This is a genomic window from Thermasporomyces composti, from assembly GCF_003386795.1.
GTDB lineage: Bacteria > Actinomycetota > Actinomycetes > Propionibacteriales > Actinopolymorphaceae > Thermasporomyces > Thermasporomyces composti.
On the sequence record NZ_QTUC01000001.1, the window covers coordinates 1,376,478 to 1,607,163 of the forward strand.

General features: G+C 70.3%; 190 protein-coding genes, 3 pseudogenes and 1 riboswitch (2 of these 194 only partly in view). Of the genes and pseudogenes, 93 read left to right on the forward strand and 100 right to left on the reverse strand.

The annotated features are described in order from the left end of the window. On the reverse strand, window positions 1–271 hold the beginning of the coding sequence (locus DFJ64_RS06040; protein WP_115849555.1) for a hypothetical protein. Its footprint begins 311 nt before the window's first position; the window shows 271 of its 582 coding nt (coding positions 1–271); the start codon lies at window positions 269–271; its stop codon lies off the left edge, out of view. Window positions 272–321: 50 nt separating this feature from the next. Beyond that, window positions 322–1,191, reverse strand: coding sequence for a DUF4129 domain-containing protein (locus tag DFJ64_RS06045; RefSeq protein ID WP_211310512.1), 870 nt, complete (start codon window positions 1,189–1,191; stop codon window positions 322–324). A 144-nt stretch (window positions 1,192–1,335) separates the two neighbouring features. Between DFJ64_RS06045 and DFJ64_RS06050 the strand changes: the two genes are divergently transcribed. The 13 genes from DFJ64_RS06050 (at window position 1,336) to DFJ64_RS06105 (ending at window position 16,068) form a co-directional block, all read left to right on the forward strand. Beyond that, window positions 1,336–2,283: a carbohydrate kinase family protein gene (locus tag DFJ64_RS06050; RefSeq protein ID WP_115849556.1), complete on the forward strand. Its 948-nt coding sequence runs from the start codon at window positions 1,336–1,338 to the stop codon at window positions 2,281–2,283. A gap of 313 nt (window positions 2,284–2,596) precedes the next feature. Further along, complete coding sequence (locus DFJ64_RS19385) at window positions 2,597–2,755, forward strand: hypothetical protein (protein ID WP_170152513.1); 159 nt, start codon at window positions 2,597–2,599, stop codon at window positions 2,753–2,755. An 88-nt stretch (window positions 2,756–2,843) separates the two neighbouring features. Beyond that, window positions 2,844–4,070 (forward strand): FAD-dependent oxidoreductase, encoded by a 1,227-nt coding sequence (locus DFJ64_RS06055; RefSeq protein ID WP_115849557.1) that lies wholly within the window; start codon window positions 2,844–2,846, stop codon window positions 4,068–4,070. Window positions 4,071–4,448: 378 nt separating this feature from the next. Beyond that, a complete protein-coding gene (locus tag DFJ64_RS06060; RefSeq protein WP_170152514.1) occupies window positions 4,449–6,260 on the forward strand; it encodes an ABC transporter substrate-binding protein in 1,812 nt (603 codons plus the stop codon). Between the two features lie 132 nt (window positions 6,261–6,392). Next, a complete protein-coding gene (locus DFJ64_RS06065; RefSeq protein ID WP_115849559.1) occupies window positions 6,393–7,184 on the forward strand; it encodes an SDR family NAD(P)-dependent oxidoreductase in 792 nt (263 codons plus the stop codon). Between the two features lie 145 nt (window positions 7,185–7,329). Next, a complete protein-coding gene (locus DFJ64_RS06070) occupies window positions 7,330–8,406 on the forward strand; it encodes a Gfo/Idh/MocA family protein (protein ID WP_115849560.1) in 1,077 nt (358 codons plus the stop codon). After that, window positions 8,403–9,305, forward strand: a complete 903-nt coding sequence (locus DFJ64_RS06075) for a DUF6807 domain-containing protein (RefSeq protein ID WP_115849561.1) — start codon at window positions 8,403–8,405, stop codon at window positions 9,303–9,305. The genes DFJ64_RS06070 and DFJ64_RS06075 overlap by 4 nt, the downstream gene beginning before the upstream one ends. A 37-nt stretch (window positions 9,306–9,342) precedes the next feature. After that, window positions 9,343–10,722, forward strand: coding sequence for a DNA polymerase IV (gene dinB, locus DFJ64_RS06080; RefSeq protein ID WP_342768106.1), 1,380 nt, complete (start codon window positions 9,343–9,345; stop codon window positions 10,720–10,722). 263 nt (window positions 10,723–10,985) lie between these two features. Beyond that, a complete protein-coding gene (locus DFJ64_RS06085) occupies window positions 10,986–11,369 on the forward strand; it encodes a VOC family protein (protein WP_115849563.1) in 384 nt (127 codons plus the stop codon). A 64-nt stretch (window positions 11,370–11,433) separates the two neighbouring features. Continuing rightward, on the forward strand, window positions 11,434–13,092 hold the full coding sequence (locus DFJ64_RS06090; RefSeq protein WP_281268490.1) for an AlkA N-terminal domain-containing protein: 1,659 nt from the start codon (window positions 11,434–11,436) through the stop codon (window positions 13,090–13,092). After that, on the forward strand, window positions 13,089–13,634 hold the full coding sequence (locus DFJ64_RS20075) for a methylated-DNA--[protein]-cysteine S-methyltransferase (protein WP_115849565.1): 546 nt from the start codon (window positions 13,089–13,091) through the stop codon (window positions 13,632–13,634). The genes DFJ64_RS06090 and DFJ64_RS20075 overlap by 4 nt, the downstream gene beginning before the upstream one ends. Window positions 13,635–13,684: 50 nt before the next feature. Continuing rightward, entirely contained in the window at window positions 13,685–14,860 is a 1,176-nt protein-coding gene (locus DFJ64_RS06100; protein WP_115849566.1) for an NAD(P)/FAD-dependent oxidoreductase, read from the forward strand. A 164-nt stretch (window positions 14,861–15,024) separates the two neighbouring features. Next, the gene (locus DFJ64_RS06105; RefSeq protein WP_170152515.1) at window positions 15,025–16,068 is read left to right on the forward strand and encodes a lactonase family protein; all 1,044 of its coding nucleotides are present in this window, start codon (window positions 15,025–15,027) and stop codon (window positions 16,066–16,068) included. 57 nt (window positions 16,069–16,125) lie between these two features. On the opposite strand, the gene DFJ64_RS06110 is transcribed toward DFJ64_RS06105, so the two are convergent. The 5 genes from DFJ64_RS06110 to DFJ64_RS06130 all read right to left on the reverse strand — a co-directional run bounded on the left by DFJ64_RS06110 (window position 16,126) and on the right by DFJ64_RS06130 (window position 22,396). Continuing rightward, window positions 16,126–17,154, reverse strand: a complete 1,029-nt coding sequence (locus DFJ64_RS06110) for a zinc-dependent alcohol dehydrogenase (RefSeq protein WP_115851863.1) — start codon at window positions 17,152–17,154, stop codon at window positions 16,126–16,128. Window positions 17,155–17,321: 167 nt separating this feature from the next. After that, entirely contained in the window at window positions 17,322–18,767 is a 1,446-nt protein-coding gene (locus tag DFJ64_RS06115) for a rhamnulokinase (protein ID WP_115851864.1), read from the reverse strand. A 5-nt stretch (window positions 18,768–18,772) separates the two neighbouring features. Beyond that, the gene (locus DFJ64_RS06120) at window positions 18,773–20,824 is read right to left on the reverse strand and encodes a bifunctional aldolase/short-chain dehydrogenase (protein ID WP_115851865.1); all 2,052 of its coding nucleotides are present in this window, start codon (window positions 20,822–20,824) and stop codon (window positions 18,773–18,775) included. A 1-nt stretch (window position 20,825) separates the two neighbouring features. After that, window positions 20,826–22,004, reverse strand: coding sequence for an L-rhamnose isomerase (gene rhaI / locus DFJ64_RS06125; protein WP_115849568.1), 1,179 nt, complete (start codon window positions 22,002–22,004; stop codon window positions 20,826–20,828). A 23-nt stretch (window positions 22,005–22,027) separates the two neighbouring features. Beyond that, complete coding sequence (locus DFJ64_RS06130) at window positions 22,028–22,396, reverse strand: L-rhamnose mutarotase (RefSeq protein ID WP_245940965.1); 369 nt, start codon at window positions 22,394–22,396, stop codon at window positions 22,028–22,030. Window positions 22,397–22,675: 279 nt separating this feature from the next. Here DFJ64_RS06130 and DFJ64_RS06135 point away from each other — a divergent pair, with 279 nt between their 5' ends. The 3 genes from DFJ64_RS06135 to DFJ64_RS06145 all read left to right on the forward strand — a co-directional run bounded on the left by DFJ64_RS06135 (window position 22,676) and on the right by DFJ64_RS06145 (window position 27,787). Next, a complete protein-coding gene (locus tag DFJ64_RS06135; RefSeq protein ID WP_245940966.1) occupies window positions 22,676–23,971 on the forward strand; it encodes a Gfo/Idh/MocA family protein in 1,296 nt (431 codons plus the stop codon). Between the two features lie 202 nt (window positions 23,972–24,173). Next, complete coding sequence (locus DFJ64_RS06140; protein ID WP_245940967.1) at window positions 24,174–26,024, forward strand: glycoside hydrolase family 2 protein; 1,851 nt, start codon at window positions 24,174–24,176, stop codon at window positions 26,022–26,024. Next, window positions 26,021–27,787: a hypothetical protein gene (locus DFJ64_RS06145; RefSeq protein WP_115849570.1), complete on the forward strand. Its 1,767-nt coding sequence runs from the start codon at window positions 26,021–26,023 to the stop codon at window positions 27,785–27,787. The genes DFJ64_RS06140 and DFJ64_RS06145 overlap by 4 nt, the downstream gene beginning before the upstream one ends. A 76-nt stretch (window positions 27,788–27,863) precedes the next feature. On the opposite strand, the gene DFJ64_RS06150 is transcribed toward DFJ64_RS06145, so the two are convergent. Next, entirely contained in the window at window positions 27,864–29,882 is a 2,019-nt protein-coding gene (locus DFJ64_RS06150; protein WP_115849571.1) for an aldo/keto reductase, read from the reverse strand. 277 nt (window positions 29,883–30,159) lie between these two features. Between DFJ64_RS06150 and DFJ64_RS06155 the strand changes: the two genes are divergently transcribed. Genes DFJ64_RS06155 through DFJ64_RS06165 form a run of 3 tightly spaced genes read left to right on the forward strand, consistent with a single transcriptional unit; the run spans window position 30,160 to window position 33,398 of the window. Further along, window positions 30,160–31,536, forward strand: coding sequence for an ABC transporter substrate-binding protein (locus DFJ64_RS06155; protein WP_170152516.1), 1,377 nt, complete (start codon window positions 30,160–30,162; stop codon window positions 31,534–31,536). After that, on the forward strand, window positions 31,533–32,501 hold the full coding sequence (locus tag DFJ64_RS06160; protein WP_115851869.1) for a carbohydrate ABC transporter permease: 969 nt from the start codon (window positions 31,533–31,535) through the stop codon (window positions 32,499–32,501). The genes DFJ64_RS06155 and DFJ64_RS06160 overlap by 4 nt, the downstream gene beginning before the upstream one ends. Before the next feature lie 12 nt (window positions 32,502–32,513). Beyond that, window positions 32,514–33,398 (forward strand): carbohydrate ABC transporter permease, encoded by an 885-nt coding sequence (locus tag DFJ64_RS06165; RefSeq protein WP_115849572.1) that lies wholly within the window; start codon window positions 32,514–32,516, stop codon window positions 33,396–33,398. A 662-nt stretch (window positions 33,399–34,060) separates the two neighbouring features. On the opposite strand, the gene DFJ64_RS06170 is transcribed toward DFJ64_RS06165, so the two are convergent. From DFJ64_RS06170 to DFJ64_RS06180, 3 genes are all read right to left on the reverse strand, one after another. Next, window positions 34,061–34,378: a LuxR C-terminal-related transcriptional regulator gene (locus DFJ64_RS06170; RefSeq protein ID WP_211310513.1), complete on the reverse strand. Its 318-nt coding sequence runs from the start codon at window positions 34,376–34,378 to the stop codon at window positions 34,061–34,063. An 884-nt stretch (window positions 34,379–35,262) separates the two neighbouring features. Continuing rightward, entirely contained in the window at window positions 35,263–36,366 is a 1,104-nt protein-coding gene (locus tag DFJ64_RS06175) for a Gfo/Idh/MocA family protein (protein WP_115849573.1), read from the reverse strand. Continuing rightward, window positions 36,351–37,034: a ThuA domain-containing protein gene (locus DFJ64_RS06180; protein WP_245940968.1), complete on the reverse strand. Its 684-nt coding sequence runs from the start codon at window positions 37,032–37,034 to the stop codon at window positions 36,351–36,353. Before DFJ64_RS06180 ends, DFJ64_RS06175 begins: the two co-directional genes overlap by 16 nt. Before the next feature lie 1,077 nt (window positions 37,035–38,111). Between DFJ64_RS06180 and DFJ64_RS06185 the strand changes: the two genes are divergently transcribed. Together DFJ64_RS06185 and DFJ64_RS06190 are read left to right on the forward strand one after the other, a co-directional pair. Beyond that, window positions 38,112–38,630, forward strand: coding sequence for a Dps family protein (locus DFJ64_RS06185; protein ID WP_115849575.1), 519 nt, complete (start codon window positions 38,112–38,114; stop codon window positions 38,628–38,630). 9 nt (window positions 38,631–38,639) lie between these two features. Next, window positions 38,640–39,689 (forward strand): glucose 1-dehydrogenase, encoded by a 1,050-nt coding sequence (locus DFJ64_RS06190; protein ID WP_115849576.1) that lies wholly within the window; start codon window positions 38,640–38,642, stop codon window positions 39,687–39,689. A 12-nt stretch (window positions 39,690–39,701) separates the two neighbouring features. Here the strand turns inward: DFJ64_RS06190 and DFJ64_RS06195 are convergent, their stop codons facing one another. Continuing rightward, a complete protein-coding gene (locus DFJ64_RS06195; protein WP_484417989.1) occupies window positions 39,702–43,007 on the reverse strand; it encodes a family 78 glycoside hydrolase catalytic domain in 3,306 nt (1,101 codons plus the stop codon). Window positions 43,008–43,150: 143 nt separating this feature from the next. On the opposite strand from DFJ64_RS06195, the gene DFJ64_RS06200 reads away from it, so the two are divergent. Beyond that, a complete protein-coding gene (locus DFJ64_RS06200) occupies window positions 43,151–44,230 on the forward strand; it encodes a LacI family DNA-binding transcriptional regulator (RefSeq protein ID WP_115849578.1) in 1,080 nt (359 codons plus the stop codon). Window positions 44,231–44,233: 3 nt separating this feature from the next. Here DFJ64_RS06200 and DFJ64_RS06205 read toward each other — a convergent pair whose 3' ends face one another. The 6 genes from DFJ64_RS06205 to DFJ64_RS06230 form a co-directional block, all read right to left on the reverse strand. Further along, window positions 44,234–45,085, reverse strand: coding sequence for a class I SAM-dependent methyltransferase (locus DFJ64_RS06205; protein ID WP_245940970.1), 852 nt, complete (start codon window positions 45,083–45,085; stop codon window positions 44,234–44,236). Beyond that, window positions 45,082–46,188 (reverse strand): hypothetical protein, encoded by a 1,107-nt coding sequence (locus DFJ64_RS06210; RefSeq protein ID WP_115849580.1) that lies wholly within the window; start codon window positions 46,186–46,188, stop codon window positions 45,082–45,084. Before DFJ64_RS06210 ends, DFJ64_RS06205 begins: the two co-directional genes overlap by 4 nt. Before the next feature lie 20 nt (window positions 46,189–46,208). After that, window positions 46,209–46,991 (reverse strand): iron-dependent transcriptional repressor DtxR, encoded by a 783-nt coding sequence (locus tag DFJ64_RS06215; protein WP_115849581.1) that lies wholly within the window; start codon window positions 46,989–46,991, stop codon window positions 46,209–46,211. A gap of 226 nt (window positions 46,992–47,217) precedes the next feature. Beyond that, window positions 47,218–47,982 (reverse strand): cupin domain-containing protein, encoded by a 765-nt coding sequence (locus DFJ64_RS06220; protein WP_115849582.1) that lies wholly within the window; start codon window positions 47,980–47,982, stop codon window positions 47,218–47,220. 129 nt (window positions 47,983–48,111) lie between these two features. After that, window positions 48,112–49,128: a hydroxyacid dehydrogenase gene (locus tag DFJ64_RS06225; RefSeq protein WP_211310514.1), complete on the reverse strand. Its 1,017-nt coding sequence runs from the start codon at window positions 49,126–49,128 to the stop codon at window positions 48,112–48,114. A gap of 102 nt (window positions 49,129–49,230) precedes the next feature. Continuing rightward, window positions 49,231–50,265, reverse strand: coding sequence for a LacI family DNA-binding transcriptional regulator (locus DFJ64_RS06230; RefSeq protein WP_115849584.1), 1,035 nt, complete (start codon window positions 50,263–50,265; stop codon window positions 49,231–49,233). A gap of 377 nt (window positions 50,266–50,642) precedes the next feature. On the opposite strand from DFJ64_RS06230, the gene ngcE reads away from it, so the two are divergent. The 6 genes from ngcE (at window position 50,643) to DFJ64_RS06260 (ending at window position 57,330) form a co-directional block, all read left to right on the forward strand. Continuing rightward, complete coding sequence (gene ngcE, locus DFJ64_RS06235) at window positions 50,643–52,085, forward strand: N-acetylglucosamine/diacetylchitobiose ABC transporter substrate-binding protein (protein ID WP_115849585.1); 1,443 nt, start codon at window positions 50,643–50,645, stop codon at window positions 52,083–52,085. Window positions 52,086–52,100: 15 nt separating this feature from the next. Next, complete coding sequence (locus DFJ64_RS06240; protein WP_115849586.1) at window positions 52,101–53,021, forward strand: carbohydrate ABC transporter permease; 921 nt, start codon at window positions 52,101–52,103, stop codon at window positions 53,019–53,021. Window positions 53,022–53,106: 85 nt separating this feature from the next. After that, the gene (locus tag DFJ64_RS06245) at window positions 53,107–54,042 is read left to right on the forward strand and encodes a carbohydrate ABC transporter permease (protein WP_115849587.1); all 936 of its coding nucleotides are present in this window, start codon (window positions 53,107–53,109) and stop codon (window positions 54,040–54,042) included. 119 nt (window positions 54,043–54,161) lie between these two features. After that, entirely contained in the window at window positions 54,162–55,313 is a 1,152-nt protein-coding gene (locus DFJ64_RS06250) for a Gfo/Idh/MocA family protein (protein ID WP_115849588.1), read from the forward strand. Next, window positions 55,310–56,470 carry a dihydrodipicolinate synthase family protein gene (locus DFJ64_RS06255; protein ID WP_115849589.1) on the forward strand — a complete coding sequence of 387 codons (1,161 nt, stop codon included), beginning with the start codon at window positions 55,310–55,312 and terminating at the stop codon, window positions 56,468–56,470. The genes DFJ64_RS06250 and DFJ64_RS06255 overlap by 4 nt, the downstream gene beginning before the upstream one ends. Next, window positions 56,467–57,330, forward strand: a complete 864-nt coding sequence (locus DFJ64_RS06260) for a sugar phosphate isomerase/epimerase family protein (RefSeq protein WP_115849590.1) — start codon at window positions 56,467–56,469, stop codon at window positions 57,328–57,330. The genes DFJ64_RS06255 and DFJ64_RS06260 overlap by 4 nt, the downstream gene beginning before the upstream one ends. A gap of 47 nt (window positions 57,331–57,377) precedes the next feature. On the opposite strand, the gene DFJ64_RS06265 is transcribed toward DFJ64_RS06260, so the two are convergent. From DFJ64_RS06265 to DFJ64_RS06285, 5 genes are all read right to left on the reverse strand, one after another. After that, the gene (locus DFJ64_RS06265; RefSeq protein ID WP_115849591.1) at window positions 57,378–58,217 is read right to left on the reverse strand and encodes a class II fructose-bisphosphate aldolase; all 840 of its coding nucleotides are present in this window, start codon (window positions 58,215–58,217) and stop codon (window positions 57,378–57,380) included. Next, window positions 58,217–59,374 (reverse strand): N-acetylglucosamine-6-phosphate deacetylase, encoded by a 1,158-nt coding sequence (nagA, locus tag DFJ64_RS06270; RefSeq protein ID WP_115849592.1) that lies wholly within the window; start codon window positions 59,372–59,374, stop codon window positions 58,217–58,219. The genes DFJ64_RS06265 and nagA overlap by 1 nt, the downstream gene beginning before the upstream one ends. Further along, window positions 59,371–60,414 (reverse strand): ROK family protein, encoded by a 1,044-nt coding sequence (locus DFJ64_RS06275; RefSeq protein ID WP_245940971.1) that lies wholly within the window; start codon window positions 60,412–60,414, stop codon window positions 59,371–59,373. The genes nagA and DFJ64_RS06275 overlap by 4 nt, the downstream gene beginning before the upstream one ends. Continuing rightward, complete coding sequence (locus tag DFJ64_RS06280; RefSeq protein WP_115851872.1) at window positions 60,411–61,328, reverse strand: SIS domain-containing protein; 918 nt, start codon at window positions 61,326–61,328, stop codon at window positions 60,411–60,413. The genes DFJ64_RS06275 and DFJ64_RS06280 overlap by 4 nt, the downstream gene beginning before the upstream one ends. Before the next feature lie 201 nt (window positions 61,329–61,529). Further along, window positions 61,530–62,792 carry a cellulase-like family protein gene (locus tag DFJ64_RS06285; RefSeq protein WP_115849593.1) on the reverse strand — a complete coding sequence of 421 codons (1,263 nt, stop codon included), beginning with the start codon at window positions 62,790–62,792 and terminating at the stop codon, window positions 61,530–61,532. 75 nt (window positions 62,793–62,867) lie between these two features. Between DFJ64_RS06285 and DFJ64_RS06290 the strand changes: the two genes are divergently transcribed. Then, a complete protein-coding gene (locus DFJ64_RS06290) occupies window positions 62,868–65,336 on the forward strand; it encodes a discoidin domain-containing protein (RefSeq protein ID WP_115849594.1) in 2,469 nt (822 codons plus the stop codon). Window positions 65,337–65,381: 45 nt separating this feature from the next. Here DFJ64_RS06290 and tchly8B read toward each other — a convergent pair whose 3' ends face one another. From tchly8B to DFJ64_RS06310, 4 genes are all read right to left on the reverse strand, one after another. Then, window positions 65,382–67,718 (reverse strand): hyaluronate lyase TcHly8B, encoded by a 2,337-nt coding sequence (tchly8B, locus tag DFJ64_RS06295; protein ID WP_115849595.1) that lies wholly within the window; start codon window positions 67,716–67,718, stop codon window positions 65,382–65,384. Between the two features lie 48 nt (window positions 67,719–67,766). Further along, window positions 67,767–68,654 (reverse strand): carbohydrate ABC transporter permease, encoded by an 888-nt coding sequence (locus DFJ64_RS06300; RefSeq protein WP_115849596.1) that lies wholly within the window; start codon window positions 68,652–68,654, stop codon window positions 67,767–67,769. Beyond that, the gene (locus DFJ64_RS06305; protein ID WP_245940972.1) at window positions 68,651–69,598 is read right to left on the reverse strand and encodes a carbohydrate ABC transporter permease; all 948 of its coding nucleotides are present in this window, start codon (window positions 69,596–69,598) and stop codon (window positions 68,651–68,653) included. The genes DFJ64_RS06300 and DFJ64_RS06305 overlap by 4 nt, the downstream gene beginning before the upstream one ends. A 99-nt stretch (window positions 69,599–69,697) precedes the next feature. After that, window positions 69,698–70,999 carry an ABC transporter substrate-binding protein gene (locus tag DFJ64_RS06310; protein ID WP_115849597.1) on the reverse strand — a complete coding sequence of 434 codons (1,302 nt, stop codon included), beginning with the start codon at window positions 70,997–70,999 and terminating at the stop codon, window positions 69,698–69,700. Window positions 71,000–71,146: 147 nt separating this feature from the next. On the opposite strand from DFJ64_RS06310, the gene DFJ64_RS06315 reads away from it, so the two are divergent. Then, window positions 71,147–71,878 carry an SDR family NAD(P)-dependent oxidoreductase gene (locus DFJ64_RS06315; RefSeq protein ID WP_115849598.1) on the forward strand — a complete coding sequence of 244 codons (732 nt, stop codon included), beginning with the start codon at window positions 71,147–71,149 and terminating at the stop codon, window positions 71,876–71,878. A gap of 238 nt (window positions 71,879–72,116) precedes the next feature. Next, complete coding sequence (locus DFJ64_RS06320; RefSeq protein WP_115849599.1) at window positions 72,117–72,902, forward strand: DeoR/GlpR family DNA-binding transcription regulator; 786 nt, start codon at window positions 72,117–72,119, stop codon at window positions 72,900–72,902. A gap of 441 nt (window positions 72,903–73,343) precedes the next feature. On the opposite strand, the gene pdxH is transcribed toward DFJ64_RS06320, so the two are convergent. Continuing rightward, window positions 73,344–74,039: a pyridoxamine 5'-phosphate oxidase gene (gene pdxH, locus DFJ64_RS06325; protein WP_245940973.1), complete on the reverse strand. Its 696-nt coding sequence runs from the start codon at window positions 74,037–74,039 to the stop codon at window positions 73,344–73,346. Window positions 74,040–74,157: 118 nt separating this feature from the next. Between pdxH and serC the strand changes: the two genes are divergently transcribed. Beyond that, on the forward strand, window positions 74,158–75,297 hold the full coding sequence (serC, locus tag DFJ64_RS06330) for a phosphoserine transaminase (RefSeq protein ID WP_115849601.1): 1,140 nt from the start codon (window positions 74,158–74,160) through the stop codon (window positions 75,295–75,297). A gap of 69 nt (window positions 75,298–75,366) precedes the next feature. Here the strand turns inward: serC and DFJ64_RS06335 are convergent, their stop codons facing one another. Together DFJ64_RS06335 and DFJ64_RS19195 are read right to left on the reverse strand one after the other, a co-directional pair. Continuing rightward, window positions 75,367–77,886, reverse strand: coding sequence for a hypothetical protein (locus DFJ64_RS06335; protein WP_147304614.1), 2,520 nt, complete (start codon window positions 77,884–77,886; stop codon window positions 75,367–75,369). Further along, window positions 77,883–78,116 carry a hypothetical protein gene (locus DFJ64_RS19195; protein WP_147304615.1) on the reverse strand — a complete coding sequence of 78 codons (234 nt, stop codon included), beginning with the start codon at window positions 78,114–78,116 and terminating at the stop codon, window positions 77,883–77,885. Before DFJ64_RS19195 ends, DFJ64_RS06335 begins: the two co-directional genes overlap by 4 nt. Window positions 78,117–78,293: 177 nt before the next feature. Between DFJ64_RS19195 and DFJ64_RS06340 the strand changes: the two genes are divergently transcribed. Next, window positions 78,294–78,911 carry a YesL family protein gene (locus DFJ64_RS06340; protein WP_170152517.1) on the forward strand — a complete coding sequence of 206 codons (618 nt, stop codon included), beginning with the start codon at window positions 78,294–78,296 and terminating at the stop codon, window positions 78,909–78,911. A 10-nt stretch (window positions 78,912–78,921) separates the two neighbouring features. Here DFJ64_RS06340 and DFJ64_RS06345 read toward each other — a convergent pair whose 3' ends face one another. Beyond that, on the reverse strand, window positions 78,922–79,926 hold the full coding sequence (locus DFJ64_RS06345) for an aldo/keto reductase (protein WP_115849604.1): 1,005 nt from the start codon (window positions 79,924–79,926) through the stop codon (window positions 78,922–78,924). 111 nt (window positions 79,927–80,037) lie between these two features. On the opposite strand from DFJ64_RS06345, the gene DFJ64_RS06350 reads away from it, so the two are divergent. Both DFJ64_RS06350 and DFJ64_RS06355 read left to right on the forward strand, forming a co-directional pair. Next, on the forward strand, window positions 80,038–81,090 hold the full coding sequence (locus DFJ64_RS06350) for a DMT family transporter (RefSeq protein ID WP_245940974.1): 1,053 nt from the start codon (window positions 80,038–80,040) through the stop codon (window positions 81,088–81,090). A gap of 76 nt (window positions 81,091–81,166) precedes the next feature. After that, the gene (locus DFJ64_RS06355; RefSeq protein WP_245940975.1) at window positions 81,167–82,861 is read left to right on the forward strand and encodes a penicillin-binding transpeptidase domain-containing protein; all 1,695 of its coding nucleotides are present in this window, start codon (window positions 81,167–81,169) and stop codon (window positions 82,859–82,861) included. A gap of 139 nt (window positions 82,862–83,000) precedes the next feature. Here the strand turns inward: DFJ64_RS06355 and thpR are convergent, their stop codons facing one another. The 4 genes from thpR to DFJ64_RS06375 all read right to left on the reverse strand — a co-directional run bounded on the left by thpR (window position 83,001) and on the right by DFJ64_RS06375 (window position 87,478). After that, a complete protein-coding gene (gene thpR / locus DFJ64_RS06360; RefSeq protein WP_211310515.1) occupies window positions 83,001–83,624 on the reverse strand; it encodes an RNA 2',3'-cyclic phosphodiesterase in 624 nt (207 codons plus the stop codon). 28 nt (window positions 83,625–83,652) lie between these two features. Next, a complete protein-coding gene (locus DFJ64_RS06365) occupies window positions 83,653–85,275 on the reverse strand; it encodes an MFS transporter (RefSeq protein ID WP_245941274.1) in 1,623 nt (540 codons plus the stop codon). A 5-nt stretch (window positions 85,276–85,280) separates the two neighbouring features. Continuing rightward, window positions 85,281–85,745 carry a MarR family winged helix-turn-helix transcriptional regulator gene (locus tag DFJ64_RS06370; RefSeq protein WP_342768151.1) on the reverse strand — a complete coding sequence of 155 codons (465 nt, stop codon included), beginning with the start codon at window positions 85,743–85,745 and terminating at the stop codon, window positions 85,281–85,283. 224 nt (window positions 85,746–85,969) lie between these two features. After that, the gene (locus DFJ64_RS06375) at window positions 85,970–87,478 is read right to left on the reverse strand and encodes an NCS2 family permease (protein WP_425452169.1); all 1,509 of its coding nucleotides are present in this window, start codon (window positions 87,476–87,478) and stop codon (window positions 85,970–85,972) included. Between the two features lie 173 nt (window positions 87,479–87,651). Between DFJ64_RS06375 and DFJ64_RS06380 the strand changes: the two genes are divergently transcribed. Continuing rightward, entirely contained in the window at window positions 87,652–87,936 is a 285-nt protein-coding gene (locus DFJ64_RS06380) for a DUF2530 domain-containing protein (RefSeq protein WP_245940977.1), read from the forward strand. Here the strand turns inward: DFJ64_RS06380 and DFJ64_RS06385 are convergent. After that, complete coding sequence (locus DFJ64_RS06385; RefSeq protein ID WP_115849610.1) at window positions 87,909–88,703, reverse strand: DUF3027 domain-containing protein; 795 nt, start codon at window positions 88,701–88,703, stop codon at window positions 87,909–87,911. The two genes, DFJ64_RS06380 and DFJ64_RS06385, sit on opposite strands and share 28 nt — an antisense overlap. An 861-nt stretch (window positions 88,704–89,564) precedes the next feature. Between DFJ64_RS06385 and DFJ64_RS06390 the strand changes: the two genes are divergently transcribed. Beyond that, a complete protein-coding gene (locus tag DFJ64_RS06390; protein ID WP_245940978.1) occupies window positions 89,565–90,872 on the forward strand; it encodes an MFS transporter in 1,308 nt (435 codons plus the stop codon). A gap of 79 nt (window positions 90,873–90,951) precedes the next feature. Here DFJ64_RS06390 and DFJ64_RS06395 read toward each other — a convergent pair whose 3' ends face one another. From DFJ64_RS06395 to DFJ64_RS06415, 5 genes are all read right to left on the reverse strand, one after another. Then, window positions 90,952–91,335 carry a cold-shock protein gene (locus DFJ64_RS06395; protein WP_115849611.1) on the reverse strand — a complete coding sequence of 128 codons (384 nt, stop codon included), beginning with the start codon at window positions 91,333–91,335 and terminating at the stop codon, window positions 90,952–90,954. A 189-nt stretch (window positions 91,336–91,524) separates the two neighbouring features. Then, window positions 91,525–92,967, reverse strand: coding sequence for an ATP-dependent sacrificial sulfur transferase LarE (gene larE, locus DFJ64_RS06400; RefSeq protein WP_245940979.1), 1,443 nt, complete (start codon window positions 92,965–92,967; stop codon window positions 91,525–91,527). Window positions 92,968–93,043: 76 nt separating this feature from the next. Continuing rightward, window positions 93,044–94,084: an META domain-containing protein gene (locus DFJ64_RS06405; RefSeq protein WP_115849612.1), complete on the reverse strand. Its 1,041-nt coding sequence runs from the start codon at window positions 94,082–94,084 to the stop codon at window positions 93,044–93,046. A gap of 92 nt (window positions 94,085–94,176) precedes the next feature. After that, window positions 94,177–94,683, reverse strand: coding sequence for a type 1 glutamine amidotransferase domain-containing protein (locus DFJ64_RS06410; RefSeq protein ID WP_115851878.1), 507 nt, complete (start codon window positions 94,681–94,683; stop codon window positions 94,177–94,179). A 137-nt stretch (window positions 94,684–94,820) separates the two neighbouring features. Beyond that, window positions 94,821–96,851: a lysylphosphatidylglycerol synthase domain-containing protein gene (locus DFJ64_RS06415; protein ID WP_115849613.1), complete on the reverse strand. Its 2,031-nt coding sequence runs from the start codon at window positions 96,849–96,851 to the stop codon at window positions 94,821–94,823. A 212-nt stretch (window positions 96,852–97,063) separates the two neighbouring features. Here DFJ64_RS06415 and DFJ64_RS06420 point away from each other — a divergent pair, with 212 nt between their 5' ends. Both DFJ64_RS06420 and DFJ64_RS19200 read left to right on the forward strand, forming a co-directional pair. Next, window positions 97,064–99,328: a helicase-associated domain-containing protein gene (locus DFJ64_RS06420; RefSeq protein ID WP_115849614.1), complete on the forward strand. Its 2,265-nt coding sequence runs from the start codon at window positions 97,064–97,066 to the stop codon at window positions 99,326–99,328. A 60-nt stretch (window positions 99,329–99,388) separates the two neighbouring features. Beyond that, window positions 99,389–100,294, forward strand: coding sequence for a DUF3152 domain-containing protein (locus DFJ64_RS19200; RefSeq protein ID WP_147304616.1), 906 nt, complete (start codon window positions 99,389–99,391; stop codon window positions 100,292–100,294). A 67-nt stretch (window positions 100,295–100,361) separates the two neighbouring features. Here the strand turns inward: DFJ64_RS19200 and DFJ64_RS06430 are convergent, their stop codons facing one another. Next, a complete protein-coding gene (locus DFJ64_RS06430; RefSeq protein ID WP_245940980.1) occupies window positions 100,362–101,183 on the reverse strand; it encodes an HAD-IIA family hydrolase in 822 nt (273 codons plus the stop codon). 186 nt (window positions 101,184–101,369) lie between these two features. Then, window positions 101,370–101,825, reverse strand: coding sequence for a CBS domain-containing protein (locus tag DFJ64_RS06435; RefSeq protein ID WP_115849616.1), 456 nt, complete (start codon window positions 101,823–101,825; stop codon window positions 101,370–101,372). A gap of 236 nt (window positions 101,826–102,061) precedes the next feature. Between DFJ64_RS06435 and DFJ64_RS06440 the strand changes: the two genes are divergently transcribed. Beyond that, window positions 102,062–103,717 (forward strand): DNA repair helicase XPB, encoded by a 1,656-nt coding sequence (locus DFJ64_RS06440; protein ID WP_115849617.1) that lies wholly within the window; start codon window positions 102,062–102,064, stop codon window positions 103,715–103,717. Window positions 103,718–103,793: 76 nt separating this feature from the next. Here DFJ64_RS06440 and DFJ64_RS06445 read toward each other — a convergent pair whose 3' ends face one another. Continuing rightward, a complete protein-coding gene (locus DFJ64_RS06445; RefSeq protein ID WP_115849618.1) occupies window positions 103,794–105,728 on the reverse strand; it encodes a glycoside hydrolase domain-containing protein in 1,935 nt (644 codons plus the stop codon). A 422-nt stretch (window positions 105,729–106,150) separates the two neighbouring features. Between DFJ64_RS06445 and DFJ64_RS06450 the strand changes: the two genes are divergently transcribed. The 3 genes from DFJ64_RS06450 to DFJ64_RS06460 all read left to right on the forward strand — a co-directional run bounded on the left by DFJ64_RS06450 (window position 106,151) and on the right by DFJ64_RS06460 (window position 109,194). After that, the gene (locus tag DFJ64_RS06450) at window positions 106,151–106,840 is read left to right on the forward strand and encodes a maleylpyruvate isomerase N-terminal domain-containing protein (RefSeq protein WP_170152518.1); all 690 of its coding nucleotides are present in this window, start codon (window positions 106,151–106,153) and stop codon (window positions 106,838–106,840) included. A gap of 144 nt (window positions 106,841–106,984) precedes the next feature. Continuing rightward, on the forward strand, window positions 106,985–107,557 hold the full coding sequence (locus tag DFJ64_RS06455; protein WP_170152519.1) for an HD domain-containing protein: 573 nt from the start codon (window positions 106,985–106,987) through the stop codon (window positions 107,555–107,557). 74 nt (window positions 107,558–107,631) lie between these two features. Then, the gene (locus tag DFJ64_RS06460; protein ID WP_115849621.1) at window positions 107,632–109,194 is read left to right on the forward strand and encodes a beta-N-acetylhexosaminidase; all 1,563 of its coding nucleotides are present in this window, start codon (window positions 107,632–107,634) and stop codon (window positions 109,192–109,194) included. 345 nt (window positions 109,195–109,539) lie between these two features. On the opposite strand, the gene DFJ64_RS06465 is transcribed toward DFJ64_RS06460, so the two are convergent. Both DFJ64_RS06465 and DFJ64_RS06470 read right to left on the reverse strand, forming a co-directional pair. Beyond that, window positions 109,540–109,809, reverse strand: coding sequence for a DUF4031 domain-containing protein (locus DFJ64_RS06465; RefSeq protein ID WP_115849622.1), 270 nt, complete (start codon window positions 109,807–109,809; stop codon window positions 109,540–109,542). A gap of 28 nt (window positions 109,810–109,837) precedes the next feature. Continuing rightward, window positions 109,838–110,611: a copper homeostasis protein CutC gene (locus tag DFJ64_RS06470; protein ID WP_115849623.1), complete on the reverse strand. Its 774-nt coding sequence runs from the start codon at window positions 110,609–110,611 to the stop codon at window positions 109,838–109,840. A gap of 27 nt (window positions 110,612–110,638) precedes the next feature. Between DFJ64_RS06470 and DFJ64_RS06475 the strand changes: the two genes are divergently transcribed. Beyond that, on the forward strand, window positions 110,639–110,980 hold the full coding sequence (locus tag DFJ64_RS06475) for a hypothetical protein (RefSeq protein ID WP_115849624.1): 342 nt from the start codon (window positions 110,639–110,641) through the stop codon (window positions 110,978–110,980). Window positions 110,981–111,037: 57 nt separating this feature from the next. Here the strand turns inward: DFJ64_RS06475 and DFJ64_RS06480 are convergent, their stop codons facing one another. The 7 genes from DFJ64_RS06480 to DFJ64_RS20080 all read right to left on the reverse strand — a co-directional run bounded on the left by DFJ64_RS06480 (window position 111,038) and on the right by DFJ64_RS20080 (window position 116,586). Continuing rightward, window positions 111,038–111,388, reverse strand: coding sequence for a hypothetical protein (locus DFJ64_RS06480; protein ID WP_147304618.1), 351 nt, complete (start codon window positions 111,386–111,388; stop codon window positions 111,038–111,040). Window positions 111,389–111,462: 74 nt separating this feature from the next. Continuing rightward, complete coding sequence (locus DFJ64_RS06485; RefSeq protein WP_147304619.1) at window positions 111,463–112,212, reverse strand: hypothetical protein; 750 nt, start codon at window positions 112,210–112,212, stop codon at window positions 111,463–111,465. A gap of 18 nt (window positions 112,213–112,230) precedes the next feature. Continuing rightward, window positions 112,231–112,530, reverse strand: a complete 300-nt coding sequence (locus tag DFJ64_RS06490) for a hypothetical protein (protein WP_115849627.1) — start codon at window positions 112,528–112,530, stop codon at window positions 112,231–112,233. 6 nt (window positions 112,531–112,536) lie between these two features. After that, window positions 112,537–112,932, reverse strand: coding sequence for a YbaB/EbfC family nucleoid-associated protein (locus tag DFJ64_RS06495; RefSeq protein WP_115849628.1), 396 nt, complete (start codon window positions 112,930–112,932; stop codon window positions 112,537–112,539). Window positions 112,933–113,022: 90 nt separating this feature from the next. Then, window positions 113,023–114,237, reverse strand: coding sequence for a dipeptidase (locus tag DFJ64_RS06500; protein WP_115849629.1), 1,215 nt, complete (start codon window positions 114,235–114,237; stop codon window positions 113,023–113,025). Between the two features lie 121 nt (window positions 114,238–114,358). Continuing rightward, a complete protein-coding gene (gene groL / locus DFJ64_RS06505) occupies window positions 114,359–115,984 on the reverse strand; it encodes a chaperonin GroEL (RefSeq protein WP_115849630.1) in 1,626 nt (541 codons plus the stop codon). Window positions 115,985–116,214: 230 nt separating this feature from the next. Next, window positions 116,215–116,586, reverse strand: a complete 372-nt coding sequence (locus tag DFJ64_RS20080; protein ID WP_115849631.1) for an FAD-dependent oxidoreductase — start codon at window positions 116,584–116,586, stop codon at window positions 116,215–116,217. Between the two features lie 556 nt (window positions 116,587–117,142). Here DFJ64_RS20080 and DFJ64_RS06520 point away from each other — a divergent pair. Beyond that, window positions 117,143–117,565: pseudogene (locus DFJ64_RS06520) on the forward strand (phytanoyl-CoA dioxygenase family protein); the annotation flags it as partial. Window positions 117,566–117,717: 152 nt separating this feature from the next. Here the strand turns inward: DFJ64_RS06520 and DFJ64_RS06525 are convergent. The 7 genes from DFJ64_RS06525 to DFJ64_RS06550 all read right to left on the reverse strand — a co-directional run bounded on the left by DFJ64_RS06525 (window position 117,718) and on the right by DFJ64_RS06550 (window position 122,563). Beyond that, on the reverse strand, window positions 117,718–117,918 hold the full coding sequence (locus tag DFJ64_RS06525) for a cold-shock protein (RefSeq protein ID WP_115849634.1): 201 nt from the start codon (window positions 117,916–117,918) through the stop codon (window positions 117,718–117,720). Between the two features lie 307 nt (window positions 117,919–118,225). Then, on the reverse strand, window positions 118,226–119,851 hold the full coding sequence (locus tag DFJ64_RS06530; protein WP_245940982.1) for an alpha-amylase family protein: 1,626 nt from the start codon (window positions 119,849–119,851) through the stop codon (window positions 118,226–118,228). Then, window positions 119,844–120,119, reverse strand: a complete 276-nt coding sequence (locus DFJ64_RS06535) for a ubiquitin-like small modifier protein 1 (protein ID WP_115849635.1) — start codon at window positions 120,117–120,119, stop codon at window positions 119,844–119,846. Before DFJ64_RS06535 ends, DFJ64_RS06530 begins: the two co-directional genes overlap by 8 nt. Next, a complete protein-coding gene (gene thrC, locus DFJ64_RS06540; protein WP_115849636.1) occupies window positions 120,116–121,390 on the reverse strand; it encodes a threonine synthase in 1,275 nt (424 codons plus the stop codon). The genes DFJ64_RS06535 and thrC overlap by 4 nt, the downstream gene beginning before the upstream one ends. A 13-nt stretch (window positions 121,391–121,403) precedes the next feature. Beyond that, window positions 121,404–121,572, reverse strand: a riboswitch (SAM riboswitch). A gap of 142 nt (window positions 121,573–121,714) precedes the next feature. After that, window positions 121,715–121,885 (reverse strand): hypothetical protein, encoded by a 171-nt coding sequence (locus DFJ64_RS19390; protein WP_170152520.1) that lies wholly within the window; start codon window positions 121,883–121,885, stop codon window positions 121,715–121,717. Window positions 121,886–121,971: 86 nt separating this feature from the next. Next, window positions 121,972–122,382: a DUF2178 domain-containing protein gene (locus tag DFJ64_RS06545; RefSeq protein ID WP_115849637.1), complete on the reverse strand. Its 411-nt coding sequence runs from the start codon at window positions 122,380–122,382 to the stop codon at window positions 121,972–121,974. Further along, window positions 122,360–122,563, reverse strand: a complete 204-nt coding sequence (locus DFJ64_RS06550; RefSeq protein ID WP_115851881.1) for a helix-turn-helix transcriptional regulator — start codon at window positions 122,561–122,563, stop codon at window positions 122,360–122,362. Before DFJ64_RS06550 ends, DFJ64_RS06545 begins: the two co-directional genes overlap by 23 nt. Before the next feature lie 213 nt (window positions 122,564–122,776). Between DFJ64_RS06550 and DFJ64_RS06555 the strand changes: the two genes are divergently transcribed. After that, the gene (locus tag DFJ64_RS06555) at window positions 122,777–124,207 is read left to right on the forward strand and encodes a hypothetical protein (RefSeq protein WP_115849638.1); all 1,431 of its coding nucleotides are present in this window, start codon (window positions 122,777–122,779) and stop codon (window positions 124,205–124,207) included. A gap of 96 nt (window positions 124,208–124,303) precedes the next feature. On the opposite strand, the gene DFJ64_RS06560 is transcribed toward DFJ64_RS06555, so the two are convergent. The 4 genes from DFJ64_RS06560 to DFJ64_RS06575 form a co-directional block, all read right to left on the reverse strand. After that, window positions 124,304–124,963: a hypothetical protein gene (locus DFJ64_RS06560; protein WP_115849639.1), complete on the reverse strand. Its 660-nt coding sequence runs from the start codon at window positions 124,961–124,963 to the stop codon at window positions 124,304–124,306. Window positions 124,964–124,980: 17 nt separating this feature from the next. After that, a complete protein-coding gene (locus DFJ64_RS06565) occupies window positions 124,981–125,574 on the reverse strand; it encodes a hypothetical protein (protein WP_115849640.1) in 594 nt (197 codons plus the stop codon). Continuing rightward, window positions 125,571–126,236, reverse strand: a complete 666-nt coding sequence (locus DFJ64_RS06570) for a hypothetical protein (protein WP_115849641.1) — start codon at window positions 126,234–126,236, stop codon at window positions 125,571–125,573. Before DFJ64_RS06570 ends, DFJ64_RS06565 begins: the two co-directional genes overlap by 4 nt. Before the next feature lie 74 nt (window positions 126,237–126,310). Further along, complete coding sequence (locus DFJ64_RS06575) at window positions 126,311–127,255, reverse strand: TylF/MycF family methyltransferase (protein ID WP_115849642.1); 945 nt, start codon at window positions 127,253–127,255, stop codon at window positions 126,311–126,313. Window positions 127,256–127,515: 260 nt separating this feature from the next. Here DFJ64_RS06575 and DFJ64_RS06580 point away from each other — a divergent pair, with 260 nt between their 5' ends. From DFJ64_RS06580 to DFJ64_RS06635, 12 genes are all read left to right on the forward strand, one after another. After that, complete coding sequence (locus DFJ64_RS06580) at window positions 127,516–128,985, forward strand: alpha,alpha-trehalose-phosphate synthase (UDP-forming) (protein WP_245940983.1); 1,470 nt, start codon at window positions 127,516–127,518, stop codon at window positions 128,983–128,985. A gap of 147 nt (window positions 128,986–129,132) precedes the next feature. Continuing rightward, entirely contained in the window at window positions 129,133–130,221 is a 1,089-nt protein-coding gene (locus DFJ64_RS06585) for a glycosyltransferase family 2 protein (RefSeq protein ID WP_115849643.1), read from the forward strand. Next, window positions 130,218–131,429, forward strand: a complete 1,212-nt coding sequence (locus tag DFJ64_RS06590) for a glycosyltransferase family 2 protein (protein WP_115849644.1) — start codon at window positions 130,218–130,220, stop codon at window positions 131,427–131,429. Before DFJ64_RS06585 ends, DFJ64_RS06590 begins: the two co-directional genes overlap by 4 nt. Before the next feature lie 382 nt (window positions 131,430–131,811). Beyond that, the gene (locus tag DFJ64_RS06595) at window positions 131,812–132,696 is read left to right on the forward strand and encodes a sugar transferase (RefSeq protein WP_170152521.1); all 885 of its coding nucleotides are present in this window, start codon (window positions 131,812–131,814) and stop codon (window positions 132,694–132,696) included. Next, window positions 132,689–134,269 (forward strand): lipopolysaccharide biosynthesis protein, encoded by a 1,581-nt coding sequence (locus DFJ64_RS06600; protein ID WP_245940985.1) that lies wholly within the window; start codon window positions 132,689–132,691, stop codon window positions 134,267–134,269. Before DFJ64_RS06595 ends, DFJ64_RS06600 begins: the two co-directional genes overlap by 8 nt. After that, window positions 134,266–135,159 carry a class I SAM-dependent methyltransferase gene (locus tag DFJ64_RS06605; RefSeq protein WP_115849647.1) on the forward strand — a complete coding sequence of 298 codons (894 nt, stop codon included), beginning with the start codon at window positions 134,266–134,268 and terminating at the stop codon, window positions 135,157–135,159. The genes DFJ64_RS06600 and DFJ64_RS06605 overlap by 4 nt, the downstream gene beginning before the upstream one ends. Next, window positions 135,156–136,247, forward strand: coding sequence for a glycosyltransferase family 2 protein (locus tag DFJ64_RS06610; RefSeq protein WP_115849648.1), 1,092 nt, complete (start codon window positions 135,156–135,158; stop codon window positions 136,245–136,247). Before DFJ64_RS06605 ends, DFJ64_RS06610 begins: the two co-directional genes overlap by 4 nt. After that, window positions 136,244–138,271, forward strand: coding sequence for a glycosyltransferase (locus DFJ64_RS06615; RefSeq protein WP_115849649.1), 2,028 nt, complete (start codon window positions 136,244–136,246; stop codon window positions 138,269–138,271). Before DFJ64_RS06610 ends, DFJ64_RS06615 begins: the two co-directional genes overlap by 4 nt. Continuing rightward, entirely contained in the window at window positions 138,268–139,593 is a 1,326-nt protein-coding gene (locus tag DFJ64_RS06620) for an O-antigen ligase family protein (RefSeq protein WP_115849650.1), read from the forward strand. Before DFJ64_RS06615 ends, DFJ64_RS06620 begins: the two co-directional genes overlap by 4 nt. Continuing rightward, the gene (locus DFJ64_RS06625) at window positions 139,550–140,554 is read left to right on the forward strand and encodes a glycosyltransferase family 2 protein (protein WP_115849651.1); all 1,005 of its coding nucleotides are present in this window, start codon (window positions 139,550–139,552) and stop codon (window positions 140,552–140,554) included. Before DFJ64_RS06620 ends, DFJ64_RS06625 begins: the two co-directional genes overlap by 44 nt. Then, a complete protein-coding gene (locus tag DFJ64_RS06630; RefSeq protein ID WP_115849652.1) occupies window positions 140,542–141,831 on the forward strand; it encodes a glycosyltransferase family 4 protein in 1,290 nt (429 codons plus the stop codon). Before DFJ64_RS06625 ends, DFJ64_RS06630 begins: the two co-directional genes overlap by 13 nt. Next, window positions 141,828–143,459, forward strand: coding sequence for a hypothetical protein (locus DFJ64_RS06635; RefSeq protein ID WP_115849653.1), 1,632 nt, complete (start codon window positions 141,828–141,830; stop codon window positions 143,457–143,459). The genes DFJ64_RS06630 and DFJ64_RS06635 overlap by 4 nt, the downstream gene beginning before the upstream one ends. Window positions 143,460–143,780: 321 nt before the next feature. Here DFJ64_RS06635 and DFJ64_RS06640 read toward each other — a convergent pair whose 3' ends face one another. Then, window positions 143,781–144,098: a DUF3263 domain-containing protein gene (locus DFJ64_RS06640; protein WP_115849654.1), complete on the reverse strand. Its 318-nt coding sequence runs from the start codon at window positions 144,096–144,098 to the stop codon at window positions 143,781–143,783. A gap of 230 nt (window positions 144,099–144,328) precedes the next feature. Here DFJ64_RS06640 and DFJ64_RS06645 point away from each other — a divergent pair, with 230 nt between their 5' ends. Beyond that, window positions 144,329–145,840: an amidase gene (locus tag DFJ64_RS06645; protein ID WP_115849655.1), complete on the forward strand. Its 1,512-nt coding sequence runs from the start codon at window positions 144,329–144,331 to the stop codon at window positions 145,838–145,840. 73 nt (window positions 145,841–145,913) lie between these two features. Here the strand turns inward: DFJ64_RS06645 and DFJ64_RS06650 are convergent, their stop codons facing one another. Then, the gene (locus DFJ64_RS06650) at window positions 145,914–146,264 is read right to left on the reverse strand and encodes a VOC family protein (protein WP_115851883.1); all 351 of its coding nucleotides are present in this window, start codon (window positions 146,262–146,264) and stop codon (window positions 145,914–145,916) included. Between the two features lie 252 nt (window positions 146,265–146,516). Here DFJ64_RS06650 and DFJ64_RS06655 point away from each other — a divergent pair, with 252 nt between their 5' ends. The 4 genes from DFJ64_RS06655 to DFJ64_RS06670 all read left to right on the forward strand — a co-directional run bounded on the left by DFJ64_RS06655 (window position 146,517) and on the right by DFJ64_RS06670 (window position 152,734). Continuing rightward, complete coding sequence (locus DFJ64_RS06655; protein ID WP_115849656.1) at window positions 146,517–147,533, forward strand: Gfo/Idh/MocA family protein; 1,017 nt, start codon at window positions 146,517–146,519, stop codon at window positions 147,531–147,533. Window positions 147,534–147,586: 53 nt separating this feature from the next. After that, the gene (locus DFJ64_RS06660; RefSeq protein ID WP_115851884.1) at window positions 147,587–149,122 is read left to right on the forward strand and encodes an alpha,alpha-trehalose-phosphate synthase (UDP-forming); all 1,536 of its coding nucleotides are present in this window, start codon (window positions 147,587–147,589) and stop codon (window positions 149,120–149,122) included. Then, window positions 149,119–150,531, forward strand: a complete 1,413-nt coding sequence (locus tag DFJ64_RS06665) for an FGGY family carbohydrate kinase (RefSeq protein ID WP_115851885.1) — start codon at window positions 149,119–149,121, stop codon at window positions 150,529–150,531. The genes DFJ64_RS06660 and DFJ64_RS06665 overlap by 4 nt, the downstream gene beginning before the upstream one ends. Window positions 150,532–150,880: 349 nt before the next feature. Beyond that, window positions 150,881–152,734: a SpoIIE family protein phosphatase gene (locus tag DFJ64_RS06670; protein WP_115849657.1), complete on the forward strand. Its 1,854-nt coding sequence runs from the start codon at window positions 150,881–150,883 to the stop codon at window positions 152,732–152,734. 9 nt (window positions 152,735–152,743) lie between these two features. Here the strand turns inward: DFJ64_RS06670 and DFJ64_RS06675 are convergent, their stop codons facing one another. After that, window positions 152,744–153,739 (reverse strand): sugar kinase, encoded by a 996-nt coding sequence (locus DFJ64_RS06675; protein ID WP_115849658.1) that lies wholly within the window; start codon window positions 153,737–153,739, stop codon window positions 152,744–152,746. Continuing rightward, complete coding sequence (locus tag DFJ64_RS06680; protein ID WP_115849659.1) at window positions 153,736–154,380, reverse strand: bifunctional 4-hydroxy-2-oxoglutarate aldolase/2-dehydro-3-deoxy-phosphogluconate aldolase; 645 nt, start codon at window positions 154,378–154,380, stop codon at window positions 153,736–153,738. The genes DFJ64_RS06675 and DFJ64_RS06680 overlap by 4 nt, the downstream gene beginning before the upstream one ends. 337 nt (window positions 154,381–154,717) lie before the next feature. Between DFJ64_RS06680 and DFJ64_RS06685 the strand changes: the two genes are divergently transcribed. Beyond that, window positions 154,718–156,211, forward strand: coding sequence for an Nramp family divalent metal transporter (locus tag DFJ64_RS06685; RefSeq protein ID WP_170152522.1), 1,494 nt, complete (start codon window positions 154,718–154,720; stop codon window positions 156,209–156,211). Between the two features lie 85 nt (window positions 156,212–156,296). On the opposite strand, the gene DFJ64_RS06690 is transcribed toward DFJ64_RS06685, so the two are convergent. After that, the gene (locus DFJ64_RS06690; protein ID WP_115849660.1) at window positions 156,297–157,790 is read right to left on the reverse strand and encodes an aldehyde dehydrogenase (NADP(+)); all 1,494 of its coding nucleotides are present in this window, start codon (window positions 157,788–157,790) and stop codon (window positions 156,297–156,299) included. After that, on the reverse strand, window positions 157,787–158,719 hold the full coding sequence (locus tag DFJ64_RS06695; protein WP_115849661.1) for a fumarylacetoacetate hydrolase family protein: 933 nt from the start codon (window positions 158,717–158,719) through the stop codon (window positions 157,787–157,789). The genes DFJ64_RS06690 and DFJ64_RS06695 overlap by 4 nt, the downstream gene beginning before the upstream one ends. A gap of 353 nt (window positions 158,720–159,072) precedes the next feature. Between DFJ64_RS06695 and DFJ64_RS06700 the strand changes: the two genes are divergently transcribed. Further along, window positions 159,073–159,399, forward strand: a complete 327-nt coding sequence (locus tag DFJ64_RS06700) for a hypothetical protein (RefSeq protein WP_115849662.1) — start codon at window positions 159,073–159,075, stop codon at window positions 159,397–159,399. 188 nt (window positions 159,400–159,587) lie between these two features. Here the strand turns inward: DFJ64_RS06700 and DFJ64_RS06705 are convergent, their stop codons facing one another. Then, entirely contained in the window at window positions 159,588–160,352 is a 765-nt protein-coding gene (locus DFJ64_RS06705; protein WP_115849663.1) for an IclR family transcriptional regulator, read from the reverse strand. A 202-nt stretch (window positions 160,353–160,554) separates the two neighbouring features. Here DFJ64_RS06705 and DFJ64_RS06710 point away from each other — a divergent pair, with 202 nt between their 5' ends. After that, complete coding sequence (locus DFJ64_RS06710) at window positions 160,555–161,514, forward strand: U32 family peptidase (RefSeq protein ID WP_245940986.1); 960 nt, start codon at window positions 160,555–160,557, stop codon at window positions 161,512–161,514. A 234-nt stretch (window positions 161,515–161,748) separates the two neighbouring features. Here the strand turns inward: DFJ64_RS06710 and DFJ64_RS06715 are convergent, their stop codons facing one another. Further along, entirely contained in the window at window positions 161,749–161,985 is a 237-nt protein-coding gene (locus tag DFJ64_RS06715) for a zinc finger domain-containing protein (RefSeq protein WP_245940987.1), read from the reverse strand. Between the two features lie 516 nt (window positions 161,986–162,501). On the opposite strand from DFJ64_RS06715, the gene DFJ64_RS06720 reads away from it, so the two are divergent. The 4 genes and pseudogenes from DFJ64_RS06720 to DFJ64_RS06735 all read left to right on the forward strand — a co-directional run bounded on the left by DFJ64_RS06720 (window position 162,502) and on the right by DFJ64_RS06735 (window position 164,445). Continuing rightward, window positions 162,502–163,407 (forward strand): helix-turn-helix domain-containing protein, encoded by a 906-nt coding sequence (locus tag DFJ64_RS06720; RefSeq protein WP_115849664.1) that lies wholly within the window; start codon window positions 162,502–162,504, stop codon window positions 163,405–163,407. Next, window positions 163,404–163,598, forward strand: coding sequence for a DUF397 domain-containing protein (locus tag DFJ64_RS06725; RefSeq protein WP_115849665.1), 195 nt, complete (start codon window positions 163,404–163,406; stop codon window positions 163,596–163,598). The genes DFJ64_RS06720 and DFJ64_RS06725 overlap by 4 nt, the downstream gene beginning before the upstream one ends. Window positions 163,599–163,738: 140 nt before the next feature. Further along, window positions 163,739–164,242: pseudogene (locus DFJ64_RS06730) on the forward strand (DUF5753 domain-containing protein); the annotation flags it as partial. Continuing rightward, a complete protein-coding gene (locus DFJ64_RS06735) occupies window positions 164,227–164,445 on the forward strand; it encodes a DUF397 domain-containing protein (protein WP_245940988.1) in 219 nt (72 codons plus the stop codon). The pseudogene DFJ64_RS06730 and the gene DFJ64_RS06735, both read left to right, overlap by 16 nt. A gap of 224 nt (window positions 164,446–164,669) precedes the next feature. Here DFJ64_RS06735 and DFJ64_RS06740 read toward each other — a convergent pair whose 3' ends face one another. The 8 genes from DFJ64_RS06740 to DFJ64_RS06775 form a co-directional block, all read right to left on the reverse strand. Beyond that, the gene (locus DFJ64_RS06740; RefSeq protein ID WP_115851889.1) at window positions 164,670–165,614 is read right to left on the reverse strand and encodes a glycoside hydrolase family protein; all 945 of its coding nucleotides are present in this window, start codon (window positions 165,612–165,614) and stop codon (window positions 164,670–164,672) included. A 22-nt stretch (window positions 165,615–165,636) separates the two neighbouring features. Then, window positions 165,637–166,362, reverse strand: a complete 726-nt coding sequence (locus DFJ64_RS06745) for a sulfotransferase-like domain-containing protein (RefSeq protein ID WP_115849668.1) — start codon at window positions 166,360–166,362, stop codon at window positions 165,637–165,639. Then, the gene (locus tag DFJ64_RS06750) at window positions 166,359–167,387 is read right to left on the reverse strand and encodes an aminotransferase class IV (protein WP_211310518.1); all 1,029 of its coding nucleotides are present in this window, start codon (window positions 167,385–167,387) and stop codon (window positions 166,359–166,361) included. Before DFJ64_RS06750 ends, DFJ64_RS06745 begins: the two co-directional genes overlap by 4 nt. Before the next feature lie 110 nt (window positions 167,388–167,497). Beyond that, window positions 167,498–168,412: a carbohydrate ABC transporter permease gene (locus DFJ64_RS06755; RefSeq protein ID WP_115849669.1), complete on the reverse strand. Its 915-nt coding sequence runs from the start codon at window positions 168,410–168,412 to the stop codon at window positions 167,498–167,500. Beyond that, the gene (locus tag DFJ64_RS06760) at window positions 168,409–169,362 is read right to left on the reverse strand and encodes a carbohydrate ABC transporter permease (protein ID WP_115849670.1); all 954 of its coding nucleotides are present in this window, start codon (window positions 169,360–169,362) and stop codon (window positions 168,409–168,411) included. The genes DFJ64_RS06755 and DFJ64_RS06760 overlap by 4 nt, the downstream gene beginning before the upstream one ends. Next, window positions 169,362–170,774 (reverse strand): extracellular solute-binding protein, encoded by a 1,413-nt coding sequence (locus DFJ64_RS06765; protein ID WP_115849671.1) that lies wholly within the window; start codon window positions 170,772–170,774, stop codon window positions 169,362–169,364. Before DFJ64_RS06765 ends, DFJ64_RS06760 begins: the two co-directional genes overlap by 1 nt. A gap of 11 nt (window positions 170,775–170,785) precedes the next feature. Next, window positions 170,786–172,168: an extracellular solute-binding protein gene (locus tag DFJ64_RS06770; RefSeq protein WP_115849672.1), complete on the reverse strand. Its 1,383-nt coding sequence runs from the start codon at window positions 172,166–172,168 to the stop codon at window positions 170,786–170,788. Beyond that, window positions 172,165–174,105 (reverse strand): glycoside hydrolase family 127 protein, encoded by a 1,941-nt coding sequence (locus DFJ64_RS06775; RefSeq protein ID WP_115849673.1) that lies wholly within the window; start codon window positions 174,103–174,105, stop codon window positions 172,165–172,167. The genes DFJ64_RS06770 and DFJ64_RS06775 overlap by 4 nt, the downstream gene beginning before the upstream one ends. A gap of 242 nt (window positions 174,106–174,347) precedes the next feature. On the opposite strand from DFJ64_RS06775, the gene DFJ64_RS06780 reads away from it, so the two are divergent. After that, window positions 174,348–175,385, forward strand: a complete 1,038-nt coding sequence (locus DFJ64_RS06780) for a LacI family DNA-binding transcriptional regulator (protein WP_245940989.1) — start codon at window positions 174,348–174,350, stop codon at window positions 175,383–175,385. Window positions 175,386–175,445: 60 nt separating this feature from the next. On the opposite strand, the gene DFJ64_RS06785 is transcribed toward DFJ64_RS06780, so the two are convergent. The 4 genes from DFJ64_RS06785 to DFJ64_RS06800 all read right to left on the reverse strand — a co-directional run bounded on the left by DFJ64_RS06785 (window position 175,446) and on the right by DFJ64_RS06800 (window position 182,261). Then, entirely contained in the window at window positions 175,446–176,474 is a 1,029-nt protein-coding gene (locus tag DFJ64_RS06785; protein ID WP_115849675.1) for a zinc-dependent alcohol dehydrogenase, read from the reverse strand. A 57-nt stretch (window positions 176,475–176,531) separates the two neighbouring features. Further along, window positions 176,532–178,034: an arabinosylfuranosidase ArfA gene (gene arfA / locus DFJ64_RS06790; protein WP_115849676.1), complete on the reverse strand. Its 1,503-nt coding sequence runs from the start codon at window positions 178,032–178,034 to the stop codon at window positions 176,532–176,534. 303 nt (window positions 178,035–178,337) lie between these two features. Beyond that, window positions 178,338–180,695 carry a WD40/YVTN/BNR-like repeat-containing protein gene (locus DFJ64_RS06795; RefSeq protein WP_147304621.1) on the reverse strand — a complete coding sequence of 786 codons (2,358 nt, stop codon included), beginning with the start codon at window positions 180,693–180,695 and terminating at the stop codon, window positions 178,338–178,340. 222 nt (window positions 180,696–180,917) lie between these two features. After that, complete coding sequence (locus DFJ64_RS06800) at window positions 180,918–182,261, reverse strand: MFS transporter (RefSeq protein WP_115849678.1); 1,344 nt, start codon at window positions 182,259–182,261, stop codon at window positions 180,918–180,920. Window positions 182,262–182,674: 413 nt separating this feature from the next. Here DFJ64_RS06800 and DFJ64_RS06810 point away from each other — a divergent pair, with 413 nt between their 5' ends. From DFJ64_RS06810 to DFJ64_RS06820, 3 genes are all read left to right on the forward strand, one after another. Beyond that, window positions 182,675–184,408, forward strand: a complete 1,734-nt coding sequence (locus DFJ64_RS06810) for an IlvD/Edd family dehydratase (RefSeq protein WP_115849680.1) — start codon at window positions 182,675–182,677, stop codon at window positions 184,406–184,408. Window positions 184,409–184,628: 220 nt separating this feature from the next. Further along, a complete protein-coding gene (locus tag DFJ64_RS06815; protein WP_115851891.1) occupies window positions 184,629–185,489 on the forward strand; it encodes an SMP-30/gluconolactonase/LRE family protein in 861 nt (286 codons plus the stop codon). An 11-nt stretch (window positions 185,490–185,500) separates the two neighbouring features. Then, a complete protein-coding gene (locus DFJ64_RS06820) occupies window positions 185,501–186,472 on the forward strand; it encodes a D-2-hydroxyacid dehydrogenase family protein (protein WP_115849681.1) in 972 nt (323 codons plus the stop codon). A 52-nt stretch (window positions 186,473–186,524) separates the two neighbouring features. On the opposite strand, the gene DFJ64_RS06825 is transcribed toward DFJ64_RS06820, so the two are convergent. From DFJ64_RS06825 to DFJ64_RS06850, 6 genes are all read right to left on the reverse strand, one after another. Next, complete coding sequence (locus DFJ64_RS06825) at window positions 186,525–187,427, reverse strand: nucleoside hydrolase (RefSeq protein WP_170152523.1); 903 nt, start codon at window positions 187,425–187,427, stop codon at window positions 186,525–186,527. A gap of 144 nt (window positions 187,428–187,571) precedes the next feature. After that, complete coding sequence (locus DFJ64_RS06830; RefSeq protein WP_245940990.1) at window positions 187,572–188,996, reverse strand: MFS transporter; 1,425 nt, start codon at window positions 188,994–188,996, stop codon at window positions 187,572–187,574. A gap of 151 nt (window positions 188,997–189,147) precedes the next feature. Continuing rightward, window positions 189,148–189,855 (reverse strand): FadR/GntR family transcriptional regulator, encoded by a 708-nt coding sequence (locus DFJ64_RS06835; protein ID WP_115849684.1) that lies wholly within the window; start codon window positions 189,853–189,855, stop codon window positions 189,148–189,150. A 171-nt stretch (window positions 189,856–190,026) separates the two neighbouring features. Further along, window positions 190,027–193,143 (reverse strand): glycoside hydrolase family 38 C-terminal domain-containing protein, encoded by a 3,117-nt coding sequence (locus tag DFJ64_RS06840; protein WP_115849685.1) that lies wholly within the window; start codon window positions 193,141–193,143, stop codon window positions 190,027–190,029. Window positions 193,144–193,266: 123 nt separating this feature from the next. Further along, complete coding sequence (locus DFJ64_RS06845; RefSeq protein WP_115849686.1) at window positions 193,267–196,182, reverse strand: hypothetical protein; 2,916 nt, start codon at window positions 196,180–196,182, stop codon at window positions 193,267–193,269. Window positions 196,183–196,278: 96 nt separating this feature from the next. After that, a complete protein-coding gene (locus DFJ64_RS06850; protein WP_245940991.1) occupies window positions 196,279–196,989 on the reverse strand; it encodes an aminoglycoside phosphotransferase family protein in 711 nt (236 codons plus the stop codon). 226 nt (window positions 196,990–197,215) lie between these two features. Here DFJ64_RS06850 and DFJ64_RS06855 point away from each other — a divergent pair, with 226 nt between their 5' ends. The 4 genes from DFJ64_RS06855 (at window position 197,216) to DFJ64_RS19395 (ending at window position 201,830) form a co-directional block, all read left to right on the forward strand. Continuing rightward, window positions 197,216–198,133, forward strand: coding sequence for a glycosyltransferase family 2 protein (locus DFJ64_RS06855; protein ID WP_245940992.1), 918 nt, complete (start codon window positions 197,216–197,218; stop codon window positions 198,131–198,133). Between the two features lie 200 nt (window positions 198,134–198,333). Beyond that, window positions 198,334–199,797: a polysaccharide pyruvyl transferase family protein gene (locus DFJ64_RS06860; protein ID WP_170152524.1), complete on the forward strand. Its 1,464-nt coding sequence runs from the start codon at window positions 198,334–198,336 to the stop codon at window positions 199,795–199,797. Window positions 199,798–200,199: 402 nt separating this feature from the next. Continuing rightward, window positions 200,200–200,940: a hypothetical protein gene (locus tag DFJ64_RS06865; RefSeq protein ID WP_115849689.1), complete on the forward strand. Its 741-nt coding sequence runs from the start codon at window positions 200,200–200,202 to the stop codon at window positions 200,938–200,940. 116 nt (window positions 200,941–201,056) lie between these two features. Beyond that, the gene (locus tag DFJ64_RS19395; RefSeq protein WP_170152525.1) at window positions 201,057–201,830 is read left to right on the forward strand and encodes a class F sortase; all 774 of its coding nucleotides are present in this window, start codon (window positions 201,057–201,059) and stop codon (window positions 201,828–201,830) included. A gap of 2 nt (window positions 201,831–201,832) precedes the next feature. Here DFJ64_RS19395 and DFJ64_RS06875 read toward each other — a convergent pair whose 3' ends face one another. From DFJ64_RS06875 to DFJ64_RS06895, 5 genes are all read right to left on the reverse strand, one after another. After that, on the reverse strand, window positions 201,833–204,523 hold the full coding sequence (locus DFJ64_RS06875; RefSeq protein ID WP_115849691.1) for a bifunctional acetate--CoA ligase family protein/GNAT family N-acetyltransferase: 2,691 nt from the start codon (window positions 204,521–204,523) through the stop codon (window positions 201,833–201,835). A 279-nt stretch (window positions 204,524–204,802) separates the two neighbouring features. Then, window positions 204,803–205,381: a DUF2267 domain-containing protein gene (locus DFJ64_RS06880; protein ID WP_115849692.1), complete on the reverse strand. Its 579-nt coding sequence runs from the start codon at window positions 205,379–205,381 to the stop codon at window positions 204,803–204,805. A gap of 189 nt (window positions 205,382–205,570) precedes the next feature. After that, a complete protein-coding gene (locus DFJ64_RS06885; RefSeq protein ID WP_115849693.1) occupies window positions 205,571–206,467 on the reverse strand; it encodes an LLM class flavin-dependent oxidoreductase in 897 nt (298 codons plus the stop codon). A 31-nt stretch (window positions 206,468–206,498) separates the two neighbouring features. Next, window positions 206,499–208,796, reverse strand: a complete 2,298-nt coding sequence (locus tag DFJ64_RS06890; RefSeq protein ID WP_245940993.1) for an LLM class flavin-dependent oxidoreductase — start codon at window positions 208,794–208,796, stop codon at window positions 206,499–206,501. Window positions 208,797–208,889: 93 nt separating this feature from the next. Beyond that, window positions 208,890–210,092, reverse strand: coding sequence for a WD40/YVTN/BNR-like repeat-containing protein (locus DFJ64_RS06895; RefSeq protein ID WP_147304623.1), 1,203 nt, complete (start codon window positions 210,090–210,092; stop codon window positions 208,890–208,892). A 346-nt stretch (window positions 210,093–210,438) separates the two neighbouring features. Here DFJ64_RS06895 and DFJ64_RS06900 point away from each other — a divergent pair. The 14 genes and pseudogenes from DFJ64_RS06900 to DFJ64_RS06965 all read left to right on the forward strand — a co-directional run. After that, a pseudogene (locus DFJ64_RS06900) lies at window positions 210,439–210,744 on the forward strand (YbaB/EbfC family nucleoid-associated protein); the annotation flags it as partial. Window positions 210,745–210,747: 3 nt separating this feature from the next. Beyond that, window positions 210,748–211,068: a PE domain-containing protein gene (locus DFJ64_RS06905; protein WP_115849696.1), complete on the forward strand. Its 321-nt coding sequence runs from the start codon at window positions 210,748–210,750 to the stop codon at window positions 211,066–211,068. Window position 211,069: 1 nt separating this feature from the next. Then, entirely contained in the window at window positions 211,070–211,567 is a 498-nt protein-coding gene (locus tag DFJ64_RS06910) for a WXG100-like domain-containing protein (RefSeq protein ID WP_115849697.1), read from the forward strand. Between the two features lie 34 nt (window positions 211,568–211,601). Continuing rightward, window positions 211,602–211,943, forward strand: coding sequence for a colicin E3/pyocin S6 family cytotoxin (locus DFJ64_RS06915; RefSeq protein ID WP_115849698.1), 342 nt, complete (start codon window positions 211,602–211,604; stop codon window positions 211,941–211,943). An 11-nt stretch (window positions 211,944–211,954) separates the two neighbouring features. Then, the gene (locus DFJ64_RS06920) at window positions 211,955–212,194 is read left to right on the forward strand and encodes a hypothetical protein (protein ID WP_147304624.1); all 240 of its coding nucleotides are present in this window, start codon (window positions 211,955–211,957) and stop codon (window positions 212,192–212,194) included. A gap of 75 nt (window positions 212,195–212,269) precedes the next feature. Then, window positions 212,270–212,512, forward strand: coding sequence for a DUF7683 domain-containing protein (locus DFJ64_RS06925; RefSeq protein WP_115849700.1), 243 nt, complete (start codon window positions 212,270–212,272; stop codon window positions 212,510–212,512). A gap of 283 nt (window positions 212,513–212,795) precedes the next feature. After that, on the forward strand, window positions 212,796–213,899 hold the full coding sequence (locus DFJ64_RS06930; RefSeq protein WP_245940994.1) for a FecCD family ABC transporter permease: 1,104 nt from the start codon (window positions 212,796–212,798) through the stop codon (window positions 213,897–213,899). Window positions 213,900–213,931: 32 nt separating this feature from the next. After that, window positions 213,932–214,990, forward strand: coding sequence for an ABC transporter substrate-binding protein (locus tag DFJ64_RS06935; protein ID WP_115849702.1), 1,059 nt, complete (start codon window positions 213,932–213,934; stop codon window positions 214,988–214,990). Next, window positions 214,987–215,832, forward strand: coding sequence for an ABC transporter ATP-binding protein (locus tag DFJ64_RS06940; protein WP_115849703.1), 846 nt, complete (start codon window positions 214,987–214,989; stop codon window positions 215,830–215,832). Before DFJ64_RS06935 ends, DFJ64_RS06940 begins: the two co-directional genes overlap by 4 nt. Further along, window positions 215,829–216,605, forward strand: a complete 777-nt coding sequence (locus DFJ64_RS06945) for a class I SAM-dependent methyltransferase (protein WP_115849704.1) — start codon at window positions 215,829–215,831, stop codon at window positions 216,603–216,605. The genes DFJ64_RS06940 and DFJ64_RS06945 overlap by 4 nt, the downstream gene beginning before the upstream one ends. A gap of 105 nt (window positions 216,606–216,710) precedes the next feature. Continuing rightward, window positions 216,711–219,200, forward strand: a complete 2,490-nt coding sequence (locus DFJ64_RS06955) for a PQQ-like beta-propeller repeat protein (RefSeq protein ID WP_170152526.1) — start codon at window positions 216,711–216,713, stop codon at window positions 219,198–219,200. 143 nt (window positions 219,201–219,343) lie between these two features. Then, complete coding sequence (locus DFJ64_RS06960; RefSeq protein ID WP_170152527.1) at window positions 219,344–222,319, forward strand: helix-turn-helix transcriptional regulator; 2,976 nt, start codon at window positions 219,344–219,346, stop codon at window positions 222,317–222,319. Window positions 222,320–222,412: 93 nt separating this feature from the next. Then, on the forward strand, window positions 222,413–222,553 hold the full coding sequence (locus DFJ64_RS19400; RefSeq protein WP_170152528.1) for a hypothetical protein: 141 nt from the start codon (window positions 222,413–222,415) through the stop codon (window positions 222,551–222,553). Window positions 222,554–222,591: 38 nt separating this feature from the next. Further along, entirely contained in the window at window positions 222,592–226,527 is a 3,936-nt protein-coding gene (locus DFJ64_RS06965; protein ID WP_170152529.1) for a S8 family serine peptidase, read from the forward strand. 24 nt (window positions 226,528–226,551) lie between these two features. Here the strand turns inward: DFJ64_RS06965 and DFJ64_RS06970 are convergent, their stop codons facing one another. The 5 genes from DFJ64_RS06970 to DFJ64_RS06990 form a co-directional block, all read right to left on the reverse strand. After that, window positions 226,552–226,848, reverse strand: coding sequence for a DUF1330 domain-containing protein (locus DFJ64_RS06970; protein ID WP_115849709.1), 297 nt, complete (start codon window positions 226,846–226,848; stop codon window positions 226,552–226,554). Between the two features lie 107 nt (window positions 226,849–226,955). Continuing rightward, window positions 226,956–227,903 (reverse strand): DUF5996 family protein, encoded by a 948-nt coding sequence (locus DFJ64_RS06975; RefSeq protein ID WP_115849710.1) that lies wholly within the window; start codon window positions 227,901–227,903, stop codon window positions 226,956–226,958. A 118-nt stretch (window positions 227,904–228,021) separates the two neighbouring features. Then, window positions 228,022–228,777 carry an SDR family oxidoreductase gene (locus DFJ64_RS06980; protein WP_115849711.1) on the reverse strand — a complete coding sequence of 252 codons (756 nt, stop codon included), beginning with the start codon at window positions 228,775–228,777 and terminating at the stop codon, window positions 228,022–228,024. Between the two features lie 124 nt (window positions 228,778–228,901). Continuing rightward, window positions 228,902–229,918, reverse strand: a complete 1,017-nt coding sequence (locus DFJ64_RS06985) for a M56 family metallopeptidase (protein ID WP_115849712.1) — start codon at window positions 229,916–229,918, stop codon at window positions 228,902–228,904. After that, window positions 229,915–230,280 carry a BlaI/MecI/CopY family transcriptional regulator gene (locus DFJ64_RS06990; protein WP_115849713.1) on the reverse strand — a complete coding sequence of 122 codons (366 nt, stop codon included), beginning with the start codon at window positions 230,278–230,280 and terminating at the stop codon, window positions 229,915–229,917. Before DFJ64_RS06990 ends, DFJ64_RS06985 begins: the two co-directional genes overlap by 4 nt. Before the next feature lie 220 nt (window positions 230,281–230,500). Here DFJ64_RS06990 and DFJ64_RS06995 point away from each other — a divergent pair, with 220 nt between their 5' ends. Continuing rightward, window positions 230,501–230,686, forward strand: partial view of a DsbA family protein gene (locus tag DFJ64_RS06995; protein ID WP_115849714.1) — the 5' portion only. Its footprint extends 525 nt past the window's final position; the window shows 186 of its 711 coding nt (coding positions 1–186); the start codon lies at window positions 230,501–230,503; the stop codon falls past the right edge of the window.

Sequence of the window (230,686 nt, forward strand, 5' to 3'; positions counted from 1 at the left end):
GCCGGAAGTACTCCCCGTCGCCGTGGACGAGCTCCAACAGCTGCTCCCAGCGTCGGACATCGGCGAAGGGACGGTCCGGCACGCCGTACCGGGGTCCCTCGACATCCTCCCGGACGGGTGAGGCCAGTCGGGCCGGCGCGCGGACCCCCGACGCGATCCGGGCACCGAGCAGGACGGCGAGAACGAGGGCCAGGATCAGCGGGTAGGGCACGCTCCATCGGAACAGCCCGGTCGCGACGAGGGAGAGAACAGCCGCGGTGCCCGCGGCCACGGCGAGGGTCCTAAGCGTCGGGCCGACGAACGGCCGGAGGGTCGACAACCTCACCGCACCGAACCCTCCGGGTCTTCCGTCCGCCGCGGGTCGTCCCCGGGCGGAGCGTCTTCTCCGGGCTCGAGCTCGCGTCCCCGCCGGGTCCCCTCGGCCTCGAGCGCCGAAGACCCACCGACCACACCCGCAGTGCGGACGGGCACGTCCTTCTCGCGCGGCAGAAGCTCACCTTGGATCCGCGTCAGGGTCGTGCGCGCCCGGACACGCATCTCCTCGTCCACGTCCCCCGGCGCGAAGCGGGCGTACCGGTAGAGGCGCGCGAGCTCGTCGAGGGGCTGCGGGCTCACCCGCTGACTGGTCAGCAGCCTCGCCACGAGGTCGGCGGGGGTGTCGTCCGGGCGCCGTTCATGTCCGGCCGCGGCGGCGGCCGTCTCCAACCGCAGCCAGCACCCGATGACGGCGCGTCGAGGGTCCTCGGCGTCGTCGGCGAGAGCGGCCAGACCGGCCGCGACGGCGGCGCGGACCTCCTCAGCCGTCGTCGATGGCGCTTCCCCGGTCGCCACCGTCACGTCCTGAGCGGGCGTGCGCCACCCGCGTGCCCGCCGAACGTACAGGCGAAGCAGGATGACCAGCCCCGCGAGGAGTGCTGCCCCGACGACGCAGGCCACCACCAGGACGAGTGCGGTCAGCCATGCCGGAGCCTGTCCCAGCTCCGCCGGCCCGAGCGGGGTGGGAGTCGGGAACGTGGGCGCCGCGGGCAGGGGCTCAGCGGGAGCGGGCTGGCCCGGGCGGCTCACCTCCGGGAGCGGCAGGCGCGTCGCCCGCGGTCCGGACATCATCGCCGCGGCCATGACGAGGAGGAGAAGCCCGGACGCCACGAGCGCCGGTCGCAGCCGGCGCGGGACACGCTCGACGTCCGCCACGCCGACACCCTAGACGCTCCGTACCGACTGGCCAGGCAGCCGAGACGAGAACCGACGGTTCCGGCCACCGCCCGCGATGACGCGCGACGACGCAGGCCGGTACCGTCCGGTCGTCCAGCGCCCGCGAGAGGAGGGACGTCGACCATGATCACGGTCATCGGTGAGGCGCTCATCGACCTCGTCGGCGACGGCACGGTCTACCGCGCCACTCCTGGCGGCAGCCCGCTCAACGTCGCCGTCGGCCTGGCTCGCCTCGGCGTTCCGTGTGCCTTGCTCGCCCGGCTGTCCTCCGACACCTTCGGTAGCCAGCTTCGAGACCACCTGCGCCGCAACGGCGTCTCGCTGCGCCACGCGGTGTCCGCGGCCGAGCCGACCACCTTGGCGTTCGCGTTCCTGGACGCCGAGGGGTCGGCACGCTACGAGTTCTACGTCGAGGGCACCGCCGACTGGCAGTGGACGCAGGACGAGCTCCCCTCGCCCCTCCCAGCGGAGGTCACCGCGGTCCACGCCGGCTCGCTGGCGGTGGCACTGCCCCCAGGAGCGCCGGTGCTCGAGGAGTTCCTGCGTCGCGAGCGCACCCGAGGCGCCGTCACGCTCAGCTACGACCCCAACATCCGACCTCACCTGTGTCCTGACAAGGAGGCCACGCGCGCGCGGGTCGAGCGGCAGGTTCGACTCGCGCACGTGGTCAAGGCGAGCGCGGAGGACGTCGCCTGGCTCTACCCCGACACCCCGCTCGACGAGGTCCTCCGGCGCTGGACCACGCTGGGTCCCCAGCTCGTGGTCCTCACGCTCGGCGCCGACGGCGCGGTCGCTCGGCAGCCGGATGGCCCCGAGGTACGAGTCGACGCTCCCACGGTGCGGGTCGTCGACACCGTGGGAGCGGGTGACGCCTTCACCTCCGCCCTCCTGGCCGGCCTCGCCCGGCGCGACCTTCTCGCGGTGCTGCGCGACGAGCGGGCAGAGCGGCTTCGCCACGACCTGCTCGCCGAGCTCCTCGCCGCCAGTTGTCGGGTGGCGGCGTTCACCTGCACGCGTCCTGGCGCGGACCCGCCCACCCGCGACGAGGTGGATCTCGACGCCCTCGCGTAAGGCATGCCGGCACGTTGTGATCACGACGCGTCACAGCGTCGAGCGAGGCAGATCGTGCTCGACGACATCATGATCCACAATCGCGTGACCTGCGCAGTTGCGCCAACGCCCTGCGAAATTGGGAAATAAATGGCATTCTTGGTCGCCTACCCGCGAAGGCTTCCCAGACGTCGACAACGAAACCGACCACACAACCACGAGGTGCTCTCCGCGTCCGCCGACGTCGGGATCTTCACGGTCCGTCAGGGGGACGCCTGACCGGCGCCGTCTGACACGGTCACCGCAGGGATGACGAGGCGACCGGGAGATTTCAATGGGCTGGAAGATTGTCGTGGCGATCATCGTCGCCGGGTTCGTCTGCGTCATGATCATTTCGATGATGGTCGGCGCCATTCGCAGCACCAGAGGCGGGCTCGACTGGGACCACACCACCGATCGACGGTTCCGCCCGTGGGACGACGAGGACCACTGAACGAGCCTGCGTGTCACACTGGGAGGGCGGTCCTCGTCTGCCTCTTCGGAGGATCCGAGCGGGCGAGACGACCCAGGTGGGGGGTGTCATGGCGGGTTCGCCACTTCCCTCCAGCACCACGGCCTGCGTCGTCGGCGGCGGTCCGGCGGGGATCATGCTCGGCCTCCTCCTCGCTCGGGCTGCTGTGGACGTCGTGGTCCTGGAGAAGCACGCCGACTTCCTGCGTGACTTTCGCGGCGACACCGTGCACCCCTCCACCATGACGGTCCTCGACGAGATCGGGTTGGGCGAGCGGTTCGAGCGGCTTCCGCACCAGAAGGTCACGAGAGCGCTTCTCCACCAAGCCGATCAGGCCATCCTCGTGGCCGACTTCGGTCAACTTCCCGGGCGCCACCCCTATGTCGCGATGGTCCCGCAGTGGGACTTCCTCACCTTCCTCGCCACGGAGGCCGCGCGCTATCCGACCTTCCACCTGTGGATGCGCGCCGAGGCCTACGACGTGCTCTGGGACGCCGATCGCGTCGCGGGTGTCCGCGTGCGCGATCCGAGCGGTGAGCACGAGGTACGTGCGGCGCTCACGGTCGCCGCGGACGGCCGGGACTCCACGATCCGGCGGGCGGTCGGGGCGCGGCCGCGCGAGTTCGGTGTGCCCATGGACGTCCTGTGGTTCCGGCTGTCCCGACGCCCCGACGACCCGCGCGCCGAGCTCACCGCGTGGTTGTCCCCGGGGCAGGCGGTGGTGCTGATTCCACGTCCGACGTACTGGCAGGTCGCGTACGTGATCCGGAAGGGCGGATACGAGGACGTGCGATCCGCCGGTGTCGCCGCCCTCCGCGAGCGACTCACCCGCACCGTGCCCTTCCTCTCAGACCGCGCCGACGAGATCACCAGCCTCGCCGACGACACGCGTGTCCTGCGGGTGCGGATGAACCGGCTACGCCGCTGGCATCAGCCCGGCCTGCTGTTCATCGGAGACGCGGCGCACGCCATGTCCCCTGTGGGCGGCTTGGGCATCAACCTCGCCATCCACGACGCGGTAGCGGCCGCCAACCGGCTCGCCGATCCCCTCCGGCGTCACCAGGAGACCGGTACGGCCGTGTCGGACGCCGTCCTCGCCGCGATCGCACGTCGCCGCCGCGTCCCCACCGTGATCACTCAGTGGTTCCAACGCGTGGTGCAACGCGTGGGCCTCCAGCGAGCTCTCAACGCCGACTCGACGCGTTTCCAGATTCCCGGCGCCGTCCTTCCCGTCGTCCGTCCTGTCCTCAGCCGCGTCGTCGGCCTGGGCGTCATCCCCGAGCACGTGCGGATCTGACGTCTGGACGACTCACTTTCGCGGGGCTCGCGGACCATCCCCAGGCGCCGAAATCGCCCGGGCCGAAATCGTCCGTTCTGGCGCGGTGATCTTGTTGCACGCCGAAAAGTGCTTCTAGACTCCGGGCACCGTTCATGCGAACCGATTCGACCGGATTTCCGGCTAGCGGGACGCCGGAAGAGATGAGGCGCCATGAACCCATTGGTGTCGCGCCCTGGTCCATTGACCAGACGAGATCTTCTGCGGGTCGGCGGAACAAGCTTGCTGCTCACCGCCTCCCTCACCGGCTGCCAGCTCCTGTCGACTGATCCGGCTCGACGCGAGGAACCCTCACGCCGCTCAGGAGGCGAACGCGGCGGTCAGGGGAAAGAGGCACCGATGCTCGCGGAGCAGGTGCGCAAGGGCACGTTGCCTCCACTGGAGGAGCGCCTCCCCGACGAACCAGTCGTCGTCAAGCCCGTCGAGCGAATCGGCGTGTACGGCGGGCAGTGGACCAGTGGGATCCTGGGTCCTTCCGACGGCGCCTGGCTCGGACGCACGGTCGGGTACGAGAACCTCATGCGCTGGGACCCGGACTTCACCACGGTCATCCCCAATGTCGCCCGCGAGATCACGGTGCACGACGGCGGACGCAGCTATGTCGTCCAGCTGCGCCCGGGAATGCGGTGGTCGGACGGCGAGCCCTTCACCGCCGACGACCTGGTCTTCGCCTACAACGACGTGCTGCTCAACACCGACCTGTTCCCGGTGCCGCCGTCGCTGTACTTGGTCGCCGGCGAGCCTGGCGACATCGAGAAGCTGGACGACCACTCGGTGCGGTTCACCTTCCCTCGCCCGAACAGCCTCTTCATCCAAAGCCAGGCCACGCCGTACGCCAACCACATCGTGATCATGCCGCAGCACTATCTGCGGCAGTTCCACCAAAAGTACAACCCCGACGCCGACAAGCTCGCCAAGCAGGAGGGCCACGAGACCTGGGTCGAGCTGTTTCTCGCCAAGACGGATCTCTGGATGAACAAGGACCTCCCTCGGCTGCACGCGTGGATTCCCAGGCGGGTATTCGGCGAGGGCGACCGGCTCATCTTCGAGAGGAACCCCTACTACTTCAAGGTGGATACCGAGGGAAACCAGCTTCCCTATATCGACCGGCTCGTCTACCGGGTGATCGCCGACCCACAGGTCATGGTCCTCGCCGCCTCCAACGGCGAGATCGACATGCAGGACCGCACGATCAACACGCTGCAGAACAAGCCCGTGCTCGCTCGCGGGCGGGAGAGAGGCGGGTACCGGTTCTTCGACGAGATCCCCTCCGACTCCAACGCGTGCGTCATCGCGCTCAACCTCAACCATCCCGACCCGGTGAAGCGTGAGATCTTCCAGAACAAGGACTTCCGCATCGGGTTGTCGCACGCGATCGACCGCGAGGAGATCATCGACGCCGTCTACCAGCGTCAGGGTGAGCCGTACCAGGTGGCTCCGCGAGACAGCTCGCCCTACTACGACGAGGAGATGGCCAAGCAGTACACCGAATACGACCCAGACCTGGCCAACGAGTACCTCGACCGAGCGGGCTACGTCGAGCGCGATGGGGACGGCTTCCGGCTCGGTCCGGACGGGAAGCGCATCACGTTCTCCATCGAGGTCCCCACCGCGTTCCGCGCGGAGTGGCCGGACACCGCGCAGCTGGTCGCGACCCACTGGCGCAGGGTGGGCATCGACGCGCACGTCAAGAACGAGGACCGGTCCCTGTTCGACCAGCGCACCGACGGTGGCCAGCACGACGCCGCGGTCTGGCAGGCCGAGGGCGGCGGCTGGATCGAGCCGCTCATGCGCACGGACTGGTACTTCCCGTCGGCGAACGAGTCCACCAACTACGCACCGACCTGGATGCGGTGGTACCAGACCCGAGGCAAGGAGGGAGAGGAGCCACCGCCGCCGGTGCGGCGGCAGATGGAGCTCTACGACCAGGTCCGCCAGACGATGGACGAGGAGCAGCGCGACGCGCTGCTTCGGGAGCTGCTCCGGATCGCGAAGGACTTCTTCTTCCACATCGGGACGATCCTGATGCCGCCGTCGTACGGGATCGTCAAGAACAACTTCCACAACGTGCCGAAGCAGGTTCCGCAGTCGTTCCTGTATCCGACGCCCGCGCCCACCAACCCCGAGCAGTACTTCATCAGCGACTCGTAGGCGCCACGCTCGACACGCGTCGTCCCCGGGGGGTGCCGGGCCGGTCGCCGGCCCGGCGTGTGCGCCGGTCCGCGCAACCCTTACGGTTCGATGCGTCCACGAGCGAGAGCTCAAGCGGTGGGAGGAGAGCCCATGGGTGACTTCGACGGCAAGGTCGCGCTCGTCGCGGGCGGCGCCTCGGGCATCGGGCGGGCGGTCGTCGAGCGGCTCGCCGCCGGCGGCGCGGCCGTGGTGTTCTGCGGAAACGTGCCCGAGCAGGTGCGCACCACCGAGGCTGAGGTCGGCGGCGCGGTCACCGGGATCGTCGCCGACGTCACGAGGTCCGCCGACGTCCGCGCCTTCGTCGACGCGGCGGTCACGAAGCACGGCGGCGTCGACGTCCTGGTCAACTCCGCCGGTATTCAACGCTACGGGACCGTCGAGGAGACCCCGGAGGAGCTGTGGGACGAGGTGCTCGCCGTCAACCTCAAGGCGATGTACCTCACCTCGAAGTACACCGTGCCGCACCTCCGGGCGCGCGGAGGTGGCGCGATCGTCAACATCGCCTCCGTCCAGGCGTACGCCACTCAAGACCGGGTGGTGGCCTACGCGGCGTCCAAGGGTGGCATTCTCGCGCTCACGAAGGCGATGGCGGTCGACCACGCCAAGGACGGGATCCGGGTCAACGCCGTCTGCCCGGGCTCGGTCGACACCCCCATGTTGCGCTGGTCGGCGGAGCTGCACCGGGGCGAGCGCACCGTCGACGAGGTGATCGCGGAGTGGGGACAGAGCCACCCGCTGGGGCGAGTCGCTCGCCCCGCCGAGGTCGCCGAGCTGGTGGCGTTCCTCGCCAGTGACCGGGCGTCGTTCATCACCGGCGCGGAGTACCGGGTCGACGGTGGGCTGCTCGCGACGATCCCGGTGGTGCTCCCCCAGCAAGTCTGAGGAGCCGCTCACCGTCGCGGGCACAGGGTGCGTCAGTCCACGCGGTCGTGGCCCTCGTCACCGTGTCCGGCCGTGGCCACAGGTCTGACGAGTGAGGGGCGAAGCCGGTAGCGTGCGTGGGAAAGCGCATTCCTCGGGAGGCTTGATGACACGCATGCGGGCGGGCATCGTCGGCACCGGGGGGATCGCGGGCTCCCACGCCCGAGCGCTGTCGGCGTACGCCGACCAGGTGGAGCTCGTGGCGATCGCGGAGATCGATCCCCAGCGGCGAGAGAAGTTCGGCAAGGAATGGTCGGTGCCGGGCCGCTACCCCACGCTGGCGGCCATGCTCGAGCGTGAGCGACTCGACCTGGTGCACCTGTGCACACCGCCCGGGGTCCACGCCACGGACGCGATCACGGCGTTGGACGCGGGCGCGACGGTGATCTGCGAGAAGCCGCCCTGCCTCTCCCTCGCCGAGTTCGACTCGATCCTCGAGGCCGAGCGACGGAACCCCGGCCACTTCGTCGGGATCTTCCAGCACCGGTTCGGCAGCGCGGGACAGGCCGCGCGTCGACTGATCCGCGACGGCGTCCTCGGTCGCCCGCTGGTCGCCGTCTGCCACACGCTGTGGTACCGCGGCGACGCCTACTACCAGGTCGAGTGGCGAGGGCGCTGGGACACCGAGGGCGGCGGGCCCACCATGGGCCACGGCATCCACCAGATCGACCTGCTCGGGTACCTCCTCGGTGACTGGACGGAGATCTCCGCCCGCGCGCCACGCCTCGCACGGGACGTCGAGACCGAGGACGTCTCCCTCGCCCACATGACGTTCGCCAACGGGGCGGTCGCGAGCGTCGTCAACAGCGTCCTGTCGCCTCGCCAGGAGAGCTACCTGCGTTTCGACTTCGAGCTCGGCACGCTCGAGGTGAGCCACCTCTACGGCTACTCCGTCGACTCGTGGCGCTTCACCCCGCTGCCCGGGTCACCCGCGGAAGAGCACCCGCCGTGGCCGCCCGAGGGCGAGGACGTGCCGAGCTCCCACCGCGCCCAGCTGGGCGCCGTCCTCGCCAGCCTGCGCGCGGGCGAGCGTCCGCCGGCGACTGGAGCGAGCCTGCGGCGCACGCTCGAGATCGTCACCGGCATCTACGCCTCGGCCTTCACCGGCCGCCCGGTGCGCCGCGACGAGCTGACCGCGGACAACCCCTTCTACCACCAGCTGAACGGAGGGTCGGGCGCATGACCAGCCTCAGCCTCGTCGGGGACGACACGTCCTTGTCGATCCGCGCCGGTGACGTCGAGCTGTGTCGGTACGTCTACGTCTCCGACGTCGCGCAGTTCGAGTCGCCGCGCCCCTACCTCCACCCGGTGCGCACGCTGCGAGGTCACCTGGTCTCGCTGTACCGACCGCACGACCACGTGTGGCACAAGGGCATCTCGCTCGCCCTGCCCAACGTCGGGGAGGCGAACTTCTGGGGTGGCCCGACGTTCGTACGCGGCAAGGGCTACGTGCAGCTCCCCAACAACGGCACCCAACGGCACGAGGGCTTCGACGTCGCGGACGTCGCCGACGGTGTGGCTCGGATCCGGGAACGCCTCACCTGGGTCACCGAGCAGGGCGAGACGTGGCTGACGGAGGTGCGAGAGCTGCGCGTCTCGCCGCTCGCCGACGAGTCCGCCTGGCGGCTGTCGTTCGCGACGGCCCTCACCAACCGGCGTGGGCGTGCGATCCCGTTCGGCAGCCCCACGACCGAGGGCCGTCCCAAGGCGGGCTACGCCGGGTTGTTCTGGCGCGGGCCGCGGTCGTTCAACAAGGGAGCGATCCTCGCCTCCGACGGCCCAGGCGGGCCCGGGATGATGGGCGAGCGCGCCGCCTGGCTCGCCTACGTCGGCAAGCACGACGAGGTCGACGCCAGCTCCACCGTGGTGTTCCGCGACGCCGCGTCGAACCCCGGGCATCCGACGAAGTGGTTCGTGCGCGACGACCCGTACGCGTGCGTGTGTCCGGCTCCCTTCTTCGACGAGGTGGTGGAGCTGCCGGACGGTGAGACGCTGTCGCTCCAGTACGACGTGCTGATCGCTGACGGCGCCTGGGACAGCGAGCGGATCGCGTCCACACTGGCCGCCCTCCCCGCGCTCTAGGACCCAGCGCCACCGGAGACGCGGGCGGGACGGAGGCGTGCGGGACGGCCGCCGCTCGGCGACGTTCGTCCTCGCCCTTCGGGTGCAGGACACCGGCCGTCGGCTTGAGCACGTCGGCGCACTATACGAACATATGTTCGTGCTCGTGGAGCCGTCCATCCTGCACGCCGACCTCGACGCGTTCTACGCCTCGGTCGAGCAGCGCGACGATCCGTCCCTGCGCGGTCGACCGGTGATCGTCGGCGCCGGCGTGGTGCTCGCCGCGAGCTACGAGGCGAAGGCGTACGGCGTGCGGACCGCGATGTCCGTCGCCCAGGCTCGCCACCTGTGTCCGCCCGCGATCGTCGTCCCACCCCGCCTCTCCGCCTACACGGCGGCGAGCAGGGACGTGTTCGACGTCTTCCGGCGCACCACGCCGCTGGTCGAAGGGCTGTCCATCGACGAGGCGTTCCTCGACGTCAGCGGCCTGCGCCAGCTGGTCGGTCCGGCCGCCGACATCGCCGCCGACCTGCGGCGTCAGGTGCGCGAGCACGTCGGCCTGCCGATCACGGTCGGGGTGGCCACCACCAAGTTCCTCGCCAAGGTGGCCAGCGGGGTGGCCAAGCCCGACGGGTTGCTCGTCGTGCCCGCCGGCGGCGAGCTCGCCTTCCTCCACCCGCTTCCCGTCGAGCGGCTGTGGGGCGTCGGTCCGGTGACGGCGGCCAAGCTGCGTGAGCGTGGCATTCGGACGGTCGGCGACGTCGCGCGGGCCGGGGAGCCGGCGTTGGTGGCGATGCTCGGGCGCGCGCTCGGCCGACGCGTCTACGCGCTCGCGTTCGCCCGCGACCCTCGTCCGGTCCAGGTGGGACGACGCCGGCGATCCATCGGCGCGCAGCGGGCGCTGCGCCGTCAGCAGGCGACGTCGGCGACCGTCGGCGCCACCATCGTCGCCCTCGCCGACCGAGTGACTCGACGGATGCGCGCGGCGGGCCGGGTCGGCCGCACGGTCGTCCTGCGGCTGCGCTTCGGTGACTTCACGCGTGCCACCCGATCGCTGACCCTCCCCCACCCGACGGCGCGAACCGACACGATCCTCGCCGCCGCGCGACGGCTCCTGGCCGACGCGCGGCCGCTCACCGAGCGGCGTGGCCTCACCTTGATCGGCCTCGCGGTCACCAACCTCGCGGACATCCGGTCGATTCCGGCGGTCCAGCTCCCGCTTCCCTTGGAGGAACCGCACGCGGCGGGACATCTCGCGAGGACGACACCGGCTGCGGGAACGGCGCATCGTGGGGAACTTCCGGGACTCGGTCACGTCGACTCCGCCCTCGACGCCGCGGTGGATGGCGTCCGCTCTCGTTTCGGCACCTCAGCCATCACCCGGGCGGTGCTCCTCGGGCGCGACACCGGCATCACCGTGCCCCTGCTTCCGGACTGACGCGTCACCCCAGAGGTCCCATGGGACCGCTTGAATGCTGCGCGCAGGACCCGCGGCGGGCTGATCCGACGGCCCGAGGGGAACGGGCGTCACCTCGCCCTGGCGCACGGCGGTTGCGCCGCCAGGGGGAAGGCGAGAGGCTGGAGCGTGTCGGAGTCGCCACGGACAGCGACCCCAACACCACCCGCCGCCCGTCTCCCGCCACCAAGGCCACGGCGGGCGCACGACCTCACACGCGCCACACGCGCGGGAAGGAGGCGGCCATGGGACGGCCAGTCGTGCACTTCGAGATCACCGGACGAGACGGGCAAGCGCTTCGGAGCTTCTACACCCGGCTGTTCGACTGGCAGATCGACGCGGACAACCCGATGGGCTACGGGATGGTCGCCCGGGAAGGCAACACGACCGAGGACGGCGTCGGGATCGGCGGTGGCATCGCCGGCATGCCCGAAGGCGAAGGTGGCGGATACGTCACGTTCTACGTCTCCGTCCCGGACGTCGAGGCCACGCTCACCCAGGTCGAGAGCCTCGGCGGGAGCCGGGCGCTCGGCCCCGAGAAGATCTCCGACGACCTCGTCATCGGGCAGTTTCGGGACCCGGAGGGCAACCTGATCGGCGTCATCCAGGCGATGTCACAGTCTGCCTGAGCACCCACATCCCGGGCTGAGCGCAGCGGGCTCCGGCACGGCGGCGTCCCCCACGCTGGCGTCCATGTCCGATTCCCGCCAGCGCCGGTGGACGCCGCGTGCCAAGCTCGGCAGTGTGCTGCCCTCGTTCGACCAGTGCTACCGAGCCGTGGAGTCGCGGGACCAGCGCTTCGACGGCTGGATCTACGTGGGGGTGACCTCCACCGGGATCTACTGCCGGCCGAGCTGTCCCGCGGTGACACCGCGACGGCGCCATGTCCGGTTCTTCCCCACCGCGGCCGCCGCCCAGCAGGCCGGGTTCCGCGCGTGCCGGCGGTGCCGACCCGACGCCGTACCCGGCTCGCCGGAGTGGGACGTCCGGGCCGACGTCGCCGCCCGCGCGATGCGACTGATCGACGACGGACTGGTCGAGCGGGAGGGGGTCACCGGACTCGCGGCCCGTCTCGGCTATACGACTCGTCACCTCAACCGCATCCTGGTCGCCGAGCTCGGGGCCGGCGCACTCGCCTTGGCCCGGGCCCGTCGCGCGCACACGGCCCGACTGCTTCTGGAGACCACGACCCTGCCCATCACCGACGTGGCGTTCGCCGCCGGCTTCGGCAGCGTTCGGCAGTTCAACGACACGGTGCGCGCCGTCTTCGGGGCCACGCCGAGCGCGGTCCGGGATGCCGCCCGACGTCAGACGCCGACGGATGGCGCGGTCGCGATCCGCCTGCCCTACCGCGGGCCCTACGACGTGGAGGCGACCTGGCGCTACCTCGCCGACCGCGCCGTGCCCGGCCTGGAGGAGGTGACCGACCAGACCTACCGACGCGTCCTCCGCCTCCATCACGGCACCGCGGTCGTCGAGCTGTCCCCGGCTGATGGGTTCATCCGCTGTGCGCTGCGCCTCGCCGACCTGCGTGACCTGGGGTCGGCCGCGGCCCGCTGCCGCAGGCTGCTGCACCTCGACGCCGATCCCGACGGGGTCGTGGACGCGCTGGGGTCCGACCCGCTCCTCGGACCGTTGGTGCGCGCCCGACCGGGTCTGCGCGTCCCGGGGAGCGTCGATCCGCTCGAGGCGGCGGTTCGCGCGATCGTCGGTCAGCAAGTCTCCGTCGCCGCGGCGCGAACGGTCGCCGCTCGGCTCGTCACCAGCTACGGCGAGCGGCTCGCCGCTCCCGTCGGCTCGCTCACGCACGCGTTCCCGTCAGCGGCGGCGTTGGCCGAGGCCGACCAGCTGCCGATGCCGCGCGCGCGGGTCCGCACGATCCGTGCGCTCGCCGCCGCTGTGGCAGCCGGGGATCTGCACCTCGACCCAGGCACGGACCTCAACGAGACCACCGCCGCCCTCCGCGCCGTCCCAGGCATCGGGCCGTGGACCGCCTCCTACATCGCGCTGCGCGGTCTGCGGGACCCCGATGCGTTCCCGGCCAGCGACCTCGGTATCCGTCGCGCGCTCGCCGGCCTCGGCGTCCCCGACGAGCCGCGTACGATCGCGACCCTCGCGGAGCGCTGGCGACCCCTGCGAAGCTACGCGGCGCAGCACCTGTGGACCTTCCGCAGCGTCGATCCCGCGGGTCGAGCCAGGAGCGATCGACCAGGGGGCGAGAGGCTGGACACCGATCGACCCAGGGCCGGTCACCCTCGAGACAGCAGCGCGGGCGCGAGGACTGGCCACGCGAAGGCTCGGCGGACGGACACCCACCACGGCACCATCCGAAGGCGAGGACACGCAGCATGACCGCGAACACCACACGCTCCACCACGGACGCCGTGGCGCTCGGCCCCGCCGCCACGGGCCACGTCGACACCGTCACCGTCGACTCCCCGGTCGGCGCGTTGGAGCTGCGCGCGCGTGCGGGGTTCCTCACCCACGTCCTCTTCGTCGGGTCGGCGCCGATCGAGACCGTGGACACCGACAACCCGGTCCTGCGCGCGGCGGTGGAGCAGCTGAACGCCTACTTCGCCGGCGAGTCGACCGCGTTCGACCTCCCCTTGCGGCCGGAGGGAACCCCGTTCCAACAGCGGGTCTGGGCCGCGCTCGCCGACATCCCCTACGGCGAGACCCGCACCTACGCCGAGATCGCCCGCGCGATCGGTGCACCCACCGCGTATCGAGCGGTCGGCGCGGCCAACGGACAGAACCCGCTGCCGATCGTTCTCCCCTGTCACCGGGTCATCGGCTCCAACGGTTCGCTCACCGGATACGGCGGAGGCATGGAGCGCAAGCGGATCTTGCTCGAGCTCGAGGCGCGGGTTCGTCTCCAGCGCGAGTTCGCCTAGCCGACTCCGCGGGCACGGGTCCTCGCGGCGGTGTGCCACAGTGGGAAAGCATGCGGGTCGTTGTGATCGGTGCGGGGATCGTCGGCGCGAGCACCGCCTACCACCTGGCCACGCGGTACGGCACTCGCGGGGACCTCGACGTCGTCCTCGTCGACCGCGAGGACGCCGGTCGAGCGACGGACGCGGGCGCGGGCATCGTCTGCCCGTGGATCTCGCCCTACGTCGACACTCGCTCCCCCGCCTACCAGCTCAACGTGCGCGGTGCGAGCTACTACCCCCGCCTGCTCGCCCGGCTGGCGGAGGCCGGCGAACCACATTCTGGTTTCTCCGCCGTGGGAGCGGTCTTCGTCTCACCCGATCCCGACGAGGTCGCCCGCGCCTACGAACACCTCGCGGCCCGGACCGCGCGAACTCCCGCGGCGGGCGTCGCCACACGGCTCCAGCCAGAGGAGGTTCGGAGGCTCTTCCCTCCACTGCGCGCGGACCTCGGCGGCGTCCACGTCAGTGGAGGCGGACGGGTCGACGGCAGGGTCCTCCGTGACGTCCTGCTACGTGCGGGCTCGCGGTTCGGGGTGCGGCGACTCACCCGATCCGCCCGTCTTCTCCTCGACCACGACCGCTGCACCGGCGTCGTGGTCGACGGCCCCGGTGGCGGCAAGGCGATCAGGGCGGACGCGGTGGTGGTGGCTGCTGGAGCGTGGAGCGACCAGATTCTCGCCCCGACAGGCGTTCGCGTCGGTGTGGCGCCCCAGAAGGGTCAGATCGTCCACTTGCACGCACCGGACACCGACACCTCGAGCTGGCCGGTGATCCAGCCGGCTGGCTCCCACTACCTGCTGGCGTTCCCGGGCGGCCGGATCGTGGTGGGCGCGACCCGCGAGGACGGGTCCGGCTACGACGTCCGGATCACCGCGGCGGGGTTGCGCGAGGTCCTCTCCGACGCCCTCGCGGTGGCGCCTGGGCTCGGTGACTTGACCGTCCTGGAGACCCGCGTCGGCCTGCGTCCGCTCAGTGACGACGGCCTGCCCGTCGTGGGACGCCTCCCCCACGACGAGAACGTCGTGGTCGCGACCGGCCTCGGTGCGACGGGACTCACCGCCGGCCCCTACGTCGGCGCGCTGGCCGCCGCCTTGGCGCTGGGCGAGGACCTCGACGTGCTCGAGGACGACACGCCCAACCAACCACCTCTCGACCTGGCGCCGTTCCGCCCGGGTCGACATCGCTGACCGGCAGAGTCGCCTCGGCCGGCCCGATTCCGCGGTCCGGCGCAGTCGGGCGCGGCAGGCGGTGCGCCGGGGTGACCGGATCACGCCGATCCGTGGTGCGACGCGGACGCGGGGCGAGGTGACCCGGTAGGTTGCAGGCGAGCTCGGACGCTACGGAGGCACAGGTGGCTACCTCGCGACTGGTCTACATCGGCTCGTTCACCAAAGGCGCCGGCGGTGAGGGCACCGGCATCAGCCTGGCCCGCCAGGACCCGACGACGGGAGCGCTTGAGCTCGTGGGGGTGGTGGCGGAGACGGTCTCCCCGGCGTTCCTCGCCTTCCACCCGAACGGCCGCTACCTGTACGCGGTCAACGAGCAGGCGGACGCGTCCGTCGTCGCGTACGCCGTCGAGGGGGACGGGGCTCTCCGAGCGCTCGGCAGCCAGCCGACCGGCGGCAAAGGCGCCTGCCACCTGACCGTGCACCCCTCCGGACGGTACGTGCTCACCGCGAACTACGGCAGCGGGCACGTGTCGGTGCACCCGATTGGCGACGACGGCTCGCTCGGGCCACGGAGCGACCTGGTCCAGCACGTCGGTTCCGGCCCGAACCAGGCCCGGCAGGAGGGACCGCACGCTCACCAGGTGCGGGTGGATCCCTCGGGTCGGTGGGTGCTGGCGGTCGATCTCGGCATCGACGCGATCCTCACGTACAGCCTGGACCTCGACACTGGCCGGCTGACGCCGGGTCCGGTCGCGGCGACCGCGCCCGGAGCCGGGCCCCGCCATCTGGCGTTCGGGGCGGACAGCACCGTGCATGTGGCCGGTGAGCTGGACTCGACCGTCACCACGTACACGCTCGATGCGGAGACAGGCCGACTGGAGCGCCAAGGCGTGGCGCCGTCGACGGTGGCGGAAGCTCCGGAGACCAACTACCCCTCCGAGATCGCGATCAGCGACGACGCGCGCTTCCTCTACGTCGCCAATCGCGGGCTGGACGTCATCGGCACGCTGTCGGTCTCAGGGACCGAGGTCAAGCCTGTGGCCGACACCCCGACCGGCGGCGCATGGCCGCGGCATCTCGCCGTCATCGGCCACCACCTCTACGTCGCCAACGAGAGGTCCCACGAGGTCACCCACTTCGTGTTGGACGAGCGGACGGGCGTGCCGCAGCAGGCGTCCGACGTGCTCCGGACCCCAAGCCCGGCATGCATCGTGGCCGCGCCCTGACCGGACGCACGCTGCCGTCCCGGCCGCGCGCTGACACCGGCCACACGCTGGCGGCGCTCAACTGTCACCGGGGAAGACGAGAACCTTGCTCGCCGGGTTCTCCCCTCGGGCGAGCGCGGCGAACGCCTCGGGCGCTCGCGCCAGGCTGACCCGGTCCTCGATGAGCCGAGCCAGCTCGGGTGGGGCCGTCGCCACCCACGCCGCGGTGTCAAGGAAGTCCTGCTTGGTGTAGCAGTAGCTGCCGGTCAGCGTGCGTTCCTCGATGCTCACCGCGTACGCGGAGATCGACACCTTCGGCTCGTGCATGCCGACCAAGACGACTCGCTCGCCGGGCGCGCACACGCTGAGCGCGCTCCGCAGGGAGGACGACGAGCCGACCGCGTCGAGGGCGAGCGTAGGCGCGCCGCCGAGTACCTCCGCGACGACGTCGGTGAAACCGTCGTCGTTCGGGTCGACGCTGGGAACGCCGATGTCGGCGAGCAGAGCCCGGCGACCGGCGTGAGGTTCGGAGACGACGACACGCTCGGCACCCTGCCGCCGCGCCGCCAGCGCGCACGCCTGCCCGATCGGCCCGCCACCCACGACGAGCACCCGGTCGGTCGGCCCGCAGCCACCCCTGGCCGCGGCGTGGTGACCGACCGCGAGCGGTTCGATGAGCGCGCCGTGCTCAGCCGGCATCGTCTCCGGCAGCTCCACGACATTGGCCGCGGGGACCGCCATGAGCTCGGCGAAGGCGGAGCTGAGCGCCGGATCCACGCCGATGATCCTCCGCCGAGGGCAGCGATAGTCCAGCCCGGCCTGGCACGCGTCGCAGCTCCCGCACGCGAGCACCGGGTGGACGGTCGCCAGGGTGCCCGGCTCCAGACCCGTGACCTCGGGCCCGGTCGCCACGACACGGCCAACGGTCTCGTGTCCCATCACCTGGCCGGGGAAGCGCCGGCCGTTCTCGCCGGTGAACCCGTGGATATCGGATCCGCAGATGCCGGTGGACACGACGCGGAGGAGCACCTCGCCGGGGCCTGGGACGGGATCGGGCCGGTCCTCGACGGCGATTCGCCACGGTCCATGGAAGACGAGCGCGCGCACCAGTGTCCTCCTGTCCAGGTCGACGGACGCCCGCACCATACCCAGGGCATCCGGGTCGGGCGTATGCCGTGTCGACAGGCTGACACCTCCTCGACACGGACCGTCCGGTTCCGGCCCGAGCGGCGTTCGCGCGAGCTGGGTCGTCGACGACCCCGAACGTGCGCCCGTCAGCTCAGGTGAGGCAGCCAACGCTCGTGGTCGCGCGGCTCGTATCGCCGCAACGACTGCGTCCGCCGCACCAGCTCCCGTCCGTGCGCGCGGTCGCGGACCACACCCGCGGCGCGCGCCTGGACGAGCAGGTTGCCGATCGCCGTCGCCTCGACCGGCCCCGCCACCACCGGGCGTCCGCAGGCGTCCGCGGTGAGCTGACACAGCAGTGTGTTCTGCGCGCCGCCGCCGACGATGTGCACGACGTCCACCCGGCGACCCGACAGACGCTCCGCGAGCCGGATCACCCGCGCGTGTGCGAGCGCCAGGCTGTCGAGGACGCACCGGGTGACCGCGGCCGGCGTGGTCGGCTCCGGCTGACCGGTCCGCCGGCAGTAGGCGCGGATGCGCCCCGGCATGTCACCGGGCGGGAGGAACTCGTCCGACTCGGCGTCGATGACACTGCGCAGCGGTGGCTCGTGCTGGGCGGCCTCGAGCACCTGCTCCAGCGCCACCTCGTCCCCGGTGTCCCTCCAGTGTCGCAAGGACTCCTGCAGCAACCACAGACCGGTGACGTTCCGCAGGTACCGGATGGTCTTGTCGACGCCGACCTCGTTGGTGAAGTTGGCGGCGAGGCTCTCCTGCGTGCGCACCGGCGCGTCGAGCTCCACGCCCACCAGTGACCAGGTGCCGCAGGAGATGTAGGCGAAGTGCTCGTCCTCCGCGGGCACGGCGGCCACCGCGGACGCGGTGTCGTGCGAGGCGACGGTGGTGAGCAGCACCCGGTCAGTGACGCCGAGCCGGGAGCGAAGCTCTGGGCGGAGCGGTCCGAGCTGCTCCCCCGGCTCCCGCAGTGGCGGGACAAGACGCCGCGGCAGCCCCACGGCCTCGAAGACCGCGTCCGACCAGGTCCCGGCGGCGACGTCGTACAGCTGGGTGGTGGAGGCGATCGTGCGTTCCGCGCCGATGGTTCCGCCGAGCCGGTAGCACAAGAGGTCCGGGATCAGGAGCAGGGTCTGGGCGCGCTCGAGGTCCTCGGGCCGCTCGGCCAAGAGCTGGTAGAGCGTGTTGATGGCGATGAACTGCAGCCCGGTCGCCTCGTACAGGAACGCGTCCCCCACCTGGGCGCGGACCCGCTCCATCACTCCCGTGGTGCGGCTGTCACGGTAGTGCGCCGGGGGCGCGAGCAGCATGCCCTGGTCGTCGAGCAAGCCGTAGTCGACACCCCAGGAGTCGATCCCGATCGACTCCACCGCGCCGTGTCGGTTGGCCTCCCGGAGTCCGGTGAGCACTCCGTCCCACAGCGCTTCGATGTCCCATGACAAGCGTCCTTTGACATCGATCGGCTCGTTGGGGAACCGGTGGACCAGCTGACACTCCAGCTGGTCCGGTCCGATCCGACCGAGCACGACCCGTCCACTGGACGCGCCCAGGTCGACAGCCGCGGCGATGAGGGAGCTCGCCATCGCGATCACCGTAGGAACGCCGCGGCCACGCCGCTGTCGACCGGGATGTGCAGCCCCGTGGTCAGGGACAGGTCGCCGGCGGTGAGGGCCACCACCGCCGCCGCCACGTGGGAGGGCAGCACCTCCTTCTTCAGGAGTGTCCGCTGGGCGTAGTACTCACCCAGCTTCTCCTCGGGCACGCCGTAGACCTTGGCCCGTTCGGCGCCCCACCCACTGGCGAAGATGCCCGAGCCGCGGACCACCGCGTCGGGGTTGATGCCGTTGACCCGGATCCCGTAACCGCCGAGCTCGGCGGCCAGCAGCCGCACCTGGTGCGCCTGGTCCGCCTTCGCCGCCCCGTAGGCGATGTTGTTGGGACCGGCGACGACACCGTTCTTGCTGCAGATGTAGATGATGTCCCCGCCCATGCCCTGGTCGATGAGGATGCGGGCGGCCGCCTTGGAGACCAGGAACGAGCCACGGGCCATCACGTCGTGCTGCACGTCCCAGTCCTCGGCCGTCGTCTCGAGCAACGGCTTGGAGATCGACAGGCCGGCGTTGTTGACGACGAGGTCCACGCCGCCGAAGGCGAGGACCGCTTGCTCGAGGGCGGCCCGCACCTGCTCCTCGTCGCTGACGTCCACCGTGACCGGCACCGCGACGTCGGTGGACCCGATACCGGCGGCCACCTCAACCGCGGCCTCTGCCTTCACGTCCGCGACGACGACGCAGGCTCCTTCGGACGCCAGTCGCTCGGCGATCGCCTTGCCGATGCCCGAGCCAGCCCCGGTGACGAACGCGACCCGCGTGGCCAGCGGCTTCGGCTTCGGCATCCGACGCAGCTTCGCCTCCTCCAGCGACCAGTACTCGATGCGGAACTTCTCGCGCTCGTCGATCGGCTGGTACGTCGAGATGGCCTCGGCGCCGCGCATCACGTTGATGGCGTTGACGTAGAACTCGCCGGCCACCCGCGCGGTCTGCTTGTCCTTGCCGAAGCTGAACATGCCCACACCGGGGACGAGCACGATCGCCGGGTCGGCGCCGCGCATCGGCGGACTGGTCTCGTCGGCGTAGCGCTCGTAGTAGGCGCGGTACTCCTCACGGTAGGCGGCGTGCAGCTCTTTCAACCGCCGCACCACGTCGTCCAACGGCGCCGTCGGCGGAAGGTCCAGCACCAGCGGCCGGACCTTGGTGCGCAGGAAGTGGTCGGGGCAGGAGGTGCCCAACGCCGCCAGCGCCGGATGCTTCTCACTGGCGAGGAAGTCGAGGACGACGTCGCTGTCGGTGTAGTGACCGACCTGCGGTCGGTCGGTCGAGACCAGACCGCGGACGATCGGCAGCAGGGCCGCCGCACGCGCGTGCCGTTCCGCCTCCGGCAACGGCTGGTACTCGGTGATGACGGCGCCGAACGGCTCGGGGCGACCGTGCCGGTCGATGTACTCCTGGCAGGTGCCAATGATCTCCAGCGAGTTCGCCTCGCACTCCTCGGACGTGTCGCCCCACGCGGTGATGCCGTGCCCACCGAGGATCACCCCGATCGCCTCGGGGTGCTCGCGTTTGACCTTGGCGATGTCCAGCCCGAGTTGGAACCCGGGGCGACGCCAGGGCACCCACAGCACGCGGGACCCGAAGCACTCCTTGGTCAGCCGCTCCCCGTCCGCGGCGGTGGCGAACGCGATGCCGGAGTCGGGGTGGAGGTGGTCGACGTGGACCGCGTCGACCAAGCCGTGCATGGCGGTGTCGATGGACGGGGCCGCGCCGCCCTTGCCGTGCAGGCAGTAGTCGAACGCCGCGAACATCTCGTCCTCGTACTCGACCCCCCGGTAGACCTTGGTGAGGGCGCGCAGCCGGTCCAGGCGGAGGACGGCGAGCCCGTCCTCGGTCAGCGTGCCCAGGTCACCACCGGAGCCCTTGACCCACAGCAGCTCGACGCTCTCGCCGGTCACCGGGTCGATGCCGGTCGCCTTGCACGAGGCGTTGCCGCCCGCGTAGTTCGTGTTGCGGGGGTCCGATCCGAGGCGGTGGCACCGTTCCAGCAGCTCCGCCACCGCTGGTGGCGTCGTACCCGTGGACGTCACGTCACGCACCCCATCCCGCGGCTTGGCCGCCCTTCCGCTCCTCACGGACCCGCTCGGCGTGCCCGGAACGACGGTAGGCGGCCAGCGGGTCGGGGTCGATGCCCATCTCCTCGCGTACCTCGGCCAGCAACGGGCGAACGTCAGTGTTGTACGCGTCCATGAGGATCGCGTTGGCCTCGAGCACGTCGCCGTTGGCCTGCGCCTTGGCGAGCGCGTCCGAGTCGACGAGCAACGCCTTCGCGGTGGCCTCCTGGACGTTCATGACCGAGCGGATCATCGCCGGCACCTTCGGCTCGATGTTGTGGCACTGGTCGAGCATGAACGCCACGTTCGCCGACGCGTCCAGCGCGCCGGCCTGCACGATCTCGTGCATGATCCGGAACAACTGGAACGGGTCGGCGGCGCCGACCATGAGGTCGTCGTCGGCGTAGAAGCGACTGTTGAAGTGGAAGCCGCCAAGCTTTCCTTGCCGAAGCAGGAAGGCGACGATGAACTCGATGTTGGTGCCCGGCGCGTGGTGGCCGGTGTCGACGAGCACCTGTGCCTTGTCGCCGAGCTCCACGCAGTGCGCGTAGGACGTGCCCCAGTCCGGGATGTCTGTGGCGTAGAACGCGGGCTCGAAGAGCTTGTACTCCAGCAGCATCCGCTGCCCGTCACCCAACCGCTGGTAGGTCGCGGCGAGCGCCTCGGCGAGCCGATCTTGACGAGCCCGCAGGGAGTCCTGTCCCGGGTAGTTCAGACCGTCGGCGAACCACAGGCTGAGGATCGTGGAGCCGGTCGCGTCCATGATGTCGACGCACTCGAGCAGATGGTCGAGCGCCTTGGCGCGCACCGCCGGATCGGGGTTGCAGACACTCCCGAGCTTGTAGTCGTCCTCCTGGAAGACGTTGGGGTTGATCGCGCCGATGCTGATGCCCTTGTCCCGCGCGTAGGCCGCGAGGTCGGCGTAGTCGTCGACCTTGTCCCAGGGGATGTGCAGCGCGATGCTGGGCGCGACGCCGGTGAGCTGGTGGACGAGGGCGGCGTCGTCGATCTTCTCGTAGGGGTTGCGAGGGACGCCCTCCTGCGCGAACACCTTGAAGCGGGTTCCCGAGTTCCCATAGGCCCACGAGGGCGTCTCGATGCGCTGGGCACGCAGAGCGGCCTTCACGGCGGCTTTGCCGCTGGCGTTCGCGGTCATCTGCTCATCTCCGTCCTACGTGCTCAGTCGAGGTGGAAAACCTCGTCGAGCGGTCGCATATCGGTGTCGGCTGCCCCGGACTCCAGATTCTCGAAGAACGGTGCCATCTCAGCCTGCCAACGACGGTTGACCTCGCGCTGGGCCATGCCGGCTTTCGCGGCCTCGAAATCCTCGGTCTCGAGGTAACCCACCAGGAGGCCGTCGTCGGACAGGAAGAGCGAGTAGTTGTGCCAGCCGGTCTCTCGCAAAGCCTGCTGCATTTCCGGCCAGACGTTGCGGTGTCGCTCGCGGTACTCCTCGAGACGGTCAGGCTTGACGCGCAACACGAAGCACACCCGCTGCATGAGTGCCGGCCCCTTCCCAGGCGCGTGGAGCGCCGCTCGATCGCCCACGACGCGAGCGACGGCTCGCGCGCCAGCCTCGTGGCGCCCGCTCGCCGCAACACTCTGGATCGCCTGAATCGTTTCATGGGATCGTAGGAACGCCCAGATACCCGGTCAACGGCGGCGTCCTCGACAGGTCAGGCCGGATTCGGCACGCGACCCGGGCCCGTGCGGTCGACGAGGACCGCACCGCCGCGAGCGCCACGTCGGCCTGGCACCATCGACCACGCAAGGGCGACCGCACAAGGGCCCGCCGGGCCTCGTGACATGACAAGGGAGCGAACGCACGTGAGGGCGGACCACGCACCAATCGATCGACCAGTCACCTTCGCGATCCTCGGCGCCGGTAACCGGGGAACCGTCTACGCGGACTGGATCGCCGCGCATCCGGAGCGTGGCAAGGTCGTCGCGGTCGCCGAGCCGCGGGACCACCACCGAACCACGCTCGCCCGCCGTCACGGCATCCCCGCGGAGCGTTGTTTCTCCTCCTGGCAGGAGCTCGTCGCCGCCGGCCGCGTGGCCGACGCCGCGATCATCGCCACCCAGGACGCCGAGCACGTGGCGCCGGCCGTCGCACTCGCCGAGCTGGGCTACCACCTCGTCGTCGAGAAGCCCATGGCGCCCGACGAGCAGGGTTGCCGGACTCTCGTCCACGCCGTCGAGAAGGCGGGCGTCATGGTCGCCGTCTGCCACGTGATGCGCTACACGCCGTACACGCGTCTGCTCAAGGAGATCGTCGACTCCGGCCGGATCGGCACCGTCGTGAGCGTGCAGCACTTGGAGCCGGTCGGCTACTGGCACCAGGCACACTCCTACGTCCGGGGCAACTGGCGCCGTGAGGACGAGTCGTCACCCATGCTGCTGGCGAAGTCCTGCCACGACATCGACTGGCTGCGCTACGTCGTGGGTGCGCCGATCGAGCGCGTCTCCAGCTTCGGTTCGCTCCTCCACTTCACCCGAGAGAACGAGCCCGAGGGAGCCGCGGACCGCTGCCTCGACTGCGCGGTGGAGCCTTCGTGCGCCTACTCGGCGAAGAAGATCTACCTCGGCATGATCGAGCGCGGCCACACCGGCTGGCCGGTGCACGTGCTGACGCACGACCTCACCGTGGAGGGGGTGACCCGCGCGCTGCGCGAGGGCCCGTACGGCCGGTGTGTCTACCGGTGCGACAACGACGTGGTCGACCACCAGGTGGTGGCCCTGGAGTTCGCCGGCGGCGTCACCGCGACCTTCACCATGACCGCGTTCACCGAGCCCGGGCTGCACCGGCGTACCCAGATCTTCGGCACCAAAGGGAGCATCGACGGTGACGGCGTGAACATCCGGGTGTACGACTTCCTGACCGACCAGACCGAGGAGCACGTGGTGCCGTCGCTCGGGGCTGACGCCGGCTCCGGCCACGGTGGCGGTGACGCGGGTGTGATGGACGCCTTCACCCGCGCGCTGCAGAGCGGTGACCCCTCGCACATCAAGTCCGGTCCTCTGGAGTCGTTGGAGACTCATCTCGCTGTCTTCGCCGCCGAGCGCGCGCGGCACGCCGGCACCGTCGAGAAGGTGGGGCAGCCGGCAACGGCGCTGGCCTGAGAGGTGCCCAGCTCAGGACTGGCTCTCGGGCCGGTCTGAGGGCCGGCCCGAGGGCTGATCTGAGCTGATCTGAGGTCGCCGCAACTGGCCACGCGCGCGGCGCTCCCCGCGCTTGCGTGCCCACGCCGGTCTGACAGGATGCGGTGCGACACCCCTGTTTACATCGATGTAGGAACGCACGTTCACCGCGAAGGAGCCAGCCGTGCCGGCGGAGTCCCAGGCAGCCAGCGATCCCATCCCCACGACCACGCCGACCGCGGGGGCCGCCAGCGAGCTTCCCCGGCCCGAGTACCCTCGCCCGCAGTTCGTTCGAGCGGACTGGTTGAACCTCAACGGCTACTGGCAGTTCGAGATCGACCCGGGCGACTCGGGTCTCGAACGCGGCCTGCTCGACCGAGAGCTCAGCGGGCGAATCCTCGTGCCCTTCGCTCCCGAGTCCAGCCTGTCGGGCGTGGGCGAGGTCGACTGGCTCCACGCGGTCTGGTACCGACGCACGGTCCGCGTCCCGGAGGCGTGGGCCGGACGCACCGTGCTGCTGCACTTCCAAGCTGTCGACTACGACACCACGGTGTGGGTCAACGGCACCGAGGTGGCCCGTCACCGCGGTGGCTGGACGCCGTTCACCGCGAACCTCGGCGAGGTCGCGGGCCAGGAGATCACGATCGTGGTCCGCGCCCGCGACCCCAAGGGCGAGCCGATCGCTCGGGGCAAGCAGTCCGACCGCTACGGCAACTACGGGTGTCTCTACACCCGCACGACTGGCATCTGGCAGACGGTGTGGATGGAGCCGGTGCCGACGACCCACCTGCGCCGGCCCCGGATCACGCCGGACGTCGCCGGGGGCGCGTTCCACCTCGAGCTCCCGCTCGCCGGGCCGCGCCGTGGCATCACCGCCCGCGCCCGGTTGACCGACGACGCGGGGGTCGTCTCGACCGCCAGCGTGCGCGCCGACCTCGACTTCGCCGCCCGGCTCACCCTGCCCGTCCCGGAGGAGCGTCGCCGGCTCTGGTCGCCCGAGGATCCCTTCCTCTACGGCCTCGAGCTGGAGCTCGTCGCCGAGGACGGCACCGTGGTCGACAGCGCGACCAGCTACGCCGGCCTCCGGTCGGTCACCATCGACGGCCACGCGATCCTGCTCAACGGCCAGCCGGTGTTCCAGCGACTCGTGCTCGACCAGGGCTACTACCCGGACGGCATCCTGACCGCGCCCGACGACGCCGCGCTCGTCCGTGACATCGAGCTCGCCAAGGCCGCGGGCTTCAACGGCGCCCGCCTCCACCAGAAGGTGTTCGAGGAGCGCTTCCTCTACCACGCCGACCGGCTGGGCTACCTATGCTGGGGCGAGTTCGGCGACTGGGGCTGCAACACCGGCAAGGACGGGGACAACCAGCAGCCGGGCGCCACCTACATCACCCAGTGGCTGGAAGCCGTCGAGCGGGACTACTCCCACCCCTCGATCATCGGGTGGTGCCCGCTCAACGAGACCTGGCAGCGTCTCCACGACCGGATCACCGTCCTGGACGACGTCACCCGCGGCATGTTCCTGGCGACCAAGGCCGCCGACCAGACCCGGCCGGTCCTCGACGCCTCCGGCTACTCCCACCGGGTGCGGGAGAGCGACGTCTACGACTCGCACAACTACGAGCAGGACCCCGAGAAGTTCGCGGCCGCGATGGCCGGCTTGGCCGAGGGCCGTCCCTTCACCAACTCCGGCGGGCCCGACCGCCCGTGGTCGGTGCCGTACGCCGGACAGCCCTACTTCTGCAGCGAGTTCGGTGGCATCTGGTGGAACCCCGACGCCCGAGAGGACGAGGACTCGTGGGGCTACGGCGAGCGTCCGCGCAGCCTGGAGGAGTTCTACCAGCGGTTCGAGGCGCTGGTCAGTGTCCTGCTCGATGACCCGAAGATGTTCGGCTACTGCTACACCCAGCTCACCGACGTCTACCAGGAGCAGAACGGCATCTACCGCTTCGACCGGAGCCAGAAGTTCGACCTCGAGCGGATTCGCGCCGCTCAGACCCGGCCGGCCGCGATCGAGAAGGCGGCGCGATGACGTCACCGGCAGGAACGGCGAGCGAGGCGAGTCCGCTCGCCTTCCTCGCCGCCGCGGTCGACAGCTACGCGCCGTACCTGCAGGAGTCCGGTGAGCTCCACGACCCGGTGTTCGGTGAGCCGACGCAGTACGGCACCGCCTACCACGCCTACTGCAACGCGGTGCTCGCCACCGTCGGACCCGCCGAGCGACGGGCGTGGTACCTCGATCGCGCGCTCCGCGGGCTGGAGGCGGCGCTCGCGCACACCGGTGACCCGGACCTGCCCGCCGCCGCCTCCGGCTTCGACCGCGCCACCGGTGCGGTGAGCAGGGGGAACCACCGCGACTTCACCTGGCCGCCGATCCTCAAGTCCTACCGCCTGCTCAAGGCCGAGGGTCGGGCCGCGGCCTTGGCCGACCGCATCGCCGCCGTCGACATCGAGCGCTCCTTCCGGTCCCGGCCACCGTCGAACTGGGCGTCAGTGTGGCTGTCCGGTGAGTGGATCCGCATCCAGCAGCAGCTCTCGCCGTTCACCGTCGACGACGTCGACGCCTGGCTGGACGTCTTCTTCGAGGACCTGCTGCGCCCTGACGACGGGTTCTACTTCGAGCCGGGCAAGCCCAACTCCTACGACCTGTTCACCCGCTTCCACGTGGCCGACCTGCTACGCGAGGGGTACGACGGTCGGTGGCGGGAGACGCTCGAGCGCCTCATGGTCACCGGACTCGAGCGCAGTCTCGCCGTCCAGATGTCCGACGGCTCGCTCGCGTCCGCCCACCGCAGCACCGGTCAGACGTGGACGGTGGGCGCTCAGGTGGCGTACTTCACCTACGCGGCGGAGTACTTCGGCCGCCGAGGGGACAGCGACCGGGCGAGCCGCGCCGCCGAGGCCGCGCGACGCGCGTTCGCGTCGCTGCGACGCTGGCGACGCTCCGGTGACGTGTTCAGCCCGGTCGAGAACGTGCTGCCGCCGGGATATCGGGTGGGCTACGAGCGCTACACCGCCGACGCCCACTACGGCAACCTCGCGCTGGCCTTTCTCGCCTCGGCGATCCTGGCCGGCTTCACCGACGCGGGTAGGGTCCCCGCGGAACGGTCCCCAACCGTGCGGGTCGAGGGAGCTCCCACGTTCCGCGGCGTCGCCCACGCCGGTCGCTACAGCATCGCGGTCAACGCCGACCCCGCACCCCAGTACGACGGCTTCGGCATCACGGACCTGACCGTCGGCCCGGATCGCTACCTGCAGTTCGCGTCGAGCGTCCGGCACGTCGAGTCCGGCCGGTTCTTCAACCTCGGCACCGCGCTGCGCTCCACGCCAGGGCGAAGCCCTCTCGATGTCCTCGCCCAGCGGACGTTCACCCTCCGCGAGCCGTTGACGCCGCTGGAGGGTGACGGCTCTCGCGGCCTCCGGCTGCGTGCCCACACCGCCGGGGGAGCCGACGGCTCGACCCCCGAGCTGGACTACGAGCTCGCGGTCACCGTCGAGCCCACCGGCGTCCACGTGGAGGAGGCGACGCCCGGCCACACCACGTACCGCACCCTCCTCGTCCCCTACCCGCGCGACGTCGGCACCGGAGTCATCACCCAGGTGCAGGGGACCCGCGACGGCATCCGGCTCCTCCACGGCGGCGAAGAGGTCGACGTGACGGTCGACGCCGAGATCGAGGCGATCACCTCACTGCCGTACGGCTACGAGAATCGTCGCGGCCTGTGCGGCCTGGTCCGGATCGACCTGCGCGAGCCCGCCGACCGGGTGCGGTTCCGGCTGGCCGTCGTCCGTTGATCCGCCACGCTGATCGACCACGCGCGTGGGGGCGCACCGGAGGCGGTGCGCCCCCATCCGGCCAGGACGACGAGCGTCAGTCCCGCAGGTCGAGCCAGCGGACCTGCTCGGGTGTCAGCTCCACCCGCAGGGCCTCGAACGAGCTCCGGGTCTCGGCGAGCGTCCGCGGACCGATGATCGGGAACGTCGGGAAGTCCTGGTGCAGCACGTACGCCAGGGCGATCGCCGTCGGCGCGACGTTCCACTGAGCGGCGAGCTCCCGCGCCCGGGCGAGCCGTTCGAAGTTGTCGTCGCTGTACCAGCAGCGGACCAGCTCCGGGTCGGAGCGGTCGTCGGGAGCGGCCCGCCCGGTGAAGAAGCCGCGCGCCTGGCTCGACCACGGGATGAGCGCGAGCTGGTTCTTCTCCAGCCACTGCCGCGACTCGTCGTCCGACGACGCCAGGCAGCCCGGCCACGGCACGTCGAGCGCTCGCGCCAAGCTGAAGTTGTTGCTCACCGCGACGAACGGCGCCTTGCCGGCACGCTCGGCGTAGGCGTTGGCCTCGGCGATCCGAGCCAGGGTCCAGTTCGAGCCGCCGTAAGCGCGGATTCGGCCGGCTCGCAGGTGCTCGTCCAGCACGTCGACGAACTCCGACACCGGGATGCTGGGGTTGTCGCGGTGCATGAAGTAGATGTCGACGTAGTCGGTCTGCAGCCGCTCCAAGCTCTCGTACAGCTGGCGGGTGATCGACTCCGGGTCGCAGTGGGGCGTGTGGGCACCCTTGCCGATGATGACGACCTCCGAGCGCAACCCGCGGTTGCGGATCCACTGGCCGAGGACCCGCTCACACAACCCGCCGCCGTAGATGTACGCCGTGTCGAACGCCGTGCCGCCCCGCTCCACGAAGTCGTCGAACATGACCGACGCGTGCGCCAGCGTCGTCTGGTTGTCCACGCCCATGACCAGGCGCGAGACGGGTTTGCCCACACCGGGCACCTCGCCGTACCGCATCCGGTGGTCGGCGCGCCGCCGCAGCGGACGACGGTGCACGATGGGTCGGTTGGCATCGATCCGCTCGTCGGGGTACGTCAATCCGATCGCGGCCCGCCAGCGGTCCAGCACCGCCATCGTGCCCAGCGTGTCGTCCCAACTCATCGCCGGTGCTTGACGCGCATCGAGATGGGCGGCGACAGTGTCGGCCTCCGCCGCGTACAGCGGGGTCGGCTCGACGTCGATCCGCTCGACATCCTCACCCAGCCGGTAGACCTCGATGCCGCACGGGCTGCCGTCGCGTCCGGGTAGCCACGGGTTCGGCACCACCAGGTAGCCCTCGCTGCCCACGACCCGGACGACGTTCTCCGCGGTCTGTCGCACACCGGTGACCACGTGCGCGGAGATGTCCCCCGGGAACACCAAGGTGGCCGCCGCCCACTCGTCGACGCCGGTCTCCCCGACCCGACCTCGCGCCGTGATCGACACCGGTTCGGCGAACGGCTTCCCCACCGCGACGCCAGCGAGCAGCCGCGCCATCGTCACCGGGTACCCGCCGACGTCCAGGATCCCTCCGCCGGCCAGCTCCGGCTCCCACAGCCGCCCGCCCGGCGTCGGCCGGGAGTGGAACGCGAAGGAGGCCTCGATGTGGTGGACCTCGCCGATCACGCCCTCTCGAATGAGCTCCACCAGCTTCGCCGTCTGCGGAACGCAGCGGTACATGTACGCCTCCATGAGGAAGACGTCATGCTCGCGCGCCGCCTCGATGACCGCCATCGCCTCGGCGTGATTGACGGTCAACGGCTTCTCGCACAGGACATGCTTGCCCGCCTCGGCGGCCCGGATCGCCCACTCCGCGTGCATCGGATGCGGGGTGGCGACGTAGACCGCGTCCACCTCGGGATCGGCCAACAGCTCCGCATAGCTGCCGTAACCGCGAGCGGCGCCATACTCCGCGGCGAACTCCCGCGCCTTCGCCTCGTCGCGACTTCCCACGGCGACGAGGACGCCTGTCCTCGACGCCGGGAGGTCGGCCGCGAACCTGCGCGCGATGCCGCCGGGTCCGAGGATGCCCCAGCGGAGTCGTCGAGCGTTCTGCTCCATGTCCTGTCCGTCCTGTCCCATGCCTCCAAGCCTTTCAGGCCGGCCGTCAGGGACCGTCACCCGATCCGCTACCGGCCGCGCCGATGGCCGAAGCCGGACAGCGTCGGACGGGACTCCGCTCACCGCTCGCCTCGCCCGTTCGCGCCGTGTTGCCGGGAGCGGTCCCCGGTGTGATCAGGTCTTGCCAGATCACGTTGACAGTGCCATTGTCAAGTCCCCCATTAAGGTCCGGCGCGAATGCGTCAGTCCGACTGCAGGGAGGTCGGTGGCCTTGTCGAGAACACCGAAAAGACTGGCCATGACCCGCCGACGCGCTTTAACGACCATGGGCGGACTCGGACTCGGCGTCCTGGGCCTGGCGACCGGAGGCTGCACCATCACCAAGGGAACGCCGCCCATTTCCAATGTCGGCCTCGACAAGAAGCCGGCGCCGGGCCGAAAGACCACCATCACGGTCTACAGCGTGTGGGGCAGCACGGTCGGCGAGGGGATGGTCAAGCTCGCCCAGCGGTTCGAGGAAAGCCAACCGGACATTGGCGTTCGTGTCGTCTACGCGCCAGCCGGCATCGGCGGTGGTGCCGTTCAGCAGAAGCTGTTCACCGCGATCGCGGGCAACAACCCACCCGACGTCGCCCAGCTCGTCCCGTCCCAAGGACCGCAATGGGCCGAGCTGGGAATCATGACAGACCTGACCGACCGTTACCGCGAGGCGGGTCTTGGACCAGACGACTTCTTCCCACCGGTCTGGGACAGCATCACCTACAAGGACCGCATCTGGCAGGTGCAGTGGGACGCCGACCCGAACTTTCCGTTCTTCTGGAACAAGGATCTCTTCGAGGAGTCCGGCCTCGACCCTGAGCGACCGCCGCAGACCATCGAGGAGGTCGACGAGTACTCCGCCAAGATTCTGCGGAAATCGGGCGCGAACGTCACCAAGATCGGCATGATCCCGTGGGACACATACGGGGCTTCCAACTCGCTCTTCACCTGGGGGTTCGCGCATGGCGGCACCTTCTACGACCCCGAGAAGGAGGAGGTCACCCCGGATAACGAGTACGTCGTCAAAGCGCTGGAATGGATCGCTCGGTACGCCAAGTCGGTCGGCGGCGCAGACCGGGTGACGGTCACCCCACCGGGGCTGCAGATCCATCCCTTCGGCACCGGCAACATCGGTATGGCGCCGCTGGTGGCGCCCAACTATCGGGACGTCAAGGTGAACGTCCCCGACATGAACATCGGGGCCGCTCTCCTGCCGTTCCAGGCGCCCGGAGCAGACCGGCCAGGCGCTGGAGCCTGGATCGGCGGCTGGAGCATGTTCATCCCGAAGGGGGCTCGCCATCCCGACGAGGCGTGGGAGTTCCTGCGCTGGGTCGGCGCGACCGACGAGGGCACCCGCGCACAGTGGGAGACCGTCGGCTTCCCGCCCGGCTACACGAAGGCGTCGGTGCTGGAGGAGATCAAGAACGACCCGCTCATGGGCCCGTTCTACGACGTTCTCACGACGGCGCGGAACATCCGCCCGCCCATCCCGGTCGCCGACTTCTACTTCACCCAGCTCGATGAGAACGTCAGCAAGGCGGTGCTCGGGCTCGTCACTCCGCTGGAGGCGATGCGAACCGTCAAGGAGAACGTCATGGCCGAGTGGGACAGGTTCCGGAAGGCGGTCAAGGCATGACGACGACCTCGATGACCCCTCCTCGCCCCGCGGCCGTGGGAGCGCGCAAGCGCCGCGTCCTGGCGTCCGTGCTCGGGGAAACGCCCCGAGAGCGCCGCAACTTCCTCTGGGGTCTGCTGTTCACGTCGCCGGCGATCATCGGGTTGGCGTGGTTCACCGCGTACCCGGTGTTCATGTCGATCTACTACAGCTTCACCTCCGCCACCATGGTCAATCCGCCCGACTTCATCGGGCTGGACAACTACGCCGTCCTCATGTCCGACAGCACGTGGTGGAGGTCGCTCGCCAACACCGTCTACTACATCGTGGTGAGCGTGCCATTGGGCATCGCGGTGGCGCTCTTCCTCGCCATCCTGCTCAACCTCAAGGTTCGCGGGCAGTCCATCTACCGCGTGATCTTCTACTTGCCCGCGATCGTTCCGGTCGTCGCCTCAGCCGTCGTCTGGCTGTACGTGTTCAACCCGCAGTACGGCGTTCTCAACACCGTGCTCGGCTGGTTCGGCATCACCGGGCCTGGCTGGCTGGCCAGTCCTGACTTTGCGATGCCGGCCCTCATCATCTTCAGCACGTGGGGCGCGGGGAACCTCATGATCATTCTGCTGGCCGGTCTGCAGGACGTGCCGCAGGACCTCCAAGACCAAGCCATGGTCGACGGCGCGGGACGGTTCCGACGGTTCTGGCACGTGACCATCCCCTTCCTCAGCCCGCACCTGCTCTTCGCCTTGGTGACCGGGCTCATCGCCGGCTTCCAGTTCTTCACACCGGTGTTCGTGCTGACGAACGGCACCGGTGGACCAGCCGGTAGCACCCTCGTCTCCGGGCTGTACCTGTACCAGAACGCTTTCCAGTTCTTCAAAGTCGGCTACGCGTCCGCCATTGCGTGGGTGCTCTTCATCATCGTCGCTCTGGCGACCGCTCTGGTCTTCCGGTTGGTCGGCCGGCGTGTCTACTACGGAGGAGCTTAGGAGGCAGGTCCTATGGCCGTGGCACACCGGACTGCACACGCTCTCCCCGCCCGGCGGCGTCCCGAGGGCGTCTGGCAGAAGCTGGTCGAGCGCATCGTCAGCCACACCGTCCTCATCACCTTCAGCGTGATCTTCATGATCCCGTTTTTCTGGATGGTGTCGGGCTCGCTCAAGACCGGCCAGGACCTGAACGCCTTCCCCGTCGTGTGGTTTCCCAAGACGCTCACCCTGGAGAACTACATCGCCGGGCTGCAGGTGTTCCCGTTCGTGCGATACCTGTTCAACACGCTCGTGATCTGCGTGTTCTCCATGATTGGTGCGGTCCTGTCGAGCTCCTTCGTTGCCTACGGGCTCGCCCGCATCGAGTGGCGATGGCGGACACCGCTGTTCGTCGTGATCCTCAGCACCATGATGGTGCCGTTCTACGTGACGATGGTGCCGCTGTTCACCATGTTCCGGGCGATGGGCTGGACGAACACCTACCTTCCGCTCATCGTCCCGCACTTCTTCGGGGTTCCGTTCTTCATCTTCCTGCTGCGGCAGTTCTTCTTGAGCATTCCACGAGAACTGTCGGAGTCGGCCCGCGTGGACGGCGCGAACGAGCTCGTCATCTACTGGCGAATCATCCTGCCACTGGCGAAGCCGGCGTTGGCGGCCGTCGCGCTGTTCCAGTTCCTGACGTCGTGGAACGACCTGCTCGGTCCGCTCATCTACTTGAGCGACGCCGACCACTACACCCTGTCGCTCGGTCTGACCTTCTTCCGCGCCGAGTACAGCTCGCAGTTCGGTCCCCTCATGGCCGCCAGCACCGTGGTCGTGCTGCCCGTCATCGTGGTCTTCTTCTTCGCTCAGCGCACGTTCATCCAGGGGATCACCTTGACGGGCATGAAGGGCTGAACCTTCGCTGGAGGTCTTCTGTGGGAGCGCCGAGCATCCGGGCTCGGCGCTCCCGTCGTCTCGGCAGCCCGACGACAGATTGCCGCCCCAGGCACCGCCGGCCTGGCGCCTCGTCTCCGCCAGATCGGAGGGCTCACCTGTCGACACTCCCGGACCACCGCCACGCCGGCGGCACCAACGTGGGAACCAACGTGGGGAAGGTCACCTCGAATGACCTGGAACGGACCGAGTCTGGACTTGACGTGGACTCGTTCCCACATCCAAGATCATCCCCGGCCGTGTCGCTCGGCCGTGCGCGGCAGGTCGAGTCACAGCAACAATCCCGTTGACCGTCTTCTCGCGCCGCGTTCGCGTGCCCGAGCAGGCGGCGCTGGCGCCTCGCCCGGGGGAGCCAGCCGACACGGGCCACAAGCCGGATCGTGCACGACGGTTGGAAATCCGCGGCGCACCGACGACCACCCCTACCGTCGGTCACCGTGGACATCGACCTCGTCGCGTCGGGAGGGAAGCCCCGTCCGACGAGACCAAAAAGAGATCCCGTCGAAGGAAAGAGATCTCTTTCCGTTCAACGGGATCTCCTGTAGTCCTTGGTGAGTATGGTCGCGGTTGCCGGTGCGCGCCGTTGCGCACCGGCACACCACACGACACAGGAGGAGAACGGACTAGATCAACCCGTTCCTCGCCGCCCAGGCGACCACCTGAATGGGCGCCCGCGCTCCGAGACGGTCGCACAGCGCCCTGGAGCGCCGGCGAACCGTACGATCGGAAAGCGCTAACCGACGCGCAATAGCTTCCACGGGAAGCCCGTCGGCGAGCAGCGCGAGGAGTCGGATTTCGTCATCAGTCACCCGACGGCGAAGGTCACTCGCGTTGCCGTGGTTGTTGTTGAGGTTGTTGATGTTGGTGCTGTTGTTGTTCGCCGCGGTGTGACTTGTCGTGGTGGTGGGGGCTGGCGGGCTGTAGGATTGCTCATTCGCCACGCCGGCCGGTCGGAGTGCCCTCACTACGCCATGGCTGAGATCTGACATGCCCATCCGCCTTCGCGTTGACCCCGTACCTTCGCGTTAACCCCGTGTTAGAAGTAGCGGCCTGAGTCGTTTCAATGTGCACCTAAGGTACGGGCGCGGCACCGGCTAGTCAACGGTCGAACTCAGGAGGCTGGCTCCCGAGTTCAACTCACAACGATTCGATGACGTTACGCATCAGTGTTATTACTGTCCGCATGTGGACGGCGATTGGGCCTATTGACGTCCTCGGGCCAGCAACGTGGCCCGAGAGTGCCTCTCTCGACAGGGACGTGGCGCACTCGAGTCCCGAGTGACGTGCGTGATCGCCGATCCGGTGGCAGCCCGGGCGGCGATCCAGCGTGACGGCCGGGAACACGCCACTGACCCCACCAGCCGCGCCCTCCCCGCGCGGCGTCGGCTCGCGCGAGAGCCGACGCCATCCGTCACTGTCCGGGTTCGGTCATCTGCGAAGAGACACCAGGCCGACGCGTCGAGGGCCATGGCAGGCCTCGGCGGCGACCTCGGCAGGCCTCGCGGGACCGTGGCCAGGTCCTTCTCGGCCCATCGTCCATGACGACGCGTCAGCGTGGCGCTGGCGGCCCCTGGCGGGCACGCGACGGCGTCTCGCCGCTCACAACGCCCTGCGAAGGTCATCAGACGGCTCGAGGTCGTCAGATGGTCGGAGCTCAGCGGACAGTCAGCGCCCTGCCCCAGCGAGACACCAGCTGACGTGGAGCCGGGCCCGTACGCCCTGCGCAGGCGTACAGGCCCGGCGTGTGGAGTGGGATCAGACGACGCGCCGTCGTCACACGCGCACGCCTATCCCACGGTCGGTGACGTGGCGACGCCTCGTCGACTCAGGCGGCGTCGGGTGTCGCGCCCTCCGGCACCGGATCCGGGCGCTCGACAGTGCTCTCGACGTCCACGGGCGCGCCGCCCTGGGCGGCCGACTCCAACAAGGACTCCATGACGTCGAGGACGTGGTACGCCAGCTCACCACTGGCCCGATGCTTCCCGCCCTGGCGAATCGCTCGGGCCATGTCGGCCACGCCGTACCCGCGGCCAGCGTTGGCGTACCCGCCGGCCACCTTGGCCACGGTCCACTCCCGGCTGGACGGGCTGAAGACCTCGACGTCACCGTCGAACATGTTGGGGTCCGGCACCGCCAGCGTGCCCTCGGTCCCGTAGACCTCGATGCGAGGCAGCTTCGCCGCCCAGACGTCGAAGCTCGTGACGACCGTGGTGAGGACACCGGACTCGTGCTCGATGACGCCGGAGACGTGGGTGTCGACCTCGACCGGGAACGTGGTCCCCTGCTTCGGACCGCTGCCGACCGTGCGCTGCTCGTAGGCGCGGCTGGCTCGACCGGTCACCCGCTTGATCGGCCCGAGCAAGGTGATGAGCGCGCTGAGGTAGTACGGGCCCATGTCGAGCAGCGGGCCGCCGCCCGGCTGGTAGTAGAACGCCGGGTCCGGGTGCCAGGGCTCGGGGCCAGGGCTGACGAAGAACGCCGTGGCCGCGGTGGGCACCCCGATGTCGCCCCGGTCGAGCAGCGCCCGCGCCGTCTGGGTACCGGTACCGAGGACGGTGTCCGGCGCGCAGCCCACGCGCAGACCGGCCTTGGCCGCCGCCTCGAGCACCGGACGGGCCTCCTCGCGGGTCACCGCCAGGGGCTTCTCGCCGTACACGTGCTTGCCGGCGCCGAGCGCAGCCAGCGACACCGAGGCGTGCGCCACTGGAATGGTGAGGTTCAGGACCGCCTCGACCTCGGCGTCGTCGTACAGCTCGTCCGGCGTCAGGGCACGAATGCCCTCGTACTTCTCAGCGACCGCCTTCGCCCGCGACGTGTCCAGATCCGCCGCGGCGACCACGTCGACGTTCGGCAGTCTGGTGAGGACATCGAGGTACTGCTTGCTGATCGTGCCAACACCGACGACGCCAACCCTTAACGGCTCGCCCATAGAAGTCCTCTCTCGATGATGGTGCGGACCTCGGGAGTGTCGAGGTCGTCAAGCTTGTGACCGACGGTGCAGACGAAGACCCGGCCCTTCCCCCAGCGACGCGTCCAGACGACGGGCATCGTGACGCCCTCGATCCAGGGGTAGTTGTCGTGGTACGGGAACGTGGTCGTCGCCAGCACGTCGTTGCTGGGATCCGCGTGGATGTAGTACTGCTCGGTGTGCACCGAGAAGCGTTCGATCCCCCGCACGATCGGGTGGTCGGCCTTCTCGGGGACGACCTCGACCTCGTAGTCGACGAAGCCGTGCGGGTGTGAGATGAACTGACCGCCGACCATGAAGTTGTACTCGAGGTCGGCGCGGAACGCGTCGGCGATCCCGCCGTGCCAGCCAGCGAAGCCGGTGCCGGCACGCACGGCGTTGTCGAGTCCCTTGCGCTGCTCCTCGGTGATCTCCCCCATCGTCCAGATCTGCAGGATCAGGTCGGTCGAAGCGAGCAGCGCGGTGTCGAGGTAGGCGTCGAGCGTCTCCGAGACCTCGACGTCGTACCCGTTGTCTCGCAGGAAGGGAATGAACCGATCGGTGGCCTCGACCGGTGCGTGCCCCTCCCATCCTCCTCTGACGACGAGCGCTCGGCGCGGACGAGTGGCGCCTTCGGCTTCCGCGGTCACGGACGTCCTGCCTCCCTCATGCCTCCGGCGATCCGCCGGCATGGCGCGCGTGAGCCTCGAGGATGGTCACTCGAGAGCGAAACCCAGAAGTCATCGAAGACGGTAGGCGCACCGCCGAGACGCGGCAACGCCGACCTCTGTGACGTTCAGCATGTGAGCGGGATAGGCCACCGACTGTCCGGAGGTTGCCATGGCGCCGACTCAGAGCGCTGTCCGCTCTCGGCCATGGCCGTGCCAGACCTGCCTTCGTGCGCTCACCGTGTGCGAGCACCACGACACCCGACCGTGCGGGCGCGGGAGGCTCGGCTACCCGGCATCGGCCCGGGACCACGACCGTGTGGGTCACGTGCTCAAGGATCCTGCGGCGCCCGTCGAAGGCGATGGGCAGCCAGTCCACCCAGGCGAGGGTCCGAACAGCAGGCAGCCGCGGCGGGCGACGCCGTTGCTCACGCCGATCCGCAGACCTCCCTCCGTCACCACCCGCAGGCCAGGAGAGCCTTGCCGTGCGTGACGGAGGAACGCCCACGAGATGTGTCGCCCCAGACTGAGCGCCTGGACCGCGAGGGCGATCGAAAGACCGAATCAACAGGGAATCGTCGACAGGATGGACACGAGGGGGTCAGCCTAGCGGCGCTAACAGCAAGGCTCTCGTGGTCGCGAATGTCACCGCCGAGAGCGCTCGAACGCACGGGCGTACCCCTCGATGACTTGGTCCGTCGTCCGTCATCGCCGCACCTCGTCAAGTGTGGCGCGCGCAAGGCAATGGCGGTGTCGAGGCGTCGGATCCGACGGCGGCGGCCCGCCGCCACCGCGGCGCTTGATCCGCCACCCGGTCGCGGCCGGTGAACAAGGACCGCGAAGAACGTCTGACATCGGCGGTTCTCAGCGGTTTGCAAGGGTGATTTACCGTTGCGGTCGGTCGCATTCTTTGCCGGCGTGCTGATTTCTCGCGAAAAGGGCGCTGTCGAAAAGCCAGTCCCGGACGGACAACGCACCTGACTGTCACGATCTTCTTTCCCCAGCTCGCCGTGACGCACGTCGTTACTGTGGGAGGTTGAGCAGAAGGGAGCTTGAACCATGGCCGACAGGAACACGAGCGGGGCGGCCACGGGCGCCCTCGACGTCCCGACAGACCTCAGCCACAGCGGAGTCGTGGAGATCTCGGAGGAGCTGCGCAAGCTGCTCGCCGACACCTTCGCCCTCTACATGAAGACCAAGAACTTCCATTGGCACATGACCGGGCGACACTTCCGCGATTACCACGTCCTCCTGGACAAGCAGGCCAAGCAGCTCTACCAGATGACGGACGAGATCGCCGAACGGGCCCGCAAGATTGGGGGGACGACCCTTCGCTCGATCGGCGACATCTCGCGGCACCAACGGATCAAGGACAACGACGAGGAGTTCCTGACTCCCGACCAGATGATGACGGTGCTGCGTGACGACAACCGGCAATTCACCCGGCACCTGCGCGCGGCCCACCAGATCTGCCAAAAGCACAACGACGTCGCAACCGCATCCCTCATCGAGAACTGGATCGACGAGTCCGAGAACCGCACCTGGTACCTCGCCGAGATCGTCACGACCGTGACCTGACCACCGGCCATGAAGGCGATCACGGTCGTACCCGGGCGGCCAGAGCAAGCGCGGGTTGACGACGTCGGTGAGCCATCGCCAGCTGAGGGAAGCGTGCTGGTCGAGGGACGGCTGCTCGGGCTCTGCGGTACCGACTACGAGATCGTCGAGATGCAGGGATACGGGTGGCCGCCACCCGGCCAGGAGCGTCTGGTGATCGGACACGAGTCCCTGGGCTCGGTACTGGAAGCCCCTGAAGGGAGCGGCTTTGCCCCAGGAGACCTTGTCTGCGGCATTGTTCGGCGACCCGACCCGGTGCCGTGCGAACCGTGCGCGAACGGGGAGTGGGACTTCTGTCGCAACGGCCGCTACACCGAGCGCGGGATCAAGGAACGCCACGGCTTCGGGTCACAACGGTGGCGGATCGAACCGGAGTTCGCCGTCCGGCTCGACCTCGAGCTCGGCGACTGCGGTGTTCTGGTCGAGCCAGCCTCGGTGATCGCCAAGGCGTGGGAGCAGACCGAGCGGATCTTCGCCAGGGCGTCGTGGCGACCCAAGGTCGCGCTCGTCACCGGAGCCGGACCGATCGGCCTGCTCGCCGCGCTGTTCGGCGTGCAGCGCGGCCTGGAGGTGCACGTCCTCGACGTGAACGACGTCGGCGCCAAGGTCGGCCTGGTGCGCGACCTCGGCGCGACGTTCCACGTGGGCGACGTCGCGGACCTCGGCGTCATGCCGGACGTCGTCATCGAGTGCACCGGTTACGGGCCGCTGGTCTTCCAGCTGGCGAGCGTCGTCGCCCCCAACGGGGTCCTCTGCCTCACCGGCTTGTCCTCGGGCACCCGCCGCGTCCCGATCAGCGTGGACCAGCTCAACAAGGAGATGGTCCTCGAGAACACCGTCCTGTTCGGCACGGTGAACGCGGCACGCCGCCACTATGAGCAGGCGGCGGCAGCGCTCGCGCGCGCTGACCGGGACTGGCTCGCGCGGATGATCACCAAGCGGCTGCCCATGGAGGCGTTCCGGGAGGGACTCCGGAAAGGCGCCGACGACGTCAAGGTGGTGGTCGACCTCCGCGCCTGACCACCTGCGGCGTTAGCCGTCGACCGGGCCGACCACGGTGGGCGACGACACGACGAACGCGTAGCTGCCCGAGCCGACCCGGACGACGGTCTCGCCGGTCTCCTTGCCGGCGTGCTCGTCGACCACCAGCCCGGCGCTCTCGCGGAGCGCGCGACCTCCCTCAGTCGCGTGGAGCTCCGAACCGCACGGCAACCACACCTCGGCGGTGGTGTTCGGCGGGATGGTCACGTCCAACGCGAAGGTGCCGTCGACCAGCCGCCAGTGGGTGGTCACCGGGCCGTGGACCGTCTCCAGACTCGCCTCGGCCCAGGTCAACCCGCCACCAACCCTCGGGCGGACGACGATGTGCCGGTAGCCCGGCTCACCCGGGGCGATACCGCCCAACGTCTGGTACATCCACTCACCCACGGCGCCATAGGCGTAGTGGTTGAACGACGTCATGTTCGGGTCCTGGAAACCGCGGGAGTCGCTCCAAGAGTCCCAGCGCTCCCACATCGTCGTGGCGTCGCCGTGGACGATCGGATACAGCCACGACGGGAACGTGTCCTGGGTGAGCAGGCGGAACGCCACGTCGTCGTACCCGAACCGCGACAGCACGGGAAGGAGGTACGGCGTGCCGAGGAAGCCCGTCGCCAGGTGCCAGTTGCGGCTCGCGATCTCGTCGACCAGCCGACGTGCCGCCCGCGGCTCCTCGTCGGGGTCGAGCAACCCGAAGTGCAGCGCCAGCACGTAGGCGGTCTGGGTGCCCGAGACGACCGCACCGCCCCCACGCACGTAGCGGCGCCGGAACGCCGCCCGGACCTTGGCGTAGAGCTCCTCGTACCGCGCCTGGTCGTCAGGACGACCCAGCTCGGCCGCGAGTCGGGCGGCGAGCTTGGCGGCATAGGCGAAGAAGGCCGTGGCGACCAGGTCCCGTGGCGTGGGCGTGGGCGCCAGCCAGTCGGCGAAGCCCTCATCCGGACGGACGAAGTCCGCGCTGTGCGCGGTGAGGTAGTCGAGCCAGGCCTTCACCGCGTCCAGCGTCTCCGCGACGAGCCTGCGGTCGCCGTAGGCGCGCAGCACCTCCCACGGCACCACCGCGATCGCGTCCCCCCAACCGGCCGCGCCGGCCGCCGCGCGACCGTCCCCGGACCGGAGCGCGTGCCGGGTCAAGACGTCAGGTGCGACGTGCGGGACCGCGCCGTCGGGTCGCTGGGCGTCGCGCAGGTCGCGGAGCCACTTGCGGAAGAACGTGCGGACGTCGTAGTTGAACGCCGCGGTCGAAGCGAAGACCTGGGCGTCGCCGGTCCAGCCCAGGCGTTCGTCCCGCTGCGGGCAGTCGGTGGGAACGGTCAGGAAGTTGCCGCGTTGACCCCACACGATGTTGTGCTGGAGCTGGTTGAGGCGAGCGTCGGAACAGCGCAGCTCACCGATCTGGGCCATGTCGGCGTGGGCCACCAGCGCGGTGATGTCGTCGGCCGCGAGCCCACCGGGGTGGCCGACCACTTCGGCGAACCGGAAGCCGTGCACGGTGAACCGTGGCTCGAAGACCTCGCCCTCGGGGTCGCCTCGCAGGATGTACTCGTCGGTCGCCCGGGCACTGCGCAACGCCTCGACGTACAGCTCGCCGCGATGGTCGAGCACCTCCGCGTGCCGGAAGAGCAGCCGTGTCCCGGCCTCGCCCCGCACCCGCAGCCGGAGCCAGCCCACGAGGTTCTGACCGAAGTCAACCAGGTAACGGCCGGACGGGCGCCGCTCCACACGGACCGGACGGACCTCCCGCGTCACTCGAATCGGAGGCGCCACCTGCGCCTCCAGCCGGCCGTGCGTCGGCTCGCCCACGACGACCCTCGACCACGCGTGGTCGTCGAAGCCGGGTCGATCCCAGCCGAGTGGCTCCAGCCGGGCGTCGACGACCTCGCCGTTCTGCAGGTCGGCGTACCGCGTCGCGCCTTCCCCGACCGTCCACGAGTCGTCGGTGACGATGACCGTCCGGGTGCCATCGACGTGCTCCACCTCGAGCCGAGCCCGGAACCACCGGCGATCGCCGTACTGGAAAGGGCCGAACCAGCAGACATTGCCGGCGTACCAGCCATCGGCGAGGACAGCACCGATCGTGTTCGCGCCCTCGTGCACGAGGTCGGTGACGTCGTAGGTCTGGTACGGCACCCGGACGTCGTAGTCGGTCCAGCCGGGCGTCAGCCGGTGGTCGCCGACGCGGACGCCGTTCAGTCGCGCCTCGTACAGGCCGAGCGCCGTCGCGTACAACCGGGCCCGGCGGACCGGCGACGCGATGGAGAACTCCCGGCGCAGGTACGGACTGGGCCGGTAGGTCAGTGGCGATCGACCGTGTGGTGCCGTTCCATGCTGGCCGACCTCCTCCGCCAGCGGCCACGCCGCGTCGTCGTACTCCGCGGCTCGCCAACCGTCGACGTCGGCGTCGAGGTCTCGGCAACGCCAGGTGCCATCGCTCACGACCACGACGGGAGACGCGTCCTCGAGGTCGATCTGCAGCCGCACCGCCAACGCGGGTGGCACGGTGGCGCCCGCCGGCGCGTCGACGGCGACGGCGAGGACGTTCGCGCCAGCGCGGACGACCCCCGGGTCGATGTCGGAGCCGTCGACCGGCACCTGGACGTCGTTGAGGTACGCGGTGACGGCCGCTGGTGTGGCGTCGGCCAGGAGCCGTACCCGGACCACTCGTCGCCCGTCTGGCACCACGGCGACCGTCCGGAAGCGGGCACCTGTCGGGTCGAGGGAGGTGACCGGACCGGACTCGCCGACCGGCCCCGCACTGGGCAGCCAGATGCGCACGATGTCACGGCGCCGTCCGCCGTCGACGCTCACCGCGTCCAGCGACAGCGCCCCGTCCATGCCGGTTTCGGCCGGGGAGCCGATCCATCGCGCCTCGACGCCCTCGCGCCAGTCGTCCTCGGTGAGCAAGCCGGTCTCGAAGAACGCCGGCCGGCTCCACCTGGAATCCCGGCCGGCCTCGTCGACGACTCGCACCGCCCACGCGTAACGGGTGCGCGACTCCAGCGGGGTGCCGGAATAGGCCACGTCGACAGTCCGGGCGGACTCGACAATTCCGGTGTCCCAGACCGCCGCAAGATCTTCATTTCCGGGATCGACGGTAATGACGTCTCCGGAATTATTCGACGTCACCAGATCGGACGGGACCTTCACGACCCGGATCCGGTAGGCGCGTTGGGCCCGACCACGACCGGTACCGGCCAGCTTCCAGGCCAGTAACGGCTGTGGCTCGTCAAGTCCGAGAGGGAAGGGAACACGCTCGGTTCGAAGGTCGTAAGGCCGAAGAGGACTTGGGGATTTCTCCACGTCGGACCGCCCGCGTCGAGGAGGTGCTGAAACCTTTCAAAGAAATACTCGATCGACGCTATTGTCACCTCGTCGAGGCTGTCAAGGTTCTATCCTGTCGTTCCCACGTCGGAAGCGCTCGTTGTCGTTCTCATGGGAGGTGCATGGTGGCGACAACCGCATCACAACGGGGGCCCTCTCATGCGCCCCCTGGTCGCCGGAGCATCCGCGACGTCGCTGAGCTCGCTGGCGTGTCGGTCGGCACGGTCTCCAACGTCCTCAACCGACCCTCCCTGGTCGCGCGGGAGACCCGCGAGAAGGTGGAGGCCGCGATCGCCACGCTGGGTTTCGTCCGCAACGGGTCGGCCCGCCAGCTACGAGCCGGGACCAGCCGCACGGTCGGCGCGATCGTCCTCGATATCGCCAACCCGTTCTTCACCGACGTCGCGCGAGGTATCGAGGACCGCCTCGCCGAGGACGACCACATCCTCATCCTCGCCAGCTCCGACGAGCGCGTGGAGAAGGAGCGCCGCTACCTTCGCTTGCTCGAGGAGCAGGGCGTGTGTGGGGTGTTGATCAGCCCGGCTGAGGACGACCTCCACTGGCTCGACCAGACACGCGCCCGCGGCACCGCGGTGGTCCTGCTCGACCGCACCAGCCCGAACGACACCATGTGCTCGGTCGCGGTCGACGACGTCCGGGGTGCCGAGCTCGCAGCCACCCACCTCATCGAGCTAGGCCATCGCCGGATCGGCTTCGTCAACGGCCCCATCAAGATCCGCCAGTGCGCGGACCGCCGCAAGGGAGTCCGCAAGGCGTTGCGCTCGGCTCGCCTGCCGATCAGTGAGTGCCTCGTCGAGGTCACCACGGCCGCCCTCAACGCCGACGGCGGTGAGGAGGCCCTGCGCGTCCTGCTCGACGAGCCGGATCCGGTCACCGCCATCTTCTGCGTCAACGACCTCACCGCCCTCGGTGTCCTGCGTGGTCTGCGCCGCCGCGGCCTGCGCATACCCGACGACATGTCCGTCGTGGGCTACGACGACGTGGAGTTCGCGGCGGTCTTGACCACGCCGCTCACCTCGGTCCGTCAGCCCCGCTACCAGATCGGCCGGGCCGCCGCCGAGCTCCTGCTCGCCGAGGCGAGACGCCGCGATCACGAGCATCAGCAGGTCCTCTTCCAGCCGGAGCTCGTGGTCCGCGACTCCAGCGGTCCAGCGCCCAGGACGAAGCGCCGGAGTGCGTAGCGCTCACCGGCGCATCGCGAGAACGCGGCGGACCGGGACCGCGACCTCCACCCCGACCGCGCGCTCCCTCCGTTCCTCTCCACGGTGGGAACGGCTGCCATGGGCTCGTCCGGCGCCGGCTCTGGCGGCTCGCTCGGCGAGCCACCGCACCGCCGACCGCCGACGTTCCTCGGTCACATCCGGCAGGTACAGGGCGCTGAGCAAGAGCTCGGCGTCCTCCTCGCCGCGTACGCGGAACGCGAAGCGCTCTCGCGCGTCCTCGATGAGGTCGAAGCCCGCCCGGTCCAAGGCGGCGGCGAGCCCGGTGAGCTCGGCGCCACCGGGGAAGCGCGGCGGCGTCCGCAGTCGGGCCGTCAGCGGCGCCAGGACCACCAGATCGCTCAGCCGTAACGGTGCCGGCGAGGCCACCGTGGCCGCGAGCATTCCTCCAGAACGAAGGACGCGGGCGCATTCGGCGAGTGCTCGGTCGAGCGGTTGCACCACCATGAGGCCCATCGAGCACACCACCGCGTCGAAGCTGTGGTCGGCGAAGGGAAGCGCCGTCGCGTCCGCGCACAGTGCCTGGACATCGCCACGACGCCGCGCCACACGCAGCTCGGCCATCGAGCGATCGATCCCGACGACCAGGGGGTGTGCTCGTCCTCCGTCTGGAGTCCGCTCGCTCGCGAGCTCCCGGGTCAACGGGCCGCTGCCGCACGCCAGGTCGAGCACACGCCGGCCCCGACCGGCGACCGAGCGAAGCACCCACCTGTAGGGGGTGAGGTCGCCGGCCACGCACCGGCGGAGCACCTCCTCGGTGCGTCCGGCATATCGCGCGTGGAAGGCGTCGAGGTAGGCCGACCAGTCGGAGCTCACCGGGTGTCGTCGCGCAATGCGTCGAGGGTTTCCAGCATCGTGTCGCGGATGGTCCGCAGCACCGTCCCCGCCCTGACCTCTCGGCCCGCGACCGCCGAGACCATGTCCGTCAGACCGGGCAGCGGCTCAGCCGCCGCTCCCGTCGTGGATGGGGGCAGCTGAGCAGACCTGGCAACGTCTTCTTGCGAAAGCTCCCTCGCCAGCAACGGGTTGGCACCGTCCTGCCACGGGCGAGTGAGCCTGACCCACGTCCGGCGCCATGCGTCAGCGATCTCCTCCGGGCTGGGGACCCCGAAGAAGTGGCCGACCGGCGCGTGGTGCCGGAGCTCCACCACCGGACTCTCGGCGAACATGCGAGCCAGGTGAACGCGGGCGGCGAGATCGTCGCGAACGTCCTCAGGAAGCTGAGTCCAGACCGGACAGGGCGACCGGCAGACCCCAGAGAGTCGTGGCCGCCCCGGCATCGGGTGCGAGGCACATCGGGCCAGCGCGTCCGCGACTCGGGAGTGGTAACGGTCCAGGTAGGCCTGCCAACCTGGGACGTCGCCGCGGGTCGCCGTCATCACGCGGGCGCTGGCGCTGCGCTGGACGGCGTTCTGGTCGCACTCAGGCGTGCGCCCTCCCCACCGACCGCCCGGCACGGACACGAACGCCGGCAGCAGGAGCGGATCACCGGCGTGGCGCAGGACGGGCTCCCAGGCCAGGAACGGCAGGTACTCGGCGATGAGGTGGAGGAGGACGACGACGTGGATGGGCTCCCGCCGACGCCAGCGGATCGGCAGCGCCTCCAGCATGAGCGCGTAGAGCGGGACCAGCGATCGCAGCGACCCGCGTTCGGGCTCGTCCGGCCGCCGGGGAAAGCGCGCGGCGCGGACCGGGGCGACCACCTCCTCGGGCAACGCCTTCTGGGCGGCGATGTGGTCGAAATCCTCAGCGTCCAGGTCGAGTAGTCGCTCTCCGGCAAGCGCCAAGACCTCCACCCGCTCCTTGACCGCCCCGGGCAGGTCGAGGACGCGGACGACGGTGGCGACCCCACCGAACCGATACTCGGCGAGCAAAGCCGGCAGGATGTCCGCGCCGGTGCGGGAGTGGCGCCGTCCCACTGCGGTGAACGCCTCGATGGTCAGATCCGCTTCACGTAGACGTGGCCCGCCTCGCGCGCAGACAGCTGGGCGGTCCGCCCGTCCGGCTGCTCGTCCCCCGGCGTCGCGTCGGACGAGCCGTCGCCGGTGACGTCCGCGGCGTCGCTTCCGGCCAACGAAACAGTCGTGCCATCAGCCGAGAGCGTCGCCGTCACGACCCGGTCCGGGAGCACACCCGCGCGTCGGAACTGTTCCATGAGCGCCGGCATGGTCTGCAGCGGCTCGCTGATCCGCCGGATGAGCACCTTCGCCTCGCCACCCTCACCGGCCTGCTGGGCGGACGTCAGCACGTCGGTCAACGGTTCCACACCGTCCCGGAAGTCCTCCACGTCGCCGGGCTCGCCCAGCTCCTCCAGGCCGGGAATCGGGTTGCCGTACGGGGACAGTCGCGGGTGGTTCAGGATCTCGACGAGCCGACGCTCGACCTCCTCGGAGATCACGTGCTCCCAGCGACAGGCCTCGACGTGGGCGAGCTCCCAGTCCAGTCCGATCACATCGACGAGGAGACGCTCAGCGAGGCGGTGCTTGCGCATGACTCGGGTCGCCATCTGACGACCGACGGGCGACAGCTCCAGGTGACGGTCACCCTGCACGGTGAGCAGGCCGTCGCGCTCCATCCTGGCCACCGTCTGGCTCACCGTCGGGCCGGACTGGTGCAAGCGCTCGGCGATCCGGGCCCGAAGCGGCACGATGCCCTCCTCCTCCAGCTCGAAGATGGTGCGGAGGTACATCTCGGTGGTGTCGATGAGATCGCTTTGGCTCACTCCGCCCTCGCCCCTTCGTGTCCCGGCGCCATCGTCGGTCCGTGGTGGAGCTGTCGCGGTACCTCGTCATGAAGCGGAGAGTCCACCACAGGTGACTCGGCGAGATGGAATCGCTGAACTCACAGGACAGGATACGCGTGTGCCCGACCGAAGTCGGTCACGCCCAAAACGCCGCAAAAGACCGTCAACCTCGTGGACGGCCCGAAGCGGCGTCGGCGCGCGACACTCAGACGCGCCGCTGGCCCTGTGGCGCGTACGGCGTGAGCCAGCCGCACATGCCGTAGCGTTCGGCGGGCGCCGAACAGCTGAAGACCCCACCCTGGCGCAGGTGCGACCGGTCGCCCTCGGCCAGTGCCGCGAGCTGCCGCCCCGTCTCGTCCACGACCGCCACAGGACCGCTGCGCCACCGCTCCTTCCACGTGGCGAGCCTGGGAGCGACGAGGTTCGCCGCGGCGGCGTAGAAGTCGTCGAGCGCGCTCGGTCCCTCCGCGACCACTGCGTCCCGAAGCGCGAGGAAACCCTCGACCGCGAGGTCACGACGTCGCCGGGCGGTCGGCTCGTCCCGAGGATCGGCGCGGTCGGGGCAGGACAAGCGCACGGTCGCGGCGTACCTCCCGGGGTCGGCGAGGTACTCGGGCGGCAGGGTGAGGACCGCGTCGCCCGCCTCGGGAAGGCCGGCGTTCTGCATGACGACGAGCACCTCGAGGCCGCCGTCGTTGACCGCTCGATGGATCACGCCCGGCGTGAACCACACGACGTCCCCCACGCCGAGCGGGACCTCCACGGCGCCATCGGGACCGAGCGTCTGCAACCGGCCACGACCGGCGACGACCACGTAGCCCTCAGTGCAGGTCAGGTGGACGTGCGGTGAGCCGCCGCGGAGGCCGTCGACCGTGGGCCAGTCGTAGATCCGGACTCTCGACACGGCCGTGCCACCGGGGAAGCAGCCAGTGACCCCCTGCCCCGACAGCGCGAACGGCTCAACCGCCATCTCACTCGCTGTTCTTGCGCGCGGCGCCCTTCGCCTCGGCCTTGCGGCGCTCACGCTCGCGCTTCTTGCGAATGCGGTCCTTGACCCAACGAACCTTCGGTCGGTCTCCTCGTCCCATGGCGGTTCAGCTTACGCCAAGATCGACAGCTGTTCCCGAAGCACCGGATGGGCGAACTCTTCGCCGCGCGCGTAGCGCTCCAGCTCACTGACCGCGAGCTTCCCCATGCGGGCGACCTCGTTGCCGAGCGACCCGGCGATGTGCGGCGTCACCACGACGTTGGGCAAGGTGAACAAGGGATGCTCGGGCGGCAGCGGCTCCGGATCGGTGACGTCGAGGATCGCGTTGATGCGTCCGCTCGCGAGTTCCTCGACAAGCGCATCCGTGTCCACCAGGGCGCCCCGGGCGGTGTTGATGAGGGTGGCGCCGGCGCGCATGAGGCGCAGCCGTCGCCGGTCGACCAGGTGGAACGTCTCGGGGATGTTCGGCGCGTGGATGCTCACCACGTCGCTCGCAGCGACCAGGTCGTCGAGCTCCACCAGGCGGACGCCGAGCGCCTGCGCCTCGGCCTGGTCGACGGTCGGATCGCTGAGCAGGATGTCCACGTCGTACGACCGCAAGAGCTCGATGACCCGACGACCCACGCGTGAGGCGCCGACGATGCCCACCGTCCTGCGGTAGTTCCCGTAGTTGGGGTACTCGGCCGCCCAGTCCCGCCGGGCGGCCTGCGCCCGATAGGTCGCCTGGATGTCGAAGGCGCGCTTGCCCGCGAGGACGATCATGGCGACGGTGTACTCGGCCACGGGAACCGCGTTGGCGGCGGCCGCCGAGGAGACCCGGAGTCCCCGTTCCCAGCACGCCTCCGTCACGATGCCCTTCACCGAGCCCGCCGCGTGGACGATCGCCCGCAGTCGTGGCGCCGAGGCGAGGACCTGCTCGTCGACTGGAGGGCAACCCCAGCAGGTGAACAGCACCTCGGCCGAGCGCAGCGCCGCTTTCGCGGCCGGCGTGGAGAAGTCGTCGATCACCACGCCCAGGTCGACGTCCGCGATCTGGCTGAGCCGAGCCCGCTGCTGGTCGTCGAGGAGCCGGGGCAGGTGCGCGGGTGCCATCGCGAGGACGGTCGTGGGCCGGCGTGCAGCGACCATGGCCGCACGCTACCGGAGAAGCAAGCGCTTACCAAGTGTCCGGACCTTGGCCGGAGTCGACCACGACCGCCGGCGCGGTCGAGAGGCCGTGGCAGCGAGAGATCAGCCCGAGATCCGGCGGGTGCTCTCACGGATCACGACCTCGCCCCGCACCCGGACCAGCCGCTCCTTGGGCGGCGCGTCCAGCTCGAGAGCGAGCTCCCCGGCCCGCACGCCCATCTCCTCGAGGGGCAGCCGGACGGTGGTGAGAGGCGGCACCAGGTCGCGCAGCGTCTCGATGTCGTCGAACCCCGCGATCGACAGGTCGCGCGGCACCTCGACCCCCTGCTCGCGAAACGCCGCCATCGCGCCCACGGCCATGACGTCGTTGACCGCGAAGACACAGGTGACGTCGAGCCGGCGAGCAAGGAGCTCGCGCGCCGCGTGGTACCCGCCGTCCCGGGTGAAGGCTCCCTCGACGATGGCCTCGGGCGCCAGCTCGATGCCCTTCTCCGCCAGGCCGGCCCGGAACCCGGCGAGCCGGTCGCGAGCGGTGAGGATGGATCGGGAGCCGGCGAGGACGGCGAAGCGACGGTGTCCGAGCTCGGCCAAGCGGATGGCGAGCTCACGGGCGCCCGCGCGGTTCTCGGGGAGGACGGTGTCGGCCGGCAGCTTGTGCTGGCTGACGCAGGCGACCCGACCCCCGGTCCGACGGAAGGCCTCGATTTCCTTGGCCAGCCGCTCCGTCTGCGCCTTGTCGGCCATCCGGCTCCCGGCCAGGATCACCGCCCGGGCCCGCTGAGCGCGGAGCATGGCGACGTACTGGATCTCCCGGTTGGGATTACGAGAGGTGGTCCCGAGCGTGACGATCAGGCCTCGTTCGTCGGCGACCCGCATGACGCCGGCCGCGATGGCGGAGAAGTACGGGTCGGCGATGTCGTGGACGACCAGGCCCACGGTGGAGCTGGTTCCGCGCGCCACCGCCTGCGCATGGAGGTTCGGGGTGTAGCCCAGCTCGTCCGCGGCCTGGAGGACGAGCGCTCGGAGGTCCTCGTTGACCCGGCGCGTGCTGCCATTGAGCACTCGCGAGGCCGTCGCGAGCGAGACACCTGCACGGCGCGCGACATCGCCGAGCGTGACCACCGAGTGAGCGCTCATTCCACGCGTCCTCACCTGCGACGTTGACCCGATCGTGACAGTCTCCAGCATGCCGCATCGTGGACCATGAGGGCCCGCATGGCGGCGATTTTCTCACCACCGGACGCGCTCGCCCACAACTCATCGAGACTTCCCGCGCGGGCGCTGGTGGATGAAAGTTACGACTGTGCGACGTGCGGCCGAAAACCCTTGTTGGCAACCAGGCGCGGCACTACGCTGCCTCGCACTCCACCGACAGTGTGGAGCCCTTTGTGGCGCCCGCCGAGTGAAGCCGGCACGCCTGCATCAGCCACCTCCGGCCGCGACGTGGGGGCCGCGCACCGTGGCCCTCGACCGCGGCCTTCGAGGACCCTCGTTCGCATCAGCCAGGAGGCACGATGACCACCCACCGAACGCACGCAGGCTTCGACCGCCGCGACTTTCTGCGGCGCGCCGCGTATCTCGCCGCGGCTGCTGGAAGTACCTCGCTGCTGGGTGCCTGCGCGACCGGTGGTGGTGGCGGCGGTAGCACCGTCCCGACCACGAAACCGTCCGGCAAGGTCGATCCCGACAACCCCTTCGGCGTGGACCCCAAGGCGCCGCTCGACGTCGTCATCTTCAAGGGTGGCTTCAGCGACGAGTACGCCAAGTACCACCAGCAGATGTACAAGCGGCGCTTCCCCGAGGCGGAGATCAAGCACCTGGGGACCCAGGAGATCACCGCCCAGCTCCAGCCGCGCTTCGTCAACGGCACGCCGCCCGACGTCTTCGACAACTCCGGCGCCCAGAACCTCGACACCGCGACGCTGGTCAACCAGGGGCAGCTCCTCGACATCACGCCCCTCCTCGAGGCGCCGTCGCTGGACTTCGAGGGCAAGACCGTCGGGGAGACCCTCATCGAGGGCGCCCTGGATCCCCTCATCTTCGACGGCAAGCCTTACGGCATTCCCTACGCGCTCAACATCAGCGGTCTGTGGTACGACGCCAAGCTGTTCCGCGAGAACGAGTGGGAGTTCCCGAAGACGTGGGACGAGCTCATGGCGCTCGGCGAGAAGACCAAAGCGGCCGGCATCCCGGTGTGGACGTACCAGGGGCAGTACCCCCAGTACATGCTGTCCGTCTTCAACCCCATGGTGCAGAAGCACGGCGGCAACGAGGTGATGCGCAACATCGACAACCTCGAGGACGGCGCCTGGCTGCAGGACGCCTGCAAGGACGTCGCCGAGGCCCTGCACGAGCTGAAGGTGAGGGGCTTCATCATGCCGGGCACCGCCGGCCTCACCCACATCCAGGCGCAGGTCGCGTGGGCGCAGCACAAGGCCGCCATCATCCCGTGCGGCTCGTGGCTGAAGAGCGAGCTGGGCAGCCAGCTCCCGGAGGACTTCGAGATGGCCATCGCTCCCACGCCGTCGCTCGACGCCTCCGACAAGCTGCCCTTCGAGGCGGTGCCGTACAGCTCGGGTGAGAGCTTCCTGGTGCCCTCGAAGGCGAAGAACATCCCCGGCGCGCTGGAGTACCTGCGCATCATGCTGTCCAAGGAGGGCGCGCAGAAGTTCGCCGAGCTCACCTACACGCTCACGATCGTGGACGGCGCCCACGACGACCAGACGCTCGACAGCGTGCTCGTGTCCTCTCTGGAGCTCCTCAACGCCGCCCGGGAGGTCGAGCGGCTCGACTCGCCCAAGTACTCCACGTGGTACCGCCCGCTGTATGAGGAGGCCTGCGCGGCCTTGGGCGTCCTGCTCACCGGCGACCTCGACCCGATGGGCTTCCTCGAGCGGGTCCAGAAGAAGGCTGACGAGGTGAAGAAGGACCCGAAGATCAAGAAGTTCACGCGCTGAGCGAAAGTCGAGTCGATGCGCAAAGGCCGCGTTCCGTTCATCGTCACGTTTCTCGCCCCGGCACTCCTGCTGTACGCGGTTTTCGTCATCTCGCCGTTCGCGCAGGGGATTCAGATCTCCTTCACGAACTGGACGGGCTTCACGCCGGACTTCGAGTACGTCGGGCTCCAGAACTACGCCTCCCTCATCCGGGACTCGGCGTGGTGGCACGCGGTGGGCAACAACGTCAAGCTGCTCTTCGTGATCCCCATCGGGACGCTGGTGCCGGCGTTGGCGTTCGCGAGCCTGCTCACCCGCGGCGGCACGTCCGGGACCCGCGACGGCGTGTTCGGCGCGAAGCTGTACCGCGTCGTCTTCTTTTTCCCGCAGGTGCTGCCGGTCGTGATCGTGGCGATCATGTTCCAGTTCGTCTACAGCACCGACGGAGGGCTGCTCCAGCAAGTGCTGCGCGCGGTCGACGTCGACATGCTGGAGTTCCTCCCGAACGGGCCCCTGGGGACGCCCAGCGTCATCTTGTGGGCGATCGCGTTCGTCGCGATCTGGTCCTCGGTCGGGTTCTACATGGTGCTGTTCATCGCGGGCATGCAGCAGATCCCCCGCGAGCTGTACGAGGCGGCCGCCATCGACGGAGCCACCCGGATACGCATGTTCTTCAACGTGACCCTGCCGCTGCTGTGGGGTCACCTCCAGGTGGCGATCGTCTACATCGGCATCAACACGCTCGACATGTTCGCTCTGCTGTCCGTCATGGCCCGCAACGGCGTGGTGGCGGACTACGGCGCCGACGTGATGGCGACCCAGCTCTACCGCACGGCGTTCTCGCTGAACTCACAGTTCGGCTACGCCTCGGCGATGGCCACCATGCTGCTGGTGTTCTCGATTCTGCTCGCCGCGTTGACCTTCCGGGTCACTCGACGGGAGCGACTGGAGTACTGAGGGGGCTGTGGCCGGGCGCCAGGTCCGGCCACAGCCCAAAAGCCAGGGATCGAGCGCCCACCGCGAAAGAGAGGCGATAGGTTCGATGACCACACTGCCCACGCCGGCGCGGCCCACGCGGCCATCCCCTCCCGCGCACCCAGCGGCCGCCAAGCCCGCTCGCCGCTTCGCCGGTGCCCAGGTCCTGAGCGAGGGCATCCCCCAGATCTTCGTCATCACGTGGGCCGCGATGGTGCTCCTGCCGATGCTGTGGGTGCTCATCTCGTCGTTCAAGACCAACAGCGAGATCTACGCGAGCCCGTTCGCGCTGCCCAAGGAGTGGCACTTCCACACCTACGTCGACGCCTGGCAGACGGCCAACATTGGTCGCTTCTTCCTCAACACCGTCTTCGTGGTGTGCTGCGGGGTCTTCTTCACCCTGCTGCTGTCCTCGATGGCGGCGTACGTCCTCGCCCGGTACGAGTTCCCAGGTAGCCGGCTGATCTACTACCTGTTCCTCGTGGGCATGACCTTCCCGCTGTTCCTGGCGATCGTGCCTCTGGTCAAGGTCGCCCAGAACCTGGGCATGTACCAGAACCTGCCGGGTTTGGTGGTCATCTACGTCGCGTTCTCCCTGCCGTTCTCGGTCTTCTTCCTGACCGCGTTCTTCCAGTCCCTCCCCAAGGAGCTCGCCGAGGCGGCGTTCATCGACGGCGCCGGCCACTTCCGCACGTTCTTTCAGATCATGCTGCCCCTGGCCAAGCCCGGCCTGATCAGCATCGGCGTGTTCAACTTCCTCGGCCAGTGGAACCAGTACCTGCTGCCCCTGGTGCTGAACACCCAGATCGACGAGGACCGCAGCAACTTCGTCCTCACCCAGGGGCTCGCGGACCTGGCGCTGCGGACGCGGTACGAGTCGAGCGCCACCTCGGTCGCGGAGCTGTTCGCCGGGCTGATCATCGCGATGCTGCCCGTGCTGGCCGTCTACATCGTCTTCCAGCGCAAGGTCGAGGAGGGCCTGACCGCGGGCGCCCTCAAGTAGCCGACGCCAGCTACTCTCCGTGACCGGCTCGCGGGCGTGTCCGGGGGTGGCCTTGCTCGCGAGCCCGTCTCTCGTCTACGCTGGAAAGCGTTTTCCACAGGCTGGAGCGGAGGGAACGCATGACCACTCGCGAGATCGGCGTCGTCATGAACGGCGTGACCGGCCGCATGGGCTACAACCAGCACCTCGTGCGGTCGATCCTGGCGATCCGAGCGCAGGGCGGCGTCACCCTCTCCGACGGCAGTCGCGTCGTCCCGGAGCCGATCCTGGTCGGACGTTCCGAGCACAAGCTGCGCGTCATCGCCGACCGGCACGGGCTGACGCGGTGGACCACCGACCTCGACACCGCGCTCAGCGACCCCAAGGCGCCCATCTACTTCGACGCCCAGGCCACCCAGGTCCGAGGCAAGGCCGTGCTCTCCGCTATCGCCGCGGGCAAGCACATCTACTGCGAGAAGCCGGTGGCCGACACCTTCACCGGCGCGATGGAGCTGGCGCGCGCCGCCCGCGACGCCGGCGTCAAGAACGGCGTCGTCATGGACAAGGTCTACCTGCCGGGCCTGCGGAAGCTGCGCCGCTTGGTCGACGGGGGATTCTTCGGCCGGATCCTGTCGATTCGCGGGGAGTTCGGCTACTGGGTCTTCGAGGGCGACTGGCAACCGGCCCAGCGGCCGAGCTGGAACTACCGTGTCCAGGACGGCGGTGGCATCACGCTCGACATGTTCTGCCACTGGAACTACGTCCTGGAGGAGATCGCGGGACGGGTCGAGGCGGTCTACGCCCGTGCCGTCACCCACATCCCGCGCCGGTGGGACGAGGAGGGCAACCCCTACGACGCCACCGCGGACGACGCCTCGTACGCCATCTTCGAGCTGACCGGAGGCGTCATCGCCCAGATCAACTCCTCCTGGTGTGTGCGGGTTCACCGCGACGAGCTGGTGGAGTTCCAGGTCGACGGCACCGAGGGCAGCGCGGTCGCGGGCCTGCGGGAGTGTCGCATCCAGCACCGGGGCGGGACGCCGAAGGCGGTGTGGAACCCCGACCTCCCCGTGACCGAGCGCTTCCGCGACCAATGGCAGCCGGTCCCGAACAACGCCGAGTTCGACAACGGCTTCAAGGCGGAGTGGGAGGAGTTCCTCCGCCACTGCCTGGACGACGCCCCCTTCAAGTACGACTTCCTCGCCGCCGCCCGTGGTGTCCAGCTCGCTGAGCTGGGCCTCAAGTCCTCGAACGAAGGTCGCCGCATCGTCGTGCCGGAGGTCGCCCTGTGAGCCCTGTCATCCACCTCCCGGCCTCGGATGGCTCGCTCCAGCCCTACCAGCTCCAGGAGCCGAGAGCCTGGCCGCGTCCATCGGGCCGACCCGCGCGCCGCATCGCCTACGCCGCCGCCCACGTGGTCGCCGATCCCTACGCCGACAACACTCCAGGCGCGCCGGCGGTGCTCGACTGGGACGCCACCCTGGCCTACCGGCGGCACCTGTGGTCGTATGGCCTGGGCGTGGCGGACGCGATGGACACCGCCCAGCGCGGGATGGGTCTGACCTGGGATGCCACCGCCGAGCTGATCCGGCGCAGCGCCACCGAGGCAGCGGCGTGCGGCGGGCTGCTCGCCTGCGGCGTCGGAACCGACCACCTGCCATCGAGCAGCATCGGACACGCCTCGCTGGACGAGGTGACGCGCGCCTACGAGGAGCAGCTCGCGGTGGTCGAAGACGCCGGTGCCCGGCCGATCCTCATGGCCAGCCGGCACCTGGCGGCCGCCGCCGCGGACGCGGAGGACTACGCGAAGGTCTACGGGCACCTGCTCGGCCAGGTGAGCCAGCCGGCGATCTTGCACTGGCTGGGCCCCATGTTCGACCCCGCCCTCGAGGGCTACTGGGGGTCGGCCGACCTGGAGGTCGCCACCGAGGCGTTCCTGTCGATCGTCCGTGAGCACGCCGCGAAGGTCGACGGCGTCAAAGTGTCGTTGCTCGACGAGGACCACGAGGTTCGGTTGCGAGCCGCGCTTCCCGAGGGCGTCCACCTCTACACCGGTGACGACTTCAACTACCCCCAGCTCATCAGGACCGGCTCGGACGCGCTCCTGGGCATCTTCGACGCGATCGCTCCCGCGGCGGCGGCCGCCCTTGCCGCCCTCGACGCCGGCGACGAGCAGGCCTATGACCAGGCGTTCGCACCCACCGTGCCCCTGTCCCGGCACCTGTTCGAGACGCCGACCTACTACTACAAGACCGGCATCTGCTTCCTCGCCTGGCTGGCCGGTCACCAGAAAGCCTTCGCCATGGTCGGCGGTCTGCAGTCGGCGCGGAGCGTGCCGCACCTGGTGCGGGCGTTCCAGCTCGCCGACCAGGCGGGCCTGTTCCCCGACCCTGAGCTGGCCGCGGCACGGATGCGCCAGTTCCTCGCCGTCCACGGAGTCGCCGCATGACCGACCCGAACGCGCCCTCGTCCATCGCGCCGGGCGACCCACGCCTGGCCCGCCTCAGCCTCAACCAGAAGACCACCAACCGGTGGGGTGTCGCGGAGGCCGTGGACGGCTGTGTGCGAGCCGGCATCCCCGCCATCGGGATCTGGCGGGAGCCGCTCCACGACATCGGCGTCGAGCGAGCCGTCAAGCTGGTGCGGGACGCCGGGCTGCGGGTGTCGTCGCTGTGTCGGGGCGGGTTCCTCACCGCGATCGACCCGGCGGCGCGTCGCCGGGCGCTCGACGACAACCGTCGCGCCATCGACGAGGCGGCCGCCCTCGGCGCGCCGTGCCTCGTCCTCGTCGTCGGCGGCCTGCCCGAGGGCTCTCGAGACCTGGCCGGCGCGCGGGCCCGCGTCGCCGACGCGGTCGCCGAGCTCGCCCCCTACGCGGCGGCGAGCGGGGTACGACTCGCGCTGGAGCCGCTGCACCCCATGTACTGCGCGGACCGCGCGGTGCTGTCCACGCTCGCTCAAGCGCTCGACCTGGCCGAGGCGTTCCCGGTCGAACAGGTGGGGGTCGTCGTCGACACGTTCCACGTCTGGTGGGACCCCGCCGTCTGGGAGCAGATCCGTCGCGCCGGCTCGCGGATCGCGTCGTTCCAGGTGTGCGACTTCAACCTGCCCATCCCGGCCGATGCGCTGCTGGCGCGCGGCATGATGGGCGACGGCGTGATCGAGTTCCGGCCGTTCCGCGAGGCCGTCGACGCGGCGGGCTACACCGGCGACATCGAGGTCGAGATCTTCAACGCGGACGTGTGGGCGCAAGACCCCGACCAGGTGCTGGCGACGATGAAGCAGCGGTATGTCGACCTGGTGCTCTGACCCGTCGAGGACCGCCGCCGGAGCGCCGCGACCGGTCGAGCCGCCGGTCAGGCGGCCTTGAGGACGCCGAGCAGCCGCGTCACCTCGGCGGCCACCGCCTCCCTGCCGGGCGCGAGGTACTTGCGGGTGTCGACCACCGTGGGGTTCGCCGCCAGGTAGTCGCGCACCGCCTTCGTGAACGCCTGGTTGAGCGCGGTTGCGATGTTGATCTTGGTCATCCCGGCCTCGACCGCCCGGGTGAGGTCGTCCTCGGGAACGCCGGACGAGCCGTGCAGCACGAGCGGCACCGGGACGACGGCGCGGTGCGCGGCGATCAGGTCGAGGTCGAGCGCGGCGGTCTTCTCCAGCATGGCGTGCGAGGTCCCCACCGCGATGGCGAGCGCGTCGACACCGGTCGCGCGGACGAACTCCACCGCCTCGTCCGGGTTGGTCCGGGCACCCGGCGCGTGGACGCCGTCCTTGCCGCCGACCTCACCCAGCTCCGCCTCCACGAAGACACCGCGCGCGTGGCAGTACTCGGTGACCTCCTTCGTGGCCGCGACGTTCTCCTCGTACGGCAGGACGGACGCGTCGAACATCACCGACCCGAAGCCGAGCGCGACCGCCTCGTGAACCAGCTCGGGCTTGGTGGCGTGGTCCAGGTGCACCGCCACGGGAACCGCCGCCGACCGGGCGATGGCGAGCGTCGCCAGCGCGATGGGCTCCAGCGCGCCCCCGTGGTACTTCACGGCGTTCTCGCTGATCTGGAGGATCACGGGCGCGCCTGCCCGTTCGGCGCCAGCGACGAGCGCCTCGGCATGCTCGATCTGGATGACGTTGAACGCGCCCACGCCGCGGCCGTCCGCGGCCGCGGACCGAACGATGTCTCCGGTCGGGGTGAGAGGCATCAGCTGCCCTCCTTCGTCCTGGTCGGGTCACCCGACACCCATGAACCGCGCCGCATCACCGCGGTCACCTGCAAGTCGGCGTCGAGCACGACGAGGTCGGCGCGCATGCCGGGCTGCAGAGCCCCCACGTCCGAGAGTCCGAACGTGCGCGCGGGCGTGGTCGAGGCGACGCGAGCGGCTTGCTCGAGCGACAGCCCCACCGTCTGCACGGCGAACCGGAACGCCGCGTCCATGGTGAGCGTGCTGCCGGCGATGGAGTCGCTGTCCGCCAACCGCGCCACGCCGTCGACGACACGCACCGGGAGACCACCCAGCGTGTAGTCACCGTCGCCCATGCCGGCGGCGGTCATGGCGTCGGTGACCAGGGACACCCGGTCGGGCCCAGCGGCTCGAATCGCCAGGGCGACGGTGGCGGGGTGCAGGTGGATCCCATCGGCGACGAGCTCCACGACGACGCGGGGATCCTCGAGCAAAGCGCCCACGACACCCGGCTCGCGGTGGTGCAGCGGCGGCATCCCGTTGAACAAGTGGGTGCCGACGGACGCCCCGGCGTCGACAGCCGCACGGACCGTCTCGTAGGAGGCGTCGCTGTGGCCCACCGCGGCCACCACGCCGGCGTCGACGATCCGCCGGACCGCGTCCAGCGCTCCCGGCAGCTCGGGTGCGAGCGTCACCATGCGGATCGTGCCGCGCCCCAGGGCGAGCAGGCGCTCCAACTCCTCGGTCGTGGGCGGACGAAGGACAGCCGGGTCGTGCGCGCCGCGACGGGCCTCGGAGATCCAGGGACCCTCGAGGTGGAGGCCGTCGACGAGACCGTCGGCGGCGAGCTCCGCCAAGGCCGCCACCTGGCGCTCCAGCTCCGGCGCCGTGGTCGAGATGAGGCTGGCGAAGGTCGTGGTGGTTCCGTGCGAGCGGTGGAACTGGACGACCGTGGCGGTCTCCGCCTGCGTGGCGGAGAGGTACGACGCGCCGCCGCCACCGTGCACGTGCGTGTCGACGAAGCCGGGGACGACAACGCGCCCGGCGAGGTCGACGTCGAGAGGTCTGGCCGCCTCACCTGACCCGACCTCCACGATGCGCTCCCCCGAGATCTCGATCCAGCCCGGGTCGAGCACCGCCTCGGGGGTGACCACACGCCCGTTGCCCAGCAGCGTCACGGTGTCGCCTTCCGTTCGTATCCCTCGAACTCGTCGTGCTTCCGATCGTGCCCGCCCTGGTCGTCGCTCGAGGCTTCCTCGTCGGACGGCTCCTCGAGAGCGTCGACGAGGCTCCACGCCAGCAACGCGGCGCCGAGGCACCCGGCCTGGTCACCGAGCGCGGCCTGGACGAGACGCGGGCGACGCTGGAACGAGAGACGCTCGTCGAGTCCCGTCCGCAGCGGCTCCAGCAGGAGATCACCGGCCTCGGCGAGCCCGCCTCCGAGGACGACGACCTCCGACCCGAGGAGGGTGAGGCTGGTGTGGAGGACGTCGACGAGCGCCGCGACCGCCTCCTCCCAGACGGCGACCGCCACCGGGTCGCCGGCGCGCACCTTCGCCGCGACCTCCGCGGCGCCGGTCACCGCGACACCGCTACGGCTGGTGTACCGGCGCGCGATCGCGGCGGCGGACGCCACGCGCTCCAGACAGCCACGGCCGCCGCACCCGCACGGCTCACCGTCGGGCTCGACGACCACGTGGCCGACCTCGCCGGCGTACCCGCCGGCGATCAAGGGGCGGCCGTCGACGATGCAGCTGGCGGCGATGCCGGTCCCGAGCGCGACGAACAGCACGTCGCGGGCGCCCTTCGCCGCGCCGAGGCGGCTCTCGGCCAGACCACCCGCGCGCACGTCGTGCCCGAGGGCGACCGGAAGCCCGAGACGTTCTCGCAGGACGCTCGCCAGCGGGGCATCCCGCCAGCCGATGTTGGCGGCGATGACGGCGACCCCGCGCGCCTCGTCGACGATGCCGGGAACGACCACGCCAGCCGCCTGCGGGGGTGCCAGCCCTGCCTCAGCGGCCCGCGCGGTGAGCGTGGCGATCGCCGTCGCCATCTGGTCGAGGACGGCCTCCGGGCCCTGGACGGCTGGCGTGGGGAACGATTGCCGCAGGCGAACACGTCGGTGCTCGTCGACCAGCGCACCCTTCATCGACGTCCCGCCGACGTCGAGCGCGACGACGCACCGCGACGTCTCAGGAGGCGCCGGGGCGGCGTTCACGACGTGCTCGCTCCCTTGTCGTGAGTCGTCGCGTCGGACAGGATGACGGACCGGGTGAGGTTGCGGGGCTGGTCAGGGTTGAGCCCTTTGCTGACGCCGATCTCGACCGCGAGCCGCTGGGCGCGGATGAGCTCCGCGAGTGGGTCACGCTCGGGCTTCGTGACGACCATGGCGCCGAGCCTCCGGACCTCCTCGGGAAGGTCGGGCGGGGGCGTGCCGAGGAACCACACGACCGACGACGCGTCGGTGATGCTCATGGGACCGTGACGGTACTCCATGGCGGGATAGGACTCGGTCCACGACAACGACGCCTCGCGCATCTTCAGCGCGGCCTCGTTGGCCAGACCCACGGTCCATCCGGTGCCGAGGAAGGTGAACTGGCGACGCTCGGTCGCGCCGTCCGGCAGCGGCTCGGCGAGCGCCTGTTCCGCGTCCGCGACGGCGGCATCGACGTCGGCACCCAGGTGAGCGCGCAGGAGGGTGAGGGCCGAGGTGGCGAACCTGGTCTGGACGACCGAGCGCTCGTCGGCGAACTCGAGGACGACCACCTCGTCAGCGAGGTCCATGACCGGCGTCTTCGGGTCCGCCGTCACCGCGACGGTGGGAGTACGACCACGCAGGTCCGACAGCCGCGCCAGGACCTCGGTCGTCGTACCGGACCGAGTGAGCGCCACCACCCGGTCGTAGCGCCGCCCGGCCGGGAACTCGCTGGCGGGGAACGCGTCGGTCTCGCCGTGCCCCGCGGCCTCGCGGAGCACGGCGTAGGACTGAGCCATGAACCACGAGGTGCCGCAGCCGATCACCGCCACCCGCTCGCCCTCGCGGGGGAGGACGCCACTCGCCGTCCGCGCCAGCGTCGCGGCCTGCCGCCAGCACGCCGGCTGGCTGGCGATCTCCTCGGTCACGAACTGCATGAACGCCCCTTCCGTGATCGGCTGGCCCCTGAGCATACGCCATCGAGCGCTCGTTTGTGCACGCTACAAGAGCGGATCGAGCAGTCTTGTGCACCTTGCCGTGACCGAGCGCCACGGCAGCGCGCCAGCCCGAGCACGCTGGGTGTCCGGCCCCGTCGTGTCGAGCGAGCCGCCGGCACCGCCCGTGTGGTGGCCAGAGACCTAGCGGCGCTTGGTGAACAGGGTGTTCAGCCGCCGTTGGAGGCCGAGGTCGGCCCACATCGGGTGGTGCGGCGCCGCGTTCGAGCACACCACGGTGCCCCACGCGGCGAGCTCGGCCGCCCGCCGAACCGCACGCTCACAGATCGCCGCACCCACTGGCCCTTCCTCGAACGTGCCGTGGAGCGGTGTGTAGCCCACGAACCCCTCGCCCAGCACGAGCGGCACCTGGTGGGCGGCGGCCCAGTCCGCGGCGGCGGCGAGCCAGAGGTCCAGCTTGACGTCCATGGCGTGCCGGTGCTCGCCGTAACGCTCGTAGAGCCACCGGTCCCAAGCCTGCGGATCACACCAGTCGTGGACGTAGATCTCACGCTGCTTCACCACCGTCGCGTCCAGCCGCCAGGCCGCGTCGCCGGTGAGGGTCCACTCCTCGAGCGGTGGGGCGTCGGGGCGCAACAGCTCGGCCCGCGCCGGCTCCTGCGGGAACGGCCGGGACGGGTCCCGCAACGCGAACTCCTCGATGAGCTGGCCGAGGACGCCGTAGACGTAGGGGTGGAACACCGCGACGTCGACGTTCTCCGGCACGCCCCTCAGCTGGCCGACCGGGACCCCGGCGTAGTTGACCGTCACCGGTATCCGCGGGTGACGAGCCTTGAACGTCTCGATCGCGTTCTCGAGCAAGGGGCGAAGAGCGACGACCGTGTCCGGCCCTTCGACGGCCTCGGTGAGCCGACCGGCCTGCACCTCGTTGTGGAGCTCGACGAACGCGATCCGGTCGGCCAGCCCGTGTCGGTCCAGGAAGGACACGAGCTCGGCGTGGGCGAGCGCGAGCGCCTCCGGCCGCTGGGCGGGATCGACCGCACGGAGCGCGTCGTGCCAGGCGCGGTCCCGCGCGAAGCTCGCGCTTTGCTGGTACTCCCAGCTCGACACGATCACGTAGCAGTCGTGCCGGCGCGCCGCCTCGAAGAGGGCCAGCAGGTGGGCCCGGGCGTCCAGGGTCGTGGTCGCCTTGACGTCGTACCACCGGGTCTGCTGGCCGTACTCCCCGCCGAGCGGGCCCAGGGTGAGCGCGGAGGTGTCCAGGCCGGAGCCGAACAGCAGGTACGGCATGGCGCAGATCCGCACCGTGTTGTAGCCGCGCGTGACCGCCTCGGCGAAGGCTCGGTCGAGGTTCTCGAACGGCTCGCCGGGACCGGTGCGCGTGTACCAGGTGAAGTCCCACAGGCTGATCGTCAGCGACGAGGGCAGGTGGTCAGGGACCGGCACGGTCCACCTCCGACAGACGATTAAACATACTTAATGACTATTATCTGAGCCGACGCCGGACCGGTGGAGGAGCCCATGACGCAGACCTTCGTGCTCAGCGACGACGCGCCCGGCCGGCGATTCGACGGCGTCGGAGCGTTGTCCGCCGGCGCGTCCTCGCGCCTGCTCCTCGACTATCCCGAACCGGAGCGCACGCGGATCCTCGACCTCCTGTTCAGCCCGAATCACGGTGCCGCCTTGCAGATCCTGCGCGTGGAGATCGGCTCCGACATCAACTCCACGGCGGGATCCGAGCCGAGCCACATGCGCACCCGTGACGACCTCGACCACGACCGCGGCTACGAGTGGTGGATCATGCGCGAGGCCCGGCGGCGCAACCCGCGCATCGCGCTCTCCGGTCTGGCATGGGGCGTCCCGGGATGGCTCGACGGCGGCTTCTGGTCGCGCGACACCATCACCTACCACCTGGCCTGGCTGGACTGCGCCCGTCGCCACGGACTCGCCATCGACTACCTCGGCGGATGGAACGAGTCGGAGGACTTCGACGCGGACTGGTTCGTGGCGTTGAAGCACGCCTTGCGCGAAGCCGGCCACCACGCCGTCAAGCTCATCGCCGCCGACGGCTGGGGCGAGGATCTCCCCGAGCGGTGGAAGGTGGCGGACGCCATGGCCGCCGACCCCGCCTTCTACGACGCGGTCGACGTGGTCTCGGTGCACTACCCGTGCGGCCAGCAGTTCAACGGAGCGCCCTATGACCACGGGCCCAGCACGCCGACCGCGCAAGGCCTCGGCAAGCCACTGTGGGCCGGCGAGCAAGGCAGCCAACGGTACGACATCGGCGCCGCTCCGCTCGCCAGAGCCATCAACCGGGTCTACATCGACGGACGCATGACCGCTACCGTCAACTGGGCGTTGACGGCATCCTTCTATACCTCTATCGAGGGAGCGGGCGTCGGACTGCTGCGCGCCTACGAGCCGTGGTCCGGCTACTACGAACCCAGCCTCTCGGTGTGGGTGGTCGCCCACACCACGCAGTTCGCCCAGCCCGGCTGGCGCTACCTCGACCCGGCGTGTGGGTACCTCGAGGGGGGCGGCAGCATCGTGACGTTGCGCGACCCCGCCACGGGGCACTACAGCGTCGTCATCGAGACCGTGGACGCCACCGAGCCTCAGCGCGTCCGGTTCCGACTGCCCCACCCGCGCCACGCCGACCGCCACCGGAGCCACGCGCGTCCTGGTGACGCGCCTCGGACTGGTCCGGAGCAGGCCAGCTCGGTCCCGAGCGACCGCGGCTCGGCGCAGACCGGCCGGGACCGACCTGACGCGGGGATCGCGGGCTCCGCGACCGTCCACGTGTGGGAGACCGACCTCCGCTCCGACCGCTACCAGGACTGGTTCCGCCAGGTCGGGCAGGTCGAGCCGACCAGCGGCGAGTACGAGGTGGTCCTGCCACCCGGCCGTCTCCTCACCCTCACGACGACCCGGGGCCAAGGCAAGGCGGCGTGGGAGCCACCGGCCCGACCGCGAATCTTCGCGCTGCCCTACCGGGAGAGCTTCCGAGACGTCGCGCCCAAGCGGTCGCCGCGACTGTTCTCGGACTTCAACGGCGCGTTCGAGGCCACGCCTCGGCCCGACGGCGACGGCCAGTGCCTGGCGCAGACCGTCACGATCCGCCCGCTCGACTGGCGGTACACCGTCGACACCTCACCGTTCACCCTCCTGGGCGATCCCATGTGGTGGGGTGACTACGCCGTGTCGGTCGACGTCCGCCTCGACGAGGCGCCCTTCGTCGACCTCCTCGGCCGGGTCGACTACGTGATGCGTGGCTCAGGAGGACAGACCGGCTACCGCCTCCGACTGTCCCGCGATCACAGCTGGGCACTGCTGCGAACCGGCCCGGACCGAACCGAGGACACCCTGGCCCACGGTCGACTCGACGTCGAACCCACGCGGTGGTACCGACTCCACTTGTCCTTCACCGGCACGACGATCGTGGCACGGGTCGACGACACCACGGTGGCCACGGTCGACGACGACCGCCACAATCGAGGTCAGGTCGGGCTCCTGGTCGGCGCGTGGCGACGAGCCCAGTTCGGCGACCTGGCGATCGAGCCGACGGCGCCCGCCCCGACGCTCCTGCCGCAGGAGGAGATGCGCGCCACCGCAACCCGCGCCGACCTCGGCTGCGAGGCGAGCAACGCGCTCGACGCCAACCCGACGAGCCTGTGGCACGCGTCGAGCTCCCCGGAGGACCCGCCGGCGTCCATCACCCTCGACCTCGGCCGGTCCCGGTCGGTGCACTCCCTCCTCTACACGCCACGCCCCGACGCGGACCTCCGTGGCAAGCTGACCGCCTATCGCGTGCTCACCAGCACCGACGGCACGACCTTCACCGAGGTGGCCAGCGGCACGTGGCCCGCGACAGCGGCCACGAAGGTGGTAGCACTCGCCGCGGACCACGTTCGCCACGTCCGGCTGGAGGGAGCGAGCCCCGACGGTGCCGCCGGCGCGGCCGAGCTCAACGTCGCCCTCGCATGGGAGTGAGGCCGGTGCTCGCCGGAGGCCGCGGACGCGAGCACCGGCCCCGAGTCACGCCAGGGCGACCACGGCCCGCTGGGTCATGCCCGCGGTCTCCTCGACCGTGACGTCGAGGACCAGCCGCTCTCCCGCCTCGACGACACGGACGGTCGGATCACTCGAGACGACCGAGGCGACCGGACGGTTCCACGTCACCCGAACCGTCGAGCCGTCCTGCCGCGGGTCGCTCACGCAGATCGTCGCCCGCCCGTCGGCGACGCGAACGAGCACGCTGCACGGCTGGTCCACGGTGAGCGCGTCGACCGTTCCGGGGGCGAAGAAGTTCGCGCCGACGAAGCCCAAGGACGGGACCGAGATCGCCTGCCGGTCCGCGGTATTGGCCAGCACGCGGAGCCACCGGCGGTCGGCGGCGCGGCGGATCGTCTCCTGCCGGGTCGCCCCGGGCATGACGAGGTAGACGTAGCTCGCGTCGACCGGGTCGACACCGTGGTCGAGGTACACCGTGACGTAGCGCCGGCGCAGCTCATCCCTGGGCCCGCCGACGTTGATGTCGTACCAGCTGCCGGTGCGGGTCTCCCGGATCGCGCTCACCCGCGCGCCCCCCGGGAAGACGTAGCCGCCGAAACCCTCGAGGTGGGCCCACCGAGCGTTCGGGACGGTCAGCGACCAGGTGCCCGAGGTGGGCGAGGGGATCCCGTTGAGCCGGAAGTCGTGGACGCCGTTCTCCCCCAGGTTGCGCTGGTCGACCGTGGTGTCGACCGCGTAGCCGTCCGCGCACGTGATGCCGGCACCGAGGCAGACTACGGCGTCGTCGAGGCAGAACCACGACTTGCGACCACGCAGAGTCGACTCGAGCGCCTGGATGCTCTGGCCGACCGCCGCGAACTCCCCGTCCGTCGTCCCCCCGGCCCAGGCCTCGGTCGGCAAGACGTTGTTGCCGACGCCGTCCTCCAGCGGCTTGCGGGACACGGTCGTCCCGGGCAGCCGGTAGGGATCCGCGGTGGGCCAGAAGCCGTCGGTGTAGTGGTCGTTGCCGAAGTCCGCGCCCCACCAGTACGTCATGCCGACACCGGTGTGCCAGCCCTTGAGGTTCTCGCCGTTGATGGTCTCGTAGAAGGCGGTGCGGACGCTCCGCATGGAGATGGAGAACGCCCAGGTCGGACGACGGTGCACCGCCTGGTCCATGGCGGCGAAGATGCGATGCTCGACCGGCTCCGGCAACGGCTCGATCGTGGGGTCGTCGAGGACGGCCTGAGCGTCGGCGACCGCGGCCATGGTGAGGGTCTGGTCGCCCATGTAGCGGGGCTCCGATTCCCGGAGCAACCATCCCTTGACGATTCCCCGCCAGCGCTTGGCCTCCTCCGGCGAGCCGGCCTCGGCCATCCTGAGCACCGACGCAGCGAGCAGGTGTCCGCGCCAGTGGTCGTGCTCCGCTTCCCGGCTGATCACTCGGCCGGCCACCGCGTCCATGAGGAGACCGTTGTAGACGAACGGCGCGAAGCTGTTCTCGATGCTGTCGAAGAGCACCTGGCGGTTCGGGTCCACGATCTCCCACGTCGACCCGGCGAGCAACGCGAAGAGCCCGGACACCGACTGGAGGAGCGAGATCCCGTAGGAGCCGGTGTAGGCGTAGTACTCGTGCTGGATGAACGAGCCGTCGCGGTAGAACCCGTCGCCGTCGGTGACGTACACCATGATCGGCGACAAGCCGTCCCGCGCCTTCGCCATCATCTCCGGTGACTTGCCCAGGACGCCCCGCACCGCGGTGACCTCGCACAGCCAGCCGCGGTTGGCTCCGGTCGTCCGGTCGATCGCACCCGGGTCGACGTAGTGATCGACACGCTGGACGTACCGGTCGATGAGCTCCGGACCGAGCTGCTCATAGAGCAGGGCACAGAAGTCGTTGAGCGCCTGCGGAGTGCCGATGAGCCAGTCCCACCAGTTCCCCCACCAGTGGGGCGGCGCGTAGAACCGAGTGGTGAGCTCGTCGAAGGCGGTGACCGCCGCCTCCGCCATCGCCGAGTTCCCGGTGTGCCCCGTGCCCGGCACCAGGTACGCGACCGCCATGGTCCGCAAGCGTCGGGCGCTCAGCGTCATGTTCCAGGTCGAGGTGTCGAGGGGCAGATCCGGCCACAGGGATGTCTCACCCGGCGCCAACGTGGTGAGGTACTGCTCCGCCTCCGCGCCGAGAGCGGCCAGCCGGGACTTGAACGGCTCCACGTCCGGGTCGTATCCCGACCCGGTGACCAGCGAGCACCAGCGTTCGCGAAGCAGGTCGAACTCGTCGGCGGCCGCCGCCGTCCGTGGCCGTACGATCGGCACCATTCCCGCTCCGGCCAGGCAGGTCACGCCCAACGCGCCGAGGAAAGACCTGCGGTTCCAGCTCATGACGAGCTCCCTTCGCGTCGAGACGGCAGCGGCTGGGCCTTCGCCGATTCACCGGATGCCAGCGCTGCCGGCGCCGAGGTTGACTTGGTAGATGTACTTCTGGCTGAAGAAGTAGACGAGGAGCATCGGCACGGTGAGGAAGAGCGCGCCGACCATGACGAGGTTGTACGGCGGGGTCTGTGCGTTCGTGGTCGTGCCGGAGAGGAACTGCACACCCAGCGCCAGCGGGAACTTCGACTCGGTGTTGAGGTAGATCAGCGGGCCGAAGAACCATCCCCACGCCCACGCGAAGCTGAACACCCCAACCGCGACCAACACCGGCTTCATGAGCGGCAGGATGATGCGCACCAGAAGGCCGAAGTACCCGAGCCCGTCGACCTGCGCCGCCTCGTCCAGCTCTCGCGGAATGCGGGCGGTGAACTGCCGCATCAGGAAGATGTTGTACGCGCTGCCGAACAAGCTCGGCACGACGAGCGGCAGCAGCGTGTCGATCCAGCCCAGGTGCCGGAACAGGATGAACTGCGGGATGATCGTCACCTCGATCGGCACCATCATGGTGGCGAGCAGGATGCCGAAGAGCAGCCCACGTCCTGGCGCCCGGAGCCGGGCGAAGGCGAACGCCACCATCGCGCTCACGAACGTCTGTCCGACGCACGCGAAGGCCACGATGATGAGGCTGTTGAGGATCCAGCGGGCCATCTGCGCGTCGGAGGTCATGACCCGCACGAAGTTCTCGACATGGAACTCGCGTGGGATCAGCGTGAACGCGGCCTTCTGGACGGTGGCGTCGCTGGACAACGCGATCGACACCATGAACAGGAACGGCGCCGCCAGCACCGCGGAGACGACCGTCAAGATGGCGTAGGTCGCCGCGGCGTCGAGTCGGGAGCCGCTGCCGACTGGTCGACTGCGTCGATCCTGCGCGAGCAGGCTCATCGGCGTACCTCCGACTCGTAGAACACCCACCGCGACGACGTTTTGAACACGATCGCGGTGCAGGTCATGATGATGAGGAAGAGCAGCCAGGACAGGGCGCTGGCGTAACCCATCCGGAAGTTCCGGAACGCCTCTTCGAAGATGTAGGGGACGAGCATCATGCTCGCGTCATTCGGCCCACCGCCGGTGAGGATGTAGACCTGGCTGAAGACCTGGAACGTCCCGATCAAGCCCATGATGACGTTGAAGAGGATGACCGGCGACAGCATGGGCAGCGTGATCTGAAAGAAGCGCTGGCGAGGATTCGCTCCGTCGATCGTCGCGGCCTCGAGCAGCTCCGGCGGGATACCCTGCATCCCGGCCAACAGCAACACCACGCCGGTTCCCACGCCCCAGACGGACATCATCACCAAACCTGGGATGACCCAGGTCTCGTCCAGCAGCCACGCCGGTCCGTCGATGCCGACGAGCGCGAGGGTTCGGTTGAGCAACCCCGCGTCGGGCGCGAGCACCCAGGAGAACAGCATCGCGCTCGCCACGATCGGCACGAGAGCCGGCACGTAGACGATCGTCCGGAAGACGCGCATGCCCTTGAGGGGCTTGTGCAACAGGGCGGCTAGCCAGACCGACAGGACGGTCGTGATGGGGACGACGAGGAGGGTGTAGACCGTGGTGTTGCGGAGCACCTTCCAGAAGCGCGGATCGTCGGTGAACATCCGCACGTAGTTGTCCAGCCCGACCCACTCCGGCGGGGTGAGCAGGTCGTAGTCGGTGAAGCTGAGGTACAGCGAGGCGACCAACGGTCCGCCCATGAACAGCAGGAACCCCGCGATCCACGGCGAGGCCATGATGTAGAACCACAACGCCTCGCGGCGCCGTTGGGTCCACCATGGCTTGGCAGTCGGCCGCTTCTCGACCATCGGTGCGACTGACCGCACCCTCACGTCGACGCCTTCACCCATCTCCTCGAGCGCCCTCGATCGACGAATCTCTTCACCAGTTCTCGGCTCACCGCGGTGGCCCGACCAGCGTCCGCGGTGCGATCAGTTGCGTCCCATGATGCGCTCGAGCTCAGTCTGGATGGTGTCCAAGGCCTTCTTCGGGGTGACCTCGTTGTTCATCATGAGCTGGATGTTGTCACCGCAGACCTTGAGCATCTCGTTCCAGTGCACGGTGATCGGCGGGATGAAGATGAAGTCCGACGACTCGGCGAAGGCCTTCATGTTGACCTCGCGCTTGGCCCAGACGGGCTTGAGGAAGGCGTCGCTCTCCTGCACCTTGATGTTGGCCGGAGCGTCCTCGCCGTTGTCGATGATCGGGCGCTGACCCTCCTCGCTCACCATGTACTCGATGACCTTCCACACCTCGTCCGGGTGCTTGGTGTTCGCCGAGATCGCCAGTCCGGTGAAGAAGGCGCTGGTCGCCGCCTCCTTGCCGTGCCACAGCGGTGCGATGTCCCAGTCGAGTCCGTCGACGCTGTTCGCGGCGGCGATGTTCCAGAAGCCGGTGATCTCCATCGCGAGCTTCCCCTGGGCGAACAGCTGGTCCGGCCCGACACCCTCGCCGTAGTTGGCGAAGTCCCGTAGCGTCGGCGACACCTTGTGCTTCCAGGCCAGGTCGTTGTACCACTCCATGGCCTCGACGTTCTCCGGGCTGTTGATGACCGGCCGGTTGTCGTCGTCGAGCACGCGCCCGCCGTTCTGGTACATGAAGGTCATCCAGTACGGCCACCACGTGATCGTGGCGAACCCCCACTGCTTGACCTCGCCGCCCTCGCGGATGGTGAGCTTCTTCGCCGCGTTGAGCAGGTCGTCCCAGGTCCACTCCTTCGACGGGTACTCGACCTCGGCCGCGTCGAACATCTTCCGGTTGTAGTAGACGACCATCGCCCCGGAGCGGTCTGGCAGGCCGTACTGCTTGCCCTCGTACTGGAAGATCTTCGGCGTCCGATCACCGAACATCTCCGTCAAGTCCATGCCGGACTGCTCGATGTAGTCGTCGAGCGGTCGGATCTGGTTCTTGCTGGCGAACGCGGGCACGTGGTCGGCGATCTCCAGCAGGTCGGGGCCGGCGCCTCCGGCGATGGCCGTCGTCAGCTTCTGCAGGTAGTCCCCGGGCGTCAGTTGGACGGTGCCCTCGATGTGGGGGTACTTCTTGGACGCCATGTCGAGGCGCTGCTTGTAGGTCTTGCGGTCGATGTCGCCGCCCCAGGCGGTCATCGTCAGCGTGATCGACTCGCTGTCCCCACCGGCGCCGCTGCCGCTGCCACCGCAACCGGCCATCGTCCCACCCAGCAGCAGGGCTCCCGTCGCGCCGAGAAAACGTCGACGAGCCAGCGCACTCATGATCTCGATCCCCTCCCATGCCTGCCGCCCCGCAGGTTGGGCAGCGCCGCCACCTCATGCGATGTGGGGCAGATCTTGCTGGAGCGTAACGTCGATGTCAATAATTAGTCATAAAAGATGCAGAGATGATAGCTAGGAGGGCGACCGGTGGGCAGGCTCGAAGGCAAGCGAGCGGTCGTCACCGGCGCGGGCTCGGGCATCGGTGCCGCGACCGCCGAACGCCTCGCTGCCGAAGGCGCCACGACGGTCCTGGTCGACGTGAACGCCGAAGGCCTGGCCGCGACGGCGGAGCGGATCGGCGCTGCCCGCACCGTGGTCGGTGACGTCGGGGATCCGCATCTGTGGACTCAACTCGCCGAGCACGTGCTCACCGACGGTCTCGACATCCTCGTCAGCAACGCAGCCGCCCAGATCGTCGCGCCGGCGCACGAGCTCTCCGTCGAGGACTGGGACCGTCAGCTGGACGTCAACCTGCGCGCGCTCTACCTGGCGTTCCGGGCGCTTCACGGGCGCTGGCGGCCCGGTGCGGCGGCGGTCGCGGTCTCCTCCGTGCACGCCCATGCGGGTCTCCCCGCCCATCCCGCCTACGCGGCCTCGAAAGGCGGACTGTTGGCCTTGGTCCGCCAGCTCGCGGTGGACTACGGCCCTGCGGTCCGCGTCAACGCGGTGGTCCCCGGACCAATCCTGACCGCCGCGTGGGATCGGGTGAGCGAGCCGGACCGCGCCCGCAGCATCCGCCAGACGGTGCTGGGACGCTTCGGGCGGCCGGACGAGGTCGCGTCCGTGATCGCCTTTCTCGCCTCCGACGACGCGTCCTATGTCACCGGATCCAGCATCGTCGTCGACGGTGGTTGGCTGATCACCAAGGACTCCGCGTAGCCAGCCGACTGCCGGCCCACCATCACCGACTCCCCACCAATCCCCTCGCGGGCGAGACGGACAGGCGGCGCCGAACGTGCACCTGAGCCGAGACCTGACCGGTTCTGGTCGGTCAACACCGGGACTGGCCACAGTTTTCACGAGTTTGTGCACTGACTGCGCAGAGCCGAAGCTTCTTCGCAGCCTATGATCGGTTGCGCACAGACCTGTGCAGCTTCGAGCAACCGGACGGTGCACATTGAACCGTTACGAGCGTCTGAACGCCATTCTCGAGCTCGTCGCCGAGCGGGGGCAGATCGACGTCGAGACCTTGGCCGGTGAGCTGGAGGTGTCCACGGCGACGATCCGCCGAGACCTCGATCACCTGGCCCAGCAGCAGTTCCTGACACGGACGCGTGGCGGTGCTGTGGCGCACAGCGTGGCGTACGACCTCCCGCTGCGGTACAAGACCGCGCGCCAAGCGACGGAGAAGCAGCGCATCGGCAAGGCGGCCGCCGACCTGGTGAGCGCCGGCATGGTCATCGGCATCAACGGGGGCACCACCGCCACCGAGGTCGCCCGAGCCATCGCCACCCGCACCGACCTGCGCGCCTCCCACGGAAACCACGCGATCACCATCGTCACGAACGCCGTCAACATCGCGAGCGAGCTCACCGTCCGGCCTCACGTCAAGATCGTCGTGACAGGAGGAGTCGCCCGTCCGCAGTCCTACGAGCTCGCCGGCCCTCTCGCGACGCACATCCTCGAGGGCGTCAGCCTCGACATGGCCTTCCTCGGCGTGGACGCGGTGGACGCCACGTACGGCGCCAGCACACACCACGAAGGGGAGGCCATGATCAACCAGCTCATGGCGGAACGGGCCGGCCAGGTTGTCGTGGTGGCGGACAGCTCCAAAGTGGGAGCACGTGCATTCGCACGCATTCGGCGAGCTCAGGAGATCGACCTCCTCATCACCGACTGTGGCGCACCGGAAGAGGAGCTGCGTCGGTTCGAGGAGATCGGCGTCAAAGTCGTCCGGGTTTGACCCGAGCACGTGCGCACCTCGAGCGGTTCTCGGGTGGCGAGCATGCCGTCACCGCAGGACGGCCAGCGAGGAGCGCCGCCAAATTCTTGTTGTCAGGACCGCCTTTCCGGCGTACGGTCGGGCGTACACGGGAAAGGAGGTGATCCAGCGCATGCATAGCTCTGGGACTCGTGAGGTGGCTGTCCGTTAGCCGCCGTCCACACGTTGAGGACCGACTGCCGATCACCGGCGCGTCCCGACCGCGTTCGTCGCTGAGAAAGACCGTCCTTTCCACTGAACGCCGACGGCGGCCGGCGAATCCCAGGCAGCCACCCGGCCCGCGGGCGCTGGACTAGTCCCCCAGCCTTGCCAGCCCGCGGGCTGCCTCATCCCCGGAGCGATCCCCAACACCCCAGCCCTGGCCTCGAGCGGTGCATCCCTCCCCGTCATCGGAGATCCCGGCTAGGGAGCGAGACGCTCCATGACCCACTGGTCGTTGACCTTGCGATAGCGGATCCGATCATGCAAGCGGCCCTTGCGCCCTTGCCAGAACTCGAACATCTCCGGTCGGATTCGGTAACCACCCCAATAGTCCGGCACCGGGATGGCCGTGCCTCGCGGCCACCGCGCTTCCGCCGCGGCGTACTCCCGATCAAGCGTTGCGCGGTCGGGAATGACGCGGGACTGTCGGCTCACCACCGCACCCAGCTGACTCTCCCACGGCCGGCTGGCGAAGTACGCCGCCACTTCCGCGCGGTCGACCTCGGTCACCCCACCGGTGACCCTCACCTGTCGGGCCATCGCGTGCCACGGGAACACCACGGCGGCCACCGGACGGACAGCCAGATCAGCGGCCTTGGCGGACTCGAGGTTGGTGTAGAACGTCAGCCCCCGGTCGTCGACGGACTTGAGCAGGACCGTGCGGGCGGACGGTGTGCCGTTCGCGTCCGCGGTCGCGAGCACCATGGCATTGGGTTCGGGCACGCCCGCCGCCACGGCGTCGTCGAGCCACCGCCGGAACTGCTCGAGCGGGTCCGCGGCCATCTCGGCCTCGACGAGCGCACCGTCGCCGTAGTCGCGCCGCATCGCCGAGAGGTCCCGGCCACTCCTCGGCTCAGGCGAGTCGGACCGGGCGTCGGCATGAGGTCGTTCGCCCACGAGGTCCGACCTTAGTCCCGGCTCGACGTCGGGACCACGCGCCGGCGCCGGCCCGGACGTGGGCTGGTGAGAGAATGCCTGCCGGATCGGCTTCCAGCGACGACCACAGAGGTGCTCCGTGGCTGACGACCCCACCACGATCACGATCCCGACCGAGCTCAAGCCCGGTGACGGACGCTTCGGCTCCGGCCCGTCCAAGGTCCGCCCCGAGGCGGTCGAGGCCCTGAGCGCGGCCGGTCGGACACTGCTCGGCACCTCCCACCGGCAGGCGCCGGTCCGTTCGCTGGTCCACCGCGTCAAGGAAGGCATCCGCACGCTGTTCGAGCTGCCCGACGGCTACGAGGTGGTGCTCGGCCTCGGCGGGTCCACGGCGTTCTGGGACATCGCGGCGCACAACCTCGTCCGCCACCGCGCCCAACACCTGTCGTTCGGCGAGTTCTCCGCCAAGTTCGCCAAGGTGACGGCCGGCGCGCCCTTCCTCGAGGAGCCCACCGTCGTGACCGGCGAGCCAGGCACCCTGCCCACCCCGTACGCTGAGGCGGGCATCGACGTCTACGCCTGGCCGCACAACGAGACGTCGACGGGCGTCATGGCCCCCGTGCGGCGCGTGCCCGACGCCGACGACGGCGCGCTCGTGGTCATCGACGCCACGTCGGGCGCCGGTGGACTGCCCGTCGACATCGCGCAGGCCGACGTCTACTACTTCGCCCCGCAGAAGTGCTTCGCATCCGATGGCGGGCTGTGGATCGCCGTCATGTCGCCGGCGGCGCTGGCTCGGGTTGACGAGATCGCCGCATCAGGTCGTTACATCCCGGCGTTCCTCGACCTGCGCACCGCGATCGACAACTCGCGCAAGGACCAGACCTACAACACGCCGGCGATCGCAACCCTCATCCTCCTCGCCGAGCAACTGGACTGGCTGCTGGCCAACGGGGGTCTCGCGGGCGCGGTGGCCCGCACGACGGACTCCTCGACGCGGCTGTACAGCTGGGCGGAGAAGTCGACGTACGCCACACCGTTCGTGGCTGACCCGGCGGCGCGCTCGCTCGTCGTGGGCACGATCGACTTCGACGCCTCGGTGGACGCCGCGGCGGTGGCCAAGGTCCTTCGAGCCAACGGCATCGTCGACGTCGAGCCGTACCGCAAGCTGGGACGCAACCAGCTGCGGGTCGCGATGTTCCCCGCGATCGAGCCGAGCGACGTCGAGGCCTTGACCGTCTGCATCGACTACGTGACCGAACGCCTCACGGACTCGTGAGGGACGGCCGCGGGTCACCGTGGCTGGCGCCTCGCGCACCGCCCCTCTCCCGAGAAACCGCTCGGCTCGTCACCGGTCGAGATCATCGTCGCGGTAGGGTCGCCAACGGCTGTCACCCTCGGACCACCGCCGCGGCTCCATCGCCTCCTCACCGGGCCAGCTCGGCTCGGTCGGGATGGGCGGCCTCGACCAGAAGTCGGCCTCGTCCTGCTGGCCAGCGAAGGGCCGCCGCGACGGATCCGCGGACTGCCGCGGTGGTTCCCAGGACTGTCGGGCATCCCAGGAGCCACGGTGCGGCACGTCGTCGGACCGCTGCCACTGTCCGGTCGAGTCGCCGGGACGCTCCCAGGTGGGCTGAGCGGAGCCGCGCGACGCCAGCCGCTCTTCGAGCCAGTCCACGTTCGCCCGGGAGTGGCCCGCCTGTCGCGCTCGCTGCGCTTGGTCGCCCCACCACTCCCGGCGGGTGTCTCCACCTGACTCGTGCCATTCCCGCGAACCGGCGTTGGGCCAGGCTTCCTCCGCGGAGCCCCACTCCCTGGGCCATGCCTCGCCCGTCGACGAGTGTGCCGACCAGCCCGCTGGGGCCGCGCCGGCCGATCGCCGAGGCGTCTCCCAGTCCTCCTCGACGGCCTCTCTCCAGTCGCGGCCTCTGCGGGTGGCGTCCGGCTGCCGCTGCGAGGGCCACTCCGGTCGCTGCGCGGACTCCCACGACGACGGAGCGGCCATCCCCGACGAGTCTCCCGACCGTGTCCATGGGGCCTCGCCGGACCCCTCAGGCTCCCTCGACCATTCCGTTCCCCGGGACCACCCCGGCCCCTGGGACCACTCCTGCTCCTGAGACCACTCCTGCCCTCGAGACTGGACCGGCTCCGTTGACCACGCCGACGAGGAGCCGTCACGCGACGACCACCGGGACGCGTCACCGGCCGCCTGCCCGGCCCGCTCGGACCACTCCGGTCCCGAGCGGGCCGGTCCCTCCGCGTCAGCGTGAGCGTCCACGTCTGCGCCCCAACGCTCGGCGGGCGGCCAGCTCACGTCGGCATCCCACCGCTCACGGGCTCGCCGGTCGTCACCCGTCTGCCAGCCGTCGTCAGCCCGCCAACTCTCGGCGGCCCGCCAGCGGTCGTCCGCCGCGCCATGGGGCCCGACGACCTGGCGGGGGTCGGATCCGTCCTGGTCCGCGCGCCACTCCGACCACGCCTGCGGGTGCCGCTCTCGGTCGTCTGGCCAGGCGCCGGCGTGCTCGTACTCCGCTCGCTCGGGAACGGGGAACTCCGGGCTCCCGTGCGGCCACCGCGACTGCTCCGGCCAGGAGCCCTCCTGCGGTTGGGACGTCTCCCGCTGCCAGGGCGTCGCGGCACTGTGCGTCCACTCCGGCGCGCCTTCCCACGTCGGGCGTGCGCCGACCTCGTCCTCCGGGTCCTCGTCCGCGACGCGACGTCGACCCACGGGCGGCTCCTCTTCGTCCGCGTCGGACCGTCTGCGGAAAGCCAGCACCCGTGGGAACGCCAGGACGCCCGCACCGACCGCGACCACGACCACCGCGACGAGGACCGCCGGGTGAAGGCCGCCGAACAGACCGCCACCGGAATCCGCCGCCTCGGCGGCGTTCTCTCCGCGCGCGTCGTCGGCCCGCTCGGCCCGAGGCGTTCTGGTCGGCGTGGCCGTGGCGGTCGGGCTCGGGCTCGCCGCCTGGGCGCCGCCTGACAACGGCACGAGGTTGACCACCGAGTTCGCGCCCTCACTCCCCGCGTAGAGGTACTCGCCGTCCTCGCTCACCGCGAGCGACTCACCCAGGCAAGGAAGCTCCGCGGTCCTGTCGCAACGCTGAGGCGGCAGCGGGATGGTGCGCTTGACCTCCGCGCTCGGCCAGTCGAGCAGGTACACCTCGTCATCGTCCCGCAGCACGACGCCGGAGCCGTCGGGAAGGAAGGCCCCATCGGTGATGCGAGGCGGAGCGTCAGCCACCCGGACGAGCTCGTTCTCGACCGCGCCGCTCACCGGCTCCTCGGGAGCGGCGTAGATCGCGCCGCCGTCCGGATGCTTGGTGACGATGAACGGCTGCCCGGTCTCCGGGTGGATGAGCAGCGTCTCGGCGTCGTGTGGACCGTCCGGGTACACCAGGGGGAAGCGGCTCCACTGCTGCTGAACGTCGCCGAGCTCGTCCGGCTCCCGGAAGCGGTAGAGCGTGATGGTCTCGCGGACCCGGTCGTTGTCGCCGATGTCGGCGACCCAGATCCGTTCGTCGGGCCCGCTCGCCACCGCCTCGATGTCCTGGGCGTCCACCTCGGCGAGCCTGATGACACCGATGACCGTGCCCTCGTCGTCGAGGGCGAAGACCCGCGCCTCGTCACCGGAGTCATTGACGGTGTAGAAGACGTTCGGGTGCTTCGTGCTCAGCGTGAGCCCGCTCGACTCGACGATCCGCTCGTCACTGATGGTGAACGCCTCGCGCGGCTCCTCGGGCGAGGGCTCGTCGGCGTGTGCCGCGGTGAACGACGACGCGGCGATCAGTGACCCGGCGAGGGCGGCGAGCACGACCCGCCTGTGGTCGCGCACCGACCAGGAACGGCGCCGATGTGAGTTCACGACCGCACCACCTCCGCGAGGTCGGACTCCAGCGTGCGCGCCGACGCGGGCGTCACTCCCGACACGGCGACGAGCTCCCGGCCCGCGCGTACCCCCTCAGCGAAGGGTGTCACGCGGGCACCGCACTGCGGAACCCCGGGTGACGCGGGGGCCGATTCGTCGAACCTCATCACATCGACGCGGTGGTCCACAAGCCTCCCTTCGCGGCCCCGCCGAGCATCGACGATCATGCCTGCCAGCCTCTCACGATGACGACGGTCGCCAGGAGCGAGGGCTCCGTCGCGCTCTCGGTCGCACTTCCGGGCCCGCGTGAGACGACCTAGGCTGGCTCGCGCCGCAAGCCAGGCGCTGCTCTGCCACCTGTGGGCATGCGCGACCGCGCTGGACGACCTCGGAAGGGACCGACGATGACGATCCTGACCAGGCTCACCGACGCGCTGCTCGCGGTCGTGTTCGCCGGTTTGCTCTGGACGCTCGCCAGCATCCCGCTGGTCACCGCCGGTCCGGCGTGCGCCGGCCTGTGCGCGGTGATGACCGCCTGGGACGAGGACGGCCCGCCCCGGGTGTGGTCGACGTTCTGGTCGGGGTTCGGCCGGAACTTCCGGCAAGGCGTCTGGTTCAGCCTGCTCACCGCGGTCGCGGCGGCGCTGCTGTCCATCGACGTGCTCTACGCGTTCCGGGCCGAGGACGCGCCGCTGCGAGTCCCCGTGCTGACGGTCGCGCTCCTCGGCATCCTGGCGGTCAGCGGCACGCTCGTGTACCTCTACCCGTTGCTCGTCCGCTACCCCGGCCCGTGGCGGCGCACCCTGCGGAACGCCGCCCTGTTCGCGGCTGCCCATCCGCTCACGTCGCTGGCTGGGCTCCTGCTCACGCTCGCCGCCGCCGTCGGGGTCCTCATGGTCCCGGTGAGCTTGCCGCTCGCCGCCGGCCTCGTCGGCTGGGTGATCTGCCGGCTGACCGGTCGGGTCTTCGACCGCTTCGAGGCCAGACAGGCCAGTCTCCAGCGGGCCGAGACCAGCGCCTGACGACCGCCCGTCACGGCCGGCTCGGTCCCTCACCCGCCCCCGTTCGCTCGATCGCCGCCGCGATCTCGAGCAGGTCGGTGTCGGTGAGCCGCAGCCGATCGGCAGGAAGCCAAGCCTCGACCTGCTCCTCGCGCCGAGCACCCACCATGACCCCCGAGACCCCCGACCACGCGAGGGTCCAGGCGACGGCGAGCACGCCCACGGAGACGCCGTGTCGCTCCGCGACCGGTCTCACCGCCTCCACGAGCGCGGCGTTCGCCTCTTCCTTGTCCGTGAAGTGGGGTCGCCTCGACCGCCAGTCCTCCGTCGGCACGGTGACCGCTGTGCGGCGGGTGAAGCCGAGCGAGAAGAGCCCGGCGCGCATCGGTCGATAGACCAGGACACCCGTGCCGTGCTCGAGGCACCACGGCAGCTCACGGCCGGCGAACTCGCGCTGCGCTATCGAGAACGGCTGCTTCACCGCGTCGACGTGGCCGAGCCGCTCGGCAGCGTGGAGCTGGTCCACGGAGTGGTTGGCCAAGCCGACGTACCGCGCGACACCCTCGGCCTTCAGGTCGAGCAAGGTCTGCCAGTAGTCCTCGACCGGTGTCCCGTCCTGCGGTGGCCAGTGCATCTGCAAGAGGTCGAGGTGCTCCACCCCCAGCCTCCGCAGCGAGGCGTAGGCGCCGGCACGAAGGCTCGCCGCGTCCCCGACGCGACGCGGAGGCGCGCTCGGGCGGGTGTCGTCCCACACGACGCCGCACTTGGTGAAGACCGCAGGGCGTTCGTCCGGCGGGAGCGGCTCGAGCGCGCGGCGGATCAGCGTCTCGGAGTGCCCCAAGCCGTAGACCGCGGCGGTGTCGATCCAGTTCACCCCACGCTCGACCGCCAGACGGATGGCCTTGATCGCGCGCTCGTCGGCCTCTGGATGTCGGGCGGCGTCCCGAGGTCCGAGCGTCCAGAGCCCGAGGCCGAGCCGCGTGATCGAGAGGTCGGTTCGCCCGAGTCGGGCGGTGGTGATGCCTGTGCCCAGCATCGCACTCCCCCTCGTCGGGGTCTCGCTTCCAGCCAGGCTATGTCGTCGTCGGCGGGGCCCTCGCGGCAGGCCCGCGGGTCGGCGGTGGCGAGGCTGTCGGAGGATGAAGCAGTGACCGGAACCCGCGCCGCTCTCGCCCAAACCAGTCGTTCTCCGTCATCCCGGACCCTCCTCCTCGGCATCCTCGCGACGATCGGGATCGGCCTGGTCCTATCCGTCCAGAGCCGGATCAACGGTGAGCTCGGGAGCCGGTTGAGCGACGGGGTCCTCGCTGCTCTCATCTCGTTCGGGATCGGCCTCGTGGTGCTGACCGTGCTCGTCGGCACGAACCCGGACGCGCGCCGCGGGGTTCGGGCGCTCCTCGCCGCGATCCGCCAGCCGCGCGTGACGAGCCCGGACGACTCACCACGGCTGCGCTGGTGGCAGTGCCTCGGCGGGGTCTGCGGCGCGTTCCTCGTCGTCACCCAGGCGACCACGGTGGGCGTGGTGGGTGTCGCCGTCTTCACGGTGGCGGTCGTCGCCGGCCAGACCGCCAGCAGTCTCGTCGTCGACCGGCTGGGTGTGGGCCCGGCCGGGCGGCAGCGCGTGACGGCGAACCGCGTCGTCGGCGCGCTGGTCGCACTGGTCGCGGTCGCCCTCACGGTGTCCGACCAGCTGCGCGCTCCCTCGGCACTCGCGCTCGCGCTCCTTCCCGCACTCGGAGGCGTGGGGACGGCATGGCAGCAGGCGGTGAACGGCCTCGTCGCGGCGGCCGCGCGAGGTGGCGCGGCGCGGAGCTCGGAGAGAGCCGCACGGGCGCCGAATGGCGCCACCGGGGCGCTCGTGGCCGCGCTGGTCAACTTCGCGGTCGGGACGGTCGCCCTCCTCGTGGCGGTCGGGGTGGACGTCGCCATCCGCGGTCTTCCCGACGCGCTTCCCGCCAACCCGGTGCTCTACCTCGGCGGCGCGTGCGGTGTCGTGTTCATCGGGACATCCGCCTTCCTCGTGCGCTACACCGGCGTACTCATCCTGGGTCTCGGAGCGGTCGCGGGTCAGGTGATCGGCGCGCTGGCGCTGGACGCGGTGCTGCCGGTCAGTGACGCCGAGCTGACCGTGCTCACCATCGTGGGAGCCTTGCTCACGCTCGTCGCGGTCACCGTCGCCGCCCTACCCCGCCGCGGGTAAGGCCGCCCCCGCCGCGGGTAAGACCGCCGATCGTCGAAGTGGTGCCATCGGTGTCCGCCGTGCTTGGATCCCGGGCGTGAGTACGGATTGGCCACCGACGCGTGGCGAGACTGTGACCGAGTACGGACCCGCTCCGCGCCGCAGGCGACGTCTCCGCGTGATGGTGTACGTCGTCTGTGTGGCGCTCCTGGCCTCCGGCGCCCTGGGCGGCTACCGGATGCTCAAGGGCTCGGCGGACGCGCGCCGAGCCGAGCAGCTCGCGCAGCACGTCGCGCGCGCTGAGCGACAGATGCACGCGTTCGCCACCGCGTGGGCGAACGAGGACTGGACCACCGCGGCGCGGCACACCGACAGCCCGGAGGCCGCGGCGTCGCTCCTGGAGTCCGTTGATCGGAACCTCGACCCCAGCGCGCTCACCATCACGGTCGGGGACGGTGTGGCGGAGCGAGCGGACGAGGACGACGGCGTCGTCGTCGTGCCGTTCACCGTCCGGATGACGGTGCCGCGCGTCGGAGGCTTCGCGTACTCCTCCAAGGCGCGGCTCGTTCCGGCCGCCGAAGGACCGCTCGTTGCGTTCGACCCCTCGGTCGTCCATCCCGAGCTCGGGGCTGGGCAGACCCTCGCGGTGGCGAAGGTCCAAGAGCGCGGGGCGATCCTCGACCGCACCGGCGCCGAGCTCGTCGCGTCGTCCCTCGTGGGCGAGGTCCAGGACGGTCGAGGGGTGTCCGGACTCCAGAAGCGGTACGACGAGACGCTCCGCGGCTCGGCGCCCCCGTACGCGGTCGCGGTGACCGACCGACAGTCCGGGAAAGCGGTGAAGCCGCTGCTCCAGTCCGACGTCCGGCCTGGGCGTGACGTCCGCACGACCATCGACCCCGACGTCCAGCGCGCCGCAGCGGCGGCGCTGGACGTGGCGGCGACACCGGCGTCGCTCGTCGCGATCAAACCTTCGAACGGAGACATCCTGGCCGTGGCCAACCAGCCTGGCGGCGGGTTCAACCGTGCCCTGGTCGGGACATACCCGCCAGGGTCGACGTTCAAGGTGGTGACCGCCGCCGCCCTGCTCGAGACCGGCCTCCAGCCCTCGGACGCACTCGAGTGCCCCCGGTTCGCATGGGTGGACGGCTACCGCTTCACCAACCAGGACGAGTTCACGTTGCCGGCCGGGTCGACGTTCCAGGACGCCTTCGCTCACTCGTGCAACACCGCGTTCATCGAGGCGCGCGACCGACTCGACGAGGACACCCTGGCCGAGACGGCCGCGGCTTTCGGCATCGGAGGCGAGTGGGATACGGGTGTCGGCACGTACGACGGGTCGGTCCCGGTGAACGTCAGCGACGTCGACAAAGCGGCAGCGATGATCGGCCAAGGCCGCAATCTCGCCTCACCGTTGGTCATGGCGTCGGTCGCCGCCACCGTGAAGTCCGGTCGGTTCGTCCAGCCGAGGCTCGTCCCGGACGCCGTCGACCGGCCTCACCAGGCGCCTCGCGACCTCGACCCGGAGGTTCTGCGTGCCCTCCGGTCGATGATGCGCGCGGTCGTCACCGAGGGTTCAGGCGACGCGCTGCGTGGGCTGCCCGGCCGACCGCACGCCAAGACGGGCACCGCCGAGTACGGCGACGAGCAGCCGCCCCGCACGCACGCGTGGATGATCGGCTACCAGCAGGACGATGACCTCGCCTGGGCCGTCCTCGTCGAAGACGGCAGCTCCGGCGGCACCGACGCCGGAGCCGTCGCCGCCGAGTTCCTCCGGCAGCTCGCGACGCGGTGAGCCGAGACCCGACACCTGCCCGGACCACGGTGGAGACCCCTACCAGTCGAGGAGCGTGCCTAGGACGACGACGAGCAGGAGCAGCACCAGCACGCCGGGGATGACCAGTCGACGGTACTTCGGGTGCACTCGTTGGACGTTACTCCGCCGCCGAGCCGGGCCGACCCAGTGGCCAGGCGTGGATGGTCTCGTACCGCGAGCCGCCGTTCGGCCCCGCGCGCAGGTACGACCGCACCAGCTCCAGCCGATCCGCCTCCCAGACCGGCCCCGTGTAGTCCGACAGCCACTCCACCACGGGCCTGACGTCGGCCGGCACCCGCAGCCTGGCGAGGGTGAGGTGGGGCCGGTACCGACGGTCGGGCACGTCGATGCCGACGCGCCGGGCGGCCGCGGCCACCGACCCCGCCAAGCGCCGTAGCTCGTCGACGTCTCCGTGCACGCCGCTCCAGAGCACACGCGCGTTGCGAGCGGAGCCGAAGCCACCACCGCCTCGAACATGGAGGTGGAGGGGCTGCGAGCGACGGGCGACCCGCGCGAGCCTGGCCTTCAGTCCAGGCACGACGTCGTCACCGACCTCCCCCAGGAAGGCGAGCGTGAGGTGCCATTGGGCTCGCTCGGTCCACCGCCACTGCTCCTGCCGCAGTCGGACGTCCGCGTCCACCCGGCCGCGGATGTCGGAGACGACGACCGCGACGTCATCCAGGACGGACGCTGGAGGGACGAGCGCGACGAACAACCGCACCTGCCAGGCCTCCCCGCTCACACCACCCCGTCATCCCGCGACGAGCAGCTCACGAGAGCGTGGGACCCGCCTGGCTTCGCCGGGACGAGCGTCTCGACGCGCTGTGTCGCCACCGTCGCGAGGACTGGGTGAGACCGGTGGTCCGCTTGCACGCCACCACTCTCTCACCCGAGCCCAGTCGTTCCCCCCGCGTCGTGGACGACCGGAGGCCTCGGGCGTTCTGACCGGAGGGAACCGACGTCTCGGGCGTCGATCCCGGCCCTCGCATGCCGGGGAGCCGCGGCCGTGAGTCGGTCACGGGTGCCCACGCGTCGCGCTCCGCTGGACGACCATCGAGTCGCTCCACGTTCGGGCCATTCCGAGAGCCGGAGCCGTGCAGCTCGCCGGTACGTTGCCGAAGCGCCGCGTCGTCCGCGTCCATCGCCTCGCGGCGGCTCCACACGTGCAGGTGCGGCCGCGGCCGCAGGCACGGTCGGATGACGATGTCTCGGACCCGCATGACGACGAACGTGGCGAGCAGCGTCCCGAGCAGGCTGATCGCGCCACCGCCGATGAGCGTCCACCGGGCGCCGAAGGCCTCGCCGACCCAACCGACGATCGGCGCGCCCAGCGGCGTGCTGCCGATGAACACCATGCTGTAGAGGGCTATCACCCGACCGCGCATCTCGGCCGCCACCTTCAGCTGCATCATCGCGTTCGCCGCGGTGATCATGGTGAGCTGGGCGTAGCCGAGGACCGGGAGCGACAGCGCGAACGTCAGGTACGTCGGCATCACCCCGGACAGCATCTCCAGGACGCCGAAGCACACGGCCGCACCGACCACGAGACGCAGGCTGGTCGTGCTCCGACGTGCCGCCGAGAGCGCACCGGTCACCGCGCCGATCGCGAGGACCGAGCCGAGGACACCGTATTCGCCGGCGCCCTTGCCGAAGACCTGAGTGGCCATGAGGGCGCTGGTCATCTGGAAGTTCAGCCCGAAGCAGCCGACGAAGAAGACGACGGCCAGGACCAGCATGAGGTCGTGGCGCCGGCCGACGTACCGCAACGCGTCCACCATCATGCCGGGCTGCCGCGGAGCGAGCTTCGGGGCGTGGAGCTCCGAGGCGCGCATGCGAGCCAGGGCCCACACCGTCGCGGAGTAGCTGAGGGCGTTGAGGAGGATCACCCAGCCGGTGCCAGCGATGACGATGAGGAACCCGGCCACGGCGGGACCGATGACCCGAGCGCCGTTGAACGACGCCGAGTTGAGCCCGACGGCGTTCGGCAGGTCCTCCTTGCCGACCATCTCGACCACGAACGACTGGCGGGCCGGGTTGTCGATCGCACTCGCCACACCGAAGAGGAAGGCGAGCACGTAGACATGCCAGACCTGGACGACGCCGGTCAGGTCGAGCACGGCGAGTACGCCGGCGGTCACGCCCATCGCCACCTGGGTGCACTGCAGCACCTTCCGCTTCGGGAAGCGGTCAGCGATCACGCCGCCCCACGGCGCGAGCAACAGGAACGGAAGGAACTGCAGCGCCGTGGTGATCCCGAGCGCGGTTCCGCTGTTACCGGTGAGCTGCAGAACCAGCCAGTCCTGCGCGATCCGTTGCAGCCACGTCCCGATGTTGGAGATGGCGGAGCCGGCGGCGTAGAGGCGGTAGTTGCGGTTCCGGAGGGATCGGAACATCGCCTTCACGAAGCGGCCAACCTTTCCAAGATCGGTGCGGCTGCGCGCAGGATCTCTTTCTCTTCCGGGGACAGTTCACGAAGACGTCGCGCCAACCAGGCGTCGCGACGCTTGCGATCTTCAGCGAGCAGGCGGCGTCCCGCCTCGGCCAGTCGGACCACGACCTGACGACGGTCCGTGGGATGCGGCTCGCGCACCACCAGTCCGAGTTCCTCCAAGGACGTCACTGTCCGCGTGGTGGACGGAGGACGGACCTTCTCGGCGGCGGCGATCTCGCCGATAGTCATCGGACCGTGCCCATGCAGCGTCGACATGACGCTGAGCTGGTTAGCCGAAAGCCCATGGTCCTCGGCTCGCTGGTTTCGGAGCCGACGGGACAGCCGCATCACTGAGATTCGGAGAGCACTTGCGAGGCCTGCGTCAGACCTCACGGGCATAGTTGATGACGGCATGCCTTTACCGTACCTCATTACTCTTGCTAACAACCAGTTCTCGTGGTAATGGAAAGCGCTCTCCCAGTCCGGGAGTGGTCGCGATCCCACACGAACCACCCGAGGCGGCGACCGCGGCCGGAAAGACGGTGGGGGCAGGCCCACCCGAAAGGTCGAGCCTGCCCCCACTCGAGAGGGTCGCCACCCCCGGGATCAGATGGACGATGGTCCCCCGATCGTTGGGATGCGGCGCACGCCGTATGTCAGAGGAGCCCCAGCACCTGCTGGATCGGGTCGATCGCGAAGTAGACGACGAACAAGGCGGCGACCACCCAGAGCAGCGGGTGCACCTGGCGCGCCTTGCCCCGGGCGACCGTGAGCACCACGTAGCTCACGAAGCCCGCGCCGATACCCACGCTGATCGAGTAGGTGAACGGCATCAGAATGATCGTCAAGAACGCCGGGAGAGCGATCTCGAACCGATCCCAGGCGATCTCCTTCACTTGGGTCATCATCAAGAATCCGACGACCACCAGAGCCGGTGTCGCCGCCTCGTACGGGATGATCTCGACCACGGGCGCGAAGATCGTGGCCAGCAGGAAGCAGATGCCGGTGACGACACTCGCCAGGCCGGTGCGGGCACCCTCGCCGACACCGGCGGCCGACTCGATGTAGGACGTGTTGGACGAGACACCCGCCGCACCGCCGGCCGCCGCGGCGATCGAGTCCACGACCAGGATGCGCTGGGTGTGGGGTGGCGTGCCGTCCTCTCGGAGCAGGTTGGCCTCGGCACCGATGGCCGTCATCGTGCCCATGGTGTCGAAGAAGTCGGCCAGCATGAGGGTGAACACCAACAGCACGACCGAGGCGATCCCGATCCGCTCGAACGACCCAAGCAGGGAGAAGTTCCCGAGGAGCGAGAAATCGGGCACTTGCACCCAGGACTCCGGCAGCCGCGGCACGTTGAGGCCCCAGCCCTTGGGGTTGTCGGCGTAGCCGGCTCCGGCCGGCCCGACCTTCGCGATCGCCTCGATGATGATCGCGAGCACGGTGGCGCCGACGATGCCGTAGAGGATCGCGCCCTTGATCTTCTTGAGCATCATGACGCTGATCGCGAGCAGCCCCAGGATGAAGACCAGGACGGGCCAACCGCCGAGGAAACCGTTGACGCCGAACTGCACCGGAACGGGTGGATTGGCCGTGCGTCGAACCACACCGCCGTCGACCAGGCCGACGAGGGCGATGAACAGGCCGATACCGACGCTGATGGCTGTCTTGAGCTCCGCCGGGATGGCGTGGAAGACCGCTCGGCGGAAACCGGTGAGGACCAGCAGCAGGATGATGAGACCTTCCAAGACGACGAGTCCCATCGCGTCGGCCCAGGTCATTTGGCTGGCGACGCTGAAGGCCACGAAGGCGTTCAGACCGAGCCCGGTGGCCAACGCGAGGGGGAAGTTGGCCACGACGCCCATGAGCAGCGTCATGACGCCCGCGACGAGCGCGGTCGTCGCTGCCACCGCCGCGAGGTTCGGCTCGTCCCCACCGCCGAGGTACTGACCTGTCGCGTCTTGCGCGGTCCCGATGATCAGCGGGTTGAGGGCCACGATGTAGGCCATCGCGAAGAACGTCACGATGCCACCGCGAATCTCGCGGCCGACAGTGGAACCACGCTCTGTGATCTTGAAGTACCGATCGATAAAGCCGTTTGATCGCTTGGCGGTCGTCGTCGCCGACCCGACCATCGAGCTTCCCTTCTCGAGGAACTTGACCATCGGCCGGGCAGGACGACGCCGGCCCCCGGCCCGTGAAGCGTGAGCATCGTACGGCCGCGAGGGAAACGCTGTGTAACGGGCACCCGTGAGAGGTGCCGCGTCCTCGCGACGGGTGATCTCCTCGCCACGATGCCGGGCGAGCGCCTCGATCCTGGCGGGCTAGGCTCAACGGCGTGAGCCGCGCCCGGAAACGTCGTCTGCCCCTCCTCGCTCAGGCGGAGGTGGAGCCGTTGGACGTGGACGGCGTCCGCGCCCTCGCAGTGGGCACGGTCCTCTGGCTGGTCGCGTTCCTCATCCTGCTGCCCTTCGCGGAGCACCTGCGCGAGGACGGCCGGGAGTGGTGGCTCGCTACCTGCCTCACCGGAGTCGGCCTCGGCCTCATCGGCCTCGGCTATTGCGTGTGGCGACGATCCCGTCGGCCATCGAACGCTCAGGAGTCGTCCGACGACGAGGGGTAGAGCGGGTCGAGCGACGGCTCGGCCGGCTCGGCTCGCCGCGTCGACGGTTTCGGCAGCAACGCCTCGGAGTGAGCTCCACACCCGTGGTCGAAGGAGACCACCTTGCCGTCGCTGGGCGAGTACTCGTTGGCGCACACTCCGAACACCGTGCCGAGCGGTCCGCTCAGCCGTACGAGGAACCCGCAGGTCGAGCACGGCGCCGGAGCAGCCTTCGCGACAGGGTCCGTAGGCCCTCCCGAGCCGGCGTACCAACGCTCCGCCGCCTTGTCCCGGCCCTCGCGCGACAGCACGCGTGCCCGTCCCAGACCGAGCTCCTCACTGACCCAACGGAGCTGCTCGGCGTCGTCGCTGGGCTGCTCGTCGGCGGCGGTGTAGCCGGGCGCGAGGCGCGGGTCGTCCGGCGGTGTTGGCAGCAGGTCTCCCGGACCCAGGTCCCCCGCGCGCACCCGCTCGGACCACGGGACCCACGGCGGCGCGAGGATGGAGTCAGGTCCCGGAAGCAACACCACCTCGTCGACCGTGACGGTCCGGCTGCGCGGGGCGCGTGCCACCGTCACCGCCCAACGCCACCCGATGTAGCCCGGATGGGTGCAGGTGAAGTAGTGGGTGACGACCCGGTCGTCCTCGGGGTCGCAGCTGAGGTGCGCGCCGAGGCCGTCAGGACCGGCAACCTCGAGCGCGGCCTGCCGCGCCACGTCGACCGCAGCCGCGCACACGGCGTCGAGGCGGACGGGTCGCGAGGGTCGACGGGTGGTGGTACTCACGATGGTTCATTGTCGCACGGAGCGCGACAGGTCCCGACAGCCCACGCGGCGCCGACCAACGCTCGCACCAGATGCTGGCGACGGTGGCCGTTCGTCCGCGCCGCACCAGGACGGGAGAAGCCGCACCAGGACAGGGAAATCCGCCGGACGGCTGGGACATTCGGGGTGAGAACGGACAACCATCGCGTGCCACAACGACGATTGTTCTAAGCCACGATACGGATCCGACCAAACGCCACAACTGGGCGAACGACGCCCGACAACACCGCCCCTCGCGGTCCGACCACCGCGACCTCGACACCCTGCCTGCTCAAGCGAGCGCCTCGCTGGCGAGGATTGCAAGCCGGCTCCGCACGACGTCGTGCCCCACCGGACGAGAAACCTGCGACGACGACCGCGCCAGCGGCAGACACGTTGCGTGGAGGGAGAACGGCCAGAAAGCCTCTCGGCGTCCGGAACTGGCGCAGACGTCGGCAGCCCTTTCCGGGCAGGATGAGGACGGTGACGCCACCCGATCACCGGCACGAAGGACCGGCCCCGGGATCGGGCGGACCACGGCCGGTAGGGCCCCTCGGTCCGCCCGGGCGTCGGGCTGCCCGCCGGCGTGCCGCCCACCTGGGGAACGGCATCGGTGCCGATGAGCGAGTGGGGTGGCCCCGAACCAAACGTCTCGAACCGTCCGAGGCCCAACCGTCGGCACGACAGGCGGAATGGCCCGATCGACGCGCGCGAGACGTGGGACAGCCCGAACAGGTGCGAGAACAGCCGACGTCGCGTCAGGGAGAGCCGCCAACCCCTCAGCGGGCGAGTGTGGAGGCGCTCGAGACCGAACCGGTCGGCCGGTCGAGGACCGATCGGCGCCGAATGGCGGAGACTGCGCGCACCGCGGTCGGCGTGATCGGTCGGGCGCTCAGCCGAACCGGCGGTGCCCTGGTCCGCTCGGTGCGCAAAGTGACGCACGCGCAGGGCATGGGCGAGTCCGGCTTGGCCAAGCTGATCGAGCTGAACGTCTTCCACGCCGGCGGTGACGCCGCCATGGCGGTCGGACTCGCCGGCACCCTCTTCTTCGCGGTCCCGACCGGCGAGGCCCGCGGACGAGTCGCGCTCTACCTCCTCGTCACGATGGCGCCGTTCGCGGTCGTGGCACCGTTGATCGGTCCGTTCCTCGACCGGGTCCGCCACGGACGGCGTTGGGCCATCGGCCTCACCATGGCCACGCGAGGGTTTCTGTGCTGGGTGATGGCCGGCGGGGTCGCGACCGGGGAGCTGTGGCTGTACCCGCTGGTGTTCGCCTGCTTGGTCGCGTCAAAAGCACACAACGTGACGCGAGCCGCGGCGGTACCCCGCCTGCTGCCCGGCGACGTCCCGCTCGTCACCGCCAACTCGCGCATCTCCTTGGCTGGAAGCATCGGCGCAGGCGTCACGGGAGCGGTCGCCGTGGGCGTCGCGACCTTTGGGCCGCAGTGGGCACTGCGGTTAGCCTTCGTCGTCTTCACGGCGGGCACGATCCTGGCGATCACCCTTCCCGCCCGGGTCGACTCCGCGGAGGGCGAGGAGCCTCTCCCCCTCGTCGACGTCGGGCGAACGCTGCGCCGCATCCCGACGCTCGTCGTCCTCGGCCTGCAGGGCAATGCCGCGTTCCGGGCGTTCTCGGGCCTGCTGCTGATGTTCATGGCGTTCCTGCTCCGCGAGACGCCACTGGCGGGCCACTCAGCGACCGTGCAGGTCGCCGCGGTCGCCACCGCCGCGGGGGCGGGCAACCTCTGCGGCACCGCGCTCGGTGCGGTGGCACGGGCACGCCGGGCGGACGCGGTGATCCAGCTGCTGCTGGTGATCAGCGCCATCACCGCCGCGGTCACGGCGGTCTTCTACGGCCTCGCCACCGTGGGAGCGCTCGCGTTCGTCGCCGGGTTCGCTCAGCAGCTCGGCAAGCTGTCCCTCGACGCGCTCATCCAGGCGGAGGTACCAGAGCAGGTCCGCACCAGCGTCTTCGCACGGTCGGAGACCGTCCTCCAGCTGTCCTGGGTCGTGGGCGGGTGCGTCGGCATCGCGCTGCCGCTGATCCCGCAGCTGGGCCTCGGCCTGTGCGTGGTCGGCCTGACAGCCGCGCTCACGGTCGTCATCCGTACCCACCGGCGAGCGCGCGCCGTCCCCCGCCCCTCACCCTCGTGAGTCCCTCGCCTGACCAGCAAGGGACCGGCACTGGGTGGTGCATGGGGGGAGGCCGGCGCACGCCGGTCGGACGGCTGGCTCACAGCTCCAGCTCGTCCGCCAGCGCGCGCAGGACCGCCGACACCTTCTTCGCCGTCCGGCTGTCGGGGTAGCGACCGCGGCGATAGGTGTTCTCCAAGCCGTCGAGGAGCCGAATGAGGTCCTCGACGATCACCACCATCTGCTCCGGCGACTTCCGCAGCGCCTTGGAGACGCTGGGTGGAGGATCGATCAGACGAACGGAGAGGGCCTGGTCGCCCTTACGGCCGGCGACGATCCCGAACTCGACGCGCTGCCCGGCCTTGAGAGTTGTGACGCCGGCGGGCAGCGCTGACGCTCGCACGTAGACGTCGCCTCCCTCGTCCTTGGTGAGGAAGCCGAAGCCCTTCTCAGCGTCGTACCACTTCACCTTGCCAGCCGGCACATCGACCTCGCTCGCGACAAGACACGTCATTGGGTCAGCGGGCAACACGGCCCATGCGCTATGACACAGCCCCCGACGACCGGGGGCCGCATCCAAGGGTAGACGGCCTTCTCACCAGTGCTCCACCGCATACCAGCCAAGACGGGCAGCCACGTTCGGTCGCGGCGGACGCGTCGGGTGGGGCCACGGCTACCGATATCGTTCGGGATCTGGCAACAGCTCGTTCATCGACCCGGACCGGAAGCCTCGGGGATCGACCTCGACCGTGTCGAATCCGGCTGCGCGGACAGCAGCGTGAGCATCGCCCAGCGCCGCCACGTCGGCGACGAGCTCGGCGTCCACCTCGATCCGGGCTCGATCGCCCATATCACGGACCCGCAGGTTCCGGACGGGGACACCGTGCTGCTTCAGCGCCGCGCGCAGCGCGGTCTCCGCTCGCTCCACGCGCGCCAGTCGCGCCGGGGTGATCGTCAGGCCGTAGGCGATGCGGCTCGAGAGGCAGGCCGCGGCGGGCTTGTCCCAGGTCGGCAGGCCCCAACGCCTGGAGACCTCACGGATCTGCTCCTTGGTGAGGCCGGCGTCCTTGAGCGGTGTCGCCGCGCCGCGTTCGGCCGCCGCGCGGATGCCGGGCCGGAAGCCGGCCCGCGCGTCGTCGGCGTTCGTGCCCGTCACCACGTGGGCGAGGCCGAGCTCCCGGGCCAGCGGCGTGACCACGTCGAGCAGCTCCGCCTTGCAGAAGTAGCAGCGGTCGCCCGCGTTGGCGCGGTATCCCTCGCGCGCCATCTCGTGCGTGCGTGGCGTCAGGTGCCGTACCCCGAGTGACTCGGCGAACGCCCGCGCCGACGCGAGCTCCGCGGCGGGGAGCGAGGGCGAGACGGCGGTGACCGCGGCGACAGACGCCGCCCCCAGCGTGCGCACCGCGGCAGCCAAGAGGAAGGCCGAGTCGGCGCCACCGGAGAACGCCACGAGTACCGACCCCAGCTCCCGCAGCCGATCCCGCAACGCGGTCAGCCGACGCTCCAGGACGTACTCGTCCAGCCAGGACGGGAAGTCAGCCAGGTCCGCGAGGACCGCATCGGCGCCGGCGGCGCGCAGCTCCTCGGCGGAGGCCGGGCCGGTGGGAACCCCGACTGCGACGGCTCCGGCCGCCCGGGCACCCCGCACATCCCCCACGTGGTCGCCGACGAAGATCGTCGCGCCGCGGGCGCGGAGGACCTCGCCCTTCTGCTCGGCCCACACGTCGCCGATCACCTCGTCGACGTCCAAGCCGAGGTGTTCGATGTGCAACCGAGCGTGCGGCTCGTTCTTCGCCGTCACGACGAGCACCTTGCCGTCGTGTCGGCGTACCGCCTTGATCGCCTCGCCCGCGCCCGGCAGGAGCGTGGCGGCCCTGATGGCCAGGTCGGGATACAGACTGCGGTAGAGGTCGACGACAGCGTCCACCTGGTCGGGTGGGAACCACTGCGCAGCCTCGTGGGCCAGTGGAGGACCCAGTCGGCTCACCACGACCGCGCTGTCGACGTAGACGCCGGTCCGCTCGGACACCGCGTCCCAGACAGCGGCGATGCCGGGTCGCGAGTCGATGAGGGTCATATCCAGGTCGAAACCGACCACCAACGCATCTGAGGCCACACCTCGACTCTACGTCCTGACGCCGCGTAACGGGCATGCCACGATTCGCACGGCCTGCCGCGTGAGCGATGGCCCGTCAGCCCGCGTTCTCCGCACTGTCCTCGCCGGTGGCCTCATCAGCCTCGCCGGTGGCCTCATCAGCACCGGTGCCGTTCGCGCCGGCACCGTCAGGAGCCGCGGGGCTGCCGTCGTCGGTGGCCCTGTCATCGTTGCGGGCCCTGTCATCGTCGGTAGCCCCGTCATCGTTGCGGGCGCTGTCATCGTCGGTGGCGCCCTGTGCGCCGGCGTCGTCGGCGCGAAGCACGAGGCCCTTGCCGCCCGGGTGGTCGAGTCGGAGCTGGCCGCCCTCGATCCCGAACCGGACCTCGCCGTCGAGCACCGCGAGGATGTGACGCTCGACCTTGGTCACCTCGGGCTCACACGCCCGGCGGGTCGCGATGACCTCCCCGAACGTGATCGTGGAGCCCGACACCGTCGCGCTGCCCCGGAACTGGTTGCACCCCGTGGACCCCAGGACCGCGCCCTCCTCCACGATCTGCAGGGTCGCGTCCGGCGTGTCGGCCCCGACCGTGGACACTGTGGACGAGGCGACCTCGCCGTCGATGAGGGTGTCGACGATCCACAGCGTGCCGACCAGCGGCCGGTCGGGGTCGGCGATCCTCCGGTCGAGCAAGGTGAGCGTGGTCCCGCCCCCGCTGACGACCAGTCGGTCCCCCTCGAGTCGCCAGGTCGGACGCCGTGCGAGCAGCTCGGCCAGCCAGGCGTCCTGCTCGTGCAGCGCCTGGTGACACCCGATCTCGGTCGCGGCGAGGTTGTCGACGGCGATCGTCCCTTCCCCCAGGTCGACGGTTCCCTGCATGCTGTTGCACCCAGCGTCGGCGACGAGCCGTCCGTCCTCGGTGAACGCGAGCCGCACGCGGGTGCCGTCCACGAGCTGGCGCGGCTTGCCGCCCGTGGTCACCTCCGTGGACAGGAACGTCCGACCCCGCATCTCCTCACCCTGGGAGTCCTCGGGTGCGGCGACGACACCGGTCCCGGCACCGCAGGCTGACAGCAGGAACGCGGCGGCGAGGACGACCGACGCGCGACGGGCCCACGACGGTGGCAGAAGTCTCATGCCCCACGGACGGCTAACCGGCACCGAAGGTTGCCCACGGTCAGCGCCGGTGACCGACACTCGCGGCAACCGAGACGCCCGACCACATCGCGCTAGCTCAGGTGACGTAGCAGAGCGTCACAGAACGCCGGCAGGTCATCCGGGCGGCGCGAGGTGATGAGGTTTCCGTCCTCGACGACCTCCTTGTCCACCCAGGTAGCCCCGGCGTTGACCAGGTCGGTGCGGATCGAGTGGTACGACGTGACCGTTCGACCGCGCACGACGTCCGCCTCGGCGAGCACCCACCCGGCGTGGCAGATCGCGGCGATGGGCTTGTTCGCGTCGTTCGCCTCGCGGACGAGCCCCACGAGCTTCTCGTCGGTCCGCACCTTGTCCGGCGAATAGCCTCCCGGGACCACGACCGCGTCGAAGTCGTCCGGACGCACGTCGCCGGAACCCTTCTCGATCGTGACCTTCGTCCCCTTCTTCCCGGTCACCTGTGCCCCAGCGCTCTTCCCCACGATGACCGCCTCGTGACCGGCCTTCCGAACCGCGTCGTAAGGCACCTGCAACTCGGAGTCCTCGAACATCTCATCGACGAGAAATGCGACTCGCGCCATCGCTGACTCCTCCTCGTGGTCGGCGGCTCCGGTCCCCTCCATCCTCTACCCACCCCGTCTACCCATCCCGTCCCCGTCCACCCGACGGCGGTCCGACCCCGGCTGAGGACCGTGAGGCACATCAACCGGAGGTCGCGTCACAGCTCCCCACGCCGTCGCAGCACGCCGACGCTCACCAAGCCGGCGGGAAGCAGCAGCCACAACGTCACGAGGCGGAACAACGCCACCGCCGGCAGCGCCACCGTCAGCGGCGTCCCAGTGGCGGTGAGCGCAGCGACCAGCGCGGCCTCGACGGAGCCGAGCCCGCCAGGCACCGGAATCGCGTTGCCGGCGGTGCTCCCGAGCAGCAGCACGCCGAACGCCGTGAACGGACTCAACGAGCCGCCGAACGCGAGCACCGACGCCCAGAGAGAGATGGCCAGCCCCGCGGAGACGAGGACCGCACCAGCCACGCTCACCGCGCCCCGCCACGGGTCGGCGGCCATCGCGCGCAACGAGCGCGTGAGCTCGCCCACGAGCGCGTCGACACGATCCCGCAGCCCAGGTGAGCGTCGGACGACGACGAACGCCACCCCGGCGAGCATCGCCACCACAGCCGCGGAGTAGAACGCGATGCGCACGCCGTTACCGCCGAGCACCGTCACGTCGGTGCCCGCGGCGAACGCGACGGGCGGGAGAAGGGCGACGGTCAACAGCAACTGCACGGCCTGGGCGACCGAGACCGTGCCGACCGCCGCGGCGTCACCCAGGCCGACCCGGCGCAGATGCTGGACGTTGACGGCCGCGTTGCCGACCGCCGCGGGCGAGACGACCCGGAGGAGGGAACCAGCGACCTGGACGACGAACGTCGACCCGAACCTCAACCGGACCGGGCTGGCGCCCATGAGGTTCCAGGCGTTCCCGACGAGCGTCGCGACCACGCCGAGGACGGCGAGGGTCACCCAGCCCACGTGCAGGCTGTCCCACCAGGCTCGAGGATCGATGGCGTGACGGTTCTGGTACGCCAGGAAGCCAACGAGCGTGGTGACCGCGACGAGGACGAGCACGTGCGTGGCTCGCCAGCCCAACCGAACATCGGTGCTCGTCGACGGACCCGTGCTCGCGGACGCTGCCGCGCCCTGATGTGACGTCGCCGGTGGCGCTCCTGTCGCCGTTCGAGCGCCAAGGCCGCTCCGTCCGTCCGCGACGCGAGGCGACGTGGACGCGGCGCGGCGCGCCACTACTTCGACGACCGAGGGGACGCCCTGCTCGACGTCCAGCGCGGTACCCGTTCGGACCATCACTGCACCCCCGCCTTGTCGGTCCGCCCCATCGTCACGTATCCCTTCGGCTCGCGTCCCATCAGTCCGGAACCTGTCCTCGACTCGGGGCCCGTCGACTCTCCCACCTGTCCGGGTCCCGTCGGTCCTGGCATCCCCGGCATCGACAGCCGTACCCACGTCGGTACCCACGTCCGGGCGCACGATCGCGTCGACGCTTGCCCTCTCGACAGCGAGCTCAGCGACCGCGTCTCCCGACGACGCAGATGCGCGCTCGCCCACCGCGCTCTCCAGGCGCTGGAGCTGGCGGCGACCGAAGGCGCCGACGCACACCATGCCGAACGCGAGCAGCGCTCCCACGCCGAGCAGACCGAGCACGCTCTTGACCCGAGTGAGCTGGCTGCCGGCGACGGCGCCGAGCCCTGTGTAGACCACCGCCCACACCGCGGCAGCGACCGCGCACCAGCTGATGAACCGCCGGTACGGGAAGCGCAGGGTCGCGGCGACGACCGGGAACATGGCGTGGACGACCGGTGTGAACCTGGCGAGCACGACCGCGCGCGGCCCCCACTGGCCGATCGTCTGGGCAGCGTTGTGCCACCTCCACTCCCCGAGCCGACGCCCGAGGCGGCTGCCACGCAGCGCGGGGCCGAACCGCCGACCGATCGCGTATCCGACCGACTCCCCGAGTAACGAACCCAGGACCGCCGCCACGACGACGGTGCCGAACCGTGCGGGCGTGACGGCGGCCGTCGCAACGACGAGGACGACGACGTCGCCAGGCACCAGGAGTCCAACGAACAGCGAGGTCTCCAGCGCCATGGCGAGGAGGGTGACCGCGAACAGGACGCCGAGGGGGAGAGACGTCAACGCGGCATGAACATCGGTCAGCACCCCCGGCACCGGCATCGAGCAACCTCCTGACGGTCCAGCCCGTGGTCGCGCGACCCCCGTTCGTCCTTGCGCTGGAGCCCGTGACCTCGCACCTCACACGGTGCCGGCTGGAGACGGTCAGGGACATCGGGGACGTGCCGTGGTCGACCCCTGGGAGATCCCGGAGGCGCCACCAGGGACGCCCGAGGTGCCCAGCGCCCCGGTGACCGGGCGCTACCGTGGAGGGAATGTGCAGCGCCGCCGCGTCCTCGGCACTGTCCGACGCCCTCCGCGAGCGTTCCGACGATGAGCTCGCCACGCTCCTCCACGCTCGACCGGACCTGATGACGCCATTGCCGTCCACCGTCGAGCAGCTCGCGGCGAGGGCGTTGACGCGCAGCTCGACGGCACGGGCACTCGACCGGCTGGACCGACTGGCCCTCGCCGTCATCGAAGGCCTGGTCATCCTCGGATCGCCGGCCTCGTCGACGGCGTTGGGCGAGCTGCTCGGCCTCGACGAGTCCGACTTGCGACCGGCGCTCGACCACGTGCGTGCCCTGGCACTGGTGTGGGGATCGCCCGACGCCTTGTACGTGCCTCCCGTGGCCGCTGATCTGCTGGGCCCGCACGTCGCCGGGCTCGGGTCCCCCTCCGACGATCCCGCGCTCACCGACCCGACGGAGGTCGCGGCTCGGCTCGAGGCAGCCGGCCCAGATGCCCGCGCGGTGGCCGAGCGGCTCGCCGCCGGCCCACCGGTGGGACGGCTCAGCAACGCCGACCGCCCGGTCACGGTCGAGACGGCACGCAGCCCTGTCGAGAAGCTGCTCGCGCACCGGCTGCTCACCGTCGTCGACGCGCGCACGGTCGCGCTTCCCCGCGAGGTCGGCCTGTATCTGCGAGGTGGCCGCCTCTTTCCTCCCGACGCGCTCACCCCGCCCGCACTCACCGGTCCGGTCCGGGAGAAGGCGCTCGTCGACCGGACCGCCGCCGGCACCACGCTCGATGTGGTCCGCCGCGTCGAGCAGCTCCTCGACACCTGGGCCGCCCATCCCCCTGGTGTCTTGCGGTCCGGGGGAGTCGGCGTCCGCGACCTACGCCGCGCCGCTGCCTTGCTCGACGTCGACGAGTCCGTCGCGGCCGCGCTGCTCGAGTGCGCGTTCGCCGCCGGGCTCGTCGCCACCGGTGAGGACGGTGCGGTGTGGCTGCCGACTCCCGCCTTCGACCTCTGGCTCGCCTCCGACTTGGCGCAACGCTGGGCCAGTCTCGCCCACGCGTGGCTGCGGTCGACCCGAGTCGCGGCACTGGTCGGGACACGCGACGACCGTGACCGCCCGATCGCCGCTCTGTCGGCCGGCGTGGAACGGCCCGTCGCGCCCGAGGTTCGGCGGCTCACCCTCACCGCCCTGGCGGCCGCTCCCCCGGGCACGGCGCCTGACGTCGACGCGGTCGTGGCGCGAGTGCGGTGGCTGCGGCCTCGACGAATGACGAGTCTCGTGGAGCGACTGGTGACGTGGACGATCGACGAGGCGGCAGTGCTCGGCGTCACCGGGCTCGGCGCGCTCGCCACGCACGGGGCCGCGCTCGTGCGTGGTGAAGCCGAGGCGGCGGAAGTACTCGCGCCGCTGCTGCCCGAGCCGGTCGACCACGTGCTGCTGCAGGCGGACCTGACCGCGGTCGCACCGGGGCCGCTCCGCCCCGAGCTGGCTCGCAGTCTGGCCGCCATGGCGGACGTGGAGTCCCATGGTGGCGCGACCGTCTACCGGTTCAGCGCCGCCTCGATCCAACGCGCGTTGGACGCCGGGCACACCGCGGCCGAGCTCCACGACATCCTCGCTCGACACTCGGCCACCCCCGTCCCGCAACCGCTGTCGTACTTGGTGGATGACGTGGCTCGAAAGCACGGCCGACTGCGCGCGGGGACGATGACCGCCTACCTACGGTGCGACGACCCGCCCTCGTTGGACGCGTTGATGGCCGACCGCCGGGTCGGGCACCTCGGCCTCCGTCGGATCGCGCCCACGGTGCTCGTCTCACGACTCCCGGTCCGCGTCCTCGTCGACGAGTTGCGTGCCCTCGGATACACCCCTGTTCCCGAGACGCCGGACGGCGCGCTCATCCTGAGCGAGGCGCGTGCTGGTCGGACGGCGGAAACCCCAACCCGAGAGACCGCGACCAGTCGTCCCGAGCCCGATCCCGACGTGGTCGCCGCCGCTGTCCGCGCGCTGCGCGCCGGTGACCGCGCCCGTGCCAGCCGTCCGGCTGGTTTCGACATGCAACGGCGTCGTCGGACCGGAACGGCCGAAACCGTGGAGGTATTGCGCGACGCGGTCGAGGGAGGCTACTCGGTCTGGGTTGGGTACGTGGATGAGCAGGGGGGTACCCGTGATCGGATCGTGGACCCAATCCGCATCGAGGGTGGCTGGCTGACGGCGTACGACCACACGGTGGGTGAGACACGTGCGTTCGCCCTGCACCGGATCATGGGCGTCGCACCAGTCGACACAGCGGATTGAGGCCATGTCCTAGGGTGTCCGCCTGAAGGGGGTGCACCTGCCGGGGAGGAGCAACCTGACATGGCCGTTCGACGATCGAGACCCAAGGCGATCCGCCGTCGCGTTCTCCGCACACTCGCCGTCCTCGCGTCGGCGGCCACGTTGGGCGCCGCCCTCCTCGCCGGCTGGTTCGGAGCCGTGACACCCTCGACGCCCCTGGAGACCACCGCGGCGCTCCCAGCCAAGGAGGACTCCCCACGGTCCGTCGACGATCCCGCCGACGCCAGCCCTCGTCCATTGGCTGAGAAGCGGGTCTCGCGAAGTGACCAACGCCGTCCCGCACCGCGCGAGGGCACACCGACGCCAACACCCACGACCTCCCCGCCCCCCACTCCGACGCCCGTCCCAACCCCGACGCCCGTCCCAACTCCGACCACCGTGACGATTCAACACGAGGGGTCCGGGAAGCTCACGCGCGTACCCGGCCAGACCCGGGCGTTCGGCACGGGACCGCTGATTCGGTACCGGGTCGAGATCGAGGAAGGACTCCCCTTCGATCCCGCCGAGGTCGCGAAGGTGGTCGACGAGACACTGTCGGATCCACGGAGCTGGGCCGCAGCCGGACGGGCGAGGTTCATGCGGACCGACGACGACGTGGACCTGCGCATCATCGTGGCCAGTCCGGCGACGACCGATGAGCTGTGCGAGCCGCTCGGCACCGGTGGCGAGCTCTCGTGCCGCATCGACGACCGGGTCGCGCTCAACGCGAAGCGCTGGGCGTTCGGCGCGGAGGCGTTCGGTGATGACGTCGAGAACTACCGCCACTACCTGGTCAACCACGAGGTCGGGCACGCCCTCGGGGAGGGGCACCGTGACTGTGGCGGAGAGGGCGAGCTGGCGCCGGTGATGATGCAGCAGACCAAGGGAGTCGGGGCCTGCCTGCCCAATCCCTGGCCCTTGTCGTGGGAGCTTTCGGCCTCCGATTGATGACGTGGACTCTTCGACTGAGCGCGTGGACCGCGAGTGACTGAGGACGCCCGCGCCCTCGACCTGGTCAGCGTCCCAAGACGACGGAGGGAAGCTCCGCGAGGCTGCCGAGAACGTACACCGGTCGCGGGTCGACGTGCTCGCTCTCCGATGGAGTGGTGACACCCGTGAGGACGAGGGCGGTGTCGACGCCGCCCTGGTGACCGAGAGCGAGATCGGTGCCGGGGCGATCACCCACCACGACCACCTCGTCGGGCCCCTTTCCCAAGCGCGCGAGCGCGGCGGCCAGCATGAGCGACGACGGCTTGCCGGCGACGGCCTCGACACGCCGTCCGGAGGTGGCCTCGAGCGCCGCGATGATGCCACCGCAGTCAGGAATCTCCCCACCTTCGACGGGGCAGGTCGGATCAGGGTTGGTGGCCACGAAGCGAGCGCCCGCGCGCAGTGCTCGGAACGCCTCGAGCCACTTGTCGTAGGTGAACGTCCGGTCGAACGACGCCACGACGACGTCCGCCTCGAGCCCGCGATGGACCACCTTGACGCCGACCTGCGCGAGCTCCTCGCGCAGACTCTCTTCTCCGAGCAGCAGGACGCGGGCGTTCGGCGTGTGCTCCCGCAGCCATGACGCCATCACCGCGCCCGAGGTGAGCACGTCGTCCGGTGTGACGGGAATCCCCAGAGCCGAGAGCTTCGTCGCGTACGCCTCGGCGTTCTGGAGGGGGTTGTTGGAGACGAAGAGCACGCGCACGCCAGCCGCGCGCAAGCGTTCCAAGGCCTCGACCACACCGGGGAACGGGCGACCCGAACGGTAGACGGTGCCGTCGAGGTCGCAGATCACCCCCGTGTACCTCGGGCGTTCCTCCGTCCCGCCATCCGCGTGGTCGCTCACCGGCTCGTCCTTTCCTGCGGACCCATTCCTGTGGGCCCAGCTCCTGCGGGTCCCTTCCTCGGGCACAGTCCCGCCATGGTTCGCCTGTCGGTTCAGTGCCCGTGCCGTCCTGCGGCTCCTCGGCGTTCGCCGCGGTCGACCTGATCGCGGCAGTGCTCGTACCGGGCGCGAGCGAAGCGTACGCCCTCAGGTCGCCGACGAGTCGTTCAAGGCGTACTCCAGCAATCGGGAGGCGGTGACGACGCCGGTCAAGCGCCCGTTCTCGACAACCGCGACGAGCGGGCACCGCAGCCGGGCCATGACCGCGGCGACTTCGAGCGCGGTGTCGTTCGCGTCGACGACCGCGACCTCCATGGGTGGCTGCGGCAGCATGTCGCGTACCTTGAGCCGGTTGAGCTGGTGGACGATCTGGTCGGAGGCCTTCTCGTCCAGCACGCCAGCCAGCACCGGGTCCTGCTGGACGTACTGGGGCACGACGGAGCGCACCACCTGGGATGTGGGCAGGATGGCGACGGGATGGCCGTCCTCGGCGGTGACGACGAGGCCGGGGAGACGGTGCTGGGCGAGGAGCTGGGCCGCCTCGAGACCATCGGACTCAACGCTGACGGAGGGGTACTCCTCGACGAGGCCGCGTGCCCGCATACCTGAACGCTACCGCGCCCCGCTCTCCATGCGAAGCTCGCCCCAGTTGCCGGAGTCACCACGCTTCGCGACGCCGAACGTACCCTCGGCGACCAGAACTCGTCTCGGCCGCCGTCGCCGGTCCGGCGGCGAACGGCCGCGGCCAGGGTCCGGCTCCTCGACGCGCCGGAGCCGGAACACCGCAGAGGGTCGCGTAGTTGGACACTGGAGTCCCCGAGACCTTCCTGGAGTGTCGCGTGAACGACGGCCCGCTCATCGTCCAGTCCGACAAGACCTTGCTTCTCGACGTCAGCCACCCCCTGGCCGACGAGGCGCGCAAGGCGATCGCGCCGTTCGCTGAGCTCGAGCGCGCTCCTGAGCACATCCACACGTACCGACTGACCCCACTCGGCCTGTGGAACGCCCGCGCCGCCGGGCACGACACCGAACAGGTCGTCGACGCACTCCTGCGCTACAGCCGGTTCGCCGTCCCTCACGCACTCCTCATCGACATCGCCGAGACGATGGCCCGGTACGGGCGACTCCGGCTGGAGAACCACCCCACGCATGGACTGGTGCTGGTGAGCACCGAGCAGCCGGTCTTGGAAGAGGTGCTGCGCAGCGCCAAGCTCAAGCCCATGCTGGGCAAGCGGATCGACGCCAGCACCGTGCTCGTTCACCCATCCGAACGCGGTCGCGTCAAGCAAGCCTTGCTCAAGCTCGGCTGGCCAGCCGAGGATGTCGCCGGGTACGTCGACGGCGAAGCCCATCCCATCGACCTCGTGCAGGAAGGATGGTCGCTCCGCCCCTACCAGGTGCAAGCCGCGGAGGCGTTCTGGCACGGCGGTTCCGGCGTCGTCGTCCTGCCCTGCGGCGCGGGCAAGACTCTGGTCGGCGCGGCCGCGATGGCGCACGCGAAGGCGACGACGCTCATCCTGGTCACCAACACGGTCTCGGCCCGGCAGTGGAAGGACGAGCTGGTCCGGCGAACCACCCTGACCGAGGACGAGATCGGGGAGTACTCCGGCTCGCGCAAGGAGATCCGGCCCGTCACGATCGCGACCTACCAAGTCATGACCACCCGCCGCAAGGGCGCCTACACCCACCTGGAGCTGTTCGGCGCCCGCGACTGGGGCCTGGTGATCTACGACGAGGTGCACCTGCTTCCGGCGCCCATCTTCCGGATGACCGCCGAGCTGCAGGCCCGACGCAGGCTGGGTTTGACGGCCACGTTGATCCGCGAGGACGGTCGGGAAGGAGACGTCTTCAGCCTCATCGGACCCAAGCGCTACGACGCGCCGTGGAAGGACATCGAGGCCCAAGGGTGGATCGCCCCGGCGGACTGCGTCGAGGTGCGCGTCACGCTGACCGACGCCGAGCGCCTCGCCTACGCCACCGCCGAGAGTGAGGACCGCTACCGACTGGCGTCCACGACCGAGACCAAGGCGCGGGTCGTGTGCCGCCTCGCCGAGCGACACCGTGGCGAGCCCACGCTCATCATCGGGCAGTACATCGAGCAGCTCGACGACCTCGCCGCGCGTCTCGACGCCCCGATCATCAAGGGCGAGACGACCGTGCGGGAGCGGCAGCGCCTGTTCGAGGCGTTCCGCAGCGGGGAGATCGACCTGCTCGTCGTCTCGAAGGTCGCGAACTTCTCGGTGGACCTGCCGGAGGCCGCGGTCGCCATCCAGGTGTCGGGCACCTTCGGCTCGCGCCAAGAGGAGGCGCAGCGGCTCGGCCGGCTGCTGAGGCCGAAGCGCGATGGCCGGGCCGCGCGGTTCTACGCCGTCGTGGCGCGTGACACCGTCGACCAGGACTTCGCCGCGCACCGACAGCGGTTCCTGGCCGAGCAGGGATACGCGTACCGCATCGTCGACGCCGACGACGTGCTGTCCGGCGAGCTGCCGATCTGAACCGCCGGCCGGAGGTCCGTGAGGACCCGACCGACGTCCGCTCCAGGGGCGGCCAGCCAGGGGAACGACACCGCCGTCACGGACAGCGTGGGATCGGTTTGGTGTAACCCGGCCGACCTGGTGTGTGGATGTACCAGTCGGCGACCCAGCCATTGGTGTCGATCCGGCTCCACACCCTGCTGCCACCGGCTGAGGCGCCCGGCGCCTGGCACACCACGTAGGCCAGGCCGCCGTAGGCGATGGCGCCCAACTGCCGGTGCGAGGTGCTCGGCCCGGCGCGCACCCGCAGGGCGTCGACCCAGACCGCGTAGGGGTACCGGCACGTGGGAACCGCCGCCAGCCGGTCGGGTGTGGTGACGTAGCGAGCGCTGACGTACGTGCCGTCCAGGAGCTTGTACCACCGTCGTGTCGAGCCGACCTGGCTTCCGGTCGCGTGGCAGACGACGTTCAAGGTCGCGCCGTTCGGCCAGACCCGGGCGGTTGGGTAGCCGGTCCCGGGTCCGGTCCGCGCCCGGAGCCCACTACGGGCGGTCACCTTGAACCTGTACCGAACCAGGCTGAGCGGCGCGTCGACCACGTTGCTGTCGATCTCGATCGTGCGGCCGCCCCAGCGCTCGGTGTGCGGCCCACGGTACTGCTTGATCCGCTGGTGGGTGCCCCACCGGTTGTTCGGCACGTACCGCTCGCCCCAGACCGACGCCTTGCCGTCCCACCGGGCGATCCAGATCGCGTCCGGCTGGACGTAGGACCGGGACGTGTAGACGCCCGACAGGTGGCGGATCCCCGAGGCGGCGCTGGAGTAGACACCGGACAGGTAGCCCCCCTGGTGCAGCCGTCTCGTCCAGGCGCTGAGGAACGTGAGGACGATGGCGCGGCAGTTCGCGTCGTTCGGGTCGTACGCCTCCATGTCGAAGTAGATCGCGGTGCCGCCGTACAGACCGAACCGCTGCGCCCGCCGCATGGCGTCGACGGCCGCGGCCTTCCCCTGCTGCGCGACCTCGCGCGGTCTGATCCGGCCGAGGTTGCCCTGCACCGCGCAGGGCGCCTGGCGGCCGACGTAGATCGGCAGCAGCCGCCAGCCCATACCGGAGACCGAGCGCACCCACGCGGCGGAGAGGTTGCCATCGGGGCAGGCCCGGTTGACCCCGCCGATGTAGATGCCGACGGTACGGTGCGGTGACTCCAGCCACGCCCGCATGGTGGACGTGGACGGCGCGGCGCAGGTGTCGAATCCGCTCCCGCGCACCCGGGCCGTCGCGCCACCGGTCGCGATGCGCGGTGGGGTGGTCAGGGTGGTGGCGACGTCAGGGTCCTCCGTCCCGGGCGCCCCCTCCTTGGGCAGCACCCGCTCAGCCGCACTTTCGGGCACGACGACGTCTGGTCCGCCCGCGCCCGGTGACTCCGGGGACGTCAGTGGCGCGAACCCCGCCTGCGCGGGCTGCGCGGGGTACCGCGTCGCGAACGGTGTGGGTCGAACCGGCCCGTCGTACCGCGCCGTGGCCAGGATGTCGTCGAGAAGCTCGGGTTGATCGGCGTACGCCGCTGTCACGGCGACGCCGGTGCCGCGCAGCGCGAAGGTGAGCTCCTGGCTCGCGTCGTCGACGGTACGAGCCGCCGTGACGACGGAGAGGTCGCCGCTGCCGAGAGCCGCCGGCCGGGCCACCAGGTCCGGTTCGGCCGGTCGCAGGTGAAGGACCTCGGCCCGTCCGACCGCACGGGCCGGGCAGCGTTGCTCCTCGCCGGGTGGGCCCAGGTAGACCGCGGGCTTGTCGTACCGGACACAGGTCTCGGGGTTCTTTGTGAGGTCGTGCACCGCCCAGTGCTTCGGCACCTCGAGCCGCAGTCCGCGATAGGTGACCGTCTGCCCCGAGGTCGGGCCGGCGCCCGACGGCGGGCCGAGACTTCGCGGGTCACCTTTCGCCACCGTGGTGAGCGTCACCGTCGATGCTTGTCCGACGGGCACGACGGCCACGGTCACGAGTGGCGTGGCCACGATCAGTCCGGTCAGCACGAGAACGCCGATCCTCGTTCCTGGCCGTCTCCGTCCAGGACCTTTCGTTGTGTCCACGTCACACCGTCCGACGTGTCGGTGGCACGACGCGCCCCCGCGCCGCGGCGGTCTCCCTCGCGTGTCAGCGCTGCGTCGGGACGACCGGCCATGCCGTCGATCGGTTCCGTGTCAGATCCGCTCTGTTCGAACCGGTCAAGCCCCGCCCAACCACCGCCGACGCCGCGAACACCGCGATGTATAGATGACCGGACCCCACCCGACCATGCATGGGGCTCGGTGAGAATCGCCTCCCAGTCCCGCCTCACGCGACTCGATCTCGCGACGCCCTCCCACGGCGCGAGCGGCGACCACTGCCGCAGGCGGCGAGCGGCCGGTGGTTTCCGATTCGCCTGGAATGAGGTTGTTCTGGTATGCGTGGGGCCATGGGGAAGCTGCACCACCGGGTCGCCTGCACCGCCCTCGTCGACGCCTACACCGAGCTGTCCCGGCTGGTCAGCACTCTCGACGAGACCGACTTTCCCCGCGCAAGCCGGTGCGCCGGTTGGACCGTGGGTGACGTGTTGTTCCACGTCCTGCTCGACGCGCAGCGGGCGCTCGTCACCTTCGGCACGCCGGCGTCGACCCCACCGACGGCCGACTACATCTCGTACTGGCGGGACTGGGCGAACCACCGGTCGGAGGCGGCGGCCGCGGCCCACGCGCGCTTCGTCCGGATCGGAGCGTCGGCCTACGCGGACCCTCGGGCGCTGGCCGCCCAGTGGCATGAGACCGCGCAAGCGGTGCTGCGGTTCGCCTCGGTCATGCCAGGCTCCGACCACGTCGCCACCCAGGGCTACTCGCTCACGGTGACGGACTTCCTCGCCACGCTCGCGGTCGAGGCGACCGTCCACCACCTCGACATGCTCCTGGAACTCCCCGGGCGCCCCCAACCCCGGCCGGGCCCCATCGAACTCACGGTCGACGTCCTCGACGCCCTCCTCGGCGACGTGGACGTGCGTCCCGCCTGGGACGACCTGACGTGGTTGCTGAAGGGCACCGGACGGTTGCCACTCACCCCCGCCGAGGCGCGTGGCCTCGGCGCCGTCGCGAACCGGTTCCCCCTGCTCGGGTGAGACCTGCTCCCGGCATGGCCTGCGCGGGTAAGAGCTGTCAGCGACGCCCCACCACCCTCGATGCCCCCCACACCCTCGATGCCGCAGCCGCCCTTTCTGCCGCCGCCACGCGTGGACGACCTCCGCTCCCGCTGGACCGCGCTGGTGCCCGACGCTCCAGGCGTCGCCGACGACCTGCTCGCGCGATACGTCGAGCCGACCCGCCACTACCACGACCAGCGACACCTCGCCGAGGTCCTCGAGGCGATCGACCTGCTGGCGGCGGAGGCAGACGACGTGACCGCCGTCCGCTTGGCTGGTTGGTTCCACGACGCCATCTACGATCCGCGCCGCTCCGACAACGAGGAGGCGTCCGCTCGACTCGCGGACGAGCTGCTGCACGGAACCAGCGTCAGCGGCCGGCGAGCCGAGGTCGCCCGCTTGGTCCGGCTCACCGTCCACCACGCCCCCGACCCACGCGACGTCGACGGCGGCGTGCTGTGTGACGCCGACCTGGCGATCCTGGCCGCTTCGCCGGTGCGGTACGGCGAGTACGTCGCCGGAGTCCGCGCCGAGTACGCCCACCTCGACGACCCGGCGTTCCGCGCGGGACGTTCGGCGATCCTCGATCGGCTGCTGTCGCGTGAGCGGCTCTACACGACTCGCTATGGGCGCGAGCACTGGGAGGAGCGCGCCCGGCGCAACCTCACCGCGGAGCTGGCCCTCCTCCGACGCTGATCCTTGACCAGTCTGCGCGAATGTGAGCCAAACAGTCTGTTGCCGAACACGATCGGGCACTAGGCTGGCGGATCGTGATTCTGCCGAAGCCGCACCAGCTGACGCGCCTCGATGGCGCCTTCACCTTGACCAGCAGCGCCCGAGTCCGCGCTGACGAGGCCGCGGGGCCCGCCGTCGCGGCGCTGCGGCGAGCGCTCGAGCCCATCACGGGGGGAACCATCGCGCGCGCCGTGGACGGGGAGCCCGCCGCCATCACCATCACGGTCGACGCGGAGAGATTCGGACCCGAGGCCTACTCGCTGACCGTCACCCCAGAGGGCATCGAGATCGTCGGTGGCGACGCGGCCGGTGCCTTCTACGGCGTCCAGTCGTTGCGCCAGCTCCTGCCCGCCGAGACGTTCAAGCCCGCCGACCGCCCCCAAGGCGATCGCACCTTCGAGGTGCCAGCGGTCCGCGTGACCGACCGGCCGACGTTCCGGTGGCGGGGCACGATGCTCGACGTCGCCCGGCACTTCATGCCCAAGGAGTTCGTGCTCCAGCTCATCGACCTGCTGGCCCTGCACAAGCTCAACGTCCTTCACCTCCACCTCACCGAGGACCAGGGGTGGCGGATCGAGATCCCGAAGTACCCGCGACTCACCGAGGTCGGCGCCTGGCGTCCGGAGACGCTGGTCGGCCACGCGCACCGACCGGAGAGCGAGTACACCTTCGACGGCACGCCCCACGGCGGCTTCTACACCCAGGACGACATCCGCGAGATCGTCGCGTACGCCGCGGAGCGGTTCGTCACCGTCATGCCCGAGATCGACATGCCGGGCCACATGCTCGCGGCGATCGCCGCCTATCCCGAGCTGGGCAACGGCCTCAAGCCGGCCAAGGTCTGGACGCGGTGGGGCATCAGCGAGCAGATCCTCAACGTCGAGGACTCCACCCTCGACTTCTGCCGCGACGTCCTGGCCGAGGTGATGCGGCTCTTCCCGAGCCAGCTCATCCACTGCGGCGGCGACGAGGTCCCCAAGGCGGAGTGGAAGGTCAGCCCTTCCGCGCAGCGGCGCATCCGGGAGCTCGGTCTGGCCGACGAGAACGAGCTCCAGGCGTGGTTCACCGCGCAGATGGCGACGTACCTCGCCGAGCACGGCCGTCGCTTCGTGGGCTGGGACGAGGTGCTCGAGGGCGGCGGTCCGGCCAAGCTGCCCGACGACGTCGTCGTCATGTCATGGCGCGGCGAGGAAGGCGGGATCCAAGCCGCCCAGGCGGGCCTCGACGTCATCATGGCGACACGGACCCACCTGTACTTCGACTACTACCAGAGCGAGGACCACGAGGCGGAGCCGCTGGCCATCGGTGGGTTCACTCCGCTGGAGAAGGTGTACGGCTACCGACCGGTCCCCGCCGCGCTCGACGCCGACGCCGCCAAGCACGTGCTGGGCGCCCAGTGCCAGCTGTGGACCGAGTACGTCCCCACGGTGGAGCACGCGCAGTACATGCTCTTCCCGCGGCTGTGCGCGTTCGCCGAGACGGTCTGGCGGGACGAGAGCCAAGGCATCGACGACTACGCCGTGTTCCTCAACGAGCGGCTACGTCCGCACCTCGCGCGCCTGGACGCCCTCGGGGTGAACTACCGACCGCTCGACTGAGGACATCGACCTCCGCCGACGGCCAGGGCCTGGTGCCCTGGCCGTCCCTCTTCGCGGCGCGGGTTCGGCGATCGCTCAGCACGCCCCCACCGCACCTACCGCAGACGGCGAGGCGCTCGCCTGCAGTGAGGCGCATTACCTCGACCCCGCCGAGGCGGGTGCGCCGTGGTTACTGGACCCGGCGGTCGCGGCCGACCGACTGCGCGCGGCCGGCGAGGACGAGGACCTGCTTCGCCGGATCGACGTCGCGGCGCCGAGCCGGTGTGCGCGCGACGAGCGCCGGACGACGAGCAGCGGTGAGGCTGTCGTCTCCGCCGAGCGGTGTCGTGCTCCGTTCGAGGGTCGCTAGCGATCGGTCGGCGTCCTTCGGCGTCGCAACCCGGCGGCCAGGATGCGCGCCACCAGCTCACGGCTGGAGACCGGTGTCGCTCCCGCCGCGACCGCCCGGGCGTACAGCTCCTCGGGCAGGTCGTAGTGGTCGCGGTGGAAGCCCCGCGCCGGCAGGCCGAGGCGTTCGGCGAACGCGTGCAGCTCCTCGAACGACGTGTCGCTCACCAGGTGCGACCAGCGACGGCCGTACGCCGTCCACATCGGCGGGTCCACCAGGATGCTCATCCCGGCCCCTCCGCCGCCGTCGACGAGCTCACCGGGACGAGGCGAGGTCGATGGCCCGCGCCACCTCGTCGTCCACGAGGGTGCGCCAGGCGCGGACGTAGCCGGGGTCGACGGACGCCTCCCACGAGCCGCCCGGCCGGACGGCGGTTCCGACGTGGAAGGCCCGAATGCCGGCGTGGGCGAGCCAGGGCACGTGCTCGGCGCGCAGTCCGCCGCCGGCCATGATCCGGTCGGCGACCATCGGGTCAGCCTTCGCTCGGGCGACCAGCTCGTCCATCCCCGCGTCGACTCCGCGGGCCGACCCGGCGGTGAGAACCTCTGTCAGTCCGGGCAGGGACGTCACAGCGCGCCAGGCGGCGTCCGTGTCGAGCGCGTGGTCGATCGCACGGTGGAAGGTCCACGGCGCCCCGGCGAGTCCCTCCACCAGCGCCAGGGTGGCCGCGCCATCGATCTCGAGGGTGGGCGTGAGGAAGCCGAGCACGAAGCCGTCGGCCCCCGCCTCGGCGTACTCGCTCGCCAACCCGCGCAGCCGCGTCAGCTCGGACGGGGTAGTGGTGAAGCCCTCGTTGGCGCGCAGCATCACCCGGATCGGAATCGGGGTTCGGCGCCGGATCGCGGCCACCACCGAGGGGTCGGGGGACAACCCGTCCGCCTCCATGGCCGTCACGAGCTCGATGCGGTCGGCGCCTCCCTCGTCCGCCGCGACCGCGTCAGCCGGCCCAAGCGCGATCACCTCGAGCAACGGCCGGGTGCGACGCGGCCTCGCCTGCCCCTCACCGACGTGGGTGCCCTGAGATGTCATGGGCGCAAGCCTGCCAGGATCGTCCTCGTGACGGTGGACGACCCGCTCATGAGAGTTCGCGCTCAGGTGCTGCACGACCTGGAGAAGGAGGGGCGTGCGGACGCCCGCTGCGTCTCGATCTTGGAGGACGCGCTCGCCGAGCGGCGCTGGTGGCTGTCGCAGTGGCCGGAGGGTGCCGAGTACGTGGCCGGGCAGGTCGCCCAGGACGTCCAGGACGCCATGCTCGACACCGTGGGTCGCTGGCCGCTGTGCCGGGTGTGCGAGAACGCCGAGCCGCACGAGCTGCGGATCACGCCCGAGCTGGGGCCCGACCCGCACTGGGTGTGCGAGCGGTCCGGCACCGTCGTCGCACCTCTGGGTGAGCTGTAAGCCTCCGACGCCGGTTCCCACCAGGCCCGCCCAGACAAGGCGCGCGGAGCCGCCCTCTCACACCCCGTGACCCTGGTTACCAGGCGCCGTCCCACCACCACTGGGCCGCGGACCCTTGGCGGCCTGCAGCCTCGGCTCGACGACAACCTTCACGTGCGTCTCGACCCAGACGAGCAACGCCGAGAGCTGGAGCAACGCGAAGAAGATGGTAGGTCCGAGAAAGTCCCCGGACACCACCTTCGTGGACACCCAGGCACCCAGGAGCGTTGCCCCGAGCTGGACCGGGAACGTGTAGACGTCTCTTTGCCAAGCTTGCCGCAGCCGACCGACATCCGTCTCCTCTCGCTGGCGCGCCGCCGAGCGCATCAGACGAAGACAGCAGCCGACGACCACGGCGACGCAGAGCACGATGACAAGGTAACCAGCGAGCGAACCAGCTCGGGACATCGTGACCGCCCGTCCAAGTGAATCGCGTCTACCTACTAGTAAATGTCCTCGGGAAACTCGATCGTGATGTCCTCGAAGTCGATCTCCCTCTCACCGCCGTAGACGTTGGTGGAGTCAGACGAGAAGGCCACCTTCTGGGTCCCGAAGATGAGCGACGACACCGCCTCCAACACCGGCTGCAGCTGTTGGAACATGAAAGCCACGACGGCGACCAGCCCTGCACCCACGGCCACCGACGCAGCGGCCGCCTGGGCAGAACCCAACACCGAATTGAGCAACGGCACGAGAACCAACGCTGCCCCGACACCCACGATCACTGCCTGGAGCAGTTGATCGGCGAGCTCGTTCATCTGGTTGATGGCTTCTTTGACCGCGTCGCTGTTGGTGTCGCAGGCTTGACCGACGGCCTTCGCCTCAGCGAGGAACTTCTGGATGAATGTGTCGAAGGCCTCTCTGTCAGCGAGCTCTTCCGGAGGCCCCCACTTCTCGCCGTCCTTCCCAAGGGCGTTCTTGATCGCCTCCTCAACCTGCTTGGGAAAGTCTTCGGACAGGGCCTTGCCGGCCGCGCCCCACTTACCGGCGGCCTCCTGCAGCTTCTCCTCGTCGACATCGGTGAGATAGAAGAGGAAAAGACTCGCTGCGACACCGAAAGCGATCCACGCCCAGTTGGCCTTCCCAGCATTGAGCAGGGCCTGCGCCGTCGTCATCTTGGGTGCGACAGTGCCGGTCTCCCCTAAGATGACCGCGCCTCGGGTGAGGGCTGGGGGAAGCTCGGGTACGGCCACGTCTTACTCCTAACCTGTCTACTCCCTCACCACCCAGGGCTTGTCGGAGTTCTCCCAGTTCCTCGCGACGGTTTTCAGCTTGTTGCCCAAGGCCTCGAATCCTTCGATGCCCTTCGTCAGGTTCTCGACGTGGGTCTTCCTGGCCTCCTCGTGCTGGTTCCGCGCACGAATGCCCACCAAACCCATATCCAAGGTGCCGAGCTCGGCCTCGTCCAAGGCCCGTTTGGCGCCACGGAGCAGCACGATCGGGCCGTCTTCCTTCGTGAAGGCATCCGCCAGCTTCTTGATGGCGTCAGGGTGAACCTTCTTATCCCCCATCGTCGGTCACCGCCCCAGGTCACGCAGCCGCGACGGGACATTGACGCCTTGGCTGGCGAAGAACTCGTAGGGGTCGATGGAGCCGCCTCGAGCCAGCTGACCGAGCACACTGTCAGGGCCCCAGCACTCACCGATAGCTTCCTGGCTCCTCTGCACGAGTGCCTCCTGAGCGTCGTTGATGGCGGTGAGGATTGCCTCCGCGAGTTCCTCGCTTCCGAGCCGTAGGGCTCGAGGGTCGATCGTGAGGCTCTTCACCTTTCCTCCGGACCCGACGACGACCGAAACCCGCCCATCGGCCGCCGACGCTTCCGCCTCCAGCGAGGACAGCTGTTCTTCCAGCTCCTTGCTGCGTTCGATCGTGCGTTCCGCTTCCTCGAGCAGTCGATCGAGCCCTGACGACATTCGGACATCCCTTCGGTCACGCGGACGATGTCACAGACGATACAGAGTCATGCACGGTCGTGAAGGGTCCCGCGTTCGGGCTGTGGACACTCAGCCCGTGCTGGGGCCGGGGGCGCGGTCTCCGTCGAGGTCCGCGTAGGTCGCGAGCGACGCGGGTCGGCGAGCCTGCAGGTCGCGGGCCACCGCTTCGGCGTCACGCAGCACGCGGATGACGTTGGCGCCCGCCAGTCGGACGAGATCCTTCTCCGACCATCCGCGCTCCAGCAGCGCCGCGAACAGCCGCGGGTAGCCGGAGACGTCCTCCATGCCGACCGGGAAGGTGTCGGTCCCGTCGTAGTCGCCGCCCAACCCCACGTGGTCGATGCCGGCGACCTCGCGGACGTGCTCGATGTGCGCGACGACGTCCCCGATCGTCGCGGCCGGCTTGGGGTGGTCGCGCCGCCAGACCTTGGTGAACTGCTCGAACGCCTGGAGGTCGGTGTGCTTGACCCCCTGTGCGGCGGCGGCCTCGGCAGCCTCCGCACGCCAGCGCGCGCAGGCCGGCGACACGAACTCGGGCACGAACGTCACCATGCACACGCCGCCGTTGTCCGGCAGCGCGGCCAAGACGTCGTCCGGCACGTTCCGCGGCACGTCACACACCGCGCGCGCCGAGGAGTGGGAGAAGATCACCGGCGCCTCGGACACCCGGAGCGCCGTTCGCATCGTGTCCGCCGACACGTGCGAGAGGTCCACCAGCATGCCGAGGCGGTTCATCTCCCGGACGACCTCCTCGCCGAAGCGCGAGAGGCCACGGCCCGGGTGGCGCGGCTCGTCGGTGGCCGAGTCGGCCCACGGCACGTTGTCGTTGTGCGTCAACGCCATGGAGCGGACGCCCAGGGCGTACATCATCCGCAGCGTCCCCAGGGAGCAGTTGATGGAATGACCGCCCTCCATTCCCAGCAGGGAGGCGATCCGCCCGGACGCGAAGACCCGCTCGATCTCGTCCGCCGTGGTGGCGAGTCCGAACGTGTCGGGGTAGCGGCGCACCATCGCGTGCACCGCGTCGATCTGCTCCAGGGTCGCGGACACCGCGTTGTCGCCGGTGAGTCGGCACGGCACGTAGACGGACCAGATCTGCGCACCGAGACCTCCCGCCCGCAACCGGGGGATGTCGGTCTGCAACGCCGGCGCTGGCTGGGCGATGTCGAGCCGGTCGAAGTCATAGCCGGCGTGGTGGCGCATCGCGATCGGCAGATCGTTGTGCCCGTCGACCAGCGGGTGGGCGGCGAGGAGCTCTTTCGCGCGGCGCAGGTAGTCGTCCATGAACGCTCATCATCCCGCAGGCAGCCGCCGCGAGCACGGACAGGCGAACGAGCACGGACAGACGAAAGGGCGGTCCTGGATGCCCAGGACCGCCCCTCGTGGACTGGCTGTGAGTCGAGACTCAGAAGTCCATGCCACCGTCCATGCCGCCACCGGCCGGAGCCTTCTCCTTCTCCGGCTTGTCGGCGACGACAGCCTCGGTGGTGAGGAACAGGCCGGCGATCGACGCGGCGTTCTGCAGCGCGGAACGCACCACCTTCGCCGGGTCGATGATGCCCGCCTTGATCATGTCGCCGTACTCGCCGGTCGCGGCGTTGAGGCCGTGGCCCTCCGGCAGGTTGCGGACCTTCTCGGCGACGACTCCGCCCTCCAGACCGGCGTTGATCGCGATCTGCTTGAGCGGGGCCTCCAGCGCCACCTTGACGATGTTGGCGCCGGTCTGCTCGTCGCCCTCCAGCTCGAGCTTGTCGAACGCCTTCGCGCCGGCCTGGACGAGGGCGACGCCACCACCGGGGACGACACCCTCCTCGACCGAGGCCTTCGCCGCGCGGACGGAGTCCTCGATGCGGTGCTTGCGCTCCTTCAGCTCGACCTCGGTGGCCGCGCCGACCTTGATGACCGCGACACCACCGGCGAGCTTGGCCAGACGCTCCTGCAGCTTCTCGCGGTCGTAGTCGGAGTCGCTGCGCTCGATCTCCGCCCGGATCTGGTTGACCCGGCCCTGGATCTGCTCGGGGTCGCCAGCGCCCTCGATGATCGTGGTCTCGTCCTTGGTGACGACGACCTTGCGGGCCTTGCCGAGCAGGTCGAGGGTGGCGTTCTCGAGCTTGAGGCCGATCTCCTCGGAGATGACCTGGCCACCGGTGAGGATGGCGATGTCACCGAGCATCGCCTTGCGGCGGTCACCGAAGCCCGGCGCCTTCACGGCCACCGACTTGAACGTGCCGCGCACCTTGTTGACGACCAGGGTGGCGAGCGCCTCACCCTCGACGTCCTCGGCGATGATCAGCAGCGGCTTGCCGGCCTGCATGACCTTCTCGAGGATCGGCAGGAGGTCCTTGACCGCCGAGATCTTCTGGTTGGCGACGAGGATGAACGGGTCCTCGAGGACGGCCTCCATCCGCTCCATGTCGGTAGCGAAGTAGGCCGAGATGTAGCCCTTGTCGAAGCGCATACCCTCGGTGAGCTCGAGCTCCAGACCGAAGGTGTTGCTCTCCTCGACGGTGATGACGCCTTCCTTGCCGACCTTGTCCATCGCCTCGGCGATGATCTCGCCGACGCTGGTGTCGCCACCCGCGGAGATCGCCGCGACCGACGCGATCTGCTCCTTGGTCTCGACGTCCTTGGCGGCCTGCGCGAGCTGCTCGGCCACTCGCTCCACGGCGGTGTCGATACCGCGCTTCAGGCCCATCGGGTTGGCCCCGGCCGCGACGTTGCGCAGGCCCTCGCGGACCAGCGCCTGCGCGAGCACGGTCGCGGTGGTGGTGCCGTCACCGGCCACGTCGTCCGTCTTCTTGGCGACTTCCTTGACGAGCTCGGCCCCGATCTTCTCCCACGGGTCCTCGAGCTCGATCTCCTTGGCGATGGAGACACCGTCGTTGGTGATCGTCGGCGCCCCCCACTTCTTCTCGAGGACGACGTTGCGACCCTTGGGACCAAGAGTCACCTTCACGGCGTCGGCGAGGGCGTTCATACCCCGCTCGAGGCCGCGCCGGGCATCCTCGTTGAACGAGATGATCTTGGGCATCTAGCTGGATCCTCCCCCAAGTCGGGTGGATGTCGTGTGGCCGGCCCGACGCCCGCGACGGACGGCCCCCACCACATCGGGGGCCTCGTCGAACCAACCTGCAGCGCACTGTCACTCGCGACCTTCGAGTGCTAAGGACGTGTTTAGCACTCGACTGGGGAGAGTGCAAGCTGACGGGAGCTCACGCCCGAGCAGCGTCGACCGCCACCCCCACAGCTCGACGTGACCGGTCAGGCACTCGTCGCACATGGGTCTGGCCCGCTTCCAGGACCCCGGCAGGTTGTGGCTGGCAACCGCGGTGAGCCACCCGAGCGGCGCCCCGCTCCCGGCAGCCGTGGCGGTGACGAACCGCCGCGCTGTACCACTTGGTACGTTTGGTCGCACCGCCCGGTGCACGTCGAGGACCATCTCCGCGTCCGCCAGCGTCGACGAGGAACGTCACAAGACCGAGCTCGGGGTCGGCCGACAGGACCATGCCGAGCCGGGTCGATCGACCCACCGCCGAGCCCGATCCGGTCGGGGAAGAACGTCCGACCGAGCACGTCATGCTGGGTCAGCGTGTCGTCACCCGCGAACCCTCGGTACTCCCGCTTCCCCAGGATCGCTGGTGAAGCTCAGCCTCTTGCCGTCGGGGCGAAGCCGGAAGGGCGTGCTGGCACGGCTCACCCCGCCGTTGATACGCGACATCACTGATCTCCTGCCGGTTGATCGCGTGTGACAGGCCAACCCGAAAGTCCTTGCTGCGAATGATCTGCCGCGGCACCGGGTCCCGGTGCGTCAGGTTTAGCGACAAGACCATCGTGTTCATGTTGGAAGGCGTAGCCTTCGCGAACCTGAGGTCGCCCTCGTCCTGTCGTCGCGCGAGCACCGGCTTGTTCTGCAACGTGTTGCTGGGACGAAGCTGGAAGTCGTCTCACCGGACATGACCTGGGTGAGGATGACCACGAGATCGGGGTTGACGGTGTAGACGACCCGGTCGATGCACGGCAGCTGTCGACCGTCCGGATCAGTCTTTCGGTAATACGGGTTCGCTCGAAGACGACCTGCACTCCTTCCCAACCGACCCGTGACACACCATGGGAGAACAGCGTCGGCAAGTCAGAGTTGCTCCACGGATCGGTCTTCGAGAAGAAGAGCCTTCCTTGACACCAGGACGTCAACTTCTGGCCCATCGAGCCGCCGCTGAACATCTCGATCTGGATGGCGATCGACGAGGTCACCACGGAGAACTCCTGTGTCCAGGTCATCCCCGGCTCCCATCGCGCGGTGGTGCCGCACGTGCCAGCGCGCGCCGACATGGCGTTCGGCGAGGAAGCCGATCCCGCCTACGTCAACTCCGATGCCGCCGTCGACATGATCCTGCGCCCCGGGGAGTTCTTCCTCTTCAACGAACGGCTCCTGCACCATTCCCACAAGAACACCTCGTCGAAGCGCCGAATGGGCTTGTCAGCGCGCTACACGGTGCCGTTCGTCGCGCTGCTCGACCAGGACGCTCCACCACTCTTCCCCGGGCACGCCTGCGTCGTGGTGAGCGGAACGGACCGCTTCTGCTTGAACCGCACGACGGCACCTCCCCGGTGAGTTGGCTCACCGGGCTCGTCGCGACGGTCGTGGGCGCGGGAGCGCGGCCACGAACGGACTGGGGTCCGCACGAGACGTGACCCTCGTACGGACCCCAGTCGGACACGGTTGCCGGTCAGTAGACGACGCCGAACGCCCCGCGCCAGGCCGAGCTAGAGCGGGCGCACGTCGTGCGCCTCGAGACCCTTGGGTCCCTCCACCGCCTCGAACTCGACGAGCTGGCCGTCGGAGAGGGTCTTGTAGCCGTCCATCTTGATCTTGGACCAGTGGACGAACACGTCGCTGCCGCCCTCGACAGCGATGAAGCCGTAGCCCTTCTCGGCGTTGAACCACTTGACAGTGCCCTGCGTCATGACCTCTCCCTCAAGGCCCCTTTCGGGTGACAGACCCGCCCGGCGCGGGCCTGGGTCGTCCTACCGCACCCGTCCCCAAGGGGAGGTGTTGCGATCGATCCGCGTGTTCCTACCGCTGTCGGTCAGGCGACAAACGCATGATCATGCCGACCAAGGCCGACCATAGCCGAACCCGCCGCGGCTGGGGAGGTCTTCGCCCTCGATTCGGACCAGATCAGGGCGATTGGCCGATTTCGGGTCGGCCGACCGTCCCAGGAGAACACGACCCGCGGCAGTCGGGGCGGTCGCGAGAGGAAGGCCGATGCCCTCAGGGAGCCAGCAGCCACGCCCCGGACGGCTCGATCCAGTCGTACTCGCGTTCTGTCGTACCGGTGCGCCACCGGGCCGGGGTGGTCGCGTGGAGCCAGTCCAAGGGCTCGACGCCGCCGGGCTCACCACCGTCGAGCGCCAGCCGGAGAGCGGCACGGAGGTCAGCGTCGACCCGTGGACTCCGTGCCGCTGGGTCCACCGACACGAACAGCGCGGTGCCCGAGCGCGCGACGAGGTCGAGGAACTGGCGGTTGCGCTCCCACGGCGTCTGGAGCGTGCACGGCACGCAGTCGGGGTCGACGACGAAGAACGTCCGATGCTGGGCGAGCCGGAACGCGAGCGTGTTCACGCCCATCCGCCGGGTGCGCTCCCAGTCGCGGCCGGAGGTGTCGTCACCGGTTCGCTGGACCTCCACCAGGCCGGCGGCGAGGTGGCCCACGGTGTTACAGCCGATGAGCACGGCGTCTCCGGCACCGTCGCGGATCGCCTCGTAGAGCCCCAGCAGCAGCTCGGCGTTGGTGCGGCTCCGGTCGGCGAAGTGCCAGCCGGGTTCCGTCATCGCCACGCCCATGGCGGGCCCCCACCTGCCGAAGGCGTCGAACGTCGAGAAGTCGTGCTTGACCAGCTCGAAGCCCCAGCCGACCAGCCGCGCCACGTCGTCGCGGATGGTCTGGAGGTTCTCCGCCAGGCTGATGTCTAACGGCTGCTCCTTGGCTGGCCTCGGCCCCGGTCGGAGCCGACGCGGGTCGTCGACGAACGACAGCGCCGCGGGCCGCATCCAGATCCCTGGCCGGGCGCCACGCGCGGCGATCGCGGCGGCGAGACCCGGCATGTCGTCGAACGTGCCTGGCAGGCCAGCGGTCCACGGTCCGCCGGGACAGGTGCCACCCGGGCTCCACCCGGCGTCGATGACGGAGAACGGCTTGACCGGATGGCCGTCAGCGAGCTCGACGATGGTCTCGGTGTCGGCGAGCACCTGCTCGGGGCCGAAGCCCACGCCGTAGGCGTAGTACCAGTTGTTGGCGCCGACGACCGGCTCGCGGACCGGCAGCGGGTCGGAGCACATCGCGGCGGTCAGTCTCCGCTGGAGCGCGTAGGGCGACTCCCCCGGTTGCCCGTCGACGGCGACCACGGTCGCGGCGTCCAGGACGCGTTCGCCCAGGCGCACGGGCGCCCCGCCGTTGCGGAGGTCGAGCCACAGCGAACAGCCGCGCTCGTCGACGGTCCAGGCGCAGAACGCACGCGGACGGACCCGCACTCCCATGCCGGTGGCGTGCCCCGACGCCTCGTCGTACGCCAGCCAGGACCAGGGCAGGACGCGGTCCGGCTGCAGGTGACGCCATTGCAGGTCGCCGTAGGAGCGCTCCCACGCGTCGCCGAGCACCAGGGTTGACGACGGTAGTCGGTGCCGCCACCGCAGGACGACTCGCGACAGCCCGTCGTGTCCGTGGGGTCGCGGAGGCGCAGCGACGACGACGGTGAGGCCCTCCGGCTCGGCCCGGAAGCTGATCTCGACGCCGGCCGTGGCGAAACGCTCACCGCGACGTCGCGCCCGCTCTCCCCCTTCTCGGTCCTCGTGGACGACGTACGCGGCGTCGGGCAGGGCGGGAGTGCGGTCAGCCACCCGCGACGGCCGGGATCACCGACACCTGGGTGCCGTCGGGCGTCGGGGTCTGCAGACCGGACGCGAAGCGGACGTCCTCCTCACCGACGTAGACGTTGACGAACCGGCGCAGCTTGCCGTTCTCGTCGAGGACCCGCGCGCGGATACCGGGGTACTTGGTCTCCAGCGAGTCCAGCACCTCGGCGAGCGTCTCGCCCTCGGCGGTGACCTCCGAGGCGCCCCCGGTGTAGGTGCGCAAGATCGTCGGGATTCGAACCTTCACGCTCATGCCAGTCCTGCCTCGATGAATGCGTCGTAGGTAGGCCGGATCGTCGCCTGCGGACCGACCTTGCCGGCGATCGCGTCCAGCGTCTTCAGGCCGTCACCGGAGTTGATGATGACGGTCTCGGCGTCCGGGTCGAGCTGGCCGGTCTCGACCAGCTTCTTCAGCGTGGCCACCGTGACGCCACCGGCCGTCTCACCGAAGATGCCCTCGGTGCGGGCGAGCAGCGCGATGCCCTCGATCACCTCGTCGTCGCTGACGTCCTCGACGCTGCCGCCGGTACGCCGGCAGACGTCGAGCACGTAGGGACCGTCGGCGGGGTTCCCGATCGCCAGCGACTTCGCCACCGTGTCCGGCCGGACGGGCGCCACCACGTCGTGGCCGGCCTTGAACGCTCGCGCCACCGGCGCGCAACCACTCGCCTGGGCGCCGAAGATCCGGTACGGCGTGTCCTCCACCAGGCCGAGCTCCACGAGCTCGCGCAGACCTTTGTCGATCTTGACGAGCTGGGCACCCGAGGCGACCGGCACGACGATCTGCTGGGGCAGGCGCCAGCCGAGCTGCTCGGCGATCTCGAAAGCCAGCGTCTTCGAGCCCTCGGCGTAGTAGGGCCGGACGTTCACGTTGACGAAAGCCCAGCTCTCCTGCTCGCCGGCGATCTCGCTGGCGAGCCGGTTGACGTCGTCGTAGGTGCCTTCCACCGCGACGAGGGTGCCGCCGTAGACCGCGGTGGTGAGGATCTTCTGCTGCTCGAGGTTGTGCGGGACGAAGACGACGCTGCGGATGCCGGCCCTCGCGGCGGCCGCGGCGACGGCGTTGGCGAGGTTGCCGGTGGAGGGGCAGGCCAGCACCGTGAAGCCCAGCTCGCGAGCGGCGGTGAGGGCCACCGCGACCACGCGGTCCTTGAAGGAGTGGGTCGGGTTGCCGGAGTCGTCTTTGATCCACAGGGTTCGCAAGCCGAGCTCTGCGGCCAGGTGGTCGGCGCGGACCAGGCGGGTGAAGCCAGGCTCGGTGTTGGGGAACGAAGCGACGTCAGCGGGGACGGGCAGGAGCGGCTGGTAGCGCCAGATGTTCTTGGGTCCTGCCTCGATCTGCTCCCGGGTGATCGTCGGGTAGTCGTAGCCGACCTCGAGAGGGCCGAAGCATTCGGGACAGGCGTAGTGGGCTCCCAGCGGCGTGGTCGCGCCACACTCTCGACAGCGCAGAACCGTCGCGTTACCGAAGGCTCCCGGACGAATGGTGTGCGTCTCGCGGGTGGCAGCGTAGGTCGTCGTCATTCAGAGGCTTCCTTCCTCATCTTTCTCACGTCGAGTCCGTGCCAGGGTCTGGCGCGGGTGACGCGAGCCGGAATTGGCACCGTGTCCGCCGCGGGGCCTCTGATGAACGCGAGACGCGCGTCGGCGGTCGGCCGGTTGCCGGGGCTTCATCGGGCCGGTCCCTCAGCCCCTCTGGATGAGTCCGTCCGTGTGTTGTGGTACGCCCGGTGTGGGCATGCGCAGGCGAGCCTAGCCGACAGGACGGCGACGACGACGTGGAGGTCCACGAATTGAGACGGCCGTCTCACGATGGGATCCGGAATCGGCGGTTCGCCCCTCCTCGTCTCAGCGCACGAGACACCGGCTCGTCTCAGGTGGCGTCGCGGTCGCGGCCGGCGACCGGAGCTCGACGTCCCGTGAGGGCACCTCATCGGTCGCGGACACACCCATCGCCAGCAGCGTCGGCCCGAGGACGGCCAGGAGCACCGACTTGAGCCACCACTGTCCGACCAGCATCGGCGCATCCCTTCCTGTTCGTGGCCTGCGCGCACCACGGCGCGAGCGGTGGCACCGACCGTCGAGACGGCAACGAGGACGCCGCGCTAGGAGCGGCGGTTGAGGATGAGCAGCGAACCCAGGTAGACGAGGCCCACAACGCCCCCGAGGAAGCCCCACAGGCCGCCATCCCCGCCGCGCGCCACGTTGACCATGAGCCCTCCCAGGATGACGAGGGCGAGGATGTTGAGCGTGTACACCGCCGCGCGCTGGTGCAGCTGGACGTGGCGCTCCTCGTGGATGTCGTCGCCGAGCAGCGCCACGGTGTCGCTGACGCGTGACCCGAGGACCACCACCAGCGCGGCGCCCGCCATGATGCCGAACATCACGAGCCCGAGTCCCGGCCGGCCGCTCGTGGCGGCCGCGGCGCCCATGCCGACTCCGATGACCAGAGCCAGCACCACCGCCGGCATCGAGATCCGCCGACCGGCCCGCCTACGGTTGGTCGTCGTCGACATGGAAAACCTCCTCGACGGTCCGCCCGAAGAATCGGGCCAACTTGATCGCCAGGGGCAGTGACGGACTGTAACGACCTGTCTCGATCGCGTTGACGGTCTGCCGCGACACCCCGAGGAACTCGCCCAGCTCCGCCTGCGAGAGCCCTTTGGCGACGCGCAGCTCCCTGACGTCGTTCCGCACGATGTCAAGGATGCTTGACATCACCGCGGATGTCAAGCGAGCTTGACATCGCGTGGGTTACCCCCGATCTCACGGACAGCGACGACGCCGTGTCGATTCGTATGCGACGTCGACTTGTCTAAGGCGTCGATTCGTCTAGGGCGATTCGTAGACGTCGATTCGTAGACGAGCTCGACGCTCCACCGCGGCAACCGCGCCAGTACCATCCGTGCGGTGCCCGCCGCCCGACTCGCGAGCCTGGCGCTACCTGTCCTCCTCGCCCGCGTCCTCAGGCTGCTCCGCCGCAGGTGGGCGCCGCTGCTGTTCTGGTGCACCCTCGGCTACCTGCTCCATGACCTCGCGCTCCGCGCGTCGGCGTGGCTCGCCCACCGCCACCAGTGGCTGGGTTTCGGAGGTCTCGCGATCGGGGTCCTCGTCACGCTCTCGACGACGATCATGATGTTCCACGCCGCTCGCTCGGCGCTGGTCAACGTGGACACGCGAGGCGAACCTTCGGTCCTCGTGGTGACGCGCACCCGGCGGATCGTCGACGCGATCGGGGAGACGATCCTGCCCTTCCTCGTGGTGTACAGCGCCTGGGGGCTGTTCGCCGAGGAGGTGCGCACCTGGGGCATCCACGTCATCAACCAGGACCTCACCGCGGCCGACACCCTCGACGTCTTCCGGGACATGACGGGCGCGCCGCTGATCGTGGCGCTCGCGGCCTGGGTCCTGCGCGCCGGCTTGGAGCGCGTCCGCGACCACGAGGGTGCGGGCGACCGCGTGCTTACAGACCACGCCGCTGGAGTCCGTGTCGTCGAGGTGCAGACCCCCGTCACGCCCGCTCTCAACGTCGGCGTGGCGTTCTTCGAGACCCTCTACATGTTCTTCGGCCTCGTGTCGGTGTCGGCCTTGGTCAGCCAGGCGCTGAGCTGGCTGACCAGCCGGGTGGCCTACGTGGCCGTTCGCGACGCGATCGCCTCGGCGGTCGCGTGGGTGGACGGCTGGCTGCCGGGCGTCTCCCTGCCATGGCTGACGAGCGCCTGGGCCTGGCTCACCGAGCAGATCGGCACCGACGTGGCGGACGGGTTGGTCCTCCCCTTGGTCTGGCTGGTCATCGCCGCCGGGGTGTTCGGCGAGGACATGAGCCGCGAGGACACGGTGGTCACCGGGCGTCGGCTGCGCGGTGTCGAGGCCCGGCTCCGCCGTCTCCCCCATCGGGTTCGTCAGCTCTCGGACCTCCTCACCCGCGAGGCACGCGACAAGTGGACGCCGCTCGCCAACGGCTTGCGCATGGTGGTCGCCGCGGGCCCTCTGCTCTTCCTCACCTTCTGCCTCGTCTACGTGCTCGTCGAGGCGGCCATGGGGTGGGCGTTCATCGGCCTCACCCACCTCATCGGTCCGCACCCGTGGGACTGGTGGTGGCCTCGGCTCGCGGTGCTGTGGTTCGCCGAGGACGCGGTGCACGAGGTGCTGCGGATCGCGGTGCTCGCGGCGACGTACGACCTGTGCCGGGAACGCCTGCGCCGACGGGAGGCGGAGCGGCCTCGTCCTTCCAACGCACCGACTCCGCCCCGTGGTGGGGTAGCCCCCCCCCGAGTCCACCAGCGAGGGGAACGGCCCCGTTCAGCGCACCAGCACAGCCCTGGCGAAGGCCTCCGCTGACCCCTTCCAGCGGTCGCGTTCCGACGGCCTCGGCCGGCCCGCCCCGGCCCTTCTCCCCCGTCGGAGGTCCCGACAGTGGGCGGGGCACACCGCCGCCTAGCCGCCCGCGCGCGGCCGGAACTCCAGGTACCTGGGCTCGGCACCGTCCACCAGCACCTGGACCCGGAGCGCCTGGACCGCCTCCTCGGGAACGAGGAACGCGGTGACCATCGCCTGGGTGCGGCCAGGTTCGATGGGTTCACGGCTGAAGCCCTCACCGGTCGCGTAACACCCGGTCGGCGGGTTCCCGAAGCGCTCGAAGTCCGGGACGCCGAACGGCGCGCTGGTCCACGTCCGCCCTTCGTCGTCGACTACGCGCACCTGGCACGACTCGATCCGTCGGCTCGCCGCCCGGTCTCGTGGCGTGATCGAGATCCCGACGTAGTACACGACAGCGTCTCGCGGGACCCGCGCGTCCTCCCGCGGTTCGCCGGGCCGCGCGCCCAGGAGCCGCCACACCGCGCCGGCGTACGTGACCTTCGCTCCCTGCTCCACCGACACCGCCTCGTGCATCGGCGGACGGACGGTGCGCATCTCGAGCGTGTACTCGAGGACGACGGTCAGTGGGACCAACACGACCAGGCCGAGGACGTAGAACAGGTCGCCACGCCGACCAGGCCGCCGATGTCGTCCGGACCGGGCGGGCCGCCGCGTACCGGCCGCGCCACCGAGTGGCCCGGCCGCGCGCCTCCCACCGCCTCTGAGTTCACCCTCCACTGCGGTTGCTCCCTGGCTCACCCGTAGTCCACCGGTCGGAGCTCGAGGGGCGTCGATGCTCGGTCGAGGAGCCGACGCGCCGCGCTCTCGTCGATCCCGAGCTCGATGACCGCCTCCGGGGCAAGCCGGCCTCCTCCCACGTCGCCGCGGACGACGCGGAGGACAGCGCCGGCCAACCGGTCGGGCGGAATCTCGAACACGACCATCCCGCGACGCGGGATCCCCGGCTCGGCTAGCAGACCGCTGGTGAGCTGGACGTCACTCGGGACCCGCGCGGACGCCAGGTAGCTCGTGCCGTCCCGTGCGACGAGCCGCGTCCGCGTGTACGAGGAGGCCTCCCAACCCTCGACGAGCGTCGCGGTCACGACCACCCACACCCCGTCCTCGGTCACCAACGACCGCGTGGACGTGAGCCCGGGCACCGTGAGTCGACGGGCGACCTCGACCTGCTCCACCGTGATCGTGAACCCGCCGGTGTCCATCCGCTCACCGAGACGGCCACTCGTGGTGATCGACCCCATGCGGCGCTCGTCGTCAGGCACGAGTCGGTGGGCGGTGCCGATGGCGAGGAGCATCAGCAGCCCGATGAGGATTCCGAGGAGGCGTCTCACGGCTCGCCTCGCCGGACCGGGAGGACAACCCGACCGACCGCCGTGTCGGCCACCTGCCATGCCCGGCTTCGAACCAAGAAGCCTGGCGCGTACTCCCAGCGCATGCCCGTCACCTCGACCCGGTGGGGCCAGGACTGGCGAGACGGCAGTCTGTAGACGGCGAGCACGCGTCGCGGCAGGCCCGGGTGCACCTGCGCCGGCGAGTGGTCGATCGCGAGGACGACGCCGTGTCGCAGCTCGCTCGTGCGCGGCGACGTTCCGTCGATGGTGACCCCGCCGGGCAGCCGAAGAATCAACCCGCGTTGGAGGTCCCGAGGGCTGTCCACGCTCTCGTCGGCGGTCACTCGCACGTCCATCTCGAGCGTGAGGAACCTGCCGGTGTCCGCGAACTCCGAGTCGTTCAGCGGGTCCCTGCTCGTGGTCCAAGCTCGGCGCGGTGTGAGGACGAACCGCCCCGTGTCGAGGCCCTCTCCGAGGCGGACCAGGGGCGCCTTCTCCGCGGGCGCCGTGCGCAGCCCACCGGACCAGGCGAGCGCGCCGACGATCAGCGCCAGGTCGAACAGCCCGATCACGACGAGCAGGACGGACAGGCGGCGTCTGGCCGCATCGGGCGCCTCAGCCGGGCGACCAGGCTGGAGCGTGCGTGGCGCAGGCGGCGGCACGACCGGGATCCTACGGACCGCCGTCCGGCGCATGAACAGCCGTCACGCCGCCGCGGACGGCACAGGGCCGAGCGTCACGACGGGTTCGCTCGTGCGGTCTCCTCGTCGGGGACCCGCCAGTAGACACCGTCCGCGTCGATGGCGACGAGGGGGGCGGTGATCCCGTGCGCCGCGCGATAGTCCTCGACGGCGCGGCGGCAGCCTTCGACCGCGCCGTAGTCATCGACGATGCAGTAGCCGCCCGGCGAGAGCTTCGGATAGAGCGCCTCCAGCGCCTCGATGGTGCTGCCGTACATGTCACCGTCCAGCCGGAGGACCGCCAGTCGCTCGACGGGTGCCGTCGGCAGGGTGTCGTGGAACCAACCGGGGAGGAACCGCACCTGCTCGTCGAGGAGACCGTAGCGGCGGAAGTTCTCGCGGACCTCCTCGAGGGAGACGGCGAGCTCGCTGAACGTGTGCAGCGGGTCGCCCGCGTCGGCCGGGTACTTGCTCACGTCCGGCGCCGGGAGGCCGCTGAAGGAGTCCGCGAGCCACACCACCCGGTCGGTCACCCCGTACGCGGCGAGCACACCGCGCATGAAGATCGCGGCCCCGCCCCGCCAGACACCGGTCTCGATGAGGTCTCCGGGGACGTCCTCACGCAGGACCTGCTCGATGCAGAAGCGGAGGTTGTCCAGCCGCTTGGTGCCGACCATGGTGTGGGCGAGCCGTGGCCAATCCCGCCCGGCGCGACGAGTCTCCGGCGTCGTCTCCTTGACGAGCGTGAAGTGACGCCGCGCGAGCAGGCGAGCGAGGAGTCGAGCCGTGGGCCGTCTGGCGGTCCACACGACGCCGTCACGCCCATCCCACAGGGAGAACGTGAGGACGTCCCGGAGGAGGCGGAGGTACCGGTCTCGAAGGGCTGCCGAGCCATCGCCAGCGTCGGTCGCAGCGCCCGTGTCGACCTCAGCGGCGACCGCCGCACGCACGTCGGTGCTCCCATTGACGTCAGCAGTCCCGACCGTCTCGCGGGTGGCCATGCTCACCGTCTCCACCAGCTACCCCCGTGTCTTCACTCCGTGCGTCCGCGCCGACGAACCAGGGGACTCCCGCCACGAATCAGGCGATCGGCACGAAGGGTGACCTTACTACACGTATTGACTATTGGTAGTGGAATGGTGACGTTCAGTTCAGATGAGGAACGTCTCATCCCACCACCACCCGAGCCGACGGCGGCGAACGAGCCCGCGTCCGCGCGACAACGAGGGCTCGCGACGTGATCACCACCTAGGCTCTCGGTATGGCGAGCCAACGGGGCATGAGCGTGCTGCTCGCCTCGAACCGAGGACCGGTGTCATTCGTCCGCGAGAAGGGGGCACTGCGTAGCCGGAGTGGCGGGGGTGGGCTTGCGGCCGCCCTGTCGAGCGTGCCGAACCAAGCCGGGTTGTTGTGGGTGTGCTCGGCGCTGTCGGACACCGACCGAGCTGTCGCGCGAGGTGCCCCGCGCGGACGTCTGGACCTGGCCGGGTACGACACCGGCGGCGTCTCGGTCCGCCTGCTCGACATCGACCCCGAGACCCTCGCGCGGGCCTACAACGGCGTGGCGAACTCGGTCCTCTGGTTCGTCCACCACATGCTCTACGACACGCCGACCGAGCCGGTGTTCGACGGTGGCTTCGTCGCGGACTGGGCGTCCTACCTGGACTACAACGCCGCCTTCGCCACGGCCTTGGCCGAGGAGGCGGCACCGGGCGCCCGGGTCCTGGTCCAGGACTACCACTTGAGCCTCGTCCCACGCCTGCTGCGCGAGCTGCGACCCGACCTCGCCATCGCGCACTTCTCCCACACCCCGTGGGCGCCGCCGGACTACTTCCAGCTGCTCCCCGCGGACACCGGCGTCGCCCTGCTGACCGGGCTGCTCGCCGCCGACCACGTGGGCTTCCTCGCCCCCCGCTGGGCCCGCGCGTTCCTCGACTGTTGCGAGGTGGTGCTGGGCGCCAGGGTGGACCGCGACAACGCGGTCGTGGAGCACGACGGCCGCGCCGTCCGGGTCGCCGTCCATCCACTCGGCGTGGACGCCGAGAGCTTCCGGGCGCGGGTCAACCAGCCGGATGTCGCGAAAGCGGCCGACGTCCTTCGCGACCTCGTGGGCGATCGCCGGCTGGTAGCCCGCGTCGACCGTGCCGAGCTGAGCAAGAACATCGTCCGCGGCCTGCTGGCCTACCAGGACTTGTTGCGCCGCTACCCGCGATGGCGAGGTCAGGTGGTGCACCTGGCCCTCACCTACCCGAGCCGCCAGGACCTGCCGCAGTACCGCGAGTACACCGCGACCATGCGGCGAGTCGCCGATCAGATCATCGACGAGTTCGCCACCCCCGACTGGACACCCCTCGTGCTCGCGGTCGAGGACGACTATCCCCGGTCGCTCGCCGCCTATCGCCTCGCCGACGTCGCCCTCGTCAACCCCATCCGCGACGGCATGAACCTGGTCGCCAAGGAGTTCGCGGTCGCCTCCGACAAGGGCTGTGCGCTGGTGCTGTCCCGCGAAGCCGGCGTGGCTGCGGAGTTCTCCGACGCCGCGCTGCTCGTCAACCCCTTCGACGTCACCGGCACCGCCGACGCCCTCCACGCCGCTCTGTCCATGGACGACGACGAACGTCGCGAGCGGTGTGCGCGCCTGGCGATCGCCGCCGGCGCCTACCCGCCGGGCCGTTGGCTCACCGACCAAGTGGCCGCACTGGACCGCGTCCGAGACACGGCACGCCGGTAAGCGCTCCTCAGGCCGGTCCACGCACAGGCCACGCGCCGCTGAGAGTTCTCTCATCTTGGCGCCCTGGTCCGCTCTTGTCCCGCACGCCCACGGGAGCTCGCCTAGTCTCTGGCCGACATGCGTTCTCCCAGCTCGAAGGACGATCCGATGCGGTCGTCAACACGAACCCCCACACCGACCGACACGTGGTGGCCTCCGGTCTCGGTCGTGCTCGCGGTGCGCAACGAGGAACGGCATCTGCCCGCGACGGTGCGCCACGTCCTCGCCCAGCGGTATCCGGGCGAGCTGGAGCTGGTGATCGCCGTCGGCAGGTCGACGGACCGCACCGCGGAGATCGCCCAGGAGCTCGCTGCCGCCGACCCGCGTGTCCGCGTGGTCGACAACCCGACCGGTACCACGCCCAGCGGCCTCAACGCCGCGATCCGCAACGCCCGACACGACATCATCGTGCGGGTCGACGCGCGCGGGCTGCTGGATCCCGACTACGTCCGGCTGGCCGTGGAGATCCTCGACGCGACCGGAGCCGACAACGTGGGTGGCGTTCTCGTCGCCCAGGGCGAGACGCCACTGGAGCAGGCGATCGCCCGCGCGATGACGAGCTGGATCGGCATCGGCAGCGGCGGCGGCCGCTTCGATCCGAACGGGAGGCCTGGGCCCGTCGACACCGTCTACCTCGGCGTCTTCCGACGTGCCGTGCTCGAGCGGCTCGGCGGCTACGACGAGAACCTCATTCGCACCCAGGACTGGGAGCTCAACTACCGCATCCGCCGGGACGGTGGCGTCGTCTGGTGCGATCCCCGCCTGCGCGTCACCTATCGACCGCGCCCCAACCTCACCTCCATGGCCGCGCAGTTCTACTCGAACGGCCGATGGCGGCGCGCGGTTGGCCGGCTCCATCCGGGCACGTTGCGCTTCCGCTACCTGGCCCCGCCGGTCACCACCGTCGGCTGTCTGGCGGGTGCGCTCCTCGGCCTGGTCGGCGTCGCGATGCCGCCGCTGATGGTGGCGTGGAGCGTGCCGGCGGCCTACCTGGTCGCGATCGTCGTCGGATCGGCCATCGCCGGTCGCGAGCTGCCGTGGCGCGCGCGGTTGTGGCTTCCTCTGGTGCTGGTCGTCATGCACCTGACGTGGGGGATCGGCTTCCTCACCAGTCCGCACTCGCTCGGTCGGGCTACGCCGCGTCCCCCAAGGGTCGACGACGCGGTGGCCCGCGCGGCCGCCCGCGATCGACGATGAGGCCCGCACCAGCACCGAGCGACGAGTCACCGGGATGGCCGGCGGTGTCGGTCATCATGGCCGTGCGAAACGACGCACCCTACCTGCGGGAGACGCTGGAACGAGTCCTGTCTCAGGGCTGCCCCGGGACACTCGAGGTCATCGTCGCCGTCGGTCCCTCCCACGACGACACCCACGACGTGGTCGCGGCCGTGGCCGCGACGGACCCGCGTGTCCGCCTCGTCGACAACCCGGTGGGTACGACGGCGAGCGGCCTCAACGCCGCCCTGGCACAGGCACGGCACGACGTCGTCGTCCGCGTCGACGCCCGAGGCCGGCTGACTCCCGACTACGTCCGCCGGGCCGTCGAGATCCTGGCGGAGACCGGCGCGGACAACGTGGGAGGGGTCTTCGCCGCGCGAGGAGAGACTCCCCTCGAGCACGCCATCGCGCGAGCCATGACCACCTGGCTCGGCATCGGATCCAGCCGAGGGCGCTTCGACGCCAAGGGGACGGCAGGTCCGGTCGACACCGTGTATCTCGGCGTGTTCCGACGCGCCGTGCTCGACCGCCTCGGAGGCTACGACGAGTCTCTTGTTCGCGGCGAGGACTGGGAGCTGAACTACCGCATTCGGCAAGCGGGCGGGACGGTCTGGTACGACCCGAGGCTGCGCGTCGACTACCGGCCACGGCCCACGGTGGCCGCCTTTGTCGAGCAGTTCTACTCGAACGGCCGCTGGCGACGCGCGATCTGCCGCCGCCATCCCGGCACCTGCAGCGCTCGGTATCTCGCAGCCCCGCTCACGATGGTGGTCTGCGCCGCCGCCGCACTCGTCGCTGCATGCGGCGCCCTGGTCGGAGTTCCCACGCTGTCCGCCGCCTTGGTCCTGCCAGCTGGCTATGTCCTTCTGGTCACCGCCGGGGCGGCCGTTGTCAGCCGAGACCTGCCATGGCGCGCCCGACTGTGGCTTCCGGTCGTCGTGTCAATGATCCATTTCGCGTGGGCCCTCGGCTTCCTCACGAGTCGAGAGAAGCCCCACGTGACGGGGCCTGGGCAGGTTGGTCAGCGACACCGACACGATCAAACGAAGTGCGGTCGAGAGAGTGCGGATCGAGCACGTCCCGACCACACAAGCCTCGACGACACATGCCTCGGTCAACCAGACCTCGCTCAAGCGAGTCTCGATCAATCGAGCCTCGATCAATCGAGCACTGTCTCGGTTGAATAACGCACCACACAAAGACGCACGCCGTCACCGCCAGTCAGCGTGGCATCCAGCACCGACCAAATCGTTTGATTTCCTGCGTGAACGGTCAATAAGCGATTTAGTGAATCCGTCTGATTCGTACTGAGTCAGCGTCGGCGCATGACACCCGCTGGTGATGGTCAATGGGGGCGGTATGCGGGCATCGGGACACCTGACCGGTGGTGGCGCGACCCTGCCGAACCGGAACGGTGAGCTCGTCAGCGACCCGCCACGTCACCCCGACACGGTGACCGCCGCGCCGACTTCAGGCGTCCTTGACCGACAGGCGGGGCCCACGCCACCGCCTGTCGCCAGCTTTCCACCGGCGCACCGAGGTCCCCGCCCGGGGCGCAGGCCACGTGCGGTGATCCTCGACGAGACCGCTCCTGTCGCGCCGGCCGAGAACGGCCTCGACGAGGAGCTCGACGTCGTGGCGCGGTTACCGCTCCCACCGGATCCGCACGCTCTCGCCAGCGTGCTGGCGTACTGGCGCCCGAAACTCATCCTGGTCAACGCGTCCTTGGACGCGGTCGACTACTGGCTGTTGCGCGTCTGCCGCCACCACCGCGTCCAGGTCCTGGTCCGCGCCCGACCTGCCTACGGGCTGCTCGGCTCGACCCACTTTCGCCGTTTCGGGGGAACGCCCTGGCTTCCCTTGCGCTGGCCGGGTCAACGACGCGGTGCCGCGTTCTGCAAACGACTCCTTGACATCGTCCTGGTGATCGTGAGCGCGCCCGTCGTCGTGCCGCTCATGCTGATCGTCGGCCTTCTGGTGAGCCTCGATGGCCCGCCGCTCTACGTCCAGGAGCGGGTGGGACGAGGCGGCCGCCGCTTCCGACTGGTGAAGTTCCGGACGATGCGGGTGCGCGCGGAACTTGCCACCGGCCCCGTCCTCGCCACCCCAGAGGATCCGCGGATGACCCGTCTCGGACGGGTTCTGCGGCGCTACCGCATCGACGAACTGCCCCAGCTGTGGAACGTGCTTTGCGGTCAGATGAGCCTCGTCGGGCCTCGCCCCGAACGGCCGGAGCTCATCCGCCAGTTCCGCGGCGTCCCGCACTACGACCTTCGCCACCTCGTCCGACCCGGCCTCACCGGGATCGCCCAACTCACCGGCGGATACGGCGCCAGCGTCGAGGAGAAGCTGCGCTGCGACCTGCTCTACGTCAGCTGCTGGTCCCTCGGGCTGGATCTGCGGCTGCTCGCCCTGACCGTCCGTGACCTGTTCCGGGGATTTCCGCGTGGCTGACCTGGAAACACGCCCATCCGTGGCCGGCCGCGTCGCGCGGAACGGCGCGGCACTGTTCACCGCCCGCGTTGCCGGAGCGCTCGCCGGAACCCTGGCGCTGCCGGTCCTCTACAGCCGGCTCGGACGCCAGGAGTTCGGTGTCTGGGTCCTGCTGGCCGGCCTCGTCGCCCTCATGGGCTACGTCGACATGGGGCTGGGCTCCGCGCAGACCCGCGAGGTCGCCAGGGCGGTGAGCCTGGGTGAGACTCGAACGGCGCGCGCGGTGCTGGCCATCGGGGTTGGGTGGGGCGCGTGCCTCAGCGCGCTCGCCCTGGCTGGCTTCCTGCTCTGTTGGCCGGCCGTGGCGAGCCTCTTCCGGCTCGGGCCGCTGGCGGCGGAGGCGCACGACGCGGTGCTCGTTCTCCTTCTCGGTTTCACGGTCGTCTGTGTCGCGGGACCGTGGCGTGCCGTGCTCGAAGGACTCCAGCGCTACTCCACCGTCGCCGCGCTCGACGGAGGCGCCGCCGTCCTCAACGCGGCGTTGTCGGCGATGGCGGTCCTCGCTGGCGGCGGCTTGGTCGCGCTGGCTGTCGTCACCTCGCTGACGAACACGGCCCGCTCGGTGGCGATCGTCGGCTTGGCTCACCGAACGGCACCCTCGCTTCGACCGAGTCCAGCCGACCTGTGTCGTCAGCACGTGGTCGCCGCGCTCCACTACTGCGTCCCCATCCAGGTGACGAATGTCGCGGCCGCCGCCAGCAACGAGACGGACCGCTTGGTGCTCGGGGGCTTCGTCGGCCCCGCCGCGGTGGCCGGATACGAACCCGGCAACAAGCTGGCGAACCTGCTGCGGATGCCCGCGGCGTTGATCACGACCGCGATGTTCCCGGCCGCCGCCACCGCGGCGGCGACGGCGGACCCGGCCAGGTTGAACCGCCTCTACCTGGGGATGACGAGATACCTCGCCACGTACGCGGCACTGGGGGCGGCGTTCCTCGTGGCCTGCGCGGACCCCTTGGTGCGGTTGTGGCTCGGTCATCGGGTCCCGCTCGCCGCCACCACGCTGGCGCTCATGGCGCCGGCCTACGCGGTCAACGTCTGCACCTGCGCCGCCCAGATGGTGACCCGTGCGGAAGGCAGACCCGGACGGGAGACAAGGTTCGCCCTCGTCACCGCCGGACTGAACCTCGTGCTGACCCTGCCGCTGCTGGCGCTGCTGGGGCCGTGGGGCGTTCCGTTGTCGAGTGCGTTGGCCCTGGCGGGCGGCGGGGCGTACTTCTTCGTCCACTTCCACCGCGACTCCGGCCGCCCGCTCCGCCTGCTGGCTCGAGCCCTGACCTGGCCGGCGGTCGTGGGCGTCGCGGCCGGCCTCGCCGGCTGGCTGACGACCCCCTACCTGCCCGGCGGGCCCGGTCGGGTCGGCGCCGCGACGACGTTGCTGTGTCAAGGCCTCCTGACCGTGCTCGTGGGTATCGCGCTGCTCACGGCGGTGGGCTTCTTCGACGCCACGGATCGGGAGCGGCTCCGCGCCATCGTCGCCGTGCGCCGGACGCCGGCTCTCGTCGGGCCACCGATGGAGAGGAGTCCGCGGTGAGTGGACAGGTAAGCGTCGACCAGCCGGCACCGCGCCACGCCGCGCGGACCTGGCCCTGCCCGGTGTGCGGCGAGCGGCGCGGGGACGAACCCGCGTTCGCCGGCTGGGTCCGAGCGTGCGTCTCGTGCGGCTTCATGTGGACCGTCGGTGCCGAGACCGTGGCGTCCCAAGCCGATCTGTACGACGAGGACTACTTCCTCTGGCAGAGCTACCACGACTACTTCGGGAGCGCCCGCCAGCGGCGGTGGGAGGCCACCCGTCGACTGAGGTGGCTGCTCAAGGCGACCCACCCGGTCCGGCCGCGGTCGCTTGTGGAGGCCGGCGCGGCGGCCGGCTTCTTCGTCGCCGCCGCGCGGGGGGAGGGCATCGACGCGGTCGCCATCGAGCCAGCACGGGTCTGCGTGCGGTACGCGCGGGATCGGCTCGGTATCCCCGTCCACGAGGGAACCCTCGAGACCGTTCGGCTCGAGCGGCAGGTCGAGGCGGTGTGCGCCTTCCACGTGCTGGAGCACACCGACGACGTCCATCGCTTCCTGTCCGCCGCCCACGACGCGCTGCTGCCCGGCGGCTGGCTGGCGCTGGAAGTGCCCAACGCTGCGTCGCCCGTCGCGCGTCGCCAGGGTCGTAACTGGCCACATCTCTCTCCCCTGCACCACCGCTGGCACTTCGGGCCGCAGACCCTGGTCCGACTCGTCGAGAGCCATGGGTTCGTCGTCATCGCCCACGACACGCTCTTCGGCCGGCACTACATGCGGAGGCCGTGGCTGCGGGCCGGCCTCGTGCTCGCCGAGTCGAGGGCGTGCCACGCGCCCCGCCTGCGGACGACGCACCCCCGCGACGGGGACCTGTTGCGACTGATCGCGCGGCGACCGGAAGGCACCACCCCATGACCGATCTGCGCGTGTCCGTCCTGCTCGTCAGCTGGAACACCAGGGAACAGACCCGGCGGTGCCTCGCCTCCCTCGAGGCCGCCGCGCGCCCTGACGTCAGCTACGAGGTCCTCGCCGTCGACAACGGCTCCCGCGACGGCTCCGCGGAGCTGCTCGAGACCTGGCCCGGCGTCCATCTGCTGCGCAACGAGGCCAACCTTGGCTACGCCCGGGCGGTCAACCAGGCCTACCTCCGAGCCGGCGGCGAGTTCGTCCTCCTCCTCAGCACCGACGTCTGTCTGAGACCCGGTGCTCTGGCCGCGATGGCGCGCTTCCTCGCGAACCGGCCCGGCGCGGCGGGCGTCGTCCCGCTCTTCCTCTCCTCCGTCCCACCCGGCTCGCTGGACCAGCACTACCGCCACTTCCCGACCCCGCGCACCGAGCTGGCGTCGTTCACGGCCTTCGGTCGCCTGCCGGGGTTCCGCGGACCCCTCCGGCGTCACCTCATGTGCGATGACGACTTCTCCGAGCCCCGCGTGGTCGACGCGCCGGTATCCGCCTGTCTCCTGCTGCGCCGGTCGACGCTGAGCCCGGACCACATCCTCGACGAGCGCCTACCGCTGTACGCCAACGACACCTTGCTGGCTCGGTCTCTCGCCGAGCGCGGTCACACCTTGTGGGTGACGCCGGACGCAGTAGTGGCGCACACGGCAGGCGGAAGCACCAGGCTGCTCGACCCGTCCGTGCGCTCCCAGCACCAGATCGGCTCGTTCGTGCGCTACCTGCAGATGACCGAGCCGGACACGAGCCTTCGGCTGTTCCGGGCGGGCATGTGGGTCGACTGGCTCGCCCGCACCGTGACCGGCCGGCGTCGTCGCCTACGTCGGCGGGCGCTGGCCGCCGCTCTCCGAGGAGAGCTTCCCCCGCTCCCGGACGCCCCGCTGGGCGCCACGACCGCGCCACGAGCGGGCGCTCCTGAACCAGCCCGTACGGCCCGAGAGAGCACGCTCTCGTCCGCGGCGACGACCCCCTCCAACGGCCAAGCCGGGACGACCGCTCACCACGCAGACCAGCGGGCCCCGCACCCGGCGGAACGGAGCGGCCCATGAGACGCCCCGACGTGTCCGTGCTCCTCGTGAGCTGGAACACCGTACGCGAGACCCGAGCCTGCCTCGAGTCCATTCCCGAGGCGGTCGACGACGACCTGACCGTCGAGGTCATCGCCGTCGACAACGGGTCCCGTGACGGGTCGGCGGAGCTGCTCGCCTCGTGGCCGGACGTCCTGCTTCTGCGGAACGAGACCAACCGCGGCTACGCCGCCGCCGTCAACCAAGCCTTCGCGTGCGCACAAGGCAGGTTCATCCTGCTCCTCAACAGCGACGTGCGACTGCACCCCGGGGCGCTGAGCGCCCTCGCCCGATTCCTGCGGGAGCGGCCCGACGTCGCCGGCGTCGCACCAGCGTTCGTGGACGCGAACGGCCACGCGCAAAGTCCCTACCTGCGGCTACCGACCCTGCGCAGTGCGATCGCGGCGGCGACCGGACTGCGCCGGTTTCCCCCCTTCCGCCACGCCTACCGCGCCTACCTCATGGAGGGCGAGGACTTCACGCGCCCCCGGCCGGTGCCGCAGCCACCTGCGAGCTGCCTGTTGTTGCGGCGGTCGGTTCTGCCAACACGACGCCTGCTCGACGAGCGACTGCCCGTCTACTTCAACGACGTGCTGCTGGCGTGGGGACTCGCTGCGGCCGGACACCAGCTGTGGATGACACCTGACGCCACCGTCACCCACACGGGCGGGTCCTCGACCAGACTTCTGGGCACACTGGCCCGCACACGCCACCACGTGCGGGGGCTCGCCCGCTACCTGCGCTTGACGATGCCCGCGCCGAAGGTGGTGCTCTTCGTCCTCGCCGTCGTGCTCGACCAGACGTTTCGACGGCTGGCCGGTCGGGCGAGGACACCGCGGATCCGCGACCTGATCGCCGGCCTGCGCGGGGAGCAGGCCCCGATACCGGGCGGCGACGTTCGGCCCTGGTTGGTGATGCTCAGCGCCTGCCCGTGGTCGACGGGTGAGCAACGTCAACACGCCCTTGCTCGCGAGCTCACCAGCGACCATCGGGTGCTCTACGTGGAGCCACCCGGTCGGCGGGCCCGGTGGCGCTTCACGGTGCGCCGCATGGGTCCCTCCCTGTGGCGGGCCACGCCACCGGCGGTCTTGCCGTTCAGTCGACACGTTCCGCCAGCGAACTGGCTGAACCGGTGGGTGGCGGCGGTGCTGCTGCGCCGATGGCTCGACCGACGACCGGGAACCCGGCTGCTGTGGGTGGACGACGAGCTCGCCCGACCCATCGTGCGCCGGCTCGGCGCGGAGCTGATGGTCTACGACGCCGTCGACTTGAACTGGACCTTCACCCGCGTGTGGAACCGCTGGCACCTGCGCCGCGGGCTTCGTGCGACCGTTCGCCACGCCGACCTGGTGCTCGCCTCCTCGCCCGCGCTCCCGGCCAGGCTTCCCCCGGCTCGCCGCCGACCGATCGTCGTGCCCAACGCCTGCGACCCGACGCGGTTCTCGCCCGAGGGTCCGGTGGCGATGTGGATGGCCAGTCTGCCGGCACCACGCCTCTGCTACGCCGGACGCGTCGACACCCGTGCGTTCGACGCCGAGCTCATCGCGGCTCTTGCCCGACAGCGGCCGGACTGGACGTTCGTCCTCTGTGGTGACTCGACGCCGGCCGGGCGGGCGCCCCTCGCTGGCTTGCCGAACGTGCACCTCGCCGGGCGGATCCACTTCGACGACGTGCCGGCCGTGCTGCGCGGAGCCGACGTCTGTCTCATCCCCTACCGGCTGAGCCCGCTGGTCGACTACGTCCAGCCCAAGAAGCTGTACGAGTACCTCGCGCTCGGCAAGCCAGTCGTCGCGACGCCGCTGCCGGCGCTGCGGTCCCTCGCGGACCTCATCCACCTCGCCCAGGGACCCCACGAGTTCGAGAAGGCGATCGAGAAGGCGCTGTTGGAGGCGTCCTCTCCCACCGCCGCCACGGCTCGCGTGGAGGCAGCCCGACGGAACACCTGGCGGGTGCGGGCGGACCAGGTCAGGCGCCTGCTCGCCGCGGAGAGGGGGCGGTCGGGGTGAGGACCTGGGTCGCCTGGCCGACCGCGGCGCTCGCTGGCGCCGCCCTGGGCGTCGGCGCCACGCTGACGCTCCTCGCGCCTCGCGGGCTCGGCCTCGCCTTGGTCGGCGGTGTGGTCTGCGTGACCGTCTTCGTCCTGCGGCCGTGGCTGACGCTGCCGACCGGCATCGTCGGCGGCCCCTTGGTGGCCATGGCCGTCGGCGTGCGCGACGTCCAGGCGATCGTCACCATCCACGCGGCCATCCTGGCGGCCGGAGGGCTCGCGGTCCTGCTCCGGCGAACCTTCCTGCCCGGCGCCGACCGTAGCCGGCGCACGCCCGCCGATGCCCCGATGCTCGTGCTCGCCGTCGTCGTGGTCGCATGCGCCGCGTACGGGCTGACCCGACACGCGCCGTACGACGTCATGGTCGGCACCTACCAGCTCGCTGTTCTCCCCGCCTACTACTTCTTGGCCACCACGACGTTCACCACCTCCCGTGCACTGCGCGCCGCTGGGATCGTCTACGTGGTCGCGGCCACCACCTTCGCCCTCGCCAGCCTCGCGACCCCTGGACAGCACGGGGGCCTGCTGTCGGCCCTGGCTGTCCCGCCGCTCATCGTCGCCTCCTGCCGAACCCGTGGCGTACGACGTCTCGCCTGCCTGGTGGCGGTCGCGGTCTTGCTCGCCGACGTCGTGCTTGCCGGATACCGCTCCATCTGGCTCGCCCTCGGCATCGCACTGCTTGTCATGGTCGTCCGGGGCGCTCCCTCCGTCCGCCGCTGCGTCGCGCTCAGCCTTGCGGCCGGTGTCCTCGTCGTCGGTGGCGGGATGGCGATGAGCACGGGGGTGCAGGAGCGCTCCCACATTGTCGAGCAGAAGCTCACCACGTCGTCGGGTTATCGCGGCGCGGAGGCTTCGACTGGGCTCGCTGTCTTCGCGGCGAACCCTGTGCTGGGCGAAGGTCTGGGTCAAAGCACCCCGGACGTCTACCTGCCCCCGTATCGCGTGACGGACGTCGGGCCGGTCTACCACGCGTTCTGGGTGACGGTCCTCGCCAACACCGGGCTCGTCGGGCTCATGGCCGTGTGCTGGCCGCTCGCCGTGGCCATTCGGATCGGCCTCACCGACCGGGCCGGACTCTCCTTGAGCTTCGCGGCCTTGGCCGCCGGCTTCGTCGTCGCCGCGAGCTTCGCGGGTCCCACCGACGGTCACTGGGAGCTCGGGCTCCTGCCCGCCCTCGTGCTGCTCACCAGGGCGCCCGCGACGCGTCCCACCCCCCACCCGCCCCTGGAGGTTTGGTATGCGCACGCAAGAAGCGGTGCACCGGTACGAGCCAGTCACTGAGCTGGGCGCGACCGCCATCGTGGTCACACACAACTCCTACGCCCACATCGGTGAGTGTCTCGCGGCGCTTCGTGCCTCGGGCGTCGCCGTCAGGGTTGTCGACAACGCGTCCACCGACGGAACCACGTCACTCGTCGCCGCCTCGTACCCGGACACCTGGCTGGTCGCCAACACCGACAACGTGGGCTTCGCCGCCGCCGTCAACCAGGCCTTGGCGGGGGTCACGACCGACGTGGTGCTGCTGGTCAACCCCGACTGCGTGCTGCGGGAGGGAACGGCGGAAGCCCTGGTCAAGCTCCTTCGTGACCATCCCGACATCGGCATCGCGGGCCCGCGTCTGGTGGGACCCGATGGCCGCCCTCGGGTGAGCGCTCACCCCTTCGAGTCCTGGGTCAGCGTGGTCGTCAGTCGGTTCGGCGGAAGCCTGCTGCCGGTCGCGGTGCGTCGGCTCCTCTGCGGCAAGCGCAGACGGCAGACCTACGACGCCTGCCGCCACGAGCCTGGGGCGCCGATCGACGTCGACTGGCTGTCCGGGGCGTGTCTGGCGGTTCGCACCTCCCTGCTCCACGAGCTCGGCGGCCTCGACGCGGCGTACTTCATGTACTACGAGGACGAGGAGCTGTGCCTGCAGGCCGGGAAGCGTGGCGCCAGGGTCGTCTACCTGCCGAGCGTGCAGGCCATGCACATCGGCGGCGCCAGCACCAATGACCCACGGCGCATCTGGCCGCACCTGTACCGCAGCATGATGCGCTTCTTCGTGCGGCACCGCCGCCGAAGCTATCCGGTCGTCCGGCTCGCCGTGCTGGTCCGCGCCCTGCTCGGGATCGTGCTCGCCGGAGCACGCTCGCTGACCCGTTCCACAACCGCACGGGCCCGCGCCCGGGCTTGGGCGGAAGTCGCCCGCATCGCCTTGGCGGCCAAGCCCAGCGCCATCGAAAGGGGGAACACGTGCACGTTCTGATCAGCGTCATCGCCAACCGTGCCGACAACTGGGTGGACCTGTTCAAGGCTCTCCTGCGGCGCCCGGATGTGGAGCTCACCGTCCTCGCGGCCACCATGACGCCACACACGCGAAGCGTCCTCCATGCCCTCGCCGGAGAGCATCCGCACTTCCACCTCCACGTGGCGCGGCGGATGCCCGGTACCGACCTGACCGGGCACATGGCCTCCGTGATGCTCCGGCCCGGCAGCGGACACGCGTTGCGCTCCCGACGTCCGGACGTCATCCACATCATTGGCGAGCCCGCCTACCTGTCCACCCACCAGGTCCTGCGCATGCGACGCCGCTACTGGCCGGACACGCCGGTCACGGTGTACGCCGCGCAGAACGTGGTGACGCAGTTCCCGTTCCCCTTTCCGCTCGTCGAGCGACGTACCTACCAGACGGTCGACTGTGCCTTTCCCATCACTCCGGCCGCACTGAACGTGCTGCGGACCAAGGGCTACCAAGGCAAGGCGTGTGTCGTCCCACTCGGCGTCGACACCGAGACGTTTCGGCCGGCACCGTCGCCCCCGCCACCGCGACCGTTCACCGTGGGATTCGTGGGGCTGTTCGAGCCGCACAAGGGGATCGACACGCTGCTGGAAGCCGCGGAACGGCTCGACTGCGATCTCCTTCTCATCGGCAAGGGGAGCCTGACGTCGCGAATCGAGCAGGCCGCGCGACGCCGCCCGGGCCGAATCGAGGTTCATCCTTGGGTCCCGCGCGAACGTCTCCCAGACCTCATCCACCGCATGGACGTGCTCACCCTGCCGTCCGTGGAGGTCGTCCAACGCAATGTCCTGCCGTGGGTAGGCATTCCGCTCAAGGAGCAGTTCGGCCGAGTCCTCGTCGAGGCCATGGCCTGCGGCGTGCCCGTCGTCGGCAGCAACGTGGGCGAGATTCCCTACGTCATCGGCCCGGCTGGACTCATCTTCTCCGCCGGTAACGCGAGCTCGCTCGCGGCATGTCTCCGCAGGGTCCGGGACGACGCCGCGCTGGCGGATCGGCTGTCCGCCACCGCAGTCGCCCGCGCCCGACTGTTCAGCTGGTCGCGCGTCGCGGACAGCATGTGCCGAACCTGGCAGGCCCTCGTCGAGGCACGCCAACCGTCGCTTTACACGAGGGTTCCCCGACACGCGATCACGAGCGCCTCCGTCGTTGGCGTCGACGAGCCCGTGCGGGAAAGGGTCCCAGCGCTCGACCCAGCCGACGCGCACATGAACCGAACCCACGAGAAGGAAGGACAAGCACAGTGAGCACTGCCGCCAACCTCGGTGCCGCTCTCCGCGCGGCCCGCGTGCCGGCCGCCCTCGTGCTGGTGTCGACGTGCGCGGGAGTCGCCGGCGCCTACGCCGTCACGACACAGATGGAGCCGGTCTATCAGGCGCGAGCATCGGTCGTGGTCTCCGCCTACACCCGCCCCGTGCCCGTCGGGTCCGAGGAGCCGGAGGGGCGGGCCCAGCAGCCCTCGGCAGCCCCCGCCTACGACCCGAACTCCTCGCAAGCCATGGTGCCGACGGTGGCCCGTCTCGCCGAGTCCACCGCGCTCGCGCTCGAGGTGGCCGAGCAAGCCCACCTGCCCTCCGAGGCCGTCGTGGGGCAGATCGACGCGAGTTACGAGCCAGGCGTCCAGATCGTGACGCTCACCGCGTCCGCTCCCTCCCCAAGGCAGGCCGCCCGGGTCGCCAACATCGCGACCGACGTCCTGCGCGCGAAGGTCGCCGCTGGTGGCTCGCTCGGTCGCCGGGGCACGCTCCACGCCCAACCGCTCGACGAGGCTGTTCCGCCGACCACTCCGGCACTCCCGAAGCCGATGCTCAACGACGCGCTCGGAGGGCTCCTCGGGCTGCTCGTCGGCATCGGCCTGGTCATGCTGCGCAACCACCTCGACGACCGGCTGCGGTGGGCCGACCAAATCGAGGCCGAGCTGGGTCTTCCCGTCCTGGCCGCACTACCACCCGCACCGGCTCGGCACCTGCGACGCGGAGCCCGGCGCGCGTTCCAGCGTCGCCGGATGGCCCGGGCGGTCCGGGCTGGCGTGGCCGCGCTCAGTCCGCTCACCGCGCACTCGGGACGGCGGCTGCTCGTGGTGGGCGTCGACCAGGCGACGGAGGCGGCCTACGCGGCGTCCCTGCTCGCGCTTGGCCTGGCCGAGCAGCACTACCAGGTCATCTTGCTGGAAGGTCAGCTCGACCACCCCACGCTCGCCCGGCACTTCCCCGCCAGCGCCGAGCACACCATCCAGCAGGTCTTGTCCGCCCACGACGCTGTCCCGCCTGCGGCTCCGGTGGCCCTCCGCGTCGTGCCGGCGGAGCCGACGGATCCCGAGATTCGTCGAGCGCTTCTCCGCAGCGGCCCGTTCGCCCGGCTCATCTCCGCCGCGGCCACCGGCAGCGACGTCGTGCTGTTGACCGGCCCGGGTGTGCTCACGAGCGGCGACGTCTCGGCATTGGCACCGCACGCCGACGCCGCCGTCCTCGTCCTGCGGGCGGACTGGACTCGGGTGAGCGACGCCCATCGCGCGGTGGGTGTGCTGCACCGGCTCGGACTGCCGGTGGCGGGCGTGGTCGTCGTCAACGCGCTGGACGCCGGTCGTCGCTGGCACCGTCGAGACGTCGCGCTCACCGGCGTCCCCGTGGAGGACACGACCACTCGTGTGGTGGAACAGCCACACGAGGCGAGCACAGCGCGCATCGCGCGGGCGGGCATCGCTGCCGCGTCGTCGTGGTCCCCCGCGCCGGCGAGGTCCGGTGTGTCGTCGGACTCGTCCGTCACGTCCTCTGCACCGGCGAAGGAGCCAGCGGCGGCCAAGGACTCCTCCGCCGAGGACGAGGCGGTCGAGGATGCCGCGGCATCGGACAAGACGCCCGCCATGCGGCACTAGGCAACGGGGGCGGCGCTAGGGCCATGGCGGACCCAGGGTGAGGCCGGCGTGGGCCGGGTAGCGACGCGAGATCGCGAACCCGGACCGCGCCGCCGGCCCCTTCGAGTCGTCTCCCGTGCATCCCCGTCCACCACGGGGAGCGTCTCAGGGAGGCGCGTCGCGACTGCTGTGTTCTGCGACAGCACGGCCCTCGTCGGGTGCCAGGTCCTGTCGCGGCTGCCGGGTCACCCCTCGAGTTCCGACCGCGATGGCGATCGCCGCTCGACGCTGTCCCGAGGGGCCGACGCGACGATGGGCGACGTCACGCGAAACCGCGCCGGCTCACCTGTCGCCGCCGAGGCGGCGGGCCGCTCGTGCCCGTTGGCGGCTGGCCCTCATCCGACGCAGCCGCTTCACGAGCAGGGGGTCGAACGCCAACGCTTCCTCGCGGTCGATGAGCGCGTTGAGGACCTGGTAGTAGCGGGTCGCGGACATGCCGAACTGGTCCCGGATCGCCTGTTCCTTCGCGCCGGCGTACTTCCACCACTGGCGTTCGAAGGTGAGGATCTGCCTGTCGCGCTCGGAGAGCGGCTCGCCGGCCCGCTCCGCTCCGCCATCCTGCCCAGGGGCACCGTCTCGCGTGGGGGCACCCTCGTGCATGGGGACGTCAGAGACCGAAGCGGCGCTCAGGCCAGACTCCCTCGCAGCATCCATGCGCAGGCGTTTCCCTCCAGCTCGATCGTGTCGCCCGTTCATGGTACGGCACGTGAACGACATCCCTTCTCGTCCAGCCCACGGCGGCGGGTGACGCCGGCCTCACGGCACAGCGGGGTGTCACCCGCGACGCCCCGCTGGCTGGCCGCGATGCGCCGTCGGGGCACCATGGGCCCGTGTCCACGACCGACGAACGTCCGGATCCGTCGCCGTCCACCGCCGACGTGGCCGCATGGGACGCCCGGACCCTCGCGGAACACCTCGCCGACGGCCGGCTGACCGCGAAGGCCGCGGTGACCACGCTGCTGCGGCGGATCGCCGAGATCGACCACTCGGGACCGAGCTTGCGCAGCGTCCTCAGCGTCGCACCGGACGCGGTGGAGACGGCGGAGGCGCTCGACGCCGAACGCGCGGCAGGGCACGTGCGCGGCCCGCTGCATGGTGTTCCCGTCCTGGTCAAAGACAACATCGACACCGTCGGTGCCATGGGGACCACGGCTGGCTCGCTCGCGTTGGTCGACAGCCAGCCCGCCGGCGACGCCACCGTGGTACGGCGGCTTCGGGACGCGGGCGCGGTCATCCTCGGCAAGACCAACCTGTCGGAGTGGGCGAACTTCCGCTCCACCTCCTCGACGTCGGGATGGAGCGCGGTCGGCGGCCTGTGCGTCAACCCGTACGCGCTCGACCGCTCGGCCGGCGGCTCATCCTCCGGCTCAGCCGCTGCGGTCGCGGCCGGCCTCGCGCCCTTGGCGGTGGGCACGGAGACTGACGGCTCCATCGTCTGTCCCGCGGCGCTGTGTGGAGTGGTCGGCCTCAAGCCCACCGTGGGCCTCGTTTCGACAAACGGTGTCATCCCGATCGCCAAGAGTCAGGACACACCAGGCCCGATCGCCCGAACGGTCTGGGACGCCGCCGCCCTCCTCAACGTCTTGGCCGAGCCGTCCGCGTCGCGTCCCCGCGACTACACGGCGTACTGCCGGGACGACGGACTGCGCGGTGCGCGGATCGGCGTTCCTCGGCGAATCCTGTGGGGCTACTGCGACGCCGCCGACGCGGCCGCCGAGGAGGCGGTTCGTCTGCTGGCCGCCTCTGGCGCAACGATCGTCGACCCCGCGGACTTGCCCGGCATCGAGGAGCTCAGCCGCAGCGATGCCGAGATCACGGTGCTGTCCACCGAGTTCAAGGTCTACCTCGACGCCTACCTGGCGACGCGAACGCCCGGCTCGCCGCGCACGCTCGCGGACCTGGTGGCGTTCAACGAGGCACACGCCGAGCAGGAGCTGCGGTACTTCGGCCAGGATCGCTTCGAGGCGGCACTGCGCACGCGTGGCCTGGACGACCCGGACTACCGCGCGGCGCTGGAGGCCTGTCGTCTCCTCGGTCGCGAGCGAGGCATCGACGCCGCTCTCGCGGCCCACGAGCTGGACGCGCTGGTGGCCCCGGCCTACCCTCCGGCATGGCCGATCGACCTCACCAAGGGGGATCTGATCGCCGGAGGGTGCAGCCAGCCGGCCGCGGTCGCCGGGTACCCGCTGCTCACCGTCCCCTGTGGGCTCGTCGACGGCCTGCCCGTCGGTCTGGCGTTCATGGGGACGGCGTGGAGCGAGCCGACGCTCATCCGGCTGGGACATGCCTTCGAGCGAGCGCTGGACCTGACGCTTTGGCCGACCTACCGTTCCGCGGGCTGACCGCTGCCCCCGGCGACTCGCGGCGCACTGTGACGGCCAGCCCGGGCCCTCCTCGCCACCCTCGCGGTGTGACCTACTCGCGGCACAGGCAGAACGGGTGCCCCGCCGGGTCGAGGAAGACACGGAAGGACTTGCCGGGCTGGACTTCCGCCTTCCGCGCGCCGAGCTCGAGCACGCGACGTTCCGCCTCGTCGAGGTCGGGGACGTAGATGTCGATGTGCGCCTGCTGGGGACGCTCCGCCCCAGGCCAGATCGGCGGAGCCCACTCGTCCGCCCGCTGGAAGGCCAAGGGCACGCTCCGCAAGGTCACCCACTCGTCGTCGCCTTCGGGCTCACCGCCGACGAGCTCGCGGTAGAAGTTCGCGAGCGCCCACGGGTCCGGGCAGTCGATCGCGACCTCCCCGAACCTGCCGATCGCTGGCATGAGGACCTCCACATCTCGGCGTCATCGCTGGTCAAGACCTGGCGGTCGGCCACGTCAGCCAACCCGTAACCGGTGACAAAAGATAGCCGGTTATATACCTGGGCGTCCAACCGGTATCCCGCCATCGCTGGTGTCGCTCCAGGGCCGGTACCGGACGGTTCGGATCACTTCACGACCGCCCGCCCGTTCGCCACCGACTGCCCGGATAGCGTCATGGGACGGGAAGGACCAGGTCGAACGGAAAGGAGCCGCATGCGCTCACGGATCCGCTGGGGGATCATCGCCACGGGGAACATCGCCGGCCAGTTCGCCCGCGACCTCGCGCTCCTGCCCGACCACGAGGTCGTGGCGGTCGGGTCCCGCAGCCTCGACCGGGCGAAAGCGTTCGCCGATGAGCACGGCATCCGCCACGCATTCGGGTCCTACGCGCAGGTGCTCGAGCATCCCGACGTCGACGTGGTCTACGTCGCCACCCCGCACTCCGACCACTACGCGACGAGCCGCCAGGCCCTGGAGGCCGGCAAGGCGGTGTTGTGCGAGAAGGCGTTCACCGTCACCGCCGCCCAGGCACGTGAGCTCGTCGAGCTCGCCCGCGACCGCAAGGTCTTCCTCATGGAGGCGATGTGGATGCGGTGCAACCCGCTCCACCTGCGGCTGCGGGATCTCGTCCGCGCGGGCGTCATCGGCGAGCCACGCGCGGTGCAGGCGAGCCTCGGCTTCGTCGCGGCGTATCGCCCCGAGGACCGATTGTTCTCCCCCGCGCTCGCGGGCGGCGCCCTCCTCGACGTCGGCGTCTATCCCGTCAGCCTGGCCTACCACCTGCTGGGCGCGCCCGGCCGTGTCAAGGCGGCAGGAACACTCGCGCCAACCGGCGTGGACGGCTCGGTCTCGATCGCACTCAGCTACGACAGCGGCGCCATCGCCAGCCTCAGTGGCTCGCTCACCAGCGCCCTGCCCAACAACGCGACCGTCTCCGGAACCGAGGGGTGGATCGAGCTGCCACGCAGCTTCCACGACACGAACCGCCTCCTCATCCACCGTCCCGGGAGAGACGTCGAGGAACACACGGTGGAGCTCATCGGAGTCGGCTACGCCCACGAGGCCGCCGAGGTGGCGCGCTGCCTGCGCGAGGGCGTGCTGGAGAGCCCGCTCGTCTCGTGGAACGACAGCGTGACCGTCATGGAGGTGCTCGACGAGGTTCGCCGGCAGGTCGGCGTCCACTACCCCGATCACGACACCGTGTCAACGGAACCTTTCCCGAGCACGTAAGCCCGCCCACGTAAGGTCGAAGGGATCCGTTGGCACTGACCAAGGGAGTCATCATGTCCGCCGTATCTCCGGCCGCCCAAGCCGACGACGGCCGGTCCGACACCGACCGGTCCACGACCGGCCAGGCCGATACGACGCAGGTGCCGCCCTCCCAGGCCACCGAGCGAGCCGCTTCGTTCGACCCTGCCAGGAGGGCAGGGTCGTCCTTCGTCGTCGTCGCCAACCGCCTTCCCGTCGACCGCGTCGAGAACCCCGACGGGAGCATCCGCTGGCGCCGCAGCCCTGGCGGGCTGGTGACGGCGCTCGAGCCGGTCATGCGAGCGAACAAGGGAGCGTGGATCGGCTGGGCCGGCGCTCCAGGAACCGCGCCCGAGCCTTTCGACGAGGCCGGGATGCATCTGGTCTCCGTCCCGCTGTCCGCGGAGGAGGTCGAGGACTACTACGAGGGTTTCTCCAACGCCACGCTCTGGCCCCTGTACCACGACGTCATCGCGCCGCCGGTCTACCGGCGGGACTGGTGGGACGCCTACGTCCGCGTCAACCATCGGTTCGCCGACGCCGCCGCGCGTGTCGCGGCGCGAGGCGCCGTCGTGTGGGTGCACGACTACCAGCTGCAGCTCGTGCCCGAGATGCTGCGGGCGCTGCGGCCGGACCTGCGCATCGGCTTCTTCTTGCACATCCCCTTCCCACCGGTGGAGCTGTTCGCCCGGCTGCCGTGGCGACAGCAGGTGCTGCGCGGACTTCTGGGCGCCGACCTGGTGGGCTTCCAGCGGCCTGGCGCGGCGTCGAACTTCCTACGGCTGACCCGGCGCCTCCTCGGCTACCAGACCCAGCGCGACCAGATCTTCCTGCCCGACGGCCGCGTCGTGCGCGCCCGGTCGTTCCCGATCTCCATCGATGTGGGCGAGCTGGAGGAGATCGCGCGTCGCCCGGAGACGGAACGACGCGCGTGGGAGATCCGGGAGGAGATCGGCGCCCCCTCGAAGATCCTGCTCGGTATCGACCGGCTCGACTACACCAAGGGCATCGCCGAGCGCATCCACGCTTTCGCCGAGCTGCTGAACGAAGGCCTCCTCACTCCCGACGAGGCCACCTTCATCCAGGTCGCGACACCGAGCCGGGAACGCGTCGAGCAGTACCAGCTGCTGCGTGACGAGGTCGAGCTCGCCGTCGGTCGGGTCAACGGCACCCACGGCCGCATCGGCCGCCCGGCCGTCACCTACCTGCACCACTCGCACGAACGCACCGAGCTGGCCGCCCTCTACCGGGCTGCCGACGTCATGGTGGTGACGCCGCTGCGGGACGGGATGAACCTCGTCGCCAAGGAGTACATCGCCTGCCGGTACGACCACACGGGTGTCCTGATCCTCAGCGAGTTCGCTGGCGCGGCCGACGAGTTTCGACAGGCTCTCCTGGTCAACCCCTACGATGTCGACGGTTTGAAGCAGACGATGCTCCAGGCGCTGCGGATGGAGCCGCGGGAAGCGACTCGGAAGATGCGCGCGATGCGGCGGCACCTCGTCGAGCACGACGTCGACCGGTGGGCCAGCTCGTTCCTCACCGCCCTGTCCGGGGAGCCGGGTCGGTGAAGGCCTCGGCTCAGGAGGGCAGGCGCGTCCTCGCGCTGGACCTCGGCTCGTCGTCCGTCCGAGCGCTGGTCTGCGACGCCGCCGCGCGCCCCATCCCCGGCTTGCTGGCTCGTCAACCCATTCAGCTTCGGCAGACCGACGACGGGGCGGGCGAGCTCGACGCCGACGCCTACGTCGCGGCCCTCGTCGCCTGCCTCGACGACCTCCAGGCCGCCGGCGCGCTCGACGGCGTCGAGCTGGTCGCCACCTCCTCCCAGTGGCACTCCGTCCTGGCCGTGGGGAGCGACGGCTCCGCCGTGTCGCCTGTCCTCACCTGGATCGACACCAGGGCACGGCCGACACACGCGCCCGCCGACCCGGCGGCCTTCCACGAACGGACCGGGGCGTGGGTCCACCCGCTGTACTGGACCGCCAAGGTGCCGTGGCTTCGTGCCCGGCTTGGCAGCTCCGCCGTGCGCTTCGTCGGGCTGCCCGACTACGTGCGGGGTGTCCTGCTCGGCGACGACGCGACATCGCTGTCCATGGCGTCTGGAGCCGGGATGCTCGACCTGCGCGGTCGGTGCTGGGACACCGAGGCGTTGGAGCTGGCGGGGCTGTCCCCGGACGCGGCCGAGTTGCCGGCCCTCGACGACACTCCGCGCGCGCTGGCTCCCCGCTGGCACCGCCGGTGGCCCGCGCTCCGCCAGGCGCTGTGGTACCCGGCCGTCGGTGACGGCGCGGCCTCCAACCTCGGGAGTGGATGCTCCCGACCCGACGCGGTGGCGGTCACGGTCGGCACCTCGGCGGCGCTGCGCGTCGTCCACAGCTCCGACCATCCTCCGCCGTCTCCTACCGTCTGGCGCTACCGCGTCGACGCCGACCGTTTGGTGAGCGGGATCGCCTTCTCCGGCGGCGGGGTCCTCCACGCCTGGGCGGTCCAGCTGCTGCGGCTCGACCCCGACGCCGAACCCGGTATCCCACCAGGCACCAGCGGTCTGCTCGCGGTTCCCCTGCACGCCGGAAGTCGTCCCCCAGGCACCGCTCCACCCGGCTCAGGGCTGGTGGCGGGCCTGTCGCTCGACACCTCCGCCGACGAGTTCTTGGCGGCGACGATGGAAGGGGTGGCGCTCGAGGCCGAACGCGCGCTCGCCACGTTGGAGAAGCTGTTCGGAACCTCCCTGGACGTCGTTCTCGGCGGCGGCGCGGTGGACGCGTCGCCCTGGTGGCAGCGCGCCTTCGCCGCGACGTTCGACCGCCCGGTCCGCATCGCCGACGACCGCGAGGTCGGTGCGCGTGGCGCGGCGGCGCTCGCCCTCGGGCTGGATCTGCCGCGACCGGTGGACGAGGTGCGCCCCGATCCCGAGGACGCCGCCCGGATGGCCCAAGTCCGGACCAAGTACGCGGCGCTGCGCGCGCTCACCCGGGACTGAGGCCACCCGATGAGGACACCGGTATCGCGACGGGGACACCCAGGACGGGGACGCCCCAGGACGGGGACCCGCATCACGGGGCGCATCACGGCGGCACACCATCACGGCGGCACACCATCACGACGGGCCCGGGCGAGACGGGAGAGCGATAACAAGACGCACTCCTCGCGTCTTCGCCTTCACTGATGGTCCGACCCGACTTTAATGACGTGAGCGCGGCATCCGGACGCGTACTCTTCCGGTCCTTCACGACCTCGCCGGACCGTGTGCACCCCGCTCCCGGGGCCAGGGGCTCGACACAGCCCGTGACAAGGCAAGATGATGCTCCGCAACGGAAGGGGCACGAAGAGTGACAGGGCCAGCCGAGCGGGACAGCGGCAGGGACGGTCACCACGCCACGCCAGGTGACGTCGACACCAGGTTCGAGGCGCTCGTCGACCTGGTGCCGAGTGGTGTCGTGGTGGTCGACCCGTGGGGCCGCGTCAGCGTGTGGAATACGGGGGCAGAGTCGATCTTGCGTTGGCCCAGCGGCGACGTGCTCGGAGCGGACGCGATCAGCACGACCGTCGCCCCCAGTTATCAAGAGGCAGCGCGCAAGCTCGTCCACCGGATCCGCCGGGAGGGCGGGTGGGAGGGCACCGTCCCCCTCCAGCGCAAGGACGGCCAGACCCGCCTGTGCGCACTGCGCGCCCGGGGCCTCCGGGACGTGGACGGAACACCGACCGGCGAGATCCTCGTCGTGTTCTCCGAGCTTCCGTCCTCCTCCGGGTCGTCGAGTGAGACCAGCGCCGCCGACGAGCGCGCCGCCTTGCTGCGTGCCGAGCGCGCCGCGCGGGAGGAGCTGGAGAGCGTGCGCGACCGGCTGGCGTTCATCGTGCACGCCAGCAGCCGTCTCGCGTCCTCCCTCGACGTCGGCATGACGTTGGAGACCGTCGGGGACCTGGTCGTCCCGCGGTTCGGCCGGGTCTGCCTCATCGACCTGTGGGACGGCCGCCGCCTCGAACGCGTCTACGTCCGCGACGCCGAGTCCGATCGCGACGACCTCGTGGCGCAGCTGCGGACCCTGGGCGGCACCCAACGAGAGGACCACCCAGGTATCCGCGCGGTGCTGACCGGTCGCCCGTGCGTCGTCGCGGTGACCGACCCCGCGCAGGTGGCGCGGATGTACGACGACCCACGCGCCGCGGAGCTGATCAACCGGGCGGCGCAGGGACGCGGCTTCGTCGCCGTGCCGCTCATCACGCGAGGACGAGTCATCGGCGTCCTCACCTTGCTGGGACCCGGTGTCGCCCACGGGCACGAGCTCGACCCGGCCGAGGACCTCCCGGTCCTCGAGCAGGTCGCCACCCGCGCCGCGCAAAGCATCGAGAACGCCCGTCTCTTCGACGCCGAGCGGCGCCTCGCCCGCAACCTGCAGGAGAGCGAACGTCGCCAGCGCCGGGCGGCCCTCACGCTGCAGCGGAGCCTGCTGCCCGCGTGGCCACACCAACCCGCCGAGCTGGAGGTGGCGACCCGGTACTTCCCGGGTGCGGAGGAGGCCGAGGTCGGGGGTGACTGGTACGACGTGATTCCCGTCTCCTCCGGCCGGACGGCGCTCGTCATCGGCGACGTCATGGGGCGCGGGCTGCGCGCCGCCACCCTCATGGGCCAGGTCCGCACCGCCGTGCGCGCCTACGCGCGGCAGGACCTGCCTCCCAAGGAGATCCTGGAGCTCCTCGACGGGGTGGTGGCCGACCTCGGTGAGGCGCAGATCGTCACGTGCGTCTACGCCCTCTTCGACAGCCTGCGCGGGACGCTCACCTACGCGTCGGCGGGGCACATGCCGCTGCTCATCGTGGACGCCCGCGGGAGGGCACGCCGCCTCGACCACGAGTCCGGTCTCCCGCTGGGCGTGGCGCGCTGCGCGGCGCCCGAGCACGTCGTCGCCGTCCCCGCCAACACCATGGTGGTCTTCTACACCGACGGACTGGTGGAGCACCGGCAACGTGACGTCGACAGTGGGATCGACGAGCTGGTGGACTCCCTCGCCCGGGCCTCCGGCACCCTCGAGGGGGTCTGTGACCAGGTGATCGACGACCTCCGGCCGCCCACCGGCTACGACGACGACGTGGCGCTCCTGTTGGCGAGGGCCCGAGACCCAGCGACGTCGCCGCCGCCGACCGCGGTGCCCTCGGCGACCGCCTCGGCGCCGCCCGCGAGCTGACGCAGGGGCTCAGCGGGCGACGTTCTCGGCGCTGTCGAGGGTGGCCAGCTCTCGACGACGCGGCAGGCCCTCCCAGTCGCCGGACACCGACACTGAGAACGCGCCGCAGACGTTGCCACGGCGCAGACGGTCTGCGGGCGAGAGCCCGTCGAGCAGCGCCGACAGGTAGCCCGCGACGAAGGCGTCGCCCGCTCCCACCGGATCGACCAGGGTGACCGGCAGGGCCGGCGACGTCACGACCTCCCCGTCGATCAGCGCGTACGCTCCGTCGCCGCCCCGCTTGATCACCACCTGGGTGGGACCCCGGCTGGCCAGCCCCTTGGCCAGGTGCGCCACGGATCCCTCGCCGACCACGAGCGCGGCCTCGTCCTCGCCGGCGAAGACCAGGTCTGCCCGCTCGACCAGCGTCGCCAGCTCGGCGCCGGCCTCCGCGGGCGACCACAGCGCCGCGCGGTAGTTGAGGTCGAACGACACCAAGACCCCGGCATCCCGGGCGATCTCCACTGCTCGGTGGACGGCCGCACGCGCGGACGGCGAGAGCGCCGGCGTGATGCCGGAGACGTGGAGGAGGCGGGCGGCGCGAACGAGCTCCGGGTCGACGTCGTCCGGCGCCAGTCGCGAGCCAGCCAGACCACGTCGGTAGTAGCTCACCCGGACCCGATCGGCGGTGCGGCGCTCGCGCAGCATCAGCCCGGTCGGCACCTCGGTCTCGAACGTCACCCGGGACACGTCCACGCCCTCACCGCGCAGGGCGGACGCGATGAGCAGACCGAGCGGGTCATCACCGAGTCGTCCGATCCAGGCCGCGCGGTGGCCGAGCCGGCTCACCCCGATGGCGACGTTCGTCTCGGCTCCGCCGAAGGAGACGCGCGCGGGGGCGCCGACCGTGAACGAGCCGGTATCGGTGGCCGCGACCAGCCCCATCGTCTCGCCGAGCGTCACGAGGTCGACCCGGGTGCCGCCCTGGTCGTTGGTGCGGTCGTCAGGCGAGGCGTCACCGCTCATCGACGTCTCCCCCGCCTCGTCACGTTCGCGACCAGCCGGCGCGCCCGCTCCGCGAGCGCGTCGAGGTCGCCGTCGGACTGGCAGGCGTCGCCGATGAGCGGGCTCCCCACGCCGACGGCGGTGGCGCCGGCCACGAGGTAGAACTCAGCGTCGTCGACGCTGACCCCGCCGGTCGGCACGAGGGGGATGTCCGGCAGCGGTCCCCGGATGGCCTTGACGTAGCTCGGGCCACCCACCGCCGAGGCCGGGAAGACCTTCACCATCGCCGCGCCAGCCCGCCACGCGGTGAGGATCTCGCTCGGGGTGAGGGCGCCGGGCAGAACCGGCACTCCGAGGCGCGCCCCCTCCTCGATCACGTCCACGTTCAACGAGGGGGAGATCAGGTATGTCGCACCCGCGTCCACCGCCTGGCGAGCCTGCTCCACCGTGGTCACCGTGCCGGCGCCGAGCGCGACGTCAGCGGGCTTGCGAGCGGCGTACTTGCGGATCGCGTCAGCGACGTTCGGAGCAGTGAAGGTGAACTCCACCGCGCGGATGCCCTGCTCGACGAGCACGTCACTGACGTCGGCGAACCGGGCCGCGGATGACGACCGCAGGATCGCCACCGCTGGGCAGGCGTTGATCGCTTCCTGCAAACCCACGAGCGTCTCCTTTGTCGGACGGGCCAGACAGGCCTGGACGAGCCCTTGTCGGAGGGCACGGCGACGACCCTGTGGCCCCGAGCCGTGCTCCGAGCCATGCGACGGCCTCTGAGTGTAGAGCCGCCCCTGACCGGGCTGGTCTCGATGTTTCGAACATCTTGACCGCGTGTATCGGCGGGATTTCACTGATCGAGGCGTCGCCGATCCGCGGCGTAGCGGGACCCGGCCTCGCCACCGCGCGGCTGCGTCACCACGGGGCGGCTGCGTCACCACGGGGCGGCTGCGTTCCCATGGGGCGGCTGGGCCGCCTCGGGTACGGCAGCGGGAAGGAGCGCGCATGGCGATCGAGCGAGACCCCGCCAAGCCTGGTCCGGCCGATCCCGCACACCGCGATTCCACTCCCGTCGATGCGGCGCGGACGACCTTCACGCCCACGCTCTCCACCAGGTACCTGCCAGGTGTCGCGATCCGCGACCTCCCCGCCGCGCCGACGAACACCTGGCGCATCATCGGCCCCGGCCTGGTCGGCGCCGGTGTCGGCCTCGCCTCCGGCGAGTTCATCTTGTGGCCCTACATCGCCACGCAGGTGGGCCTGGTGTTCCTGTGGGGCGCGGTGATCGGCGTCACCACCCAGTGGTTCCTCAATATGGAGATCGAGCGCTACACGCTCGCCACGGGCGAGACCGCCCTCACCGGGTTCAGCCGCCTGTGGAAGCACTGGGGGCTGGTCTTCGCCGTCATGACCTACTTCGCCAACTTGTGGCCGGGTTGGGCCACCAGCTCGGCCTCGCTGATGACGTACATCGTCGGCGGCGACGTCCGGGTCATCGCCATCGGGATCCTGGTGGTCTGCGGGGCGGTGCTCACGCTCGCCCCGGTGGTCTACAACGCTCTCGAACGCGTCATCTTCCTCAAGGTGGCCATGATCCTGCTGTTCGTGGCCGTCGCCATCGCGTTCGCCATCAGCGGCGACGCCTGGCGCGGTCTCGGCCAGGCGGTCACGCACGTCGGACAGTTCCCCTCCACGCTGGAGTACTCGCTCATGCTCGGCGCGATCGCCTACGCCGGGGCCGGTGGGGGGCAGAACCTGTGCCAGAGCAACTGGATCCGCGACAAGCGGTTCGGCATGGGGGCGTACGTCCCGCGCCTGGTCAGTCCGGTCACCGGGCAGGAGGAGGCGGCGCCCTCGACGGACTTCGTCTTCGCACCGACCCCGGCGAACCTCCGCCGCTGGCGGGCATGGTGGCGGTTCGCCAACATCGAGCAGGCTCTGACGTTCGTGCTCATCACCGTGCTCACCATCGGCTTCATGTCGATGCTGGCCTACTCGACGGTCTACGGCCGGGGAGGACTCACCCGCGACATCGGCTTCCTCCAGGTCGAGGGCAACGTCCTGATGTCCCAGGTCGGGTCGTGGTTCGGCTACCTGTTCTGGGTGATCGGCGCCTACAGCCTGTTCGCGGCCGCGATGGGCATCATCGACTACACGAGCCGGCTCGCCGCCGACCTGCTCGCCACGGTCTACCTGCGCGGGTCTGGGATCTCCGAGAGCCGCATCTACTTCTGGCTGGTGTGGGGCCTCGTCGCGTTCGGCGTCCTCGTGCTCCTGCTCGGCGTGGACCAGCCCCTGGTCCTGCTCGTCATCTCCTCGTGCGTGAGCGGCGTCATGATGGCGATCTACGGCGTCCTGCTCATCATCATGAACAAGCGAGCCTTGCCGACACCGATCCGGATCCCACGGTTCCGCACCGTGGTCATCGCCCTGGCCGTGCTGTTCTACGGCGTCCTCGGCGTCATCACCATCGTCGAGGAGGGGCAGAAGCTCTTCTAGGCTTCCCCGCTGCCGTCCACGTCGCTGCCCACGACAAGGGTCGGCCCGGCGCGATCCCCGCGCCGGGCCGAACCGTGGGCATCCGTCAGTGGCGTACGTCGTCCTTCGTCAGGACGCCATTGACACGCCGCGGGATCCCGAGGACGTTCTCGTCCCGCAACGGCACCGGCAGCAGGGCCGCCGGCATCTGCTGGTAGCACACCGGCCGCAGGAAGCGTCGGATCGCGGTGGTTCCCACCGACGTGTGGATGGACGCCGTGGTCGCCGGCCACGGCCCGCCGTGGTGCATGGCGTACGTCACCGAGACACCCGTCGGCCAGCCGTTCCACAGCAGCCGTCCGGCCCGCTCCCGCAGCAGCGTGAGCAGCGGCGCGACGACGTCGGTCTCCGACTCCTCCGCGTGGACGGTCGCGGTGAGGTTGCCGCCGAAGGCCTCGGCCGCCCGGGTGAGCTCGTCCAGGTCCGCGTACTCCACGATGATCGACGCGGGACCGAAGCACTCCTCGAGCAGCTCGTCCTTGTGCTCCAGCAGGTTGGGCACGGTCGTCTTCACCAGCGTCGGAGCCACCGCGAGGTCCCGGACCGGGTCGGCGTGGAGCACCACCTGCACGCCCTCGACCTCGACGAGCCGACGCAGACCCTGCTCGTAGCCGCGAGCGATCCGGTCGTTCAGCAGCGGGGCCGGCCCGATGTCGCGTGCGGCCGCCACGACGGCGTCGACGATCGCGCTGCCCACGGGCACGAACAGCAGACCCGGCTTGGTGCAGAACTGTCCCACGCCCAAGGTGAACGACCCGCAGAAGCCGGTCGCGATCTCGTCCGGCCGGGCCTTCGCGGCCCCGGGGAAGACGAAGACCGGGTTGAGGCTGCCCAGCTCGCCGTAGAACGGGATCGGATCGGGTCGACCGGAGGCGATGTCGAAGAGCGCGCGACCACCGGGGATCGACCCCGTGAACGAGCCGGCCTTGATCCTGGGGTCGCGCAGCGCCTGGACGCCCTGGTCGGAGCCGAAGATCACGTCGAACGTGCCGTGCGGCGCGCCGGCTTGCGCCAACGCGTCCTTGACGATGGTCCCGGTGCGGGCGGACAGGCGCGGGTGGCCGGAGTGGGCCTTGACGATGACCGGGCATCCGGCGGCGAGGGCCGAGGCGGTGTCACCGCCGGCCACGCTGAACGCGAACGGGAAGTTGCTGGCCGCGTAGACCAGGGTGGGGCCGAGCGGCACGAGCATCCGGCGCACGTCAGGGCGAGGACCCATACCCCAGTCGGGGTCAGCGGTGTCGATGGTCGCCTCCAGGTACGACCCCTCCTCCAGCACCTCGGCGAAGAGCCGCAGCTGGAACGTCGTCCGGGTCAGCTCCCCCCGCAGTCGCCCCTCGGGCAGGTGGGACTCCTCCATGGCCAACGGGACGAGCTCGTCGGCCGCGGCGTCGAGCGCGTCGGCGACCGCGCGCAGCAACGGAGCCCGCTCGTTCGGCAGCAATGAGCCGAGCGGTTCGCTGGCCGCGGCCGCGGCCGCGAGGATGGCCTCCAGCTGTTCCGACGTCGTGGGTTCGACGGTGGTAGGGGATACGGTCATCGCACAGCCTCCCGAACGAACGGATCGCTGATCGCGTCGACGAGCCAGGCCAGCGGCTCCTTGCCGACCACGACGGGATTGGACAGGGCACCGACGTCGCTGATGGTGATGTCGACCCGGTCACCGGCCGCGAGCGTGAACGACATCTCGGGGATGATGCCGGTGCCGGTGGCGAGCACGACCCCTTCCGGGAAGGCCTCGCCCGCGAACAGGTAGCTCACCAGCTCCTCCAGCGAACGCTTCATCCGCGCGGTCGACGTCGAGCCTTGCCAGGCGGGAGCACCGTCTCGGACGACGGTGAGCGTGATGTCCAGGGCGGTGGGGTCGGGCACCTCCCAGGCGGGGCGGATGCCCGCGGAGATGGCGCAGCTACCGGCGTAGATCTTCGCCTGCGGAAGGTAGAGAGGGTTCTCCCCCTCGATGACGCGGGAGCTCATGTCGTTGCAGACGACGAAGCCGACGATCTCGCCTGCCCGGTTGACGACGACACCCAGCTCTGGCTCGGGAACGTCGAGCCCGGAGTCCGCTCGGATGCCGACCGGCTCCCCGTGGGTCACCACCCGCCACGCGACCGCCTTCATGAAGAGCTCGGGCCGCTGGGCGTCGTAGACCTTCTCGTAGACCGACTTCTCGGTGCTCTCCTCGACCCGCGCCACCTTGGAACGCTCGTAGGTGACGCCCGAGGCCCACACCTCGGTCCGTCCGTCGACAGGCGGCAGGAGAAGGACCTCGGACTCCGCACGCACTCCGGTCGAGTCCGAGGCGGCCCGCGCCCCGGCGGCGTCGACCAGGTCGCGGACCTCCTTGCGGGGCAGCCTCAACAGCTCGCAGATCCCGCCGACGTCAACGAGCGGGGCCACCCGGCCGGCCTGGCGAACGCCGACCCGGACGACCCGATCGACTCGGTCGGCGTAACGGACGATCTCCACGGGACCACCTCCGCAGTCATCAGATGTATCCCTGGTCGGCGCTCAGTGTTCCAGACAGATGACCGGTCGCGCGACGTTGGTCACCGCAGATTCACCGTTACCACGTCGACAGCGGGAGCTCGAACGGCCGGAGGAGCGCACGGCGGCCGGTGTCGGGCTCGACGTTCACACAGTCTCGGCCATGGGTGACACCCGACGCGTGACCGTTCTCGGCATGCCTGTGCTCGGGTGTCTGTTCTCGCGTGCCCGTTCTCGCGTGTCTGTTCTCGCGTGGCCGTTCTCGGCGTGGACGGACAGGGGATGGGCGGGCGAGTACTCTGAGCGAAAGATCACCGATCACGGGAGGTATCACGGTGAAGACTCGCAAGGTGGGTGCCGCCGCGAGTGCGTTGGGCCTGGTCGCTTCCGCGCTGACGCTTGTCGCGACCGCCGCGCCCGCGCAGGCGGGTATCGGCTGCCGGATCGACTCCCTCGGCGGCAGCGTCGCCGTGTACGAGCAGCCCGACACGTCGAGCGCGACGATCGGCTCGATCACGAGCTACAGCTACGGCGGTCAGTGCGGACGAACGAGCGGCGCGACGTACACCGTCTGCGGTGGCGGCTCGACGTACTACCGGGTCACGGTCTCGGGCAGGACGGGGTACACGCCCGCGGCCTGCTTCGACTGGTCGTACTACTAGGGCGTCACGTCCCGACCACGAGCCACACCATTTCCCGCACGATTTCTCGCACGATTCCCCCACACGGTCCCCCGCACAGTTCCCGCGGATGGGTTCCCTGACACGATTCCCCGCACGCTGACCCGCTTCCCGCGCGCCAGCACACCTCTCACCCTCGACGGGTCTGGTCGCTCACCAGGGCCCGTCCGTTAACCAGGGTGACCTAGCCGCTTGGACAGCCTGGCCGCGCCGTCGGCGACGAGCCGCCCCAGCTCGTCCCGCCGTTCGGGCGACCAACGTACGGTCGGGACCGAGATGCTCATGGCCGCCACGACGCGGTCGCCGCGGTCTCTCACCGGGGCCGCGACGCACGCGACGGCGTCGTTGGACTCGCAGTACTCCTCGGCCAGGCCCTTCGCGCGGATGCGCGTCAGCCGTTCCCGCAGCCGTACCGGCGAGGTGAGGCTGCGCGGCGTCAGCGCGGGCAAGGGCTGGTCGAGCGGGAACCGGGCGTTGAGCGTCTCCGGGTCGAGGCTGGCGAGCAGCATGAGACCGACGGCGGTGCAGTGCGCGGGGAGTCGACGTCCCACCGCCGAGACCATGCGGACCGGGTGGGTGCTGTCGACCTTGGCGATGTAGACGACGTCCCGACCGTCGAGGACGGCCACGTGGACGGTCTCGTCGCAGGCCGCGGCCACCTCCGCCGCGACGACCTGCCCCTCGCGCGCGAGGTCGAGGCGCTCGGCGTAGGCCGCACCGAGCTGGAACACCCCGACGCCCAGTCGGTAGCGGTGCGGATGATCTGGCGACGGCGCGAGGTACGACCGGGCCACGAGAGTGCCGACGAGCTCGTGCACCGAGGTCCGCGGCAGCCCCAGACGCGCGTGGATCTCCGGGATGGACAGCTCTTCGGCCGTCGTGAAGAGCTCGAGGATGTCGAGGGCTCGCGTGACCGCAGGTACGGACCGCCCCATGCGCCCTCCTTCGGTGCGAGCTTGACGGGCCCGTGACCGGGCCGTCACGATGTCCGAGTATACGAATGTTGTTCGGTATACCGCACACGCCAGGCCACCGCACCTGGCACGCCGTCCGCGGCAGCCTGGGCCGCAGAGTCGAGACCGGCCTGCCGCGGACAGGGACGGGACACCGTACGAGCCTTTGTGGGAGGGTCCATCCGTGGCTGGCGCAACCACCCCTTCGACACCTGGATCGCGACTTCTCGAGCAGCTGGACCTTCCCGCTCGCGATCTCGGCGAGCTGCCGGCGTCCGCCAAGCGCTTCCCCGACGGGGTCCGCTACCGCATCGAGATCCCCAGCACCGAGGGGCCCCGGTGCCTCGACGCCGCGCTCGAGGAGGCCGAGCGGCTCGACGTCCCGGTCCGGCGCATCTCTCAGGGCAGCGGCGTCTTCCTGCTGACCGACGACGAGATCGACGCCATGGTCGAGCGAGCCGCGCTCGCCGGCGTGGAGATCAGCCTCTTCGCCCGCCCGTGCGCTGGGTGGGGCACCTCCGCGACCGCCCGCTCCAGCGCGGGAGGCGGTTTCGCCGCCACCGCGCACGGCCAGCAGCAAGTCGCCGCCGTGCTCGACGACTGCCTGCGGGCCGCCGAGCGGGGCATCCGCAGCGTCCTCATCTCCGACATCGGCGTCCTCGCGGCGTTCGGCAAGCTCCGCGCTCAAGGCCACCTCCCGGAGGACATGCAGGCCAAGGTGTCGGTCATGCTGCCGATCACCAACGCCGCCACGGCCCGACTGCTGGAAGACCTCGGCGCGAACACGCTCAACGTGGCCACCGACCTGAGCCTCGCGCAGATCGCCGCCATCCGCGCCGCCGTCGACATCCCGCTCGACGTCTACGTCGAGGCTCCCGACAACCTCGGCGGCTTCCTCCGTCACCACGAGCTGCCGCAGCTCATCGAGGTGGCCGCGCCCGTCTACATCAAGTTCGGTCTGCGGAACGCGCCAGACGTCTACCCGGCCGGCACCCACCTGGAGACCACGACGGTCGCCTTGACCCGCGAGCGGGTGCGCCGAGCGCGGCTCGGGCTCGACCTGCTACGTCGCGCCGGCGTCGACGAGCCGACCTCCAAGCCAGGAGCGGAAGGCCTCGCCGTACCCGTCCCGCCGACGCGATAGGCGGTTTCGCCCCGCACGAGAGAGCGTGCAGTCCGACGATTTCACTCGCGGGAGAGCGGCACCCCGAAGCGCGTCGGCCAGCGAGACCGGACGACCTTTGACGTGGGTGGCGCGAGGGCCGGTCGGAGGAGGTAGGAGGTCGACCGGCCCCGCGCCGGGTTGCGCGCCAGGGCTGTGCGGCGGTGGGCGAGTGTGAGAAGGGGCCGACCCTGGGCGCGGGTCTTGCAGCTGGGGCTAGGTGTGGGTGTGGTTGGAGTGGGCTGGGGGTGGGGTGGCGAGAGAGGTGATGGCGTAGCGGCGGGCTTGGTGTTGGTCGTCCATGCGCGGGATCTCCTCACCGGAGCCGCGTCGGACGCAGCGTTGGCCGGGTGGGGCGTGGCAGGTGGGGCAGGGGTGCAGCAGGATGCGGGCGAACCTGTCGCGGTCGGTGGTGCCCAGCCCTTCTAGGTCGGGGCGGGAGGTGTCGAACACCCAGTCGACGATCCCGGTGTCGATCAGATCCAGGTCTAGCCGCGCGTGATCACTGTCATCAGCAGCCCGATCACCGCCGCCACCACGAATGTGGCCGCCTTCCACATCACCGCGTGTGTCGTGAGGCGTCCTGTCGCCAGGCCACGTCGCCATGCCACCCTCGCCTCCCGTGTGTGGCAGGTGCGGCGGCCACCCACACCCGTGGGGGCCGGAGCGGCACGTGGCCGCCGCACACCCGGTTGGTCAGGCGCGGCGGCCAGGACCACCATTCCCACTGCCTGGCCACCAGGCCGAGGCCATAGAGGTCAACCAACCACCGCGCCAGTCTGCAGGCGCTCGCGTCTTGTGTAGGAGCAGTTCACCGTTAAACCGCCCAAAAGTCAATGCTATGGAGCAACGTTTCAGGAACGAGGTGACTTCATGGCTGTTCGACACTATGCGTCAACTTGTGTCGCAGACGCGATGGCTGTTTAATTTGGACGGAGCAATCGCCCAAACTTGTCGAGGAGGTGGCGGATGCCCCATGGCCCCAGCTCGTCTCCATTGATCCGTCGGCAGCTCGGCCGCCGGCTCGCCGCCTTGCGTGTCGCGGCAGGTCTCACCCAAGAGCAGGTCGCCGAAGCCATCGAGCGGGCGCGAGCCACCATCGGCCGGATGGAAGACGGGGTAGAGAGCGTCCGCTACCGCCAAAGCGACCTGAAGGCGATGCTCAAGCTCTACAACGCCAGCGAAGAGGACACCCAGCTCATCCTCGGCTTGGCGGCGGAGACCCGGAACGGGAACCGGAAGTCGTGGTGGCACGACTACACCGAAAGCGTGCTGCCCTCATGGTTTCGGTTCTATGTAACGCTTGAGACCTCAGCCGAGCGCATCCGCCTGTACGAGACTGAGCTTGTACCCGGTCTGCTACAGACCCGGGCCTACGCCGAGCAGGTGACCCGTACTCCCGAGGGCTACCTCGACGAAAAGGACGTCGAGGAGCGGGTCAACATTCGTATGAGTCGCCAATCACTGCTCACCCAGCCGCGGGCGCCCCAGCTCCACGTGATCCTCAACGAGGCTGTCCTTCACCGTAAGGTCGGCGACGACGCGGTGATGGCCGAGCAGCTAGAGCACCTGTTAAAGGTCAGTGAACGGGCGAACGTTATCCTCCGCGTCCTTCCGTTCGACGCTGGAGCGCATGGCGGGCTCGCGGCTGGTGGCCCGTTCCACATCCTCGACTTCCCCGACGATCCGACAACGGGGGAGCCCCTAGAGCCACCACTGGCCTATGTAGAAACGCTCACCGGAGCGTTCTACATGAGCAAGCACGAGGAGGTGAGCGCCTTTCGGCTCGTCTGGGACGACCTTGAACGTCGGGCTCTGGGCCAGCCCGGCTCAATGGAAAAGATCGCCGATACCTTGAAAGGACTCCAAAAGTGAGTCGGTTCATCAACTGGCGCAAGTCCAGCTACAGCAATAACGGCGGCGCCTGCGTCGAGGTCGGGATCGCTCCCGGTGTCGTCGGCGTCCGGGACTCCAAGCTGGGTGAGGACTCGCCCATCCTGGCGGTCACCCCGGCCGACTGGAGCGCCTTCGTCAGCGCCGTCAAGGCTGGCCAGTTCGACCTCTGACGCGACCAGCACACCGAAACCACGCGGTGCCCCGGGCCTGCCTGGGGCACCGCCCTCCTCAGGCGTGTCTTGATTAATCGAACGCTGTAGAAAAGCTTCCATCAAGCCCTCGTACGGAGCAGAGTTTTACCAGGCGGTACGCCGAGCGGATCACCAGGACGGCCGCCGGCTACTTCAACGAGGACCGAATCCAGCGCATGGTGAACACCCGCATGAAGCGACAGGCGCTCCTGAGCCGTCCGACGCCACCGAGCTATGAGGTGATCATTTGCGAGGCGGCGCTCCGCCGGCTCGACGTCTCCGACGAGATGGCCCACGAGCAGCTACAACGCCTGCTGGAAGACCGTCCCCGCATCAACGTGCGGGTCCTGCCGTTCAGCGCCGGCATTCACGGCGGCATGGCAACATGCGGCTCATTCTCGATCCTGGACTTCCCCGCGGATCCCTACACCGGTGCGCCCATCGAGCCGCCACTGGCTTACGTGGACACCCTCACCGCGGCGTTCTACATGTACAAGCCCGACGAGGTTCGCGGCTACCAGCACATGTGGCGGGACCTCGATCGGCGGGCCTTGGATCGGCCCACGTCACGAGAGTTCATCAGCGACATCCTGAAAGGACGTTCGTCGTGTCCGACAACATGAAGGGGACCTTCGCCGACGCGACCTTCCGCAAGAGCAGCTACAGCGGCGCTAACGGCGGGAACTGCGTGGAGGTCGCGGTCGCCCCTGGCGTCGTCGGCGTCCGGGATTCCAAGCTCGGCGCGGACTCGCCCATCCTGGCGGTGACCCCGGCCGACTGGAGCACCTTCGTCAACGCCGTCAAGGCCGGCCGGTTCGACCTCTGACGCGACCACCACATCGACAGCGCCACCGATCTGGTGCCCCAGGACATCCTGGGGCACCGCTCATTCATGGTGGAGACGCGTTCCGGGAGGCCGCCGTGGAGGCCGTCGACGCCGGCCGAGCCGTGGCCGATGCGCGGCGCGGCGTCCCGGGACTGCTCCGGGACGCCGTCCCGTCTCAAGCGGACCGGGAGACCGTCATCCCCCGACACTGACGCGTCTCCACGTCATGTGCCGTGTTCCGCGACGTCCGGGCGGCCGAGCCGCACGTCGACGTCACGATCCCGGTCGCAGACGAGCCGGCCGTCGACAACGTCGAGCTCGGCCACCTGGATCGAGGAGCGCCGGGTCTCGTAGCTGTTCTCCTCCACGTCCTCCACGCGACCCGGGTGGGTGAAGTAGAAGACGTACGCCCTGTCACCTCGCACCACCACGTCGGCGTGCAGGCCGACCGTGGCGTCGTCTGGTCGTCGTCCCGGCCGGTCCAGGATTCGACCAGCCGGCTCCCAGTGGGTGAGGTCGTCGGAGCGGAACACGCCCTGGCCGCGCCACTCGTCGACGATCATCCAGTACGACCCCCGGAACGCGAAGACGTTCGGCCCCTCGTGCGGACGGTGCGTGAGGACCGGCCCGACCACCCGCCACTCGTACAGGTCCGGGCTGTCAGCCGCCCACGTGTGCGAGCCGTTGGCCTCGTCCTTGTACCACAGGCGGAAGCCGCCGTCCGGCAGCGGATGGACGGACGCGTCGATGACCCGGTCGGAGCTGAGCGACAGCCTCGACTGGAACGTCCAGGCCACCAGGTCGGGGCTCGTGTAGTGCAGGATGTGCCGCGGGTGGCCCGCCCACGTCGCCGGAACGCCCCGGATATAGCTGACGTACATGTGGTAGAGGCCGTCGTGCCACAAGATCTCGGGCGCCCAGAACGTGTTGCGTCCCCACTCGATGTCGAGGCCGGTCAGGACCCTGCGGTAGACCCAGGTCGCGCCACCGTCGGACGACGTGGCGACGCCGAGGTCGGTGCCGTGGACCCAGGCCACCCCCGGACCCGGGGCGTCGGCACGCCGGTTGGTGTAGACCATCCACCACTCGCCGGCCTGGTGGTTCCACACCACGACCGGGTCGGCCGCGCCGTCGTGGATCGGGTCGCGGAACAACGGTGCCTGCGCCACGGAGCTCACCCTTTCGCCGTCGTCAGACTCGCAGGCGCACGGCGTGCAGCCGCTCGTAGTGGGGGCGGCAGGCCTCGGCCACCTCGGCCGCGGCACCGGCCAACGTCACCGTGCGCTCCCGGTAGGGCTCGAACCCAGTCGACCGCCACACGGCGGCGTACCAGTACGGCGCCCACACCCCGTCGCTGTCCCGAGGTCCGGGCGGCCACGACAGCATCCGGTCGGTGAACTCCACGCCCACCATCGCGCACAGGGCGCGCAGGTACCCCTCGGGATTGCGCAGGAAGTCGCCGGCGTCGATGACCGGCGGCGGCTCCCCGGACGCGGCCAGCTCCTCGTACAGCCGAACCTGCTGGGGCAGGCCGATGTCGTCCGGTGTCACCGTCGCGCGACTCCGCACGTAGGACGCCACCACCTCACGGGGGTCGCGGATGAGCAGGACGTTCGTGAGCTTGCCGATCCAGTCGCGATCGATCCCCGAGAGCAGGTGGTGGGTCATGTGCTTCTGGTAGAAGACGGCGACGCCCGGCGGCACCGGCCCGAGCAGCCGGTCGACCACCACCCGCCAGTCGGTCTCGCCGGCCGCGATCACCTCCTCCCGCCCCGGGTGGTCGAGCCCGGTGACGTGGAGGTAGTGGGCGTAGAGAGGCTCGTCGACCACGATGGTGTCGGGGCGGTTCTCCCACGCCCGCATGAGGGCGGTGGAGATGTTGCGAGGTCCCGACCACACCGCGAGCCGCACCGTCATCGCCGCGCGCCCTCCTCTCGTGCGCGTTCCTTCACCCGCGCGGCGCGCTCGGCCGCGCGAGCGGCCACGTCGCGTTCGACCAGGTCGGCGTACAGGGCACGCAGCCGGGCCACCATCGGACCCGGGCGACCCGTGCCGATCGTCCGACCGTCGACCGACCGCACCGGCACGAGACCGGCGAAGGTGCCCGTCACGAACGCCTCGTCGGCGCTGTAGACCTCGGTGAGGCTGAAGTTTCTCTCCCGCGCGGGTATGCCGGCCTCCCGGGCGACGCGCAGGACGTTGCCGCGGGTGATGCCGCCCAGGCAGTAGTCGCCGCTCGACGTCCACACCTCGCCCTTGCGGACGATGAAGAAGTGCGTGGAGTTGCAGGTGGCCACGAAGCCGTGCGGGTCCAGCATGAGCGCCTCGTCCGCGCCCGCGACGGCCGCCTGGATGCAGGCGGTGATGTCGTTGAGCTTGGAGTGGACGTTGAGCTTCGGGTCGAGGATGTCGGGGGACGAGCGTCGCACGTGGACGGTGAAGAGTCGGATGCCCTCCTCCAGCACCCGGCGCGTCGGCAGCTTGTACTCCGCCGCGATGACGACCGTCGCCGGCCCTCGGGTGGCGCGCGGGTCCTGGTACAGCTTGGTCTTGACGCCGCGCGTCACCATGAGCCGGATGTGCACGCCGTCGGTCATCCCGTTGGCCTCGAGGGTCTGGTAGATCGCGTCGGTCAGCTCCTCTCGGCTGAGGCCGATGTCGAGCGCGATGGCCGCCGCGCCCGCGAAGAGCCGGTCGAGGTGCCGGTCGAGGAACGCCGGGTGTCCTCGGTGGACCCGCAGTCCTTCCCACACGCCGTCACCGAGCACGAAGCCCGCGTCGAAGACGGAGACGACCGCCTCCTCGCGTCGCTTCAGCTCACCGTTGACGTAGACGAGGACGTCCGCGTTGCGCGGGTCGTCCTCGTGGTCGTGGACACCTGCCGACGGCTCGGCGGGCGTGACCGTGGACCCTGTCGACGACGTCTCGTGCGCCTGCTCCACCGCGCTCCCTTCTTCCTGTCCTCGGACCTCGTCTGGTGCGCCCACCCGAGTCTCGCAGACCCGCCGTCCTCGCTCCGGGTCCCCGTGGACCAGCTCTCGCTCGCGGTGGGCTAGCTCTTGATACCGGTGAGCGTCACGCCCTCGATGAAGTACCTCTGCAGGAAGAAGAACAGCACGATGATGGGCGCGATGACCGCCGCCGACGCCGCCATGAGGTAGCCCCACTGGGCGGTGTAGACGCTCTGGAACGACGCCAGGCCGAGCGCGAGGGTGTACTTGCTCTCGTCGTTGAGGTAGAGCAGGGGGCCCAGGAAGTCGTTCCACACGCCGATGAACGTGAAGATCGTCACGACCACCAGGGCCGGTCGCGACAGCGGCAGGATGATCGACCAGAACACCCGGAGCGGTGACGCGCCGTCGATGTAGGCGGCCTCGTCCAGCTCGAACGGGATGGTGAGGAAGAACTGCCGCAGCAGGAAGATGTTGAACACCCCGCCGCCGGCGCCACCGAAGAACGCGGGCACGGTCAGCGGCACGAACGTGTCGAGCGCGCCGAGCGAGCGCCACATGACGAACGTCGGGATGAGCGTGACCGCGTACGGCAGCATGACGCTGCTGAGCAGGATCGCGAACACGACGTTGCGCCCACGCCAGCGCAGGCGGGCGAAGCTGAACGCCGCGATCGAGCAGGTGGCGACCGTACCGGTCACCACGAGCACCTCGATGATCATGGTGTTGAGGAGATAGCGCCCGAACGGCTGCGCGGTCAGCGCGCCGGTGAAGTTCGACCACTCGAACGGGCGCGGGATCCACTCTGGCGGCGCGATGAAGATCTGGTTGTCGTTCATCAGGGCGCTGCGGATGAGCCAGACGAACGGCAGCATCGTCGGCACCGCCCCCAGCACGAGGACGACGTAGAGCAGCGCCCGACCGATGCGACGTCGTCTCCGGCTCGCTCCAGGAGGTGGCCGGAGTCCCGCCGTGGGAGCGACTCGGCCTCGTCCACGCTGTCGCGTCGCCCTCATCGCGCACCCGCCATCTCGTAGTAGACCCACCGACGCGCGTTCTGGAAGAGCGCGAACGTCACGAGGACGATGATCATGAACAGCACCCATGCCAGCGCGCTGGCGTATCCCATCTCACTCTCGGTGAACGCCGTTCGGTAGAGGTAGTAGATGTAGAAGAGCGAGGCGTTGTTGGGCCCGCCCTGCGTCATGACGTACGCCTGGTTGAAGACCTGGAACGTCCCGATGACGCCGGTGACGAGGTTGTAGAAGATGGTCGGCGTCATCATCGGCAGCGTCACGTGGCGGAACCGCTGCCACGCGCCTCCGCCGTCGATCGACACCGCCTCATACAGGTGGCGCGGCACCCCTTGCAGACCGGCGAGGAAGATCACCATCGCGTTGCCGAATCCCCAGCTGCTCATGATGATCATGGAGGGGATGACGGCCGTCTCGCTGTAGATCCACTGCGACGTCGGCAGACCCGCTTGCCGGAGCAGCGAGTTCAGCAACCCGAAGTCGGGGTTGAAGATCCAGATCCACAGCACCGCGCTGGCGATGGCTGGCACCAAGGTCGGCAGGTAGTAGATCGTCCGCCAGAACGACAGCCAGCGCACCTTCTGGTTGAGCAGGAGCGCCAGCACGAAACCGAGGACCAGGACGAGGGGAACCGACCCGAGCGTGTAGTAGGTGGTGACGAACAGCGACTTCCAGAACAGCTCGTCGTTCCACAACGTGCGGTAGTTGTCGAGCCCGATGAACGACGGGCTCCCGCCGATCGTCCAGTCGGTCAGGCTGAAGAAGAACGACGCGAGCATCGGGCCGATGGTGAAGATGAGGAAGCCGAGGATCGCCGGCATCGCCAGCCCGATGCCCCACCGGCGCTCCAGCCTCGCCTGCCCGGACACTCGGGCGCGGGCGGCCCGCGGCCTGGCCGTCGCGTCGGGTTTGCGCGTGAGAACAGCCGCCATCACGCCTCCCGCGGGTCCTGCGTGGGATGCCAGCCACGGAGCAGCCGATCGACCTTCGGTACGACCGCCGTCAAGACTTCCTTGGCGGGCTGCTTCCCGGTCTCGATCGCCTGCAGCGCGGGGGTCAGCACCTCGCTGATGTTGTCCATGTTGGCCAGCCGCTGGCTGACCGCGGTGACCGCGTGGTGCAAGGTGTAGTCGACCACCGCGGTCTTGTACTCGGGCGGATGCACGTCGTTGTCGATCCACGAGGCGATCGCCTCGGGATCGGTGTAGTACTTGCGCTCCAACGGCATCCACAGACCCTTCTCGAACAAGTCCACGTGCTCGGGGTCGTTGTGGAACATGAACAGCTCGAGCGCCTCCTCGAGATGCTCAGTGCTGGAGAAGATGACGGAGGCGCCACCGAGCTGGGTGGTCGACGGATCGCCGTAGCTCGGCAGGACGCCGATCCCGAAGTCGACGTCGCTTTGCGCCATGTCGAGCAGGATCCACTGGCCGTCGACGACCATGGCGATGCGCTTGGTCTGGAGCTGGACGGCGGTGGTCGGCGCGTTGTTGCCCAACTGCACGGGCGTCGGGGCCACCCGGTGCTCGTACATGAGGTCCTGGAGGTTGCTCACCACCTCGATCGCCTCGGGAGTGTCGAGCAGACACCTGGTGCCGCTTTCGTCGACGAGGTCGTGACCTCGACTGCGCAGCAGGCACTCCCACGCGGGGAGGTACTGCAGGCTGATCGAGATGCCGAACTGACGGACCCGTCTGGGGTCGAAGCCGGGCTCGTCGGGATGCCGACCCTCTTGGTCGTAGGTCAGCTTGTACGCCGCCTCGACGAGGTCGTCCCACGACCAGGCCTTCGCCGCCTCCGCCGGCGGGAACTCCACACCCGCTTCGCGCAGGACCGCCTTGTTGTACCACAGCAGCATGACCTCGTTCGCGGTCTGCGTGCCGAAGGTCTTGTCCTTGCCGTACCAGAAGTACGTGCCGGGCAGTCGATCGGTGAGGGAGGGATACTTCTTGAAGTACGGGTAGAGATTGACCAGCCGACCCTGCCGGGCGAGCCGGTGCCCCATGGCTGCGCCCATGTAGGCGACGTCAGGCGCGCGGTCGCTCGCCACGAGCGTGTTGACCTTGGTGTCGTAGTCCCGCGGGGTGTAGAGAGGCTTGACGCTCACCCCCTCGTGGGTCTTCGTGAACTGGTCGAGCATGGCGTTCACCGCCTTCTGCTCGAACGACGAGCCCCAGTACATGAACTGCAGCTCGACTCCGCCTCCCGAGCCGACCCCGCCGCACCCGGCGAGCGTCGGAGCGACGAACCCGGCCGTCGCGAGACCCGCGGTCGCCAGCCCGCCGGTCCGAAGCAGCGCCCGCCTGCTCCACGTGCCCTCAGAACGCGCGCCTCGTCCGGCCATGGCTCCTCCCGTCACAGCTCCTGGGTGTGGTGCCAGCCTTGGAGGAGTGGTTCGACCTTCGGCTTCAGCGCGTCCAGGACCTCCTTCGCCTTCGCCTTGCCGGTCTGGATCTGCTGGATGGCCGGCGTGAGCACCTCGGAGATCGCGTCGATGTTCTTGAGCCGCTGGTCGAAGATCGGGACCGAGTGGTGCAACGTGTAGTCGACGACCGCGGTCCGGTACTCCGGTGGGTGCGCGTCGTTGTCGATCCAGGACTTGATCGCCTCCTCGTCCCGGTAGTACTTCTCCTCCAAGGGCATCCACAGACCCTTGGCGTACAGGTCGACGTACCGCGGGTCGTTGTGGAACATGTAGAGCTCGACCGTCTGGTCGTCGTGGTCGCCCGTGAACGCCACGGTCGCCGCCGCGAAGCCGATGGTGAGCGGCTCCTGGAAGCTCGGGAGCACACCGATCCCGTAGTCCAGGTCGCTCTCGGCCATGTCGAGCAGCACCCACTGCCCGTCGATCGCCATCGCGATCCGTCTGGTCTGGAGCTGGACCGTGGTCGTGGGCGCGTTGTTGCCCGTCTGCGCCGGAGTGGGCGCGACCCGATGCTCGTACATCAGGTCCTGCAGCTTCTGGAAGACCTCGACCGCCTCAGGGCTGTTGAGGACGTACTTGGTGCCCGTCTCGTCGACGAAGTCGCCGCCGTTGCTGCGCACCAGCGGGTACCAGCCGTAGGTGTTGAAGTTGGCGGCGATCCCGAACTGCCGGACCCTGGTCGCGTCGAAGCCCGGCTCGCTCGGTCGCCGGCCCTCCTGGTCGAACGTCAGTCGGTCCGCGGTCTCGACGAGGTCGTCCCACGACCAGGCCTTCGCCGCCTCCGCCGGCGGTGGCTCGACTCCGGCCTCGGCGAACGTCTGTTTGTTGTACCAGAGGAGGATGACCTCGTTGGCGGTCTGGGTGCCGAGCAAGACGTCCTTGTCGTACCAGTAGTAGGTGTAGGGCAGCCGGTTGGCGAGCTCGGGATACTTGTCGAGGTAGGGGTAGAGGTTGATGAGCTTCCCTTGCTCGGCGAGCCGGTAGGCCATGCCAGCGCCCATGTAGGCGACGTCGGGGACGCGGTTGCTCGCCACGAGCGTGTTGAGCTTCGTCTCGTACTCGCGAGGCGTGTACAGCGGGCGCACCGGTATCCCGTGGCGCTCCTCGAACTGCTTGAGCATCGCCTCGACAGCCTTCTGCTCGAACGAGGAGCCCCAGTACATGAACTGCAGCTCGTCGTCCCCACCGGACCCACCGCCGCCTCCGCCACACCCGGTCAAGCCGGGAGCGGCCAGGCCCACTGCGGTGAGCCCGCCGAGCCGCAGCAGGTCACGACGACGAAGACTCCGAGGTCGAAGCGTGTGGTGACTCATGTCGATCTCCGGTGACGTGGCAGCCAGACGCGCATCGGACCGCCGTCGCGGTTGTCCCACTGGAAGTAGGGGACGGCCACCGCCGTGGTCGGCGTGGCGTGCGCCAGCGCCTCGGGCGGCGTCGTGGAGTACGGGAAGCCGTTCCTCGGTTGCGCCACGGTGTACGCGTCAGCGCGCACGACGACGGTCCGACCGACGCCCGGCAGCTCGGCTTCCTCAGTGACCAGGCGCGTGTCGCCGTCAGCGAGCGCGAGGTCCTCGACGTCGACCCCGGGCGCCTGGTCGACCTGCTCGAAGCAGTAGACGAGCGGACCTCGTTCCACCGCGACCGCGCCCCGGACGGCGTCGATGCGCTGATGCGGATACACCAGCCTGGGCGTCATGTCGAGCTCGACCGTTACCCGCTCCCCTGGCGTCCAACGCCTACGGAGGCGCAGGTAACCCTGGTCGTCCGGCGCCGCTTCCATCGGGCTGCCGTCGACCGCCAGCCCGATCGTTGGACTCCAGCCGGGCGCCCGCAGCGCCAGCGTCCACTCGCCGTCCGGCGCCGCGTCGACGGTGACGGTCACCGTGCCCGCCCACGGGTAGTCCGTCGAGACCGCCAGACGGATCTCGCCCGTCGACAGGTCGGCTCGAATTCGCCCGGGGATGAACTGGTGGAGGAACAGCTCGTCGCGCTCGGGGCGGACGGTGGCGACGTAGTGGCCCAGGCTGGCGACGAGCCGCATGATGTTGGGTGGGCAGCAGGCGCACGAGAACCACTCGTGCCGCCGGCCGGGATCGTCCCCCTCCAGGTGGTCGTGCCGCCGCTGGAGCGGGTTGACGTAGAAGAAGCGGGTGCCGTCCTGGGACGTCGAAGCGGCGAACGCGTTGTAGAGCGTGCGCTCGATGAGGTCGGCGTACCTGCCGTGCCCGGTCGCCAGGAGCAGCCGCCAGTTCCAGTGGATGCTCGCGATCGACGCGCAGGTCTCGGCGTAGGCGCGGTCGGGAGGAAGCTCGTACCGGTCGCCGAAGGATTCCAGCGAGTGGCGTGAGCCCACCGCTCCGGTCAGGTAGGTCTTGGTCGCGACCATGTCCTCCCACCGGCGGATCGAGCACTCCAGCAGGGACTCGTCGCCGGTCTCGAGGTAGACGTCGACGATGCCGGCCTCGAGGTAGAGCGCCCGCACGGCGTGACCGACGTGGGTGTCGGCCTCCCGCACGGGAAGGTGGTCTTGGAGGTAGTGGGTGCCCCGACCGCCGCCGGTGATGGTGCCTTTGCCGCGCTCGTTGACCAGCTTCTCCGCGAGCGCGAGGTAGGACCGTTCGCCGGTCACGCGGTACAGCTCGACGAGCGCGGTCTCGACCTCAGGATGGCCGTCGATGCCGGGGTTGCCGCCCTCGAGGAACACCTGGACGAGGTGGTCGGCGAAGCGCCGAGCAACCCGCTGCACGGCCTCGCCGTGGCCGACTCGCGCCAACGCGACCGCCGCCTGGAAGAGGTGCCCGGCGCAGTACATCTCGTGGCTGTGCGCCAGCTCGGCGTACTGCCGGTCCGGGGCCACCACCTGGTAGTAGGAGTTGAGGTACCCGTCCTCCCGCTGGGCGGCCAGCAGCAGGGCGCCGACCTCGTCGACGAACGTGGCGAGCTCCTTCGACGGCGCTCGGCCGAGCTCCCACGCCACCGCTTCCAGCTGCTTGTAGACGTCGGAGTCGGAGAAGCGGGGGCCACGGAACTCGACGTCGGCCTGCCCGGCCGTCAATCGGAGGTTGTCGAGGTTGCCAGCCTTCTCCAGCTGCCGCAGGCCGAGCGGGATGCTCACCTCGCGGTTGATCGCCTGCCATCGGCCGAACGGACCACCGGTGAGGACGACGTCCTCGATACCGAGTGGCCGATGGACAGCTCGCGAGGTCGCTGTCGGCACGGCGGGACCGCGGACCGTGGACGTGCTGGCCATGGGACTCCTTCGCACAAGCCAAGGAATAGGTTTTCCGGCACCGTAGAAATGGGCGCGGAGCCGGTCAAGACCGATGGCACCGATCGGACGGCCGTCTCGACCCCAGGCGGCTACGGTCTGCGAGCTAGACGCCAAGGATGGAAAGGAATCTGGCCAGGCTAGGGGAAGGTCGACCAGCTCACTGGGCATCCGCCGCCTACTATCCTGGCGTGAACGAACAGCACGAGGGGGAAGGAAAAGCCTTGTCCCTTTCACCCCTGGGACGCGTGCCGACGATCCGTGACGTCGCCGCGGCCGCCGGCGTGTCCATCGGCACGGCCTCCAAGGCGCTCAACGGCCGCGGCAAGCTTCGGCCCGAGACGCGGGAGCGAGTCCTCGCAGCGGCTCGACAGCTCGGGTTCCGGCCCAACACCCTCGCCCAAGGCCTGCTGAGCGGACGCACCTACACCGTGGGCCTGATCACCTCGGACAGCTTCGGACGGTTCAGCATCCCGGTCATGCTGGGCGCCGAGGACGCCCTCGGCGCGGGGCAGATCTCGGTCTTCATGTGCGACACCCGGGACGACCCCATCCGCGAACGCCATCACCTGCAGACGCTGCTCGCCCGCCGTGTCGACGGGATCCTGGTGACCGGTCGGCGGACCGAGCCGCGACCCAGTATCGGCACTGAGCTCCCGGTGCCCGTCGTCTACGCCATGACGCAGTCCACCGACCCGTCCGACTTCTCCGTGATCCCCGACGACTTCGGCGGAGGACAGCTCGCCACCCGCCACCTCCTCGCCATGGGTCGACGGCGCATCGGTCACATCACCGGCCCCGAGCGCTTCCAGGCCGCACGGCTGCGCGCCGACGGGATGCGGCAGGTGCTCGCGGAGGCCGGGTACGAGATCGCCGGCGGCGGACCGCTCTTTGGCGAATGGAGCGAGGAGTGGGGACGCCAAGGCGTCGACATCCTGCTGCGCGCCGAGCCGCGGATCGACGCGGTCTTCTGCGGGAGCGACCAGATCGCCCGAGGGGTCGCGGAGATCCTGCGCGAGCGCGGACGACGGATCCCCGACGATGTGGCCCTCGTGGGCTTCGACAACTGGGAGGCGATGGCCGTCGGCTGCCGTCCGCCACTCACGACCGTCGACATGAACCTCGGCGAGGTCGGCCGGGTCGCCGCCGAGCACCTGCTCGCCGCCATCGCCGGCAACGCCAGCGGCGGTGGGGTCAAGGCGATCCCGTGCCAGCTCGTCGTCCGCGAGTCCACCGGGCCCGTGTCGCCTCGCGCGAACTGACTCCCTCAGCGGGCCGGCGGGGGCAGCGGTCCCGTCCGCCGTGACGACAGTCCTCGTCCGTCAGGGCAGCAGCAGCACCTTGCGGAGGTTCGGTGGCCGCTCGCGCAGCGTCGCCAACGCGAGCGCGACGTCCTTGACGGCGAAGCGGTGGCTGACCAGCGGCGCGAGGTCGAGCAGCCCTTGGTTGAACATCGTGACGGCGTGCTCCCACGCCCGGGCGGAGGCGCCGAAGATGCCCTGCACCCGCAGGTGCTTCAGCACGATGTCGGTGAGGTCGCCCTCGGCCGGCTCCCCCGGGATGCCCTCGAGGATGACGGTGCCGCCGCGCCGGGCGGCCGCCACGGCCATCCGCGCGGACGTCGGTCGGGACCCGGCCTCGACCACGACGTCGGCGTCGCACGTCCAGCCCGGCTCCGTCGCCTCGGCGGTGCTCACGCACCGCGTCGCGCCCCACGCTTGGCCGAGCTCTCGGCCGCTCGGGCTGTCGCCGATGAGGACCAGCTCGGCCGGACTGTACGCGGCGAGCACCTGGCACGCCACGAGGCTGAGCGTGCCCGTGCCCACCACCGCGACACGGGAGCCGACCGCCGGGGCCGCGGCCAGGATGCCCTCGATGACGCAAGCCGACGGCTCCAGCAGCGCCGCCGCTTCCAGGTCCGCGTCGGCGCGCAGCCGGTGTACCAGGCGGGCCGGCACCGTCACGTACCCGCCGAACGCTCCGGGGTGGGTGAAGCCGGTCTCGGCATAGCCTGCCTCGCACAGGTTCGTCGCGCCCTCACGGCAGCGGGGGCAGCGACCGCAGGAGCGGAAGCCCTGCGCCACCACCGGGTCGCCGACCTCGATCCCCTCGACACCGTCGCCGAGCGCGGCGACCACGCCGGCCCACTCGTGTCCGGGTACGCAGGGATAGCGCACGTAGGCCGCTGGCCTCGTGCCGGCGAACAATTCGACGTCACTGCCGCAGATCCCCGCCGCCGCGACGCGGACCAAGACCTCCCCCGGCCCGGGCGGCGTGACGGGCCGCTCCTCGACCCCGAAGTCGTGGGGCCCTCGGACGACGACCGCGGGACTCGTCGTGGGGACGTCCATGGCCCTCCCTGACCTCCCTCTGTCGTCACTCCTCCACCGACACCGGTCCCCGCGCGGTCAGTCCCTGACGTCGCTGGACAGCCGCACGAGGTTCCACGACATCGCCGGCAGCGTCACCCGCAACCGGCCGTCCGCGAGCTCGGGGACCGGCATCGACCGCGGCACCACGTTGTCCGGGTTGTCCTTGGTGTTCGTCGCGTCGCGCTCACCGTACAGGGCGAGGTGCTCCACCGGCCGGACACCGCGCAGGGCGCGCACGTCGGCCTCGACCACCAGCGGTTCCGTCAAGGATCGGTTGACGGCGAAGAGGGCGACCGCGCCGGTCTCCGGGTCCAACGTGGCCGACGCGTCGAGCTGGGGGACGGCGCCGTACTGCGCCGTCTCCACGAGCGGACCGCGCGGCTCCACCCGCAACGCGTCACCCACCCCGTGCTGGAACACCAACCGCATCGGGTGGTACGTCGTCTGCCGCCACGCCGGACCGCCCGTCTCGGTCGTGATCGGGGCGATGACGTTGACGAGCTGGGCGAAGCACGCCATGCGCACCCGGTCGGCGTGCCGGAGCAGGCTGTTGAGCAGCGAGCCGACGACGACGGCGTCGATGAGGGAGTACTGGTCCTCGAAGAGGCTCGGTGCCACGACCCACTCGCGCGTGTCGCCAGGCTGCTGGTACCAGACGTTCCACTCGTCGTACGACAGGTGCAGCGTCTTCGAGCTGCGCAGCTTCGCCTTGACGTAGTCGGCGGTGGCGACGACCGCCTCGATCATGGCGTCCATGTCGACGCCGGAGGCCAGGAAGCTGGCGTAGTCGCCGTCCTTGGGGCGGTAGTAGGAGTGCAGCGAGACGTAGTCGACCACGTCGTAGCAGTGCTCCAGGACCTCCGCCTCCCAGGACGCGAAGGTCGGCATCCAGCGGCCGGAGCTGCCGCAGGCGACCAGCTCCAGGTCCGGGTCGACCAGCCGCATCGCCTTGGCGGTCTGCTTGGCGAGGATGCCGTACTCCCGTGCTGTCTTGTGGCCGATCTGCCATGGGCCGTCCATCTCGTTGCCCAGGCACCAGATCCGCACACGGTGCGGGTCCTTCGCGCCGTTGCGCACCCGCAGGTCGGACCAGTAGCTGCCCGAGGGATGGTTGCAGTACTCGACCAGGGCGGCGGCCTCCTCGATCCCGCGGGTGCCCAGGTTGACCGCCATCATCGGCTCGACCTTCGCTTTGCGGCACCAAGCCACGAACTCGTCGACGCCGACCTGGTTCGTCTCGATCGTCTTCCAGGCCAGGTCCAGCCGCCGCGGTCGCTGGTCCTTCGGCCCGATGCCGTCCTCCCAGCGATAGCCGGAGACGAAGTTGCCGCCCGGGTATCGGACCGTCGTCACACCGAGCTCGCGCGTCAAGGCGAGGACGTCGGTGCGGAAACCGTCCTCGTCAGCGTCTGGGTGGTCAGGCTCGTAGATGCCGCCGTAGACGCAGCGGCCGAGGTGCTCGACGAACGACCCGCGGATCCGTGGGTCGATCGCGCCGATCCGGAACGCGGGGTCGAGGGTGAGAGTCGCCTGCTCCACGAGGCTCCTTCCGCACTGCCTTTCGTCGACGACGTTGCGCGTCCGCTCCCACCTCCGCCGGCGTCACCCGGCGAGCAGCCACCGAGGAGGGGCCACGGTGGGCACTCGAGGACCGCGTCAGCTGGAGGAACGACCGGCCGACGCCGCTGGCGAGCGATCGTAGCCGTTGTGTCGATATCACGCACGCCGTCCGGTATCTCGGACAACTGGTCTGTCCACTCTCGGCCGGGCGACTGTGCCGGCGCCACCGCCTCGCGACACCTCGCCTGCCGCTGGACGTGCGGGCCACCGAGACGCGACAGCTCAGTCAGGGTCGGCGACGAGGATCCCGCGACCATTCGTGCCGAGGTAGACCCGGCCGTACCGGCGCGGATCACCTGTCACCACGAAGGTCTTGCCGTACTGGTGGTCGTCGTCGTTGATGCGCACCCACGACTCGCCGGTGTCGTCGGAGCGGAAGACGCCTCGGACACCGCCGATCCGGCCGACGACGAACACCGCGGGATGGTCACGACCGAGCGCCGCTCTGCCGAAGCCCACCGCCTCCGCGGCGTCCACCCCGGGCACGGGAGCGAACGACCGTCCGCCATCCGTCGAGCTCAGCAGGCCACCTTCCCATTTCGCGAGCCACAGGTGACCCGCCCGTCCAGGCACCGACCGCAGCTGTCCATGGCCGTGGACGAGACCGCCTCCCACCGAGCGGAACGTTCGTCCACCGTCGACGCTGCGCAGCAGCCGGGCGGTCGCCCCGTCGAAGGCGTAGAAGCGCCGCGGGTCGACGTCGTCCGCCTCGACCTCCACCCCGGGCGGCAAGCCCCGCACCGGATGCCACGTGCGTCCATCGTCGGTGGACCGAAGGAGCCTGCCGTCCTCGGTGCTCCAGACGATCGCCCGTCCGTCCGCGGAGACCGCGACGAAGCCGCCGCCAGCGGTGCCGTCCGGCTCGGACGCGAACGGTCGCCAGGTACGCCCGCCGTCCCTGGACACCGCGCCGTGCGGCGCCGAGTCCCGCAGGCCCACCCGAACCACGACCTTGGGATGCCGACCAGCGACGTCAATGCTCGTGCCCGTGGTCAGGATCGGGTCCTCGAACATCCCCGCCCGCGGCGAGACGGTCAGGCTGTCGTGACGGAACCCGCCCAGGTCGGCCACCGCGCTCAGCAGTGGGGCCCCCTCGGGTGGGCTCACCAAGTCCTTGACGGCCGTCTCCTCGATACCCTGCGACCGCACGCTCCAGTGGGTGAGCGTGCCTCGGTCGCTGGCGCTCATGTCGTCCGTGCCGAAGATCGTCGCGCCGGTGGTGTAGAGAACCCGGTCGGGGTCGAACGGGTCGACCGCCACGTCGCCGATCCACCAGCCGCCGCGCGGCGTTCCTCCCCACGCCAGGTAGGGGGCCGCGGTGATGTCGAGCCTCTGGTGCACCACTCGGAGCCGACGGGTCGAGCCGCCGGACATCGATCCATCGGACGACGACATCGATCCATCGGACATGGGCGGCACGCTCAGCGTGCGGACCCCCAACGGCAGCATCCGCCGCGAGTCCGTCGGGACGAGGTCCTGCCAGCTGGCGATGAAGTGCCAGTGCCGGCCGGCATCCGTCGTTCGGAACAACCCGTCCGACCCGGCCCACCGGTTGTTCGTGCTCACGACGACCGTGCCGGCAGCGGTCGGGTCGACCGCCAGGCCGGTATAGCCGAACCCCGGTTCACCCCCGCGGTTCGGCCGGCGCGGCGTGACGTCGCGCCACCGGTCGCGACGTGGTTCCAGACGCCACACGGCCCCATCCGTCATGCCGTTCGGTCCCGGCGCGTTGGCGTAGGTGAACCACACCGAGCCGTCCCGCGCCACGGCCGCGTGGTGCGGCAGGAGGCCACGCGGCTGCCGGGGGACGAGCCGCCACGTCCGTCCGCCGTCGACGCTGCGGACGACACTGCCCCGTGGATCCGCCACACCCACGTAGATCGTGCCCTTCGTCAGCGGCAGGACGAACGCGATGCCCACACCGGGCAGGCCCCGCGCCCGGAACGAGCGCACCCGCGACCAGGTGGCGCCGTAGTCGTCGCTGCGCCACAGCCCGTCGTTCCGGGTGCCGAGGTAGAGGATCCGGTTGTCGTCGGGGACGACGGCGAGCCGCTCCCCCATCGACCGGCCGTCCTCGTTCGCGCCGAGCTTGAAGGGCAGGTCCGTGCGCTCCCAGCTCCGACCCTGGTCGGACGAGCGCAAGATGGCCGCGCGACCGCCGACGGAGCTCGTGTAGCTCCCGGCCGCGAGGTAGACCCGGTTGGCGTCGACCGGGTCGGGCGCCACGCTCTCGATGCCGTAGAGGTTCCAGTCCTCCCACCCGAGCCAGTCGGTCAGGGGGACCCAGCGTTCCTCCTCGTCGTCCCAGCGGTACGCGCCCCCGATATCGGTCCGGGCGTAGGCCAGACCCGGTTGCGCGGGGCTGAACTCGATGCCGGTGACGAAGCCCCCACCGTTGACGACGACGTTGCGCCACTCGTACCGCTGGCTGGCTGGTGGTCCCTCGCGGTTCGGGGAGGGGAACAGCGCCGGCAGGCCGGGGAGCTGCGAGGTACCGAGCAGCACGACGACGAGCGCCGTCACCAAGGCGGTGCTCCGGACTCGCGGGCTCTGGGTGCGTTGACGAAGCCAGCTCGACATCACCACATCCCCCGAACGGCGGCGACCACTCGGTGGCGCCGCCATAGACAGCCCACGCCCTGGGCAGCCACACCGTGGGGCAGCCCACACCCATGGGCAGCCCACACCATAGGCAGCAGCGTGTGGTGTGGGCCGGAGAAAACGACGCCACCGGGCCTTCAGTCCCGCGCCGTGGTGACGAGAGCCGCGTGGGCTGGCCACCCGAGCGACCGGATCTGTGCGTCAGGACGATGGCCTGTCCTGGACCGCCGCGTTCGTCCCGAATCCCGCTCTCGGCCCTGAGCTCACCGTGGGATAGCGCCCGCTCTGGTGGTTCGAGGCAGGCTCGAGGCTCCGCTCAGCCTCGGCGTCCTCTTGCTCGGCCCTCCGCAGCGCCGGCGAGGCCAGCATCCACGCGACCGTGGCCGCGACCAAGACCACGCATCCGGCTCCCACGATGTCGAGGCTGGTGGCGTCCACGAACCAACCGAACACCGCGATCCCCACAGGAGTCATCGCCGTCGAGACGACCGTGACGACGCTCTGGACTCGGCCGAGGACGTCCGACCTCGTCCGGGTCATCAGGAGTCCGGCGAGGATCGTGTTCGACGCGCCGAAGCACACGGCGTACGCACCCACCCCCACCGAGGCCAGGACGAGATCGCGGCCGAGCGCGAACGCCACCAAGCCTGGCAACGCCGCGACCAGCCACAACGCGAGCGCCCGAGCGGGTCGCGTGGGCGTGGGCAGCACGGTGCCGATCAACCCGCCGACGATCAGTCCGGCCGCCAGACAACCACGGACGAGGCCAAGACCGGACGCGCCCCAGCCCACCTGCTCCGACCGTAGCGACAGCCCGATGGTCTCGACCGGCACCACGACCATGTTGAGCACCAGCGTCAAGATGGCGAGGGATCGGATGAGGGTGTTGCTCGCGACATAGCGGAGCCCATCGATGAACGCCCGTCCGACCCCGGTGCTCGCCTGCTGCTGCCCGATGGGGTACCGGGGCCGCACCATGACCAGGATCGCGAAACACACCAGGAAGCTGGCGCTGTTCATGACCGCCGCCAGGGCGAATCCGCCGACGGCGACCAGCACACCGCCCGCCGCGAGACCGACGGCCTCCGACGCGCTGCGGACGAACTGGCGGACCGCGGTTCCTCGGGCCAGCCGCTCACGCGGCAGCAGGGCGGCCAGGTAGCTGTTGGCGGCGGGCAGGTAGAAGGCCTCGATCGTGCCGAAGACGAGGCCGACGGCGAGCAACAGCTCCGCGGACGGCGGTGAGCCGCTCAGTGTCAACACCGCGGCCACGAGGGCGGCGACGCCGGCGAGCAGGTCGAAGAGGAGCATCACGCGCCGAGCACCGCGCAGGTCGGCGACGACCCCACCCACCAGCATGAAGACCGCTCGAGCGACACCGGGCGCGGCGAGCACGAGGCCGGCCAGCCGGGGGTCCCCGAGCTTGGCCGCCGACCAGGCGATCGCGATCCACCAGATGTTGTCGCCGATGAAGCTGAGCGCCCGGGCGGCGATGTACCCAACGAACCGGACGTCGGTGTAGAGGGTTCGCCCCGCTCGAACCATGCTCCCCCTTGTCTCAGCCGACCAGTCACGCGATGTTGTCGCGCTTCTTCGACCGGTACTGAGCGCCACACGGTTCCCTGCGACGCCCGGCCTTTCTCCTGACGACGCGTCCCGACGATCGCGGAGCGCGATCGATCACGTTCAGCACGTTATCTCAGCCGAGCGGGGCCAGCCATCCCTGGCAAGTATCGGTTTGGACTCGGATCATCGAGACGTCTGATGTCTATGCTGTCGCCCAAACCGCCGAGGGCTCACGACGACCGAGGCCTCCCCACCCGACGGCGACCGACGACGCACCTCGTCGACAGGACGGGCGAGGTCGAGGACGTCGAGTGGGGAGCCGGCGAGGTCGAGGCTCACGCCGTCGTCGCGGCGGGCCGCGGCGTCGGACCTGACCCTTCGAAGGAGTAGGGATGGCAGCCCAGACGAACGAGCGACGCAGCCGCGCGTGGTTCGGTGCGACCGGCCGGACCGGCATGACGCACCGGTCGTGGATGCGCAACCAGGGCTTCGGCCCCGACGTCTTCGACGGGCGACCCGTCATCGGGATCGCCACCACCTGGTCAGAGCTGGCGCCGTGCAACGCCCACCTGCACCGGGTGGCCGAAGCGGTCAAGCGTGGCGTCTGGCAGGCGGGCGGATTCCCGTTGGAGTTCCCCGCGTTGGCGCTCGGCGAGACGATGCTCCGGCCGACCGCGATGTTCTACCGCAACCTCCTCGCCATGGAGGCGGAGGAGATGATGCGGGCCAACCCGCTCGACGGCGTGGTACTGCTGTCCGGCTGCGACAAGACCACACCAGGTCTGCTCATGGCCGCCGCCTCGGTCGACCTTCCGGCGATCATGGTGACCGGCGGCCCGATGCTCAACGGCAAGTTCCGTGGCCAGGACATCGGCTCGGGCACCCACGTGTGGAAGTTCGAGGCGGAGCTGAAGGCCGGGCGGATGACCCCGGAGGAGTGCTTCTTCGCCGAGGGCTGCATGTCTCGCTCGAACGGCCACTGCATGACCATGGGCACCGCCTCCACGATGGCGTGCGTCGCGGAGGCGCTCGGCATGCAGCTGCCCGGCTCGGCGACATGGCCCGCGGTGGACGCGCGACGCTACGAGACGGCGCAGGAGGCCGGGCGCCGCATCGTGGCGATGGTCGAGGAGGACCTGCGCATCAGCAAGATCCTGACCAGGGAGGCGTTCGAGAACGCCATTCGCACGAACGCCGCCATCGGTGGCTCGACCAACGCCATCGTCCACCTGCTCGCGTTGGCCGGCCGCGTCGGCGTCGAGCTCACGCTCGACGACTTCGACACGCTCGCCCGTCCGGTTCCCACGCTGGTCAACCTCATGCCGTCCGGCAAGTACCTCATGGAGGACTTCTGCTACGCCGGTGGTCTGCCGGTCGTGCTGCGCCAGCTGGCCGAGGGAGGGCTGCTCCACAACGACCAGATCACGGTCACGGGCCGCTCCATCGCGGAGAACAACGCCAACGCGGAATGCTGGAACCGCGACGTCATCACCACCCTGGAGGAGCCGTTCCAGCCGCCGGACACCGGCACCGCCGTGCTCCGCGGCAACCTCGCGCCGAACGGCGCCGTCATCAAACGGTCGGCCGCCTCGCCGCACCTGCTCAAGCACGAGGGTCGCGCGCTGGTCTTCGACTCCCCCGAGGAATATCACGCGGTCGCCGACGACCCCGACCTCGACGTCGACCCCACCGACGTCATCGTCATCCGGTACGCGGGTCCGAAGGGCTATCCGGGTATGCCCGAGGTGTCCAACGTGCCGCTGCCCGCCAAGCTGCTCAAGGCCGGCGTCACCGACATGGTGCGGATCTGCGACGGCCGGATGAGCGGCACCGGCTACGGCACGGTCGTCCTCCACGTCTCGCCGGAGGCGGCCGTGGGCGGACCGTTGGCGCTGGTGCGGACCGGGGACCGCATCATCCTCGACGTCCCGGCGCGCACGCTGCACGTCGACCTCTCCGACGAGGAGCTGGAGCGTCGTCGAGCCGAGTGGACTCCGCCGCCCCAGCGCTACACGAGCGGGTACGCCTGGCTCTACACCGAGCACGTCACGCAGGCGCACGAGGGCGCTGACTTCGACTTCCTGCGGGGGTCTCGCGGTCACGCGGTTCCGCGCGAGTCGCACTGACGGAGCGACAGCACCGATGGCCTGGGTCCTCCTCCGGGGCCCAGGCCATTCGCTCATGGACTCGACTCGCTGACCCGACGCGCTTCGCCAGCGTCCACGTTCCGCGCCGGTGACGGGACGACGAGCGGCCCAGTGCGGTCAGCTCCCGCCCGTGCCCGCGATGCCGACCTATCCTGGTGCCCCTCCCGCCATCGTCGCCGACGACCGCGAAAGGACGCCGATGACCGAGGTCGAGCAGGCCACCGATCCCCATGCCCACCACGGCGAGGGTCCGGTCTGGTACTCAGGCTGGGGCGGACTCCGCTTCGTCGACATGCTGGCCGGCGACATCCTCGCCGTCGACCTGGCCACCGGCGGCGTCGAGCGGACGCACGTGGGTGAGGTCGCCGCCGCGTTCCGACCCCGCAGCAGCGGCGGGATGGTGGTCGCCATCGAGCGCGGGTTCGCCTTCGTCGACGAGGACGGGAACGTGGAGCGCCTCGGCGACCTGTGGAGCGACCCGGGCATCCGCATGAACGAAGGGGCCTGCGACCCTGACGGCCGCTTCTACTGCGGGTCGATGGCCTACGACGCGACACCGGGCGCCGGCACGGTCTACCGGCTCGACGTCGACGGCAAGGTGTCCATCGTCTTGGAGGGGGTCACCATCTCCAACGGCCTGGCCTGGTCGCCCGACTTGAGCAAGGCCTACTACATCGACACCCCCACCCAGGCCATCGACGTCTTCGACTACGACCCCACGAGCGGCTTGGTGGTCTCGAGCCGCCGCACCCTCGTGCGGATCCCGCCCGAGCACGGCGGCCCCGACGGCATGACCGTCGACGCCGACGGCTACCTGTGGGTCGCCATGTGGGGCGGGTCGGCCGTGCGCCGCTACCGCCCCGACGGCCAGCTCGACGGCGTGATCGAGCTGCCCGTCACCCAGGTCACGGCCTGCACGTTCGGCGGGCCCGACCTCACCGAGCTGTACATCACCACCTCGCGGGAGGGCGTGCCCGACGGGGAACAGCCCGACGCCGGGTCGGTGTTCGTGGCACGGCCCGGCGTCCGTGGGCTGCCCGTCCAGCCATACGCCGGCTGAGGACGGACGCCATGCCGACGCGGGTCGCGGTCCTCGACGACTACCAGGCGGTCGCGGAGTCCTACGCCGACTGGGGCGGCCTTCCCGACACCGAGGTGCGGTTCTTCCACGACCACCTCGACGACGAGGACGCGCTCGTGGACCGGCTCGTCGGCTTCGACGTCCTCGTGCTCATGCGGGAGCGCACCCCGCTGCGCCGGTCCCTGCTGGCGCGCTTGCCCAAGCTCCGGCTGGCGGTCACGACCGGCATGCGCAACGCCAGCATCGACCTCGAGGCGGCGCGGGAGTACGGCGTCGTGGTCTGCGGTACCCAGGGCAGCGCGGCGGCCACCACCGAGCTCGCGTGGGCGCTCATCCTCAGCCTGGTCCGGCACATCCCCGCCGAGGACGCCGCCATCCGGGCCGGTGGCTGGCAGCACACCGTGGGCACCGACCTCGCCGGAGCCACGCTCGGCCTGCTCGGCCTGGGGCGACTCGGGCGCGCCATGGTTCCGGTCGCGCGCGCGTTCGGCATGGACGTCATCGCCTGGAGCCAGAACCTCACCGACCAGGCCGCGGCGGAGGCGGGCGCCACGCGGGTGGACAAGGACGAGCTGTTCGCCCGCTCCGACGTGCTCAGCATCCACCTGGTGCTGAGCGACCGCACCCGTGGCCTGGTCGGCGCGCGCGAGCTCGCGCTCATGAAGCCGACCGCGTACCTGGTCAACACCTCGCGCGGCCCGATCGTCGACGAGCAGGCCCTGCTCACCGCGTTGCGCGAGGGCCGGATCGCCGGCGCCGGGCTGGACGTCTTCGACCGCGAGCCCCTCCCGACCGACCACCCGCTCCGGCAGGCGCCCCGAACGGTGCTGACACCGCACATCGGCTTCGTCACCCACCGGACCTACGCCCAGTGGTACGTGGGTGCCGTCGAGGCGATCGCGGCGTTCCTGGCGGGGCGGCCGATCAACGTGCTCAACCCCGCGCCCAGACCGTCCAGCTGAGCCCTCGACGGTGAGGTCAGCGCGACCAGGCTGAGCGGCGAAGACGGCGGGATCAGGGTGCGCCGCGCCGACCGGCCGCCTCGATCCGCGCCACGGTCTCCTCGACCGCGGCGTCGACGTCCACGTCCCGCACGACGTGCGTTGTCGCGGCACCCTCCCTCGCCTGTCCGGAAGGCGCCGAGTCGGCCACGCTGACGCCCACCTGAGGCCCAGCCCGCTCCACGTGGACACGCACCGCCTCGACCTCCATGAGATCGGGCCGCAGCATGGCGAGGACGGCGAGGGGATCGTGCGGATGGTTCCACTGCCGCCGGGTGTACTCCCACCACTGACGGACCTCCGCCTCCAGCTGCCGGCCGAGCGCGCCGGCCGCGGCGATCCGGGCGAGGTGGGAGGGGCCGATCCGAGCCCGCGTGGTGATCTCCAGCCCCACCACGGTGACGGGCATGCCGGAGGCGAACACCTCGGCGGCCGCGATCGCGTCGCTGTGGAAGTTGTGCTCCGCCTCCGGGGTGTCGAAGCGTCCTCCCATGACGTAGAGGCGGCGGACGGACCGGACGAACGCCGAGTCGGTGCGGATCGCCTCGGCGAGGTTTGTCAGCGGGCCGATCGCCACGACGTCCACCTCGCCCGGGCGAGCGGTCACCGTCTCGACGAGGAACTCCGCGGCCGACATGTCCTCGACGAAGACCTCCTGGCCGAGGTCGGGATACAGCCGGCCCTCGAAGCCGGCCCACCACGCCTCCTCACCACTGAGCGGTCGCTCGGCGCCGGGGACGACGACCAGCTGGTCGTGGCCGGCAAGCCGGGCGAGCCGCCGCGCGATCTGCGCCCGCACGTCGACGTCCCCGTAGACCGTCGTCACCCCGAGCAGCTCGACCTCCGGCGACCCCAGCAGCATCGCGAGCGCGAGGGCGTCGTCGACGTCGGAGCCGATGTCGGTGTCCAGAACCACCTGATGACGGTCGGCCACAGCGGCCTCACTTTCTCACGCGTCGAGTCCTGGCCGGTGGTCGACTACGTACCCCCGCTCGCTCACCGGGTCGGGCACTGGCCCCACGACAGTATCGGCTGCGCCAGGGCCCTCGGGATGGTCTGATCATGAAGCGGACGCCGGCCGCGGGCCACGACCGGACGGACGGTCGGCCGGCTCGTGGTGACTCGGTGCGCAGTAGCGCCAGAAGATCGGGAACGCCGCCACGGTGACCAGCATCGCCACGATCACCAGGACGCCACCCCCACTGACCGCCAGGGCCGTCCCCACGGCCGCCCCCGCGGTGCCATGCGCGAGGTCGGCGAGCCGCGGTCCGCCGGCCACCACGACGGTGAAGACGCCCTGCAGGCGACCGCGCATCTCGTCGGTCGCGGCCTCCTGCATGATCGTGCCGCGGAAGACCATGCTCACCAGGTCGGCGACACCGGCGAGGGCGAGGAACACCGCCGCCAGCCACAGCCACGGCGACAGGCCGAAGCCGATGATCGCCAGACCCCACGCGCACACCGCGCCCGTCACGGCGACGCCGTGGCGACGGATCCGCGAGAACGTGCCGGAGAACAACCCACCCAGGACCGCGCCCACGGGGATCGCGGCGTACAGGACGCCGAGCGCGAAACCTCCCTTGGGCGGGTCGCCGAACGTCTCCTGCGCCATCTGGGGGAACAGCGCGCGTGGCATGCCGAGGACCATCGCGATGATGTCGGCGAGGAACGACACCAGCACGACGCGCTGGGTGGCGAGGTACCTGAAGCCCTCGGCGACGTGACGCAGGCCGGCTCGACGTGGTGCGCCGTTCAACGGTGGCAGCGGCGGTAACCGCCACACGGCCCAGATCGTGACGGTGAGCGCCAGCGCGTCGATGAAGTAGAGCGTCGACAAGCCGACGACCGGAATGAGGACACCGGCAAGCAGCGGCCCGACGATCGAGCCGAGCTGGAACACCGTGGACCCGAGCGCGTTGGCGGCCGGCAGCAGCGGCGCCGGGACGAGCCGAGGGATCGAGGCGCTCCGGGCGGGCTGGTTGGCGCCCGCGCAGGCCTGCTGGAGGGCGAGCAGCGCGAACAGAACCCAGATCGAGTTCAGTCGGGCGAACGCCTGCGCCCACAGCAGCAGGGAGGTGATCGCGATGCCGGAGTTGGTGACCAGCATGAGCTTGCGCCGGTCCACGGCGTCGGCGATCGCACCACCCCACAAGGCGAAGATCACCAGCGGAACCAGGGCCACCGCACCGGACAGCCCGATGGAGGCCGACGACCCCGTCATGTCGTAGAGCTGCTTGGGGATCGCGACGACGGTGAGCTGGCTGCCGACCGCCGTGACGATCGTGGACATCCACAGCCGCCGGTAGGGCGGGATCGCCAAGGGGCGGGTGTCGACGACGAACCGTCGCAGACTCAGCCGCCGACGGCGCGGTGAGGCCTGGGGTCGGGTGGCTCGGGTCGGCGAGGTGTCGGAGAGGACCGCTCCTCGTTCGAGGACGCCATCGGAGGCGTCGCCAGGCTTACCCGGATCCGCGGGTTCTGACAAGCCGACAACCTCCGCGACCAGACATCTGACGAACTCAGCGGACGTGACGCAGCCTAATCCCGGCCGTCCACGACTCGGACTGTCGTCCCGCATGGCAGACGACGTGACCGCGAACGGCTACTCGGACCTCACTCTGAGCCAGACTCGGACCTCACTCCACGTCGCCACGGAAGCGCGAGAGGTCCTCGGAGGCTTGGGCGAGGAGCGCCCGCATGGCCCGCTCGGCCTTGACCGGGTTCCCTCCGCGGATGGCGTTGAAGACGGTCCGGTGACTCGGCAACGGGTCCGCCACCGGGACACCGGCCCCGTGCACGAGCCGGTCGCGGACCATCAACCCGGCCTCGACCACCGCCTCCATCCGCAGGAGCAGCTCGTTGTGCGCGGCGGTCAGCAGCGCCCGGTGGAAGGCGAGGTCCGCCTGGACAGCCGCGGACGGGTCGTCGCCCGCCTCCGCCATCGCCTGGAGTGCCGCCTCCAGCGCCGCGATGTCCTCGTCGGTGCGCCGTTGGGCCGCCAGGCGGGCGCCCGCCGGCTCGACGATGGACCGCACCTCGTGGAGGTTGTGGAAGAACGCCGGGTCAGTGCGACCCTCGAACTGCCAGCGCAGGATGTCGCCGTCGAGCAGGTGCCACTCCGCGCGGGGACGGACGAACGTGCCGCGCTTCTGGCGGGCGCCGATCAGCCCTTTCGCGGCGAGCACGCGCAAGGCCTCGCGGACGACGGTGCGGCTCACGTCGAGCTGCTGCTCCAGCGCCAGGGGGTCGATCGTCTCGCCTTCGGCGAAACCGCCGGTGACGATCTTGCGACCGAGGTGCTCGACCACCTGGCCGTGGGCGCCACGGCCCGGGTACGCCGCCATCGCGTTTCGGCCTCACTCCCCAACGACAGGCGGGACGACGGTCGCGACGCTGGGAAGACGCTCCTTCCGACGCGACAGGCCGACCTCTCGCCGCACCGACATTCGAACCACTTGTATGACAATACCGACCGGTCTGCCGCCGCCCGGTCGGCGACAGGGTATCGAGAGCGGTCACGGACGGAGCAGAAGTGTTCGAAGCGTGCCGGCGGGGATCGGCACCCGGACCCGACCGTCCACGACCGACAGCTCGGTCGCAGGGCCGCCGTCCAACGCCGAGGTCACGACGGCGGAACCGGCCACGATCCCCTCGAGCGTCACCTCCGCCTCCACGGCCTGCGAGGCCAGCGAGCGCAGCCGTACCGCGATCCCGGCCGACCCGTCCCGGGGCCGTCCCAGGCCGGCGACGGTCACCTCCGGTGGACGCACCGTGAGCAGGCTGCCGGACGACACCAGGGGGACCTCTCGGTGCCCGGTGGCGAGCACGGCGACCAACGGATCGGTGAGGCCGGCCGCCGTCGCCGCGCCGAGCGCGGGAACGGACGAGCCGACCGCGCCCGCGACCGCGTACCGGAACGTCATCTCGGCCGGATGACCACGGCAGCCCACGCCACCCGCGGAGGAGACGGCGTCCGGCGGATGGGGTCGGCCCCGCGAGTCGTACACCCAGGAGCAGGAGTCGTACACCCAGGAGTAGAGGGTCGACGGCTCCCGCATGTCGAGAGCGATGGTCGTGGGATACGGCGGGCCGGGCAGGGCGAGGGTGCCGACCTGGACGTTCGGCGCCTCGAGCGTGGCCCACACGCGCACGTAGTCCTGGTCGCGGACGCCCGCCCAGTGTCGGATCGCGAGCGGGCCGGGCGCGCCCGTGTGCTCGACGACCGCACCCGTCCGCTCGTAGACCAGGGGGCCGCTCCCGGCCAGCGGGAACGCGAAGTAGCCACATTCGCGGGCCATGCCGGGTTGGACACGGACCCGGTTGGTGATGTCGACGCGCGGCACACCGGCGTACAGCTCGATGGTCGTCCGGACGACGTGGAACTCCGGCGCGCACACCTCGACCTCGAGCCGATCGCACAGCTCCGAACTCTCGAAGGCCCGGACGACGGCCGGACGGCCGAGGCGACGTGACGCCAGCAGTGTGCCGTCGTAGGTTCGCGCCGGCACCGGACTCGCCGAGGTGTTCAGGGCGTACGTGTCCACGATGTACTCGTTGAGCCCGGTCAACGCGGCGTGATTGACCAGCTCGTGGCCGGTGCGACGGTCGACGACCGACGACACCAGCCCACGCGCGGTGTCGTAGGTCAGCTCGTAGAAGTCGTTGGCCAGTCGATACGCGGCCTTCGCCGTGCCGCCGGGTTCACCCGCGCCCGCTCGCGGGTCGAGGTCCTCGGTGCGTGACCAGCCACCGGACCGTTCACCCTCGCCCACACCCACGAGGTCGAAGCGGACCCATCCCAGGGGCGGCACCTCCCGGGCCACGAACTCCACGAGACATTCGCGCCTGGTCCGGCTGGTGGGTGTCACGCGCGCGGGGACGCGTTCATCGCGTCGGGTGTCGACGACGCCGAGGGCGCGCGTCCCCAGCCGGGCGTCAGGGAGGAACACGCGCACCACGTCGGTGCGGGTCCATCCCGTGGTGTTGTAGACCGCGACAGTGGCGCGTACGTCACTGAACGGCGATCGACCGATGCCGGCGCCGAGCCGTCGGACGCCGTGGTGCAGCAGGTCGCACGCGTCGTCGTAGGCCTGCTCGGCAGCGTCGGCACACCTGGCCCATCCGCCGGACCCGGGCGCGTCGAACGACCCGGCCCGTTCGTGAATGGCGTCGACCTGGTCGTGGACGGGCGTCGACGCGCCCGATCGCAGGTCGGCGAAGGCGTGCATCGCCTCCGCCGTCCGCGCGAGCCCCAACGACCGGCGGTGGTAGCCCCGACGTCGGGCGTCCGCCGCCGGCGGCGACGGCGATCCCCAGTCGCCGAGGTGGCCGGGCACGTGGTCACCGAGCTGGCGCTCCACGTGTTGGAGGAAGGACGTGGTGGTGGCGCAGACGAGTCGGGGAAACGCCCACTCCGCGTTCCACCGGCGGGCGATCCGTGCTGGCGCGAGGCTCGGCCCGGCGTTGGCGGCGTGGTGTCCGCGCACGCCGAGCTGCAGCAGGTCGAACGGGTACGCCGGGCCGACGAACGCGTGCAGGTACAGCGGGAGGAGCACGACCGCCGCGTCGTAGGACTCCGCCAGACCGAGCAGGGCGCCGTCCAGGTGGGCGTCGCTGGCCCACGTGAGCAGCCGCGCACCCGCCGGCGATCGCCACCACATCAACCGACCTGGGACGAGGCCGGACCTCCCGCCGCTTCCGGCGGGGCCGTGCTCACGCACCAGCCCGGCGAGGTCCGCCTCCCCGCCGTCGACCGCCGCCACGTAGCGCACGCCCGCGTCCGCGAGGCAGTCCACGAAACCCGACGTCCCGTCCAGCACGCCGGTGTGCAGCACCGAGCGAACCGGCAGCCGGTACCGCTCGCGGAGCGCCACCGCGGGGCGCAGCACGCTGACGAGCTCGTCCTCGCTGGCCGTCGCCGGGTTCAGGCTGAACGGCATCGCCGTCACGTCGACGACGCCGGCGCGGACGAGCCGACAGAACTCCTCGACCACCGCCGACGGGCGCTGCCGCAACCACGTGCGGACCGGCAGGCTGGCGTCCACCGTGAACCGGAACCCGGTCTCCGGCTCCCTCTCCTCGACGCGCGCGTCGTCGCGCGCCAAGTCCACGACCGCGTCGAGAGCGTCCCAGTGGTACCGCAGCACGCCTCCGGACAGGTCCAGGTCGTCGACGGGCAGCTCCGGATCGTCGAACGTGAGGTGGGAGTGGTGGACGAGGTGCACGGTGAGCTTGCGTCCGGGCGCCACGCGGAGCGTGCCGCGGTGGGGATGCCCGTCGACCACCACGACCACCGTCCACGTCGCGGGCTCGGTGATCTCGGGGACGAGCAGGTCGAGCACCCCGTCCGGAGGGAGGTCGCCGGTCCAGGAGACCGCCGGCTCCCCGTCCGAACGGCACAGCTCCACGCGGTCCAGGCGATGCGGGCGAGACGTGAAGGCGAGCCGGACCACCTGGTGGAGGACGTCCGTCGCACGCAAGGTCGAGACAGCGCGGAACAGCGGCAGGGCGGCGCCGGACACCTGGACGTCGCCGACGCGCACGACCGTCTCGAGACTCGCGGCCTGGAGCACCTCGCGCACCGTCCGGGGAGCGGAGGCCTGCGCGGTACGGGCCAGAAGTCGGGTGGTCATGGCGGTCCCAGCGGCTCTCGTGATCGTCCCGTGCGCACGTTACTCGCGCACGGCGGCCACGGGAAGACCAACATCAACACGACGTCATCGGCGTGTCACGTGACGTGATCTTTTTTCGGAGTCTCAGCCGTGTCTCGGCTCGGCCGGTGTGGGCGCCACATCCTCCGGAGACGCCGTACCTTCCGGAGACGCCGTACCTTCCGGAGACGCCGCACCGCTCGGCGTGGGGTGCACCAGGGAGCGAGCGGCGAGGTAGTCGAGCATGTCCCGCGTCACGGCGGAGCCGAGCGCCCGGTACGCCTCGAAGTCGAACTCACCGTAGAGCTGGTCACTCGTCGTGCGGCGGGGGAAGTCGGCGTGCGCGGCCGCGTACGCCTCGACGTCCCACGGCAGCTGGCCCGCGAGGACAGCCTTGACCAGCAGGATCTCCGCCGACGTCCCATCGGGGTACACGGCGCGTCCGCGGACCCAGCCCCGGTCGACTCTGGGCTCGTCCCCACGCCGCAGCCGACGGGGGTCGAGGTCGACCTCGACCCCGAGGTCCATGCGCGCGGTCGCGATGGCCGACCCCAGCGCGGCGAAGGAGTCCTCGGGGTCGTTCGACGCGTCGATGACGATGATCCGCGCGGGACGGCGACGCAACGCCTCGACCAGGCCGAGGTTGTCGTAGTGCCCGCCGTCGGTGACGTAGAGCCGACGGTCATACAGCGACGTGCGGCCGACCGCCTCCTTGAACAACCGGAACGCGCCAGGCTTGTCGGCGACGCTGACGAGGTGCGCCCAGAGCTCCGACAGCTTCCACATGAGGCGACCACCGAGCCGCCCCTCGCTTGCGAGGCTGGCGCACCGGTGGGCGAGCCGTGCCGCCCGCGACGCCGTCCCCCAGTAGGGGTTGGGCAACCAGACACCGAGGCGGGCGTTGACGACCGCGAACAGCAGCCGCATCGGCCGCAGACGAGTGTTCTCCCGTCCGGTCAAGGGAGCGAACGCCGCACCACTGATGGCCACCGCGCCCGCGATGGTCACCTCCCGTCGGCGGTAGTCCGCTCGCGCCTCGTACGCCGCGGTGGGTTCGAGGCCGCCGCTGGGCAGGCCGACCCCTCCGGCCACCCCTGTCACGTCCGGGTCGAAGACGAACGGCACACATCCTCGGTCCGCGGGGACGAATTCCTTGTCGAAGGCGTTCGCGGACGCCACCACGACCAGGCGTGGCCCGCCGTCGTCGGCCGCGGCCCAGGTCGAGTAAGGCATCGGGCGCGCGTAGTCGTACTCCTCCACGGTGTCCCCGACGCGACGGACCAAGTACGCCAAGGCCAGCCGCTCCCGGTAGTAGGGGTGCAAGGACGTGCGGGTGGCGTCGGTGAAGACCCCGATGACGACGACGGCGCCGACGCACAGCGCCGCGACCCACCACCGCGACCGCCACTCCTCACTCGTGACGTATCCAGCTGTCCAGCGCAGCAGGATGACACCGCCCGCGAGCACCAGGACGGCCGAGCCCAGCCAAGGCACCAGCCGTGTGCGGGCCCAGACCACGAGTTTCGCTCGGAGCCCCGGCCCGCCGTCACCGCTGTCCAGGGCCTCCAGCCCTTTCCACGCCGACCGGGCCAAGGCGAGGAACGTGAAGCCGAGTGTGAGCAGGGTCGTCACACCGAACTGGGAGTCGAGGACCGCCACGGCGGTGTCCCCGGCGCGCGCCATGCCGTCGCCGGCCGCGCCCATGAGACCGTTCGCCACCCCGGCACCGAGCAAGGACGGCGCCACCTTCTGCTCCAGCTCGACATTGTTCGCCCACGCCAGGGCCGCCGGGACGCCGAGCAGCACGAGCGCCGCGGCGAGTCCCGGCACGACGAGCAGGTTCGCCAGGACGCGCCCCTCGGTGCGCAGCCATTTGGGAGGGACGCGGAACCGGTCGACGACGACTTCGAGGACGAAGAGACCCACGACGACGGCGAGCGGACCGAGCGCGCCAACGAGGTACCACGCCGGCAGGGTCGCGATGTCGAACGACGCGTGGGGGGTTCCGAGCCCGTCCACGCTGCCGGTCTCCGCGATGGCCCAGCCGAGCAGCCACGCCACGACCCGCAGCACGACGCCGATGAGGATGAGGTTGACGACAGCGCCGTACAGCAAGGACAGCACGCCACGCGCGCCCACCGAGATCGAGGGCAGGAGGTAGTGGGTGTGCCGCCGAAGGCGGGCGAGCTCGGGGGATCCCAGTGCGAAGGGCGCGAGCTCACCCGGTCGGCCGGTGAGCGATCGACGCAGCACGTGGAACGCCGCGGCGATGTAGCTCCCGCCGCTGACCCCGATCACCGACGAGGAGCGTTGGTACTCCCCACGCTCGGACAGCACCTGGAGCGCACCGAGGCAGAAGGCGGCCGACCGGATACCGCCGCCGGAGCAGCAGATGATCTGCCCACCTCGGTCGACGTCGTCGCCCGCGTCCTCGCTCCGCTCCCCTGCGTCCGACGGCGAGTCGGCCGGACGCCGAGCGGCCCACGCCGACCGCACGAGTGCCACGAGGAGGACCACGACCCCGCCGATCCACACCGCGTCGAGGGCGTGGCTGAGACCGGTGACGGTGAGATCGGGGCATCGGCCGGCCAGCTCGGTGCCCGGTCGCGGCACCTCGAGGGATCCGAAACGTCGCCACACCACGACGTTCTCGACCACGTCGAGCACAGCCGCGACCGACAGCGCGACCGCGCCGACCAGACCCAGCGTCGACCTGGCTGGTGCGGCGCGGAGATCGAGGTACGCACGGGTGCGCCACGCGGCCAGCAGGTAGACGTAGATGGCGACACCGTCGACGAGGAGCGAGAGCCGCGCCGGAACCTCGCACGGCGGCACGTCACCACCCGACCCCCACCGCGTCCCCCAGGTCGGGTCGCCCATCTGGACCGCGTGCCGCATCGGCCACTGCACGAGCAGCAAGACCCCGAGCACGAGGACGGTGACGCGGATGCGTCGCCAGTGGCCGATGAGCCGGATGTCAGCCCCCACGCGCGCACCCGACACCGTGCGCACACCCGACACGGCGGTTCCCTTCGCGACGTGAACGCTCGGTCCGTGGCGCGGAGGCCACCCGTGGATTCTGGCCCACGCCGAGGTGATCGTCTAGGTGACGCTCGATCAGTCGAAGAGCGATCGCAGCTCCTCGCTCCACTGCAGGCGCTGGCGCAGGTGGTCGAGGTACCCCTGTCTCGCCCATGTCGCCTGCGGCTCGGCGCCGGCCTCCGCGAGTCGCCGGACCGTCTCGTAGGTCTCTCGCTGGCCGGCGAGGATCTCGTCCACCAGACCGTCGATCGAGGTCAGGCCATACGCCTCCGCGAAGATCTCCAGCCGCCGTCGACGGTTCGGGGGCTTCGCGTAGTGGAGCGAGCGAACGCACTCGGCGTCCCCGCGGAACGGCGTGAGGTACTCCAGGGCGTAGACGATGTCGCGGCGCGGAGGCGCGGGATAGGCGAAGTCCCAGTCGATGATGCCGACCGGTCGATCGCCCCGCCAGACGATGTTCCACGGCCCGAAGTCGCCATGGCAGACCACCTCGTCGGGGTTGTTCGGGTCGCTACCGGGCTCGTGGATGCCGCTGGCCCACAGAAGGTCGGGGTCCCGCTTCCAGCCGGCCACCGCCTGGTGGTAGTCGCGAAGGAGGCGGGCCACGGCCCGCAGTCCGTCCTCCGTGACGACCTTCGCCCAGCCGGCCGCACCCGACTCCCCCTCGATGTAGGTGAGGATCTCTCGGCCCTCCTGGTCGAAGCCGAGCACGCGTGGGCTCGCCGGAAAGCCGACCGACTCCAGGTGTCGGAGCAAGGCGTGGACTGCGGGAGTCCACGGAGCCACGGGCCGCCGGATCGTATCGCCGACTCGCTCCACACGCCGTGTGGTCCCACGCACGACTTGATCGACCATGACCGGAAAACCTAGCCCGCACGACGCCCGTTCGGTAGGACAAGGCATCCAGCCAGCTCGCGTTCGGATCCCTGAAGACCCCAGATTCCTCTACGATCCGGTGAAGCGCTGCTCACCGTCCGTACGCTGACGACGAGCACGCTCGAGGAGGTCGGACGTGCAGGTCGGTGAGGACCCAGCAGCCCAGCCCCGGGTCGCCGGCGCCAACGTCAAGCTGGGTGTCGTCATCGTGACGATGGGCAATCGCCCGGTGGAGTTCTCCGCGCTCCTGCACTCGGTGCGCACCCAGGTGAACCCTCCAGAGCGCGTCGTCGTCGTGGGCAACGGCACCCGGCTCCCCGGGCTCCCACCGGAGGTGGAACGCATCGAGCTCGAGGAGAACGTCGGCCTGCTCGCGGGGCGGAACGTCGGCTTGGCCGCGCTACGCGCCCACGGTGACGTCGACGTCGTGATCAACCTCGACGACGACGGCCTGCTCCCCGACCCCTACACCGCGGCGAAAGTGCGCGAGGCGTTCGCCACGAACCCCGGCCTGGGCATCATCAGCTTCCGCATCGCCGACGAGACCGGGCAGACCCAGCGGCGGCACGTGCCTCGGTTGCGCGCCCACGACCCGCTGCGTCCCTCGGAGGTGACGACGTTCCTCGGCGGCGGCAACGCCATCCGCATGGACGTGATGGCGCAGATCGGCGACTGGCCGGAAAGGTTCTTCTGGGCGCACGAGGAGACCGACGTCGCCTGGCGAGCGCTCGACGCGGGCTGGCGGATCGCATACCGGCCCGACATCGTGCTTCAACACCCACGCACCTCACCGACCCGGCACCCGGTCTTCTACCGCCTCACCGCCCGCAACCGGGTGTGGTTGGCACGCCGCCACCTCCCGGCCGTCCTCGTGCCCATCTACCTCGGCGTCTGGGCGCTCATCACCATCCTGCGGCGGCCGCCGTGGTCGGGCTTGCGGGACTGGTGCGCGGGGTTCATCGAGGGATGGCGCGAGCCGTGCGGCCCGCGGCGACCCATTCGGTGGCGCACGGTGTGGCGAATGACACGCCTGGGACGCCCGCCCATCATCTAGCGCCCTTCCGGCCCCACCCTCGAGCGCTGGTCGTCGCGATGCTCTCGCCTGCGACCCGGCTCACTTGTCGCACAGGAGGCACGCGGGTACCCTGCCGCGCGAGTCACGACGCGGGCGAGCCAAGGTCGCACTCGCTGTCAGCCGCTGGCCGTCGCCCTGTTACGCTTCGTTACCCTGTGGAGAACCGAGGAGCCTCGACCGTGCCGCAGTCCCCAGACCCTGGCGAGCGCACGACAGCCGAAACCTCCCGCCGTCCGCGGGTGCTCGCCGTCGGGGCCTACGAACGGGACAACTTCGGCGACCTCCTCTTTCTCCTGGTGACCGAGCGCTACCTCACCGACGCGGACGTCGTCGCGACCGCGCCGTTCAGCGCGGACATGACCGAGCTGCTCGACCGCGAGGTCGCCGCCTACGGCCCGCTTCTGCGGGACGAGCCTTTCGACGTCGTCTGGACGGTGGGCGGCCAGGTCGGCGGCACCGACCTGCGCAGTGCCTTCCGGATGTCCGCACCGCCGGAGACCTACCGCGTCTTCCAGCGCAGCTCCGCCGAGGAGCAGGCCCGGATGCTCCGCGAAGCCGTCGGCGACGTGCCGGTCGTCTCGCCCTACATCCCGTCGCTCGCGCAGTTCCCCAAGAACGCCGGCGCGATCAGCGTGCTCAACTCCGTGGGCGTCTCCGGCATCCGAGGCGCCAAGCCGTCGCGCCGCGAGAAGCTGGTCGCCTTGCTCCGCGGGCAGACGTTCATCTCGGTTCGCGACAAGGAGTCCAGCGACTACCTCAACGAGCTGGGCATCGAGCACCGCCTGGTTCCCGACGCGGTGCACGCGATCAGCCTGCTGCGGCCGGCGGAACGGAACCCGCGCTCCGACGTCGCGATCGTCCAAGGCTCCCGGGCCATCTTCGGCAAGCTCGGCCACGCCAATGTGGCGGCGAAGCTGGTCGAGAGCGAGCACCTGAAGGGTCTGCGGATCCGGTTCCTGTTGGCCGGCGCCGCGTCCGGTCACGACTCCTTCGAGGACTGCCAGGCGATCGTCGACCACGCGCGGCGGCTCTCGCCGACGATCGACATCGGCATCATCACCGACCGCCGGCCGTACGACCTCGTGGACCACATGCGCCAGGCGCGTGTGGTGATCGGCACGTCCCTCCACGTCCGGATCATCGCCTGCTCCTACGGCGTTCCCCGCGTCACCCTGTCGCGGACCAAGCCGACGCGCTACGCCCGGGTGTGGGACCCGGACATGCCCTTCGACGTCTCCCTCGACGAGCTCGACTCCGCGATCGGCCGAGCCCTGGCCAACGCGGAACGACCGGAGGTCCTCAAGCGCTCCCAGGAGCTGTCGAGACTCGCCCACGAGAACCTCACCGACCTGGCCGACCGCGTGCTGACGATGGCTCGGACCCAGACGGACGCCGATCGGCAGGCGCGCGCCGAGCTGCGCCGACAGGTGCACACCGCGATGCTCGCCGAACGCGCGCGCCAGGAGGACGTTCAGCGGCTGGAGCGCGAGCTGGAGCAGGCTCGCAAGGAGCTGGCCGCCATCCGGTCGAGCCGCGGGTACCGGCTCCTCGCCCGTGGCGCCCGCGTGAGCCGAGCCATCCGGCGTTCGCTCGCCCGGGCCAAGCGGGCAAGCCGCGGGAGCACCGCCGACAGCGGACGCTGACGCGCCGAGGTCGGACCCTTTTCGTCGACGTCCCGCGGTCGAACAGAAGATCTCCGACAGCGCCCTCTTCATCGTCAACCCCAGGTTGACTGTTGTCTTTCTGCGCTACCGACGTGTCCCCATCCGTGCCTCTTCTGTCGCGCACCTCGTCAGCGGGACGTGAGTCGTACGAACAGCGCACGCGCCCCACGAAATAGCTCGCGAGCTCCAGGACAACGCGACACGCCGTGCCGAGCAGGGCCGAGAGCGAGCACCGTTTCAACCCCCCGGCAGCCGGGGGATTCCTTGCGAACAGCGGCGCGACGAGATGTCGCTTGTGGGTGCCACCAAAGCCCACGTCCATCTCGACGCATGACGAAGTGGGGGGAAATCCTAGTGAGCAGATCACCGTGGGGTCGGCGAATGATCGGCCGTCTCTTCAGCCGTCACGGACTGGCGGCCCAGGCCAGCGTGGCGCTCGTGGCGGGATCCATGCTGGCGGCTGCGTCTCCGGCGTCCGCCGCCACCACCGCAGCGCGGGAGCTGGGCACGTCCGTCGCCGCCGACGGAACGACGAACGACAAGGACGGTCACCACAAGCCGGATGGCTTCGAGGGCTGCATCGACTCCTCTCAGCAGGACAACGACAAGTTCCTCGTCTACGTACCGAAACGCGACTCGTTGTGGGTGTGGAAGGAAGACAGGGGCGACGGCTCAGTCGACCCGTGGGTGCAGTTCACCGAGACGCCGGCCAACGGCGGCAGCGACCCCATTCCCAAGGGGGTGGTCTGCGCGACCATCGTGGCCAAGGGCAACGACGTCGCGATCACAGTCGTGACGCAGAAGGACCACAAGCAAGACGTCTGGCAGACCGAGTGCACGGTCAGCCCTGACAACATCACCAACCCGTTCGACCCGAACGACCGATGCGACCCCTTCGAGCGACTCACGCCGCTGCCTGCCAACGGCGGCAAGGACGGCGTCGGCGGCAAGGACGGCGTCGGCGGCAAGGACGGCGTCGGCTACGACCCCAACGGTCCTCGCACCGGTGACGGTGCGACAGCTGCCACAGAAGGCGCCCTGGGCGTGCGCACCATGGCCGGTGGCGCTCTCCTCGCTCTCGCGCTGATCGTGGCCCTGCTTCGCAAGCGCACGACCACCTGACCATGGGCACGCACCGCTTCGCAGCCAAGCATCGCAAGCATCGCTCCGGAGCCAAGCATCGGCGGGAGGTCCTCCACGCTCGACGGCGGACGTGGAGGGCCTCCACCCTCGTCATCGTGCTCGCAACCGTCAGCGGGTTCGGCCTCATCGCCGTCGACGCGCTGGGCTTGGCCGCGACGCCGTCAGGTCCGGCCCCGCCGCCGATGCCGACGGCGACGGCACCGCCTACGTCGTCCGCCTCGACCAAGGCGTCGCCGCCGGCGAGGACGACCGGGACACCGCGACCGCCGAGAGGTACACCCACCAAGACGCCCCCGGGGCCGAAGACGGGCACGGCGGAGGCGCAAGCGAACGCGGCGACGCCGAATCCTTTGGCTTCGGTCTCCAGACCGATGCGCGTCGACATCCCGCGCATCGAGGTTGCGGCGCCGCTGACCTCGGTGGGCCGGGCGGAGGACGGCAGCATCGATGTTCCTCCGCCGCAGAAGCCCTACCTCGCTGCGTGGTACGACGACAGTGCCGTCCCGGGCCATCCCGGCCGGACGGTCATCGTCGGCCACCTGGACTCCCGCTACAGCGGGCCGGCCGTCTTCTACCACCTGGGCGCGCTCCGAAAAGGTGACACGGTGACGGTCACCCGGCGCGACGGCATCGTGGTCGAGTACGTCGTCGACGGGACCGCGGCCCACCCGAGGGACGAGTTCCCTGCCGACCAGATCTACGGGCCGAGTTCACGATCCGAGCTCCGGCTCATCACCTGTGGCGGCAGCTTCCGTCAGGCCGACGGGTGGTCCCACAACGTCATCGTCTACGCCCACATGACGTCCTGGCACCGAGCCAGTGACGCCGAGCGCAAGCGCCCGTTGCGGTACGACACGCCGAAGGCGTGACGTCAGGTCCGCAGTCGGCGCAGGTACGGATCGACCGGCTGGGTGGGCGCCACCCGGATGCGGGCGTCGACCACACGGTAGTAGCGGTCGGTGACGACGACCGGGTTGAGGTCCAGCTCCGCGACCTCGGGCAGCATCTCGGCGAGGCGCCCCACCCGCAGCAGCAGGTCGATGATGCCCTGCGTGTCGAGCTGCTGGTGCGCCTTCGGCCCGAACAGGGCCGGCGAGGCCCGCAGGGAGCCGAGCATCTCGACCGCGTCGCGGTCGGTCAGCGGCACGAGCCGGTAGGCCCGGTCACCGATCAGGTCGGTGTCGACGCCGCCCAGGCCGAACGCCACCAACGGTCCGAACGTGGGGTCGTTGTGCACGCCGATGAGCAGCTCCCGACCCGGCTCCACCATCGGTTGCACGAGGACCCCGCGAAGACTGGGGCCGAACCGCTGCCGCAGCTGTGACACGGCGGCGAGAACGCCTTGCTCGTCGCGGACGCCGAGGATCACCCCACCCGCACGGCTCTTGTGCAGGACGCCTTCGGCGATCGCCTTCACCACGACCGGGCCACCCTCCGCGCGGAACGCCGCGACGGCGCTGTCCGCGTCGCGGGCGACGACACCGGTGATGACCGGCACGCCGAAGTGAGCCAGCAGGCGGCTGACCGAGGGCTGGTCCAACCACCCGCCGTCGGGATTGGCGTCCAAGTACTCCGCGACCAGCGCGCGTGCCGCCTGGATGTCGATGTCCGGCAGGTCGGGGACCGTGCCCTTGGGGCGGGCCCTCCACTCGGCGTACCGGACGGTCCGGGCGAGCGCCTCGATCGCGATGACCGGGTCGCCGAAGGCCGGGACCGGCCGACCCGCTGGGTCCGCCGGCCGGAGTGGCTCCACCACGGTGTCCTGGCCCACCCGGACGACCACGACCGGCTTGGGCGAGTCGGCCACGACGTCGGCCAGGCCGTCCGCTGGGTTCGCCACCGCCGTGGGCGCGGCGAGAACGACGAGCGCGTCCACGTTCGAGTCGTGCAGGATCGCGCGAACGGCGTCGTGGAAGACCTCGTCCTTGACACCCGCCGTGGTGTCGACCGGGTTGAGCAGGCTCGCGGTCGAGGGCAGGAGTGTGGTCAACGTCCGCCGCGTCTGATCGGTCAGGTCGGGGAGCGCGAGCCCGTTGGTGGCGCAGGCGTCGGCCGCGATGACGCCGATGCCGCCGACGTTGCCGACGACCATGACCCGGTTCCCGGCCGGGAGCGGCTGCCAGGACAAGACCGCCGCGGTGCCGACGATGTCGGTGAGCGACTCCACCGGGAGGATCCCGGCTTGGCCGTACAGCGCGTCCCTCGTGACCGCGGGCGTGGCGGCCGCGGCAGTGTGCGAGGCGGCGGCCCGCTGCGCGGCCTCGGTGCGCCCCGTCCGCACCGCCAACACCGGCTTGCGCTCGGAGAGCGCTCGCGCCAGCGTCGCGAACTTCCGCGGGTTGCCGAAGGACTCGACGTAGATGACGGCGAGGTCGGTGGAGTCATCGCGCAGCCACCACAGCAGCATGTCGTTGCCGCTCACGTCGTACTTGTCGCCGGTCGAGACCAGGTTGGAGATCCCCAGACCGGCCGCGGCGAACTGCTCGAGCAACGCGATGCCGACGCCCCCGGACTGGGTCACCACCCCGATCCGGCCGGCTGGGACGGGGCCACGCGCGAAGGTCGCGTTGAGGCGAACATCCGGGTCGGTGTTGATGACGCCCAGGCAGTTCGGGCCGACCAGCCGCATCCCGTGTCGACGAACGGCGGCGAGCAGACCTCCGGCGAGCTCGGCGTCACCGGTCAGGCCGGCGGTGATCACCGCGAGGGCGCGCACGCCCCGCTGGCCGCACTCCTCGGCGACCTGGGGCACCGCGGCGGCGGGGACGCACAGCACGGCGAGGTCCACGTCGGGTGGGAGATCGCGGGCCGACGCGACCACGCGCAGTCCGGCGATCGTCTCGGCGCGCGGGTTCACCGGATGGCAACTGCCTGTGAACCCCTCTGCCAGGAGGTTGGCCACCACCGCGTGACCGATCGCGTCAGCCCGGCGGCTCGCCCCGACCACCGCCACCGACCGCGGACGCAGCAGCGCGCGCAGACTGGCGACCCCGGCTTGACGTTCACGCTCACCCACCTCGGGCGGATAGCCCTCGACCAGGTTCATCCTGACGTGGTAGGTCGAGCCCTCCGACCGCATCGTCAACGGCATTCCGGCGTCCCGGAACACCTGAATCATCGAGGCGTTCTCCTTCAGCACCTCGGCGACGAACTGCCGGACGCCTCGCTGGCGCGCGGCCGATGCGAGATGCTCGAGCAGCAGCGTGCCCAGGCCACGCGCCTGGTGACGGTGGTCCACCGCCAAGGCGACCTCGGCCTCGCTGGGATCAGCCAGCACCTCGAAGTGCGCCACGCCCACGAGCTCCTCGCCGAGGAAGCCACCCAGCGTCAAGCGGTGGACGTCGTCCGGCTGGACGATCCGGTCCAGCACCGGCTCGAACCCGGCGGGACTCGTGGTGAAGAAGCGGAAGTAACGATCGCGCTCGGGAAGCCCGTGGTGGAGGCGAAGAACCGCGTCACGATCGTCGGGGCCTAGGGGACGAATGTGTGCGATCCGACCATCGGCGAGGATGACCCGAACCGTCTCGGCCGTCTGGACCGCCCCAGCTGTGCTCGCGCTCATGGGTGCGCCCCTTGTCCTCGGTTATCGGCTCTGCGTCCACGCTATGCCCGCCTCGACGAGGTGTCCGTCTCCTGGATCACTTTTCGTTGATGTCCTAGGTCACACCAGGCTCGCCGGCGCACGTGCCTTCGAGCCCGCAGGTTCTCCTGTGCTGCGGTGGCCGGCGCCCCGGGCACCGGACGGGCACCGGCTGCCACAGCGCAACCTGTCCTTGACATGGAGGCGGCCCGACGACCGACGCGCGGGCCTGGACCGCCGTCCGGTGTGGAGCGTGGGCAATCAGCCGATCGACGACGCGGCAGCGGGCTCACGCTCGCGCTCGAGCTTCTGGCTGAGCGCGCGGACCGCCTCGGTCAGTCCGCGGAGCTGGCGCTCGACCTCCGACAGCCGGTCATCGACGGAGGAGCTCCGCGCCCTGGGAACCGTCGGAGCCGCGCCGTCCGGCCGCAACAGACGCGCGATGTGGTTGGGGACCTGCAGGAGCGCCGACTCGAGCTGGCCGGCGGAGAACATCTGGCGCATGGCCGCAGACACCGCCGACACCGCCTTGGGCGCGTCCTCCACCGAGATCATGGCCTCCTGGCAGAAGGTGCGAAGGAAGTCCTCGACGTCGGTCTTCACCGGAACCCTGCTGGGCGTCCACCCGTCGTAGAAGACTCCGCGCAGGATCTCCGGGAGCTGCGCCGCGAAGTGCGCGGCGCCCTCGACCGTCAGCCGGTCCCGGACCGCGTGCAGCCATGCTCGGACGACCCGGAACGCGTAGTCGCAGTCCTGGGTGCCCAAGTGCTGAGCGACCGTCGTCAACCAGTCGTAGGCGGTGTGTTCGGCGCGCGCCAGCGCGTGTGAACGGGCCCTCATCGTCCCTCCCTCGTCGTCGCGGTAGCTGGGTCGTCTTCCCAGCCTCCGCCGGGACGCGCTGTCAGGTCAGAGCCGAAGGTCCCGCTCGCCGCAATGGGGCGATCAGGCGCGATCCGCCACGACGAGCCCTGGTTCGCGTGGTGTGTCACCTAGGCCACCCCGCGCTCCGCTCGTCGCCCGGCGAAGCGATCAGCGTCGTTCCGCCGCGACCAGCTCGCGGGTCGCGGGCGCCACCTCGGAGGCGAACACCTCGATGGCCGTCGGGTCATCCCCCATGAGGATGAACCCGGTCACACCATGGGTCAGGGTGAGATCCGCGAGCTGCTCGGCCCACTGGCGAGGCGGTCCGACGAGCAGCCCTGAGCCCGTGGACGCGAACTGGCCGGCGATGTTGAGCATCCGGCGCACCGCCGAGGGATCACGGCCCGCCGCGATCGCCCCCTCGTCGATGTGGCGGTTCATCGTCGGGAGGTCCGAGATGCCATGGGGCAGGTAGGACAGCGTTGGCAGCCAGCCGTCCCCCATCCGCCCGATGAGCCGCAGCATCCTCGGCTTGTAGCCGCCGATCCAGACCTGGATGTCGTGGGCCGGCGCCGGACCTCGCTTGGCGCCGTTCACCTGGTAGTACGTGCCGCGGACGCGCACGCCGCCCCGCTCGTCGGCGGCCCACAGGCCCCGGATGATCTCGATCGCCTCCGCCAGCGCGTCGACGGCCTGCCCAGGGGCCAGCCGGCGACCGCCCATCCCCTCGATGGCATCCCAGTAGCCACCGGCGCCGATGCCGAGCTCGAACCGACCCCCGCTCAGCAGATCCAGGCTCGCCGCGGCGCGAGCCAGCACGGCGGGCGGGCGAAGCGGCAGGTTGTGCACGTTGCCCGCGACCCGAACGCGTTCCGTCCGGGACGCGACGAACGAGAGCAGCGTCCACGTGTCGTGGAAGGTCGGCAGGTACGGGTGGTCCTGGAACGTCACGAGGTCCAAGCCGACCCGATCGGACAGGACCGCCAGGTCGACCGCCTGCGTGACGGGGCTCGCCGTCGGCGTGATGAAGGTTCCGAACAGCAGCTCGTGCCCGTAGTCGGTCATCGCGGTCTCCTCCTCTGGCGCCTGACGGCGGTTAGGCCCGGGGCGCCGGCGTGATGTTGAAGTTGTCGCGGAACACGTTGTCGGGGTCGTAGCGCGCCTTGAGCTCCCGCAACCGGGCGAGCGTGCGGGGTGGGAAGGCGTCGTTCAGCCGCTCCGGGCGCGGGTCGGTCTCGAAGTTGAGGTAGAGCCCGTGGAAGTGGCCGCTCATCCGGTCCCACGCCTGGTCCAGCCGGCGGCGGTCGACGCCGAACGCCGTCAGGGAGAACGCGGCGGACCGGTGCGCGTACGCCGTCGCGTCCGGCGGGACGTCGGCGATCGCGCCACCCACCGCGCGGAACTGGAAGAAGTACGTCGCCCCACTGTGCAGGAAGCGGGCGGCCGCCTCCGCGAACTCCGGCGTCATGTGGTCCACGAACGCCGAGCGGGTCACCGGCTCGCCACGGCCGTCGTGCTCGTCACCGCGCGCGTTCGCCATGATCGCGGCGTACGGGGCGAGCACCACGGTCTGGTCGTAGAGCGGACCCACGCGCGTCAAGGGCGCGAGCCGGTCGAGGATGACGTCCGGCTGGTCGGAGGCGACCATGGCCATGAGCTGGGCCACCGGCGGCTGACCGCCACGGCGTGGCGCCAGGGCGAGGAAGCTGGTGAGGTCCCGCGGGGCTGTCTCCTGGATCTCCCCCCAGCGCCGCAGCAGGCTCGCCGCGTCACTGGCGTCGAAGACGAACTGGCCCCAGCCGACGTCGCCCACCTCGTCGACCTCGAACTCGAACGACGTCACGATGCCGAAGTTGGATCCGGCGCCCCGGACCGCCCAGAACAGGTCGGCGTTCTCCTCCTCGCTCGCCCGCACCAGCGTGCCGTCGGCCAGCACCATCTCGACGGCGCGGATGTGGTCGATGGTCAACCCGTGCGCGCGGCCGAGGAAGCCGATGCCTCCGGCGGTGGCGAGCCCTCCGACACCGACGCCGCCGTAGTCGCCCGAGGTCAGCGCCCAGCGGTGGGGTGACAGCGCCGCGGCGACCTCCATCCAGCGGGCGCCTGGCCCGATGCGGACCCGGCGGGTCGCCGGGTCGAGCACCTCGATCGTGTTGAGCTTGGAGACGTCGAGGACGAGCCCGCCGTGGTTGGTGGACCGGCCGCTGATGCCGTGCCCCGCGCTGCGCAGGCTGAGCGGCAGGTGGGGATGGGTCCGGGCGAACGCCAGCGCGTCGACCACCTGCTCGACGTTCCTCGGCTGCAGGACCAGACCCGGAGCGCCGCCCCGCAGGTACGTCGACTTGACCCGGGCGTAGCCGGGGTCACCCGGCTCGATCACGGCGTCCGCGAGTGACGCCGGCACGGCGTCGTAGTTGATGCCGGGGAGCCGCTTCGCGCGCACCTCGGCTCGGCGCATCCTCCGCGTGGAGGACACGCCCGGCAGCTCGCGCTCCACCGCCTCCCGCAGCGCCGGCACGACCTCGCTCGCGAAGCGTTCGAGGACCTCGGGGATGTCGGAGGCGACGAGGAACGTGCCGACCCCGTCGTCCACCACGAGCGGCAGCAGCTCGTCCACGCACTGCTCGCTCGGTCGCCGCGCCAGCCCGCCCTCGATCGACTGGTCGGTGATCGTGACGATCCGCCGAATCTCCCGAGGGTCACGCCCGGCCTCCTCGGCCGACTCGTCGATGATCTTGTGACAGGCGCGGAGCTGGCCGGGCGCCAGGGCGTCGAGCGCCACGTGCCAGGCGTCGGCCTTCTGGCCGGCCAACCGGAGCATCCCGGGCTCCAGTGCCTGGAGCCACACCGGGATGTCGTGGGCGGGCGTCGGTCCGCGCTGGGCGCTCGGCACCCGGTAGTGCGTGCCGGCGTACGTCAAGGGCGAGCGCTGGTTGGTGTCCCAGACTCCGCGCAGCACCTCGACGGCCTCGGCGAACGCCTCGACCCGCTGGTCCGGTGACAGCCGCCGGCCGCCCATCGCCTCGTCGGCCGAGGCGTCGGCGCCGAGGCCGACCTCCAGGCGCCCGCCGGAGAGCAGGTCGAGGCTGGCCGCCGCGCGCGCCAGAACCGAGGGGGGACGAAGCAGGGGGTTCGTGACGTTCGCGACCAGACGAACCCGTCGCGTCCGCCCGGCCACCCAGGGGAGCAGCGTCCAGGCGTCGAGGTCGGCGAGGTGCGGCTTGTCGGGGAAGACGACGAGGTCGTAGCCCAGACGTTCGCAGCGTTGCGCCAGCGAGACGACCGCGTCCGGGGACCCGGCCGTCGGGGCCAGGCACGCCCCGAACTCCAACCGGTGGCCGTAGTTCACGCCGATCCGCTCCAAGTCACCGAGCCGAGATAGTTGATTCTTCAATCAACTGGCATCCTACAGCCACCCTGCAACCTCCACGGCCGTCGCCGCGCTCTGGCGGGCCTCAGCTCGTCCGTGACCCCGGGGGACGGTCGCTCACGACGGGCACGAGCGTTCCACGAACGCCTCTGCCCGCTCCCCGTCGGTGAACTGACCCACCGCCCACAGGCAGCCCGTGCCCGGCTCCTCGGTGGCGGCGGCGAGGCTGGTGACGAACTGTCCCGGTTCGGCCCCGGGGACGAGCGTCCAGGAGCTGCCGTCCCAGTGAGCGATGAGGGTGCCGCGCCCCTTGGTTCCGATCACCCAGACGTCGTCGCGCCCCCTCACGACGACGTCGTTGAAGGTCGCCTCCACCCCATCGAAGACGGGAGTCTTCACCGCCCGCCACGACTCGCCGTCCCAGCGCTCGGCCAACGGCTGGGGGAGCCCGTCGACCGTCCGGTAGCCGACCGCCCAGACGTCGTCGGCCGCCGCGATGCCGAGGCTGCCGAGCATCGCGTCCTCCGGCACCGCGGGAGTCGGGACGACCGACCAGGAGGCGCCGTCCCAGCGCTCGGCCAGCGGCTGCATGCCGAACGTGCCCGACGGGTCGTCGTCACCGACCGCCCAGACCTCGTCCGCGGACGACGCGGCCACACCCACCAGGTTGCTGCCGAGACCCTCCGTGCTGGGGTTCGGGCTCTCCACGCGCGTCCACCGCTGACCGTCCCAGTGCAAGGTGAGCGTCCGGCCGGTGAGCGGCCACCCTGTCGCCGTGCCGACCGCCCAGACATCCGTCGGCGAGAGCGCCTCGACGTCGACCAGCGTGCTCTCCAGCTCCTCACCCACACCCGGGGTGGGGACCACCCGCCACCGGGCGCCGTTCCAGTGCAGGACGAGCATGCGGTGGCGTCGATCCTCGTCCAGCTCGTAGCCCACGGCCCAGACGTCCTTCGCCGAGGTGCCGTCGACGGCGAGGAGCCAGTTCTGGTCGTCGCTCGGGTTGGGGCTCGGGACGCGCTTCCAGCGTTTGCCGTCCCACCGCAGGACGAGCGTCTCGACTCCCCACGACGAGCGGACGTACCCCACCGCCCAGACGTCGTTCGGGCCGACCGCGGCCAGATCCACGAGGTCCGTCTGCCCGCGCAGCGGCGGCAGCGGGACGCGCTCCCACGGCGACATCCCGTTCGGCATCTCATTCGGCGCGCGAACGCTCGCCGACCGGTCGTCGGCGTGGGCGGGCACACCCGTCGCCGCGGCGGTCGCCAACGCCAAGACCGCCGCGGAGATCAGGCCCGCAGCTCGTCTGCTTGCCCCCATGACTGGCACCTCCGAGTCTCTGAGTCCCCCATCGGATGGCGCGGGACTCATGGCGGAGATCCCAGAACCCGGTCGCGAGGTTGCCGACCTCGACGGAATTCGACCTGTGGATAACTCGTTCGCTCCCGCTCGTGCTGGCATGATCAACGTGCCGGCTCACCGCGTCGGAGCTGCGTTCGTGGACCGTTGCCCTTCGGGGCCGGTCCGGGACGTTGCGCGCTAAGCGGAAGGACTCATCGTGACGGAGAACCTGTCGCCCGCGGCCATCGACGCTCTGCTGTCTCAGACTCGGCGAGCTTTCGAGAACCTGCGGCGTTCCTAGGGCGAACCAAGTGAACAGGCACGCGGTGAAGGCACGGCCCTCGACGAGCGGGTTCGTGCCGTCGTCGTCGCGCCCGGACGCGTCGAAGAGCTCACGATGGACCCTCGGGTGCTGCGCGAGGGCTCGGAGGCTGTCTGCGAAGCGGTCATCGAGGCGGTGAACGCCGCTCTCGACGACCTCCGGTCGCAGGTCATGGCCGAGGCGGGCGCCTTCGACCTCGAGCGTATGCGGGACGACCTGGAGCGGTTGCAGGCGGAGTCACTGGAGACAGCCCGGACGCTCTTCGGTGCCGTCCACGAGGCGATGGCGCGCATCGAGCGGAACCGATAGCCCATGTCCAAGCGCGTCTCACCCGAAGAGATTCGAGCTTCCGCCACGGAGCTGGAGAAGGTCGCCGACCGGCTCGACGACGAGTTCGACGCGTTCCTCAACCGCGTCTACGACATCGGCCCAGCCGCGGGCGAGGCCGAGATGGTCGGCCAGGTGGTCGGCTCAGGACTCGACGAGGCCGAGGTCGTCGTGATCGAGGCGGTGGAGTCCGTGGTCGACGGCCTGCACTGGTTCGTCGAGGCGCTGCGCATCATGGCCGACACCTACGAGGCCGCCGAGGACCAGAACGTCCAGCACGTCGAGGAAGCGTGGCCGGGAGATTGACGTGGCACAAGGGTTGGTACTCCCCGGCTGGGCCATCACACTCCTCGACGAGCTCGGCTACACCTGGCCGGACGCGGACGAGGTCCGCATGATGCTCATCGGCCAGGAGTGGCAGGACTTCCAGTCCAAGCTCAACGAGGTCGCGGAGGCGGCCCAGAAGGCGGCCGAGTCGGTCTGGACGAAGAACAGCGACAAGGCGATCGACCAGTTCAAGCAAGCCTGGTCGAAGTCTGGCGAGGCCATCGACACGCTTCGCAAGGACGCCGAGGGCGTGGCGTTCGTGGGCGTCGTCATCTTGATCTGCGCCGCCGCCGTCCTCATCCTCAAGATCTTGGTCATCGTCCAGCTGGTCATCCTCGCCAAGACCATCGCCGCCGCGGTGGCGGCGGCGCCTGAGACGTTCGGCGCGTCCCTGCTCATCATCCCCCTCGTCAAGTACGCGATCGGCCTGGCCATCGACATGCTCATCGACCTGGCGTTGGAGGCCCTCGTTGGGTAAGGGCAAGAGACGCGCCAAGAAGGTCGCGAAGGACATGGGCTCGAAAATCGGCCGCCGGGCCGAGGAGTCGGTGCCGAAGACGCAGCAGAAGGAGCCCCCAGAGCGCAAGGGACAGCTTCCGCCGGGGCAGCGGTACCATCCAGCACCGAACACCCCGCCGGTCCCAGGCGCGCGGCGGGTCCGTGGAAAGACTCCTGTTCAGGGTGGCGGGGGTACCCGGAAACGTTGGAAGGACGCCGACGGCAACATCTGGGAATGGGACAGCCAGCACGGCACCTTCGAGAAGTACGACAAGCGGGGTCGCCACCTGGGCGAGTACGACACCAACGGTAACCAGACCAAGCCTCCCGACCCCAGCCGTAAGGTCGAGCCCTAGAAAGAGACACCATGGCAGTGAAGCGCGAGATCGTCGGGTTCGGCGAGAACGACGAGCTCGTTTTCTCCCAGGAGTTCCCGGAGGAGAAGATGGCCGAGCTCCGTCCGCTCTTCGACTACGGCGACGACGTCGACATGTACGCCGGCTCCTACGAGGTCACCGACGACATCCGCGACCGGGTCGCTGCCATCCTCGGCATCGAGCTCCGGCCAGGCATCGCCTATTACGTTGAGGCGACTCAGGTGGACTAGCAGGCTCCGTTCAGCCTCGTGAGAAGCTTGCCCGGCGGCGCCCGATGCCCGGGTCGAGCCCTAGAAGGAGAAGCCATGCGGGTGAAGCGGGAGATCGCCGCGTACGGCGAGGACGACGAGTTCGTCTTCGCCCAGGAGTTCCCCGAAGAGAAGATCTCCGAGCTGCGCCCGCTCTTCGACTACGGGGACGACGACGAGCTCTACGCCGGTGCCTACGAGGTCACCGACGACATCCGCGACCGCGTCGCCGCCATCCTCGGCATCGAGCTGAAGCCGGACCTCTCTTACTACGTCGAGGCGTCTGAGGCAGCCGACTAGCGTCGAGGCGTCTGAGGCAGCCGACTAGCGGACTCCAGCGGCCAGCGTCGAGCCCCTCGCCGAGCGGCGTCGTCGGTCCCCCTCCCAGCAGCGTCGGTCCGCCCGCCCACCATCCGCTCGACTCACCACACCCAACCCCGGCAGCCCAAGGGCCGCCGAGCTACCGTCGCCCTACCCCGGCCACCCACCTCCGGACGATCGGTGCCCTACCATGGGGACTTGTTGCAACTATGTTGCAGTTGCAGACCCCTTGCATGAGCTTCGGACCACCGGAGGGGTGAGCGTGGCGGTCGAGGCGGACCCGTCGACCGAGCAGTCGGACGAGCTGGTCGACGACTTGGGGCTGGCGGCGCAACGCCGTCGCACCACCGCGTGGGTCGGCGGTCTCAGCGTCGGCTTGCTCGTCACGCTGGTCCTCGGGGTCGGCGTCGGCGCGGTGCGGATCCCCCCGACAACCGTCGTCGAAATCGTCACCCACCACCTCATCGGCGTCCCGGAGACCGTGACCTGGACGCCCGCCCACGACTCCATCGTGTGGCAGGTGCGGCTGCCGCGCGTCCTCCTCGGGGCCACCGTCGGCGCCGCGCTCGCTGTCTGCGGCGTGGTCCTGCAGGCGATGGTCCGGAACATGCTCGCCGACCCCTACCTGCTGGGGGTCACCTCGGGGGCGTCGACCGGCGCCGCGGGCGCCATCCTCTTCGGTTTCGGCGCCGTGCTCGGCGAGAACGCGCTGTCCGGCAGCGCCTTCCTCGGCGCGCTCGGTGCCTCCGTCCTGGTGTACGCGGTCGCCCGCACCGGCGGCCGAGTCACCGCCTTGCGCCTGGTGATCTCCGGCGTCGCGGTCGGCTACGCCCTCTACGCCGCGACGAGCTTCCTCATCTTCGCCGCCGACTCCGCCGAGGGGGCCCGCTCGGTGCTGTTCTGGCTCCTCGGGTCCCTCGCGTTGGCTCGGTGGTCGATCCCGCTCGCCGTCGTCATCGGCGTCGTCGCGCTGACCATCGCGCTCCTCCTGGTGTGGAGCATTCGGCTCGACGCCCTCGCCATCGGCGACGAGACAGCGCACACGCTCGGGATCTCGCCGAGCAGGTTCCGTGTCCAGCTCCTGGTGCTGGTCTCCCTCTGCGTGGGCGCCGTCGTCGCCGCGGCCGGCGGCATCGGCTTCGTCGGCCTGGTGATCCCCCACCTCGCCCGGCGGTTCGTCGGCGCACCGCACCGTCGGGTCATCCCCGTCGCCGCGCTCATCGGGGCGATCTTCCTGGTCTGGGCCGATGTGGTCGCCCGGGTGGCCCTGGAACCTCGAGAGCTGCCCATCGGCATCATCACGTCCCTCGTCGGCGCGCCGTTCCTGCTCATCCTCGTCCGCCGGTTCTACGCGACGACCCCCTGACACCCACCCACGACCCGATCGAGGAAGACAGCATGCCCACGACACGGAGGACGCCTACGACACGGAAGACGCCTACGACACGGAAGACATGGAGCACGTGGCTGCCGCTCGTCCTCGCGGCCGCTCTCCTCGGCGCCGCCTGCGGGACGGACGAGCGGGGCGCCAGCGGCCCTGGCACCGACTCGACCACCGCCGCGACCTCGACGGCCTACCCCGTCACCGTCGAGAACTGCGGTGCCAAGGTCACCTTCGACGAGCCACCGAAGCGGGTCATCCTGCTGGAGAGCGCGCCCGTCACGATCCTGCAAGGGCTCGGCGTGCTCGACTCCGTCGTCCTGCGCGCTGGAGCGTTCCCCAAGGAGTACTACGACGACGAGACCAACGCCGCGATCGACGCCATCCCATCCCTCGGTGAGGACATCGACATCAACGGCCACCTGCAGATCTCCCAGGAGAGCGTCATCGCGCAGCAGCCCGACCTGGTCCTCGGCCTGCCGGACGGCTTCACCCGGGAGAGCCTCGCCGCTGTCGGCATTAACGCGCTCATCCAGCCCATCTACTGCCCGAACTACTCCGGGACCACCTCGTTCGACACCATCTACGACCAGATCGAGACCTACGGCACGATCTTCGATCGCCCCAAGGAGGCCGCCGCGCTCATCGACTCCCTGAAGCAGCGGGTCGCCGCGGTGGAGAAGTCCGTCGAGGGAACGCCGAAGCGGACGGCCGCCGTGCTCTTCCCGACGGTCGGCGGCGGCACCGGCTACGCGTACGGCAACAAGAGCATGGCGCATCCTCAGCTGGAGGCCGCGGGCTTCACCAACGTGTTCGGTGACGTCGACGAGCGGGTCTTCGAGGTGACGCTGGAGCAGCTCATCGACCGTGATCCCGCCGTCCTCGTGCTCCTCTACGTCGACGGCGACCCGGAGGCGGTCAAGGACGCGATCGTCAACCTGCCCGGTGCCGACGCGCTCACAGCCGTGCAGAACGACGACATCCTGGTGCAGCTGTTCAACTTCACCGAGCCTCCGACGCCCCTCTCGGTCGACGGACTGGAGCGGATCGCGCGACACTTCAGCACGACGTCATGATCAGCGCGCACGACATCTCCTTCGCCTACGGCGACACCCTGGTGCTCGACGGCGTGGAGCTGCGGGCCGGCCCCGGTCAGGTCCTCGGCCTCATCGGGCCCAACGGAAGTGGCAAGACGACCTTGCTGCGTACCCTCTACGCCTCGCTCACCCCGCGGGCCGGCCTGGTCAGCCTGGACGACACGCCGCTCAACCAGTTCACGCGTCGCGAGCTGGCCCGACGGCTCTCCGTCGTGGCGCAGGAGGGCTCCGGAGACCTACCGCTGACCGTCGCTGACGTCGTGCTGCTCGGTCGCGCACCCCACCTGTCGACGTTCCAACGGCACAAGCCCGAGGACTACCAGATCGCGGCCGCCGCGCTCACCAGGGTGGGCGCCCGCCATCTGGCCCAGCGCGTCTTCTCCGGCCTGTCCGGCGGGGAGAAGCAACGCGTCCTCATCGCCCGGGCGCTCGCCCAGCAAGCCGACCACATCCTGCTGGACGAGCCGACCAACCACCTCGACATCCGCTACCAACACGAGGTCCTGCAGCTCGTTCGCTCCCTCGACGTCACCACCGTCGTCGTCCTGCACGACCTCAACCTCGCCGCCCGCTACTGCCACGAGCTGGTTCTGCTCGACGGGGGTCGCATCGTGACCGCTGGCACGCCGGAGGAGGTTCTCCAGCCCAGCGTCCTCGAGCGGGTCTACCGCGTCGGCGTCCAGCGGGTGGAGACCGCCCAAGGCTTCCAACTCCTCTTCGAACCTCTCGAGGAGACGTTTCCCACCGAACCCACCCGCGACGAGAACCACACCAGACCGGCCGACCTGTCGCTGGCTGACGTGAAGGAAGGAACACGATGACCGACCAGCAGGCGACCGACCAGCAGGCGACCGACCAACGGGCCACCACCGACAGCCTCGTCCAGGCGAACATCAGCCAGTACTGGTCCGAACGCGCCGATTCCTACGACGCCTTCCAGGTGAGCCAGCTGCGCAACGGCGCGATCCGACAGGCGTGGCTGGGCGTCTGGCGTCGGGCCCTGCCCGCGCCGCCCGTCGACGTTCTCGACGTGGGAACCGGCACCGGGCACGTCGCGCTCCTCCTCGCCGAGCTGGGGTACCGGGTCACCGGTCTCGACCACGCGGAGGGGATGCTGGAGCGCGCCCGCGCCAAGGCAGCGGACGTCCCCTCGAACGCGCCGACGTTCGTCCGCGGCGACGCGGTGGCGCCGGACTTTCCGCCGGCGAGCTTCGACGCCATCACCGCGCGCTACGTCCTGTGGACGCTGCGGACTCCGGAGCGCGCCCTGGAGAACTGGCGGAAGCTCCTCCGTCCCGGCGGCGTGCTCGCGGCCGTGGACAGCACCTGGTACCCGGACGGGATCGACTCCGGTCCCACCGACGGTGACGCCCACCCCACGTTCCGCCTCCGCTACACCGACGAGGTGCTGGCCGCCCTTCCGCTCGCCCAGGCGAAGAGCATCGAGGAGACCGCCGAGAGGATTCGGGCCGCCGGGTTCGCCAAGGTCGCCGTCACCCCGCTCCAGGAGATCTACGAGCTGGACGAGAAGTACGGCGTGGCGCCGGGACACAAGGTCCAGATGCAGTTCCTCATCACCGGGGTCGCCAGCTGACGACCCACTGGAGAGTGCTAGGCAAGCGACGGTCCAAGATCGGCCAGCGCCCTCGGCGGTGTCGCCGAACGAGCTACGTTCGAGTGCATCGCGGCGACGAGGGGGATGGCCGTCATGGTGGAGCGGCGCAGGTTCCTTCGCGACACCGTCCTCGCGGCGGCTGTGGGCGCCGGCGTGGCGGACCTGCTGAGCGGTTCGACCCTCGACCGTGCGGTCGCGAGCCTGGCCCGCACGCCCGGCGACGCCGCCCTTCCCGCCGCCCAGCGGGCGCTCACCTGCGAGGTCGTGGGCCCGGCCAACGGCGGCTTCGAGGAGCCGGTGGTCGACGGCGTCATTCCCGGCTGGACCCAGACCCATGGCCGCGTCGGGGCCGTGAGCGTGGTCGACACCCGGGCCCGTGAGGGTACGTTCAGCCTGCGTCTCGTCGACGAAGCGTCCGACGACTCGCTCGGTCTCCAGTGCGACCCGGTCCCCGCCGTCGCGGGCGAGTTCTACCTCGCGTCCGCGCAGGCGTACCTCGAGCAAGGAACCCTTGCGCTCTACCTCTCCTTCCACGACGCGTCCGGCGGCGTGCTCGCGACGTTCACGAGACAGTTCACGTCGGTCGTCGAAGGCTGGCAGACGGTCGCGGTCGGCGGGACGGCCCCCGCGGGCAGCACGCGGGCGTCCGTCCTCCTCTACTCCCCCGTCGCCGCGGTGACGACGTGCTACGTCGACGCCGTCCAGGTCGCGGGCCTGGGAGCGCGGGTCGAGACCTTCGGTCCGTCCGCGTTGACCGCCGCCATGTCCGGGATGGTCGTGCTCGACAACCACGCCTACACGGCCGTACGCGGCGACCTGGCCGAGATCGACCTCACCACCCGCACGCTGCGGCGGACCGCGTCGTATCCAGGCAACGGAAGCGCGTGGGCCATCACCGCCTCGGGCGGACGGGTCTTCTTCGCCATCGACCTCGACGTGTACGTGTTCGATCCCGCGACCGGCGAGCTGAGGAACCTGGGCAGCCTGGGCACCGGGACGGGCACCACGTGGTGCATGACGACGGCGCCCGACGGCATGGTCTACGCCGGCGTCTACCCGGCGGGACAGGTGTGGGAGATCTCGCCGACCACCGGGGCCCTGCGCAACCTCGGGACCGCCGTGCCAGGGCAGCAGTACGTCCGCGCGATCGCGGCCGACGAGACGTTCGTCTACGCCGGCACCCAGCCAGCGGGTCACGTCATCGCCTACGACCGAGCCACCGGGGAGAGGCGTGACATCACTCCCGTCCTGGACGGCCTCCCCGGCGTCACCGTGATGACCCTGGCGGGAGACCGGCTGATCTACGGCGCCAGTCCGCAGCTCGTCGACATCCGTCCCGACGGCTCGGACGTGCGGCTCGTCCCCTTGCCCGACGGCGGCATCGCGGACGCCCTGGCGGTCGGACCGGACGGCACCCTCTACGTCACAGGTCGGGCCACCGGCTCGGTCTACCGGCGGGTCGGTGACGAGCTCGTCCCCGTCGCCACGCCCATCGACCTCGAGGAGACCCGCGCCCTCGTCGTGCTGGACGAGGACACCCTGCTCGGAGCGGGTGGCAGCGGCGCGCTGTGGTGGGTGGACGTCGCGACCGGCGCGTCAACCCTGCTGGACCTGGCCGACCTCGGCCTGGCCGACCCGGAGCCGGCGCAGTCGATCACTCTCGGCGCGAACGGCCAGACCGTCTACGTCGGCGGCAGCAACATCATCACCTCTCACGGGCCGGGGAACGCCAAGCCGCGCCGGCTGCGGGTTCCCGGGCAGGCGAAGCAGATCCGGTTCGTCAACGGGCGCCTCTACGCGGCGACCTATCCCCGCACGGAGATCGTCGAGCTCAACCCGGCCATCAACAGGGCCCGCTCGCTCGGCGTCATCGGACGGCCGCAGTATCGGCCGCTCACCATGGAGTACGACACCCGCACCAGGACCCTGCTGGTGGGGACGGCGCCCGTGAACGGTCAGCTGTCCGGCGCCCTGACGCTCGTGGACCTCGCACACGACACCCTCGAGGTGCTGACCGACATCCTCCACGACCAGGCCGTCGCGTCCGTCGCCGTGGACAACGGCATCGCGTACCTGGCCGGTGACGCCCACGGCGTGAGCGTCCCCCCGACCCAGGACAGCGCGACGATCGCCGCCTTCGACATCGCGGCCCGATGCACGCTGTGGGAGGTGGCACCGCTCCCAGGACACCGCAGCATCGCCGGCATCGCCGTCCACGACGGCGTCCTCTACGCCGTCTACAAGCGGGTCGCCGGAGTGTGGCTGGCCATGGATCTCGAGACTCGCCAGATCCTCCACCACGGCGTCCTGCCTGGCACGCACTCCTACGGTGAGATCACGGTCCACCGCGACCGGGTGTACGCCTCGGTGCACCGCGGCCTGATCTTCCTCCTCGGACCCGGCCTCGACGAAGCGCGGCTCGTCCTCGACGGCCTGGAGGAAGGTTGGACCCAGTCCCTCCCGCAGCTCGCGTTCGAGCCACGCTCCTGGTCCGCCTGGGGCATGAACGGCCTCGACCTCGCTCGCTTCGACCTCGACCCCACCTGTGTCGAACCCGCCTCGTCCGCTCGATGAGAGTGGGCGTCGGCCGTTTCCGTTCCTCGCGACCAGCCAACCCGTCGACCCTGAGACGCCGTCTCTGACATGGGGCCGCCGTCGGAGGGAGTCACCGGTAGCCGGTGGTGCGGCGGCCGACGGGAATCGTCGAGGGAGGACAGGTGGGCGACCCGCGACGCGGACGCGCTGGCGATCCGCTCCTACGAGGTGCATCGCCGTTCGTCGGCCACGCGGACGACCTGGCCGCGGTGGCAGCCGCCGTCCAGCGACCACCGGCGCTCATCCTCGTCGCGGGAGAGCCGGGCATCGGGAAGACGCGGCTCGTCCAGGAGTGCCTCGCGCTGCACGACCCAGGCAGGGTCGCCGTCGCCGCCTGCCCGCCGCTCCCCGAGCCCTTCCCTCTCGGCCCCGTCGTCGACAGCCTTCGACGGAGGGCGGTCCAAGCCCCTGAGCTCGCGCTGAGCCCGCTGGGTGGCGCGCTGCGCCCGCTCTTCCCAGAGCTCTGGGACCGACTCCCACCCCCGCTGGCGGCTCTCACCGATCCCAAGGCGACCCGGCATCGCCTGTTCCGCGCCCTGACCGAGCTGGTGGAGAGCCTCGGGATCGACGTACTCGTCGTGGAGGACGCCCACTGGGCCGACTCGGCCACGCTGGAATGGCTGCTCACCCTGTGCGCGACGCCGCCACCTGGGCTGGTCGTCGTCCTCACGTACCGGCCCACCGACATACCCGCGGACTCGCTCCTCCCCCGGTTGGTCAGCCTGCCGGCCGTCACGATGACGCGCGTCCGCGTCGAGCTGCAGCCGTTGGACGTCGCGGAGACCCGAACCCTCATCGCGGCCCTGGTCGGCACCTCCCAGGTCTCCGAAGAGTTCGCGGGGTTCCTGCACGCCCACACCGACGGCGTGCCGCTCGCGATCGAGGAGTGCCTGCGGTTGCTGCGAGACCGCCGCGACATCGTCGAACGCGGCGGCCGGTGGGTCCGGCGAGTCCTCGCCGAGCTCCAGGTCCCCCCGACCATCCGCGACTCGGTGCTGGAGCGGGTCAGCCGACTCCCCGCACCAGCACGGGCAATCCTCGACGCGGCCGCCGTGCTCGCCGAGCCCGCCGACGAGCCGACGCTGGGCGCGGTCGCCGACCTCGACGAGGCCGGCGTCCGCTCGGGCCTCGCGGCGGCGCTGGCGTCAGGCCTCCTCCGCGAGGTCGACCCGGAGAGGTACGCGTTCCGGCACGTCCTCGACTCCCAGTCGGTCGGGGAGGCGATTCCCGTCACAGAGCGCCGCCGGCTCCACCGGCGGGCCGCCGAGTATCTCGAGCGGCTCGACCCCGCACCTGTCGTCCGTCTGCGCCGCCACTTCCGGGAAGCCGGTGACCACGCGGCCTGGTGCCGCTACGCGGAGGAGAGCGCCGACCTCGCCTGGGAGTCCGGCGACGGCCGAGCGGCCGTCGTCGCGCTCCTGGAATTGCTCACCGCAGGCGACCATCCGCCGGAGCGGCGGGCGCGGCTCGCCCGGAAGCTGGGTGAGGTCGCCTACCTCGGCAGCGCGGCCCTCGGCTCGCTCTCGACGCGGGTCGTGGAGGTCCTCCGGGCGGTGCTCGCGGACGGCGTGGTGCCGCCGAGTGAGCGCGGCGAGCTTCGCCTGCTGCTCGGCCGGATGCTTCGGGAGGTCAGCGAGGAACCCGAGGCATACGCCGCGATGGAGGCGGCCGTCGAGGACCTCGACCACCGACCGGAGCTCGCCGCGCGGGCGATGCTCAACCTCGCGATGCCGCTGGTGCCGGACTGGCCGGTGGCGCGGCATCGCGCGTGGCTCGACCGCGCGACCGCGTTGCTGCCGCGTCTGGCCTCCCCCTCCGACCGCCTGCCCTGCGAGGTCCATCGGGCGACCACGCTGCTCCTGCTCGGCGAGGAGGAGGGGTGGCGCGCCGCGGCCGAGGTGGAAGCGAGGGCCTCGGCGCGGCGGGCGCCCGAGCGGCTGGCCCTGGCGCGCTGTCACCTCAACACCGCCCAGCTCGCCGTGGTGTGGGGTCGCTACGCCGAGGTCCGGCCACGCCTGGAGGCCGCTCTGGAGCACCTGAACGCCGTCGGGTACCAGCGTCTGCACACCACGGTTCGAATGACGGGCGTCCACCTCGACTGGTACACCGGCGCGTGGGACGGGCTGGCCGACAAGGCCGCGGACATCGCGTCCAGTGAGCTGGCCGTCCCGCTCGACCGGCTCCACGCCCGCCAGGTCCTCGGCGCGCTGGCGCTCGCACGGGGAGCTCGGGACGAGGCTCTGCGTCACCTGACGGAGGTCACCCGGGAGTACGCGCGGCTGGGGGTGGTGGACCCCCTGGCGCTGCTCGCCGCGGCGGCACTAGCCCGACTGCACCGTGCCGACGGGAACGTTGACGCGGCGCTCGCCGTGGTCGAACGAGACATCACGGTGATCAACCGCAAGGGCACGTGGTGGTGGGCGACCGACCTGGTCCCGGTGGCCGTGGACTGCCTCGTCGCGGCGGGCCGCGTCGAGGAAGCCGCGCGGCTGGTGGATCGGTTCGCCACCGGCCTCGACGGCCGTGGCGGCCCCGCGCCGGCGGCGGCGTTGACGACGTGCCAGGCGATCGTGACCTCGGCGCGCGGCGGTCCGGCTGCCGACTCCTTCGCCGCCGCGAGGGAAGCCTGGTCCGCGCTGTCCCGTCCCTACGACGAGCTGCTCGCCGCCGAGCGCGAGGCCCGCTGCCGCCTCGCGGCGGGGATGGACGAGCACGGTCTGGCCAGCCTGGCGCACGTCCAAGAACGGCTGTGGCAGCTGGGTGCCCGGTGGGACGCGGACCGCGTCGCGCGCACGCTCCGCGACCACGGCGTCGGGGTGACCCGCACCTGGCGTCGCGGCCCTCGTGGGTACGGTGACCAGCTCTCTCCACGGGAGCTCGAGGTCGTCGGCCTGGTCGCGCGAGGGCTCACGAACCGGCAGATCGCCGACCTGCTCTACCTGTCGCCGCGGACCGTCGGTCATCACCTGCGGTCGGCGATGCGCAAGCTTCGGGTGACCACCCGGACCGCGGTCGCGGTCACCGCCACGGAGACGGGCTTGCTGCACCCCGAGCCAGCCAGCCCAGAGCCAGTCCCCGCCGAGCCACGCAACGGATAGGTCACCAACGGAAAGGTCACCAACGGATAGGTCAGCAACGGATAGGTCATCTGCCCAATCGCTAGCGACCGCCTCGTCGGCCATCGTGAGCCGGTGACCTGTGACAGAGACCCCCAGGTCGACGAACCGCTCGACCACGCGTCGTCTCCAACGGGCGCGTCGCCGCACGAGGAACGCCCCGAGCGAGCCGACCTCGACGACGAGGTCGCCGACGGGCGTTTCGAACCGCTCTGAGCTCACCGTAGGTGTCAGGACGCAGAAAGGGAGTGCCCGTGACCGGCGGTAGCCGTCGCCTCCTCGCCTTCGTCGCTGTCGTCGCGTTGGGCATCACCGGCCCGGCCGGTCACGCCGACCCCGGTCCCGCTGCCCGCACCGAGACGACCACGGCTGGACGACCCGAGTCGCCGTCCGCGACCGTCACGCTCATCACCGGTGACAAGGTGCACGTACGCACCCTGGCGAACGGGCAGACGGCAGCCGTCGTCCAGCCCGCGCCACGCCGCGACGGCACGGTTCCGCGGTTCCACGTCAGCACCCGTGACGGCCAGACCTATGTCGTGCCGTCCGACGTCGGACCGCTGCTGCCGGACGTGCTCGACTCCGCCCTCTTCAATGTGACCGGCCTCGTCGAGCAGGGCTACGACGACGCCTCCAGCCCCACCCTTCCGGTCATCCTGTCCTACCCGAAGCAGAGCCCGCGCACCCTGCTCGACCGCTCCGTGCCCGCGAGCGACGAGACCGAGGTGCTGGAGAGCGTCTCGTCGGTGGCGGCGAAGGTCGACAAGGCGGAGATCGAGCGCCTGGCCGACGCCGTGACCCGCCTCGCCGACGCGGCGGCGCGCACCGGCACGGAGCCGTCCCGCCTGCGCACCGCCCAGGCCGGCCCGCTGGCGGGAGTCGAGAAGATCTGGCTCGACGGCCGGGTCGAGGCTGCCCTGGACCGCAGCACCGGGCAGATCTCCGCACCGACGGCGTGGGACGCCGGCTACGACGGCTCAGGCGTCACCGTCGCCGTCCTCGACACCGGCATCGACGACACCCACCCGGACCTGGCCGGCAAGGTGACGGCCGCACGGAACTTCACCGACGACCCCGACACCCGCGACCTCAACGGGCACGGCACCCACGTGGCGTCCATCATCGCGGGCTCCGGAGCGGCGTCGGACGGCGCGCGGCGCGGCGTCGCATTCGGCGCCGCCCTGGTCAGCGGCAAGGTCCTCAACGCCGAGGGCGAAGGGCTGGTCTCCACTGTCATCGCCGGGATGGAGTGGGCGGCCGGTGAGGCGGGCGCCGACATCGTGAACATGAGCCTCGCGGCCGACCCCACGGCGTACGGCAGCGATCTGGTGAACCAGGCGGTCGAGGACCTCACCGCCACGCACGGGACGCTGTTCGTGGTCGCCGCCGGAAACGAGGGATGCGACGAGTGCGTCCAGTCCCCTGGTGTCGCGCCCAGCGCGCTCACGGTCGGCGCGGTGGACCGCGACGACCAGCTCGCCGACTTCTCCAGCCGCGGCCCAGCGCCGAAGACGTACGCGCTCAAGCCGGACATCACCGCGCCGGGGGTCGGGATCCTGGCCGCGCGGGCCGCCGAGGGGCGGCTCGGTGGCGAGGGGCCCTACCTGGAGCTCTCCGGGACCTCGATGGCGACCCCCCACGTGGCTGGAGCCGCGGCCCTGCTGGCGCAGGCCCGTCCCGACCTCACCCCCGCCGAGATCAAGGGCGCGCTCATGTCCACCGCCGTGCCGACGCCCGGCCTCACGGTGTACGAGCAGGGCGCCGGTCGCGTCGACCTCGGCCGGCTCACGGCCAGCCCGGTCCTCGCCGTCCCGGGTTCGCTCGACTTCGGCGTCGTCGAACGGACCGACGACTCCCCGCCCGTGCGGCTGACGGTCACCTACCGCAACGTGTCAACCGAGCCGGTGACGATCGACCTCGACGCGCAGCTCGGCGAGGACGACGGGAGCTCCCACCTGGTCACGGTCGAGCCCGCGCGGCTCACCGTCCCCGCGGGCGACACGGGCACGGCGCGGGTCTCCGTCGACGTCGCCGCCAGTGAGCTCGGCCGGTACACCGGCGTGCTCACGGCGCGGACATCCGCGGGAACGTCGCTGCGGACGCCGCTCGGTGTGGTCGTCGAGCCGAAGCGGTACAAGCTCACCGTCACCGGTGTCGCGCGGGATGGACGGCCCGCCTTGCCGTGGGTCGGTGTCACGGCCGCCTCGCCGCTGGTGGACGTCCACACCGGCGAGACCGTGACGACGTTCTGCCCCAGCGACGATCCTTCGGACACCATCTGCTACCTGGTGCCGGCCGGCACCTACTCGCTGCTGTCGTTCGTCGAGACCCAGCCGGCTGGCGCGGAGCGAGGGCAGTACCCACCGCTGCACACCACGCTGGTCGGCGACCCGGAGATCGAGGTCACGGGCGACACCGCGGTCACGCTCGACGCCCGCGACGCGGTCGAGATCACGGTCCGAACGTCAACGCAGAAGGACGCCACCCTGAACCTCGGCGGTGCCGTCGACCTCACCTGGCGGCGGACGGCGGCGAACGGCGTGACCGCCAGCGACAGCCTCTTCAACCCTCCCGGCGCTCAGGCGGAGGAGCGCTTGTTCGCGCAGCCGATGAGCCCGGCGAAGGTCGGCCGGGTGGGGATGACCTCGCACTGGCGGCTGGAGGCGCCGGCCGTCGCCATGACCGTCCCCGGTGCGCGGGACATCGAGCTGGCCCCGACGTACTACCAGATGGATGCCGCAGCCACGTCGAGCGCTGAGTTCCCGGTGGTGGACGGCCGGCTCAGCCTGCCGGTGGTCGACGCGGGAGACGGTCGTCCGGACGAGATCGCCCGCCTCAACCTCCGCGGTGCTCTGGCGCTCATCCGGCGTTCCGACGAGATCTCGGTCGCGGACCAGTCGAACGCGGCGGCCGACGCGGGCGCTCGTGTGGTGGCGATCTACAACGACCGACCGGGCAGAAACGCGGCGTTCGGCCCGTCCAGCGCCCCGCTGCGGGTGCCGACCGTCCGGCTCTCCCACGAGGAAGGCCGCCGCCTCCTGGACCGGCTCGAGACCCGACGCGTCACCGTCGTCGTGACCGGCGAGCCGGCGAGCCCGTACGTCTACGACCTCGTCTTCGCCGAGCGGGACGGCATCCCGGGGTCCCTCCGGTACACCGTCGGCCCCAAGGACCTGGTGCGGGTCGACCGGGACTTCCACACGCAGTCAGCGGACACGCTCGCCTACAGCGAGGCGTCGTACCCGTTCCAGCCGACGGACGAGTTCGTCATCGCCCACCTTCGTCCCCTGCGTGAGGTGCCGCGGTCGCGGACCGACTACCACCTCGTCGACCCCCAGACCCGGTGGTCCTACCTGGTCACGGTGCCCGAGAAGCCGACCACGTGGTCCCCTGAGTTCGCCCTCCTGGAGCTGCTGGCTCCGGGGGTGAGCTACTCCCGGTCAGGACGGACATCGCAGTCCTGGGCCCGCGGACCGCTCGCGGTCGACCTGAACGAGCAGTTCCCCGCCGCCCGCTACGAGAACCTGCTCATCCTTGGGCGGAGGTCCCCAGGCGTGCAGGAGAGCGTCGGCATGGTCGACGGCGAGGGACACTTCTCGGACGTGGTCACCACCGACGGGGACAAGGGGTTCACCACGCTCTTCCGGCTGAGCCGGGGCCGGGAGGTGCTGTGGGAGACGGACCGGCTGCCAGGCGGGGAGAGGGGCGTCGTCGAGCTGCCCACGGGCGAAGACGAGACCTATCGGATGACGTTCGACGTGACCAATGACGCCCCGTGGGCGCAGCTGTCCACGCGCACGCGGACCGAGTGGACCTTCCGCTCGGCGCGGACGGAGGGTCCCGAGCCAACACCCCTTCCGCTGCTGACCGCGCGCTACGACCTCGATCTCGACCTCACCAACCAGCTCAAGCCTGGCCTGCGACCGGTCGAGGTGACGGTCGACCACCAGGTCGACGTCGAGATCCCGATCACGAGGTTCCGGTTCGACGTCTCCTACGACGACGGCCGGCACTGGACGAGGCTCCAGGCCCACCGCACCGTCGCCGACACCTGGCGCGTGAACCTCGGCCCCAAGGCGCCCACGCACGCTCGGTACGTGTCGTTCCGGGTGAGCGCCGGGGACGCGGACGGCAACCGGATCGAGCAGGAGATCATCCGGGCCGCGGCCCTCCGACCGAAGGGACGGTGAGGGCGGTCTCGCGTTCGGCGATGGCTAGAGCTCTGGCAGGCCTTCGACGAACATGAGGCGGCGCTCCAACGCGGTCGCGCGGAACCTGAGCGCCTCCGCGTAGGCCGGCGAGGCGTACCACTCGCGCAGGCGTTCCATCGACGGAAACTCGACGATCACGATCCGTCGTGAGGTGCCCTCGCCTTCGACCACGTCGGGGGCGGCGCCGCGGACCAGGTACCGTCCGCCGTACTGTTCGATCGACGCCGCCGCTCGTGCGCGATACTCGTCGGCGCCGCGCTCGTCAAGGATCTCCACTTCCGAGATGACGTACGCCGCCATGACGGCGGAGTCTATCGACGTGATCGCCGGGCGCCTTCCTCCCGCGTGCGGTCGGCTGCGGACGAAGCGAGCACTGACGTGACAAGGCGATAGGTCGCGCGGTCGTCTCAGCGTCCGCCAACGGCGGAACGCTCCGCCCACCGCTGCGGGTCGATCTCGAGCGCCGCGCGGTCCCACGTCCCCAGGTCGGCCGCGGCCGCGTAGGTGGACCGCAGGAAGCGCATGAGGACCTGGTCGGGATCGTCGGAGGTGCGCACCACCTCGTACGGCAGGACGAACTCGCCGAGCTCGCGGCTGTAGACCGCCTGCTCCGGCTCGACCGGGTAGTCGGCGAACCCCTCCGGTTCCGGATAGGCATAGGAGTAGAACGTCCCCTCGGAGCTCCCGCCCGGCCAGAAGCCACAGCTGCTCAGCTCGTGCGAGTAGCCCTCCTGCATCACGAAGGTGCCGACGTTCGGCGCGGAGCCCCGGTACGTCGGCGCGCGACGACCGGAAAACCGGGAGCACGCCAGGTCGAAAGCGCCCCAGAAGAAGTGCACAGGGCTGACCTTGCCGACGAACGAAGCCCGGAACTGGTGGAACACCCGGTCGGCCTGGACGAGCTGACGCCAGAACAGCCGGGCGGCCTCGCCGTCGTAGGCGCGGTGCCGGGTGTCCTCCGCGAACGGGATCGCCAGCTCCACCTCGTTGGGGTGGGGCTGGATCCGCGTGGGAATCCCCAGCTCGGCCAGGGCGTCCATGGTCTCGGCGTAGAAGGTGGCCACCGGCTTCGGCTCGAGCGCGATCTCGCGAAGACCCCCGTCCCCCGTCCGAATGCGGAGTTGGTGATCGATGAAGTCGAACTCGAGATCGAAGATCCGGTCACCATAGGGAATCGCCGAGGTGGTGAGCCCTCGAGCGCTGACGTAGAGCGGGACCTGCCACCAGTGGTTGACCATCGGAGCGTGCGCCAAGCGCACCTTGCCGACGATCTGCGTCCACATGTGCAGTGTGTCCCGAGTCGGCTCCCAGTCCGCCACTTTGAGCTGCGGCCAGCTCGCGTCGTGATGGGTCACGGCTCGCCTCCGTCAGGTACGACGCTGGCACGTGGTCCTTGATGTCGTACCCCGACAGGTGATCGACAGACGTCAGGAACGTCCGTGACCCTTGAGCCGCCACACGGCTCAAAGAGCGTCAGCGAGCCTCCGCCTCGCCGAGACGAGCGAGCCACTCGTCGAACGTGGTGGGGGCGATCTCCGCATCCGGGCCCGGGAGGAGCGCGTTCCCGGACATATCGAGGCCGAAGACCCCATCCCACGTGGGTACCAGCTTGATGGACTTGCCCATCGCCGCGTAGGTACGCCGCGCCATGTCAACGAGATCTTGCGTCTCCGGGCCAGCGACGTCTCGGTAGCGACCCTGCGGAGGACCGACCGCGATTCGGGCGAGGATGTCGGCCACGTCCTCGGGTGCGATCGGCTGCAGCAGGAGCGGGGCGATCGTGCTCACCCCGTCCACCTCGGTCCAGCTCGCGACCATGGCCCCGAAGTCGTGGAACTGCGTCGCCGGCACGATCGTGTACGGCACACCGCCCGTCTCGACAGCCACCTCCTGCGCGCGCTTCCCGGCGTAGTGAGCGTTGCCGATGACTCGATACAGGCACGCGATGGAGAGGAGGACGTGGTGCGTTGCCCCCACGTCGCGCTCGGCCTCGAGCAGACGGTTCGTCGCCGTGGTGAAGAAGCGAACGGTCTCCGTCGGTTGGCGTGCGGTGCAGTTGGTGACGTCGACGACCGTCTCGACGCCCTTGAGAACCGGCCGCAGGTCGTCGCTCAGGACGTCCACCCCATGGCTCCGGCTGATGGGGACGACCTCGTGCCCAGCCTTCTCCAAAGCCTGTGAGGTGAGGCGCCCGATGCGCCCCGTCGCCCCGACAACCGCGATCCGCATTGACCACCTCCGCCACCCTGGCACCAACCGCCGTTGACTGCACCGAGCCTGGCCATCGACCGAGACCCGCCTCCTTTATACGTGGCCGTACCGACAATCACCGCCGTGGTGATCGTGGTCCTCGTCACGTCGTGATGTGGTGGGCAGAGGACGACGGCTTCCCCCACGCTCGCTGTCCTTGGCACAGCGGCGTGGGATCGGCGGTGACGGCCGGTACGAGAAGGGCCGCGGCGGTCGCGAAGGCGAGGACAGGTGCCGTGATCGCCGCGGTGAGCGGCCAGCGCGTCGCCCGCTCTCTCGACGGAGGCTGGAGGAGCCGCCGGACTCGGTCCACGACGTCCGATCCAGTCACCGTCAGTGCGGCGTCAGGCGGGTAGGTCGTCGCTGACGTCGCCATCGTGACGAGGGCGGACGCGACCGTGTGTCTGCCGTGCCGTCGGCTGGCGTGGTCGTCGGCGAGCCATTCGAGCAGGCGCGCCAGCTCGTGTGGCATTCGCTGGAGAAGCGGGATGAACGGGAACGCCGCGGCCAGAATCGTTCCCCATGCCAGGACGACGTGGTGCCTGCCGCGAAGGTGGGCGTGCTCGTGGCCGAGGACCGCGTCGAGCTCGGGTGCTGAGAGCCGCGCCAAGGCGCCCGTCGTGAGCACGATCACCTGCCGACGTCCTGGCACGCAGTACGCCGCCGGCGTGGGACTTTCCAGGATCGAGATTCGTCGCCCACCCACGAACGCGGTCGCGGCCGGGCGACACACCTCGCGGTGATGCGCTCGTCGTTGTCGTCGGTCGAGGTACGCCTGTCGCGCGGCGACCCAGCAGAGGCGGACGACGATGGCGAAGGAGCCGAGCAGGGCGACGGCCGTCGGCACGTTCTCGGGTTGGCGCGCGTCGAGCATGGTGAGGACCGCGCGGAGGCAGGCGTGAACGAGCGCCGCCAGCCCGAGGCCGCCCGTGAGCTGCGCGGTGGCGGCCAGTCCGACGGCGAGGACAGCCGCGACCCACGAGGTGGGGACGGCCGTCCACAGGAGCAGGCCGGATCTCGGCGTGACACGCTGGCGGCGCTCACAGCCGCGCAACAGTCGCGGGCCGAGGACGGCGAACACCACGACGTAGCCGGCCAGGCCGACCAGGAGCGGCGTCATCGCTCCTCCCGCCGGGTGGCCTCGTCGAGCAGCTCCCGCAGCATCGCGGCTTCCTCGTCACTGATCTGATCGACGAACTTCAGGAAGGTCGCGCGCGGGCTCTTACTCGCCGCCAGGGCCTCCCGCATCACCGACGCGGCGTGATCGCTCGACGCGATGCGGGCTCGGTAGTGCCACACCCGCCCCAGTCGCCTTCTGGTGACCCACCCCTTGCGGTAAAGGTTCTCCAAGACAGTGGCGACCGTGGTGTAGGCGAGGTCCCGGTCACGCAGGTTGTCGAGCACCTGCCGCACCGTGAGGGCTTCGTCGGCCTCCCACAGCAGCGACATGACCTCGGACTCAAGCGGGCCGAGACTCCGCATCGAGTCATCCCCTTCTTCCCGCGGTCACGGTCGTCGCCGTCCCGCCTTTCCAGCACGAGGCAGCCACCACGGGACCCGTCTCGCGATGACGGGCCGGAGCGAGTCCGTCCCAGGAGCCCGGCCCGACTGGCGCTGCTCCTCGAGGACCCACTCTACTATGCGTCTTAGAACTACTACTAAGCTTCATAGAAGATTTGTCCGCGCGTCGAGAAGGGCAGGCATGTCACGGGAGGACCGCAGAGGATCGACCGCGCTGCTGGGGATCACGCTGGCGCTGACGGTCGTCCTGATCATCGTCTTGGCGTGGAAGACAGCAGGCGGCGGCTCGACCGAGGCGGCGACCGCTCGCCCCGGTCCGACGGCCGGGAGTGAGCTCGCCGAGAAGCTGCTGTCCTACCAACGACGC

Excerpts from the sequence above, each read along its gene's own strand:
- DFJ64_RS06050 (WP_115849556.1), top strand. The coding sequence starts at position 1,336 with ATGATCACGGTCATCGGTGAGGCGCTCATCGACCTCGTCGGCGACGGC.
- DFJ64_RS19385 (WP_170152513.1), top strand. The coding sequence starts at position 2,597 with ATGGGCTGGAAGATTGTCGTGGCGATCATCGTCGCCGGGTTCGTCTGC.
- DFJ64_RS06055 (WP_115849557.1), top strand. The coding sequence starts at position 2,844 with ATGGCGGGTTCGCCACTTCCCTCCAGCACCACGGCCTGCGTCGTCGGC.
- DFJ64_RS06060 (WP_170152514.1), top strand. The coding sequence starts at position 4,449 with ATGCTCGCGGAGCAGGTGCGCAAGGGCACGTTGCCTCCACTGGAGGAG.
- DFJ64_RS06065 (WP_115849559.1), top strand. The coding sequence starts at position 6,393 with ATGGGTGACTTCGACGGCAAGGTCGCGCTCGTCGCGGGCGGCGCCTCG.
- DFJ64_RS06070 (WP_115849560.1), top strand. The coding sequence starts at position 7,330 with ATGACACGCATGCGGGCGGGCATCGTCGGCACCGGGGGGATCGCGGGC.
- DFJ64_RS06075 (WP_115849561.1), top strand. The coding sequence starts at position 8,403 with ATGACCAGCCTCAGCCTCGTCGGGGACGACACGTCCTTGTCGATCCGC.
- DFJ64_RS06085 (WP_115849563.1), top strand. The coding sequence starts at position 10,986 with ATGGGACGGCCAGTCGTGCACTTCGAGATCACCGGACGAGACGGGCAA.
- DFJ64_RS06090 (WP_281268490.1), top strand. The coding sequence starts at position 11,434 with ATGTCCGATTCCCGCCAGCGCCGGTGGACGCCGCGTGCCAAGCTCGGC.
- DFJ64_RS20075 (WP_115849565.1), top strand. The coding sequence starts at position 13,089 with ATGACCGCGAACACCACACGCTCCACCACGGACGCCGTGGCGCTCGGC.
- DFJ64_RS06100 (WP_115849566.1), top strand. The coding sequence starts at position 13,685 with ATGCGGGTCGTTGTGATCGGTGCGGGGATCGTCGGCGCGAGCACCGCC.
- DFJ64_RS06115 (WP_115851864.1), bottom strand. The coding sequence starts at position 18,767 with ATGGCGAGCTCCCTCATCGCCGCGGCTGTCGACCTGGGCGCGTCCAGT.
- rhaI (WP_115849568.1), bottom strand. The coding sequence starts at position 22,004 with ATGACCGCGAACGCCAGCGGCAAAGCCGCCGTGAAGGCCGCTCTGCGT.
- DFJ64_RS06145 (WP_115849570.1), top strand. The coding sequence starts at position 26,021 with ATGACGTCACCGGCAGGAACGGCGAGCGAGGCGAGTCCGCTCGCCTTC.
- DFJ64_RS06150 (WP_115849571.1), bottom strand. The coding sequence starts at position 29,882 with ATGGGACAGGACGGACAGGACATGGAGCAGAACGCTCGACGACTCCGC.
- DFJ64_RS06155 (WP_170152516.1), top strand. The coding sequence starts at position 30,160 with ATGACCCGCCGACGCGCTTTAACGACCATGGGCGGACTCGGACTCGGC.
- DFJ64_RS06160 (WP_115851869.1), top strand. The coding sequence starts at position 31,533 with ATGACGACGACCTCGATGACCCCTCCTCGCCCCGCGGCCGTGGGAGCG.
- DFJ64_RS06165 (WP_115849572.1), top strand. The coding sequence starts at position 32,514 with ATGGCCGTGGCACACCGGACTGCACACGCTCTCCCCGCCCGGCGGCGT.
- DFJ64_RS06175 (WP_115849573.1), bottom strand. The coding sequence starts at position 36,366 with ATGGGCGAGCCGTTAAGGGTTGGCGTCGTCGGTGTTGGCACGATCAGC.
- DFJ64_RS06185 (WP_115849575.1), top strand. The coding sequence starts at position 38,112 with ATGGCCGACAGGAACACGAGCGGGGCGGCCACGGGCGCCCTCGACGTC.
- DFJ64_RS06190 (WP_115849576.1), top strand. The coding sequence starts at position 38,640 with ATGAAGGCGATCACGGTCGTACCCGGGCGGCCAGAGCAAGCGCGGGTT.
- DFJ64_RS06200 (WP_115849578.1), top strand. The coding sequence starts at position 43,151 with ATGGTGGCGACAACCGCATCACAACGGGGGCCCTCTCATGCGCCCCCT.
- DFJ64_RS06220 (WP_115849582.1), bottom strand. The coding sequence starts at position 47,982 with ATGGCGGTTGAGCCGTTCGCGCTGTCGGGGCAGGGGGTCACTGGCTGC.
- DFJ64_RS06225 (WP_211310514.1), bottom strand. The coding sequence starts at position 49,128 with ATGGTCGCTGCACGCCGGCCCACGACCGTCCTCGCGATGGCACCCGCG.
- DFJ64_RS06230 (WP_115849584.1), bottom strand. The coding sequence starts at position 50,265 with ATGAGCGCTCACTCGGTGGTCACGCTCGGCGATGTCGCGCGCCGTGCA.
- ngcE (WP_115849585.1), top strand. The coding sequence starts at position 50,643 with ATGACCACCCACCGAACGCACGCAGGCTTCGACCGCCGCGACTTTCTG.
- DFJ64_RS06240 (WP_115849586.1), top strand. The coding sequence starts at position 52,101 with ATGCGCAAAGGCCGCGTTCCGTTCATCGTCACGTTTCTCGCCCCGGCA.
- DFJ64_RS06245 (WP_115849587.1), top strand. The coding sequence starts at position 53,107 with ATGACCACACTGCCCACGCCGGCGCGGCCCACGCGGCCATCCCCTCCC.
- DFJ64_RS06250 (WP_115849588.1), top strand. The coding sequence starts at position 54,162 with ATGACCACTCGCGAGATCGGCGTCGTCATGAACGGCGTGACCGGCCGC.
- DFJ64_RS06260 (WP_115849590.1), top strand. The coding sequence starts at position 56,467 with ATGACCGACCCGAACGCGCCCTCGTCCATCGCGCCGGGCGACCCACGC.
- DFJ64_RS06265 (WP_115849591.1), bottom strand. The coding sequence starts at position 58,217 with ATGCCTCTCACCCCGACCGGAGACATCGTTCGGTCCGCGGCCGCGGAC.
- DFJ64_RS06280 (WP_115851872.1), bottom strand. The coding sequence starts at position 61,328 with ATGCAGTTCGTGACCGAGGAGATCGCCAGCCAGCCGGCGTGCTGGCGG.
- DFJ64_RS06290 (WP_115849594.1), top strand. The coding sequence starts at position 62,868 with ATGACGCAGACCTTCGTGCTCAGCGACGACGCGCCCGGCCGGCGATTC.
- tchly8B (WP_115849595.1), bottom strand. The coding sequence starts at position 67,718 with ATGAGCTGGAACCGCAGGTCTTTCCTCGGCGCGTTGGGCGTGACCTGC.
- DFJ64_RS06300 (WP_115849596.1), bottom strand. The coding sequence starts at position 68,654 with ATGAGCCTGCTCGCGCAGGATCGACGCAGTCGACCAGTCGGCAGCGGC.
- DFJ64_RS06310 (WP_115849597.1), bottom strand. The coding sequence starts at position 70,999 with ATGAGTGCGCTGGCTCGTCGACGTTTTCTCGGCGCGACGGGAGCCCTG.
- DFJ64_RS19195 (WP_147304615.1), bottom strand. The coding sequence starts at position 78,116 with ATGATCGTCGATGCTCGGCGGGGCCGCGAAGGGAGGCTTGTGGACCAC.
- DFJ64_RS06340 (WP_170152517.1), top strand. The coding sequence starts at position 78,294 with ATGACGATCCTGACCAGGCTCACCGACGCGCTGCTCGCGGTCGTGTTC.
- DFJ64_RS06345 (WP_115849604.1), bottom strand. The coding sequence starts at position 79,926 with ATGCTGGGCACAGGCATCACCACCGCCCGACTCGGGCGAACCGACCTC.
- DFJ64_RS06365 (WP_245941274.1), bottom strand. The coding sequence starts at position 85,275 with ATGTTCCGATCCCTCCGGAACCGCAACTACCGCCTCTACGCCGCCGGC.
- DFJ64_RS06370 (WP_342768151.1), bottom strand. The coding sequence starts at position 85,745 with ATGAGGTACGGTAAAGGCATGCCGTCATCAACTATGCCCGTGAGGTCT.
- DFJ64_RS06375 (WP_425452169.1), bottom strand. The coding sequence starts at position 87,478 with ATGGTCAAGTTCCTCGAGAAGGGAAGCTCGATGGTCGGGTCGGCGACG.
- DFJ64_RS06390 (WP_245940978.1), top strand. The coding sequence starts at position 89,565 with ATGGCGGAGACTGCGCGCACCGCGGTCGGCGTGATCGGTCGGGCGCTC.
- DFJ64_RS06405 (WP_115849612.1), bottom strand. The coding sequence starts at position 94,084 with ATGAGACTTCTGCCACCGTCGTGGGCCCGTCGCGCGTCGGTCGTCCTC.
- DFJ64_RS06410 (WP_115851878.1), bottom strand. The coding sequence starts at position 94,683 with ATGGCGCGAGTCGCATTTCTCGTCGATGAGATGTTCGAGGACTCCGAG.
- DFJ64_RS06415 (WP_115849613.1), bottom strand. The coding sequence starts at position 96,851 with ATGCCGGTGCCGGGGGTGCTGACCGATGTTCATGCCGCGTTGACGTCT.
- DFJ64_RS06420 (WP_115849614.1), top strand. The coding sequence starts at position 97,064 with ATGTGCAGCGCCGCCGCGTCCTCGGCACTGTCCGACGCCCTCCGCGAG.
- DFJ64_RS19200 (WP_147304616.1), top strand. The coding sequence starts at position 99,389 with ATGGCCGTTCGACGATCGAGACCCAAGGCGATCCGCCGTCGCGTTCTC.
- DFJ64_RS06435 (WP_115849616.1), bottom strand. The coding sequence starts at position 101,825 with ATGCGGGCACGCGGCCTCGTCGAGGAGTACCCCTCCGTCAGCGTTGAG.
- DFJ64_RS06450 (WP_170152518.1), top strand. The coding sequence starts at position 106,151 with ATGGGGAAGCTGCACCACCGGGTCGCCTGCACCGCCCTCGTCGACGCC.
- DFJ64_RS06465 (WP_115849622.1), bottom strand. The coding sequence starts at position 109,809 with ATGAGCATCCTGGTGGACCCGCCGATGTGGACGGCGTACGGCCGTCGC.
- DFJ64_RS06470 (WP_115849623.1), bottom strand. The coding sequence starts at position 110,611 with ATGACATCTCAGGGCACCCACGTCGGTGAGGGGCAGGCGAGGCCGCGT.
- DFJ64_RS06490 (WP_115849627.1), bottom strand. The coding sequence starts at position 112,530 with ATGGGGGATAAGAAGGTTCACCCTGACGCCATCAAGAAGCTGGCGGAT.
- DFJ64_RS06495 (WP_115849628.1), bottom strand. The coding sequence starts at position 112,932 with ATGTCGTCAGGGCTCGATCGACTGCTCGAGGAAGCGGAACGCACGATC.
- DFJ64_RS06500 (WP_115849629.1), bottom strand. The coding sequence starts at position 114,237 with ATGGACGACTACCTGCGCCGCGCGAAAGAGCTCCTCGCCGCCCACCCG.
- groL (WP_115849630.1), bottom strand. The coding sequence starts at position 115,984 with ATGCCCAAGATCATCTCGTTCAACGAGGATGCCCGGCGCGGCCTCGAG.
- DFJ64_RS06525 (WP_115849634.1), bottom strand. The coding sequence starts at position 117,918 with ATGACGCAGGGCACTGTCAAGTGGTTCAACGCCGAGAAGGGCTACGGC.
- DFJ64_RS06535 (WP_115849635.1), bottom strand. The coding sequence starts at position 120,119 with ATGAGCGTGAAGGTTCGAATCCCGACGATCTTGCGCACCTACACCGGG.
- thrC (WP_115849636.1), bottom strand. The coding sequence starts at position 121,390 with ATGACGACGACCTACGCTGCCACCCGCGAGACGCACACCATTCGTCCG.
- DFJ64_RS19390 (WP_170152520.1), bottom strand. The coding sequence starts at position 121,885 with ATGCTGGTCGGACAGTGGTGGCTCAAGTCGGTGCTCCTGGCCGTCCTC.
- DFJ64_RS06545 (WP_115849637.1), bottom strand. The coding sequence starts at position 122,382 with ATGTCGACGACGACCAACCGTAGGCGGGCCGGTCGGCGGATCTCGATG.
- DFJ64_RS06575 (WP_115849642.1), bottom strand. The coding sequence starts at position 127,255 with ATGGCCACCCGCGAGACGGTCGGGACTGCTGACGTCAATGGGAGCACC.
- DFJ64_RS06580 (WP_245940983.1), top strand. The coding sequence starts at position 127,516 with ATGGCGAGCCAACGGGGCATGAGCGTGCTGCTCGCCTCGAACCGAGGA.
- DFJ64_RS06585 (WP_115849643.1), top strand. The coding sequence starts at position 129,133 with ATGCGGTCGTCAACACGAACCCCCACACCGACCGACACGTGGTGGCCT.
- DFJ64_RS06590 (WP_115849644.1), top strand. The coding sequence starts at position 130,218 with ATGAGGCCCGCACCAGCACCGAGCGACGAGTCACCGGGATGGCCGGCG.
- DFJ64_RS06610 (WP_115849648.1), top strand. The coding sequence starts at position 135,156 with ATGACCGATCTGCGCGTGTCCGTCCTGCTCGTCAGCTGGAACACCAGG.
- DFJ64_RS06615 (WP_115849649.1), top strand. The coding sequence starts at position 136,244 with ATGAGACGCCCCGACGTGTCCGTGCTCCTCGTGAGCTGGAACACCGTA.
- DFJ64_RS06625 (WP_115849651.1), top strand. The coding sequence starts at position 139,550 with ATGCGCACGCAAGAAGCGGTGCACCGGTACGAGCCAGTCACTGAGCTG.
- DFJ64_RS06640 (WP_115849654.1), bottom strand. The coding sequence starts at position 144,098 with ATGCACGAGGGTGCCCCCACGCGAGACGGTGCCCCTGGGCAGGATGGC.
- DFJ64_RS06650 (WP_115851883.1), bottom strand. The coding sequence starts at position 146,264 with ATGCCAGCGATCGGCAGGTTCGGGGAGGTCGCGATCGACTGCCCGGAC.
- DFJ64_RS06655 (WP_115849656.1), top strand. The coding sequence starts at position 146,517 with ATGCGCTCACGGATCCGCTGGGGGATCATCGCCACGGGGAACATCGCC.
- DFJ64_RS06660 (WP_115851884.1), top strand. The coding sequence starts at position 147,587 with ATGTCCGCCGTATCTCCGGCCGCCCAAGCCGACGACGGCCGGTCCGAC.
- DFJ64_RS06675 (WP_115849658.1), bottom strand. The coding sequence starts at position 153,739 with ATGAGCGGTGACGCCTCGCCTGACGACCGCACCAACGACCAGGGCGGC.
- DFJ64_RS06685 (WP_170152522.1), top strand. The coding sequence starts at position 154,718 with ATGGCGATCGAGCGAGACCCCGCCAAGCCTGGTCCGGCCGATCCCGCA.
- DFJ64_RS06690 (WP_115849660.1), bottom strand. The coding sequence starts at position 157,790 with ATGACCGTATCCCCTACCACCGTCGAACCCACGACGTCGGAACAGCTG.
- DFJ64_RS06705 (WP_115849663.1), bottom strand. The coding sequence starts at position 160,352 with ATGGGGCGGTCCGTACCTGCGGTCACGCGAGCCCTCGACATCCTCGAG.
- DFJ64_RS06720 (WP_115849664.1), top strand. The coding sequence starts at position 162,502 with ATGCCCCATGGCCCCAGCTCGTCTCCATTGATCCGTCGGCAGCTCGGC.
- DFJ64_RS06745 (WP_115849668.1), bottom strand. The coding sequence starts at position 166,362 with ATGACGGTGCGGCTCGCGGTGTGGTCGGGACCTCGCAACATCTCCACC.
- DFJ64_RS06755 (WP_115849669.1), bottom strand. The coding sequence starts at position 168,412 with ATGAGGGCGACGCGACAGCGTGGACGAGGCCGAGTCGCTCCCACGGCG.
- DFJ64_RS06760 (WP_115849670.1), bottom strand. The coding sequence starts at position 169,362 with ATGGCGGCTGTTCTCACGCGCAAACCCGACGCGACGGCCAGGCCGCGG.
- DFJ64_RS06765 (WP_115849671.1), bottom strand. The coding sequence starts at position 170,774 with ATGGCCGGACGAGGCGCGCGTTCTGAGGGCACGTGGAGCAGGCGGGCG.
- DFJ64_RS06770 (WP_115849672.1), bottom strand. The coding sequence starts at position 172,168 with ATGAGTCACCACACGCTTCGACCTCGGAGTCTTCGTCGTCGTGACCTG.
- DFJ64_RS06775 (WP_115849673.1), bottom strand. The coding sequence starts at position 174,105 with ATGGCCAGCACGTCCACGGTCCGCGGTCCCGCCGTGCCGACAGCGACC.
- DFJ64_RS06785 (WP_115849675.1), bottom strand. The coding sequence starts at position 176,474 with ATGGACGTCCCCACGACGAGTCCCGCGGTCGTCGTCCGAGGGCCCCAC.
- DFJ64_RS06795 (WP_147304621.1), bottom strand. The coding sequence starts at position 180,695 with ATGTCGAGCTGGCTTCGTCAACGCACCCAGAGCCCGCGAGTCCGGAGC.
- DFJ64_RS06800 (WP_115849678.1), bottom strand. The coding sequence starts at position 182,261 with ATGGTTCGAGCGGGGCGAACCCTCTACACCGACGTCCGGTTCGTTGGG.
- DFJ64_RS06810 (WP_115849680.1), top strand. The coding sequence starts at position 182,675 with ATGGCAGCCCAGACGAACGAGCGACGCAGCCGCGCGTGGTTCGGTGCG.
- DFJ64_RS06815 (WP_115851891.1), top strand. The coding sequence starts at position 184,629 with ATGACCGAGGTCGAGCAGGCCACCGATCCCCATGCCCACCACGGCGAG.
- DFJ64_RS06820 (WP_115849681.1), top strand. The coding sequence starts at position 185,501 with ATGCCGACGCGGGTCGCGGTCCTCGACGACTACCAGGCGGTCGCGGAG.
- DFJ64_RS06835 (WP_115849684.1), bottom strand. The coding sequence starts at position 189,855 with ATGGCGGCGTACCCGGGCCGTGGCGCCCACGGCCAGGTGGTCGAGCAC.
- DFJ64_RS06840 (WP_115849685.1), bottom strand. The coding sequence starts at position 193,143 with ATGACCACCCGACTTCTGGCCCGTACCGCGCAGGCCTCCGCTCCCCGG.
- DFJ64_RS06865 (WP_115849689.1), top strand. The coding sequence starts at position 200,200 with ATGATCGGCCGTCTCTTCAGCCGTCACGGACTGGCGGCCCAGGCCAGC.
- DFJ64_RS06875 (WP_115849691.1), bottom strand. The coding sequence starts at position 204,523 with ATGAGCGCGAGCACAGCTGGGGCGGTCCAGACGGCCGAGACGGTTCGG.
- DFJ64_RS06880 (WP_115849692.1), bottom strand. The coding sequence starts at position 205,381 with ATGAGGGCCCGTTCACACGCGCTGGCGCGCGCCGAACACACCGCCTAC.
- DFJ64_RS06885 (WP_115849693.1), bottom strand. The coding sequence starts at position 206,467 with ATGACCGACTACGGGCACGAGCTGCTGTTCGGAACCTTCATCACGCCG.
- DFJ64_RS06895 (WP_147304623.1), bottom strand. The coding sequence starts at position 210,092 with ATGGGGGCAAGCAGACGAGCTGCGGGCCTGATCTCCGCGGCGGTCTTG.
- DFJ64_RS06905 (WP_115849696.1), top strand. The coding sequence starts at position 210,748 with ATGTCCAAGCGCGTCTCACCCGAAGAGATTCGAGCTTCCGCCACGGAG.
- DFJ64_RS06915 (WP_115849698.1), top strand. The coding sequence starts at position 211,602 with ATGGGCTCGAAAATCGGCCGCCGGGCCGAGGAGTCGGTGCCGAAGACG.
- DFJ64_RS06920 (WP_147304624.1), top strand. The coding sequence starts at position 211,955 with ATGGCAGTGAAGCGCGAGATCGTCGGGTTCGGCGAGAACGACGAGCTC.
- DFJ64_RS06925 (WP_115849700.1), top strand. The coding sequence starts at position 212,270 with ATGCGGGTGAAGCGGGAGATCGCCGCGTACGGCGAGGACGACGAGTTC.
- DFJ64_RS06935 (WP_115849702.1), top strand. The coding sequence starts at position 213,932 with ATGCCCACGACACGGAGGACGCCTACGACACGGAAGACGCCTACGACA.
- DFJ64_RS06940 (WP_115849703.1), top strand. The coding sequence starts at position 214,987 with ATGATCAGCGCGCACGACATCTCCTTCGCCTACGGCGACACCCTGGTG.
- DFJ64_RS06945 (WP_115849704.1), top strand. The coding sequence starts at position 215,829 with ATGACCGACCAGCAGGCGACCGACCAGCAGGCGACCGACCAACGGGCC.
- DFJ64_RS06955 (WP_170152526.1), top strand. The coding sequence starts at position 216,711 with ATGGCCGTCATGGTGGAGCGGCGCAGGTTCCTTCGCGACACCGTCCTC.
- DFJ64_RS06970 (WP_115849709.1), bottom strand. The coding sequence starts at position 226,848 with ATGGCGGCGTACGTCATCTCGGAAGTGGAGATCCTTGACGAGCGCGGC.
- DFJ64_RS06980 (WP_115849711.1), bottom strand. The coding sequence starts at position 228,777 with ATGCGGATCGCGGTTGTCGGGGCGACGGGGCGCATCGGGCGCCTCACC.
- DFJ64_RS06985 (WP_115849712.1), bottom strand. The coding sequence starts at position 229,918 with ATGACGCCGCTCCTGGTCGGCCTGGCCGGCTACGTCGTGGTGTTCGCC.
- DFJ64_RS06990 (WP_115849713.1), bottom strand. The coding sequence starts at position 230,280 with ATGCGGAGTCTCGGCCCGCTTGAGTCCGAGGTCATGTCGCTGCTGTGG.